At 31.8% G+C, this 230686-nt stretch carries 209 protein-coding genes and 4 tRNA genes (2 of these 213 cut by a window edge); 123 read left to right on the forward strand and 90 right to left on the reverse strand.

Features of this window, described 5'->3' with window-relative positions:
- The 57 genes from rfbB to OD917_RS03790 form a co-directional block, all read left to right on the forward strand.
- Window positions 1–581, forward strand: partial view of a dTDP-glucose 4,6-dehydratase gene (gene rfbB / locus OD917_RS03510; RefSeq protein ID WP_263522153.1) — the 3' portion only. 466 nt of this gene lie to the left of the window's left edge; the window shows 581 of its 1047 coding nt (coding positions 467–1047); its start codon lies off the left edge, out of view; its stop codon occupies window positions 579–581.
- 46 nt (window positions 582–627) lie between these two features.
- Window positions 628–3051 (forward strand): SLBB domain-containing protein, encoded by a 2424-nt coding sequence (locus OD917_RS03515; RefSeq protein WP_263522154.1) that lies wholly within the window; start codon window positions 628–630, stop codon window positions 3049–3051.
- Window positions 3052–3062: 11 nt separating this feature from the next.
- Complete coding sequence (locus tag OD917_RS03520) at window positions 3063–4127, forward strand: Wzz/FepE/Etk N-terminal domain-containing protein (protein WP_263522155.1); 1065 nt, start codon at window positions 3063–3065, stop codon at window positions 4125–4127.
- Window positions 4128–4353: 226 nt separating this feature from the next.
- Window positions 4354–5733, forward strand: coding sequence for a lipopolysaccharide biosynthesis protein (locus OD917_RS03525; protein ID WP_263522156.1), 1380 nt, complete (start codon window positions 4354–4356; stop codon window positions 5731–5733).
- Entirely contained in the window at window positions 5730–6785 is a 1056-nt protein-coding gene (locus OD917_RS03530) for a polysaccharide pyruvyl transferase family protein (RefSeq protein ID WP_263522157.1), read from the forward strand. Before OD917_RS03525 ends, OD917_RS03530 begins: the two co-directional genes overlap by 4 nt.
- Before the next feature lie 46 nt (window positions 6786–6831).
- The gene (locus OD917_RS03535; protein WP_263522158.1) at window positions 6832–8088 is read left to right on the forward strand and encodes a glycosyltransferase family 4 protein; all 1257 of its coding nucleotides are present in this window, start codon (window positions 6832–6834) and stop codon (window positions 8086–8088) included.
- Between the two features lie 48 nt (window positions 8089–8136).
- Window positions 8137–9399, forward strand: coding sequence for an O-antigen polymerase (locus OD917_RS03540; RefSeq protein ID WP_263522159.1), 1263 nt, complete (start codon window positions 8137–8139; stop codon window positions 9397–9399).
- A 4-nt stretch (window positions 9400–9403) separates the two neighbouring features.
- On the forward strand, window positions 9404–10105 hold the full coding sequence (locus tag OD917_RS03545; RefSeq protein ID WP_263522160.1) for a glycosyltransferase: 702 nt from the start codon (window positions 9404–9406) through the stop codon (window positions 10103–10105).
- A gap of 114 nt (window positions 10106–10219) precedes the next feature.
- On the forward strand, window positions 10220–11344 hold the full coding sequence (locus tag OD917_RS03550) for an acyltransferase family protein (RefSeq protein ID WP_263522161.1): 1125 nt from the start codon (window positions 10220–10222) through the stop codon (window positions 11342–11344).
- A 155-nt stretch (window positions 11345–11499) separates the two neighbouring features.
- Complete coding sequence (locus tag OD917_RS03555) at window positions 11500–12315, forward strand: glycosyltransferase (protein WP_263522162.1); 816 nt, start codon at window positions 11500–11502, stop codon at window positions 12313–12315.
- Window positions 12316–12839: 524 nt separating this feature from the next.
- Window positions 12840–13448: a glycosyltransferase gene (locus tag OD917_RS03560; protein WP_263522163.1), complete on the forward strand. Its 609-nt coding sequence runs from the start codon at window positions 12840–12842 to the stop codon at window positions 13446–13448.
- Between the two features lie 6 nt (window positions 13449–13454).
- Entirely contained in the window at window positions 13455–14042 is a 588-nt protein-coding gene (locus OD917_RS03565) for a DapH/DapD/GlmU-related protein (RefSeq protein ID WP_263522164.1), read from the forward strand.
- Between the two features lie 11 nt (window positions 14043–14053).
- Entirely contained in the window at window positions 14054–14872 is an 819-nt protein-coding gene (locus OD917_RS03570) for a glycosyltransferase family 2 protein (protein ID WP_263522165.1), read from the forward strand.
- Window positions 14873–15772, forward strand: coding sequence for an NAD-dependent epimerase/dehydratase family protein (locus OD917_RS03575; protein ID WP_263522166.1), 900 nt, complete (start codon window positions 14873–14875; stop codon window positions 15770–15772).
- A 24-nt stretch (window positions 15773–15796) separates the two neighbouring features.
- Window positions 15797–16915 carry a GDP-mannose 4,6-dehydratase gene (gene gmd, locus OD917_RS03580; RefSeq protein WP_263522167.1) on the forward strand — a complete coding sequence of 373 codons (1119 nt, stop codon included), beginning with the start codon at window positions 15797–15799 and terminating at the stop codon, window positions 16913–16915.
- Between the two features lie 32 nt (window positions 16916–16947).
- Window positions 16948–17880, forward strand: coding sequence for a GDP-L-fucose synthase family protein (locus OD917_RS03585; protein WP_263522168.1), 933 nt, complete (start codon window positions 16948–16950; stop codon window positions 17878–17880).
- Between the two features lie 15 nt (window positions 17881–17895).
- The gene (locus OD917_RS03590; RefSeq protein WP_263522169.1) at window positions 17896–18861 is read left to right on the forward strand and encodes an MraY family glycosyltransferase; all 966 of its coding nucleotides are present in this window, start codon (window positions 17896–17898) and stop codon (window positions 18859–18861) included.
- Entirely contained in the window at window positions 18858–19283 is a 426-nt protein-coding gene (locus OD917_RS03595; protein WP_129747932.1) for a hypothetical protein, read from the forward strand. Before OD917_RS03590 ends, OD917_RS03595 begins: the two co-directional genes overlap by 4 nt.
- Window positions 19276–20397 (forward strand): DegT/DnrJ/EryC1/StrS family aminotransferase, encoded by a 1122-nt coding sequence (locus OD917_RS03600; protein WP_263522170.1) that lies wholly within the window; start codon window positions 19276–19278, stop codon window positions 20395–20397. The genes OD917_RS03595 and OD917_RS03600 overlap by 8 nt, the downstream gene beginning before the upstream one ends.
- Before the next feature lie 28 nt (window positions 20398–20425).
- Window positions 20426–20974 (forward strand): dTDP-4-dehydrorhamnose 3,5-epimerase, encoded by a 549-nt coding sequence (rfbC, locus tag OD917_RS03605; protein WP_263522171.1) that lies wholly within the window; start codon window positions 20426–20428, stop codon window positions 20972–20974.
- Entirely contained in the window at window positions 20974–21819 is an 846-nt protein-coding gene (gene rfbD / locus OD917_RS03610) for a dTDP-4-dehydrorhamnose reductase (RefSeq protein WP_263522172.1), read from the forward strand. The genes rfbC and rfbD overlap by 1 nt, the downstream gene beginning before the upstream one ends.
- A 61-nt stretch (window positions 21820–21880) precedes the next feature.
- Window positions 21881–22765: a glucose-1-phosphate thymidylyltransferase RfbA gene (rfbA, locus tag OD917_RS03615; protein WP_263522173.1), complete on the forward strand. Its 885-nt coding sequence runs from the start codon at window positions 21881–21883 to the stop codon at window positions 22763–22765.
- Between the two features lie 84 nt (window positions 22766–22849).
- Window positions 22850–24817, forward strand: a complete 1968-nt coding sequence (locus OD917_RS03620) for a polysaccharide biosynthesis protein (protein WP_263522174.1) — start codon at window positions 22850–22852, stop codon at window positions 24815–24817.
- Window positions 24818–24949: 132 nt separating this feature from the next.
- On the forward strand, window positions 24950–25813 hold the full coding sequence (locus OD917_RS03625) for an ABC transporter permease (protein WP_263522175.1): 864 nt from the start codon (window positions 24950–24952) through the stop codon (window positions 25811–25813).
- Window positions 25814–27094, forward strand: a complete 1281-nt coding sequence (locus OD917_RS03630) for an ABC transporter ATP-binding protein (protein ID WP_263522176.1) — start codon at window positions 25814–25816, stop codon at window positions 27092–27094.
- Window positions 27095–27099: 5 nt separating this feature from the next.
- The gene (locus OD917_RS03635; protein ID WP_263522177.1) at window positions 27100–28524 is read left to right on the forward strand and encodes a class I SAM-dependent methyltransferase; all 1425 of its coding nucleotides are present in this window, start codon (window positions 27100–27102) and stop codon (window positions 28522–28524) included.
- Window positions 28525–28530: 6 nt separating this feature from the next.
- The gene (locus tag OD917_RS03640; protein WP_066033570.1) at window positions 28531–29223 is read left to right on the forward strand and encodes a CatB-related O-acetyltransferase; all 693 of its coding nucleotides are present in this window, start codon (window positions 28531–28533) and stop codon (window positions 29221–29223) included.
- A 1-nt stretch (window position 29224) separates the two neighbouring features.
- On the forward strand, window positions 29225–30010 hold the full coding sequence (locus OD917_RS03645) for a glycosyltransferase family 2 protein (protein WP_066033571.1): 786 nt from the start codon (window positions 29225–29227) through the stop codon (window positions 30008–30010).
- On the forward strand, window positions 30000–30935 hold the full coding sequence (locus OD917_RS03650; protein WP_083219827.1) for a glycosyltransferase family 2 protein: 936 nt from the start codon (window positions 30000–30002) through the stop codon (window positions 30933–30935). Before OD917_RS03645 ends, OD917_RS03650 begins: the two co-directional genes overlap by 11 nt.
- Entirely contained in the window at window positions 30928–31767 is an 840-nt protein-coding gene (locus OD917_RS03655) for a glycosyltransferase family 2 protein (RefSeq protein WP_066033572.1), read from the forward strand. The genes OD917_RS03650 and OD917_RS03655 overlap by 8 nt, the downstream gene beginning before the upstream one ends.
- A gap of 3 nt (window positions 31768–31770) precedes the next feature.
- A complete protein-coding gene (locus OD917_RS03660) occupies window positions 31771–32661 on the forward strand; it encodes a glycosyltransferase family 2 protein (protein WP_263522178.1) in 891 nt (296 codons plus the stop codon).
- Window positions 32662–32667: 6 nt separating this feature from the next.
- Window positions 32668–33825 (forward strand): glycosyltransferase family 4 protein, encoded by a 1158-nt coding sequence (locus OD917_RS03665; RefSeq protein ID WP_263522179.1) that lies wholly within the window; start codon window positions 32668–32670, stop codon window positions 33823–33825.
- A complete protein-coding gene (locus OD917_RS03670) occupies window positions 33822–34850 on the forward strand; it encodes a glycosyltransferase (RefSeq protein ID WP_263522180.1) in 1029 nt (342 codons plus the stop codon). The genes OD917_RS03665 and OD917_RS03670 overlap by 4 nt, the downstream gene beginning before the upstream one ends.
- Window positions 34851–34874: 24 nt before the next feature.
- Window positions 34875–35852: a glycosyltransferase family 2 protein gene (locus tag OD917_RS03675; RefSeq protein ID WP_263522181.1), complete on the forward strand. Its 978-nt coding sequence runs from the start codon at window positions 34875–34877 to the stop codon at window positions 35850–35852.
- A gap of 10 nt (window positions 35853–35862) precedes the next feature.
- Window positions 35863–37017: a glycosyltransferase family 4 protein gene (locus tag OD917_RS03680; RefSeq protein WP_263522182.1), complete on the forward strand. Its 1155-nt coding sequence runs from the start codon at window positions 35863–35865 to the stop codon at window positions 37015–37017.
- A gap of 9 nt (window positions 37018–37026) precedes the next feature.
- Window positions 37027–37908, forward strand: a complete 882-nt coding sequence (locus tag OD917_RS03685) for a glycosyltransferase family 2 protein (RefSeq protein WP_263522183.1) — start codon at window positions 37027–37029, stop codon at window positions 37906–37908.
- Between the two features lie 39 nt (window positions 37909–37947).
- Window positions 37948–39384 carry an MBOAT family O-acyltransferase gene (locus OD917_RS03690; RefSeq protein ID WP_263522184.1) on the forward strand — a complete coding sequence of 479 codons (1437 nt, stop codon included), beginning with the start codon at window positions 37948–37950 and terminating at the stop codon, window positions 39382–39384.
- Between the two features lies 1 nt (window position 39385).
- Window positions 39386–40291, forward strand: coding sequence for a DUF1574 domain-containing protein (locus OD917_RS03695; protein WP_263522185.1), 906 nt, complete (start codon window positions 39386–39388; stop codon window positions 40289–40291).
- Between the two features lie 7 nt (window positions 40292–40298).
- On the forward strand, window positions 40299–41465 hold the full coding sequence (locus tag OD917_RS03700) for an acylneuraminate cytidylyltransferase (protein ID WP_263522186.1): 1167 nt from the start codon (window positions 40299–40301) through the stop codon (window positions 41463–41465).
- Entirely contained in the window at window positions 41452–42327 is an 876-nt protein-coding gene (locus OD917_RS03705; protein WP_263522187.1) for an N-acetylneuraminate synthase family protein, read from the forward strand. The genes OD917_RS03700 and OD917_RS03705 overlap by 14 nt, the downstream gene beginning before the upstream one ends.
- 100 nt (window positions 42328–42427) lie before the next feature.
- Window positions 42428–43825, forward strand: a complete 1398-nt coding sequence (locus OD917_RS03710; RefSeq protein WP_263522188.1) for a UDP-glycosyltransferase — start codon at window positions 42428–42430, stop codon at window positions 43823–43825.
- Between the two features lie 6 nt (window positions 43826–43831).
- Window positions 43832–45259: an MBOAT family O-acyltransferase gene (locus tag OD917_RS03715; RefSeq protein ID WP_263522189.1), complete on the forward strand. Its 1428-nt coding sequence runs from the start codon at window positions 43832–43834 to the stop codon at window positions 45257–45259.
- A 13-nt stretch (window positions 45260–45272) separates the two neighbouring features.
- Window positions 45273–46235: a hypothetical protein gene (locus tag OD917_RS03720; protein WP_263522190.1), complete on the forward strand. Its 963-nt coding sequence runs from the start codon at window positions 45273–45275 to the stop codon at window positions 46233–46235.
- Window position 46236: 1 nt separating this feature from the next.
- Window positions 46237–47670 carry an MBOAT family O-acyltransferase gene (locus OD917_RS03725; RefSeq protein WP_263522191.1) on the forward strand — a complete coding sequence of 478 codons (1434 nt, stop codon included), beginning with the start codon at window positions 46237–46239 and terminating at the stop codon, window positions 47668–47670.
- Window positions 47670–48551: a hypothetical protein gene (locus OD917_RS03730; protein ID WP_263522192.1), complete on the forward strand. Its 882-nt coding sequence runs from the start codon at window positions 47670–47672 to the stop codon at window positions 48549–48551. The genes OD917_RS03725 and OD917_RS03730 overlap by 1 nt, the downstream gene beginning before the upstream one ends.
- Before the next feature lie 214 nt (window positions 48552–48765).
- Window positions 48766–49449, forward strand: a complete 684-nt coding sequence (locus OD917_RS03735; RefSeq protein WP_263522193.1) for a hypothetical protein — start codon at window positions 48766–48768, stop codon at window positions 49447–49449.
- Window positions 49436–50536 (forward strand): acyltransferase family protein, encoded by a 1101-nt coding sequence (locus OD917_RS03740; protein ID WP_263522194.1) that lies wholly within the window; start codon window positions 49436–49438, stop codon window positions 50534–50536. The genes OD917_RS03735 and OD917_RS03740 overlap by 14 nt, the downstream gene beginning before the upstream one ends.
- 33 nt (window positions 50537–50569) lie before the next feature.
- Window positions 50570–51724, forward strand: a complete 1155-nt coding sequence (locus tag OD917_RS03745; protein ID WP_263522195.1) for a glycosyltransferase family 4 protein — start codon at window positions 50570–50572, stop codon at window positions 51722–51724.
- Window positions 51724–53253, forward strand: coding sequence for a glycosyltransferase family 2 protein (locus tag OD917_RS03750; protein ID WP_263522196.1), 1530 nt, complete (start codon window positions 51724–51726; stop codon window positions 53251–53253). Before OD917_RS03745 ends, OD917_RS03750 begins: the two co-directional genes overlap by 1 nt.
- A 17-nt stretch (window positions 53254–53270) precedes the next feature.
- Entirely contained in the window at window positions 53271–54257 is a 987-nt protein-coding gene (locus tag OD917_RS03755) for a hypothetical protein (protein ID WP_263522197.1), read from the forward strand.
- A 16-nt stretch (window positions 54258–54273) separates the two neighbouring features.
- Window positions 54274–55290, forward strand: coding sequence for a glycosyltransferase family 47 protein (locus OD917_RS03760; RefSeq protein ID WP_263522198.1), 1017 nt, complete (start codon window positions 54274–54276; stop codon window positions 55288–55290).
- Complete coding sequence (locus OD917_RS03765) at window positions 55287–56282, forward strand: glycosyltransferase family 2 protein (protein ID WP_263522199.1); 996 nt, start codon at window positions 55287–55289, stop codon at window positions 56280–56282. The genes OD917_RS03760 and OD917_RS03765 overlap by 4 nt, the downstream gene beginning before the upstream one ends.
- A gap of 1 nt (window position 56283) precedes the next feature.
- Window positions 56284–57273, forward strand: coding sequence for a glycosyltransferase (locus OD917_RS03770; protein ID WP_263522200.1), 990 nt, complete (start codon window positions 56284–56286; stop codon window positions 57271–57273).
- A 1-nt stretch (window position 57274) separates the two neighbouring features.
- On the forward strand, window positions 57275–58393 hold the full coding sequence (locus OD917_RS03775; protein WP_263522201.1) for a glycosyltransferase: 1119 nt from the start codon (window positions 57275–57277) through the stop codon (window positions 58391–58393).
- On the forward strand, window positions 58390–59478 hold the full coding sequence (locus OD917_RS03780) for a glycosyltransferase family 4 protein (protein ID WP_263522202.1): 1089 nt from the start codon (window positions 58390–58392) through the stop codon (window positions 59476–59478). Before OD917_RS03775 ends, OD917_RS03780 begins: the two co-directional genes overlap by 4 nt.
- Before the next feature lie 15 nt (window positions 59479–59493).
- Complete coding sequence (locus tag OD917_RS03785) at window positions 59494–60834, forward strand: O-antigen ligase family protein (protein ID WP_263522203.1); 1341 nt, start codon at window positions 59494–59496, stop codon at window positions 60832–60834.
- A gap of 67 nt (window positions 60835–60901) precedes the next feature.
- Window positions 60902–62296: a sugar transferase gene (locus OD917_RS03790; RefSeq protein ID WP_263522204.1), complete on the forward strand. Its 1395-nt coding sequence runs from the start codon at window positions 60902–60904 to the stop codon at window positions 62294–62296.
- A gap of 3 nt (window positions 62297–62299) precedes the next feature.
- On the opposite strand, the gene OD917_RS03795 is transcribed toward OD917_RS03790, so the two are convergent.
- Window positions 62300–63436: a DUF4105 domain-containing protein gene (locus tag OD917_RS03795; protein WP_263522205.1), complete on the reverse strand. Its 1137-nt coding sequence runs from the start codon at window positions 63434–63436 to the stop codon at window positions 62300–62302.
- A gap of 33 nt (window positions 63437–63469) precedes the next feature.
- Window positions 63470–64453, reverse strand: a complete 984-nt coding sequence (locus OD917_RS03800) for a PorV/PorQ family protein (RefSeq protein WP_263522470.1) — start codon at window positions 64451–64453, stop codon at window positions 63470–63472.
- Between the two features lie 274 nt (window positions 64454–64727).
- On the opposite strand from OD917_RS03800, the gene OD917_RS03805 reads away from it, so the two are divergent.
- Complete coding sequence (locus tag OD917_RS03805; protein ID WP_263522206.1) at window positions 64728–65444, forward strand: CDP-alcohol phosphatidyltransferase family protein; 717 nt, start codon at window positions 64728–64730, stop codon at window positions 65442–65444.
- Between the two features lie 10 nt (window positions 65445–65454).
- A complete protein-coding gene (locus tag OD917_RS03810) occupies window positions 65455–66309 on the forward strand; it encodes a glycoside hydrolase family 25 protein (RefSeq protein WP_263522207.1) in 855 nt (284 codons plus the stop codon).
- 63 nt (window positions 66310–66372) lie between these two features.
- Here the strand turns inward: OD917_RS03810 and lptB are convergent, their stop codons facing one another.
- From lptB to OD917_RS03830, 4 genes are all read right to left on the reverse strand, one after another.
- Window positions 66373–67113, reverse strand: coding sequence for an LPS export ABC transporter ATP-binding protein (lptB, locus tag OD917_RS03815; protein WP_029272155.1), 741 nt, complete (start codon window positions 67111–67113; stop codon window positions 66373–66375).
- Between the two features lie 226 nt (window positions 67114–67339).
- Window positions 67340–67690: a carboxymuconolactone decarboxylase family protein gene (locus OD917_RS03820; RefSeq protein WP_111285129.1), complete on the reverse strand. Its 351-nt coding sequence runs from the start codon at window positions 67688–67690 to the stop codon at window positions 67340–67342.
- Window positions 67683–68498 (reverse strand): twin-arginine translocase subunit TatC, encoded by an 816-nt coding sequence (tatC, locus tag OD917_RS03825; protein WP_263522209.1) that lies wholly within the window; start codon window positions 68496–68498, stop codon window positions 67683–67685. Before tatC ends, OD917_RS03820 begins: the two co-directional genes overlap by 8 nt.
- Entirely contained in the window at window positions 68498–69463 is a 966-nt protein-coding gene (locus OD917_RS03830; RefSeq protein WP_263522211.1) for an SIS domain-containing protein, read from the reverse strand. The genes tatC and OD917_RS03830 overlap by 1 nt, the downstream gene beginning before the upstream one ends.
- Before the next feature lie 86 nt (window positions 69464–69549).
- Between OD917_RS03830 and OD917_RS03835 the strand changes: the two genes are divergently transcribed.
- On the forward strand, window positions 69550–71745 hold the full coding sequence (locus tag OD917_RS03835; RefSeq protein WP_263522212.1) for a RecQ family ATP-dependent DNA helicase: 2196 nt from the start codon (window positions 69550–69552) through the stop codon (window positions 71743–71745).
- A 69-nt stretch (window positions 71746–71814) separates the two neighbouring features.
- Here the strand turns inward: OD917_RS03835 and OD917_RS03840 are convergent, their stop codons facing one another.
- Entirely contained in the window at window positions 71815–72054 is a 240-nt protein-coding gene (locus OD917_RS03840; RefSeq protein WP_263522213.1) for a hypothetical protein, read from the reverse strand.
- Between the two features lie 412 nt (window positions 72055–72466).
- Between OD917_RS03840 and OD917_RS03845 the strand changes: the two genes are divergently transcribed.
- The 5 genes from OD917_RS03845 to OD917_RS03865 all read left to right on the forward strand — a co-directional run bounded on the left by OD917_RS03845 (window position 72467) and on the right by OD917_RS03865 (window position 77316).
- Window positions 72467–74026, forward strand: coding sequence for an NAD(P)/FAD-dependent oxidoreductase (locus tag OD917_RS03845; protein ID WP_263522214.1), 1560 nt, complete (start codon window positions 72467–72469; stop codon window positions 74024–74026).
- A 68-nt stretch (window positions 74027–74094) separates the two neighbouring features.
- A complete protein-coding gene (locus OD917_RS03850) occupies window positions 74095–74790 on the forward strand; it encodes an SMI1/KNR4 family protein (RefSeq protein ID WP_263522215.1) in 696 nt (231 codons plus the stop codon).
- 131 nt (window positions 74791–74921) lie between these two features.
- On the forward strand, window positions 74922–75623 hold the full coding sequence (locus OD917_RS03855; protein WP_263522216.1) for an SMI1/KNR4 family protein: 702 nt from the start codon (window positions 74922–74924) through the stop codon (window positions 75621–75623).
- Between the two features lie 102 nt (window positions 75624–75725).
- On the forward strand, window positions 75726–76214 hold the full coding sequence (locus OD917_RS03860) for a hypothetical protein (protein ID WP_263522217.1): 489 nt from the start codon (window positions 75726–75728) through the stop codon (window positions 76212–76214).
- A 10-nt stretch (window positions 76215–76224) separates the two neighbouring features.
- Window positions 76225–77316: a hypothetical protein gene (locus OD917_RS03865; RefSeq protein ID WP_263522218.1), complete on the forward strand. Its 1092-nt coding sequence runs from the start codon at window positions 76225–76227 to the stop codon at window positions 77314–77316.
- 133 nt (window positions 77317–77449) lie between these two features.
- Here the strand turns inward: OD917_RS03865 and OD917_RS03870 are convergent, their stop codons facing one another.
- The 3 genes from OD917_RS03870 to OD917_RS03880 all read right to left on the reverse strand — a co-directional run bounded on the left by OD917_RS03870 (window position 77450) and on the right by OD917_RS03880 (window position 80871).
- Entirely contained in the window at window positions 77450–78409 is a 960-nt protein-coding gene (locus OD917_RS03870; protein WP_263522219.1) for a quinone oxidoreductase family protein, read from the reverse strand.
- Between the two features lie 141 nt (window positions 78410–78550).
- The gene (locus OD917_RS03875; protein WP_263522220.1) at window positions 78551–78934 is read right to left on the reverse strand and encodes a cupin domain-containing protein; all 384 of its coding nucleotides are present in this window, start codon (window positions 78932–78934) and stop codon (window positions 78551–78553) included.
- A gap of 533 nt (window positions 78935–79467) precedes the next feature.
- Window positions 79468–80871 carry an aminopeptidase P N-terminal domain-containing protein gene (locus OD917_RS03880; RefSeq protein WP_263522221.1) on the reverse strand — a complete coding sequence of 468 codons (1404 nt, stop codon included), beginning with the start codon at window positions 80869–80871 and terminating at the stop codon, window positions 79468–79470.
- 251 nt (window positions 80872–81122) lie between these two features.
- Here OD917_RS03880 and OD917_RS03885 point away from each other — a divergent pair, with 251 nt between their 5' ends.
- Window positions 81123–81560 carry an META domain-containing protein gene (locus OD917_RS03885; protein ID WP_263522222.1) on the forward strand — a complete coding sequence of 146 codons (438 nt, stop codon included), beginning with the start codon at window positions 81123–81125 and terminating at the stop codon, window positions 81558–81560.
- 72 nt (window positions 81561–81632) lie between these two features.
- Here the strand turns inward: OD917_RS03885 and OD917_RS03890 are convergent, their stop codons facing one another.
- The 5 genes from OD917_RS03890 to msrB form a co-directional block, all read right to left on the reverse strand.
- Entirely contained in the window at window positions 81633–82865 is a 1233-nt protein-coding gene (locus tag OD917_RS03890) for an RNA polymerase sigma factor (RefSeq protein ID WP_263522223.1), read from the reverse strand.
- A gap of 57 nt (window positions 82866–82922) precedes the next feature.
- A complete protein-coding gene (locus OD917_RS03895) occupies window positions 82923–83258 on the reverse strand; it encodes a YciI family protein (protein WP_263522224.1) in 336 nt (111 codons plus the stop codon).
- An 80-nt stretch (window positions 83259–83338) separates the two neighbouring features.
- Window positions 83339–83719 (reverse strand): carboxymuconolactone decarboxylase family protein, encoded by a 381-nt coding sequence (locus tag OD917_RS03900; RefSeq protein ID WP_263522225.1) that lies wholly within the window; start codon window positions 83717–83719, stop codon window positions 83339–83341.
- A 241-nt stretch (window positions 83720–83960) separates the two neighbouring features.
- Window positions 83961–84569 carry a peptide-methionine (S)-S-oxide reductase MsrA gene (gene msrA / locus OD917_RS03905; RefSeq protein ID WP_263522226.1) on the reverse strand — a complete coding sequence of 203 codons (609 nt, stop codon included), beginning with the start codon at window positions 84567–84569 and terminating at the stop codon, window positions 83961–83963.
- A 7-nt stretch (window positions 84570–84576) separates the two neighbouring features.
- Window positions 84577–85128 carry a peptide-methionine (R)-S-oxide reductase MsrB gene (gene msrB / locus OD917_RS03910; protein ID WP_263522227.1) on the reverse strand — a complete coding sequence of 184 codons (552 nt, stop codon included), beginning with the start codon at window positions 85126–85128 and terminating at the stop codon, window positions 84577–84579.
- Between the two features lie 323 nt (window positions 85129–85451).
- On the opposite strand from msrB, the gene idi reads away from it, so the two are divergent.
- The 8 genes from idi to OD917_RS03950 all read left to right on the forward strand — a co-directional run bounded on the left by idi (window position 85452) and on the right by OD917_RS03950 (window position 89226).
- On the forward strand, window positions 85452–85979 hold the full coding sequence (idi, locus tag OD917_RS03915; protein WP_263522228.1) for an isopentenyl-diphosphate Delta-isomerase: 528 nt from the start codon (window positions 85452–85454) through the stop codon (window positions 85977–85979).
- 23 nt (window positions 85980–86002) lie between these two features.
- On the forward strand, window positions 86003–86413 hold the full coding sequence (locus tag OD917_RS03920) for a 6-carboxytetrahydropterin synthase (protein ID WP_111285162.1): 411 nt from the start codon (window positions 86003–86005) through the stop codon (window positions 86411–86413).
- Window positions 86414–86416: 3 nt separating this feature from the next.
- A complete protein-coding gene (locus tag OD917_RS03925; RefSeq protein WP_263522229.1) occupies window positions 86417–86875 on the forward strand; it encodes a peroxiredoxin in 459 nt (152 codons plus the stop codon).
- 56 nt (window positions 86876–86931) lie between these two features.
- A complete protein-coding gene (locus tag OD917_RS03930; RefSeq protein ID WP_263522230.1) occupies window positions 86932–87900 on the forward strand; it encodes a type I phosphomannose isomerase catalytic subunit in 969 nt (322 codons plus the stop codon).
- A gap of 57 nt (window positions 87901–87957) precedes the next feature.
- Window positions 87958–88224, forward strand: a complete 267-nt coding sequence (locus OD917_RS03935) for a hypothetical protein (protein ID WP_012022371.1) — start codon at window positions 87958–87960, stop codon at window positions 88222–88224.
- Window positions 88225–88300: 76 nt separating this feature from the next.
- A tRNA-Thr gene (locus OD917_RS03940) sits at window positions 88301–88374 on the forward strand.
- A 104-nt stretch (window positions 88375–88478) separates the two neighbouring features.
- A tRNA-Thr gene (locus tag OD917_RS03945) sits at window positions 88479–88555 on the forward strand.
- A gap of 218 nt (window positions 88556–88773) precedes the next feature.
- Window positions 88774–89226, forward strand: coding sequence for a hypothetical protein (locus OD917_RS03950; protein ID WP_263522232.1), 453 nt, complete (start codon window positions 88774–88776; stop codon window positions 89224–89226).
- A gap of 54 nt (window positions 89227–89280) precedes the next feature.
- Here OD917_RS03950 and OD917_RS03955 read toward each other — a convergent pair whose 3' ends face one another.
- The 4 genes from OD917_RS03955 to htpG all read right to left on the reverse strand — a co-directional run bounded on the left by OD917_RS03955 (window position 89281) and on the right by htpG (window position 94481).
- Window positions 89281–90054 (reverse strand): DUF4369 domain-containing protein, encoded by a 774-nt coding sequence (locus tag OD917_RS03955; RefSeq protein ID WP_263522233.1) that lies wholly within the window; start codon window positions 90052–90054, stop codon window positions 89281–89283.
- 131 nt (window positions 90055–90185) lie between these two features.
- Complete coding sequence (locus OD917_RS03960; protein ID WP_263522234.1) at window positions 90186–91022, reverse strand: hypothetical protein; 837 nt, start codon at window positions 91020–91022, stop codon at window positions 90186–90188.
- Window positions 91023–91168: 146 nt separating this feature from the next.
- Entirely contained in the window at window positions 91169–92425 is a 1257-nt protein-coding gene (locus tag OD917_RS03965) for a patatin-like phospholipase family protein (RefSeq protein ID WP_263522235.1), read from the reverse strand.
- A 172-nt stretch (window positions 92426–92597) separates the two neighbouring features.
- Window positions 92598–94481, reverse strand: a complete 1884-nt coding sequence (htpG, locus tag OD917_RS03970) for a molecular chaperone HtpG (RefSeq protein ID WP_263522237.1) — start codon at window positions 94479–94481, stop codon at window positions 92598–92600.
- A 202-nt stretch (window positions 94482–94683) separates the two neighbouring features.
- Here htpG and OD917_RS03975 point away from each other — a divergent pair, with 202 nt between their 5' ends.
- The gene (locus OD917_RS03975; RefSeq protein WP_263522238.1) at window positions 94684–95190 is read left to right on the forward strand and encodes a lipocalin family protein; all 507 of its coding nucleotides are present in this window, start codon (window positions 94684–94686) and stop codon (window positions 95188–95190) included.
- Window positions 95191–95209: 19 nt separating this feature from the next.
- Window positions 95210–95905, forward strand: coding sequence for an OmpA family protein (locus tag OD917_RS03980; RefSeq protein ID WP_263522240.1), 696 nt, complete (start codon window positions 95210–95212; stop codon window positions 95903–95905).
- A 667-nt stretch (window positions 95906–96572) separates the two neighbouring features.
- On the opposite strand, the gene OD917_RS03985 is transcribed toward OD917_RS03980, so the two are convergent.
- On the reverse strand, window positions 96573–97022 hold the full coding sequence (locus tag OD917_RS03985) for a hypothetical protein (RefSeq protein ID WP_263522241.1): 450 nt from the start codon (window positions 97020–97022) through the stop codon (window positions 96573–96575).
- Window positions 97023–97034: 12 nt separating this feature from the next.
- Window positions 97035–98690 carry a SprT-like domain-containing protein gene (locus tag OD917_RS03990; protein ID WP_263522242.1) on the reverse strand — a complete coding sequence of 552 codons (1656 nt, stop codon included), beginning with the start codon at window positions 98688–98690 and terminating at the stop codon, window positions 97035–97037.
- A 288-nt stretch (window positions 98691–98978) separates the two neighbouring features.
- Between OD917_RS03990 and OD917_RS03995 the strand changes: the two genes are divergently transcribed.
- Window positions 98979–99929 carry an ABC transporter ATP-binding protein gene (locus tag OD917_RS03995; protein WP_111285609.1) on the forward strand — a complete coding sequence of 317 codons (951 nt, stop codon included), beginning with the start codon at window positions 98979–98981 and terminating at the stop codon, window positions 99927–99929.
- 52 nt (window positions 99930–99981) lie between these two features.
- Here the strand turns inward: OD917_RS03995 and OD917_RS04000 are convergent, their stop codons facing one another.
- Entirely contained in the window at window positions 99982–102393 is a 2412-nt protein-coding gene (locus OD917_RS04000; protein ID WP_263522243.1) for a prolyl oligopeptidase family serine peptidase, read from the reverse strand.
- Window positions 102394–102655: 262 nt separating this feature from the next.
- On the opposite strand from OD917_RS04000, the gene OD917_RS04005 reads away from it, so the two are divergent.
- Both OD917_RS04005 and OD917_RS04010 read left to right on the forward strand, forming a co-directional pair.
- Complete coding sequence (locus OD917_RS04005) at window positions 102656–103663, forward strand: 3-oxoacyl-ACP synthase III family protein (protein WP_129749002.1); 1008 nt, start codon at window positions 102656–102658, stop codon at window positions 103661–103663.
- Between the two features lie 117 nt (window positions 103664–103780).
- A complete protein-coding gene (locus tag OD917_RS04010) occupies window positions 103781–104452 on the forward strand; it encodes a copper homeostasis protein CutC (protein WP_263522244.1) in 672 nt (223 codons plus the stop codon).
- A gap of 96 nt (window positions 104453–104548) precedes the next feature.
- Here OD917_RS04010 and OD917_RS04015 read toward each other — a convergent pair whose 3' ends face one another.
- On the reverse strand, window positions 104549–106969 hold the full coding sequence (locus OD917_RS04015) for a TonB-dependent receptor domain-containing protein (RefSeq protein WP_263522245.1): 2421 nt from the start codon (window positions 106967–106969) through the stop codon (window positions 104549–104551).
- A gap of 332 nt (window positions 106970–107301) precedes the next feature.
- On the opposite strand from OD917_RS04015, the gene argS reads away from it, so the two are divergent.
- The 3 genes from argS (at window position 107302) to OD917_RS04030 (ending at window position 114123) form a co-directional block, all read left to right on the forward strand.
- The gene (gene argS, locus OD917_RS04020; RefSeq protein WP_263522246.1) at window positions 107302–109080 is read left to right on the forward strand and encodes an arginine--tRNA ligase; all 1779 of its coding nucleotides are present in this window, start codon (window positions 107302–107304) and stop codon (window positions 109078–109080) included.
- Between the two features lie 422 nt (window positions 109081–109502).
- Window positions 109503–112646, forward strand: a complete 3144-nt coding sequence (locus OD917_RS04025) for a SusC/RagA family TonB-linked outer membrane protein (protein WP_263522247.1) — start codon at window positions 109503–109505, stop codon at window positions 112644–112646.
- A gap of 4 nt (window positions 112647–112650) precedes the next feature.
- Entirely contained in the window at window positions 112651–114123 is a 1473-nt protein-coding gene (locus tag OD917_RS04030) for a RagB/SusD family nutrient uptake outer membrane protein (protein WP_263522248.1), read from the forward strand.
- A 75-nt stretch (window positions 114124–114198) separates the two neighbouring features.
- On the opposite strand, the gene OD917_RS04035 is transcribed toward OD917_RS04030, so the two are convergent.
- Entirely contained in the window at window positions 114199–115101 is a 903-nt protein-coding gene (locus tag OD917_RS04035) for a DUF6607 family protein (RefSeq protein WP_263522249.1), read from the reverse strand.
- 105 nt (window positions 115102–115206) lie between these two features.
- Here OD917_RS04035 and OD917_RS04040 point away from each other — a divergent pair, with 105 nt between their 5' ends.
- The 14 genes from OD917_RS04040 to OD917_RS04105 all read left to right on the forward strand — a co-directional run bounded on the left by OD917_RS04040 (window position 115207) and on the right by OD917_RS04105 (window position 132587).
- The gene (locus OD917_RS04040; RefSeq protein ID WP_263522250.1) at window positions 115207–117273 is read left to right on the forward strand and encodes a TonB-dependent receptor plug domain-containing protein; all 2067 of its coding nucleotides are present in this window, start codon (window positions 115207–115209) and stop codon (window positions 117271–117273) included.
- A gap of 27 nt (window positions 117274–117300) precedes the next feature.
- Window positions 117301–117891: an HmuY family protein gene (locus OD917_RS04045; RefSeq protein ID WP_263522251.1), complete on the forward strand. Its 591-nt coding sequence runs from the start codon at window positions 117301–117303 to the stop codon at window positions 117889–117891.
- Window positions 117892–118166: 275 nt separating this feature from the next.
- The gene (locus tag OD917_RS04050; protein WP_263522252.1) at window positions 118167–119645 is read left to right on the forward strand and encodes an SGNH/GDSL hydrolase family protein; all 1479 of its coding nucleotides are present in this window, start codon (window positions 118167–118169) and stop codon (window positions 119643–119645) included.
- A gap of 89 nt (window positions 119646–119734) precedes the next feature.
- A complete protein-coding gene (locus OD917_RS04055; protein WP_263522253.1) occupies window positions 119735–121063 on the forward strand; it encodes a GDSL-type esterase/lipase family protein in 1329 nt (442 codons plus the stop codon).
- 1 nt (window position 121064) lies between these two features.
- Window positions 121065–122747, forward strand: coding sequence for an MBOAT family O-acyltransferase (locus OD917_RS04060; RefSeq protein ID WP_263522254.1), 1683 nt, complete (start codon window positions 121065–121067; stop codon window positions 122745–122747).
- Window positions 122748–123068: 321 nt separating this feature from the next.
- Window positions 123069–124433, forward strand: a complete 1365-nt coding sequence (ffh, locus tag OD917_RS04065) for a signal recognition particle protein (RefSeq protein WP_111285640.1) — start codon at window positions 123069–123071, stop codon at window positions 124431–124433.
- 141 nt (window positions 124434–124574) lie between these two features.
- The gene (locus tag OD917_RS04070) at window positions 124575–125462 is read left to right on the forward strand and encodes a bifunctional 5,10-methylenetetrahydrofolate dehydrogenase/5,10-methenyltetrahydrofolate cyclohydrolase (RefSeq protein WP_263522255.1); all 888 of its coding nucleotides are present in this window, start codon (window positions 124575–124577) and stop codon (window positions 125460–125462) included.
- A 221-nt stretch (window positions 125463–125683) separates the two neighbouring features.
- Window positions 125684–126610, forward strand: a complete 927-nt coding sequence (locus tag OD917_RS04075; protein WP_263522256.1) for a magnesium transporter CorA family protein — start codon at window positions 125684–125686, stop codon at window positions 126608–126610.
- Window positions 126611–126936: 326 nt separating this feature from the next.
- Window positions 126937–127551, forward strand: coding sequence for a hypothetical protein (locus OD917_RS04080; protein ID WP_263522257.1), 615 nt, complete (start codon window positions 126937–126939; stop codon window positions 127549–127551).
- 4 nt (window positions 127552–127555) lie between these two features.
- On the forward strand, window positions 127556–127846 hold the full coding sequence (locus tag OD917_RS04085) for a winged helix-turn-helix domain-containing protein (RefSeq protein ID WP_263522258.1): 291 nt from the start codon (window positions 127556–127558) through the stop codon (window positions 127844–127846).
- Window positions 127847–127906: 60 nt separating this feature from the next.
- Entirely contained in the window at window positions 127907–129295 is a 1389-nt protein-coding gene (locus OD917_RS04090; RefSeq protein WP_263522259.1) for a DUF4173 domain-containing protein, read from the forward strand.
- A 252-nt stretch (window positions 129296–129547) separates the two neighbouring features.
- Window positions 129548–130027 (forward strand): hypothetical protein, encoded by a 480-nt coding sequence (locus OD917_RS04095; protein WP_263522260.1) that lies wholly within the window; start codon window positions 129548–129550, stop codon window positions 130025–130027.
- Window positions 130028–130195: 168 nt separating this feature from the next.
- Window positions 130196–131848 carry a tetratricopeptide repeat-containing sensor histidine kinase gene (locus tag OD917_RS04100; protein ID WP_263522261.1) on the forward strand — a complete coding sequence of 551 codons (1653 nt, stop codon included), beginning with the start codon at window positions 130196–130198 and terminating at the stop codon, window positions 131846–131848.
- Window positions 131841–132587 (forward strand): LytR/AlgR family response regulator transcription factor, encoded by a 747-nt coding sequence (locus OD917_RS04105; RefSeq protein ID WP_263522262.1) that lies wholly within the window; start codon window positions 131841–131843, stop codon window positions 132585–132587. Before OD917_RS04100 ends, OD917_RS04105 begins: the two co-directional genes overlap by 8 nt.
- 54 nt (window positions 132588–132641) lie before the next feature.
- On the opposite strand, the gene rluF is transcribed toward OD917_RS04105, so the two are convergent.
- The 6 genes from rluF to OD917_RS04135 all read right to left on the reverse strand — a co-directional run bounded on the left by rluF (window position 132642) and on the right by OD917_RS04135 (window position 139632).
- Window positions 132642–133472, reverse strand: coding sequence for a 23S rRNA pseudouridine(2604) synthase RluF (rluF, locus tag OD917_RS04110; RefSeq protein ID WP_263522264.1), 831 nt, complete (start codon window positions 133470–133472; stop codon window positions 132642–132644).
- Window positions 133473–133674: 202 nt separating this feature from the next.
- Window positions 133675–134019, reverse strand: coding sequence for an antibiotic biosynthesis monooxygenase family protein (locus OD917_RS04115; RefSeq protein WP_263522265.1), 345 nt, complete (start codon window positions 134017–134019; stop codon window positions 133675–133677).
- A 78-nt stretch (window positions 134020–134097) separates the two neighbouring features.
- On the reverse strand, window positions 134098–134955 hold the full coding sequence (locus tag OD917_RS04120; RefSeq protein ID WP_263522266.1) for an alpha/beta fold hydrolase: 858 nt from the start codon (window positions 134953–134955) through the stop codon (window positions 134098–134100).
- 185 nt (window positions 134956–135140) lie between these two features.
- A complete protein-coding gene (locus OD917_RS04125; RefSeq protein ID WP_091496387.1) occupies window positions 135141–135920 on the reverse strand; it encodes a zinc ribbon domain-containing protein in 780 nt (259 codons plus the stop codon).
- 3 nt (window positions 135921–135923) lie between these two features.
- Entirely contained in the window at window positions 135924–137018 is a 1095-nt protein-coding gene (locus OD917_RS04130; protein ID WP_263522267.1) for a Nif3-like dinuclear metal center hexameric protein, read from the reverse strand.
- Between the two features lie 127 nt (window positions 137019–137145).
- Entirely contained in the window at window positions 137146–139632 is a 2487-nt protein-coding gene (locus OD917_RS04135) for an erythromycin esterase family protein (RefSeq protein WP_263522268.1), read from the reverse strand.
- A 220-nt stretch (window positions 139633–139852) separates the two neighbouring features.
- On the opposite strand from OD917_RS04135, the gene lpxK reads away from it, so the two are divergent.
- Complete coding sequence (gene lpxK / locus OD917_RS04140; RefSeq protein ID WP_263522269.1) at window positions 139853–140866, forward strand: tetraacyldisaccharide 4'-kinase; 1014 nt, start codon at window positions 139853–139855, stop codon at window positions 140864–140866.
- A 38-nt stretch (window positions 140867–140904) separates the two neighbouring features.
- Here the strand turns inward: lpxK and OD917_RS04145 are convergent, their stop codons facing one another.
- The 3 genes from OD917_RS04145 to lipA form a co-directional block, all read right to left on the reverse strand.
- Entirely contained in the window at window positions 140905–143076 is a 2172-nt protein-coding gene (locus OD917_RS04145; RefSeq protein ID WP_263522270.1) for an ATP-binding protein, read from the reverse strand.
- Window positions 143077–143102: 26 nt separating this feature from the next.
- A complete protein-coding gene (gap, locus tag OD917_RS04150) occupies window positions 143103–144101 on the reverse strand; it encodes a type I glyceraldehyde-3-phosphate dehydrogenase (RefSeq protein ID WP_263522271.1) in 999 nt (332 codons plus the stop codon).
- Between the two features lie 76 nt (window positions 144102–144177).
- Complete coding sequence (gene lipA / locus OD917_RS04155) at window positions 144178–145044, reverse strand: lipoyl synthase (protein WP_263522272.1); 867 nt, start codon at window positions 145042–145044, stop codon at window positions 144178–144180.
- Window positions 145045–145343: 299 nt separating this feature from the next.
- Here lipA and OD917_RS04160 point away from each other — a divergent pair, with 299 nt between their 5' ends.
- Together OD917_RS04160 and OD917_RS04165 are read left to right on the forward strand one after the other, a co-directional pair.
- Window positions 145344–146210, forward strand: a complete 867-nt coding sequence (locus OD917_RS04160) for a M48 family metalloprotease (RefSeq protein ID WP_263522273.1) — start codon at window positions 145344–145346, stop codon at window positions 146208–146210.
- 194 nt (window positions 146211–146404) lie between these two features.
- Entirely contained in the window at window positions 146405–147277 is an 873-nt protein-coding gene (locus OD917_RS04165) for a M48 family metalloprotease (RefSeq protein WP_263522274.1), read from the forward strand.
- Window positions 147278–147329: 52 nt separating this feature from the next.
- On the opposite strand, the gene OD917_RS04170 is transcribed toward OD917_RS04165, so the two are convergent.
- The 8 genes from OD917_RS04170 to murB all read right to left on the reverse strand — a co-directional run bounded on the left by OD917_RS04170 (window position 147330) and on the right by murB (window position 153543).
- Window positions 147330–147710, reverse strand: a complete 381-nt coding sequence (locus OD917_RS04170; RefSeq protein WP_111285682.1) for a PH domain-containing protein — start codon at window positions 147708–147710, stop codon at window positions 147330–147332.
- Between the two features lie 57 nt (window positions 147711–147767).
- The gene (locus tag OD917_RS04175; protein WP_263522275.1) at window positions 147768–148508 is read right to left on the reverse strand and encodes a DUF4184 family protein; all 741 of its coding nucleotides are present in this window, start codon (window positions 148506–148508) and stop codon (window positions 147768–147770) included.
- Window positions 148509–148611: 103 nt separating this feature from the next.
- Complete coding sequence (locus OD917_RS04180; protein ID WP_263522277.1) at window positions 148612–149439, reverse strand: energy transducer TonB; 828 nt, start codon at window positions 149437–149439, stop codon at window positions 148612–148614.
- Window positions 149440–149597: 158 nt separating this feature from the next.
- The gene (locus OD917_RS04185; RefSeq protein WP_111285686.1) at window positions 149598–150149 is read right to left on the reverse strand and encodes an RNA polymerase sigma factor; all 552 of its coding nucleotides are present in this window, start codon (window positions 150147–150149) and stop codon (window positions 149598–149600) included.
- On the reverse strand, window positions 150140–151246 hold the full coding sequence (locus tag OD917_RS04190) for a glycosyltransferase (RefSeq protein WP_263522279.1): 1107 nt from the start codon (window positions 151244–151246) through the stop codon (window positions 150140–150142). Before OD917_RS04190 ends, OD917_RS04185 begins: the two co-directional genes overlap by 10 nt.
- 84 nt (window positions 151247–151330) lie before the next feature.
- Complete coding sequence (locus tag OD917_RS04195) at window positions 151331–151945, reverse strand: FMN-binding negative transcriptional regulator (protein ID WP_263522280.1); 615 nt, start codon at window positions 151943–151945, stop codon at window positions 151331–151333.
- A gap of 40 nt (window positions 151946–151985) precedes the next feature.
- Window positions 151986–152498, reverse strand: coding sequence for a hypothetical protein (locus OD917_RS04200; RefSeq protein ID WP_263522281.1), 513 nt, complete (start codon window positions 152496–152498; stop codon window positions 151986–151988).
- Window positions 152499–152529: 31 nt separating this feature from the next.
- The gene (murB, locus tag OD917_RS04205) at window positions 152530–153543 is read right to left on the reverse strand and encodes a UDP-N-acetylmuramate dehydrogenase (RefSeq protein WP_263522282.1); all 1014 of its coding nucleotides are present in this window, start codon (window positions 153541–153543) and stop codon (window positions 152530–152532) included.
- A gap of 171 nt (window positions 153544–153714) precedes the next feature.
- On the opposite strand from murB, the gene OD917_RS04210 reads away from it, so the two are divergent.
- A complete protein-coding gene (locus OD917_RS04210) occupies window positions 153715–154449 on the forward strand; it encodes a hypothetical protein (protein ID WP_263522285.1) in 735 nt (244 codons plus the stop codon).
- A gap of 19 nt (window positions 154450–154468) precedes the next feature.
- On the opposite strand, the gene OD917_RS04215 is transcribed toward OD917_RS04210, so the two are convergent.
- The 3 genes from OD917_RS04215 to recF form a co-directional block, all read right to left on the reverse strand.
- The gene (locus OD917_RS04215; protein ID WP_263522286.1) at window positions 154469–155533 is read right to left on the reverse strand and encodes a glycosyltransferase; all 1065 of its coding nucleotides are present in this window, start codon (window positions 155531–155533) and stop codon (window positions 154469–154471) included.
- A 76-nt stretch (window positions 155534–155609) separates the two neighbouring features.
- The gene (locus OD917_RS04220; RefSeq protein WP_263522287.1) at window positions 155610–156287 is read right to left on the reverse strand and encodes a DUF2461 domain-containing protein; all 678 of its coding nucleotides are present in this window, start codon (window positions 156285–156287) and stop codon (window positions 155610–155612) included.
- A 114-nt stretch (window positions 156288–156401) separates the two neighbouring features.
- On the reverse strand, window positions 156402–157481 hold the full coding sequence (gene recF, locus OD917_RS04225; protein ID WP_263522288.1) for a DNA replication/repair protein RecF: 1080 nt from the start codon (window positions 157479–157481) through the stop codon (window positions 156402–156404).
- A gap of 243 nt (window positions 157482–157724) precedes the next feature.
- On the opposite strand from recF, the gene OD917_RS04230 reads away from it, so the two are divergent.
- From OD917_RS04230 to OD917_RS04260, 7 genes are all read left to right on the forward strand, one after another.
- The gene (locus OD917_RS04230; protein ID WP_263522289.1) at window positions 157725–158504 is read left to right on the forward strand and encodes a tetratricopeptide repeat protein; all 780 of its coding nucleotides are present in this window, start codon (window positions 157725–157727) and stop codon (window positions 158502–158504) included.
- A 93-nt stretch (window positions 158505–158597) separates the two neighbouring features.
- On the forward strand, window positions 158598–159170 hold the full coding sequence (ribH, locus tag OD917_RS04235) for a 6,7-dimethyl-8-ribityllumazine synthase (RefSeq protein ID WP_179007973.1): 573 nt from the start codon (window positions 158598–158600) through the stop codon (window positions 159168–159170).
- A 138-nt stretch (window positions 159171–159308) separates the two neighbouring features.
- Window positions 159309–159989, forward strand: coding sequence for a DUF6624 domain-containing protein (locus OD917_RS04240; RefSeq protein ID WP_263522290.1), 681 nt, complete (start codon window positions 159309–159311; stop codon window positions 159987–159989).
- 169 nt (window positions 159990–160158) lie between these two features.
- Window positions 160159–162099 (forward strand): DNA mismatch repair endonuclease MutL, encoded by a 1941-nt coding sequence (gene mutL / locus OD917_RS04245; protein ID WP_263522292.1) that lies wholly within the window; start codon window positions 160159–160161, stop codon window positions 162097–162099.
- Complete coding sequence (locus tag OD917_RS04250) at window positions 162096–162908, forward strand: rhomboid family intramembrane serine protease (protein ID WP_263522293.1); 813 nt, start codon at window positions 162096–162098, stop codon at window positions 162906–162908. Before mutL ends, OD917_RS04250 begins: the two co-directional genes overlap by 4 nt.
- 43 nt (window positions 162909–162951) lie before the next feature.
- Window positions 162952–163815: a rhomboid family intramembrane serine protease gene (locus OD917_RS04255; protein WP_263522294.1), complete on the forward strand. Its 864-nt coding sequence runs from the start codon at window positions 162952–162954 to the stop codon at window positions 163813–163815.
- A gap of 17 nt (window positions 163816–163832) precedes the next feature.
- Window positions 163833–164879, forward strand: a complete 1047-nt coding sequence (locus tag OD917_RS04260) for an endonuclease/exonuclease/phosphatase family protein (RefSeq protein ID WP_263522297.1) — start codon at window positions 163833–163835, stop codon at window positions 164877–164879.
- A 96-nt stretch (window positions 164880–164975) separates the two neighbouring features.
- Here OD917_RS04260 and OD917_RS04265 read toward each other — a convergent pair whose 3' ends face one another.
- The 7 genes from OD917_RS04265 to OD917_RS04295 form a co-directional block, all read right to left on the reverse strand.
- Window positions 164976–165590 carry a WbqC family protein gene (locus OD917_RS04265; protein WP_263522298.1) on the reverse strand — a complete coding sequence of 205 codons (615 nt, stop codon included), beginning with the start codon at window positions 165588–165590 and terminating at the stop codon, window positions 164976–164978.
- A gap of 95 nt (window positions 165591–165685) precedes the next feature.
- Complete coding sequence (gene lepB / locus OD917_RS04270; protein WP_263522300.1) at window positions 165686–167239, reverse strand: signal peptidase I; 1554 nt, start codon at window positions 167237–167239, stop codon at window positions 165686–165688.
- Between the two features lie 58 nt (window positions 167240–167297).
- Window positions 167298–167999, reverse strand: a complete 702-nt coding sequence (gene dapB / locus OD917_RS04275; RefSeq protein ID WP_263522303.1) for a 4-hydroxy-tetrahydrodipicolinate reductase — start codon at window positions 167997–167999, stop codon at window positions 167298–167300.
- A gap of 39 nt (window positions 168000–168038) precedes the next feature.
- Complete coding sequence (locus tag OD917_RS04280) at window positions 168039–168599, reverse strand: DUF5683 domain-containing protein (protein WP_263522305.1); 561 nt, start codon at window positions 168597–168599, stop codon at window positions 168039–168041.
- Entirely contained in the window at window positions 168599–169501 is a 903-nt protein-coding gene (locus tag OD917_RS04285) for a ParB/RepB/Spo0J family partition protein (RefSeq protein WP_111285721.1), read from the reverse strand. The genes OD917_RS04280 and OD917_RS04285 overlap by 1 nt, the downstream gene beginning before the upstream one ends.
- Window positions 169502–169506: 5 nt before the next feature.
- Window positions 169507–170274, reverse strand: a complete 768-nt coding sequence (locus OD917_RS04290; protein ID WP_111285723.1) for a ParA family protein — start codon at window positions 170272–170274, stop codon at window positions 169507–169509.
- Window positions 170275–170494: 220 nt separating this feature from the next.
- Window positions 170495–170899: a septal ring lytic transglycosylase RlpA family protein gene (locus OD917_RS04295; RefSeq protein ID WP_263522307.1), complete on the reverse strand. Its 405-nt coding sequence runs from the start codon at window positions 170897–170899 to the stop codon at window positions 170495–170497.
- A gap of 218 nt (window positions 170900–171117) precedes the next feature.
- On the opposite strand from OD917_RS04295, the gene OD917_RS04300 reads away from it, so the two are divergent.
- Window positions 171118–173289: a hypothetical protein gene (locus OD917_RS04300; protein ID WP_263522308.1), complete on the forward strand. Its 2172-nt coding sequence runs from the start codon at window positions 171118–171120 to the stop codon at window positions 173287–173289.
- Window positions 173290–173478: 189 nt separating this feature from the next.
- Here OD917_RS04300 and OD917_RS04305 read toward each other — a convergent pair.
- Window positions 173479–173553, reverse strand: a tRNA-Pro gene (locus tag OD917_RS04305).
- A gap of 173 nt (window positions 173554–173726) precedes the next feature.
- Here OD917_RS04305 and trxB point away from each other — a divergent pair.
- Entirely contained in the window at window positions 173727–174674 is a 948-nt protein-coding gene (trxB, locus tag OD917_RS04310; protein ID WP_263522309.1) for a thioredoxin-disulfide reductase, read from the forward strand.
- 151 nt (window positions 174675–174825) lie between these two features.
- Here the strand turns inward: trxB and OD917_RS04315 are convergent, their stop codons facing one another.
- From OD917_RS04315 to OD917_RS04335, 5 genes are all read right to left on the reverse strand, one after another.
- The gene (locus OD917_RS04315) at window positions 174826–175659 is read right to left on the reverse strand and encodes a DUF2807 domain-containing protein (RefSeq protein ID WP_263522310.1); all 834 of its coding nucleotides are present in this window, start codon (window positions 175657–175659) and stop codon (window positions 174826–174828) included.
- 84 nt (window positions 175660–175743) lie between these two features.
- Window positions 175744–176478, reverse strand: a complete 735-nt coding sequence (locus OD917_RS04320; RefSeq protein ID WP_263522311.1) for a head GIN domain-containing protein — start codon at window positions 176476–176478, stop codon at window positions 175744–175746.
- A gap of 3 nt (window positions 176479–176481) precedes the next feature.
- Window positions 176482–178209 carry a PspC domain-containing protein gene (locus tag OD917_RS04325; protein ID WP_263522312.1) on the reverse strand — a complete coding sequence of 576 codons (1728 nt, stop codon included), beginning with the start codon at window positions 178207–178209 and terminating at the stop codon, window positions 176482–176484.
- Between the two features lie 3 nt (window positions 178210–178212).
- Window positions 178213–178545 (reverse strand): PadR family transcriptional regulator, encoded by a 333-nt coding sequence (locus tag OD917_RS04330; protein WP_008464689.1) that lies wholly within the window; start codon window positions 178543–178545, stop codon window positions 178213–178215.
- 127 nt (window positions 178546–178672) lie between these two features.
- Window positions 178673–179128 (reverse strand): DUF4870 domain-containing protein, encoded by a 456-nt coding sequence (locus tag OD917_RS04335; protein ID WP_263522316.1) that lies wholly within the window; start codon window positions 179126–179128, stop codon window positions 178673–178675.
- 253 nt (window positions 179129–179381) lie between these two features.
- Between OD917_RS04335 and OD917_RS04340 the strand changes: the two genes are divergently transcribed.
- A complete protein-coding gene (locus OD917_RS04340; RefSeq protein WP_263522318.1) occupies window positions 179382–179834 on the forward strand; it encodes a DUF4442 domain-containing protein in 453 nt (150 codons plus the stop codon).
- A 531-nt stretch (window positions 179835–180365) separates the two neighbouring features.
- Entirely contained in the window at window positions 180366–187832 is a 7467-nt protein-coding gene (locus OD917_RS04345) for a gliding motility-associated C-terminal domain-containing protein (RefSeq protein WP_263522320.1), read from the forward strand.
- Window positions 187833–187905: 73 nt separating this feature from the next.
- Here OD917_RS04345 and OD917_RS04350 read toward each other — a convergent pair whose 3' ends face one another.
- The 11 genes from OD917_RS04350 to OD917_RS04400 all read right to left on the reverse strand — a co-directional run bounded on the left by OD917_RS04350 (window position 187906) and on the right by OD917_RS04400 (window position 197598).
- Window positions 187906–188064, reverse strand: a complete 159-nt coding sequence (locus OD917_RS04350) for a hypothetical protein (protein ID WP_263522321.1) — start codon at window positions 188062–188064, stop codon at window positions 187906–187908.
- Between the two features lie 113 nt (window positions 188065–188177).
- On the reverse strand, window positions 188178–188387 hold the full coding sequence (locus OD917_RS04355) for a hypothetical protein (protein ID WP_263522323.1): 210 nt from the start codon (window positions 188385–188387) through the stop codon (window positions 188178–188180).
- A gap of 196 nt (window positions 188388–188583) precedes the next feature.
- Entirely contained in the window at window positions 188584–188901 is a 318-nt protein-coding gene (locus tag OD917_RS04360) for a hypothetical protein (RefSeq protein WP_263522325.1), read from the reverse strand.
- A 41-nt stretch (window positions 188902–188942) separates the two neighbouring features.
- On the reverse strand, window positions 188943–189611 hold the full coding sequence (locus tag OD917_RS04365) for a hypothetical protein (protein WP_263522326.1): 669 nt from the start codon (window positions 189609–189611) through the stop codon (window positions 188943–188945).
- 3 nt (window positions 189612–189614) lie between these two features.
- Window positions 189615–190037, reverse strand: a complete 423-nt coding sequence (locus OD917_RS04370) for a hypothetical protein (RefSeq protein WP_263522328.1) — start codon at window positions 190035–190037, stop codon at window positions 189615–189617.
- Window positions 190038–190138: 101 nt separating this feature from the next.
- The gene (locus tag OD917_RS04375; protein WP_263522330.1) at window positions 190139–192379 is read right to left on the reverse strand and encodes a multicopper oxidase family protein; all 2241 of its coding nucleotides are present in this window, start codon (window positions 192377–192379) and stop codon (window positions 190139–190141) included.
- A 3-nt stretch (window positions 192380–192382) separates the two neighbouring features.
- Window positions 192383–194917: a heavy metal translocating P-type ATPase gene (locus OD917_RS04380; RefSeq protein WP_263522333.1), complete on the reverse strand. Its 2535-nt coding sequence runs from the start codon at window positions 194915–194917 to the stop codon at window positions 192383–192385.
- A 230-nt stretch (window positions 194918–195147) separates the two neighbouring features.
- Window positions 195148–195708 (reverse strand): helix-turn-helix domain-containing protein, encoded by a 561-nt coding sequence (locus tag OD917_RS04385; protein WP_263522335.1) that lies wholly within the window; start codon window positions 195706–195708, stop codon window positions 195148–195150.
- A 1-nt stretch (window position 195709) separates the two neighbouring features.
- Window positions 195710–196237: a DUF3347 domain-containing protein gene (locus OD917_RS04390; RefSeq protein WP_263522337.1), complete on the reverse strand. Its 528-nt coding sequence runs from the start codon at window positions 196235–196237 to the stop codon at window positions 195710–195712.
- A gap of 97 nt (window positions 196238–196334) precedes the next feature.
- Window positions 196335–196694 carry a hypothetical protein gene (locus OD917_RS04395; protein WP_263522338.1) on the reverse strand — a complete coding sequence of 120 codons (360 nt, stop codon included), beginning with the start codon at window positions 196692–196694 and terminating at the stop codon, window positions 196335–196337.
- A gap of 70 nt (window positions 196695–196764) precedes the next feature.
- A complete protein-coding gene (locus OD917_RS04400) occupies window positions 196765–197598 on the reverse strand; it encodes an AraC family transcriptional regulator (protein WP_263522339.1) in 834 nt (277 codons plus the stop codon).
- 103 nt (window positions 197599–197701) lie between these two features.
- On the opposite strand from OD917_RS04400, the gene OD917_RS04405 reads away from it, so the two are divergent.
- The 4 genes from OD917_RS04405 to OD917_RS04420 all read left to right on the forward strand — a co-directional run bounded on the left by OD917_RS04405 (window position 197702) and on the right by OD917_RS04420 (window position 206123).
- Window positions 197702–198868, forward strand: coding sequence for an MFS transporter (locus OD917_RS04405; RefSeq protein ID WP_263522341.1), 1167 nt, complete (start codon window positions 197702–197704; stop codon window positions 198866–198868).
- A gap of 617 nt (window positions 198869–199485) precedes the next feature.
- On the forward strand, window positions 199486–202713 hold the full coding sequence (locus OD917_RS04410) for a SusC/RagA family TonB-linked outer membrane protein (protein WP_263522342.1): 3228 nt from the start codon (window positions 199486–199488) through the stop codon (window positions 202711–202713).
- Window positions 202714–202733: 20 nt separating this feature from the next.
- A complete protein-coding gene (locus OD917_RS04415; RefSeq protein ID WP_263522343.1) occupies window positions 202734–204524 on the forward strand; it encodes a RagB/SusD family nutrient uptake outer membrane protein in 1791 nt (596 codons plus the stop codon).
- Between the two features lie 30 nt (window positions 204525–204554).
- Window positions 204555–206123 (forward strand): DUF5123 domain-containing protein, encoded by a 1569-nt coding sequence (locus tag OD917_RS04420; RefSeq protein ID WP_263522344.1) that lies wholly within the window; start codon window positions 204555–204557, stop codon window positions 206121–206123.
- 91 nt (window positions 206124–206214) lie between these two features.
- Here OD917_RS04420 and OD917_RS04425 read toward each other — a convergent pair whose 3' ends face one another.
- From OD917_RS04425 to OD917_RS04440, 4 genes are read right to left on the reverse strand one after another with little or no spacing between them, the layout of a single operon-like run.
- On the reverse strand, window positions 206215–206787 hold the full coding sequence (locus OD917_RS04425; RefSeq protein WP_129748018.1) for a pentapeptide repeat-containing protein: 573 nt from the start codon (window positions 206785–206787) through the stop codon (window positions 206215–206217).
- 27 nt (window positions 206788–206814) lie between these two features.
- Window positions 206815–207015 (reverse strand): hypothetical protein, encoded by a 201-nt coding sequence (locus tag OD917_RS04430; protein WP_263522345.1) that lies wholly within the window; start codon window positions 207013–207015, stop codon window positions 206815–206817.
- 49 nt (window positions 207016–207064) lie between these two features.
- Window positions 207065–208003, reverse strand: coding sequence for a helix-turn-helix domain-containing protein (locus OD917_RS04435; protein ID WP_263522346.1), 939 nt, complete (start codon window positions 208001–208003; stop codon window positions 207065–207067).
- A 1-nt stretch (window position 208004) separates the two neighbouring features.
- Window positions 208005–208568: a DUF6642 family protein gene (locus tag OD917_RS04440; protein ID WP_129748020.1), complete on the reverse strand. Its 564-nt coding sequence runs from the start codon at window positions 208566–208568 to the stop codon at window positions 208005–208007.
- A gap of 182 nt (window positions 208569–208750) precedes the next feature.
- Here OD917_RS04440 and OD917_RS04445 point away from each other — a divergent pair, with 182 nt between their 5' ends.
- The 4 genes from OD917_RS04445 to OD917_RS04460 all read left to right on the forward strand — a co-directional run bounded on the left by OD917_RS04445 (window position 208751) and on the right by OD917_RS04460 (window position 212744).
- Entirely contained in the window at window positions 208751–209356 is a 606-nt protein-coding gene (locus OD917_RS04445) for a nucleosidase (protein WP_263522347.1), read from the forward strand.
- A 306-nt stretch (window positions 209357–209662) separates the two neighbouring features.
- Window positions 209663–211465, forward strand: a complete 1803-nt coding sequence (locus OD917_RS04450; RefSeq protein ID WP_263522348.1) for a glycoside hydrolase family 2 protein — start codon at window positions 209663–209665, stop codon at window positions 211463–211465.
- Window positions 211466–211563: 98 nt separating this feature from the next.
- Window positions 211564–212193: an MgtC/SapB family protein gene (locus tag OD917_RS04455; RefSeq protein ID WP_263522349.1), complete on the forward strand. Its 630-nt coding sequence runs from the start codon at window positions 211564–211566 to the stop codon at window positions 212191–212193.
- An 11-nt stretch (window positions 212194–212204) separates the two neighbouring features.
- Window positions 212205–212744, forward strand: a complete 540-nt coding sequence (locus OD917_RS04460; RefSeq protein WP_263522350.1) for a GNAT family N-acetyltransferase — start codon at window positions 212205–212207, stop codon at window positions 212742–212744.
- Window positions 212745–212786: 42 nt separating this feature from the next.
- On the opposite strand, the gene OD917_RS04465 is transcribed toward OD917_RS04460, so the two are convergent.
- The 11 genes from OD917_RS04465 to OD917_RS04515 form a co-directional block, all read right to left on the reverse strand.
- The gene (locus OD917_RS04465; RefSeq protein ID WP_263522351.1) at window positions 212787–213626 is read right to left on the reverse strand and encodes a DUF4249 domain-containing protein; all 840 of its coding nucleotides are present in this window, start codon (window positions 213624–213626) and stop codon (window positions 212787–212789) included.
- Window positions 213627–213630: 4 nt separating this feature from the next.
- Window positions 213631–216249, reverse strand: a complete 2619-nt coding sequence (locus tag OD917_RS04470; protein WP_263522352.1) for a TonB-dependent receptor — start codon at window positions 216247–216249, stop codon at window positions 213631–213633.
- Window positions 216250–216349: 100 nt separating this feature from the next.
- Complete coding sequence (locus tag OD917_RS04475) at window positions 216350–217192, reverse strand: FecR family protein (protein WP_263522353.1); 843 nt, start codon at window positions 217190–217192, stop codon at window positions 216350–216352.
- Between the two features lie 12 nt (window positions 217193–217204).
- Window positions 217205–217414 (reverse strand): hypothetical protein, encoded by a 210-nt coding sequence (locus tag OD917_RS04480; protein ID WP_263522354.1) that lies wholly within the window; start codon window positions 217412–217414, stop codon window positions 217205–217207.
- 46 nt (window positions 217415–217460) lie between these two features.
- Complete coding sequence (locus OD917_RS04485; RefSeq protein WP_263522355.1) at window positions 217461–217985, reverse strand: RNA polymerase sigma factor; 525 nt, start codon at window positions 217983–217985, stop codon at window positions 217461–217463.
- Window positions 217986–218211: 226 nt separating this feature from the next.
- The gene (locus tag OD917_RS04490; protein WP_263522356.1) at window positions 218212–218700 is read right to left on the reverse strand and encodes a GNAT family N-acetyltransferase; all 489 of its coding nucleotides are present in this window, start codon (window positions 218698–218700) and stop codon (window positions 218212–218214) included.
- 9 nt (window positions 218701–218709) lie between these two features.
- The gene (locus OD917_RS04495; RefSeq protein WP_263522357.1) at window positions 218710–220128 is read right to left on the reverse strand and encodes a PLP-dependent aminotransferase family protein; all 1419 of its coding nucleotides are present in this window, start codon (window positions 220126–220128) and stop codon (window positions 218710–218712) included.
- 20 nt (window positions 220129–220148) lie between these two features.
- Entirely contained in the window at window positions 220149–220517 is a 369-nt protein-coding gene (locus OD917_RS04500) for a hypothetical protein (protein ID WP_263522358.1), read from the reverse strand.
- 186 nt (window positions 220518–220703) lie between these two features.
- Window positions 220704–220961 carry a hypothetical protein gene (locus OD917_RS04505; RefSeq protein ID WP_263522359.1) on the reverse strand — a complete coding sequence of 86 codons (258 nt, stop codon included), beginning with the start codon at window positions 220959–220961 and terminating at the stop codon, window positions 220704–220706.
- A gap of 71 nt (window positions 220962–221032) precedes the next feature.
- Window positions 221033–221443: an ACT domain-containing protein gene (locus OD917_RS04510; RefSeq protein ID WP_263522360.1), complete on the reverse strand. Its 411-nt coding sequence runs from the start codon at window positions 221441–221443 to the stop codon at window positions 221033–221035.
- A gap of 76 nt (window positions 221444–221519) precedes the next feature.
- Window positions 221520–221593, reverse strand: a tRNA-Met gene (locus OD917_RS04515).
- Window positions 221594–221743: 150 nt separating this feature from the next.
- Between OD917_RS04515 and OD917_RS04520 the strand changes: the two genes are divergently transcribed.
- Both OD917_RS04520 and OD917_RS04525 read left to right on the forward strand, forming a co-directional pair.
- Complete coding sequence (locus OD917_RS04520) at window positions 221744–222136, forward strand: START-like domain-containing protein (RefSeq protein ID WP_111285785.1); 393 nt, start codon at window positions 221744–221746, stop codon at window positions 222134–222136.
- A 54-nt stretch (window positions 222137–222190) separates the two neighbouring features.
- Complete coding sequence (locus OD917_RS04525) at window positions 222191–223027, forward strand: aminotransferase class IV (protein WP_263522361.1); 837 nt, start codon at window positions 222191–222193, stop codon at window positions 223025–223027.
- Here OD917_RS04525 and OD917_RS04530 read toward each other — a convergent pair.
- The 7 genes from OD917_RS04530 to OD917_RS04560 all read right to left on the reverse strand — a co-directional run bounded on the left by OD917_RS04530 (window position 223024) and on the right by OD917_RS04560 (window position 229525).
- On the reverse strand, window positions 223024–223584 hold the full coding sequence (locus OD917_RS04530) for a YqgE/AlgH family protein (RefSeq protein ID WP_091497270.1): 561 nt from the start codon (window positions 223582–223584) through the stop codon (window positions 223024–223026). The two genes, OD917_RS04525 and OD917_RS04530, sit on opposite strands and share 4 nt — an antisense overlap.
- 128 nt (window positions 223585–223712) lie before the next feature.
- Window positions 223713–223985 carry an HU family DNA-binding protein gene (locus OD917_RS04535; RefSeq protein ID WP_008464760.1) on the reverse strand — a complete coding sequence of 91 codons (273 nt, stop codon included), beginning with the start codon at window positions 223983–223985 and terminating at the stop codon, window positions 223713–223715.
- A gap of 180 nt (window positions 223986–224165) precedes the next feature.
- Window positions 224166–225113, reverse strand: a complete 948-nt coding sequence (gene fmt, locus OD917_RS04540) for a methionyl-tRNA formyltransferase (RefSeq protein WP_263522362.1) — start codon at window positions 225111–225113, stop codon at window positions 224166–224168.
- Entirely contained in the window at window positions 225113–227008 is a 1896-nt protein-coding gene (locus tag OD917_RS04545) for an ATP-dependent DNA helicase RecQ (RefSeq protein WP_263522363.1), read from the reverse strand. Before OD917_RS04545 ends, fmt begins: the two co-directional genes overlap by 1 nt.
- A gap of 65 nt (window positions 227009–227073) precedes the next feature.
- The gene (locus OD917_RS04550; protein ID WP_263522364.1) at window positions 227074–227607 is read right to left on the reverse strand and encodes an ATP-binding protein; all 534 of its coding nucleotides are present in this window, start codon (window positions 227605–227607) and stop codon (window positions 227074–227076) included.
- A gap of 361 nt (window positions 227608–227968) precedes the next feature.
- Entirely contained in the window at window positions 227969–228592 is a 624-nt protein-coding gene (locus OD917_RS04555) for a hypothetical protein (RefSeq protein ID WP_263522365.1), read from the reverse strand.
- Between the two features lie 18 nt (window positions 228593–228610).
- Complete coding sequence (locus tag OD917_RS04560) at window positions 228611–229525, reverse strand: alpha/beta hydrolase family protein (protein WP_263522366.1); 915 nt, start codon at window positions 229523–229525, stop codon at window positions 228611–228613.
- A 262-nt stretch (window positions 229526–229787) separates the two neighbouring features.
- On the opposite strand from OD917_RS04560, the gene OD917_RS04565 reads away from it, so the two are divergent.
- Together OD917_RS04565 and OD917_RS04570 are read left to right on the forward strand one after the other, a co-directional pair.
- Window positions 229788–230084, forward strand: a complete 297-nt coding sequence (locus OD917_RS04565; protein ID WP_035649758.1) for a DUF493 family protein — start codon at window positions 229788–229790, stop codon at window positions 230082–230084.
- Between the two features lie 4 nt (window positions 230085–230088).
- Window positions 230089–230686 carry the 5' portion of a DUF4290 domain-containing protein gene (locus tag OD917_RS04570; RefSeq protein ID WP_263522367.1) on the forward strand. It continues 125 nt past the right edge of the window, so only the first 598 of its 723 coding nucleotides appear in the window; its start codon is at window positions 230089–230091; the stop codon falls past the right edge of the window.

Here is a 230686-nt window from a genome sequence, read left to right on the forward strand (position 1 = left end):
ATTCTGCTTCAAAAGCTAGTTCAGATCATTTTGTTAGAGCTTATGGTGAAACTTATGGTTTGCCGTATGTTTTAACAAATTGTTCTAATAATTACGGATCTTATCATTTTCCTGAAAAATTAATTCCTTTATTTATAAATAATATAATTAACAATAAGCCATTACCAGTATATGGAGACGGAAACTATACTCGTGATTGGTTATTTGTTGAAGATCATGCTATTGCTATAGATCTAGTTTTTCATGAAGGGAAGAATCATGAAACTTACAACATTGGTGGGTTTAATGAATGGAAGAACATTGATTTGGTGAAATTATTATGCCAGATTATGGATCAAAAGTTAGGAAGATCAGAAGGAACTTCTCAACAATTGATCACATTTGTAAAAGATCGACCAGGTCATGATTTAAGATACGCAATAGATGCTTCAAAAATTAATAAAGAATTGGGATGGAGGCCGTCAGTAACATTTGAAGAAGGTTTAGAAAAAACAATCAATTGGTATCTTAATAATGAAGAATGGTTGCAGAATGTTACTTCTGGGGCTTATAAAGATTATTATAAAAAGCAATATTCTTAAAACAAATCTTTAATTAAATTTATTTTTTAAGATTAAAAAAAGCAGCATGAAAAAAATAACATACGTTCTTATTTTAGTTTTTACTTTTTTATTTTCCTATAATATTAAGGCACAAGATGTTCTTAAAGGTAAAGATTTAAGTACAATTAAAGTAGATTATTTATCGGATGATGACTTAGCTAAAATTAGTGCACAACTAAAAAGTAATAATACTACAATTGAACAAGTTGAGCCAATGGCATTATCAAAAGGAATGAGTCAGACGGAATATGATAAATTAAAGACAAGACTTAATGATTATTCGGCAAGATTAAATAAAGGTGTTGAAGATAAATCCCAAAAACAAGAAGATAAAAATGTGTTTGGTAGAAAACAAGACAAAATTAAAAATGACAAAGTTAAAGACTCTACTAATGTCTTGATTTTTGGTTCTGAATTGTTTGATAATCCAACTTTAAATTTTGAACCAGATTTAAAGATGGCAACTCCAGTGAATTATGTTTTAGGGCCGGGTGATGAGTTGCAAGTAAGTGTTTATGGTGTTCAAGAGTATAATGCATCAATACCAGTCTCAGTTGAGGGCAAAGTAGCTATTCAGTATGTGGGACAAATTTCAGTATCTGGAATGTCTATTGAAGCTGCAACTCAAAAAATAAAAGCTGCTATCGCAAAAGTTTATAGTACTGTTCGTTCGGGACAATCACAGGTAAGCGTTAGTTTAAGCCAAATAAGAACAATAAAAATAACGATTGTAGGTGGTAAACAGCCCGGGAACTATTCAATTTCTTCTTTAGCAACTGTATATAACGCTCTACATTTAGCTGGAGGTCCAGGAAAAAATGGAAGTTATAGAAATATTGAATTAATTAGAAATAATAAAGTCTATAAGAATATTGATATATATAGATTCTTAGTAAAGGGAGATCAATCTGACAATGTTGCTTTAAAAGAAAATGATGTTATAAGAATTCCAGCGTATAGTCAACGTGTTACTGTAGAAGGAGAAGTTAAACGTCCAGGTATTTTTGAAATGAAAAAAGGAGAAACCTTTTCAGACTTATTAAATTTTGCTTCAGGTTTTAATGAATTTGCTTATACGGCTTCAGTAAATGTATTACAGAAAACAGGTAAAGAATTTAAAGTTCATGACATAAATGAAAGTGAATACAATTCTTACCTTCCTCAATCAGGAGATGTTTTTAGAATTACAAAAATCTTAAATCGTTTTGAGAACAGGATTAAAATAGAAGGCGCAGTTTTTAGACCTGATTATTACTCGTTTACAGAAGGAATGCGTGTCTCGGATCTTATAACTAGAGCTGAAGGGCTAAAAGAGGATGCATACAGTAAAAGAGCACGAATAATTCGTCTAAAAACTGATTTAACGACAGAAATTATGAATGTAGATTTAGATGCTGCATTGTCTGGTGATTTAAATGCTGATATTGAATTAAAAAGGGAAGATATAGTTACTGTTTATTCTATTTTAGATTTTAGAGAAGAATATAAAGTTACTATTGACGGAGAAGTAAAAAATCCTGGAGAATATGAATATTTAGAGAATTTAACTCTGAACGACTTAATTGTACAAGTTGGTGGTCTAACAGGATCAGCATCTAAAAGAGTTGAAATTGCTAGAATGATAAAATCTGATTTTATTGATGATTCAGATCCAAAACGTATTGAATTAGTTCAATTTGAAATTACTGCAGATAATAATGAACAAGCCAAGAATTTTATTTTAAAACCTTTTGATGTAGTTAATATCCGAAGAATAGCTGTTTATGAAAAACCACAGATGGTAGTTATTAAAGGTGCAGTTGCCTATCCAGGAAAATATGTTTTAGCAAATAAAAAAGAAACTGTTTATAATGTTGTAATGAGAGCTGGTGGGTTGACATCTGTGGCTAATCTAGAAGGGATGAAAATTCTTAGACCCATTAAGGAAGATCAAATTGAAAAATTAAAAAGTGTAGATTTGAATTTAAAAACAGATACGTTAAATAATAAATTAATAGATAAACTTGAAAATGAATTAAAATTTTCGACAATTCCAATTAACTGGGAAAAAATAGTAAAGAATAAAAATCATTATTCCAATGTGACTCTATTTCCAGGTGACGAAATAGAAGTTGCGGTCTACAATGAAGGTGTAAAAGTAACAGGAAATGTATTATTGACATCTGAAATACCATATAGATCAGGGAAAGGATTTAAATATTATATTAATGCGGTTGGAGGAGTTGATAGTAAAGGTTGGAAGAAAAAAGCATATATAATTTATCCAAATGGAAAAGCTGATGTAACGAAATCATTCTTATTTTTTAGATTTTACCCAAGTGTAGAGCCAGATTCACAAATAGTTGTCCCTGAAAAACCTGAGACTAAAAAGATGAGCACAGGAGAATGGGTAAGTATAGGAAGCGTATTAACAAGTTTAGCATTATTGATTGTTACAGCATTTAAATAAGTAGGTTTTTTATGGATAATATTACAAAAGAGAAAGATGAAATTTCTTTAAAAGATTTAATTGAAAATCTTAAAGAATGGTACGTTTTTTTACTTACAAAATGGAAAACTATAGGTGCTTTAGTTATAGTTGGCGGAACTTTAGGTTTGACTTATTCATTACTTAAAAAGCCAATTTATACCGCTACATTATCATTTGCATTGGAAGACGATAATTCAAATGTTAATATTGGTGGGGCTCTTGGTTTAGCAAGTAGTTTAGGTCTTGATGTTGGGGGTAGTGGTGGCGGAATGTTTTCAAGTTCAAATTTGACACAACTTTTTAAATCGCGTTCCATGGTTGAGAAAACATTATTATTGCCTGTTAACGTTGATAATAAAGCGATTTCACTTGCGGAGATGTATATACAAAACAATAACTGGCGCAAAAAATGGGAAGGGAAACAAAGATTTGAGTCTGTTCAATTTTTACCTAATGCTAACCGTAAGACTTTTACTAGAGATCAAGATAGTATTATGGGGGCGATGTATGAGAAATTATCTAAGTCGGAATTAAAAGTAGAACAAAAAGATAAAAAAATTTCGATTATAACTATTGAGGTCTCTGATAATGATGAACTTTTTGCAAAATACTTTTGCGAAGGTTTGGCTGTAAAGGTTTCTGAGTTTTATGTTTCAACAAAAAGTAAGAGGGCTAGAATAAATATGGATATTTTAGAGCGACAAAGAGATTCAATTCGAAGTGAGTTAAATTCAGCTATTACTGGAGTTGCTGTCGCAACTGATAATACTTTTAATTTAAATCCAGCTTTAAATGTACGTAAAACGCCATCAGTTCGCCGACAGGTTGATGTACAGGCGAATACTGCCATTTTAACTGAGTTGGTAAAACAAGTAGAATTGGCTAAAGTTACTTTAAGAAGAGAGACTCCTTTAATACAGATAATTGACAGACCTATATTACCATTACAAAAAGAACGTTTTGGAAAAGTTAAAGGATTGATGATTGGTGGTCTTTTAGCCGGCTTTATTACAATATTGTGGTTAGTCTTGAGGAAGTTGTTAAAAGATTTATAATTTAAAGAATTGTTTAATATTTTAAGAAATTAATTGTATCATTTGGTCTCCTTAATGAAATTTAAGGTTAGTATGTTATGCTTATTCTTTTTATATAAGTTAAAAAGAAATTTGAATTGTTATAGTTTTCAATAAAAATATTGGATATAGTACATAGTATTGTAAAATTGCAGTCTAATAAAATGAAATATTTTATTAGGAAATTAATATAAAAAGTGGGGTTATTTTGGGTAAGTTAAAAAAGGGCATTTTAATTAATGACATTAAAAACAAAATTAACATTGAAAGTAAAAGAAACAAAAATATTCTTAAACATATTGGTTGGTCTTTTTTTTTCAAGGTTGGAACGATTGCAATTAGTTTTACTTTAATACCTATTACTATTGATTATTTAGATACCGATAATTATGGTGTTTGGTTAACATTAAGCTCGTTTATATCTTGGTTTTCATTTTTTGATATAGGATTAGGAAATGGACTTCGTAATAAATTTACCGAAGCTAAAGCAAATAATAATTATGAAATAGCGAAGGCATATGTTAGTTCAGCTTATTTTACCATTGGAGCCATTAGCCTTTTTATAGTCTTAATTTTTTTTATTTTAAATCAATTTATTGATTGGACTTTGGTTTTTAATACGAAAGAAAGTTTAAGTGGAGATTTATCTGTTTTATTGCCTATAATATTTGCTTTTTTCGGATTGCAATTAGTTTCTAAATTGATTGTTACTATCTATCAAGCAGATCAGCATCATTCTATTGAAGGTAAAATTCAATTTTTTTCTCAATTATTATCCTTAATTGTTATTTGGCTTCTTACTAAAACTAATAGAAGCTCTTTGCTGTTGTTCGGGAGTTTGATTTCTGCTATTCCAGTAGTTATTCTTTTGATTTTTAATTTTATTAGTTTCAATACAAGTTATTTGGCATATAAACCAGAGTTTAAATTATGGAAAAGGGAACATTTAAATGATATTTCAAATTTAGGTTTTAAGTTTTTCATAGTTCAAATCGCATCTTTAGTTTTGTTTTCAAGTGATAACTTTATTATTATTAAGTTATTTGGACCAGAAGATGTAGTAAAGTATAATTTAGCGTTTAAATATTTTTCGATTGTTACAATGGGCTATACAATTTTGCTTACACCATTTTGGTCAAGCTTTACAGAAGCCTATGTAAAAAAAGATTTCATTTGGATTAGGAGAACTGTTTCGACTGTTCAAAAGATTTGGCTTTTAGTTCCAATTTTGCTTTTAATAATGATTTTTATTTCAAAATGGTTTTACAATTTTTGGATAGGAAAAAATATAGAGATTCCTTTGAATTTATCTTTGAGTATGGCGCTTTTTGTTTTAATGATGACGTTCAATATGATATACGTTAACTTTATAAACGGAGTCGGAAAAATAAAGTTGCAGTTATATACGTCTATCATAACAATGATTATAAACGTACCCTTAAGTATATTTTTTGGTAAATATTTAGGCTGGGGACCTTCAGGGGTTGTTTTAGCAACATGCTGTTCTTTAATATATGCCATTATACTTCGACCATTACAATATTTTAAAATAATTAATAATACAGCAAAAGGTATTTGGAATAAATGATGAATAAACTAATCTTTTTAAAAGCCTATTTGAGAGGCTTTATTGTATCTAAGTTTAAGGTGCAAAATAATAATGCGGAGACAAATCGATATAAAGATTATGGAATACTTAATCCTTCGATCGGAACAGCTAATCTTGGTGATTTAATAATTTATGACAGTGTTTATAGTAAACTAAGGGATATCTACCCAGACGACCTGTTTACAGATTTTCCTACCCAATTATATACATCTCATGATGCTATGATTTCAATGAATGAACGTCATTTGTTGTTTGTTTCAGGAACAAATTTACTATCTTCAAATCTAGATCGAATTTTTCAATGGAAAATTCATTTTGGACATAAACGACTTTTGAAAAATAAGGTTGTGCTTATGGGGTGTGGTTGGTGGCAATATCAAGGTGGAATTAATAAATATACAGCAGCCATTTATAAAACTATATTATCTAAGGATGTTTTGCATTCTGTTAGAGATGAGTACACTGCTAATAAATTGAAAAGCATAGGTATTAATAATGTTATAAATACAAGTTGTCCTACATTATGGAGCCTTAGTCCCGAAAAATGTAAGCAAATACCAATATCTAAGGCTAGTGAAGTTGTGACTACTTTAACTTTTTATCATAAAAACAGTGAACTTGATAAAACCATGTTACGTATTTTATCAGAGAATTATAATAAGGTTTATTTATGGATTCAAGGTATGAATGATTTTCATTATTATAACGAAATTAACGAAAACTTTCATAACATTGAACTTATCTCTCCATCAATTGAGGCATACAACAACCTTCTTGAAAAGGGAAATATTGATTATATAGGAACTAGATTACACGCAGGAGTAAGAGCATTGCAAAAAAATATTAGAACTTTGATTTTGGCTGTTGATAATAGGGCAATAGAAATAAGTAAAGATGTTAACTTAAATGTAATTAAAAGAGAAGATGTTCTTGATATGGTAAATTTTATAGATAATGATTATGTTACTAATATAAAGTTGCCAACAGGTAATATTGATAAATGGATCTCTTCCTTAAATAAATATAAATAATAAAAGGTTTTTAACTGTATAAGTATTTTTTTAAACATTCTAAGAAATGAGGGTATTAATTGTTAATGCATATGATAATATGGGAGGTGCTGCAAGAGCTTCATATAGATTGCATCAATCATTATTAGAGAAAGGTATCGAAAGTAGGATGTTAGTTCAAAATAAATTTGGGGATGATTTTACTGTAGAATCCTATACTACATGTACTTTTCAAAATATCTGGGAAAAATGTCGCACAATAGCGGACAATTTTCCTGTTAAGTTCTATAAAAATAGAACCAAAACACTTTTTAGCCCATCTTGGATTGGATTTAACAATTTGGTTAATCAAATTAATACCATAAATGCAGATATAGTACATTTACATTGGATTTCTAATGCAATGGTAAAAATTGAAGATTTAGCCAAAATTAAAGCGCCTATAATTTGGACATTACATGATAATTGGGCTTTTACAGGTGGTTGCCATATAATGTGGGAGTGTATAAAGTTCAAGGAAGAATGTGGTAGTTGCCCTCGATTAGATAGCAGGAAGGAAATAGATTTGAGTCGAAGAATTTTCAATCGAAAAAAAAAGACCTACAGTAAATTATCAAATATGGTAGTAGTAGGTTTAAGTAAATGGATAACCAATTGCGTAAAGGAAAGTGCTCTTCTTAAAAATCATGAAGTTGTCAACATACCCAATCCAATTGATACAAATATTTTTAAACCGTTAGATGTAAAGTATGCTAGAAGTCTCTGGAATTTACCCATTAATAAGAAATTAATACTTTTCGGAGCGATGAGCGCAACAAGTGATGTAAATAAGGGATTTAAAGAATTAGTTGGTTCTTTAGATTTATTAAATGATAAAAATATTGAGTTTGTTATTTTCGGAAGTAGCGAACCAAAAGAGAAACAGCCTTTCAAACTAAAAACACATTATTTAGGGCATTTACATGATGATGTAAGCCTAGTGTCTCTTTATAGTGCTGTTGATCTAATGGTAGTACCCAGTTTACAAGAGACATTACCTCAAACCGCAAGTGAAGCTATGGCATGCGGGACACCTGTTGTTGCTTTTGGCCATACAGGGTTATTGGACATTGTCGAGCATAAAAAAACAGGATATTTAGCAAAACCTTTTCAAGAGAAAGATTTGGCAACAGGAATTGAATGGGTTTTGAATTCTGATAATTATAGAGATTTATGCTTCAATGCAAGAGAGAAGATTGTTAAAGAATTTGATAGTTCTTTTATAGCCAATCGTTATATTGAATTATATAATAAAGTGACATTAAGTAGCAAATATGACAAGTAGTTTGGATTGTAGTAAATGTTTATTTGTTTATCAGGTTAAAAATAAACAATGGAAGAATTAGTTTTACGTTTTGGTCTTTATTACATTTTTTTTTCATTTCTTTTATTTTTTTTATTTAAGAAATATTTGCTCTCAATATTTGACCCTTTCCTGTTTACCGTTCTAATGATGGCTTCAAGTCTAAGCCTATCAACAGATTCATATTTTTTCTTTTATGTTTTCTTTTCAATTTTAACATTTACAATCGGTTTTAGATTAATTAAATTACCTGTAAGAAATGATACAAAGATTGAAAAACTTATAGATTTGCAATTACTTGAAATATTTACGATACTTTTCTTTATTCTTTATGTAGTATTAAGCCTTTATTTTTTAAAACTCTCAGGAGTGCCTTTATTTTCTGATAATCCAACAGAAGCAAAAATATCTAGATTTGTTGAAGGAACAGGATGGATGAGAAGAGTGTTTTTCCTAAGTAACTTTTTGCTAATTTGCATATGTCTGTTATTGATTGTTTCAAAAAAAAGATTTATATTTTTTGTAATGTTTGTCGCTTATTTTTTGTTGTCGATATTGCAGGGATCTAAGTCGGGAGCGCTTGGTATTGTAGCTGTTTTTTGGTATTTCTATCAGCAAAATAATATATGGTCAGATTCTGTTATCTATATTAAAAAACTTATCAAGTCAAAAATGAAATACTTTTTGATTGTTACAGCAGTTTTATTTCTTTCAATTGTAATCAAAGAAGCTCAAATCGAGGAGGAAGACGGTAATCCAATTTTTGCCATAGGATTTAGATTAATGGAATTTGGAGATGTAATGATTTACTATAAAACTCAGATAGTGAGAGATTCTTTTGCCAATTTTAATTTTATTGATTATTTCTTATATGAGTTCAATAGTATTTTTGGAATGCTTAGGTTGACAGATTATTATGAGCCTATGGGGTATCAGATGGTTAAGACTTATTGGAGTACTTCGTCTCTATTTGATGATGTTGTTTTAGGTCCTAATACTGTTTTTTTTGTTAGAGGGCATATTTTTTTTGGATACATTGGTGGCATAATTTATAGTTTTTTAGTTGGGATTTTAACTGCTTATTTTAGAAAAAAAATTATAGAGATTAGAATAACTAGTGTTTTTAGATATGCCTTAGCGGTTTATGGTTTTTTCTTAATACCTGCCTTTTTAAAAGAATTTAATCAAGCAATAGGTACCATGTTTGATTTTGTGTTTTATTTAGGGCCAATCTTTTTTCTTTCGTTAATAATCAAAGAAAGCTTTAATAAAAATAAAATAATCATAGAATAATAAGATGAAATCAAAATTAATATCTGTTATTACTGTTGTATATAATAATGTTGAACTGATTGAAGATACTATAAAGAGTATCCTTTCATATGAAAGGGATAGTTTTGAGTATATAATTATAGATGGAGGTTCAACAGATGGTACTGTTGAAGTGATTAATAAGTATTTAGATGAAATTTCGACTTTTATTACTGAAAAAGATAAGGGTATATATGATGCTATGAATAAAGGTATTTCTCATAGTAATGGGACATTCGTGTATTTTATAAATTGTGGTGATCGTTTGTTAAACCTACCTATAAAAGAGCTATCTGATAACATTAGTAATGATATAAATTGTTTTCCAGTTGAATTATCGAGTGGTAAAAAATTAATTCCGTCAAATGGATTTATGTTAAAACTGAAAAACACACTTCCTCATCAGGGATGTTTTTACAAAAAATCAAAAGATTTAAAATATGATTTAGATTACAAAGTTTTTTCAGATTTTAATCTAAATCAACAGATTTATCAAAAGAAAGGAAAAATTTGTGCATTCAGTGAGCCTGTTGTTGCATTTCATGATATGGGTGGAATTTCACATGATAAAAAATATAGTAAAGAAATTTTTAAAGTCGTTAATAATAACTTTGGTGTAAAGTATAAGTTTTTTTCATGGATTTATTTTAAGAACAGAGGACTAATTCATCGTTTCAAAAATATTTGAGTTGTATGTAGGCTGATAAAGTCAATCCTTTGAAAAATTTTGAATGCACATATAACTCTATTATTAAAGTGTTAAGCCAACTGATTTGATTTTTTGTACTTAATTAGAGTGGAAATGTTTGATAAGGATAAAATTAGCTTTTCAGCTTTAAGTAAAAGTTTAAAAAAAGAGAATATGAAAATTAAATTTTTAGATGGAATAAGAGGTTATAGTGCATTAATAGTAGTAATATATCATTCTTACTTATTTACTTATTTTAATAATACTATTTCAAAAAACGAGTTTCTTAATAATTTACTTTCAATAATAAAACTTGGTTATTTATCAGTAGGTGTTTTTATTATCCTTTCAGGATTTTGTTTGGCAATTCCAGTAGTAAACAATGAAATGAACTTTCAAGGAGGTATACAAAGATATTTTAAAAGAAGGTTTAGACGAATTGTTCCACCTTATTATGTAGCTTTAATTTTAAGCATTATTATTATTATTACATTCCCTGTTTTACAAGTTAATAGTAATACAAACTGGGATTCAAAAATTCCAATTAATTTCGAGAATATAGGTGCACATTTTCTTTTAATACATAATTTAAAAACATACTGGATTTCCAAAATAAATGGTGCTCATTGGAGTGTTGCTTTGGAATGGCAAATATATTTTCTTTTTCCGATAATGCTTTTTATCTGGAAAAAAGCGAATTGGTTGATTTCATTAAGTATAACATTTATTTTTTCTTACTTTGTAAATATTTATTTGCCTTTTACAAGACCTCAATATATAGTGCTATTTTTTTTAGGTTTACTATCGGCTTTCTATACTTTTAATAACGAACATAGATTAAAATTCAACAAATATTTTTTTTTATTTTTAATAATTCTTTTTGCAATTGCACTAGTAATAATCAAATTAAAAGTAATACCTGAATTTTATTCTGAAATTATTTTAGGACTTTCAATATCTTTTTTATTGAATCAAATAACATTTCTTCCTGATAAAAATATTTTTATTATTTTTTTTTCCAGCAAGATTTCGGCTGAACTAGGTAAAATATCATATAGTCTATATTTGATTCATGGGCCAATTTTAGCTTTGGTTAACCTTTTATTACTTAAATATTTTAATATAAAATACGAAATTCAATTGTTAATAATGTGGTTCGTAATCACTCCGCTTACTGTATTCTTAAGTAAGATTTTTTATGAACTGGTTGAAAGTAAATTTTTAAACAATAAAAATTAATATTTTAAAAACTTTAGCAATTAGAACAAATTGATATTATAGTTTGCCACACATATTCTTTTTAAGTTGGGATGTTGTATATTAAATGGCAATTGTTAGTTACTTAACAAAAGTAAGCTAACTTGAAATTTTGAATTCAAAATAATTTTTTAAGAATGATTAGTAATTTAACAATCGTAATCTGTTTATATAATAAAGATATAAATGAGTCTGCTACTTTGCAGAGTCTTTTAAATTTCAAAGATTTCAAAGATTATTCGACAATTTTTATTTGGGACAATAGCAAAGAGGTTATTAATCAGCAATCATTTATTTTTTTAAACAATCATTTTAAAAATTTAATTTATAAACATACTCCTGAAAATGTAGCTCTATCGAAAATATATAATACTGTTATTGATTCCCTTGAAGAAGATTCATTTATGATGTTATGTGATGATGATTCAGATATTCCATTAAGTTTTTTTGAGATCTTAGAGGAACAAATTAAACTTAACCCTTATCAAGATTTATTTTTGCCACAGATATATTCTAATTCGGTCTTAGTCAGTCCGGCAAAAGATTTTTTAATTAAAACGGGCCTTATAAAAAAATTAAAAGCTGGGATAATAGGTTCATCTAATATTACAGCAATAAATAGCGGAATGGTAATTTCTAATAGATTTTTTAAGGAAGGATTTCGATATGATGAAAGATTACGTTTTTATGGTACGGATAATTACTTTATGAACAAATATTCAAAATCCAGGAAAAATTTGGTAGTACTAGATGTTAAATTTGTACATAGCTTAAGTTTTAATGATTCAAATGATATAAGTAATAAATTGAGGATTTTTAAAGAAATAAAAAGATCTAATGCTATAATTTATTCAGATCAATTTTTTAAAAGACAAATAGTTTTATTTAACAATTTAGTTGTTGCTTGTAAGTTATGCTTAAAGCATAAAACGCTTAGGTTTTTCTCCAATTAAGATATTACATTAAAGTTTAAATTATGAAAAAGGTTGTAATATCTGCAGTGAATCTTTTCGAGGGAGGGCCGCTTTCAGTATTAAAAGATTGTCTTTTTGCTATAGAAAAAAGTGATGAATTTGTCGAACATGAATTTGTTGCTCTTGTACACAAAAAAGATCTGTTTACAGAAAATCAATATAAAAAAATTAGTTTTGTAGAATTTCCAAAATCCAGAAAATCTTATTTTTATCGTTTATATTATGAATATTTTTACTTTAAAAAATTTGCAAACCAAAATAATATAACTTTTTGGTTTTCACTTCACGATATTAGTCCGACTTTAAAAAATGTTCCTCAGGCCGTATACTGTCATAATCCATCACCTTTCAATACAGTAAATTTTAAAGACATTTATATTCAGCCAATACAATTTTTCTTTAGACTTTTTTATAAATATTTGTATAAAATAAATATTAAAAAAAATAAATATGTAATTGTACAGCAGTTATGGTTGAGGAATAAGTTTATTGAAATGTTTGATTTGAAAAAAGAAAAAATTATTGTCTCATTTCCTGAAATTCCTAAAATTCCATCTGAATTTTTACATTCAGAATATAAAATGGAAAATGACAAAAAAATATTTTTCTTTCCAACTTTTCCAAGGCCATTTAAAAATATTGATGTTATCTGTGAGGCATCTAAAATTCTTTCTCAAAAAAATGAAGATTTTACAGTTGTAATTACAATTGATGGTTCTGAAAATAAATATGCTAAATCAGTTGTTGATAATTATAAAAATATTAAAAATATCAATTTTATTGGATTAATTAAAAGAGAAGAGGTATATCGATATTATGCTAAATCTGATTGTTTAATTTTTCCATCTAAATTAGAAACTTGGGGATTACCAATAAGTGAGTTTAAACAATTTAAAAAAACAATATTTGTTGCTGATTTACCATATGCGAGAGAAACAGTGGGAAACTATGATTATGTTAATTTTTTTAAAACAGACGATGCAGTTAAATTAGCAGAATTAATGTCCGGTTTTATAAATGATAATTTTAATTTTGATAAGACTTTGTCAATTGAGTATGAAGATCCTTTTGTTCAAAACTGGAATGAATTGTTTCAAACCTTATTAAAATAAATTTATATGTTAGAAAGATACGGTTTTCTAGGTTTTTTTAAACTTGGAGTTTCTTTAATCTATACAAAGGTTTTCTTTAAACAAGCAAGATTGATAAGATTGCCATTTGATATAAGAAATAAAAAATTCATAGAGATAGGGAAAAAATTTACTTCGGGAGTTGGCTGTCGAATAGAAGCTTATCCAGAAAATAAAGAAAAAGTTGTTTTTATTGGTGAAAACGTTCAAATTAATGATTATGTTCATATTTCTGGCATGAAAGGTGTAAGGCTTGGCAATAATGTATTAATTGCAAGCAAAGTTTTTATATCTGATCTAAATCATGGAAATTATAGCGACGAAGGTTCGATTGATTCTCCGGATACTCCGCCAAGTGAAAGAAAATTATATGCAAAACCTATTATTATCGAAGATAATGTTTGGCTAGGTGAATTTGTTTCTGTTTTACCTGGTGTAACAATAGGTAAGGGAAGTATTGTGGGAGCAAATTCAGTAGTATCTAGGAGTTTACCTCCAAATGTAATTGCTGTGGGGACACCAGCAAGAGTTGTGAAAAAATATAATTTTGACACTAAAAAGTGGGATAAAGTATAAACAAAAATTAAATGAGTGCAAAAATAACATGCTGTATTGTTTTATATAGAAATGATAAGAACGTTGTGCAAAAGGCAATTAATTCTTGTCTAAATACAGAATTAGATATAAAAATGTATCTAATTGATAATTCTCCAACAAATGAATTAAGTAAATTAGTTGAAGATTCACGAATTGAATATTTTCATAACCCTTCTAATCCTGGTTTTGGAGCTTCACATAATATAGCAATAAAAAAAGCAATAGATCAACATTCTGATTATCATTTTATTGTTAACCCTGATATCTATTTTACTGATGATGTAATTGGCTCAATGATTGAGTATATTAAAACAGATATGGCTATTGGGATGATGATGCCGCAAATTTTAAATGAAGATGGAAGTATTCAAAATCTGCCTAAACTTTTGCCATCACCTTTTAGTATATTATGGAGAAAAGTTAAAAAACCCAATAATGCCTATAATGCTTTTATAAACAAATATGAATTAAGGGAGGTTCCTAAAGATCTTATTTACAATACCCCGATTTTGTCTGGATGTTTTACACTGGTTAGTTTAAAAGCAATAAATGAAGTAGGAATGTACGATGACAATTTCTTTATGTATTTTGAAGATTGGGATTTATCAAGAAGAATTCATAAATATTATAAAACCATTTACTTTCCTAAAGTCTCTGTAATACATGAATATGAATCTGGTGCTAATAAAAGTAAAAGGCTCTTTAAAATATTTATCAATTCTGCAATTACATATTTTAATAAATGGGGATGGTTCTTTGATTCAGAAAGAAAAGAGATTAATGACAAAACATTGTCGCAATTTAATTAAATGAAAACAGTTATTACAGGTGGATCAGGTTTTGTAGGAAAGAATCTTCGAGAATATTTAATATCCTCGCATGAAGTAGAAGTCAAAAGTATTCGCTTTGTGCTTAATCAACATTTTGATTTTAAGGGAAGTGCAATTATTCATTTGGCGGGAAAAGCTCATGATCTTAAAAATGTATCAAAGCCTAGTGACTATTATGAAGCTAATTTTGAATTGACAAAACAAGTTTTTGATTCCTTTTTAAAGTCAGATGCAACTGTTTTTATTTTTTTAAGTTCTGCAAAAGCAGCTGCGGATCAAATAAAAGGAGTGCTTACAGAAGATGTTATACCGAACCCAAAAACGCATTATGGTATTTCTAAAAGACAAGCTGAAGAATATCTTTTAAGTAAAGAATTACCAGCAGATAAAAGACTCTATATTCTCAGACCATGTATGATTCACGGACCTGGGAATAAAGGAAACCTTAATTTGCTATATAATTTTGTTTTAAAAAACATACCTTGGCCATTAGGGGCATTTGATAATCTTCGTTCTTTTTTGAGTGTGGAAAACATTTGTTTTGTAATAAATGAATTGCTTGAAAATAAAGAAATTCCCAATGGTATTTATCACATTGCTGATGATGATTCATTATCAACAAATGAATTGATTCAAAGAATTGGAATGAATTTAGGAAAAAAAACTACTATTTGGAAAGTTTCACCTTGGGGCATAAAAACAATTGCAAGAATTGGAGATTATTTATTATTACCATTAAATTCAGAAAGACTCAATAAATTAATCGAAAATTATGTGGTAAGTAATTCAAAAATTAAAAAAGCTCTAAAAAAAGAATTTCCAGTAACAACACAAGAAGGATTAAACACTACAATAAAATCCTTTAAAAAATATAATTAATACACTCTTAGAATATAAAATATTATGAAAATAGCACTTATAACAGGTATAACTGGACAAGATGGTTCATACTTGGCAGAATTATTATTAGAGAAAGGTTATATGGTTCATGGTGTTAAAAGGAGAGCATCTTCTTTCAATACACAACGTATTGATCATATCTATCAAGATCAGCATGAAGTTCATGTGAATTTTAAGTTGCATTATGGAGATTTAACGGATTCTACAAATATCATTCGAATTATTCAGGAAGTTCAGCCTGATGAAATCTATAACTTAGGTGCAATGAGTCATGTAAAGGTTTCTTTTGACTCTCCTGAATATGTTGCAAATGTTGACGGTATTGGTACATTAAGGATTTTAGAAGCAGTACGTATTCTAGGAATGGAAAAGAAAACTCGCATATATCAGGCATCAACATCCGAATTATATGGTGGATTAGCAGAAAATAAAAATGAAAAAGGATTGTATGATGAAAATTCACCTTTTTATCCTCGTTCACCTTATGGAGTAGCAAAAATTTATGGTTTCTGGATTACAAAAAATTATCGTGAAGCTTATAATATGTACGCATGTAATGGAATTTTGTTTAATCATGAATCACCTCGTAGAGGAGAAACTTTTGTGACACGTAAAATAACCATGGCAACAGCAGCAATTGCTTTAGGGCAACAAGATTGTTTGTATTTAGGGAATTTAGACGCTCAACGTGATTGGGGACACGCAAAAGATTATGTAGAAGCAATGTGGAGAATCTTACAACAGGATGTTCCTGAAGATTATGTAATTGCGATGGGAGAAACCACTTATGTGCGTGATTTTGTAAAAATGGCATTTTTAGAAGTAGGTATAGAAATTGAATTTAGAGGTGAAGGAGTAAATGAAAAAGGGTATGTAGCTTCATGTAATAATCCTGCTTATCAGATAGAGTTGGGTAAACAGATTATTGCTGTTGACTCACAATATTTCCGTCCAACAGAAGTTGACTTGCTTATTGGAGATCCAACAAAATCAAAAACAAAATTGGGTTGGGAACCAAAATATGATTTAGCGGGACTAGTAAAAGAAATGATGGCCTCTGATCTTGCATATGTTCAAAGAGAAAAGATGTTAAGCGAAGCAAGGTCTATTACTAAATATTAATGTAAATCGATTGTTAATATTATAATTATCACATGGAGTTAAATGATAAAATATATGTAGCTGGACACCGTGGTATGGTGGGTTCGGCTATTTTAAGACAGTTGAAATCTAGAGGATTTACAAATTTTATTTTGCGAACATCTTCAGAACTTGACTTAAAGGATCAGCAAGCTGTTGCTGATTTTTTTCAGCAAGAAAAACCAGATTACGTTTTTTTAGCGGCTGCAAAAGTTGGCGGTATCATTGCAAATAATACTTATAGAGGAGATTTTATTTACGAAAATCTAATGATTCAAAATAATGTGATTCATCAATCGTATTTGAATAAAGTAAAAAAACTTATGTTTCTTGGATCTTCCTGTATTTATCCGAAAATGGCTCCTCAGCCATTAAAAGAAGAATACATGCTTACTGGAGAATTGGAACCAACAAATGAACCTTATGCAATTGCTAAAATTGCAGGAATTAAAATGTGTGATGCATATAGAGACCAATTTGGATGTAATTTCATTTCAGTAATGCCTACTAATTTGTATGGTCCTAATGATAACTATGATTTGAATAACTCGCATGTTCTTCCGGCAATGCTTCGAAAATTCATTACAGCTAAACGTAATGGAGATACTTCGGTTACTATTTGGGGAACAGGAAGTCCTAAAAGAGAATTTTTGCATGCAGATGATTTAGCTGAAGCCTGTTTGTTTTTAATGGAAAACTATAATGATTCAGGTTTAGTTAATATTGGTGTTGGTGAAGATATTTCGATTTTGGATTTAGCAATTCTAGTAAAAAAAGTTGTAGGATATGAAGGAGAAATTTTAACAGATACTTCTAAACCTGATGGAACTCCACGTAAATTGATGGACGTTTCTAAATTGAATAGTTTTGGTTGGAAAGCAAAAACGACTTTGGAAGAAGGAATTCAAAGGGTTTACGATGAAATAAAAGATGTTACGTGGGAATAATTTAAATAAAAAAGAATGCAATACACAGTACTGTTGTTAATTTTGATGATTTTAATGTTGCTTTATTTCAAAGTAGCAGATCGTTTTAATATTATCGACAAACCAAATCAAAGAAGTTCACATACCGAAATAACACTTCGAGGAGGAGGAATTATTTTTTGGTTTTCTTCTTTGTTATATTTTGTACAAAATATAGAAACTAATTACTTTTTCTTTACAGGAATTACATTGGTTAGCTTGGTTAGCTTTTGGGATGATATTCAAAGTCTTTCCAATAAAATTAGAATTTCAATTCATTTTCTTGCTATCACATTGATCTTCTTAGATCTCAACTTGTTTACTCTTATGCCAGTTTGGGGAGTTGTTATATCTTATATACTTGCCATTGGATTAATAAACGCATACAATTTCATGGACGGTATTAATGGTATAACAGGGCTTTACACTTTAGCCGTACTTGGATCTTTATTATATGTTAATACCAGAATTCAACTGTTTACAGATGGCAGTTTCATAAAATATGGAATGATTGCAAGTCTTGTCTTTTTGTTTTTTAATTATAGAAAAAAGGCTAAATGTTTTGCAGGTGATGTTGGTAGTATTGCAATTGCATTTTGGATTATTTATTTAGTTTTAAAATTAATTTTAAGTACAAACTCAGTTATTTGGCTTTTGTTTTTAGCTGTTTACGGTGTTGATGCAGTTTGTACCATTTTACATAGGCTTTATTTAAAACAAAATATATTCGAAGCGCATCGTTTACATTTGTATCAAATTCTGAGCAATGAATATAAAATACAGCATAGATTAGTTTCGCTGTATTATGCATTGGCACAAATTGGGGTTTCTATTTTAGTAATATCACTTTATCAAAAAATAAACGATTATATATTATTTCCGATTATAATTGTTCCATTGCTTTTAGTGTATTCATTAAAATTTTACTTAATGAATAAAAGCAACTTAAAATTACAAGTATGAGTCCAGAAGTAATTCAGGGAGGAAATTTTTCAGATCACCGAGGAACTATTTCATATGTTAATGATTTTAGTTTTAGTGGTATTGAAAGATTTTATATCATTACAAATTCAGAAGAAAACCCTATACGTGCTTGGCAGGGGCATAAATTAGATTCAAAGAATTTTTACTGTGTAAGCGGATCTTTTAAAATTCATTTTGTCAAAATTGATAATTGGGAAAATCCTTCTAAAGATTTAACTATTGAAACAGTAGAAGTATCTGAATTCGATAGTAAAATTGTCCATATTCCTGCAGGTTATGCAAATGCAGTAGAATCATTAGAAAAAGACTCAAAATTAATATCATTTTCTACTTTGCCATTATCAAATGTAAAAGAAGATGATGCCCGATATCCTTCTGATTATTGGAATCTAAATGGGTAGAATTTATTTATCCTTATCGCAGCAAAGTGGTTTCGAAATAGAATATATTGAGAAAGCATTACAATCTAATTGGATTACTTCTGGTGGGCCAAATGTAAATGATTTTGAAGTTGAACTTCAGAATTATTTCGGAGAAGATTCATTCGTTGCAGCGTTAAATTCTGGAACATCAGCTATTCATTTATCATTAATTTTATTAGGAGTAAAACCAGGAGATGAGGTTATTTGTCAAAGTTTAACATTTTCAGCATCTGCAAATCCAATTTTATATCAAGGCGCAACTCCTATTTTTGTTGATAGTGAACCTGAAACCTGGAATATATGCCCTGAAAATCTTGAAATAGCGATAAAAGACCGGATTAAAAAAGGCAATAAACCAAAGGCGATAATTGCAGTTCATTTGTATGGTACGCCATATAAAGTAGATGAAATTCATGCCATCGCTGATCGTTATGGAATTCCAATTATTGAAGATAGTGCCGAAGCACTAGGAAGTTGTTATAAAGGGAAACATTGTGGTACTTTTGGCGAATTTGGAATATTGTCTTTTAACGGAAATAAAATAATTACGACCTCAAGTGGCGGTGCATTAATATCTAATTCAAAAGAAGTAAAGGAAAGAGCCATTTTTTATGCTACTCAGTCAAAAGATGATGCTATTCATTATCAGCATAGTGAAATTGGGTATAATTACAGAATGAGTAATATTTGCGCTGGTATTGGATTGGGGCAAATGAAAACGCTTAAAGAAAAAATAGATTCGAGAAGAAATAATCATTTGTTTTATCGAGAACTTTTTTCAACTATTGAAGAAGTCGAACTTTTTGAGACAAAAAATGAAGATTATTTTTCAAATTATTGGTTGAATACAATCTTGCTAAAATCAAGCAAAGTTAAGAATGATTTGTTGCAGGCTTTTGAAAAAGCAGACATTGAGACACGTCCTATTTGGAAACCAATGCATAGGCAGCCAATTTTTGAAAGCTATCCTTATTATGGTAATAAAATGTCAGAAAAGCTATTTGAAAATGGATTATGTCTGCCTTCTGGAACAAATCTTACAAATGAAGATAAAAAAAGAATAGAAAAAGTAATTAACACTTTTTTTAATTAATTAAAATAAAAACACTTACCTAATTTATATGAAAGTTGAAGAAACGTACATTAAAGATTTAGTTATTATTGAGCCAACAGTTTTTGGCGATGAAAGAGGTTATTTTTTTGAGTCTTATAGTAAAACCAAATTTGAAGATCTAGGAATTAATATTGATTTCGTTCAAGACAACCAATCATTTTCTAAATATGGAACTTTAAGAGGATTACATTATCAAAACCCTCCTTTTGCACAAACTAAATTAGTACGTGTTCTAGAAGGTGAAATTATTGATGTTGCTGTAGATTTAAGAAAAGATTCTCCTACTTATGGAAAATCATTTAGTATTTTACTTTCAGCAGAAAATAAAAAGCAATTGTTAGTTCCTCAAGGCTTTGCGCACGGATTTTCAGTGATCAGTGAAACAGCATCAGTAATGTATAAGTGTGATCAATTTTATAATAAAGCTTCAGAAGGAGGAATCAAATATGATGATCCATCTTTAAATATTGATTGGGGAATGGATTTGAATGATGCAATTGTTTCTGATAAAGATCAGATTTTACCATTTATTGAAAACTGTAATAGCCTATTTTAATGAAAAAAATTCTTGTAACGGGTGCAAATGGGCAATTAGGATCAGAACTTTCAGTTCTATCATCAAAATACCTAGAATATGAATGGATTTTTGCAGATAGAACAAAAATCACATTAGACAATTTAGATCTTTTGCATATTCAGTTAAATGAAATTAAGGCAGATGTGATTTTGAATTGTGGTGCTTATACTGCGGTTGATAAAGCTGAAACAGAAAAAGATTTGGCTTTTACAGTAAATTCTTCGGCGGTAGAAATAATTGCAAAATATGCTGCAGAAAATAATATTAAGTTAATCCATATTTCTACAGATTACGTTTTTGATGGTACTTCTTCTTCTGCATTAGATGAACAAGCATTAACAAATCCTATAAATGTGTATGGCGAAAGTAAATTGGCGGGAGAAATTGCATGCTTGAACCAAAATCCTAATTCGATTATTATAAGAACTTCTTGGGTTTATAGTAAATTTGGAAACAATTTTGTTAAAACGATGCAGCGATTAATGCAAGAGAGAGAGGAAATTAGCGTGGTTAATGATCAAGTTGGTTCGCCAACTTATGCAGCTGATTTAGCGCAGGCAATGATCGATATAGTTAATTCAGCAAATTGGATTTCAGGAATATATAATTATTCTAATGAAGGAGAAATAAGCTGGTATGAATTTGCTTTGAGTATTAAAGAGTTAGGGGAGTATAATTGTAAGGTAAATGGTATCCCATCTTCTTCTTATCCAACTCCAGCAAAAAGACCAAATTTTTCATTGTTAGATAAAAAGAAAATTAAGTCAATTTATAATTTGCAAGTTCCACATTATAAAGAAAGTTTAAAAAAAATATTTGTATAATAGAATTTGAGTTTTATCTTCTTGTTAAAATTCTGATTTTTAGAAACTAAAATTAAAATTTATGAAAGGTATTATATTAGCTGGAGGTTCTGGCACAAGATTACACCCATTAACTTTAGCGGTAAGCAAGCAGTTAATGCCAGTATATGATAAACCTATGATATACTATCCATTGTCAACACTTATGATGGCTGGTATTAATGAAATTTTGATTATTTCAACACCTCATGACTTACCTCATTTCAAGAAGCTTTTAGGAGATGGAAGTACAATAGGATGTAAATTTAGTTATGCAGAACAACCAGATCCAAATGGTTTGGCTCAGGCTTTTGTAATTGGAGAAGATTTTATCGGAAAAGATAAAGTGGCATTGGTGTTAGGAGACAATATCTTTTTTGGAACAAATATGCAGCAACTTTTAAAAGATAATGCTAATCCAGATGGGGGCGTTGTTTTTGCCTATCACGTTGCAGATCCTGAAAGATATGGAGTAGTAGAATTTGACGAAAACAAAAATGCAATTTCAATAGAAGAAAAACCTTTGGAGCCAAAATCTAATTATGCTGTTCCTGGACTTTATTTCTATGATAATTCTGTAGTAGAAATAGCTAAAAATATTAAGCCAAGTGCTCGTGGCGAATATGAGATAACAGATGTTAATAAAGTTTATCTAGAAAAAGGACAGTTAAAAGTTGGGATATTAAGTAGAGGAACCGCTTGGCTAGACACAGGAACGTTTAATAGCTTAATGCAGGCGGGGCAATTTGTGCAAGTTATTGAAGAAAGACAAGGACTAAAGGTGGGCTGTATCGAAGAAATTGCTTGGAGACAAGGCTTTATTAATGATGAACAACTTGAGACATTAGCGCAACCACTATTGAAATCTGGATATGGAACGTATTTGATCGAGTTTCTAAAACAAAAGAAAAAAAGTGTTAAAATTTAATTTGTATCTTTAACTAATTATTTAAAACCTTTAATTTGTATTTTTGTACAAAGTTCTAATTACAGGTACTTAAAAAAAGCTCAATTGAATACAGACAAACCAAATAATATAAACTCTTTGTTATATAACACTTTCTCACCAAGAAATCTTCGGGCAAATATTAATAATCTAAGTTATTTGCCAAGATGGATTATTGTTGCGATAGATGTAATGGTTTTGGTTTTTTCTTTTTCTCTTACTTATTTGCTTTTTGAAGGTACTGCTATAGGTTATATTATTACTTCTCATGACTTTTATTTCGTTGGAAGTTTAATTATTGTTAATGTATTTTTTTTCTGGCTTTTCAGAACCTATTCAGGAATTATTAGACACTCTTCTTATATAGATGCAATAAAATTATTGTTTTCTCAAATGTCTGTTCTTGTATTTTTCTTATTCATAAATTTAGTATTTGAATTATACTCTGGACATAAAGCTTTTTTGAATACAGCACTTTTTATCAATTTAGTTTTGTCTTTTTGTGGACTATTTTTATACCGTGTTGTAGTAAAGCAAACATTTGAAATGTATTTTTCGGAAAAGTCTACAAGTAAGTTAATCCGAACTGTAATTTATGGAACAGATGCTAATGCAATTTCCGTAGCTAATGCGTTAAAATTCGAAAGTCCTTCTCGTTTTAAAATAGTTGGTTTTGTAGATAAGAATAATCAGAATGCTTCTAAGCGTATGCTAGATCTTCCGATTCTTATTTTAAGAAAAAAACTTCCTGCTTTAATGCGTTCTGTAGCGGCAGAAGGTGTAATTATTGCTGATAAGAGCTTAAGTAAGGACGAACAGCTTATTATAGTTGATCAATGTTTGGAGTTTAACTACAGAGTATATACAGTTCCACTTATTTCGGATTGGGAGAATCAAAAGGAAATTTCTCAAAAAGTAAAGAACATTCAAATTGAGGATTTATTAGAAAGAAAACCTATCGTTCTTGATAGTAGATCTATTTCAAAACAATTAAAAGATAAAACAATTCTAATTACAGGAGCCGCTGGTTCAATTGGTAGTGAAATCGTGAGACAGGTTTTAAACTTTAATCCGAAAAATGTAATTGTTTTGGATCATGCCGAAACACCGTTACACAATTTGTGCTTAGAGACTCAGGCTATGGATTTTAGTACTAAAATCGTAGCCGTAATTGCAGATGTTAGAAGTAAAAAGGCGCTAGAAAAGGTTTTTAAAAATTACAATCCGCATGTCGTTTTTCACGCCGCGGCATATAAGCACGTACCTCTAATGGAAGAAAACCCTTCACAGGCTATTCAAACTAATATTAAGGGGACAAAAAACCTAGCAGATTTAGCGTGTAAATATCATGTAAAGAAATTTGTAATGGTTTCTACAGATAAGGCTGTTAATCCTAGTAATGTAATGGGGGCTAGTAAACGTATTGCCGAAAAATACGTACAATCTCTTTTCTTAAAAAATCAAAGAGAAAAAGTAGAAGGCGGGACAAAATTCATTACGACTCGTTTTGGAAATGTTTTAGGCTCAAACGGTTCAGTTGTTCCTTTGTTTACTAAGCAGATTGCAGAAGGAGGACCAGTAACCATAACGCATCAGGATATTATTCGTTATTTTATGACGATTCCAGAAGCATGCCAGCTTGTATTAGAAGCAGGAGCAATGGGGAATGGAGGAGAAATATATATCTTTGATATGGGAAAACCAGTGAGAATTATTGACTTGGCAAAGAAAATGATTAAGTTAGCCGGTTTTATACCTGACAAAGAAATAAAAATAAAAATTGTAGGTTTGAGACCAGGCGAGAAGCTTTACGAAGAATTATTAAATGATACGGCAAAGACATTACCAACATATCATAATAAAATTATGATTGCTCAGGAAATTCAAGATGAGTATGAGACTCTTCATAATGATGTTGATGAACTAATTGGAATTGCCGATTTCTATGAAAATGATGATATCGTTGCAAAGATGAAAAAAATTGTTCCAGAATTTAAGAGTATGAATTCTACTTTCGAAATTTTAGATAAATAATTAGAGATAAAAATATAAATCAAATATAATCAAAAGGTGTTTTTTTAAACGCCTTTTGGCATTTTTAAACAAATTTTAAAATGTTAAAAATCTTGTTAAAATTACAAAGCCAAGGTTTTTAAGTTCTTTCCAATGGATTCTAAAAATACAAACGATTGGTTGTTTGAAATAACACCAAAAAACAAATTCTTTACACTTAACCTAAAAGAAGTCTGGCAATATCGAGATTTATTATTTCTGTTTGTAAAAAGAGATATAATTACAGTTTATAAGCAAACTGTTTTGGGACCACTATGGTATTTAATTCAACCTTTATTTACATCGATCACTTTTACGATTATCTTTAATAAGGTTGCAGGTATCGATACAGGAACTATTCCCCCATTCTTATTTAATTTAGCAGGAATCATGGTATGGAACTACTTCACATCTTGCCTGACTGGAACTTCGGATACTTTTAAATCTAATGCGGCAATATTTGGAAAAGTTTATTTTCCAAGAATCATAACTCCATTGTCAATCGTAATTTCCAATTTGATCAAATTTGGAATCCAGTTTTTCATATTTGTTATCTTTTACATTTTCTTTTATTGTCAAGGGGCAGATTTAAGCTTAAATAGCTCTTTACTATTTTTTCCTATCTTAATTGCTTTTATGGGAATTTTGGGACTTGGTCTTGGAATGCTTATTTCATCCATGGTTACAAAGTATAGAGATTTGAATAATTTACTTGGTTTTGGAATACAATTACTGATGTATATTTCTGCCGTAATGTATCCGATGGAGTTAATAAAAGACAAATTACCAAAATTCGGATGGATTGTAGAATACAATCCATTAGCATATGTTATAGAAACTTCTCGTTATATGCTTTTAAATATTGGAAGTATATCAATTTTAGGTTTAGTATATACAATGGCACTTACATTAGCCGTTTTTTTTGCAGGATTATTGGTTTTTAATAGAACAGAAAAAAGCTTTATAGATACCGTATAAATGAAAGATATAATATTAAAAGCCGAAAATATTTCAAAACAATATCGTTTAGGTGAAGTCGGAACAGGAACAATAAAACACGATTTAAATCGCTGGTGGTATAAGATTCGTGGAAAAGAAAATCCATATTTAAAAATAGGAGATGTAAATGATCGCTCAACTAAAGGAACTTCAGAGTATGTGTGGGCTTTACAGGATATTAATTTTGAAGTTGAACGTGGAGAAGTTTTAGGGATTATAGGAAAAAATGGTGCAGGTAAGTCTACACTTTTAAAAATATTATCTAAGGTTACTGCACCAACTACAGGAAGTATTAAATCTCGTGGGCGAATTGCATCGCTTCTTGAAGTTGGAACTGGTTTTCATGGTGAGATGACAGGACGTGAAAATATCTATTTAAATGGCGCTATTTTAGGAATGACTAAAAAGGAAATCGCTTCAAAAATAGATGAAATTATTGAGTTCTCTGGTTGCGAACGTTATATTGACACGCCAGTAAAACGATATAGCTCTGGAATGACAGTTCGCTTAGCGTTTGCTGTGGCTGCTTTTTTAGAACCTGAAATTTTAGTAATTGATGAGGTTTTGGCAGTTGGAGATGCTGAATTTCAGAAAAAGGCAATTGGGAAAATGCAGGATATATCTAAAGGAGAAGGTAGGACGGTATTATTTGTTAGTCATAATATGGCCGCTGTAAAAAGTTTATGTACTAAGGGTATTGTCTTGGAACATGGAAAGGTAATTTTTAAAGGAGGAATTGATGAAAGTTTAAAAAAGTACCAAACTTTAACGCAAAAAATAACCACTAAACTTTTAGATTTTAATAGAAAAGGAACAGGAGAATATCGAGTTTCAGGTATAAATCTGATTTCAAGTGGTGAAAAGAAGAACACCTTTTTTCTTGGAGAAAAGATTACAATTAATTTATTGTTAAAACAGCTTAAACAAGACAGCTTAAAAAATGTGAGAATTGTTATTGGAATATATAATTTCATGGATGAAGGATATTTAAGATTTGATACCAATTTATTAAATTTCGCTATTTGCCTTGATAAAAGTGAATCAGAAATCTCTTGTGAATTGGAGGAATCTTTAAATATTAAACCTGATAATTATTATTTGAATATAGCAGTTTTCAGCGAGAATGTTTTAATCGATTATTTAACGAACGCTTTTGAGTTTACTATAGAAAACGCAGATTATTTTAATACTGGTAAAAATTTACAAGATTCAGAATTATCAAGAGTATATTATAAACATAAGTGGTCACAGTTAAAATAAATTAAATGGATAATATTCAATACTCTCATAAGTCAATGATAGATGATTTTGGCAGAGTTTTTTTTTATAATAATAGAGTTTTCAGACAGATATCAAAAGAAAAACAAAATACTTGTTTGGAATTGCTTAACTCAGATATGTTTAAAGAGTTAGCCAAAAAAGAGTTAATACCTCAAACCTTTGTATCAGACGAATTTCCAGAAAGTAAACAACTTATTTTAGAACATGAACGACTAGTTGAAAGTTTGCAACATGAATGGACCTTTCAAATGTTTAAGGATGCTGCCTTAATGGTGTTAGAAATTAATGACATTTGTAATAAATATGGGTACGAATTAAAGGATGCTCATACCTTAAATGTCTTATTTAATAACAATAAGCCTGTTTTTGTAGATATTGGAAGTATAGATGTAATCAGATCTAAAAATCATTGGATTGCTTACGAGGAATTTTTAAATTCGTTTTTTATCCCGCTATTATTTTGGAGTAAAAATGAACTTCTGATTGTTAGAAAATTATTGGAAAGTAATTTTCATAGAATGTTCACAATTCCTTATCAAAATATAGAAGAATCAGGATTGTATAAATTACTATTAGTTGATAGATACAATTTTTCTTTTAGAAAAAATGTATTATTTTCATCAAGAAAACATATTACCATTGTAAGCTTTCTTGTAAAAGCTACAAACAAGATATTAAAAATTATTTTTAATAAAAAAAGTAAACTTTTTAGATATGATCTAAAAGTAAATAGACTAACAGATAACTTTCCAAAAAAGGAAATAAAGAACAATATAGATTTACTTTCAAAATCTATCGTAGATAGTCAATGGAAAGGTTACCATGGTAAGTTTTACAATGATATTGAAAATGTTAATTACTCTTATAGATTTAAAAGATTATTAGAAATTATCAATGAATTGAGAGATGTTGAAACAGTTATCGATTTAGCAGGTAATGAAGGTTATTTTTCTTTTTTATTGTCTAAAGAAATGAATCTAAAAAAAATTATTTTAGTTGATTATGATGAAAATGCTATAAATGAAGCATATTTAAATAGTAAGAAATTAAATGTTAATAATGTTACGCCTCTTTTATTAAATTTCATGTTTACACCTGATTTATTAGGAACTTCTAAAAGGCTAAAGTCCGATTTGGCTGTTTCTTTGGCTGTAACACATCATTTAATATTAACTGGTAAATTTTCTTTAGCAGCAATTTTTGAAAGACTTATTATGTTTTCCAATAAATATGTGATGGTAGAATTTATGCCTCTAGGGCTATGGAGTATTGAAACAAAAATAAAACAAGTATTGCCTGAATGGTACACTATTGAATGGTTTAGAGATGAGTTTATAAAGTCTTTCAGTTTGATCATTGAAGAACAATTAGAAGAAAACAGAATTGTTTTTGTGGGAAAAATTAAATAGAGGTAAATGAAAAAAGTAATTAAAAATAAAATTATTTCCTTTTTAGATTTTGTTATAAAAAAAACTATAATAGCTGTCTATGGAGTTAATTCAAATATTTATAAATTACTCTTTAATGATATAGAATTAAAAGAAAAAGAACAGATTCACAATAGTATTTTAGATGAGAATGTTAAGTTATATACACCTTACAAACTTGTGAATTCAAATGTTGGAGAATACACATATATCGCAAATAATGTGATTCTTAATAATACTACAATAGGCAAGTTTTGTTCAATAGGCCCAAATTTACTTTCTGGCTGGGGAATACATCCTACTAACGGCTTATCAACACATCCTATGTTTTACTCAACACAAAAACAAAATGGTACCACATTAAGTGAAGTTGATAAAATTAAAGAAACAAAAAATATTGTAATTGGTAACGATGTTTTTATAGGAATGAATGTCACTATCCTAGATGGTGTAAAAATTGGCGATGGTGCTGTAATAGGTGCTGGCGCAATTATATCTAAAGACATCCCTGCGTATGCAATTGCAGTTGGAAATCCGGTCAAAATAATAAAATATAGATTTGATGATGCTAAGATTGAGCAACTTTTGAAAATTAAGTGGTGGGATTTTTCAAAGGAAGATTTGAGTTTAGTGGAGAAATACTTTTTTGAAGTAGATGAGTTTTTAAATAAATTTATTTGAAATGGCACTAATATCAATTATAACTATTAACTATAATAACCTTGAAGGTCTAAAAAAGACAGTTGAAAGTGTTATCAATCAGACTTGGCAGGATTTTGAGTATATAATTATCGATGGAGGATCGACTGATGGTAGCGTAGAATACATTGAAAATAAAAAGAATAAAATTGATTATTGGATAAGTGAGAATGATTCAGGTATTTATAATGCTATGAATAAGGGAATTAAGATTGCTAGTGGAAAATATATTTCATTTATGAATAGTGGGGACTGCTTTCTTTCATTAAATACATTGAAGTTATGCAGTGATATAATTATTAACAATAATGCAGATGTATTTTATGGTCAAATTAAAATCGATGATGTATTAAAAGAAAAAACGGTAATTTATCCATCTAAATTACGATTATCTTATTTGCAATATATGGTAATCAATCATCAAGCTTGCTTCTTTTTATCGGAGACATTGCAAAATTTTCATGGATATAATGAGGAGTATAAATTAGCAGCTGATTATCATTATTATTTAAAATTATACATAAATGGGAAAACATTTCTTCCTATACTATTTCCTATTGTTAAGTATGACCTAACAGGTATTAGTAGTTTGAGAATGGAAGAATATAAAATTGAAATGAAGAAAGTTTGGGATAGTACGATTCCTCATTATTTATTTGAAACAGAAAATAATTATTTTAGTTTGCTAACCACAATTAAAGATAGTAAGATATTAAGATTAGCTTTTAAACTAAGAGATTATAAGATAAAATTATTTAATGGAAGATAAAGCATTAATTTCAGTAATAATGCCTGCATATAATGCTGAAAGTTATATTGCGGATGCAATAAACTCGGTTATTCATCAAACATATAATAATTGGGAATTAATTATAATTAATGATGGTTCAAATGACAAAACTGAAGAAATAGTAAAAGAAGCATCATTAAAAGACAAAAGAATAATATATATATATCAGAAAAATGGTAGACAAGGAAAGGCAAGGAATCTTGGTATTTCAAAATCAAAGGGAATATATCTTGCATTTCTTGATGCAGATGACATATGGCTACCTGAAAAATTAGATGTTCAGATTTTAGAGATACAAAAGAGAAATGCCGACTTAGTTTTTGCTGATTCTTATTTTTTTAATGATAATGAAGTATCTGATATTTCTAAAAAAATGAACATTCCTACCTCAGTTTTTTATGATAAAACTTCTTTAAAATTATTTTTAAAAGAAAATAGAATTCCGATCTTGACCGTCTTGGTAAAAAAAGAAAAGGTAATTAATGTTGGAGGGTTTTCTGAAATTTTAGATATTCAGAACGTAGAAGATTATCATCTGTGGCTAAAATTGCTTATGTCTAATTGTGTGTTTTATTCTTCAGACCATATATTAGCAAAATATAGAGTTCATGAAAGTTCAGCAACATCAGCTGATAAATTAGCTTTAAACAAAATTCCAAATGCTTTTTTTGATTTGTTACAACTTTTTCCAAATTATAAAAAAGATATTGAAGAGGAGCTAAAATTAAGGTTTAAACTTATTTATAAAAGAAATCTTTTTACAAAATCAGAAATGGCTATTTGGATTAAAAGGAACACAAAATATTTATCAAAGTCTAAAATAAGTTTTATTTATTTATTATTAAATCTCATGTTACCAACAAAGATTACTAAGAGATCTTTAATTTATTTATTGAATGTATAAGATTTCCATCATAGTTCCCTGTTATAATCAAGCTCAATATTTAAGTGAAGCGCTTACTTCAGTGCTTAATCAAACATATGAAAATTGGGAATGTATTATAGTAAATGATGGAAGTAACGATAATATCAATGAAATTGCCCAGAAATGGTTAGATAAAGATTTCCGTTTTAAATATGTAAGCAAGAATAACGGCGGACTAAGTAGTGCAAGAAATGCAGGGATAACTGTCGCCAAAGGAGAATTTATTTTGCCTTTAGATGCAGATGATAAAATTGGACACAATTATTTAAAATTAGCTTTATACGAATTTCAAAAGGATTCTTCATTAAAAGTAGTTTACTGTAAAGCAGAAAAATTTGGTGATGAGGTTGGAGATTGGATATTGAAGCCATTTTCATTATATAATCTAAGTAAAAAAAATATGATTTTTTGTACTGCATTGTATAAAAAGAAAGAATGGGAATTGGCAGGAGGATATGATACTAATATGATTTACGGACTTGAAGATTGGGAATTTTGGATTTCAATGCTTAAGAATGATGGAAATGTAAAACGTATTGATTACCATGGGTTTTATTATAGAATAAAATCCAGTTCAATGATAAAAAGTCTGGATCCTGATAAAGAAAAGTATTTGTATAAATACCTAAACATCAAACACGCTGATTTTTTTGTAAACCAATTAGGCTCCTCAATAGAATTAAACAATGATTTAGAACACACTAGAAACGATTACAGGCGAAAACTTAAAAGCAAAAAATTTGTTATTGATGTCTTTTTAAATACTTTTTTGGGTTTTACAATTTTTAATAATAAGAATGATTTATATTAAATAATGTTAGTCTCGATAATAATTCCCGTTCACAAAACTATAGATTATTTTAAAAGTTGTGTAGAAAGTGCATTATTGCAATCATATAGCCATATTGAAGTAATTATAGCCTGCAATGGCGAATTGGAAATTCAAACTTGTAAGGATTTTTTAAATATAAATGACTCAAGACTTATTTATTTAAAAACAAAACCTGGTCGACATAATGCGAGAAATGAAGCACTCTTAGCTGCCAAAGGAAAATATATTCAATTTTTAGACTATGACGATTTGTTGTTTTTGAAAAAAATTGAAACGCAGGTTTCATTGTTGGAAAGTGCAAACAGTAAAGAAACAATTTCTATTACAAAATGGAAAAAGTTTAAAAATGAATTAAATGAAAGTTATAATTTTCCATATAATAACATATTTGAAGAAGAGAAAATAGATGCCCGAAAATTAATTCGGAAATTATCAGTTAATGGAGGTTTTATTGCCACGGGATCGTGGTTAATTCCTAAAGTTTTAATTGGTAATATCCAATGGATAGACAGTCCGAATGATGATGCTGTTTTTTTATCAGGCATATTAAAGGAAAATCCTGAAATAATAATGGTTTCTGAAACTTATGCAGGGTATAGAATTCATGATGAAAATACCAGTTCTTTATTTAAAAAAACAGAATTAGACAAACTTCTGGTAAGTTGGGAACTTATTTGCCAGAATTTGAATGCTCTACATATATTCGAAGTAAAACTTTATTTGTATAAAGCATATTTAAATTTAATACGTTATTCTAAAGCCGTGAATGGGTATCGGATTTTATTTATAATTTATAAAACACTAATGTTTGGATTTAAATCTAAACTAGGTTTTAACTTAGTTTTAGATCTAAAAAGAATGTTACTTAAATAAGAAGAATTGAAATCAAAAATACTTATAATAGGCCCAATTACAGATTTTGGAGGAAGAGAGTTAGAAGTAGGTTTTGTTTCTAATGTACTATCATTAAAATATGAAGTTGAGGTATGTTCTACAGTGACTATTTCAAAAAATAGTCAGGTTTTAGATTTCAGTAAAAGTCTTCCCGTTTTTTCTTTAAAAAATAAAGTATTTAAAAACTTCTTTGGGATTAAATTTCTAGCCTTTATTAGTTATTTAAAGAACAATTGTAAAGGATCAGTTTCAGATTATGCTAATAACGAATGGGCAAAAAAGCATTGTAGTTATTATGGTAAAGCTTTAGAGGTTTTAAATACCCTGATTCCTAAATATAATTTGGTTGTTTTTTTTGGCCAGTTATCATCGAATTACGTAAAAGAAGTTATAGAAATTTGTCATGATAATAAAATTAAATTTGTTTTTAGAACAACAGGCAAAATTTTAAATTATCAGAATTATGATTATTTAAATTATGTTGATTTATATATTCATCATTCAGAAAGTAATGCAAATGGTCTTAAAATAAATACGCATAACTATGCAGTAATTGACCAATGTGCTTTTAATGAAGAAGAATTGTTGAAAATTCCGGTAGTAAAAAATAAAGTAAAAACATTTTTAACCATCGCACGTTTAGAAAAGGAAAAGAATATCGATGTCCTCATAAAAGCTTTTTTAAAGATTTCCGACAACGATAAATTAATTATTATTGGTGAAGGATCTGAATATGATAATCTGAAAAATCTAGCAAAAAACAATGGTAATATTGTTTTTACAGGATTTATACCAAATCATAAAACAGCTGATTTTTTTAAACAGGCAGATTGTATCATAATTTCGCATTACGATTTTGAAACAGGTCCTTTAACAGGTATCGAAGCTATGGCAAGTGCAAGGTTAATTTTGTCAGCGAAAACCGGTGCAATGGAGGAGCGATTCAAAGGAATTAATATTTCATGGTTTGATAATACAGTAGAAGATTTATCTGAAGAAATGATGAAAATCAAAAATATTGATGCAGACCAGGCTGAAAAATTATCAATTGAAATTAGAGACCGATATATTTCACGTTTTTCGAAAGAAAATATTAATGCACGATACTTAGGAGTAATAGAAAAAGTAATGGACGTATCATGAGAAAAGGAGAAAATCTTTCAAAAGATGTAATATTACCTGAATTGGATTCACATCACAGAGTAATAATTCCTTTGTATATACCTAACGAAGAAGATTATTATAAAGATGCTTTTACAATTTTTACTTATTGTCTTTTATCAATTCAAAAAACTTCGATTACAAAAATTAAGATTTCAGTGATAAGTGATGGTTGTTGTGATACTGTAAATACAAAGTTACTCCAATTGCAAAAAGACAATTTGATTGATGAACTTATAATTGAAAAAACTAATATAGGCAAAATAAATAGTATACTAAAAGCATTGCGTACAGCCCAAGAACGTTTGATTACTATTACCGACGGTGATGTCCTATTTTGCAATAATTGGGAAACTGAAATACTAGAAGTTTTTAAAGCTTTTCCTCAAGCTGGAGCAGTTTGCCCAGTACCTGTTTTTAGAAAACAATTAAATTTGACAGCCAATATTTGGTTTAAATATTTTTTCTCTAAAAAACTCTATTTTAGAACAGTAAAAAATCCTAATGCGATGGAGAAATTTGCTCAAAGTTTAGGATGGTCTTCTCTAGAAGATAGATTTAAAGATTCAATTTGTACATTGAAAGCAAAAAATGGTACTATTGCAGTATTAGGATGTTCTCATTTTGTGGCAACTTATAAACGCGAAGTTTTTGATGTGATACCAAAAACAAACAGTGTATATAAATTAGGAGGAAACAGTGAGCATCTTTATTTAGATCTACCCGTAGTAAAAATGGGCGGATACAGGCTAGCAACAAACGAAAACTTAGCTTATCATTTAGGAAATCATCTAGAATCTTGGATGGTCGAAAAATTTAATGATTTGAAGGAGATAACAGAAAAAAATGTAGAAAATTTACATTTGAAAGAATTGTCCAGAAGGCCTATTAGTTATTTGTTTACTGAGAAGATTTTTAAAAAGCTTTTTCGCAGTAAGCAATTTTATAACTATGCTTTAAGAAAAAAAGGTATTTCTAAAGAAAAAATAAAAACATTTTGGTACTAAAGAGAAATAAAAAAATAGTCTAGAATGATAAATTTAGATAATAAGATAATGGATCCAATTATTTCCATAATCATGCCTATTTTTAATAGAGCTAATTTGATTGCCGAAACATTAGATTCAATAAAGAATCAAACTTATACTTTATGGGAGTGCATTATCATAGATGATGGGAGTACTGATAATACGGTAGAAATTCTTAAAAAATATCAGGAAGAAGACAACAGATTTAAATTTTTTGTTAGGCCTAATAATATAACAAAAGGTCCTAGCTCTTGTAGAAATTTTGCCTTCGAAAAAGCTTTAGGAAGCTATATACAGTTTTTTGATAGCGATGATATTATGCATCAAGATCATTTAAATCTTAAAATAAATGCCATTAAAGATTCAGATTTAGTGGTTTGTAAATTAAAAGATTTTGAACAGGAATTTGATAAACAAGATTTTTTGTTGGATACCGTTCCTAATATAAGCTACCAGAATCTATTTGAAGATTTTGTTTCAGGTGCTTTTCCTATGATGATGGTGGCTCCAATGTGGAAAAAAGAATCATTAAAGCCTTACATGCCAATTAGAGAAGATTTGCATATTCTTGAAGATCACGATTTGTATGCGAGAGCATTATTTGAGCCAAAGAAAATTTCAATTATAAATCAAATTTTGATTCTTTATAGAATGGGTTTAAGCTCATCTACAAACTCATTTTACAGCAATATTGAGTACGGATTAGAGTCCTATCTTGAAGCCAAAAGAACAGTTTTAAGATTAACTTCTTCAAAATCTGTTAGATTATGTATTTTAAAAATGACTTTAGGTTTCTTTAGAATGGGGCTGGCTCAACAAAAATATGAAGGTTGTCAAAAATGTATCGATTTTATTAAACAAGAAAGATTGCTTTATTCCATTAAATTGAAAATGCAATTTTTTCGAATTCATTTTTTTTATCTCATTTTTAAATTTATAAAACGTGGTGACACACGCTTTAAGCCATTATTAAAATTATAATTATTATTTGATGAAAATTTTAATGGTTGCCATACCAAATCATCACTTTTTTCAGTGGGTAAATCAATTGAAAGATTCTGGTCATGAAATATACTGGTTTGATATTACTGATGGTGGTCCAAAGGTTGAAAGAATAAACTGGGTTTATCAGATAAAAGGCTGGAAACAGCGCTTTAACTTTCCATTTCGACAAGGTGTAAAGAGCAAGATGCCTCGTTTATATAAGATGATTCAAAAAATTAGGGAACGAGACGTCAAAGTTGTTTTTGAACGAATAATTGAAGATATAAAACCAGATATAGTTCATTGTTTTGAAATGAAGCTAGCTGGAATTCCAATATTAGATGTTTTAGAAAAGAAGGATAATATAAAATTTATATATTCCTCATGGGGGAGTGATATGTATGCTTATCAAGAGCTTGGACTATCTCAAAATGAAGTTGAATCTTTTTTAACAAGAGTAGATTTTCTAATCACAGACTGTAAGAGAGATTATCAAATTGCTTGCGAAAATGGATTTAAAAATACTTTTTTAGGAGTTTTTCCAGGTAACGGAGGAATTTATTTTGAAAAAGAGTTTATTAAAGAAAGTACGGATCGAAACATTATTCTAATAAAAGGCTATGAAGATGGTGTGGGGAAAGCAATAAAAGTAATTGACTCGTTAGAACTTGTTTCTTCAAATTTGTTGCAGGATTTAAAAATCGTTGTCTATAGTGCCGATTTGAAAGTTAAAAAACGAATTGAAGAATCTTCTTTTTTAAAATCTCTGGACATTAGAATATTGAGCAGAAACAAGTTTATTTCTAATGAAGAGCTATTGAAAATAATGGGGGAAAGTATTATCCATATTGGGAATAGTATTTCTGACGGAATGCCCAACGTTTTATTGGAATCAATGGGCATGGGAGCATTTCCTATCCAATCAAATCCAGGGAATGTCACAGAAGAAGTCGTAAAAAATGGTATAAACGGTTTTATAATTGAACAACCTTTAGATAATTTAGCAATTGCTAAATTAATTGAAAAAGCAATTAAAAATATTGAGTTGAGAACTTCTGCTCAAGAATATAATACCAATTTTATTGCTGAAAACTATAATAGAAAGCATCTCCAAAAAAGCATTGTTCAATTGTACGAAAAAGTGCTTTCTAATAAAAATTAATAATAAATAATGAAACTTTCTACATTAATTGTAACTAAAAATAGAGCTCAAGAACTTGAATTAACCCTTAAAAAGTTATTAGAAATTTTAGATCTTACGCAACATGAAGTGCTAGTATTTATTGACGGATGTGAAGAAACACATAAATTAATTGCCAAATATAACTGGGTTAAATGGTTATGGAATGAAAAAAGTGTAGGAGCTTCACCAGCTAGAAATTTTCTTTATAAAAAAGCAGAAGGAAATATATTGGTCGGACTTGATGATGATGCGCATCCGATTAGCGAAAATTTTGTAAATAAAATCGAAAATACATTTTTGCAATTTCCTGATGTCGGCATAATCGCTTTTCAGGAAGTAAGAGGCTTATTTTCTACAGATGAAGAAGCATTTAGAAGCAGGCAAACAAAAGTGGCACAACATAAAACTACTGATTTTATTGGATGCGGATTTGCAGTTAAAAAAAGTGTTTATGATGAAACAAGAGGATTTCCTACTTGGATTGATATTTATGGGGAAGAATCATGTTTATCAATTGAGGTTCTTGATTTAGGATACGAAATTCTTTATGAGAATGAAATTGTAGTCAATCATAGAATTGATAAAAAAAAGCGTCTAGCCCAGGGAAGAAATTATTTTAGATTTGAGAAACAACTTAAAAATTCAATTTATTATTATCTCGTATATTACCCTAAACCAATATTAAAAATAGCAAAACTGTTATTACATAACTTTAAAAAGTATGCATTAACAGACAAGAAGTGCTTTTCATTATTTTTTAAAGCCGTTTTTACGGCGACTAATAATTTTTTCAAGGTTTTAAAGTTCAGAAGACCTGTTTCAAACCAAACATTACAAAGAATGAAATTGTTGAAAGGAGTTCAATATTAATTTTATTAACAGGAATAATATGAAATACATAATTTAAGAATGCTTTTTAACTCTTTAAACTTTGCTTTATTTCTACCAGTAGTTTTTGTTTTTTACTGGTTTGTGACAAATAAAAGCCTGAAACTGCAAAACATATTACTTTTAGTATCAAGTTATTTTTTTTATTCCTGTTGGGATTGGCGTTTTCTTTTTCTGCTAATTTTTTCAACATTATTAGACTTTTTTTCTGGAATTCAAATAGAAAATGCAGAGAGTTCACATAAAAAAAAGTTTTGGTTTTGGTTAAGTATAACTGTTAATCTTGGGTTTCTAGGTATTTTTAAATATTTTAATTTTTTTGCAGAATCATTAAAAGATTTAATTTCAATTTTTGGCTTTCAAGTTAATATTTGGTCGCTACAAGTAATTTTACCAATCGGAATTTCTTTTTATACCTTCCATGGTTTGTCTTATGTTATTGATATTTATAAAAATAGAATCAAAGCAGAGAAAAACTTCATTGATTATGCTTTATTTGTTTCTTATTTTCCATTATTAGTAGCAGGGCCAATAGAACGGGCAACACATTTATTGCCTCAGATAAAAAAGAAAAGAAACTTCAACTACGAGCAAGCTGTAGATGGATTAAGACAAATACTTTGGGGATTGTTTAAAAAAATTGTGATTGCTGATAATTGTGCAATTCAAGCTAATTTGATTTTTAATAATTCGACTGACTATTCAGGAAGTACTTTAGCAATTGGAGCTATATTTTTCGCTTTTCAAATTTATGGTGATTTTTCAGGTTATTCAGATATTGCTTTAGGGGTATCGAGATTGTTTGGAATAGAGCTTCTTCAAAATTTTTCTTTTCCATATTTTTCTAGAGATATTGCCGAATTTTGGCGTCGTTGGCATATTTCACTGTCATCGTGGTTCAAGGACTATTTATACATCCCACTTGGCGGAAGTAAAGGAGGAAGATGGGTTCAAGTTCGAAATACTTTTGCCGTTTTTTTAGTTAGCGGATTTTGGCATGGGGCAAATTGGACTTTTATAATATGGGGATTATTAAATGCTATTTATTTTTTACCGTTATTACTTTTAAACAAGAACAGAAATCATATAGAAATAGTTGCCTTAGAAAGTAAGTTGCCAAGTATAAAAGAGTTTGTAATGATGGTTACAACATTTACATTTACAGTTCTGGCTTGGATTTTCTTTAGGGCAAATAATGTAAAACATGCATTACAATTTATATCAAGTATTTTTTCTAAGTCATTTTTTTCTCTGCCAACAGAAAGACCGACATATTTAATTTTATTGATATTACTTTTCATAGTTATAGAATGGTTAGGAAGAAGAAACAAATATGCACTCGAAAAATTAGAATTTCAATATAACACTTTCTTTAGATGGTCTATGTACATTATAATTATAGTGTTTGTTTTTATTTTTGGAGCCAGAGAACAAGAATTTATTTACTTTCAATTTTAGTATGAAAAGATTTTTACTAAGGGTTTTATTATTTAGTTTAATCTTTTTTGCATTAGATAAACTATTTTATATTTTTTTATTCATAGCGCCTAAACTAGAAGAAGACCATAGACTTGAGCTTCTGTTAAATGGGAAGATTAATAAAGAATTAATTGTAATGGGATCCTCCAGAGGCGCTTACAATATTATTGCAGAGCAAATTGAAAAGGAAACAGGAAAAACAGCTTATAATATTTCGTATGCAGGTTCGAATGTTCAATTTCATTTGTTTTTATTGAAAACACTATTGAAATTCAATAATAAGCCCAAAATGATAGTTCTTTCTTTGGATGATCCATATGAATTTTTATATATCAAAACACTCAATTATAGATACGATAAAATGTATCCTTTAGCGAAGTATAATTATATAAATGATGAATTGATTAGGCTGGATGACAAAAGTAAATTTTCAAAAATTTTCTGTCTAGCAAGGTTAAACCGGAATAGTTTTAATTTTAGAAAAAAAGGAGTGACTAAAGAGAGTCCAATTTTAGAATGCGGATCGATGCCTTTTTCAATAGAATCTGGAAAGAATAATTTTAAATTTGATGACAAAAAAGTTCGTTATCCAGTTAAGGAAGAACTTAAAGATAAAAAGAAAGCATTTCTTGAGTTTCAAAGGATTTGTAAAGAAAACAATATAAAATTAATTTATTGTTTTGCTCCTAATTTTAGAGTTTATAATTCAACACTCGAAAATAGGATAAAAGACATTTCATTGCCAGAAAATCGACTTTTTGTTTATGATACTACAGATTTTAGATATAAAAAGATAGAATATTTTCACGATGAATCGCATCTTAATATAAGAGGCGCGAAGCTGTTTACCAGTGAATTAAGTAAATTCATAAATTTGAATAAATAACAATAAGATGAAAAAAACCGCCATAATTCCACTTCGTAAGAACTCTAAAGGAATTCCAGGAAAGAATAAAAAAAAGATGCTTGGACGCCCACTTTTTTCATGGGTTTTGACTGAAGCAATTTTTTCTGAATTAGATGAGGTATACGTTTTTACAGACGATCAGGAAATTATAGATTATATTAAAAGAGAATATTTTTGGACTTCAAAAGTAAAGACACTTTTAAGAAATGATGAAAATGCTTCAGACACAGCATCGACAGAAAGCGCTATGCTAGAATTTGCAGAACTTGTAAAGAATGATTTTGACTTGTTATGCTTATTGCAAGCAACTTCTCCAATGACAAAAGCTCAGGATATTAATGCAGTGCTAAATGAAGTTCTTGTTAATAAAAAAGAATCAGCATTAACGGTCGTAAACACACATCGTTTTATTTGGAATGCAGACGGAACCCCCAGCAATTATGATGTTTTTAAAAGACCGAGACGTCAAGATTTTGATGGATTGCTTATTGAAAATGGAGCAGTATATGTTACTACAAAAGAAGCTTTTCTAAACTCAAAAAACAGAGTAAGCGGTTCAATTGGTTTAGTAAAAATGCCAGAGGAATCTTTGGTAGAAATCGATAGTTTATCTGATTGGGAAATTATCGAAAAATTATTAGGTGATCGTCAGAAAAAAATGAAAGTGCATCAACGTATTGATTATTTAGTTTTAGATGTAGACGGCGTTTTCACCGATGGATGTGTTTATTATGACGCAAATGGAGAAATGGCTAAAAAATTTGATATGCGTGACGGAATGGGATTGGAAATTTTAAGGCAAAATAATGTTGAAGTGATCGTAATGACCTCAGAAAATTCTGAATTAGTTGCGCAGAGAATGAAGAAATTGCAGATTAAACACACTTTTTTAGGAGTTAAAGATAAATTTTCCTTTTTAACACATTTTCTTTCAGAGAGAAATAGTAGTTTTGGCGCCGTTTCGTATGTGGGCGATGACGTAAATGATTTAGCTAATATTTGCAGTGTTGGGTGGTCATTTACTCCTGCAGATGCGACAGATATTGTTAAGGCAAATGCAGATTATGTGTTAACTCATAAATCAGGAGCTGGAGCAATAAGAGAAACTTGTGAAATTTTATTAAAGTACAATAAACGTTATGAAGGAATTTAAAAAACCTTATGTGATTGCCGAAATTGGATGCAATCATAAAGGTGAAATGGAAATAGCAAAAGAATTAATTAAGATTGCAAAAATCTTCGGAAACGCAGATGCAGTAAAATTCCAAAAACGTAATAATAAAGAGCTTCTTACAGAAGAGCAATATAATGCTCCACACCCAAATTTTTCTAATTCTTATGGAGAGACTTATGGTGCGCATAGAGAGTTTTTAGAATTCAATGTTGAACAGCATAAAGAATTAAAGGCATATTGCGATGAAATCGGAATTACTTATTCAACATCGGTTTGGGATACGACTTCAGCAAAAGAGATCGCATCCTTAAATCCAGATTTTATTAAAATTCCTTCAGCTTGTAACAATAACTTCGAAATGCTAGAATGGCTTAGCGAAAATTATTCAGGCGAAATTCATATTTCAACAGGAATGACAACTAAAGATGAAACAGATACTTTGGTTGATTTTTTCACTAAAAAAGGCAGAAACCAAGATTTAGTTTTATATAACTGTACATCAGGTTATCCAGTTCCTTTTGAAGATGTGTGTCTTTTGGATATTAATATTTTAAGACAAAAATACGGTCACTTAGTAAAACATATTGGTTTTTCAGGACATCACTTAGGAATTGCTGTAGATATGGCTGCGTATACTTTAGGAGCTAATATTATTGAAAGGCATTACACTCTTGACAGAACTTGGAAAGGTACTGATCATGCGGCTTCTTTAGAGCCAATGGGTTTACGTAAACTTACAAGAGATTTAAGTGCAGTTTATCAAGCTTTAACTTTTAAATCTGCTGATATTTTGCCAATCGAACAAGTTCAAAGAGATAAACTAAAAAATAAAAAAGTATAAGTTTATAAGGATTTCTACTGAAACTAATTATTGCCTTAACTTTTAACAGAAGCTAAATGAAGATGTAAAAATTTTCGCATTAGATTCTATTTAAATTGAAATGAAAAAAAACATATTTATCTTTTTACCTGACGGAGTTGGACTTCGAAATTTTGCCTTAACCTCTTTTAAAGAAATTGGAGAAAAAAATAATTTCGATATTACCTATTGGAATAATACGCCATTTTCTATTACAGAGAAATTAGGTTTTAAAGAATTGAAGATCCAGGAAAAATCAGTGCATCCTTTGACTATAGTTTATAGTCGTGCACGTAAAAGAATGGAGCTGAATTTTTTTGACAAGAAGTTTAATGAAATAGTTTACAACACTTATAATTTTCCACAATCTTATAAAGGGATAAATAATGCTGTAAAAAGCATAATGGTTGATGTTCTGACGGCTTTTGGGTCTAATGAAAAAGGAATCAAGTTTGTTCGTGAGCAAATAAAAAAGGGCGAACGCACTACCAGTAAATATAAAGAAAGCAAAAAACAGTTGGAAGAACACAAACCTGATTTTGTGTTCTGTACCAATCAGCGTCCAACTCAAGCGATTGCTTCTATTTTGGCGGCACAGGATTTAGGAATTCCAACAGGAACTTTTATTTTTTCGTGGGATAATCTTCCAAAAGCAACAACTTTAGTAGAAACAGATTACTATTTTGTGTGGAGTGAACACATGAAAAAAGAGGTTTTAATGTACTGTCCGTATGTAAAAGAGGAACAGATTTTTATTACTGGAACTCCTCAATTTGAAAGCCATTTTGATAAAACTCTTTTGCAATCAAAAGAAGAGTTTTTTGAAGCACATAATCTAGACCTTAATACAAAATACATTTGTTATTCTGGAGATGATATCGTGACTTCTCCTTTAGATCAATATTATTTAGAAGATTTAGCATTATCAGTTAGAGAGTTAAACCAAAACGGATATTCTTTAGGAATCATTTATAGAAAATGTCCTGTCGATTTTACCGATCGTTACGATGAGGTTTTAAATAAATATAAGGATGTAATTGTGAACATAGATCCATTATGGAGTCCTGTTGGGCAAAGCTGGAACGAGATTATGCCAACAAAAGAAGATTTTGCATTACAGACAAATATTTGTGAATACACAGAATTTGTAGGCAACATTGCTTCTTCTATGGTATTTGATTTCTCTGCACATGATAAATCTTGTCTATTTTTTGATTACGAACAGCCACAATTAAAAAAAGGAATCCGTGATATTGGGCAAAATTATAAATACATCCATTTTAGATCAAAACCTTCTGAAGAGGCAGCTTTGTGGGTGAGAAATAAAAAGGATTTAACAGCTATTGTTAAAAACATTATTGACGGAAAAACTTCAAGTGTAAAAGAGAGTAAAAAATGGTTCGAGATTATTGTTGGACCAAATCCTACTAAAGCATCTGAAAAAATCTGGGAAAGTATAAATAGTCTTTTAAAGAAATAATTATTTATGTTTTTTAACTCCTTGGCATTTGCCATTTTTTTGCCGATTGTTTTTTTTCTGTATTGGTTTGTTTTTAATAAAACTAAAAGTACACAGAATGCCTTATTAATCGTTGCAAGTTATTATTTCTATTCTTGCTGGGATTGGAGATTCTTATTCTTATTGGTTTTCTCTACATTTCTAGATTATTTTACAGGAATTCAAATCGAAAAAAGTAACTCCGAAAAAGGAAGAAAGTTTTGGTTCTGGCTTAGTATTTCAGTAAACTTAGGGTTTTTAGGAATTTTTAAATACTATAATTTCTTTGCATCTTCATTTGCAGAACTGTTTACTTCTTTTGGATTTAAAGTAAGTCCATTTTTGCTAAACGTGATTCTTCCGGTAGGGATTTCGTTCTACACTTTCCACGGTTTATCTTATGTAATCGATATTTATTATAAAAGAATAAAAGCCGAATATAACTTTATTGATTATTCTTTGTTTGTGAGCTATTTTCCGCTTTTAGTTGCAGGACCAATAGAAAGAGCTACTCATTTACTACCACAGGTTAAAGTAAAAAGAGAATTTAATTTTGAAAAAGCTAAAGAAGGATTGAGTCAAATTATCTGGGGACTTTTTAAAAAAGTGGTCATTGCAGATACTTGTGCAATTTATGCCAATACTATTTTTGATCACTATAATTCGATGGACTCCTTATCTCTTATTTTAGGGACAATTTATTTTGCATTTCAGATTTATGGTGATTTTTCTGGTTACTCAGATATAGCGCTTGGAGTTTCTAAACTTTTTGGAATAGATTTATTGCGAAATTTTAATTATCCATATTTTTCAAGAGATATAGCCGAGTTTTGGCGCCGCTGGCATATTTCACTTTCCTCTTGGTTCCGAGATTATCTTTACATTCCGCTTGGAGGAAGTAAAGGTGGACTTTGGATGAAAATCCGAAATACATTCATCATTTTTATAGTTAGCGGATTTTGGCATGGGGCCAATTGGACATACTTAATGTGGGGATTAATAAATGCAATCTACTTTTTACCATTACTATTATTAAGAAAAAATAGAAATAATACGGATGAAGTAGATATTGAATTTAGCTTTTCGTCACTAAAAACTTTGTTTAACATTTTATTTACTTTTGGTCTAACTTGCTTTGCATGGATTTTTTTTAGAGCAGAAAATATTTTTACGGCTTTTAATTACATTCAAAGAATCTTCGAATTTAATATTGATTTTCAAAATCTAAAGGAGCAAATAAGTTTTACAACAACATTTGTTTTACTTTATTTGGTTTTACTAGAATGGAATAACAGAAAAATAGAGTGTCCTTTAAATGGTAAGTTTTCTAAAGTTAAAATATTGGCCGCAATTGTATTGATTCTACTTTTGGGAGAATTTAATATTAAAAATAACTTTATTTATTTCCAATTTTAATATCCATTTGTAGATGAAATCTTTCTTAAAATATCTTCTAGAAATTTTATTTATTGCTTTAATTGTTTGTTTTGGACTTCAATATTTCTCAGATAATGGTTTAAAAAAATTAAAAGAAACTAAGATTAATGATTGGCAAAATATAATAGAGGGCAAAATTAATAGTGACGTAATTATAAATGGGTCATCTAGAGCTTTTGCTGGTTATAATCCCCAAGTTATAGGGGAAGTGTTAGATCGAAATTGTTTTAATATTGGTTTTAATGCTGGTGGCTACAATTTGCAACAATCAAAATTTGACATTTATCTAAAAAAAAATAAAAAGCCTAAAATGATAATTCAGAATATAGATTTATCTCATTTTTTTAAAAATACTGAGTTGCCAGATGAATGGCAGTTTACACCTTTTATAAACAATGAAATGATTAATTCGTTTGTGGTAAAATATGATAGCAAATATAAATATTTGCCATATGTTCCATTGTTGAAATACAATCAGAATTTTAAATTATTAAAAAAAGGTATCATTGCTAATTTTTCAAACTCAGTTGAAAAGAATGAAAAAACTATTAATGGATTCTCACCACAAGAGAGGATTTTTAAAATAGACTATCATAATCTTGAAAGAATAAAAAAAGATAAGTACGATTTTAATGAGATCGACTTTAGAAAAGAAATTAAAGAAATGGTTTATTTTTATTTTCGAAGATTAGATAAGGATACAAAAGTTATTTTTGTTTGGGCACCAGAACATAAGTTAAGATGTTCTTTGCTTTTTCCTGAAAAAGGTAAAATTCTAATCGATGAATTAAATAGGATTGAAAGTAATAATAAAAACTTTCAGTTTATTGATATGCGTGTCAATGAAATATCTAATCATGATGAATATTATTATGATACTTATCATTTAAATGCAACGGGAGCCAATATATTCTCAAAAGAATTGGCAGTAAAAATTAAAGAAATTTTAAATTAATATGTTTTTTAACTCCTTGGCATTTGCCATCTTTTTGCCAATTGTTTTTTTTCTGTATTGGTTTGTTTTTAATAAAACTAAGAGCACACAAAATGCCTTATTAATCGTTGCAAGTTATTATTTCTATTCTTGCTGGGATTGGAGATTCTTATTCTTATTAGTTTTCTCTACATTTCTAGATTATTTTACAGGAATTCAAATCGAAAAAAGTAACTCCGAAAAAGGAAGAAAGTTTTGGTTCTGGCTTAGTATTTCAGTAAACTTAGGGTTTTTAGGAATTTTTAAATACTATAATTTCTTTGCATCTTCATTTGCAGAACTGTTTACTTCTTTTGGATTTAAAGTAAGCCCATTTTTGCTAAATGTGATTCTTCCGGTAGGAATTTCATTCTATACTTTCCACGGATTATCTTATGTAATTGATATTTATTATAAAAGAATAAAAGCCGAATATAACTTTATTGATTATTCTTTGTTTGTGAGCTATTTTCCGCTTTTAGTTGCAGGACCAATAGAGAGAGCGACACATCTACTGCCAGAATTAAAGGAAAAACGTGAGTTTAATCTTGAAAAAGCAAAAGAAGGTGTCTATCAAATTGTTTGGGGATTAGTAAAAAAAGTGGTCATTGCAGATACTTGTGCAGTATATGCTAACGCTATTTTTGATCATTATCCTTCCATGAATTCTTTTTCATTAATTATGGGAGCAATTTATTTTGCATTTCAGATTTATGGCGATTTTTCAGGATATTCAGATATTGCGCTTGGAGTTTCTAAATTATTTGGTTTAGACTTATTACGAAACTTCAATTACCCCTATTTTTCAAGAGATATAGCCGAGTTTTGGCGTCGTTGGCATATTTCGCTTTCATCTTGGTTTAGAGATTATTTATATATTCCTCTTGGTGGAAGCAAAGGCGGACTTTGGATGAAAATCCGAAATACATTCATCATTTTTATTGTCAGCGGATTTTGGCATGGTGCCAATTGGACATATATTGTTTGGGGATTTATAAATGCTGTTTATTTCCTTCCGTTATTACTTTCAAATAGTAATAGAAACAATATGGATTCCATAATTCTAAAATGGAATCTTGATTCTGTGAAAGTATTATTTAGTATTCTAACCACATTTTTATTGACTTGTATTGCTTGGGTATTTTTTAGAGCAAGAACTATTACAGATGCTGTTTTGTATTTAAAAAGAATATTCACAAATGGCGAGTTTAGCCCTCAGTATTTAGATAATGAACGATATAATTATGAATTATTATTGATGATTGGTCTGTTTGTTTTAGTAGAATGGAATAATAAAACTAAAGTAGAACCAATTTCAGGAAAAAGAAGTTGGCTAAAAATGGCGCTGGCTATTATGGCAATTATTGCTTTCGGAACTTATTCTGATTATAAAGAATTTATTTATTTCCAGTTTTAATGAAGAAGTTTTTATTATACATATTAGGAATTTTTCTTTTAACAGTTCTGATTGCAGTTCTCTTGGACGGATTGTATACTTATGTTTTTATGCAATCAAAAAATCGTGGAAAAATAGAAACTGTTTTCAATTCTACAGCAAAGAAGTACGATGTGGTGATTTTAGGTTCTTCAAGAGCGAATAACCATTTTGTTTCTCAAATGTTTGAAGACAAAGGATTAAAAACGTTTAATTACGGAATGAGTGGCGGACATTTATTTGAAGCATCTTTAATGTTAAAATTGATGATAGAAAGAAAATATGAAATCAAAAATATAATTCTTGAAGCCGATTTAAATCTTTCAAATGACCAAGAATCTGAAGGAGTTGCAACAAAATTTCTGCCTTATATTCATTGCTCAAAAGTTATAAAAGATCATTTTTCGACAGAAGAAAACTTTAACGAATTGTATTATATTCCTTTTTACAGATATGTAAAGTTTGATTCTAAAATTGGTTTTAGAGAAGTTTACAAAATAGAAGTAAATGAAAAAACAAATGCTTTGGATAACTTAGGATATTATCCATTAGAAAAACACAAAAATGGCAATATGAAAAACAATATTGTCAATCTAAATCCTTTGCCACACAATAAATATTACGAAGAAATAAAAAATATCTGTAAAAAAAACGACATCAATTTTATTGCTGTTATGACGCCAATGTGTGAAAATGTAGTTGGAATGAATTATTTTGATAAAGTAAAAAAAGCATATCCAGAAATTCACAATTACGAAAATATAGTTGTAGAGAATAAATACTTTTCTTCATGCGGGCATATGACAAATGCCGGAGCTCGATTATTTACAGCAAGAATTATCAAAGATTTTTTTGGGAAATAACCAATATAAGGCAATGAAGAATTTTTTACTTTATGTATTCAAAATTTTAGTACTAACTATTGTTTTGATGTTTGTAATGGACAAAGTTTATTCATATGCTTTTCTCCAATCAAATAAAAGAAGTAAAATTAGCTTTATCTACAATTCACCGCCAACAAATTATGATGTTGTAATATTGGGCTCGTCTAGAGCAAATAATCATTTCGTGACAAAAATGTTTACAGATAAAGGGTTAAAAACATTTAATTTCGGAATGCAAGGCTCTAAACTATTTGAATCTGATTTGGTTCTGAAATTACTTTTAGAAAAAAAGAATAAAATAAAAAATGTAATAGTTGATGTTGATGTCACACTAAAATCTGAAAATAAATCAGATGGAACTTTTTTAAAGTTTTTGCCCTATTTTAATGAATCTTATGTAATTAGGGAGCATTTTAAAGAATTGGATGATTTTAATAGTTTTTATTATATCCCTTTTTATAGATACTTAAAATTTGACTCAAAAATTGGTTTTAGGGAAATGTTTTTTTCTGTCTTAAATAAAAAAAGCAATGAAATTGATAATGGAGGATATGGTCCGTTGCCTGAAAATAATGGAAACTTAAATACAGAAGTTTTAGATTATCAACCACACAGGAATAGATATTATGAAGAAATTAAAAAAATCTGTAAAGTGAATAATATAAATCTCATTGCAATTATGACACCTATGTGTGAAAAAGCTATAGTTAACAATTACTTCAAAAAAGTTAATCAGCTATATCCTGAAATCTACAACTACGAGAACATTGTGACTGAAGATAAATACTTTTCGTCATGTGGGCATATGAACGATATGGGAGCGAAAGTTTTTACAGCAAAAATTTTAAACGATTTTTTTAGTCATGAATGTAATTAAGTTAGAAAAGTTAGATTACATCGATGTTATTAGAGGTATAGCCATTTTAATGGTAGTAATTACCCATACTGCTCAGCAAGGATTGGTTAAATTGCCTCATCTGTTATCTGTATTTCTAAGTTTTGGAGCAAGAGGTGTGCAGCTTTTCTTTATTGCCAGTGCTTTTACTTTATTTCGATCGTATAAAAAAAGAAATAAAATTGAAAAAAGTCCAGTTAAAAACTTCTTCATCAGACGATTTTTTAGAATTGCGCCAATTTATTATTTAGGCATTATATATTATATATTTAGGATAATGTACAATCTACCGTATTGGCAGGCAAGTCAACCTCATATAACTATTGGTAATGTGATTTCCAACTTTTTTTATTGTCATGGTTTAAGTCCTTACTGGATTAATAGTCTTGTTCCAGGTGGATGGTCCATAACAGTCGAAATGTTTTTTTATATTCTTTTTCCTTTCTTGTTTAAAAGAATAGAAAATATAAACTTTGGATTTATATTTTTAAACCTTACTTTATTAGTTAAATTGGTTTTACAGGAGTTTTTCCAGTATGGAAATTTCATTTCAGATACCTATTTGTGGCGAGAATTCATTTTCTATTATTTTCCAAGTCAATTACCAATTTTCGCATTAGGTATAATTTTATATTTTCTAATTGAAAATCCTGATAATATAAAATTGGTTAAGACTAAACATTTTGCCTTTTTTTTCATTTTGCTTCCATTGCAAATTGGATCGAAATTCGATTTTCTATATTTAAATCATATAATTTTTGGTATAATCTTCGTAGTTTTTGCTCTTCTTTTGAGTAAAGAAAAACTTAATTTTTTATCTAAACCAATTATACGATATATTGGCAAAATAAGTTTTAGTATTTACATAATACATTTTATAGTTATAGCATGGTTAGCTAGGTTTCATTTAATTGATTTCTGCAACAACGGCTTAATTAATTTACTCTTACGATTTATATTAATCTTGTTTTTTTCAGTTCTTATTTCAACTTTAACTTATCGTTTAATTGAAATCCCTTTTCAGAATTTGGCTAAAAGAATAATTCTAAAGACAGAAAATGATAATTAAAATAAAAAACTGTTTTTTCAAAAACAATTATATATGCATATAGCTTTTTTAACGCCTGAATTTCCTCATCCTCAAGTTGCTTATGCTGCTGGAATAGGAACTAGTATAAAAAATCTTACTACAGCATTAAGTAATGAAAATATTAAAGTTACTGTTTTTGTTTATGGCCAGAAAAAACAAGAGATTTTGGAAGAAAATGGAGTTACGATTCATTTAATTCAAAATAAAAAATATAAACTTTTTGGTTGGTTTTTTCATCGAAAATATATTCAGAATTATATCAATTCAGTTATTAAAAAAGAAAATATTGAATTGCTTGAAGCTCCCGACTGGACTGGTATTACTGCTTTTATGAATTTAGATGTACCTCTAGTAATTCGCTTTCACGGAAGTGATACTTATTTTTGTCATTTAGAAAATAGAAAGCAGAAAAGTAAGAATTTTTGGTTTGAAAAATTAGCTATAAATCAAGCCAAAGCTTTTATTTCACCAACAAAATTTACAGGAGAGGTTTCAAAAAAACTTTTTAATATAAAAGGAAAAGAAATCATAACCATTCATAACGGTTTGGATCTTGAAAATTTTAAAAATGAATTTCCTAAAGAATTTGAAAAAAAACTGATTTTATATATTGGAACTCTGATTAGAAAGAAAGGAGTTTTAGAACTGCCTGAAATTTTGAGTAAAGTTCGTAATGATATTCCAGACGCTAAATTAGTTTTAATAGGTACAGATTCGTTCGATATAAAAACAGGTTCAAAATCAACATGGGAACTAATGAAAGATTTGTTTACTGAAGAGGACTTGAAGAATGTAAACTATTTGGGTAAAATTCCGTACAATGAAGTTCAAACTTATATAAAGAAAGCAAATGTGTGTGTGTTCCCAACTTTTGCAGAAACGTTAGGAATGGTTACAATAGAATCAATGGCCATGCAAAAAGCTGTTGTAAATAGTAATATCGGCTGGGCACAAGAGCTTATTGTAGATGAAGAAAGTGGCTATTTGGTTTATCCTTCAAATCATGATCTTTATTCAAATCGAATTATTCAATTACTAAAAGACAATTCACTTTGTCAGGAGATTGGAGAAAAAGCTAGAATTAAGGTAGAATCTCAGTTTGATATCAATAAACTGGTGAAAGAAAATGTAGAATTTTATAAAAAGATAATCAATAAGAAAATTTAATGGTAGTTGTTTGTCATCAAAATAATAAGGTTGTAAAAGTTTGCAAAGATGGAGAAGCTATTTCATTTGAAACTTCTTTAAATATTGCCTCAACTTTAATGACATTGGCGAAAAAATTCCCAACAGATAGAATAATCTGGAGTCATATTACTATAGAATCTAATATAAATTGGGAGGCTCTAGATGCAATTTTTCATCATGATAGAATCATGGCATCTTTCAATAAGGATGTTGAAGAATATTTTTCTAACGGTATCGGATATATTGATGAGTCTGCATTTTTAAATGTTAATAAAAAGGTTAGTTATCCGACTTGGTTAACTAGCAGTGCCGTGGGCGGAATTAGCTCTAAAGCGCTTTTGCAATTTGAAAATAAGATTAAGTTAGGAAATGACTTTGATTATTTCTTGCATAGTTTAGCAAAAATAGCATCTATAAAAGGACTGTTTTGCTATTCAGAGCCAAGACTCGTTATTGATAAAACAATTTCAATTCCAATAAAAAAAGCAAATATTTACACCTTATTTCAGTTCGCGAAACAGCATTATCGTACACGCTGGGTATTCATACTGTTTTTAAATTTCTTAATTTTTGAAAAACGCTTTCCAATAGTTCCTTTATTATTTTCTTTACGATTTAAAAAACGAAACAAAATCAACATTGATTGGTCTGAAATACCAGTTCTGTCAAAATTAAAAATTGTGGAATCTAAAACTATTGATGTTATCATTCCAACAATTGGCAGAAAAACTTATTTATATGACGTTCTAAAAGATCTATCTCAACAGACTCATTTACCAACTAATGTAATTATTGTAGAACAAAACCCAATTCCAGAAAGTATAAGCGAGTTAGATTACTTAACTAAAGAGGAATGGCCATTTATTGTTAAACACATTTTTACGCATCAATCTGGTGCTTGTAATGCTCGAAATCTAGCTATGAACCAAATTTCAAGTGAATGGGTATTTTTTAGTGATGATGACATAAGATGCGATAAAAATTTGATTAAAGATATTTTTTCTAAAATAAGACAGTACGGAATTTCTGTCGTAACAACTTCTTGTTTACAAAAACATGAAAAATTAGTCTATAAAGATATTCATCAAACTGGCATTTTTGGTTCTGGATACAGTTTTGTAAAATCAAGCTGTTTAGTTAATGTTTCCTTTTCAATGGCCTTAGAATTTGGTTACGGTGAAGATTTTGATTTCGGAATGCAACTACGACAACAAGGTTTTGATGTAATCTATTTTCCTGATCCAGCTATTTTGCATTTGAAAGCTCCTTTTGGCGGATTTAGAATTAAACCTCATTTTCCTTGGACTGATGAAAAATATCAGCCAAAGCCATCTCCAACAATTATGTATACAAAACAGAAATATTTGAATCAAAAACAAATTAATGGGTATAAACTTAGGCTGTTTATAAAATCCGTAAGAAAAGAATCTCTTTTTAAGTGGGCTGATTTTTATGTTTCATTTAAAAGAGGATGGAATTTAAGTGTCGATTGGAGTAAAAAATTATAAGAATGCAATAGTTTATTTTGAAACTAGAAAAATTTAAAGAAGTGAACAATTATATGAAGTTACTCAGAAAGAAAATTGCACGTTTTTACAAACAATTGATTTTACTAAAATACTATTCTAAGAAAATTGTTTTTTCTAACAAACAAGAAAAAACAAAGATTGTAATCTGTTTTGATGGTAATTTGCCACATGGAGGATTAGTAGATAGGTTAAAAGGTATAATTTCTTTGTATGAGATTTCTAAAATTTTAGATTTTGAATTTAAAATTTTCTTCACACATCCATTTGAATTAACAAACTTTTTAGAAGCAAACGCAATTGATTGGATTATCAATGAAAAAGAACTTAAATACAATATTTTTAACTCTAAAATTGTTTATTTAATTAATGATTTTAAAATAGCGCCTCTTCAAATTTTTGAGAAATCTAAAGCAAAAACTTTTTTTGTTTATTGCAATGTGGATTATTTAACTAAGTTGTATCCGACTAAAAATGATCAGGAGATAAAATTTATTTGGAAAAATAATTATGATCATTTATTTAAAACCTCAAATTATCTACAAGAAAAATTAAATATTCTTAGTTTTGAACCAAGGATAGCGTTCCATACTAGATTTACTACACTAATGGGAGATTTTTCAGATTCAACAAAAATGATTTTGAATGAAAAAGAAAAGTTAGATTTAACACAAAAAGTTATAAAAGCTATTAATGATAAAGCAAAGCAATATCCTGATAAAGTAGCATACGTGTTTTCTGATAGTGATTTTTTTTTAAATCATGTTAGGACCACAACTAACTATAAGACTTTGGAAGGAGTCCCAAAACATATAGAAAATAATAATTCTGATGCTGATTATCATTCTAAAACATTTCTTGATTTTTATTATTTAGCGGGAAGTGAACTTGTGTTTTTAGTAACAATTGACCAGATGTATTATAGTAGCTTTTCAAAATATGCTGCTATAATAGGAGGTAGTGAATTTAACGCCATAATAAATTAAAGATAATTTCTAAAGTATGGTAAAGATATATACAGAACAAAGCTTTTTAAAAGAGAACAATAGAAAAAGAATATTTCCTTTATTATTTGATATGGCTTATCAGCCAAATAATAATGCAATATCAAATTTTATTTTAACAGATTCTCTTTCTCAAGCAGATGTTGCAATTTTTCCTGTAGATGTTGTTTCTTTTTTAAAAAACGATAAGAACAATTTTTTTCATAATTGGATTGCAAAAATGTCACAAAATAAAGTACCGATTTGGATTTATACTGCTGGCGATTTTGGATTTACTTTTAAGAATGAAAATGTTTTGACTTTTAGAATGGGAGGTTTTAATTCGAAGTTACCACACAATACTTGCATATTGCCTTCCTTTGTAAATGATCCGTATGATAAAATTTTAAAAGACAATTTTTTTGTGCTTCCCAAGAAAGAAAGACCAAGTATTGGTTTTGTAGGCAATGCAAATGGTTCTTTCTTTAAATTTCTTAAAGAGTTTATTCTCTATTTAAAAAGGGTTATCATTAATTTAGGATATCGATATCCTGAAGATTATCATCCTTTTTATCCAGCAGGAAAAAAAAGATATAAACTTCTCTATAAAATTCAAAAAGATAAAAGAATTCAAAGTGATTTTATTTTTAGAGATAAATATAGAGCAAGAAATGAAAATAAAGAGAAAACAACATTTGAGTTTTTTAAAAACATTCAGGATAATTTATATACTTTTTGCCTGCGCGGAAATGGAAATTTTTCTGTTCGATTTTATGAAGCATTAATAATGGGTAGAGTTCCTGTTTTAATTAATACAGATGTAAGGCTTCCATTAGAAGATTTAATTGACTGGAACAAACACTGTGTGATAGTTTCAGAAGATTCGATAATTCAAGACTTATTAAACTTTCATTCTTCTAAAACAGGATTAGAACTTGAAGAAATACAAACGAATAATCGAAAATTAGTATTGGAAAGATTAAACAGGGTCGATTACTTTGTTCAAATTAGTAATAAATATTTAGAAAGTAAATGAAGTTTTCTCTAATTATCTGTACTTATATGCGTCCTGAGCCGTTATTAAAATTGTTAATTTCGGTTCAAAATCAAATTTTATATCCAAATGAAATTTTAATTATTGACGGATCACTTGATGACAGAACGAAACTTGCTCTAGATAATAAGGAATTCAAAAATTTAAAATATTTTTTAGTCTCCAAAGAAGAAAGAGGATTAACGAAACAGCGTAATTATGGTATTTCCAAATTAGATGCTACAAGCGATATTGTATGTTTTTTGGATGATGATATTGTTCTAGAACCTAATTATTTTCAAAATTTATTAAATACATACCTTTTATTTCCTAAAGCATTAGGAGTAGGAGGCTATATTGCAAATGAAATAAAATGGGACATAATTCCTGAAAATTATAAGTTCAAGATTAATGAATTCTATTTTGATGGATGGAAACGAAAGGATGGAAGTCGTTTTGTACTAAGAAAAAAACTGAATTTAGACAGTAATACTCCTCCAGGATTTTCACCTAATTTTTCTCATGGAAGAAGTGTTGGATTTTTACCTCCAAGCGGAAAGATTTATGAATCAGAACAATTAATGGGAGGCGTTTCGTCTTTCAGAAAATCAGTATTTGAGGAGTTTTCATTTTCAACTTATTTTGAAGGGTATGGTTTATATGAAGATGCAGATTTTTGCTTAAGATTGGCGAAAAAAGGGAAATTATACCTTAATACAGAAGCAAAGCTAAATCATTATCATGATCCTGCGGGTAGACCAAACCAATTTCACTACGGCAAAATGGTAGTTAGAAACGGATGGTATGTTTGGCGAACAAAAAATCCTAATCCAATTTTGAAAGATCGTTTGAAATGGAATGCTATTACATTTTTATTGATTTTGATACGATTTACAAATGTTATTAATGGAGCTGAAAAAAAAGCTGCTTTTACAGAAGCAATAGGGCGAGTTGTTGGATGCTTTAGCCTAATTTTAAATAAACCTAAAAAGTAAAATGAAAGAAAAAAAAGTAAAAGTTTATGTTTATGGACTTTGCAATATATTCTATGATGCATATTATCTTCAAGGATTAAATGAAATTTATAAGAATTTTGAGTTTAATGTATCAAAGTTTCCGGCATTTAGCCAAGGCACATTTGCGGTAATTATTGAAGAAGGAAATCAATCAAAAAAAATAATCATAGATTCAAGAGATTCTAGTGAAATTAGCACAGCAGAACTTGAATGGTGCGATGTTTACGGAAAAATAAATTATAACAGTAAGGAGCTTCCAGTTAATCATGATAAAAATATTGTTCCTATTGGTCCAAGTTTTGGGGTTAAAATCTGGAATTTAAGTGAAACATTGTATTTTTTAAGTCTCAATTTTATTAGGTTCAGAAAGAACATTACAAATAAAAAAGAGTTTATAGCAAATTATTGGAGACAATATAAAAGGCTAGAACTGAAAAAATACCAACATGTAAAATCTTCTTCGAATGAAATCTTTTTTATGAATTCAATTTGGAAAAAAGAAAGTGAAACGAATGAGAATAGGGCTTTATTTATTGAAACATGTAAAAACAATTCGAATCTTATTTTTGAAGGAGGCTTTGCAGCTAGAACTAATGGCGACAATTTAGGTTTTGATAAATTAGTTTATTCAAAAAAAATTCCGCTTAATATTTATATTGAAAAAATTAAAAACTCTGCATTTGTATTTAATACACCAGCTGTTCTTTCTTGCCATGGTTGGAAATTAGGAGAATTTTTAGCTCTTGGAAAAGCAATTATTACAACTCATCATTATAATGAATTGCCTGCAGTTTTAGAGAATGAAAAGCATGTTTTGTATATTGGAAATAAAGACGACTTGCAAAAAAACATTAAGAAATTGATAGATGATCCAATCTTTAAAGATAGTTTAGAATTGGAAAGCCGAGAATATTTTGAAAAATATTTAGCGCCTCAAAAAGTTATTTTAAGATTAGTAGAAAGAAACTAGAATGAATTTTTTAATAATAACACATGTCAATCATATTCATAAAGACAATCAATATTTTGGTTATGGACCATATATTGGAGAAATGAACATTTGGTTGAAATATGTAAATAAAGTAACAATTGTTGCTCCATTAAAAAATGGAAATATTTTGCCTATTGATCTATCTTATCAATGCGATAATATAGATTTTAAAAACGTTCCAGATTTTAGTTTTACGTCTTTAAAAAGCAGAATAATATCAATTTTTAAATTACCGATCATTTTCTGGAATATCTATATGGCAATGAAAAAAGCAGATCATATTCATTTAAGATGTCCAGGTAATATGGGATTAGTCGCTTGTTTTGTTCAAATTCTATTTCCAAAGAAAATAAAAACTGCTAAATATGCTGGTAACTGGGATCCAAATAGCCAGCAACCTTGGACATATCGATTACAGAAGTATTTGCTAAAAAATACTTTCTTGACCAAAAACATGACAGTTTTAATTTACGGTGATTGGAAAAACCAATCTAAAAACATCAAATCTTTTTTTACAGCTACTTACTCTGATTCAGAAAAAGAGATAATCGATAAAAGCAACACTAATTTGTTTTTTAAGTTTCTTTTTGTTGGAAGTTTAGTGGATGGGAAAAGACCTTTGTATGCAATAAAATTGATTGAAGGCTTGATTAAAAAAGGTTACAATGTCACATTAGATTTATATGGAGATGGTGTAAAAAGAAATTCTCTTGAAAACTATATTCAGACTAACAATTTAGAGAAATATATTTTCTTAAAAGGAAATCAAAATAGAGAAACTTTAAAAAAGGCATATAAAGAAAATCATTTTGTTGTATTGCCATCAAAAAGTGAAGGTTGGCCTAAAGCAATTGCAGAAGGAATGTTTTGGGGATGTGTTCCTATTGCTACTAAAGTTTCGTGCGTTGCGTCGATGTTAGATTTTGGGAATAGAGGAATTATGTTAGAAATGAATTTAGAAAAAGATTTAAATGAAATTTCGCAAATAATTGAAAATGAAGGAGTTTTTACAAATAAAAGCAAATTAGCTGCGATTTGGTCGCAAAAATATACAACTGATATTTTCGAAAAAGAAATTAAAGCATTGTTGCAAGTATGAGAATCGTACAAATAATAGATTCCTTAGAAACTGGAGGAGCAGAAAGAATGGCCGTAAATTATGCCAATGCACTTTCGGAGAAAGTTGAATTTTCGGGTCTAATAGCAACTCGTAAAGAAGGTTTGCTTTTAGGTTATTTAGATGAAAAAGTATCATATTTATTTTTGAAAAAAAAATCAAGTATTGATCCAAAAGCTCTTTCTAGATTGATTAATTATCTAAAAATAAATAAAGTAGAAGTAATTCATGCACATAGTTCTTCTTTTTTTATTGCTGCTTTAGCCAAAATTTTTGTTCCAAAGATTAAAATTATATGGCATGATCATTACGGTATTTCTCAAGATTTAGATTCTAGAAAAAACTTGATGTTGAAAATAGCGTCATTTTTATTTTTAGGAATTATTTCAGTAAACGATTATCTGAAAAAATGGGCTCTAGATTATTTACATTGCCAGAATGTTTCTTATTTTCCTAATTTTATAATTGAATCGGCAGATTCGTCAGGTAATTTTCAACTAAAAGGAATTGATGGTAAAAGAATAATTTGCGTAGCCAATTTGCGTCCGCAAAAAAATCATGAACTATTGATAAATGGTGCGCAAATACTTCATCAAAAATTTCCAGAATGGTCATTTCATTTAATTGGTAAAGATTTTTATGACGACTATAGTAAAAATCTTGCAAAAAAAGTAAATGATCTTCAGCTTACTGAAACAGTATTTTTCTATGGAGAGATGAATAATACACAAAATTTACTAAGACAATCTGAAATTGCTGTTTTGACTTCTCACTCGGAGGGACTTCCTTTAGCTGTTTTGGAATATGGATTGTCGAGCTTACCAGTTGTTGCAACAGATGTTGGCGAAGTAAAAAAAATTATACAGTCTCCACAAGAAGGTTTGTTAATAGAATCAAATAATTTGGAACAATTTGTAAAAGCTGTTGAATATTTGATAGAACAAGAAGAAACGAGAAAAATAATGGGAAAAAAGCTGTTTTCTCTAGTTGAACAGAATTTTAGTGAAAAATCAATTTTGAGTGGGTACATCGCATGGTTGAAATCTTTAACTACTTTTGCGAAATAAACTGTTATTTATTAAATGAAAAATACAAAATTTAATTATATATCATTAATCATTCTGCATATTGTAATCGCATTTGCTGTTTTTGCACTTCCTTTCTTGTCCAAAATTTATGCTTTTCTGATTCCAGTTATTGGTGCTTTTTTTGTTTTTAAAAATAAAAATAAAAACAATGAAGTATTGTATGTAAGTGCTTATCTAGTAGGAGCTGAGGTTTTTTTACGTATGACGGGTGGGAATTTTAACAATGAGTATGTTAAATATTTAGTCATTTTTTTTATGATTTGCGGTATGATTTTTAGTAATTTTTCTAAAAATGCCGTCGTATATTCATTTTTTTTGATATTGCTTTTACCAGCTGTGTTAATTACTACAGAGACGGCAAACTTTGATATTAACATTAGAAAAATTTTAGCATTTAATTTATCTGGACCTTTTTGTTTAGCTATATGTGCAACTTATATGATTAATAGAAAGATTGTATTTAATGATCTCCAGAATGTGTTAAAATCAATTGGTTTTCCCATAATAACAACTACTATTTATCTGTTTCTATATACGCCAAGCATAAAAGAGGTTGTTACAGGAACCCAATCAAATTTTGCAACTTCGGGAGGGTTTGGTCCTAATCAAGTTTCTACAATATTAGGATTAGGCATATTTGTTTTTTTTACACAATTAATTTTATTTTCAAAAACTAAAAAAGATATTTTTATTAATGGAGGTTTACTTATCTTCATAAGTTATAGAGGTATTGTAACTTTTTCAAGAGGAGGCGTTTTTACTGCAATAGCCATGATTATTTGTCTTTTTGCCGTTGTTTATTATTTCTCTAATGCTAGAGGAAAGAGTAAATTTATTGTCGTTTTTGCTTTAACGGGTTTAATGTCTATTGGAATATGGACTTATACTACCTTACAAACACATGGACTTATTGAGAAACGATATGCTAATAAAGATGCTCGTGGGAGAGAGAAAAAAGATCGTTTAGGGGGTAGGGAAGAAGTTATGAATGCAGAAATAAATTTGTTTTTAAATAATCCTATTTTTGGCGTAGGAGCTGGAATGAGTAAATTTGAGAGAGTTGAAGAATTAGGACAAGAAGTGGCCTCACATAGTGAAATTACACGGCTAGGTGCAGAACACGGAGTATTTGGCATTTTTGCGTTTTTAATTCTTTTTTTTACACCAATTGTGTGTTATTTAAATAATAAGCAACATTTGTATTTTCTATCATTTTTTATATTTTGGTTACTGACCATTAACCATGCAGCTATGAGAATTGCTGCACCAGCGTTTGTTTATGCATTATCACTCTTATCAGTTCATATAAAAATTCCGGAGGAAACAGAAAATTAATAGGTTAGTTTTATTTTTTTACGATACATTTGCCGTGCCCAATAATCATATTTAAAACCTATTAGTGATGTTTTCAAAAAAGAAAATGCATTTCGAGATTTCGGAAAGAAAGGTTCTACTTTGTCTTTTCGATGCTGCATTTATATTTACAGCTTTGTTTCTATTGAGTTTACTTTTTGATTATCGATATTATTCTTTAAATGAAAATAGGTTTCTCAAATCTTTCTTGCTGATTGGTTATGTATATGTTTTCGGAGCAATTTTCGAAATGTATAATTTGCAAACAGCCAGCAATCAGTTTCAGATTCTGAAAAGTGTTATTCTAACCTCACTTACCGCTGTAACAGTATATTTATTTACGCCGGTTTTATCTCCAGAACTTCCTAAGCAAAGGGTCGTAATCGTAATTTTTTATTTTGCTGTTTTAAGTGCATTGCTGTTATGGCGCTTTTTCTATGTTTACTTTTTGGCATCACATCGTTTTTCTCAAAATGTGGTTTTGATTTGTGACCAAAGCGAGGTTGAAGATTTAGTTTTAGGATTAGAAAATGTCGATCCGCATTATAAAATTATTGGTTTTGTAAACTCCGATTCAGTTTCAGATGAAAATCTAGATTTTCATTATGTAAAAGAAATAAAAAAAGAAGATTTGGAGCATTTTGTAACCACACACAATGTTTCGGAAATTATAATCGCATCACAAAAAACAGATGGTATCACAACCGATTTGTATCAGCAATTGCTTCACCTGTTAGAAAACGGAAACATTATCAGAGAATATACGCAAGTTTACGAAAGTAAAACGCAACGAATTCCTGTACACTACATTGGTAGGGATTTTTATCGTTTCTTCCCATTTAGCAGAAGCAATAATAATAAATTGTATTTATTGCTGATTCGATTAATGGAACTTTTCTTTTCTTTTCTCGGACTTGTATTCTGTGCTATTTTTATTCCAATCATTGTCGTCGGAAATCTTTTTGCCAATAAAGGAAGTCTTTTTTATACTCAAGAAAGAGTTGGTAAAAATGGAGTTGTTTTCAAAATTTATAAATTCAGAACCATGACCGAGAATTCGGAAACCAATGGTGCTGTTTTTGCAACTCATAATGATAAAAGAGTTACTCCGTTTGGTAAATTTATGCGAAAATCAAGAGTTGATGAACTTCCTCAATTTATTAATGTTTTAAAAGGCGATATGGCTGTAATTGGTCCAAGACCTGAAAGACCTTTCTTTGTTGAAGAAATTGCAAGTGTAATGCCTTTTTATGAAACGCGACATGTAATTAAACCGGGACTTACAGGCTGGGCGCAGGTAAATTATTCGTACGGAGAATCGATCGACGAAAGTTTGATAAAACTTCAATACGATTTATATTATATCAAGCACAGAAGTGTATTTCTGGATCTTAGTATTACTTTCAAAACCATTACTACAGTTTTATTCTACCGAGGCCAATAATATCTAAATTATAATCGGAATTGGTCTTTTATTGCGAATTGCAGTTCGTACCAGTACAATTCCACTTGTGAAAATTAATGGTAAAGTGATAAAGAAATGTGCTTTGTTAATTAAAAACAAAAAGTAAACCACTAAAAGTACAAAGTTGATTAGCGAAAATCTATAAGTCCATAATTTGTTTTTGAAAATTGAGAACAAAACCAAAACCAATAAAAGCGGACTAAATAATAGAACATTATAATTCATCGCCAGTTCTTGGTGAAAAGAATAAAATCCCATTGTAACAAAGAATATTCCCATTAGAGATAAAATCAAAAAATAGATTTTATCAACAGTTTTATTTCTTGCTAATACTACAAAAAGTAAAATAACGAGATAAGTATAGATATTATTCCACCAAGATTTTGGAGTTTCTTTAGTAAATTCCAGTAATGTTTTGCTTTTGGCAACCAAAGGTTTATTTTGGAAAGTAGTTTTCTCTAAACTGTTTTTTAATTCAAAAGGAAGAAAAATTCTTGTCCCCATTTGATCAACTTTAGTTCCGAAAATAATACTCGTGCCTAATTGATCGTAGAAATGACCATCGAAGTATGGAAATAGAATAGAGCGATAAGTTCTGTCAGTATCCTCTTTTTTAGTAATTACATTTTGTCCTAATGATTTATTGATGACATCCACAACCATCGATGTACAGTTTTTATCAATAAATTTATAAGTATATGATCTTTCTTCAGAAAATAGAGCTTTGTTCAAATTATCAAAAATTGTTTGTTTTAAAGCAGAAGAAATAAGAAGTTCTTGTTCGTAAACACTTCTTTTATCATCATTATAATCATTTAAAAAATCAGGAAAAGGATGCGCTACAATAAAATACTGTAAATCACCTTTTGCAAATTTGGCAACGAAGTTTGGCGTTCTAAAATCAAAAGCGCCATAATTGTAAACAATATCAACATTGTTGACTGGATCAGCAACGCGAATTGCTGTATGTCCAAAATATGAATAAGTTTCATTTCCAAGTCCGCAAGTAAGAACACTTATTTTAGCCTCTTTTGATAAAGGTATACTTTGGCTAAAACCAATAAAACTTACAAATAAGAAGAAAATAAAAAGTGTTTTTTTGAACATGACAGTTTTCATGATTAATTTTTTAAAGATTTTATGGTTTATAATTTACCTAAAGATTCCTAAGTCTACTTTCAATGAAAATATATTAGAATATAATGCTGTACTTTGATTTCCTAAATCAGTTAAGGCATAATCAATTTGAATGCCTTTGTATCTAAATCCTAAACCAATATTAGGCTGAAAATTCACTTTTTCGGTATTGTCTAATTGCGTTACATTCTGAAAATTTCCTGCGCCAGCTCTCACGAAAACTAAATCGGTATAACCAAATTCAAACCCTAGAGCTGGGTCTATACTTACTACTTTTGATGAAATAATATCATTGGTCTGCTCAAATCGCATATTTAAGTTTGCTGAAGTTACAAGACTGCATTCGTTATGAAAATCAAATCTTTTTGAAACGCCTAATTGTGCTTTTGGCAATGTTATTTCTGTGCTTTCTGGTAATTCGTTATTTTCTCCCGGAATAGCATTTGCAATTTTTGCATATTCCTCTTCATCAATATTCCAGATATTGTAAGTCGTTGTAATATCTCGAAGCATTAATCCGAATTTCCAATCGTTTCTTTCAAACTGAAGTCCTATGTCAAATCCGAATCCCCAAGAATTGGCAAATTTCCCAATTATTCTTCGAATTACTTTTGCATTAACACCATATTGAAATCCGTCTACAGGAAGTTTTCTCGCATAAGAAAAAGTAAAACCATAATCTGCTGTAGAAAAAAGGCTGATTCTGTTATAGTCGATATTTCCTTGATTGTCGATTAATTGTGTGGTGTCCATAATATCATCAACTCCAAAACGAATCATCGAAATTCCCCAAGCACTTTGATCATCAATAGGACTTGCATAACCAATGTAGTCATATTGCGCAATATTCGCAAAATAACTAGCGTGCATTAAAGCAATTTCATGGTCTTCAAGATGTGTTAATCCTGCCGGATTCCAATAAACAGCATTGACATCTTTTGTTGAAGCGACAACTGTACTTGACATTCCTAATGCAGCTGCATCGACACCAATATTCATAAACTCGTTCGAATATTTTCGAACGGTCTGGCCGTATTGCGAAGTGAAACTCCAAAATAATATAAATGCAAAAAGCTTCTTCAACTGATTATTTTTTGCAGACAGAGGTCTGTGTTAATTTTTATCAAAAATATAATAATTTACTCATCTAATAAGTTCATTTCCCTAAATATTCTGAAAGTCGAGCTTAGAAATAAAAAACTATTGTAAAAACTCGTTTTGCATTGACTTATTATGCTAAATTTGTTCTCTACCATTATCAAAATTTCAAACTATGAATATCAAAAAGCACATTCCAAATCTAATTACATTAATTAATCTTTTCTGCGGTTGCGTTGCAATTGTTTTTGTTTCTGAAGGCGATTATTTAATGGCTTTTTATATGGTTTGTCTAGGAATCTTTTTTGATTTCTTTGATGGTTTTTTTGCCAGATTATTTAAAGTTTCTAGTCCGCTTGGACTACAATTAGATTCTTTGGCAGATATGGTAACAAGTGGTGTTGTGCCAGGTTACGTCATGTACAGTATGTTTGCAAGAGGCGGTGATCAATTAGGAAATCAAACAATTGTTCCTTTTTTAGGATTTATTATAACTTTAGGTGCCTGCTACAGATTAGCCAATTTTAATATCGACACGCGTCAGACAGATTCGTTTATTGGTTTGCCAACTCCTGCAAATGCCATTTTTATTATTAGTTTGCAAATAGTTCTGGATATGTATGCAGATTCATCACTTATAATTCTTGAAGTATTGACAAATCAATGGGTTTTATTGCTTATTACTTTGGGCAGTGCTTATATTATGAATGCTGAAATTCCGTTATTTTCTTTAAAAATTAAAAAATTCAATTTAAAAGATAATGCACTTCAAATCGTATTTCTGATTATTTCAGTATTAATGGTTATTTTGCTTCAATATATGGCAATTCCATTAATTATTGCTTTCTACGTTTTATTGTCTATTATTAATAATTTGTTTTTGAAGAAGTAGTTCTATTGTAATGGCAAGAAAAACAACTTACCGTAAAACATATTCGAGAAAACCAGCTGGAAGATCTTTTCTAAGCAGACTTTTTCGGTCTATTCTTTTGATTTTTTTTGCGCTTTTATTCATTGGAATAATATATCATTATCGAAAAGGATTGGCTTATTATTTAGGATTTAAATCTGAAAAAGTTTTAGACGAAGATGAGGTTGACAAACACCTTTCTGATGTTCGAAATATTCGTGTTCTTGAAAATCATAAAGGGAAGGTAATTGGAATTGATGTTTCTGAATTTCAAGGCAAAGTCGATTGGGATGAAGTTGAAATTTTGGACGAAAAATATCCAGTTCAATTTGTTTTTATTCGTGCTACAGCAGGAAATGATCGTGTTGATAGACAATTCAAAAGTAATTGGGAAGGAGCAAAGGAGAATAAAATCATGCGCGGGGCTTATCACTATTATCGCCCGAATGAAAATTCTATCGAACAAGCTGATCTTTTTATCAAAACAGTAAAATTGCAGAAAGGAGATCTTCCGCCAGTTTTGGATATCGAAAAATTGCCTAAAAATCAGCCTTTAGATAGTTTGAAAAAAGGTTTGAAACGTTGGTTGAATAAAGTTGAGAAACATTATCAAGTTCGCCCTATAATTTATTCAGGAGAAAGATATTATTCGGATTTTTTAAAAGAAGAATTTAGCGAATATCTTTTCTGGATTGCCAATTATAATTTCTACAGAGAAAAAATTGAAGATGATTGGCTGTTTTGGCAGTTTACAGAAAAAGCTTCTCTGCCAGGAATTAAACATCGCGTTGATGTTAATATTTACAATGGTGACTTAGAGCAATTGCATTTTATTACAGTTGAATAAGTTTACAGTCTCAGTTTACAGTCTAGCAAATACTGAAAACTGAGACTGAGACTGAATACTTTTTTAAAATTCCAATTTCTTTTTACGAAGCTCGAAGTTTTGTCCAAGGTAAACGCGACGAACCATTTCGTCTTCTACTAATTCTTCTGGAACTCCTGCTTTCAGGATTCCACCTTCAAACATTAAGTATGTTTTATCAGTAATAGCAAGCGTTTCCTGAACGTTATGGTCTGTAATTAAGATTCCGATGTTTTTATTTTTTAATTGGGCTACAATTCGCTGAATATCTTCAACTGCAACAGGGTCAACTCCAGCGAAAGGCTCATCCAATAAAATAAATTTTGGATCGGTTGCCAATGCACGTGCAATTTCAGTACGACGACGCTCACCTCCAGAAAGTAAATCTCCTCGGTTGGTGCGGATATGTTCTAAACTGAATTCTTCAATTAAACTTTCCATTTTGGCAATTTGCTCTTCTTTAGAAAGCTTAGTCAATTGTAAAACGCTCAAGATATTGTCTTCAATACTTAATTTTCTAAAAACAGAAGCTTCTTGTGCCAAATAACCAATTCCTTGCTGCGCACGTTTGTACATCGGATAATCAGTAATGTTTAAATCGTCAAGATAAATATTTCCTTGATTTGGTTTTACCAATCCCACAATCATGTAAAAAGATGTTGTTTTTCCAGCTCCATTTGGTCCCAAAAGACCTACGATTTCTCCTTGATTTACTTCAACAGAAATTCCTTTTACAACACTACGTCCTTTGTAAGTTTTGATTAAATTATCGGCTCTTAGCTTCATTTTTTCAATTAGATAATTAGATAATTAGAAAATGAGATAATTGGAAAAACTATCTCAAATTCAATTTTATAATTTGATTTGAAAGGCAAAATAAATTTAAAATAATCAATTCGGTAAATCAATTAACAAATTATTTCGTTTTCAAAATTTAGAATTTGTGCTTCAAGATTAAATAATTAGAGTATTTCAAGAAATTATCTGATTATCAAATTGGCACATTTCCTAATTACTTCCCAGCTTCTTCAAGAGCTTCCCAGAATTCGTAAGCTCTTCTTAAATGAGGAATAACAATTGTTCCTCCAACAAGAGTTGCGATTCCCATTGCTTCCATCATTTCTTCTTTAGAAACGCCTTCTTTATAACTTGTTTCTAAATGGTATTTTACACAGTCGTCACATCTTAAAACAGTTGATGCAACTAAGCCTAAAAGTTCTTTTGTTTTTACATCAAGAGCGCCTTCTGCGTAAGCATTGGTGTCAAGATTGAAAATTCGCTTCACAATTTTATTATTGTCAGCAAGCAGTTTTTCGTTCATTTTAGAACGATAATCGTTAAATTCTTGAATTATATCAGGCATTTTCTTTTAATTTATTTTTATAAACAATTTTCGAAATAAGGATGCTGACTTCATAGATAATTAACATCGGAATTGCAACAATGGTCTGACTTACAACGTCTGGCGGAGTTACAATTGCGGCGATAATTAAAATAATTACTACAGCATATTTCCAGTATTTTCTCAAGAATTCAGGAGTTACTAATCCTAATTTCGTTAAGAAATAAATAGCGATTGGCAATTCAAAAAAGAGTGCACTTCCCAAAATACTCGTTTTAACCATTCCCATGTAAGACTCGAGTGTGAATTGGTTTTTTACAATATCGCTCACAGAGAAAGTCGCAACGAAATTTACCGACATCGGAATTACCACAAAATACCCAAATAATACTCCTAAAAAGAAAAGTAATGAGGAGACGAAGATGAATAGTTTTGCATTTTTTCTTTCTTTTTCATAAAGAGCCGGACTGATAAATTTCCAGATTTCCCATAAAATATAAGGAAAACTCAAAATGAATCCAGCCAAAAGACACATCCATACAAAGATGTTTACCTGACCTTCCATTTCGGTATTCTGAATAATGAAATTTAATTCTGTAATACAAATGCTGTCTGCAAATCCCAATGAATGCGATAGGTCGCAAAACCAAACATAAGTGAAAAATGTTGGTCTAATTGGACCTAAAATAATTTGATCAAATAAATAATCACTAATAAAATAAGTAACAAATGCCATGATGCATGTTGCAAGTGTACTTCTAACTAATAACCATCTTAGTTCTTCAAGATGATCCAAAAATGACATTTCGCCAAGATTTTTTTTTGCCATTATACGATTCCTTCTTTTAAAATGTCATGTAAATGTAAAACGCCTTTGTATGTTCCTTCGTCGGAAACAATTAACTGAGTAATCGAGTAATCTTCTAAGATATTTAATGCATCAACAGCCATTGTCTCAGACGAAACCATTTTTGGGTTTATCGTCATGATATCCCTTGCTGTTAAATCTGCTATCGAATCTCGATCGTTTAACATTCTTCTAATATCTCCATCGGTAATAATTCCGATTATTTTATCATTTTCAACAACAGCTGTAACACCAAGTCTTTTCTCAGAGATTTCAAAAATCACTTTTTTGACAGATGTATCAGGAGCTACGGTTGGTTTTAGTGAGTTTTCGATCATATCTTTTACACGAAGCAATAGTTTTTTTCCTAATGCACCGCCCGGATGATAAACTGCAAAATCTTCTGGTTTAAAATCACGCATTTCCATCAAGCAGACTGCCAAAGCATCACCAATAACAAGTTGTGCTGTAGTGCTGTTTGTAGGAGCTAAGTTAATTGGACAAGCTTCCACGTCAACTGTAGCATTCAAAACATAATCTGAGCCTTTTGCTAAAAATGAAGTTACATTTCCTGTGATAGCAATTAGGGTGTTTCCAAATCGTTTTAATAATGGAACCAAGACTTTAATTTCTGGACTGTTTCCACTTTTCGAAATACAAATAATAATATCATCATTTTGGATCATTCCAAGATCACCATGAATTGCTTCTGCAGCATGCAAAAACATAGATGGAGTTCCTGTAGAGTTAAAAGTAGCAACCATTTTTTGAGCAATGATGGCACTTTTTCCGATTCCCGTAACGATTAAACGACCTTTGGTTTCATAGATACGCTGGACTGCTTCGTAGAAATTTTCGTCCAGAAAATCAATTAATTTTGTAATTGCTTCACTTTCAGAGAGTATTGTTTTTTTGGCAATTGCCAATATATTTTCTTTTGTGATCAAATCAGAATATTTAAAATTTGTATGTATAAAAGAAAGTTGTATCTTTATGTGTTGCAAATTTATACAAAATACCATTAATATAGAGAATGAATTCAAACGAAATTGAAATACATAAAGAATTAAAGAAGTATTTCGGCTTTAGCCAATTTAAAGGCTTGCAGGAGCAAGTTATTACGAGTATTTTAGGTAAAACAAATACTTTCGTAATTATGCCTACGGGCGGTGGAAAGTCTCTTTGTTATCAATTACCCGCTTTAATTCAGGAAGGAACGGCAATTGTTGTTTCTCCTCTGATTGCTTTGATGAAAAACCAAGTTGATGCAATTCGAAGTCTTTCGTCTGAAAATGGAATTGCTCACGTATTAAATTCCTCACTTACCAAAACAGAAATTGCACAGGTCAAAAAAGATATTACTTCTGGATTGACCAAACTTTTATATGTTGCTCCAGAATCTTTAACAAAAGAAGAATATGTTGCTTTTTTACAAAGTGTGCCAATTTCTTTTGTTGCTATTGACGAAGCGCACTGTATATCAGAGTGGGGTCATGATTTTAGACCAGAGTATAGAAATCTAAGACACATTATTAAGCAATTAGGTAAAGTGCCAATTATTGGTCTTACTGCAACTGCAACTCCAAAAGTTCAGGAAGATATCCTGAAAAACCTTGATATGTCTGATGCGAATACCTTTAAAGCATCATTCAACAGACCGAACTTATATTATGAAGTTCGTACAAAAACAAAAAACATCGAGTCGGATATTATTCGATTTATCAAACAGCACAAAGGCAAATCTGGAATTATTTACTGCTTAAGCCGTAAAAAAGTAGAATCTATTGCCGAAGTTTTACAAGTAAACGGAATCAGTGCTGTTCCTTACCATGCAGGTTTAGACGCAAAAACACGTGCAAAACATCAGGATATGTTTTTGATGGAAGATGTAGATGTGGTTGTGGCAACTATCGCATTTGGAATGGGAATTGATAAGCCAGACGTTCGTTTTGTAATTCATCACGATATTCCAAAATCTCTTGAAAGCTATTACCAAGAAACTGGGCGTGCTGGACGTGATGGTGGCGAAGGACATTGCTTGGCTTATTACTCTTATAAAGATGTAGAAAAGCTAGAGAAATTTATGTCTGGAAAACCAGTTGCCGAGCAGGAAATTGGTTTTGCCCTTTTACAGGAAGTGGTGGCTTACGCCGAAACCTCAATGTCGCGCAGAAAATTCCTTCTTCATTATTTCGGGGAAGAATTTGACAGCGAAACAGGCGAAGGTGCCGATATGGATGACAACGTTCGTAATCCAAAACATAAAGTAGAAGCGAAAGAACAAGTAGTTAAATTGCTTGAAATTGTTCGTGACACGAAACACATTTACAAATCAAAAGAAATTGTCTTTACTTTAATTGGCCGAATCAACGCAGTAATTAAAGCACATAAAACAGATACTCAGCCTTATTTTGGTTCTGGTTCAGACCATGACGAGAAGTATTGGATGGCATTATTGAGACAAGTTTTAGTTACAGGATATTTGTCTAAAGACATTGAAACATACGGCGTTATAAAAATTACGCAAGAAGGTCTAGATTTTATTAAAAGTCCAGTTTCATTTATGATGTCTGAAGACCATGAATATACTGAAGCCGATGACGAAACTATTGTAACTGGTGGAAAATCATCAGGAACAGCAGATGAAGTTCTAACAGGAATGCTTCGTGAACTTCGTAAAAAAGTGGCTAAAAAACTTGGAGTTCCGCCATTTGTGGTTTTCCAAGATCCTTCAATTGAAGATATGGCGCTTAAATATCCTATTTCTATCACCGAATTATACAATATTCATGGTGTAGGAGAAGGAAAAGCCAAAAAATACGGAAGCGAATTTGTTGCTTTAATTAGCCGTTATGTTGATGATAACGATATTATTCGTCCAGACGATTTAGTAGTAAAATCTACAGGAGTAAATTCTGCCAACAAATTATATATCATTCAGAATATCGATAGAAAACTTCCATTAAGTGATATCGCTTCTGCGAAAGGTTTAACGATGGATGCTTTGATCAAAGAAATGGAACAAATTGTTTATTCTGGAACTAAGCTGAATATCAAGTATTGGTTAGACGATATTTTAGATGATGATCAGCAAGAAGAAATTCATGATTACTTCATGGAATCAGAATCAGATAAAATCGAAGACGCTCTTAAAGAATTTGATGGCGATTACGATATTGACGAATTACGTTTAATGCGTATTAAGTTTATCAGTGAAGTTGCTAACTAGTTATAAGTTAAATGTGAGATGTAAAATGTATTTTTCGATACAGACATCTCACATTTTTCATTTCACATCTTACTCAGAATAAACTTCCCCACGATGCGGTTTCAAAGCATCTCTTACTTGAATCATATTTTCGTCGGTTACGACCATAAAAGCTATGGAGTACATTTCGTCTATGATTTTAAATCCTGTAATATTTAGTGGTAGTTTTTCGATTGCGATATATTCTTTTAAATGAATTTCGTGATGTTCTGCTGTTTTTGCAGAAGCGGGTCCACGGAAATCCCAAATCAATTTTATTTTTCTAGACATTTTTTTTAAGTTGCAAAGGTTCAGAGTTGCAAAGGTACAAAGTCTTTTTTAAAAAGGTTCTGAGGTTCTGAGATACTGAGGTTCTAAGTTTTTTTTTAAACTGTTCTTGAAGAAATCTTTTTAATCCAAATAGTCTGTGGCTAAAAATAAATCGCAAAGGATTTAGAAAGAGGAAATTTGTTGCGTAATTAACCGCAAAGGTCGCTAAGATTTAATTTTACTTTACTTATAGAAAATATAAAGTTCGCAAAGCTTTGTATCGATATAGCTTTGCGAACTTTGTGTTTTTCTAAAACTTTACCTTTAAAAAAACTTAGCGCACTTTGCGGTTAATTATATAAAGTCAGTTCAAAATAGTACTTTTGCATCTTCTTTTCATAGAAAGAAAAGCTAATAGAATAAAAACACAAAAATGCCTAAAGAACTTTTACTTCAAGTTACACCAGAAATTGCTGCAAACGAATCATTGCTAAAAGACCATTTGTCTAAGCAAATTAAAGTTTCTGCTCAAGAAATTCAGCACGTTTCAATTTTAAAACGCTCTATTGATGCACGTCAGAAAGCGATTAAAATCAATTTGAAAGTTCTTATTTATTTAAAAGGCGAACCTTTTCAGGAAACGAAAATTGAACTTCCTATATACAAAGATGTTTCAAAAGCACAAGAAGTTATTGTAGTTGGCGCAGGCCCAGCGGGACTTTTTGCGGCATTGCAATTAATCGAATTAGGTTTAAAACCAATTGTTTTAGAACGCGGAAAAGACGTTCGAGGCCGTCGTCGTGACTTAAAAGCGATAAACCGTGAACATATCGTAAACGAAGATTCTAATTATTGCTTTGGCGAAGGAGGAGCAGGAACCTATTCTGACGGAAAGTTATATACACGTTCTAAAAAACGAGGTGATGTAACTAGAATTTTAGAACTTCTGGTAGCTTTTGGAGCTTCTGAAGATATTTTGGTTGAAGCGCATCCTCATATTGGGACTAATAAATTGCCTAAAATTATTGAAGACATCCGAAATAAAATTAGGGAATTTGGCGGTCAGGTTTTATTTGAAACTCGTGTTGACGATATTTTAGTAAAGAATAATGAAGTTGAAGGAATCGTAACGCAAAATGGAGATAAAATTCACGCCAATAAATTGATTTTGGCAACAGGACATTCCGCGCGTGATATTTTTGAATTATTAGACAAAAAGAAAATTTTAATAGAAGCAAAACCTTTTGCTTTAGGAGTTCGTGCAGAACATTCTCAGGAATTAATTGACAGTATCCAATACAGCTGTGATTTTAGAGGAGAACATTTGCCACCAGCGCCATATTCTATTGTAAAACAAGTTAACGGACGTGGAATGTATTCATTCTGTATGTGTCCTGGAGGTGTAATTGCGCCATGCGCCACAAGTCCGGGAGAAGTGGTTACAAACGGTTGGTCTCCATCTAAACGTGATCAGTCTACAGCAAATTCTGGAATTGTGGTCGAATTGAAATTGGAAGATTTTAAACCTTATGCAAAATTTGGAGCTTTAGCAGGAATGGAATTTCAAAAAAGCATCGAACAAAAAGCGTGGTATTTGGCGGGTGAAACACAAAAAGTTCCAGCTCAAAGAATGATTGATTTTACAAAAAGCAAAATTTCAGCTGATATTCCAAAAACTTCTTATGTGCCAGGAACGACTTCGGTTGAATTGGGACAAGTTTTTCCAGGATTTTTAACTCAAATTATGCGTCAAGGATTTCAGGATTTTGGAAAATCAATGCGTGGTTATTTAACCAATGAAGCCATTTTGCATGCTCCAGAAAGTAGAACTTCGTCGCCGGTTAGAATTCCGAGAGATGCTATGACTTTAGAGCATTTGCAAATCAAAGGTTTATATCCTTGCGGAGAAGGTGCGGGTTATGCGGGCGGAATTATTTCTGCAGCAATTGATGGCGAAAAATGTGCCTTAATGATTGCGGAATCCTTGAAATAATCAATTTTATTTTGTAGTAAAAGTTTTATATTTTTGTATGATATTTTAAACTTTTAAATCTAGATAAAATGACACTGCAAGATATTGAGAAGAAATATGGATTCGAATTCCCACTTTTGTACAAACAATTAGAAGCAGAAGGTATGCTTAATGTTGGAGAATACGGACCTAATTGGTCTTCTGAAGTATATCCAAAATTAAAAGAGAATCCGTCTTTGCTTTTACATTCTTATGATTTTGAACTGCTTAATTTAGATGGAGTTAATGAGGAAATAAAACAACTTAGAGATCCAGAAGATTATCGTCAGATTAGAAAGGAATTTAAATTTATTCCTTTTGCACAAAGTTATGGTGGAGATCACTATTGTTTTTTCTTAAATGACGAAAAAAATGGTGAAATGCCAATAGTTTTTCTCTCACATGATACAATTGAAGCAGATTATTTAGCAAAAAATTTACAAGATTTTATTTTTAAAATGTTTTTGACCGATATGGCATATTTTGATAATGAAGATGTTAGTGATCAAGAACTTAAAAATAACCTTGAAAGTATGTTTAAAACTCATAAAAAATACTTAACACAGCAGCAGCAAGACATTTTACAAAATGTATTAAATAGGGAAATTATAAATTATGAAATTTCATTTTCTTATGGTAATGAAGAAGCAAAAGGATTATTAACTGATGATGAAAAGAATAATTTGCTTAATGAAATTATTCCTTTCGATAAAATGGGTACAAGTTTTGAATATTCAGATGAGTAATAAATTTAGTTTTTAGATTCAAAATGTGCCTTAATGATTGCGGAATCCTTGAAATAATTGGCTTCGCACTTTTCATGTAGGAAAAGATTGTTATCTTAGTATTCTGATTTTAATAGAATATTCCCCCAAAGATGACAATACAAGAAATCGAAAAAAAATACGGATTTGAATTTCCGCTCTTATACAAACAGTTAGACGCAGACGGCATGCTTGATGTCGGAGAATACGGTCCAAATTGGTATACAGAGGTTTATCCTACTTTAAAAGAGAATCCGCCTTTACTTTTACATTCGTATGATTTTGAATCATTGAATTTAAAATCTGTTGCTGAAGAAATCGAAGAACTTCAAGATCCAGAAGATTATCGCAATATATTTCCGGAATTTAAATTTATTCCATTTGCTAAAAGCGGCGGCGGCGATCATTATTGTTTCTTTTTGAACGAAGAAAATAATGGCGATGTGCCGATTGTTTTTGTTTGGCACGACATGAATGAAGTGAATTATCTAGCAAAAAATCTTCAGGATTTTGTCTTCAAAGTTTTATTGATTGATATGTCTAAACAAGACATTTACAACGAATTGAGTGACGAAGAATTTAGAGAAGATATCGAAGCCGTTTTCAAATCGCATAAAAAATATTTAACCGATCGTCAGAATTCAATTTTAGAAGAAATTTTAAAACGAGATATTATTGATTATGAGATAAATGTTTCGCCAAAAATTGTAGAATCGGCGAGAGGTTTATTAACCGATCATGAATTAGAATCGATTGTAAACGAAGTGATCCCTTTCGATAAAATGAATCAGAGTTTTAAGTATTCTAATGAATAATTGGAAACTTATCAATGAATTTAGTTTTGATAATAATTTTCGATTTTGATTTGTAAAAGTTGTTTATTTGTAATCTTAATATTACTTATTAAATAATTTGCAATGAATGTAATTTTTCATACTTCTGTTGCTGTCGGAATTACAGCTTTGTTGGTAAAAGAAAATCGAGAAATTTTTAAACCTTGTCTTTTAGCATTTTCCGTAGGAATAATTTTTCATGGTATTTTAGATTATACTCCGCATTGTTATCCACTTAATTCAAAATTAGATGTAATTTCAAGCGTCGTTATTATTGGATTATTGATGTGGAAGATCAACAAAGACAATCGATTCATTCTACTTTCATCATTTATTGGAAGTATTTTTCCTGATTTAATTGATTTATCAACAGGTATAGTAAATAAATTGTTTTCTTTTAATTTACCAGTTTATGACAAAATCTTTCCATGGCATTGGAAACAATATTCTGGATCTATTTACAATGGAGACTGCAATGTTTCATCGCTAAACCATTTGATGATTATTTTTGTAGTAGCTTTAATCTGCTATTACAAACGTTTAGATTTATATAAAGGAATTTCTGCAAATTAAAAGCAATAAGATGACAAACTTTTTCTCTAGCCTATTTGGACGCAATAACGATCCAAAATCCATTATTTCTTTTGATGTTATAGATCCGATTTACTCGTATTTATATAATGAGCAGTCAAGTCTTGAATTTAAAGTAAAAGGAATTCAGGAAAATGTGATTGTGAATTTATTTTATTTTCCAGGTTCATTGGATCATGAAGAAGGAAATGCCGAAATAAAAAAAGCAGGTTTTAATAATCCGTATGAAGTTTTAAATGAGCTTTATAAAAAAATGAATATCACAACTCTTTCTGAAGAAACAATTCAGGAAGGTTTGGAATATGATTTTATCCATATTCAATTTTATTCGGAACCGACTTTAGAAGAAAAAAAGTTCTTTAAACGTTCCATTAAAAATTTCGTCATATTTTTTTGCTGTACCAATAGTTTAGAAATTAACGATTTCAAGATGCTGTATTCAGGAAAACACTTTTTTGATTACACGAAAGGATTGCTGGAAAGCGAATTAATTGACGCAAATAATCCAAAGAATGAAAGTGAGGAAATAGGAATTAGAGATTTTAAATTGGTTTTGCAGGGAATCTGCCAATATTTAAATATCGAAATTCCGAAAACAGTCGAGCTTCCTTCAACTGAAAATTTAGTCGAAAGTGAAGAAGTAACAGAAGAAACTTTCCAAGAATTTATAAAATTAGTTTCTAGAGAAAATATTGAAGAAAAAGAATTAAAAAATCAATCGAAAATGCTTTTTGAAAATTACCAAAAAGAGAGCAGTGAATATCATGATGTTGTTGATGGTCATTTTGATTTCTTTGAAAGTATCGATGCTTGGAACAGCGATTGGAAATTCGACCCCGAAGATGCTGAATATTTTATAGGCGAAATGCTAGGGGAAGAAGATTTTACTTTTGAATACCCAGAAGAAACCTATAGCCATGATTTGTTTCCGTATATTCAATCAGAATTAAAAAAACGCGGTTTTGAATTAATGACTTACAATACAAATGGCGATAATTATTTGTTTTTTATAGCAAATAAAGAAGATGTCGGTCGAATTTTAGAATTATCAGAATTGACAAAAATTGAAGTAGATCAGCTTTAGTTGATTTAACCTCAAAGTTTGTCATCCTGACGGAGGAAGGATCACACAAGAAGCTCCGTACTGAATTTCGCCAATCTTTGTCAAATTACTAGTGTGATCCTTCCTCTGTCAGGATGACAAAAAAGGCGATTCGTTAAGGAATCAAAATAATTTTCCCTGTACTTTTTCTGCTTTCCAAGAAATCATGCGCCAATTTTCCTTCAGATAATTTAAAAGAAGTCGGTTCAGAAAGTTTGATTTTTCCATCAATAATCCAGTTGAATAATTGATTAGCTCTTTTAATTCTCTCTTCTTTAGAATTTAGGTAACTCCACAAATCGCCTCCCGTTAAGGTTTTAGAAGTATCCATTAGCATTCTCGGATTTACTGGTTCTGGATCTCCGCCAGCCATTCCGAAGAAAACTACTTGTCCGCATTCTTTGGTGACTTCAAAACTGTCTGTCAATGTGCTTCCAATGCTATCATAAACTACATCAACGCCTTTTGGAACAACTTTAAAAATTTCAGATTTCCAATCTTCGCTATATAAAAAGACATGATCAGCGCCTTGTTCATAAGCTGCTTTTGCTTTTTCTGCAGATGAAGTTAAACCAATAACTTGAGCGCCCAAAAGTTTACTGATTTGCGTTAGAATCTGCCCAACGCCGCCCGCAACAGCATGAATTAATACAGTTTCATCTTTTGCTGTTTTATGACTGTCTGTAGCTAAATAATGTGCTGTTAAGCCTTGCAATAAGGCAGAGGCTGCGGTTTCAAAAGAAATTTCTTTTGGCAACGGAAGAACATGATTGATATTTACAGCAACTAATTCTGCATTGGCAAAAGGAACATCGGCGAAAGCCACGCGATCTCCAATTTTATATTCTGGATGATTATTGGCATCAACAACAATTCCGGCTCCTTCGTAACCCGCAATAAAAGGCGGATTTCCTTTTAAATGATAATTTCCTTTTCGTCTATAAACATCGGCAAAATTAAATCCGATGGCTTTCATTTCGACTAAGATTTCGTCGCTTTTTAATTGTGGATTTGGAATTTCTATATATTCTAAAACATCTGAATTCCCAAAAGTAGAGAAGGTAAGTGCTTTCATTTTTAGTTTTTTGAGTTTACAAAGAACGGAAAATATATTGGCTCTATTTTAAAGATAATCTTAAAAACAAAAAAAAGTAACAACTTGAATTCAGGTTGTTACTTTGAGTTAAATTAAAAAGGTTGAGATACTGGTAATGGTTTATTTTTTAGCTTTAGGTTTTATTTCTGTTACAATCAAATTCACAGTTGTATCTCCTAAATTTTTTGCCATATGTGTAACTGCAGGTATGTACATGGCATCTCCAGCTTTAATATCCATAATAATGGGAGCTTTACCTTTATCGGTTATTTCAATTTTTCCATCAGTCAATGCATAGATGGTGTGGTCAGGATGCTGATGCCATGGAATTGTTTCTCCCGGAGTAATCTCAACTTGCATTATTCTTACTCTTTCATTCTCAAGGAGTACTTTTTTATACGCGTTAGGCGCCGCTTTTAATGGGTCTTGCGCGTAGATATTCATACTTAATATTAAAAGTAATAGTATGAATAGAGGCATTAAATTCTTTTTAATTGTTTTCATTTCATTTCTTTTTTATTGGTTAAATTTTTCCAGATTGTTTATTGCGTATTCTTTTTGAGAACTTTATCATGTTTGCGTTTTATGAAAAAGATAAAGTTCTCTTGCAATGCATTTTTTTAAATTAATGCGAAGAGGCAGATTTTTCCTAATTCGAAAAATTACGGTTAGGATATTTAGCTAGAAAAATTGGATTTCATTTTGAAGATGTGAGATCCTTAGATTTAGGTAATGCAGATTCCCATGTCGCCTGTTTGAATCCGTTGTTTTTTTTCGACTTACCTTCATTGGTTTGGGAAATTGAAGTGCGATAAATAGCGTCTATTTTGGGACTACTAATTTACGAAAAAAAGAGATGTGGAATGTTTTAAAATTAAATTATTAGTCTTGTTCTTGCTGGTAGCGCATTTGTTTTTGGTTATTTGTTTTAATCCTAATATTTTATGAAATTATAAAATAAAACCATTAGTAAATACTTTTTATTTACTAATGGTTTTATAATTGTTTTTAGGTTGCTTTTAAAAGCTTTTCAAGGTTTATATTTTCGGGAATTTTAGTTCATTAAAAGTACTTTTTTGTTTAGCCAAAGCCTCGATATCTTGCCATTTTCTTGGAGATTCTGCGGAAAGATTTTCGTATGAATCTTTAGTAATCAAAATATCATCTTCGATACGAACGCCAATATTCCACCATTTTTTATCGCATTTGCTATTTGCAGGAATATAAATTCCGGGTTCAACTGTAAAAATCATGTTCTCTTTTAAAGCGCTCATATAATTTCCTTTGTCATGAACATCTAAACCAAGAAAATGTGAACAGCTGTGCGGATAATAGATTCTAGCATCTTTTGGATCTGTAATAATTCCTAATTTAATCAGCCCATTTGCAATAACTTCTCTGGCTTTTTTGTTTAAATCCTGAAATGGAGTTCCTTCTTTACAGATTTTGAAAACTTCTTCTTGAGCTTCATAAACCAGTTCGTAAATCGCTTTTTGTTCTGGGCTAAATTTTCCGTTTGCAGGAATTGTTCTGGTAACGTCTGCAGAATAACCGTGGTATTCAGAGCCAACATCCATCAGTAACAATTGATTATCAATTTTTGTTGCATTATTATCTCCATAATGTAAAATGCATCCATTTGCTCCAGCTCCCACAATTGGCGGGTAACCTTCGCCTTCTGCGCCATAATGTCTGTGAATATAAGCGTGAATTCCGTCTGCTTCATTTTCGCTCATATTTGGACCAACCGCTTTCATTACTTCGTTGTGAGCAATACAAGAAAGTTTTACTGATTTTCTCATCAAATCAATTTCTTCTGGAGTTTTTATTTCTCTTAAAGAATTGGTTATTGTATTAAAAAGTTCAGACGCAGCTTCATTTTCAGTAGTAATTGAAGCTTTAGATTTGAAAGTTTCAATTAACCCAAAAAGATCAAAACCAGATTTATTGTTTTTAATATCTGTTGGGATTTTATCGTAAACTATTTTGTCGAATTTTTTAAATTCGATAGCAAAATCCTTGAAATCTTTTCCGTTAAAAACAGTAGTGAAACCTAATTTAGATTTTGCACCTTCAACGCCCAAACGTCTTCCTGTCCATGTTTCCTGTGCCGCATTTCTTTCTCTCACAAAAAGAACTTCGCTATATTTTTCAGTTCCTTGAGGTTCTTTAAAAATTAATAAAACTGCATCAGGTTCTTTATATCCTGTTAAATAATATAAATCAGGATTTTGATGAAAATTGTAATTAATATCTTTTGAAAAAACTCTTTCGGGATATGAAAAAACAACCGCTACAGAGTTGGTAGGCATTAAAGCTCTAAAAGCTTCACGGCGTCCTTGATGAAATTCTTTTGAAAGAAAATCTGTTGGAAGATTTTCTTGCGAATGAGTAGTTGAAAAAGTCAATACAAAGACAAACAATAATAGAAATTGCTTCATTTTTTTGGTTTTTTGTTGATGATTTCTGATTTTTTGATTGATGCAAATTACGAAAAAAATGCAACCTCCTATTCGAATTTAAATATTTGATTTGTAAGATTTTGAATAAAATGGTGTAACTTAGAGATAGAAAAATACTACTTATGATATAATGAAACTTGTAACTAGGCACGAATATTGAGAACAGAATGTTTTAGAGAATAATTTTAATCTTCAAAAACAAATTATATTAATCTTAAAATTACATTTTTATGAAAAAATACACACTTGCAATCGTTTCAGTTTTAACCTTATTATTTGCTTCATGTAAGACATCAAAAGATACTGCAAGCGCAGGTAATCTTTTTGATACTACTTGGGAATTGGAATACATTTCTGGACCAAGAATTGCTTTTGAAGGTTTATACCCTAACAAAAAACCACAGCTTACTTTTGATCAAAAAGAAACAAGGGTTTATGGTAATAATGGATGCAACGGTTATAGTGCTCCATATACTTTAAGCGGAAAATCTTTAACTTTTGGAGAAGCAGGTCCAACAACAATGATGTTTTGTGACGGTGGAGGAGAGCAAGTCTTTTTAAAACAAATCAAGCAAATTACAAGTTATTCGATTGATAAAGACGGAAAACTAAATTTAATTCAGGGAGATATTCCAGTAATGAGATTTAAAAAAGTAGCAAAACAATAAGTTAATGTTATTCAGCTTTGAGAAAGTTCTAAGTTATAGAAAAAGGGAAATGATTTTTTTTATTTCCCTTTTTTATTGAAGCAGTTCTATATTTCTGCTGATAACGTTTTTATCAGAAATTGTTTTGGCTAAGCTAAGTGCAGTTTCAAAATGCTGAAGTGCTTTTTTAGAATCAACTTCAGAATATAGATTTCCGAGTAAAGAATAATAAAAATGATTGTCGGTTAAGTTTAATTTTTCGGCTTCGCGAATGGCTTCTTCTTTGCCTTTTACTTTTGCTAAAGCGTATGTTCTGTTCAGCGCAACAATTGTTGAATATTCTAGGATAATCAGATTGTTATACAATTCGAGGATATTTGTCCATTTTTCAGGACTGTCTTGTTTAATAGTATGCCAATAAGCAATTCCTGCTTCTAAATGGTATTTTGAAAGTGTGCTTCCGGTAGATGATTGACTCAAAAAATAAGTTCCGCGATCTATTAATTCTTGATTCCAAAGCGATTGATCTTGATCTTCGTATAAAATAATTTCTCCATTTTCTCCAGTTCGAGCATCAAATCTTGACGAATGAAAACACATTAAAGCCATTAGAGCATTTGTTTCTGGAAGATTGGTGCTTTCTTTTTGAATTAATAAATAAGAAAGACGCATAGCCTCGGTACAAAGATCTTTTCTCAAAGTCGTATTTTGTGAAACAGAATAATAACCTTCAGAATACAAAAGGTAAATAGTTTTCAAGACTGTTTGTATTCGGTCTTTAACTTCAGATTGATTCGGATTTTGGATTTTTATATTTTCCTCTTTCAGTTTTTCCTTTGCGCGATTTATTCTCTTATAAATGACTTCCTTATTAGATAAAAAAGCATCTGAGATTTCGCTGATTCCAAAACCGCATAATAAATTAAGAGCCAATGCAATTTGCGCCTCTTCAGAATTACATGGATTACAAACCGTGAAAATCATCGCCAACTGACTGTCGGCAATATTTTGATCTGATAAATCAAGATCGATTTCTGGGTTGTTTAATGGAGTATTGTGTTTTATTTCGGAAACGATTTTGGTTTCAAAAACGGTATTGCGTTTTAAATAATTTTTGGTTTTATTTTTAGCAACGGTATAAAGCCATGCTGTCGGATTTTCTGGAGTTCCTTTTATCGCCCAAGTTTCAGAAGCTGTTAGAAAAGTGTCGCTTACAATATCTTCGGCAATTTCGATATGATGAATTCCGAATAAACTGCATAATACCGAAACTATTTTCTGATATTCAGTTCTAAATAAATGAGGTATAAGTTCTGGATTCTCCATAGTGTAAAATAAAATGCCTAAGTAAAGATACAAAGGCATTTTGTTAATTATTTCCAGTTAAACGGCCATTCTAATTTCTACATTTCCTCCAAAATGTAGAACGGGACAGCCTTGCGCTATTTCGGCAGCTTCATCATAATCTTTGGCTTTAATAATAATTAATCCACCAATCGATTCTTTAATTTCTACAAAAGGACCATTTGTAATTCCTTTAGAATTGACCAATTTTCCCTGTCCATCCCAACGTTGCAAAGGTCTTGCTAGTTTATCCTGCGCGGCAAGACTTCCAAACCAGTTTTGCCATTGCTGTAAATGTTGCTGCAATTCTTCTGGAGAAGGCTGTGCTTCTTTTGTTATAAAATCCCTTCTGAAAATCAATAAAAATTCATTCATTTCTTTATGTTTTATAATGATCAATTTATTTTAAGCAATATAAAGTTAATCGTTTTTAGAAAATAAAAACAATATCCAGATTATCCAAACTGGCCAACTCTATAAGATCCAGGTGTATTGGCAAAAGTAATATTAAGACGATTCCAAGCATTGATTGCAGCAATGGCAAGTGTAAGATCAATTAATTCGTCTTCTGTAAATTCAGTTTTTGCAATTTCATAGATTTCGTCTGGAACATCGCAGGCATTTACCGCTTCCGCGAAAGCAAGAGCAACTCTTTCCCTTTTTGTAAAATAAGGGGTTTCTTTCCAAGCGCTTAATCCAAATAAACGCTGCGTAGTTTCGCCATGAGCAATAGCTTCTTTTGAGTGCATATCTAAACAATATGCGCAATTGTTAATTTGAGATATTCTGAAATCTACTAATTCCATAAGAGATCTCTCGATTGTTGATTTTTTCAAATAACCACTAATTCCAAATAATGTACTAATAGCTTTTTGACCTTTTTCGAATAAATTAATTCTAGCTTCTATGATGTATATTTTTAATGTTTATACTTCAATAACAAGCGAACTTTCAGAATTGGACAAAAATGAGAAAAAAAAAATAAAAATATTTTTAGCGGAGAGGGAAAATTCAGTTTTTACAAGGGTTTTCGAAATAAAAAACCGCCCATTTTTGACGGACGGTTCTAGAATAATCTTATTTCTTTTTCAGTTTGTCTTTAAAAACCTTTTCAAATTTTTCCAGTTTTGGCTGAATTACCATTTTACAATACGGCTGATTTTTATTGTTTGAATAATAATTCTGATGGTAATCTTCGGCTTTATAAAAAACTTTAAAAGGTTCCACTTTCGTTACAATTGGGCTTTTATAGACTTTTGCTTTATTTAATTCAGCAATGATGCTTTCGGCAGCTTTTTTCTGTTCTGCATTTTTATAAAAAATCACCGAACGATATTGTGTTCCAACATCGGCGCCTTGACGGTTTAAAGTTGTTGGATCATGAACGGTAAAAAAGACTTTGAAGATTTCATTAATATCCGTTATGTTTTTATCATACGTAATCTGAACCACTTCGGCATGACCTGTTTCTCCTGTACAAACTTCTTCATAAGTTGGATTGGCAACATTCCCACCAGAAAAACCTGAAACTACAGATTTTACACCGTCTAAATTTTCATAAACGGCTTCAACACACCAATAACAGCCTCCACCAAGCGTAATGGTTTCTAGATTTGATGCTTTTTTATTTTGCGAAAAGCCATTCAGCGAAAGCGCAAATAAACATATTAAAAGTATATTTTTCATAATCAGATTATTTATTGTCAGGAATAAAGTCAAGAGCAATTGAGTTCATGCAATAGCGTTTTCCAGTAGGAGCGGGGCCATCATCAAATAAATGACCTAAATGTCCGCCACAGCGTGCGCATAAAGCTTCGATTCTTTCCATTCCAAGTGAATTGTCTTCCCTAAAAACAATACTTTTTTTGTTTTCTTGGTCAAAGAAACTAGGCCATCCGCAGCTGCTTGAAAATTTTGCAGTCGATCTAAAAAGTCTGTTCCCGCAAGAAGCGCAGTAATACGTTCCTTTTTCGTCAGTATTCCAATATTTTCCTGTAAAAGGTCTTTCTGTATCTGCCTCGCGCATTACTGCATAAACATCTTCTGGTAAGACCTTTTTCCATTCTGCATTACTGATATTTAGTTTTGTAGTATCGGTATTAGAATAATAAGGATTTCCAGATTTATTGATCACGTTTTCCGTAGAAGCCGGTTTAATGTACTTTTTATTGTTTTGTCCGCAGGCTTGCAAAATGAAAAGCGGTATTAAAAAACAAAGACTGAAAAAATGGGTTTTAGATTTCATAAACAAATAGTGGATTTTGTATTAAATCAATATTCTTTAGGATTTTGAATTTATCAATCAAAGATACGCTGAGATTCATCCCGAAATACTGAGTTTAAAATAATTGAGATTTTTTTAAGTGTGTTTTAACTTTTTATTAGTTACGTAAATAAAGACAATCTAGTTTTTATGTCTTAATTTTAACAGCTTTTAATTTTTAATGAGATTTATAATATTGTAAATCAGAAAAATAGAAATTGAATAAACATTTGGATTTTTGACAATTAGAATTAGGATTTTCAAGCCATTTCTTTTTTCGTATTTTTGTTTGCTTAAGAAGACTTATGACAGAAGAAAACGTAATATTAGTTAATCAAAACGATGAGCAAATTGGCTTAATGCCAAAATTGGAAGCACATGAAAAAGCGCTTTTGCACCGTGCATTTTCGGTTTTTGTTTTAAATGAACAAAATGAGATCATGTTACAGCAGCGCGCACATCAAAAATATCATTCTCCTTTACTTTGGACGAATACGTGTTGTAGTCACCAGCGTGAAGGCGAAACCAATATTGAAGCGGGAAGCAGAAGATTGTTTGAAGAAATGGGATTTAAAACAGACTTGAAAGAGCTGTTTCATTTTATTTATAAAGCGCCTTTTGATAATGGATTGACAGAGCATGAGTTGGATCACGTAATGATTGGATATTATAATGATGATCCAAACATTAATACAGAAGAAGTAGAAGATTGGAAATGGATGAAGATTGAAGATGTGAAAACTGATATTCAGAAACAGCCCGAAATTTATACCGTTTGGTTTAAAATAATTTTTGATGAATTTTATCATTATTTAGAAGATCATAAACTTTAATCCAAACTAACCAAAAACCTAGAATGAGAGTAACCATATCAAGAAAGGCACATTTTAATGCTGCGCATCGACTACATAGAAAAGATTGGTCATTTGAAAAGAACGACGCTGTTTTTGGAAAGTGCAATAATCCTAATTTCCATGGTCATAATTATGGTTTAACAGTAAGTGTTACAGGAAAGATTGACCCGGAAACTGGTTTTGTTTTAGATGTGAAAGTATTAGCGGATATTATACGCGAAGAAGTAGAAATTCCGTTTGATCACAAAAATCTCAATCTGGATGTTCCAGAATTTGCAGATTTGAATCCGACCGCAGAGAATATTGCTGTTGTGATATGGAATAAAATTAGACAACGAATTCACACTGACTTTGATCTAGAAGTCGTGCTGAACGAAACCGACCGCAATTTTGTAACTTATAAAGGAGAATAAAAAATGTCATTAAAAATAGGAGATATAGTTCCGAATTTTACTGCGAAAGACAACAATGGAGAACTTTTTGAAAGCCAAAGCGTTTTAGGAAGAAAGCCGCTGGTAATTTATTTTTATCCAAAAGATAATACGCCAGGCTGTACAACTGAAGCCTGCAGTTTTCGGGATCAATACGAAGATTTTAAAGATTTGGGAGCTGAGGTAATCGGGATTAGCAGTGATAGTGTAAAATCACATCATAAATTTGCTGCTAAACATCAATTGCCTTTTATTTTGCTCTCAGACCAAGATAAAAGATTAAGAAAGCTTTTTGGTGTTCGTAACAATTTGTTCGGACTTTTGCCAGGACGCGTTACATATATTATTGATAAGAATGGTTTGGTAATTTCAATATTTGACAGTGTAAATGCTGCCAAACATATACCGAAAGCCTTAGAAACTATTCAAGAATTAGTATCATAGATTACAAAAATAGTATCACAATAGAATTAATTAAACAAATATATTAGCCTAAAAACATGAGTCAGAATTTATACCCTTTGCAATTTGAACCGATTTTAAAAGAAAGAATCTGGGGAGGAGAAAAACTAAAAACAATTCTTAATAAACCAATCGTTTCTAAAATTACTGGCGAAAGCTGGGAATTATCTACTGTAGAAGGAGATGTAAGTGTGGTAGCAAATGGAGTTTTAAAAGGAAAATCTTTAATGGATTTGATTAATGAAACGCCAGATGCTGTTTTAGGTACAAAGGTTTATGAGCGTTTTGGAAAACAATTTCCGCTACTTTTCAAATATCTTGATGCAAGAGAAGATCTTTCTATTCAGGTTCATCCAAACGATAAATTAGCGAAAGAGCGCCACAATTCATTCGGAAAAACAGAAATGTGGTACGTGATGCAGGCAGATGCAGATGCTAGAATTATTGTTGGTTTTAAAGAAGATTCTAATAAAGAAGAATACTTAAAGCATTTACACGATAATACTTTGGTTTCGATCTTAGACGATGTGAAAGCAAAATCGGGAGATGTTTTCTTTTTAGAAACAGGAACAGTTCACGCGATAGGAGCAGGATTAGTTGTTGCCGAAATTCAGCAAACTTCTGATATTACGTATAGATTATATGATTTTGATCGTATAGATGCACAAGGAAACAAAAGAGAATTGCACGTAGATCTTGCTTTGGACGCAATTAACTATAATAAAGTAGATACTCAGAAAAAATATGAGTCTAAAGTAAATACTTCAAATACAGTTGTAGACTGTCCTTATTTCACAACTAATTTCCTTCCATTAGAAAATAAATTAGAAGTGGCTAAAACTGGAGAAACTTTTACAGTTTATATGTGTATCGAAGGAGAATTTGAAATTGAATATAACGGTTTCAAACAAGCCTATAAAAAAGGAGATACAGTATTAGTTCCAGCTGCAATAAATGCATTTAATTTGACTGGAAAAGCTTCTATTTTAGAAATTTACATTTCTTAGCATCAAATATTAAAGATTATATGTACTTTTGCAAACGCAAATTAAAATAAAATAAAAATGGCAAACGTTAAAAATTTAAAGAAAGACATCAACTTCGTATTAGGAGATATTATTGAGGCAGTTTACTTGTTTGAGATGTCAACAACAGGAAATCCAACTCCAGAAACGAATGCTTTGATCGATGAAGCTATTGCTGCATTTGATACTTTGATTACAAAAGTGAACGCAAAGAACGTTGAAAATAAAAAAGCACACTTCAAACAAATTAATGTAGAATTAGAACAAACTGCTAATCAATTGATTGAAAAAATCAACGCATTATAAGAAAAAAAAAGTGTAAAAAAGTGTAAATTTATTTTGGGAAATTGAAAAACCGCTTTATATTTGCACCCGTAATGACGCCGATGTAGCTCAGCTGGCTAGAGCAGCTGATTTGTAATCAGCAGGTCGTGGGTTCGAGTCCCTCTATCGGCTCAACGGAAACCATCACTTTTGTGGTGGTTTTTTACTGAAAATGAGAGCAAATTTTATTTGTAATATTAAAAAAACAATTATATATTTGCACCCGAAATAACAACGCCGATGTAGCTCAGCTGGCTAGAGCAGCTGATTTGTAATCAGCAGGTCGTGGGTTCGAGTCCCTCTATCGGCTCCAAAAACCATCACAGAAATGTGGTGGTTTTTTTTATGCTCAAATATGAAAATTTCAATTTTTGAAATCTCGAATTTCAATTTATCGACTTTGTTAAAGTTTTAAACTTTGACAAAGATTTTACGAAAAGATGAAATTTCTAATTTCAATTAATTTGGATTGGGAATTAATTTTTTTGTAGGAAATTATTTGTTTTTTTTGTAGATTTGCAAAAAAAAATAATGGAAGAAAAATCAATTTTTGAAAAATTTGAAATGCAGTTTGATGAATCAGCAAAAGGTTTTCTAAAAGAAACTGCTAAATGGGCAAACGTCTTATCTATCATTGGGTTTGTTGGAATTGGATTTATGGGGTTAGCTGCTATCTCTGGACTTTTATCCTCTAAGATTACGACATTAAGCGTTGGGCCTTTAAATGGTATTACAGGAAAAACTATTGCATTAATATACCTAATTCTAATAGTTATTTACTTTTTTCCAGTTTACTATTTAAACAAGTTCGCGGTAAATGTAAAGAAAGCATTTAGAGAAAATGATTCGAGTACGCTTACGGAGTCTTTTAAGAGCTTAAAATCTCATTTTAAGTATATAGCGGTATTTACAATTTCTTTTATAGTTCTATATGTTTCTATAATTGTAATAGCTATTATAATAGCAAGTGTTAAATATTCTTAATAATAAAAAAAGCCCTGAGTTTTCAGGGCTTTTTTTGTTGTATTTTAGACGAAATTATTTTTGTTCTTCCGTTGTTGTTGCTTCAGTTTCAGTTTTGGTTTCTGCTGAGGTTGTTTGCTGTTCTTTTTTAAGATCGCTAATGTATTTTGTCAATTTCTTTCCGTAAAGCGATTTAGCTACTTTAGGAGTCATTGATTTTTGAATCGTGTCAAGAAATTTGATATTGATATCATAAATCTCTGCTAAAGCAATATAAGGAGCTACTTCATAATCTTTATTGTTTATCGCAAAATTGGTAGCGTATAAATATTTTCTTCTAATGTTAGATTCTACCTTTTTAGTTAAGCTGTCTAATGCTTTTTGATCCTGTCTTTTTATTGCTTTAAAACGAGGTTCAACCATTGAAAGATTCTCATCTATAAAACGAGAGTTTATTTTTTGATATTGCTCGTATAATTCTTGGTTTTTTGATCCTGTAATTTTAGCACCAGAAATATAATTATCTAAGTTAGTGTCGATATTAATGTTTCCTGGTTCAGCAAAGAATAAAATATTATTGTCTAAAGAGTTGGTTACACCACGATCTAAGAATAGATACAACATTTCTGGAGATTCCAATTTGATATCTGTTTCAAATGCAGAATTTCCATCTATTTTAATACTGTCAATAGCTACTAAAGAAGTATCGACAATTCTTTGGATATATAAAGTTCCTTTTTTTAATCCTTTTATGTTTCCAGTAATATGTACATTGTCACTAGATGATTCTTTTTTGCCGCATGATGCAACTAGTGCAAGAGTAACAAAAGCAATTAAAGTTTTTTTCATTGGTTTATTAGATTTTGGTGCAAAATAAAGAAAATAGTTTAAATGTAAAGATGCTGAAGTTTTATTTTTATAAAAAAAATAAATCCCAATCTATTTCTAAATTGGGATTTAAAGTTTTGCATTAAAAGCTCTTACATTGATAAAGTAAAGGAAGCGCCGTTTTCATTCGTATAAGTGTAAATGGCATCACAATCATTATTGCCATAGTCAATAACACCGTTAAAAATTCCTCCTTGAACTTTTAATTTCCCTTTAGAGATAAATAGGCAAGAATATTTTTTAACCAATGTTTCTTGTACAGTGAATGTTAAATTTGTTCCATCTGCTGCGCCAATTGTATGTGTTCCATCTGTAATTTCGTAAACATTATCTGTTAAGACAAAAGGGGTGTCAACGCCAGCAGTTTGTTTTGTAGTGTAATTTCCAGAATTGGTATACACATTGCCTTTTGAATCTGTAAGTTTTCCGTTGATTACTTTTCTAGTCCATTGAGGAACAGTGGCGTCAGTTGTAGTATTTGTATACTCAATAGTTCCTTCTAGTTTAATGGTATTGATAGAATAATTAATTCTTTCAATAGTCATTTTGCTTCCAGTTGTAGTTATCGGTCCAGAAAGAGTAATTTTTAATTGTCCTTTTCTAGTTAAGTTGTTATCGTCTTTACAACCTGTTGTTCCGAAATCGGCTAAAAATACTTTTGGGTAATCCTCTTCAGTTGGTGTTGTAACAGTAATCGTAGCGCAAACTGCAACAGGAGCACTTTCAGTAGTTTTTCCAGTCGTAGCTGTACCGTTAGAAACGAGAAGAGCAGTGTTGAGGTCCATTTCGGTTGAAGTATCAATAGCAATAGACGCTCCAATATTTGTCAAATCTGCGGTTTGCGTTGACTCGTTATTGTCGCTAGAGCAAGAGATATACAAAAGTGCTGTAGCACAAATAGTTGTTAGTAAAATGGCAGTCTTTTTCATAATGGTATTTGTTTTGGATTAGATTAATAAGGCAGTCAAATGTAATAAAAAAAATGAATTACAATGAAAAATCCTGTAACGATGGGTTACAGGATTTTATAACGATTTTTTGGGAGAAAAATTATAGAAATAGCTCAGAAATGAATTTAAACTGATTTATAATAATCGCTTTTTGCCTTTCTGATTTTCTTATATTCTTCCCAATTAAAGCGATCCAGAAAATCGGCAGCATTTTGTGCGCCTCGAATAAAAAGATCTATTTTGGCATCATCTGTCAGATTGAAATTTAGCCAATTGTGACTTCCTGTATCAATATATCCGATGAGGTTTTTGAAGTCTGGATTTTTTCTTAAGAATTCAAAATCGTAACCATATCTCGCGGTATCAAACATCGAACTAATTAAATTGGGTAATTTTTCATTTTTGTTGATTTCATTTTTGTCGTAACCTAATTTCACTCCAAAAGTTGGTGATGCAGGAACATTTCTGTTTTCATGAAAAATGTCAATAGGAAAATTTGAAATAATGCCGCCGTCCATAAACATAACTTCAGAAGGAACAGATGTTCGTAAACAAGTCGCGTCATTCCATTTGTTCCAAGCCTCTATTCCGCTTGGAATATTTTTAATTTTAAAAGGAGTAAAAAACAACGGAATCGACATAGAAGCCCGAACAAAGTCAGCTGGATTTTGAACGTCTGGATTAGAATAAAATAAATCGATCATTCGTGGGAAAATAATTTTACTTTCGGTTGTAATATCGGCAGCAATTATTGCCATTTCGCTCCAGTGATCCATGCGCTTGTATTCTTCATTTCCTTCTGGATGCACTCGATATAATTTATTATCGTCAGAAACTCCTTTTTCTCTTAAAGCTTTTAGATCGGCGTAATTTTTTATTCCCTTTTGCGAAAGCAAATTGGTCATCCATTGATAAAAATTGTTTCCTGGATTCAGTCCTAAATCATCTTTAAAATTATCCACTACTTGACAGCCTTTCATTATTAATTTTAAATTTCCAGCATCGCTCAATAAAGCATCAATAAACTCCCGCGCATCTCGATCGCCGTCAACAAAATCATATAAGTTTTTATTGCATAAACAATCTAAAATCCATTCCGATTTTTCGATATCACAAGTTCCTGCCGCAGCCATTAGCATCGTATTAATGCTTCCGGCGGAAGTTCCGGCGAGACTTAAAAATCGAATTCCCATCTTTTCTAAAACATATACATAACCGACTAATGCAATGCCGAGCACACCACCGCCTTCTTGCACAAGATCAACATATTGGCAATTATTGTTATCAATAATATCAGAGAATTTTTTGTCTTTGATTCGTTCTTTTAAATCTTTTAAAATTGCTAGAATTGCTCCATTCTCTGTGAATTTTCTCTTGTCCATGATTTCTAGAATTTAGATTTGTTTTGAAATTAGTTCGTTGGTAATCAAAAGTATATAATTGTGTTTTGCTAAAAAAGGGGAGAATACCCCTTTTTTGAAGTAAATTTTTGGGCAAAAAAAAATCCTGCAAAACTTAATTTGCAGGATTTCTAAAATATTTATTTTCGAATGATTATTTAATCATTTCAAAACTTCTTTTTACGAAAGCAGTAAGAGCTTCACCTTTTAGAAGGTTTTGAGACAATTTAGCTAAATCTAAAGCTTGTTTAACCAAATGCTCCTGGTGCGTTTTGTCTTCAGTATTTAAAATGCTTGAAGCTAAATCAGAATTTGTGTTTACAACCAAATTGTACATTTCTGGCATATTACCCATTCCGAACATTCCTCCGCCACCTGTTTGACTCATTTCTTTCATTCTACGCATAAATTCTGGTTGCGTGATAATGAATGGAGCTGCTTGAGAATCCATAGCTTCTAGCTGAACACTGTAAGCTTTTGGAATATAAGCTTCTAATGAAGTTTTTAAAGCTGCTTTTTCGTCATCAGATAATTTGGAAATAGTGTTTTCTTCTTTTTTGATTAAGTTGTCAATGTGATCAGAGTCAACACGTACGAAAGTTAATCCGCTGTTATCGTTTTCAATTTTCTGAATTAAATGCGAGATAATCGGAGAATCTAAAAGCAATACTTCATAACCTTTATCTTTTGCCGCTTCAATGTAAGAGTGCTGTGCATCTTTGTTTCCAGCATAAAGAACAACTAATTTACCATCTTTATCAGTTTGGTTTTCTTTTAGTTTTTCTTTTAATTCTTCTAAAGTGAAATAAGTATCATCTACTGTTGGGTATAAAACAAATGCACCTGCTTTTTCGTAGAACTTCTCTTCAGAAAGCATTCCGTATTCTAAAACGATTTTAATGTCGTTCCATTTTTGTTCAAAATCAGTACGGTTCTCGTTAAATAAAGCTTTCAATTTATCAGCTACCTTACGAGTAATGTAGTTTGAAATTTTCTTAACAGCTCCGTCTGCCTGTAAACCAGAACGAGAAACGTTCAATGGAATATCTGGAGAATCGATTACACCTTTTAGCATTGTCAAGAATTCAGGAACAATTCCTTCTACGTTGTCAGTAACGTAAACTTGGTTTTGGTACAACTGAATTTTGTCTTTCTGGATTTGCATGTCGTTTCCTAATTTAGGGAAATACAAAATACCAGTTAAGTTAAACGGATAATCGACATTTAAATGAATGTGGAATAACGGCTCTTCAAACTGCATTGGATACAATTCTCTATAGAAGTTTTTGTAATCTTCATCAGATAATTCAGAAGGCTGTTTTGTCCAAGCTGGATTTGGGTTGTTAATGATGTTGTCAGTTTCAACAGTTTCATTAACGTAATCTTCTGGAGCATCTTCTGGTTTTGGAAGCGTTTCAGTTCTTGTTCCAAATTTAATCGGAATAGGCATAAACTTGTTATACTTATTCAATAAACCGCTGATTTTAGAATCGTCTAAGAACTCTAAAGAATCTTCAGCAATGTGAAGAATGATTTCTGTTCCGCGTGAAGTTTTGTCAGCAGGTTCTAAAGTAAATTCAGGACTTCCGTCACATGTCCAATGTGCAGCTGGCTCGTCTTTGTATGATTTTGTGATGATTTCCACTTTTTCAGCCACCATAAAAGCAGAGTAGAAACCAAGACCAAAATGTCCGATAATTCCAGAATCTTTAGCAGAATCTTTGTACTTGTCTAAGAATTCCTCAGCTCCAGAAAAAGCTACTTGATTGATGTATTTTTCAACTTCATCAGCAGTCATACCTAAACCTTGATCGATAATGTGGATTTTTTTTCCTTCTTTATCCACTTTAACCTCAATGATTGGGTTTCCGTATTCTACTTTAGCTTCACCAATGCTAATTAGATGTTTTAATTTTAAAGTAGCATCAGTACCATTAGAAACAAGCTCGCGCAAGAAAATTTCGTGGTCGCTGTACAAGAACTTTTTAATTAAGGGAAAAATGTTTTCTACTGAAACATTAATTTTACCTGTTGCCATATTTTTTAATTTTTGATTTAATTTGATGATTTTCACTTATTCAAATAGAATACCAATTGTTTTTTGGGTGACAAAATGTCGGAAATGTTAATTTTGAAAGAAAATAAATAGATTGTAAAACGAATAATCTCTCAGCTAATCGTATATTTGTGGTACAATAATTGTTAAAACGACAAATATTAATCTTAAAAAATTGTATAAAATGAAGAAGAGTATTTTTATATGCGTGATTGCCGCTATGTTTTTTGCGTGTAAATCGGCTTCGTCAACATCAGCTTCGTCATCTGAGGCTACAACACTTTCAACAAAACTTGACAAATCGACTCAAGTAGCGTTAAAAGGAAATTGGGTACTTACTAATGTTTCTTATCCAGGTTCTGATTATATCAAAGTAAATTCATTTGATCTTGCAGATTCAAAATGTTTTATTGGAAGTAACTGGAGCTTTATTTCTAATAATAATAAGGGAACAATGGCTTTGACTTCTCCAAGTTGTACTGCATTTTCTTCTCCAATTGTATGGAGTATTAACAACCAAGGTTTGTTTGTGCTGAAAATTCTTAATGCAGGCGAAAAAGCGAAGAAAGTAAGAGATGGTTATTTGCTTAAAGTTGCAGGGGTGAGCGAAAGTTCATTTCAGTTAATTGATAACATCAATGTTGGAGGTCAGGTAAAAGATGTAGTTTATCAATTCCAAAGAGCTAATTAATATTTTAAAGATATAGAAAATGAGAAAGATAACAGTTTTAGGTTTAAGCAGTTTAATGGTGATAGCGAGTTTTTTTACAAGCTGTGATTCAGTAAAAAATGCAAATAACACACAGAAAGGAGCCGGAATTGGAGCAGTTGCAGGTGGTGTAATTGGTGGTATTTTGGGTAACAATTTAGGAAAAGGTGGAAACGCTGCATTGGGAGCTGCAATTGGAGCTGCTGTGGGTGGTGGAACTGGAGCCTTGATTGGAAACAAAATGGACAAACAGGCTCGTGAAATCGACCAAGCTTTGCCAGGTGCTTCTGTAGAAAGAGTTGGAGAAGGTATTCACTTGACTTTAAATGAAAACTCAGTTCGTTTTGATACTAACAAATCAACTTTAACGTCTACTGCAAAAGCTAACTTAGATAAATTAGTTCCTGTATTTAATGAATATGGAGATACAGATATTCAAATTTTTGGTTACACTGATAGTACAGGAAAACCAGAATATAACTTAACACTTTCAGGACAAAGAGCTGCATCTGTACAAGCTTATTTAGTTTCAAAAGGATTAAAATCAAGTCGTTTCAAAACTTCAGGTTTAGGAATTGCAGATCCAATTGCAACAAATGATACTCCAGAAGGTAGAGCTCAAAACCGTCGTGTTGAATTCTCAATTACAGCAAATGACAAAATGGTAAATGACGCTAAAGCGGAAGCTGGAAAATAATTTCAAAACAAAATAAAATATAAAAAAAGCTGTTTCATAATTGAAGCAGCTTTTTTTGTTATTCGATTCCAGGACAATATCCCATATAAACTACTTCATATATATTGTGTCTAATTTTTTAAACTATCAAAATTTTGACTGTAAGTATAAAATGATAGAAATAGAATTATAAAAAAGATATTTCTCATTTGATTTTATAATTATTCTTTATAACTACAAGAATTAATGTGCATAACCTTATAAATTGTGTATTTTTTATTTCTTTTTTCAGAGAGATCAATTATATAATAAGTTTTAATTCTTGTAAATAACTCGCATTGAATATCTTGATAATTAAATCTTTTTAAGTTGTTAATCGGAACTGTTTTTTTTCTAACTTTTCTTAAATACAGTTTGTCTACAATTTTGAAGTCTAAAGCTCTATTGGAAGTTTTTTTAAGCTCAAAATCAAAATAATGTGCATCTTTTTTTTTGTAATTAAAAATATAACTTCTGTTTTTAAATCCATCTTTTTCTTCAGGGTAATCAATTTTAAGGTTATACTTTCCCTTTTGAAAAGGAATGTAAATTGTATCTAATTTTTTTTATATAATCAAAATCTTGCGAATATGTGATTTTTGATAGTAAAATTGTAATTATAATAAGTATGTGCTTCATAATAAGGTTTCTATTCCTTAGTATAACATAAATTAATAGATATCACTCTGTATAGCATTACATTTTTATTTTTCTTTTCTGAATAATCAATAATATAGATTGTTTTTAACTGATTAAGAATTTCACAAGAAACATCTTGATAGTCAAACTTATTTAAGGCATCTATTTTAATTGTTTTTCTTTTATGTTTTCTTAAAAATGATTTATTAACGACGGTATTGTCTGATGTTCTATTCTTGTCAATTTCAAAGCGGAAAGGTTGAATTTCTTTTTTCTTAACATTGAAAAAGTATCCTTTATTCTTAAATCCGTTTTTTTCTTCAGGATATTCAATTTTCATATTGTGCTTTCCTTTTTTAAAAGAGATGTAGATAGTATCCAGTTTTTTTAAATATTCATAGTTTTGTGAATATATATTATTTGTTAAGAATATAAAAAATATTATTTTTATGTATTTCATAGTAAATCAAATTTAGTTTTGTAAATCATCGTGACCATATTTTATATAGTTTCCTAATAAATTCCAATGATCTGAACCTACAGCAAAATCTACTTTGAAGCAAGTGGCTTCGTCTAAACCGCTTAAAGAGAGGTATTTGTAATATTCGTCCCAATTCCAAGGAGTTGAAGTCAAAGGTAATATAGTGGGATGCATTGTTCTTTCCTGCACTTTAGTTCTCCCTGTTTGAGTAGTAACTGAATCTCTAATTTCGGATAATACCTTTTGCATAGTAGGAATCATTTTGGCATACATAAAATCATGTTGCTCATTAGCTGTTGGATACATTGTGTTTAAGATTTTTATAAATTCTGCACCAATAGTTGGATTTTTCGCTTTTACAAAAAGATAGGCATGTATACATTCATGTAAAATGGTCTTTGCATTTTCTATATTGGTTTGGCTCATTGTAGTTCCTGCAATCAATATTTGTTTACTTATTTTTATTGTAATCGCTTTTGTTATAGGATCCTCACTTGTCGTTGCATGAACCTCTTTTTTTGAAGGATCATTGTTTTCATAAACGTGATCATTGACCTCAAAAGTGACATTGAATTTCTTATTATCATCAAATATATCCAAAAACAACTTTTTAAATTCAGGAGAATCTGTCAGATTTTTGTAGATCTCATTGAATTTTTTATTTTCAGGTAAATTTATATTATTAAAAATAGCACTTAAGTTTACATCCAAAGGCGACTTTTGCGAATATATAAAATTTTGTATAGCATTATTAAGCTGTTTTACTAAAGTAAATTGTTGATCCTCAATACGGTATAGCATTTGTAGTGTAAAAGCTTTATTTGCAGGAGTAAAACCTTGATTGTTCAAGAAATCGATTAATGCTTTACTATAATTGTAATTGTTTACTATGGTATGTTTTTCTAAAGCTGAAAATTCATAATCAGGTTTAAACATTTTTTGTAGTGCTAAAAAAATTCCCTCCCCTGTTTTAAGATAAGATGTTCCTCCACCTGAACCTCCTGTCCAGCTAGATTTAGTTGCAGATGTTGTAGGGCTTGGGGTCGGATCACTATATCCATCTCCAGAACACCCACAGCTCGTAAAAACATTTGGATGGGTACACCCACCATCTGCATGTGTAGCACAACAGGTGCAATCACTATATACGGTTACACAATAACAGTCAATTCGGGCTGTTTTACTTGGAGTATAATTTGGTTGATGTGCATGAAATGGAGAGGCATAATATCTTATAGTTCCATCATCCATGCCTTCGATAGTCACTAATTTTATATCAACATTTGTATCCGTTATTTCTACAGATAAATTATTTAAAATATTAGAGCGCTTTTCAGAAGTTATGTATAACGGAATACTATAAGCGGCTTCATTTTTGTCATTTTTGATAGCGACTATATTTTTATCATCAAAATAATAATCTGTGCTTCCAGAGTTTGTCTTAAGATTAGAAACAGGATTGTTTTCAATAAAGAGTGCCAATTCTGAATCTCTATTTTTTAATTTTTCAAGTAATTCATTTAAGGTTACTTTTTCAGAATAAGTTGAACTTTTAGGACTGGACTGGTTTCCTATTTCTTCATTTACTCCACAAGAATTAATTATCAACGTAATGGTGATTAAGAAATAAATTTTTAGGCGTTTCATTTTTTTATTTTGGTGTTAGAGAGGCGAATTTAGGTAAAAAAAGGATTACAAATAATTAATTAGTAGTATTTTTTGTATTTTATTGGTTTTTACTTAATTAGAACTATGAACATTTAACGAGGGCAATAGCATGATCTTTTTTTTCGTTTATAAAACACATTGTTGCTCCTAAGTAAAATATTAATTTTAGGTTATTCCAATAAATAATTTAATTTCAATAATAATCTGATTTTATTTTTTTGACATTAGAAATTAAACATTGTAAATTTGACCTCTCAATTACAACTCATGCTTGACATTCAAAATATCTCTTTTACGTATACTGATAGCCCCGTTATAAAAAACATCTCTTTTTCTATTGAAAAGGGTCAGAACATTGCGATTATTGGTGAGAGTGGCTGCGGAAAAAGTACGCTGCTTAAACTTATATATGGTCTGTATGATCTAGATGAGGGAAATATTTTTTATGGGGATAAACCTATTTTAGGGCCAAAATTTAATTTGATTCCTGGAATGCCTTATATGAAATATCTGGCGCAGGATTTTGATTTGTCTCCGTATGAAACTGTTGCAGAGAACGTAGGTAAGTTTCTTTCGAATGGTTTTGCAAACATGAAAAAACTTCGTGTTCAGGAATTGCTTGAGATGGTAGAAATGGATCAGTTTGCTAATACCAAAACAAAATTTTTAAGTGGAGGACAGCAGCAGCGAGTTGCTTTGGTTCGAGTTTTAGCTTTAGAGCCAGAAGTAATTTTGTTGGATGAACCATTTAGTCAGATTGATGCTTTTAGAAAAAATGCGCTTCGCCGTAATTTATTCCGTTACTTAAAGCAAAAAGAAATTACCTGTATTATTGCAACGCATGACAGCACTGATGCTTTGTCTTTTGCAGATCAGGCGATTGTAATGAAAAATGGAGAAGTAGTCGTTAAAGACGATCCGTCAAAAATATATGAAGATCCAAAAATAAAATATGTTGCTTCGTTATTTGGAGAAGTAAATGAGATTCCAACTCATTTGTTATTGCCTTACGAAGATGAAACACACAAAACATTGGTTTATCCCCATCAGTTTAAAATGGTTTCAGAATCGAAATTAATGGTAAAAATTAGAAGAACATATTTTAGAGGAGGCCATTATTTAATCGAGACGGTTCACAAGAGGCAATTGATTTTCTTTGAAAGTGAAATAGATCTGCCGTTGGAACAAGAAGTTTTTCTAGCATTAAATTATTTATAAAAAAGAAACCCGATAGAATTACTATCGGGTTTCTTTTTATTGTTTAATGAAATTAATTCTTAAGATATTTTTCTAAAAACTGATCTTGTTCCCATAGTAAATGAAGAATGTTTTCTTTGGCAACATAACTATGCGATTCTTTTGGAAGAATAACCATTCTTGCTGGCGCTCCCAATCCTTTTAATGCTTGGAAATATCTTTCTGTTTGCAAAGTAAAGGTTCCAGGATTATTGTCTGCTTCTCCATGAACCAATAAAATTGGAGTTTTCATTTTTTCAGCATTCATAAAAGGCGACATTGTATTGTAAACTTCTGGAGCTTCCCAATAATTTCTTTGCTCAGACTGGAATCCAAATGGAGTTAAAGTTCTGTTGTAAGCACCACTTCTTGCAATTCCGCAGGCAAAAAGGTCTGAATGCGTTAATAAATTAGCCGTCATAAATGCTCCATAAGAGTGTCCTCCAACAGCCACTTTTTTACGATTAATGTATCCTAAAGCATCAACTGCATCGATCGCAGCCGCGGCATTATCAACTAACTGTGAAATAAAGTTGTCGTTTGGTTCTGTAGTTCCTTCGCCAATAATTGGAAAAGCTGCATCGTCTAAAACCACATATCCTTTTGTAACCCAATACACAAAAGATCCATAATAAGGAAATGTAAATTCATTTGAATTTTGAGTCGATTGCGATGCGCTATTTCTGTCTTTATATTCTGCTGGATAAGCCCAGATCAATAGCGGCAATTTTTCTTTTTTAGTTTTATCATAACCCGCAGGAAGGTATAAAGTCCCTGAAAGCTCCAATCCGTCCTTACGTTTGTATTTAATAACTTCTTTGCTTACGTTTTTAATGCTTTCAAACGGATTTTTGAAATCAGTTATAGCGGTTAAACTGTTTTGTTTTTTAATGTTTCTGAAGAAATAATTCGGATATTCTGTTTTAGATTGAATTTGAACCAAGACTTTTCCGGTTTTAAAATCTTCAATTTCTAAAATATCCTCTTTTTTATCTTTATATGGAGAAGTATATATGCGTTTTGATTTCAAAGTTTCAACATTGAATTCATCCACAAAAGGGAATTGTCCATCTTTAGTATAACCTTCGCCAATTCTATAGAGATTATTTTTTTCGATAGCTAAAACATACTTATTGTAAGCATTTTTTCTTGTTTCGAAAACTCCAGGATCCGAATAAACATCTTGCGAATTTCTATCTGTAATCAATTTTGGCTGCTGACTTGGATTTGATGGATTAATCAAAAAAGTTTTAGTGCTTCTAGTGTCATACCATTCTTCTGAAAGTATGGCTAAATTGTCATTTCCCCAAGTGATTTCAGAGAAACGTTGTGGTGTTTTTACTAATGAAGTAGCTTCTTTATCGAAAGGCGCATCCCAAAGGAAAACTTCATCTCTAAAGTCAACTTTTTTAGCAGGATCTCCTTCATCTAAAGCCACAACATAAGATAATGTTGAAGGTTTGTCCTTTCTCCAGTCCATTTCTCTTTTTCCTTTTCGAACAGCCATAAAACCTTTTGGCGTAATTTCGTTTAACGGAACATCATTTACCAATTTAATTTCTTTTCCACTTAAATTATAAACATAGGTTTTAGAAGGAAATTTGTAAAAAGGAACGATATAAGAAAATGGTTTTTGAATTGTAGTCAGCATAATGTAATTACCGTCTGGAGATATGTCTTCTCCATAATACATCGCTGCTTCTTTAAATAAAACAGCATCACCATTTAATTTTACTTTGTATAATTCAGAAGTTATGCTGTTTTCGAAATTTGCTTCGTCATTTTTATTTTTCAGCATATCAGGATAAGTTCTGTTTTGAGATTTTTCTCCTGAAGTGTTTGAAATAATTGGTCCGGTTGGTAAATCCTTTTTAGAATCTAAAAGTGGCTGTCTGTTTTTAGGAAGCATTTTTACTAAAATGGTTTCGTTATCTAAAAACCAGTTAAACGGATTTCCAAGATTTGCATTTACTAAAGCCTCTGTTAGTTTTGTAGCTTGTGCTGTTGCTACATCTATAACCCAAAGCTCTACACCAGAATTTGTAGTGTGAGAGAATAGGATTTTTTTGTCGTTTGGAGACCAAAGAATGTTTGATATTTTTGGATTACTAGGAAGGCCTTTCACTTGAATTTCTTCTTTTCCACTTACTTTTCTTAGTTTAAGATTGATAAAATAAGTTACTGTACTCGAAATATTAGTAACAGGATTAATTCTTAAACCAGCCAAACGAAGCTCGTCCTGATTTAAATCATCAAGCGTTTTATAGGTGTTGCGGTACTTTAAGAGCATATTCTCCTTTTTTGTATCCATCGATACTGAAGGAGCTCTTTCATAATCTGCCAAATCTAAAATAGATTTAGAAGGTTTTTGATAAGTTAGATTCTCTTGCGCAAAAGATAAAAAGCTTATATTTAAAAATAAAAAGAGTGTAACCTTTAATTTCATAGTCTGAATTTTATGGGTTTGTAAATGGTATTCAAAATGTTTGTCTAAGATACTTTTGTCTTGTTACATTTTGTGCCCGATTTTTAATTTTTTTCAGTGTTTGTGTCTGAAAATTGTCTTTTCAAGAAGTAAATGATCCTAAGGGAGTAGATAATTAAAATATATTAAATTGCTAATAACGAAAAAAATAGTATTTTGTATGCGTATATTTTAAAGTATGCGTAAATTTGCAATCCAATTTTTTAATAAATAATAATAGAATATGTATCATTCAAAAATAGCTGGTTTAGGATATTATGTTCCTGCTAATGTGGTTACTAACGATGATTTGTCGAAGATAATGGATACCAATGACGAATGGATTCAGGAAAGAACCGGAATTCAGGAGCGAAGACACATTATTCGTGGAGAAGACACCACAACTTCAATGGGAGTGAAAGCAGCTAAAATCGCAATCGAGCGTTCTGGCGTTGCCAAAGAAGATATTGATTTTGTAGTTTTTGCTACATTAAGTCCAGATTATTATTTTCCAGGGCCAGGAGTTTTGGTTCAAAGAGATTTAGGGTTAAAAACAGTTGGAGCTTTAGATGTAAGAAATCAATGTTCTGGTTTTGTTTATGCACTTTCTGTTGCAGATCAATATATTAAAACTGGAATGTATAAGAATATTTTGGTGATTGGTTCTGAAGTTCATTCAACGGGATTAGATATGACAACTCGCGGACGCGGAGTTTCGGTAATTTTTGGAGATGGAGCAGGAGCAGCGGTTTTAAGCCGTGAAGAAGATTTAACAAAAGGGATTTTATCTACGCACTTGCATTCAGAAGGTGAGCATGCAGAAGAATTAGCTTTGCAAGCGCCAGGTATGGGGGCACGTTGGGTAACAGATATTATTGCAGATAATGATCCAAATGACGAAAGTTATTATCCTTATATGAATGGACAATTTGTGTTTAAAAATGCAGTAGTTCGTTTTGCAGAAGTAATCAATGAAGGTTTGGAAGCAAACGGTCTTCAGGTTTCAGATATTGATATGTTGATTCCGCATCAGGCGAATTTGAGAATTTCGCAATTCATTCAAAATAAATTCAAATTGACAGACGATCAAGTTCACAACAATATTCAGAAGTACGGAAATACTACGGCAGCATCTATTCCAATTGCTTTGACTGAAGCTTGGGAACAAGGAAAAATCAAATCTGGAGATACTGTAGTTCTAGCAGCTTTCGGAAGTGGATTTACTTGGGCAAGTGCTATTATTAAATGGTAAAATAATCATCTTACATTATATTTTTTTAAACCTGCTTCTTATTGGGAGCAGGTTTTTTTATAAATTGCGTGCTCAAACCTATCAGGTTTCATTTGGAGAAAAACTATTTAAATCAGAATGAAAAAAAATCAACTAGAAATAGCTTGTTTTAATTATGAATCGGCGTTAATTGCTCAAGCAAATGGCGCGGACAGAATTGAGTTATGTGAAAATATGAAATTGGGAGGAACAACGCCAAACTCAATTTTGGTGGTAAAAGTCCGCGAAAGTATAGATATTAAAATGCATGTTATTATCAGGCCTCGAGGTGGTGATTTTGTTTATTCTGATGAAGAACTTACGGAAATGAAACAAGATATCAAGCAGTATAAAAAGCTAGGCGTTGATGGTTTTGTTTTCGGGATTTTAAAGGAAAATGGAAAAATAAATAAAAAACAAAATAAAGAACTGGTGCATCTGGCGCATCCACTTTCTTGTACTTTTCACCGTGCTTTTGATGTAGTGAAAAATCCAGAAAAATCACTGGAATCTATTATTGACTGTGGTTTCAAAACAATTTTGACTTCTGGGCAAGGCGTAAATGTTGAAGAAGGAATTGTTGCTTTAGAAAGACTTCAAGAACTAGCTGGCGATAGAATAGAAATTATGCCTGGAGGAGGTTTACGTTCGTCAAACATCAAATTATTGCAGGAAAAATTAGACCTGACTTTTTATCATTCTTCAGCAATCACCGATAATTCTGAAATTGCAAATCCAGAAGAAATAAAAGAATTAAGAAACTTTTTATAAATATCTACTAAAACAAAAAAGTCTGGAGTGGCATCTCCAGACTTTTTTTTACAAGAAATATTCAAAAATTATTTAAAAAAATCTTTTTAGGTAAGATTAGAACATTCCGCCTCCACCTTTGTTAGTATTGTCGTCTCTTTGTTTACGCTGTAAATTTTTGATTTTTCCGCCTCCAAAATTGTAAGTTAAACCAAAATAGACTGTTTGGCTTTCCCATTTGAACTGCCCAGCTTGAGGGTAAGGATTTTCAGTATCAAAAGCATATTTCATAGTATTAAAGACATCATTGAAACGAACACTTAAATTCATTTTGTTGTCTAATAATGTATATCGTGTACCAATATCCATTTTGTACATTTCGTGACTATTGTTCTGAAGTCCATCTGTTGCACCTCTATAGAATCCGAAAGCTAAGAAACTTAAACGTTTGTTTACTTTAAAGTTAGAGTTCATACGTCCATTAAATGCGGCAACAGTAACCGTTTTGTTCTTAGGTCCAATTTGATTTTCTTCTGGAATAAAACCATATATAACTCCTGATTGATCAATGCTTGAGAAATCAATCGATGGCTGAATATCCCACCATTTTGTGATTTTATAATTAAATGACATTTCAAATCCATAAGCAGTATTATGATCAAAATTTGTATAACTCATAATTTGCTTTTGCTCACTTGCATCGTTAGGATCAGGATATAAAATTCTACTAATTTGGTCATTAATGCTTCTCACGAAAACCCCTGCCGTAAAACTTCCTTTTTCAAGAGTTTTAGTATAATTTACTTCAATTGAGTTGGTGAACTGAGGTCTTAGGTCAGGATTTCCTATCGAAGTAACTAACGGAGTAGCAAATTCACGAATAGGTTTTGTTTGCTCTAAACTTGGACGATCGACACGACGACTATAGCTTAACTGTAAAGTGTTTTTCTCAGTTAAATTGTACGTAATATAAGCCGACGGATATAAGGTAATATAGTCGTCATCAAATTTATCTTTACCATAATTTAAATTAGCTTGAACTTTATAGCTTTCAAAACGAGCACCTACTTGATAGCTTAGTTTTTTGAATTTCTGTCCAAATGTTACATAAGCAGAATAAATATCTGTGTCATAAGTATAATGAGAAGTTTGATCTGCAACAGGAAGCAAAGGATTTCCAGTTATATAATCATTATCAGTTCTTGTGATTCTTGCTTCGGCTCCAGCTTCAAGAGTTGTTTTTTCGTTTAACGGATTAACATAATCTACGTTTACTGTGCTAAGTTTTCTACCACCTTTTAGAAAATCATCATAAACTACAGCCGAACTTGTATTATCAATATTAGTTGTTTGAGTGTCGAATGAAGCATTTTGAGTTTCTTTGTTATCGCTATAATTTGCCTCAAAATCTAATGTGTGACCTTCTTTTTTAAAGATATGTTTGTATGCTAAATTATAAGTCCCAACTCTGTCTGGACCCCAATATTTTGATTTTTGTAAAATATTTGAAATATCAGAACCAGTTACATTATTGTAATCAATATTAGTATCTACATAACCTTTTCCGTCAGATTTGTTTTGGTTAGTATAAATAGATAAAGTATTGTGATCATCGATTAAATAATCCATTCCAATTTTGTATAAATAAGACTCATTATCATTCAAAACATCTATATTTTGAGTGATATCTTCATCAAATCTTTGGATAAAACCTTTATTATGGTATTTTCCAAAGTTCTGTCCTACGTTTCCAAAGAAATTTACTTTTCCAGTTTTATAATTCAAATCTAAAGACTGGTTGTATTTTGCAGTTTCACCAAAAGTAATACCGCCGCTGTAACTTCCGTTAAAACCAGTATTAGCATTTTTATGTAAAATAATATTGATGATTCCAGACATTCCTTCTGGATTATATTTTGCGCTTGGATTGGTAATCAGTTCGATTTTTTTGATAGAAGTTGATGGAATTTGTTTCAATAATTGAGCAGGGTCAATATTAGTTGGACGTCCGTCAATTAATACACGAACATTATCATTTCCGCGAAGCGAAAGTTTTCCATCCTGATCTACATTTACAGAAGGAATATTGTTCATAATATCTGATGCCGAAGCTCCTGCTGTTGTCAAGTCCTTACCAACATTAACTACTTTTCTATCAATTTTTTGTTCGATTGTAGAACGTTCTGCTACAATGTTTACACCTTTAAGTTGTGTTGCTTCTTCTTCAAGTGCAACATTTACAGTTGCAGATTTTTTGTTTTCGCTTAAAAGAACTGAACCGATATATTTTCTAAATCCAATATATTGAATTTCGATCGTATAACTTTTTAATGCGATGTTTTTAAATGAAAAGTCTCCGTTATCATCTGTGTTTACGCCCGAAACCACTTTTCCATTTTCTTTAAGCGAAACAGTGGCATAAGAAATTGGCGCATTGTTTGACTTTTCTGTAATTTTTCCAGAAACACTACCAGTATTCTGGGCCTGCGTTGTTGCGATTATCCCTAATAGCGCAAACAGAAAGAATTTTAATTTCATGATTTTTTTACTGATTATTTTTGATTTGATTGATGATGATTTTTGTTTTTGTTAGTTTTTCTTTTTTTTGTTTTTCTTTGCCTCAAAAAAATTGAAGTCACTATTAAGACTCTTTTGGCATCGATATGTTACAAGAAAATGTGAAAAAAAGCACAAAAAAAAGCGTATGCCTTGTTTTGTAAGAGTTTAAGGTTTTAATTTTTTGATAATTTTAACAATTAAAAAACTAGCTTTTTTATCAAATCGAAACTCTTTTCTTGAATTTAATATGTTTTTGATTTTCTCTAATTGATGAATAAGCAGTATCTTTGCTCACTTTAAAATAAGTTTACATGTCATTACCACAAATTCTTACACCTTCTATACAAAAAGCAATACAAGCATTATTTGATGTTACTGTTGATAAAATTGAGTTTCAAACTACTAGAAAAGAGTTTGAAGGAGATATTACAATGGTGATTTTTCCTTTGCTGAAAGTGATTAAAAGTAATCCGGCTGAATTGGGAAATAAAATTGGAAATTATCTAGTAGAAAATGTTTCTGAAGTGGCTCGCTTTAATGTAGTTTCTGGTTTCTTGAATATTGTGATTTCAGACAGTTATTATGTGAATTTCTTTAATGGAATAAAAGACCAAAAGCAATTTGGATTTGTAGCCCCAAACCCAGCTGAAAAAGCAGTTATGGTTGAATATTCTTCTCCAAACACAAATAAACCTTTGCATTTAGGACACGTTCGTAACAATTTGTTAGGATATTCCGTTGCAGAGATTTTAAAAGCTTCTGGTAAAAAAGTTTACAAAACACAAATTATCAACGATAGAGGAATTCATATCTGTAAATCGATGCTGGCTTGGGAGAAATTCGGAAACGGAGAAACTCCTGAAACTTCAGGTTTAAAAGGAGATAAATTAGTTGGTAAATATTATGTCGAGTTTGACAAAGCTTACAAAAATGAAATTAACGGTTTAATCGAAACTGGTAAAACAGAAGAAGAAGCAAAAAAACAAGCACCGATTATTATCGAAGCTCAAGATATGCTTAAGAAATGGGAAGCTGGAGATGAAAAAGTAATTGCGCTTTGGAAAAAAATGAACGAATGGGTTTATGAAGGTTTCGCAACAACTTATACCAATCTTGGAGTTAATTTTGATAAATATTACTATGAAAGCAATACTTATCTTTTAGGAAAAGATGTTGTACAAGTAGGTTTAGATAAAGGAGTTTTCGAAAAAGATCCGGACGGTTCTGTTTGGATTGATTTGACAGATGAAGGTCTTGACCGAAAAATCGTTTTACGTTCTGATGGAACAGCGGTTTATATGACGCAAGATATCGGAACAGCAATTCAACGTGTAAAAGATATGCCGGATGTTGGCGGAATGGTTTACACTGTCGGAAACGAGCAAGATTATCACTTTAAAGTATTATTCTTAATCTTGAAAAAATTAGGGTTTGACTGGGCTTCAAGCTTATATCACTTGTCATATGGAATGGTTGATTTGCCTTCTGGAAAAATGAAAAGCCGCGAAGGAACTGTTGTAGATGCAGACGATTTGATGCAAGATATGACCGATACAGCAAAACAGATTTCAGAAGATTTAGGAAAATTGGACAGCTATTCTGACGAAGAAAAAGCAAAATTGTACAAAACAATTGGTTTAGGAGCTTTGAAATATTACATTTTAAAGGTTGATCCTAAAAAACGTATTTTGTTCAATCCAGAAGAATCTGTTGATTTTGCAGGAAATACAGGACCATTTATTCAATATACTTACGCTAGAATTCAGTCCATAATCCGTAAAGCAGATTTTGATTTTTCTAACAAAATCGAAATCGAAGAACTTCATGAAAAAGAAAAAGAATTGGTAAAACAAATCGAGCTTTTTCCAGAAGTAATTCAGAATGCGGCTCAAAATCATAGCCCAGCATTAATTGCCAATTATACTTATGATTTAGTAAAAGAATATAACTCATTTTACCAATCTGTACATATTTTAGGAGAAGTAGACCTGACTAAAAAAATATTCAGAGTACAGCTTTCTCAAAAAGTTGCAGAGGTAATAAATTCTGCATTCCAATTATTAGGAATTGAAGTTCCAGAGAGAATGTAAGAATAAAACATATTAAATTGTAAAGCCAATAGTTTCCTTAACTATTGGCTTTTTTTATTGTTTTTTTGGCTTCAAAGGTATTATTGTGCTAAAATTCTTAAATAGTTTTGCGGTGGCTTTGTAAGTATTACAATGCAAGTGATAAAATTATAAGTCAACTCTCCTAATATTCATTTTTAACTATTTTGAATTAGTACGCTTTTAGTAAGGATGATGAGATAATTAAAAGGACAGTCTAGTAATTAGACGGTTTTTTTTCTCAATTATTTTTCACTCTCTCTTCTTAAACGTTTACACATTTTTAATTTCAACAATTTTTTTGTAGTATTAGTATTTCTTTTTTATGTGTTAAAAGTAATTCAATACTTGTTAAAATTATTTTAATTTTTTAAGTTCGCCCTCTCTAATTAAAAAACAAAATAATGAAACAAAAATTTAAAGGATTTGCAATTCTTGTATTTCTTCTTTTTACGCAACTATTTTTTGCACAAGAGAAAACAATATCGGGAATTGTTTCAGATGGGAGTGGGCCTATTCCGGGGGCGAATGTTGTGGTAAAAGGAACCAGTAATGGTGTTCAAAGTGATTTTGATGGAAAGTATAAGATAAAGGCAAAAACAGGTGATGTTTTGATTTTTTCTTACATGGGAATGAAAGATCAGACAATTACTGTTGGTAATTCACCTACTGTAAATGTGAAATTGCAAGAAGGAGGGGAGCAATTGGAAGAAGTTGTGGTTCAGGTGGCTTATGGTAAAGCTAAAAAAGGAACATATACAGGATCTGCGACACAAATTAAATCAGAGCAATTAGAAAATAGACCATTAACAAATGCTCTTTCAGTTTTGGAAGGTTCTACTTCTGGAGTTCAAATTCAGAGCTCGGCTGGACAACCTGGTGCTGCACCTGAAGTAAGGATAAGGGGTTTTAGCTCAGTTAATGGATCAAATACGCCTTTATACATTGTTGATGGAGTGCCATTCGCAGGAGATATAAGTAATTTAAATTCTGCAGATATTGAAAGTTTAACTGTCTTAAAAGATGCTTCTTCAACATCTCTTTACGGTTCAAAGGCGGCAAATGGTGTTGTTATTATTACAACAAAGACAGGAAAATCTACTAAAGATAAATTTTCATTAAATATAAGTACAGGTATGACATCTCGTTCAATTAAAGATTATGAACGAGTAAATGCTTATGATTATTATCCATTGGAGTGGGAGGCAATTCGTAATAGTCGTCCAATGGCGAATCAAGTACAAATTGATGCTGCGAATGCTTATGCATCTTCAAGAGTTCCTGTGGTATTGGTTACCAATCCATTTAATGTTCCTGCAAATAGTATTGTTGGAACTGATGGGAAATTGAATCCAAATGCTCAATTGCTTTATCCACAAGATTTAAATTGGGAAAAGCAATTAGAACGAGCAGGAACACGTCAAAATGTTGATTTTTCTTATCAGGGTAAATCTGAAAAATCAAATTACTTCGCATCTTTAGGTTATCTAAATGAGGAAGGATATTTAAGAAAATCTGATTTTGAAAGAACTACTGGTCGCTTAAATTTAAATACAAGCCTAAAAGATTGGTTTAAAACCGGAGTTAATATTTCAGGATCTATTAGCAATTCTAATTTAGGAATTGATGGAGCTACAGATTCAAATGCAGTTAAGAATCCGTTTAGAGCAGCACGATATATGGGGCCAATTTATCCAGTTTTTGATCATGTTGAAAATGGAGATTATGCGTATGATATTAATGGAGATAAAATATATTCAACTACAAGAGGTTCTGGAGCTGCCAATGGTAGAAATATTGTTTATGAAACACTTAATGACACTGATAATGTAAAAAAATTAGCTTTATCGGGAAGAACATATTTTGAAATAACATTTTTAAAAGATTTTAAGTTTACGACTAATGCTTCTATAGATAAGACTTATTCAAACAGATCTATAATTTATAACACTTTAATTGGTGACGGAGCACCAAGTGGGTTAATGTCTAAAGAGGATAGAGTGTTAACAGGTTTGACTTATAATCAATTATTGAATTACTCTAAGAAAATTGGAAACCACTCGTTTAATGCTTTGTTAGGTCACGAAAGTTTTGATTATACTTCTGCTTATACTTCAGGCACAAAGACTGGTCAGGTAGTTCCCGAAATTCCAGAATTCATTAATTATGCTACAACTACAGATTTAACATCATATACAAGAAATTATGCTACAGAATCTTATTTCTCAAGATTAGGATATGATTATATGGATAAATATATACTTTCGGCTTCTTTTAGAAGAGATGGTTCTTCAAAATTTTCTAAAGAAAACAGATGGGGTAATTTCTGGTCTTTTGGTGGCGCATGGGTAATTTCAAAAGAAAATTTTCTTAATAATAGTTCATGGATAAATGATTTAAAGCTTAGAGCTTCATTAGGTCAGGTTGGAAATGATTCTCATATTGATAATAATGGATTAAATTATTATGTGAGTCAATCTACTTATAATTTAGGTTATGATAATGGGAATGAAGGCGGTATTGTTACTTATGCTGCAGCGGCTACTAGTCTTCAATGGGAAAAAAATACTCAAAAAGATTTAGCGCTAGAATTCGGACTTTTTAAAAATAGGCTAAGAGGTAGCATAGAATACTATAATAGAAATACTGATGGACTAATATTTTCAGTACCTAATCCTTTATCATCTGGATTAGATAACAGAATAGAAAATATTGGGTCGATGTATAATAGAGGTATTGAAATCGCATTGGATGGAACAATTATAAAAACAAATGATTTCTCATGGAATTTAAATGTAAATGCATCAACAATTCATAATGAAATTACAAGTTTGCCACAAAATGAAATTATTGACGGAACTAAAAAACTTATGGTTGGAAGGTCAATATATGATTATTGGTTGAGAAGTTGGTATGGAGTTGATCCTACTGATGGCTATGCTTTGTATGTTGCAGATCCAACATTAATGTCTGCAAATGATTCAACGGCTAGAGTTGTAAATGGGGTTAATGTAACGACAGATCAAAATAAAGCACTCTATCATTATGCTGGTTCTGCAATACCAGATCTATTTGGAAGTTTTGGCAATAGCTTTAAATATAAAGGATTAAAATTGGATATTTTGTTTTCTTATCAAATTGGAGGAAAAATGTATGACACTAACTATGCAGGATTAATGCATACTGGCAACAATTATGGATCTGCTTTAAGTGTTGATGCTCTTAAAAGATGGCAAAAACCTGGTGATATAACTGATGTTCCAAGATTAGATGTTAATAGAAACACTCAGTCTACTGCCGCATCAGATAGATGGCTAATTGGATCTGATTATTTAGCGCTAAGACAAATTAACCTGTCATACAAAATGCCTGATGAACTAACTTCAAAATTTGAGATTGATAATGCTGTTATTTATGTTAATGGTGAAAACTTAATGTTGTTTACCAAACGTCAAGGAATGGATCCTACTCAAACTTTTAACGGAACAACTCAAAATAGATACATTCCTTCTAGAGTAATTAGCTTAGGATTAAATTTAAATTTTTAAAATTATGAAATCAATATATATAAAGCTGGTATCTTTTTTCAGTCTGGTAACCGTATTAGTATCATGTTCAGATGATTTTTTAGATAAAAAGCCTACAGAGTTTGTTGATTATACTGCAGCAACTAAAACAACAGAAAATCTTATGACTACCTTGAATGGTATTCATCGATCTTTGTATGTTCGATACAATAATCAAAATGAAAATGGTCTGGGAAGTTTAATGCAACAAATTGATATTGCAGGAGATGATGTTGTATTTCCTATCACTAATAGCTGGTATTTGCAAGTTTACAATTGGTCGTCTTTTTCAAATTCTAATTCTCAAGATTTAAGATTTCAATACAGAACTTATTATAGAATTATCAGAAATGCGAATACCATTATTAATGCTACTGACGCCGCAATTGGCCCAGAATCAGATAAAAAAATTGTGAAAGGGCAGGCTTTGCTTTATCGAGCATTCTGTCATTATCAATTGGTTCAGCTTTTTGGGGAAAGATATGTAGCCGGTGGGGTAAATTCTCAACTTGGTATTCCTGTTATTTTAACTGTAGGAAATGATAATTTTCCTCGTTCGACTGTAGAAGAAGTTTATAGCCAAATTAACAAAGATTTAGATGAAGCTAATATATTATTAGTAGGTTACACAAAATTAAATAATTCTCATTTAGATCTAAAAGTAGCGCAAGGATTAAAAGCTAGAGTTGCTTTGACTCAGGGGAATTGGGCAATAGCTGCAGATTATGCTAATAAAGCACGAGCAGGTAAAACATTAATGAGTATGACGGATTATGTTGCAGGATTTAATGATTTCAATAATGTAGAATGGATGTGGGGAAGTCATATAAACGAGGTTCAAACTGATTATTTTGGAAATTTTGGAGCATATATGTCAAGAAATTACAATTCAACCGTTATACGTTCTTGTCCAAAAGCAATTAATAGTAAATTGTATAATATGATTCCTGAAACTGATATTCGTTTCAAAATCTTTGATAAAACGGGAAATCATACAGCTCTTTCATTACCTTCAAATTATGCTAAATTTCCATATACTAGTCAGAAGTTTTTGTCAATTAGTACAGGAGATAGTAGATGTGATGTGCCTTATATGCGTGTCGCAGAAATGTATTTGATAGAAGCTGAAGCAAAAGCTAGACTTGGTAGAACAGATGCTGCTAGCGTGCTTTTTGAATTTGAAAAAACTAGAAATCCTTCGTGTACTTTATCAATAAAAACAGGACAAGATCTAATAGATGAAATCTTATTGCAAAGAAGAATTGAGTTATGGGGAGAAGGTTTTAGATTCTATGATTTAAAGCGAACAAATTCTCCATTAGATAGAACAGGAGCTAATCATGATTCAGGTATTACTAATGGAGTTATGAATGTAGCTTCAAATGATAAAAGATGGCAATGGTTGATTCCACAAGCTGAAATTAATGCTAATCCATTGATTGTTCAAAATCCTTTGTAGGTTAGAAAAATAATAAGAAACAAAAAAATCCGGAAGTCTCTAAACTTCCGGATTTTTTTTAACAACTAATTCTAATTACTTAACAAATTTGTCAATGATTTTATCTGTTTCTGCTTTTGCGGTATCTGGTTTTAAATCAAATAATAAAGAGTAAAGCGCTTTTCTGTCAACTTTAGCTTCTAGGTTTAAATCTTGATGTCTGTCAAAAAGGGTTTGCCATTTGTCGCGAACGTTTTTCCATAAAGCATTGTTTTCTTTCCACCATTTTTGAGCGGCGATACATTTTACGTCTGGAACTTTAGTGTAAACATCAAATCCTTTTTCTTGAGCTAGTAAAACATCTTTTCCAGCGTCGTCACGAACCAATTTATCATTGTCTTGCTCATGATTCCATCCAGTAGAAGTGATTTCATGAATATTTCTTCTTTTTAAAACATTATAATCATTACGTTTTGTTTGCTCTCTTCTTGGAAGTGGAGCATCAGCAACGTTTGCCCAATAATCTTGTCCATCAACGTGAACCCATGTTGAAGATCCTTCATATCTAGGGCTGTCATCTACTTGATATACTTTTTGAGTCCATTGGCCTTTAACTGCTTTTTTGTCTAATTTTTTGTATTTCCAAGAATTTCCTTTGTCAAACAAATATAAGTCTGTGTTTTCGTATAGCCAATCTTGTCTCCAGTGTTTGATAATCATATCGTCGCTTACAATCAATAAATGTTGCATAACGATTTTATTTGGCGTGTCTTCTAATAATTCTACCCATTCTAAAGCAGACTCATGTTTAGTTTCAGATGGTTTATAAGTAAGAGAATCTTTTGGGTAAGAGAAAGTTTCAGTGAAATTAAACTTCACTTCATAACAACCACACATTGATTTAATTGACTTAATGTCTTGTTGTTTTTTGTCCTGACTAAAACCAAGACTGCATGTTAAAGCCATAGCGGCTGACATAAATAGGCTTTTTGAAATCATAACTTTTTGTTTTGTTTTAAAATTTTTCGCAAATATATAAATTTTATTTAGAACAATTAAAAATAGTTATATATTTGCATCGATTATTAAGACTGAATAAAAATAATGAAAATTAAAATTACTCTTTTTGCTACTCTGATTTTTTATCAAATATCTATTTCACAAGAAGTTAAAAAAGATAGTGTTGAAACAAATGAATTATCAGAAGTTAAAGTTACTACTGCAACTAGAACAGAAAGAGTGCTTTCATCATTGCCTTTGCCAATGACAATTATTACATCTGAAGCCATAATAAAGTCTGGTGTGACAAGATTGAATGAAATTTTAAACGAACAAACAGGAATTATTTTAATTCCTGATGAAAGTGGTTTTGAAGGAATTCAGATGCAGGGATTGGATGCCGCTTATACTATGATTTTAATTGATGGAGTGCCACTTGTGGGAAGAAGCGCAGGAGTTTTGGATTTGTCTAGAGTTTCAGTTGGAAATATAGAAAGAATCGAAATTGTAAAAGGAGCTTCATCTGCTTTATATGGCTCTGAGGCGATGGGAGGAGTAATCAATGTAATTACAAAAAAGCCTAAAAAAGATATGTTTTCGGGGAGTCTTTCATACCGCTATGCTACATTTAACACTAGTGATGCTAATGCAAATCTTCTTTGGAAAAAGAAGAAATTCTCAGCTAATCTTTTTGCCAATTTTTATTCTACAGACGGTTACGATTTAGACAAAAGTACTCCGCTAAAAAATGTGGAACCTTTTTACAATTTTACAGTTCAGCCTAAAATTTACTATGATTTTTCAGAGAATTTAAAATTAATAGTGAGCAACCGTTTTTACGATATGAAAATGGATAATAGAGCTATAATAGATTCTCAGAATTATGAAGGTGATGCAAAAGAAAATGAGTGGAATTCGCAAGTAAAATTGGAGCATAGATGGAATGATAAATTTTATTCGGAATACGAATTATATGCTACAAATTATAAAAATGATTCCTTTTTAAATGATCAAAATAATGTTCGTTATGAAGATTCATATTATGATCAATGGCTTCTTCGTCCAGAAATCAGAACAACACTTTCTCTTGGAAAAGATAAATTAACAGGAGGTCTGGGAATGAATTACGAAACATTGGACAGAACTTATTTTGATAAAAATGTAAAGTTCAATTCGCAATATGTCTTTTTACAATATGATTTTAATCCAACAGAAAAATGGAATATTCTTGCTGGATTTAGATATGACAATCATAGCGAATATGCTTCACAGTTTAGTCCAAAATTAGCTGTGAATTATAAGATTAAAGAAAATTTCTCTTTAAAATCTTCAATTGGGTATGGTTATAAAGCGCCAGATTTCCGTCAATTATTTTTCGACTTTACAAATCCATCGGTAGGTTATTCGGTTTTAGGATATAATGTTGCTGAGGCTCGTTTGAATCAGCTTGATGAGCAAGGACAGCTTTTATCAAGAGTAGATGGAGTTGACTTTAGTAAACCTTTAGAAGCTGAAAGTTCAATAAACATCAATTTCGGAGCTTTCTATAAAAAGAATAAATTACGATTAGATGTAAATGCTTTCTATAATTCAATAGAGAACTTAATTGATACTCGTGTTGTAGCTCAAAAAACAAACGGTCAAAATGTTTTCAGTTATTTCAATATAAGTAAAATCTTTACTTATGGTCTTGAATTTAATTCGACTTATGATTTTACAAAAGACTTTTCTGTATCATTTGGATATCAGTATTTAATCGCAAAAGATAAATCGGTATTGGATAATTTCGAAGATTATCAATATATCCGTACATCAGACCTTCAAACAATTCAAATTAAAAAATCAGATTACTTCGGATTGTATAACAGGTCAAAGCATACTGCCAATGTTAAATTCGCTTACACAATTCCAAAAATAAAGACAGACATCAATTTGCGTGTTTTTTATCGAAGCAAATACGGAATGTTCGATACCAACGGAAATCAGATTTTGGATAAATATGACACATTCGTAAGCGATTATTTCATAACAAACTTATCTGTTTCAAAATATATCGGAGATAAATTCATGCTTCAGGCAGGAGCTAACAATTTATTAGATTTCACAGACCCAACTCAAATTAGCAATCTAGCAGGAAGACAGCTATTTGCACGAATTCAATATAATTTTTAATCAACATTTATTTAACACCTTTACAAAATGAAAACAAATTTCTTAAAACTTTCACTATTAGCTTTATTCATTTCTACAGCATCTTGCAGCAGCGATGATGATAAAAATGAAGTGGTTCCAGTTGTAACTACAAAAGCTTCTAATATTGATGCTTCAACTACAGAATTTACAAAGTTCAGTTTCTCAGAAAATAAAGTAGTTACTACTGACAATTGGGATGTTGCTTTCAGTAAAACTACTATTCTTGTAAATGGAGGAACTAAAAAAGCAGATGCTGAGCCAACTAGAACAGGATCTGGAGCAGTAAGTATTGTATCTGGTACATTTTCAAGTGTAACTTTGTTTCCTGAGGCATCTACTTTCGTTCAAGATGGTACTACAGCTTATGCAATTCCAACTGGAAGTGGAAACGGATGGTACAGCTATAATGCAACAACTCATATTATTTCACCAATCGCAGGAAAAGTTTTTGTTGTAAAAACTCACGATGGTAAATATGCAAAATTTGAAGTGTTAAGCTATTACAAAGATGCTCCAGCAACTCCATCAGAAACATCTGTATCTGGATACTACACATTTAATTTTGCATATCAAGCAAATAGTACTACAACATTCTAAGAAAGAATTAATAGCTCCAAGTGATTTTTATCTGGGAGCACTTATAAATAAAAACATTAAAAAATTTAGTTAATCATTAGCTTTGTTTTTTTTATTTTTTTTTGATTTAGAGGTTAGATTTATCTAACCTCTTTTTTTTGTTCTACTTTCTTGTTAAATTGAATTAGAAACAAAATGTTATTCTATCTTTGCACAAATTTTTTCTGCAATAAGTTAACAATTATTTAATTGGTTTAATTTTTGAATGCAGTTCTTCATATTTTTATAATTATTAAGTGAATACAAAATCTTATTTTTTTCAGTCTTTTGCGATCGTTGCTTTGGCGTTGGTTGCTTTTATTGGATTCAAACAAATCCTTCCAGATAAAATATTTTCGGACAGTAAATTAGATTCTAAAAACATATTGATTGATAGTTTGCTTTTAGAGTCTGTTGCCCAAGATTCACTTTCGTTGGATGATGATAGTATTGCCGAGAGCGAAAGAAAACTGAATCAGCAGAAAATTGTTTTTGATGAAACTGAAGGAATCGAATTTCCTGCAGAAACATTTGAAGATTATAAAGGATATCAATATCTGATTTCTTTTTATGAGAAATTGTATCAGCTGGAAAAAAATCCGCAGAACAAAGTTAGAATCGCTTATTATGGAGATTCAATGACAGATGGCGATTTGATCGTTCAGGATGTTCGTGCCAATTATCAAGAGCGTTTTGGAGGAAATGGAGTAGGTTTTGTTTCTATTACATCAGAATCTGCAGCTTCAAGGGGTTCTGTAAAATCGACTTATTCTAAAAACTGGAAAACACAATCTTACTTAAATGTAAAAAGGCCAACGAGTCCTTTTGGTGTGAATGGTCATGTGTTTTTTGCAAATGACAAATCCAATTCAACTTGGGTTCAATATGAAGCTGGACTTAACAAATTTTCTACTTCTTTAGACAATGCAACCTTATTTTATGGGCATTCAGCTAAAACTGGAAAAGTGAATTTCATTATTGGAAAAGACACCATCAAGAAAAGTCTTTCGCCAAATAATTTAGTGAATACATTAAAAGTTTCATCTGGAAGCTTGAAAGCTTTCAAAGCAAATTTTGTACAAGCAGATTCTATTCCGATTTATGGATTTAATTTTGATAATGGCGCGGGAGTTCACGTAGATAACTTTTCGCAAAGAGGAAATTCAGGACTTCCGATTTCGATGTTTAATGCTGACGTAATGAGAGCCTTTAATAATAGTTTGAAATACGATTTAATAATCCTTCATTACGGGACAAACGTTTTAAATTACGGAACCAAAAATTATTCTTGGTATGAAAAAGGAATGACAAAAACCGTTAACAAAATAAAAGAATCTTTTCCAGGAGTTTCAATTTTGATTGTTTCTACAGCAGATAAATCAACAAAATATGATATGGAAATGAAAACCGATTCTGCCGTAGTCCCTCTTATGAAAGCGCAAAAACATTATGCACTTGAAACACAAGCTGGATTTGTAAACTTATATACTTTAATGGGAGGTGACGGTTCAATGATTAAATGGGTTGATGAAGCTCCAGCGAAAGCCAATAAAGATTATACACATTTTAACCAACGTGGAGCAAAAGCAATTGGTAATTTGCTGTATGGACAATTAAACAAAGGATACGAAGAGTATAAAAAACTTCGAGAAAAAAGAGATGCTGAAGGAACTAAACCAAAACCAGTAAGAAGAGCCAAACCTGATTCCGTTTCAGTAACAACAGACAGCTTATGATAAATAAACTCATTGTTTTCTTTTGTTGTCTTTTTTTTGCAACAAATGAAAAGACTCCAAAAACAGACCTACATCCAATACCTAAAAGTATGATTCAAAAAGTGGATACCGCAAAAATTGATACTCCTTCTGATGGTCAGATTTATAATGCGAAAGTATTAGAAGATTTCTTTAGGAAATTAGAGGAAAATGAAAGTAATAAAAATCAAAAAATCAATATTGTACATATTGGCGATTCACATATTCAAGGCGATTTGATGACTAATGAAATCAGAAAAAATCTGCAGCAGAAATTTGGAAATGGAGGAAGAGGTTTAGTATTTCCTTATCAATTGGCCAAAACAAACGGATCTTACAATGAACGATTTAGATCGAACAGAACTTGGGAAAGTTATCGAAATATTTATCCAGTAAAGAATAACCCAATTGGATTATGCGGAATTGGACTTTGGAGAGATACAGGCGGATTTGTAATGGAGATGAATGTAAAAGATCCATCGTATAAATTCAACACCATAAAAATTATTACGCCTCAAAACCAAAATATGTTCGATTTGGCAATTTCGTCTAAAATCAATTCCATTCAGACAACAGAGCCAAAAGTCATTACTCATAAAATTAAAAAAGGCGAGGTACTTGGAACTATTGCAGACAAATACAATGTTTCGATTGCTGAAATTAAAAGAGACAATAATCTAAAGTCAAATAATATTCGTGCGGGAAGAACGTTAAAAATCGCTACAAAGGAAACAAAACAAAAGACCATTTCTATGTCAGAGTTTGTTCCGTTGGCAATAGAATCAGATTCTTATTCACATTATTATAATTCAGAAAATGCTCTAAGCCGAATTTTCTTGATTCCAAACAAAGAAGCTAAGGATTATGAATTAAACGGAATTGTTTTAGAAAAAGATGCTTCTGGAATTATTTATAGCGGAATTGGAGTAAATGGAGCCAAATATTCAGATTACAATAAATATCCATTATTCTTTGAACAATTAAAATCATTGCATCCAGATTTGCTTATTTTTTCGTTGGGGACAAATGAAAGCTACGATCACTTAGATGCTGGAAATTACATCAAAGAATTAAGAGAATTTATCAGCAATATCAAAGCACAAAATATAAATGCTCCAATAATTGTGATGACGCCGCCGCCATCGCTGCTAAGAAGAAAACCGAATAATTATATTAATGATTATGCAAGAGAAATTATTGAGACAGCTCAAAAAGATGGTTTTGCAGTTTGGGATTTGTACGATGAGTTTGGCGGAATGAGTGGCATCAAACAATTAAAAGTACAAGGATTAATTGGACCAGATTGGGTTCATTATTCAAAAAAAGGATACGAGAAACAAGGAAATTTGTTTACTCAGGCGTTTTTAAGAACATACGATAATTTTAAATTAAAGAAGTAAGTTGACAACAATAGATAGCATTAATAATTGGTTCATTCAAAACTTTGGTGCAATTACAATAGAACAAGTTAAGAGTTGGTTTGTTTACAATCCCGACGAAAAACTTTTATTCAACACCGGTTTATTCTTAGGTTTATTTCTGGTTTTCTATTTTGTGTATGGTTTTTTACGCAAAACATTTTATTTGAGATTGACGTATGTTATTCTCTTCTCATTATTCTTTTATTATAAATCAAGTGGAATTTACTTCCTGCTCTTATTGCTTTCGTCTGTTGTAGATTATGGTTTAAGCCAAATTATTTATCGAGAAAGCAGAGACGGAGTTAAGAAGCTATACTTAGTGATTAGTGTTATTCTGAATTTGGCACTTTTGGGCTATTTCAAATACATGAACTTTTTGATTGTAACTTACAATGATATGTTTCAGGGTAATTTTGCACTTCATAATGTTTTTCTTCCTGTTGGGATTTCATTCTATACTTTTCAGTCGATGAGTTATATTATTGAGATTTACAGAGAAGAAATTAAGCCAACAAAAAACTACATTGAATATTTATTCTTCGTTTCGTTTTTCCCGCAGTTAGTTGCTGGGCCAATTGTACGCGCGAAAGATTTCTTGCCTCAGATTTATCAAAAATTAAATTTGACGAAACAAGATGTAAACAATGCTTTGTTTTTAATTATCGGAGGTTTAATCAAGAAAACCGTAATCTCAAATTACATATCAGTAAACTTTGTTGATCGTGTTTTTGATACGCCAATGAGTTATACTTCTTTCGAAAACTTAATGGCATCGTACGGATATGCAATTCAGATTTATTGCGATTTTTCTGGATATTCAGATATGGCAATTGGTATTGCATTGTTGCTTGGATTTAAATTGCCAGTTAACTTTAGAACTCCATATAAATCAACATCGATTACCGATTTCTGGAGAAGATGGCACATTTCGCTTTCGACTTGGTTAAAAGACTTTTTATATATTTCTATCGGAGGAAATCGTAATGGATCTTTTGCAGGATATTTATTTCCAAGTTTATTCTTCTTCGGATTATTGCTTTGGGGAATGTCTTGTTATAATGAAAGTGTGATTCCGCTTGTCATTGCAGGAATCAGTATTTTAATTTTCGCTTTGTCATTTTTACTTTCAAGCAAAATAAAACAGACTTTAGTAACCAATTTCAACCTGTTTACTACAATGCTTTTAGGAGGATTGTGGCACGGAGCAGGAGCGCAGTTTATTGTTTGGGGAGCACTTCACGGATTAGCTTTAGCGGTTCATAAAATTTTCATGGAATTTTTTCCATCCAAAAAGGACAAAAGCCCGAATTTCTTATGGAGATTTTTCTCAATCTTAATTACATTTCATTTTGTAGTTTTCTGTTGGATCTTTTTCCGCGCAAGAGATTTTGAAACAGCTTTACAAGTAATTAATAATATTGGGCAATTAACATTCGAGCCAGAACTTTGGAAAACAATTATCTTAGGATATAAAAACGTATTCGGATTAATGTTATTCGGTTACGTGTGGCATTTCTTGCCAGAAACATTCACAAACGGAATGAAATCTGTTTTCGACAAAACTCCGATTTTGGTAAAAGCAATAATCTTAGGATTTGTTTATTGGATTGTTTATGCAACAGCAGTTGCAGGTTCACAGCCATTTATTTATTTCCAATTCTAAAATAAAGGTTCAAAGTGGCAAAGTAACAAAGGCGTAAAGGTTTTATTCTTTGCGCCTTTTTTATAGCCACTGATTAAAAGGATTAAAAAGATTTATTTCACGCAGATTCTGCAGATTTTAGCAGATTTAAATTTTTATTATTTAAAATAGAAATCTGAATCATCTGCTAAATCTGCAAGAGAAATAGTCAGTGAAATCGGTGTAATTAGCAACAAAGAAAAAACTTTGCGCCTTTGTTACTTTGCCACTTTGAACCTTAAAAAATAAATTGCCTGAAATATCTAATTAGATTATCTTTGCACTTCAAATAAAGAAAATAGTATGTTTGATAATTTAAGTGATAAGTTAGATAAAGCGTTCCATATATTAAAAGGACACGGTAAAATTACAGAAGTAAACGTAGCCGATACCTTAAAAGAAGTTCGTCGTGCGTTGCTTGATGCCGATGTTAACTTTAAAATTGCTAAAGATTTTACTGCTAGAGTAAAAGACAAAGCAATTGGTCAGGACGTACTTACAACATTACAGCCAGGACAATTATTAGTAAAACTGGTAAAAGATGAGTTGACAGAATTAATGGGTGGAGATGTTGCTGGTGTGAACCTTTCAGGAAATCCAACAGTTATTTTGATGTCAGGACTTCAAGGTTCTGGTAAAACAACTTTCTCAGGAAAATTAGCAAACTTCTTAAAAACGAAGAAAAATAAAAAACCACTTCTTGTAGCATGTGATATCTACCGTCCAGCGGCGATTAATCAGCTTCATGTTGTTGGAGACCAAATAGGTGTTGAGGTTTACTCAGAACCAGAAAATAAAAATCCTGTAGAAATTGCTCAAAACGCAATTAAACATGCAAAAGCAAACGGATTTAATGTTGTTATCGTCGATACAGCAGGGCGTTTAGCAGTAGATCAGGAAATGATGGATGAAATTGCACGTGTTCATAAAGCAATTCAACCACAAGAAACATTGTTCGTTGTAGACTCTATGACAGGACAAGATGCTGTAAATACAGCAAAAGCTTTCAACGATATCTTGAATTTTGATGGAGTTATCTTAACGAAATTAGATGGTGATACTCGTGGTGGAGCAGCGCTTTCGATTAAATCGATTGTAAACAAACCAATAAAATTTGTTGGTACTGGAGAAAAAATGGAAGCAATTGACGTTTTCTATCCAGAACGTATGGCAGAGCGTATCTTAGGAATGGGAGACGTTGTGTCTCTTGTTGAAAGAGCTCAAGAACAATTTGACGAAGAAGAAGCAAGAAAACTTCAAAAGAAAATCGCGAAAAACGAATTCGGTTTTGACGATTTCTTAACGCAAATTCAGCAAGTGAAAAAAATGGGTAATATGAAGGACTTGGTTGGAATGATACCAGGAGCTTCAAAAGCCATGAAAGATGTAGAAATCGAAGATGATGCTTTCAAACATATCGAAGCGATCATTTATTCGATGACCCCTGGAGAAAGAAGCAAACCAGCGATTATCGACGTAAAAAGAAAAGCCAGAATCGCAAAAGGTTCGGGAACTAAAGTCGAGCAGGTAAATCAGCTGATGAAGCAGTTTGACCAAATGAGCAAGATGATGAAGATGATGCAAGGCCCAGGCGGAAAAAATCTGATGAAAATGATGGGAGGTATGAAAGGGATGCCGGGTGGTATGCCAGGAGGAATGCCGAGATAATAAAATTAAAAGTTTCAAGTTTCAGGTTTCAAGTTATGAAACAGAAGTTTGAAACTTTTTTCAATAAATAAATTGAGTTTCGTTTTCAACTTGAAACATGAAACATGAAACAAAAAAAACTTTAAACCTGAAACAAAAACAATGCAGCTACTAGACGGTAAAAAAACATCTAACGACATTAAAAACGAAATTGCAGCCGAAGTTCAATCTATAAAAGCAGCTGGAGGAAAAGTGCCTCATTTAGCAGCAGTTTTAGTGGGTAATAACGGAGCAAGTTTAACTTACGTAGGAAGTAAAGTAAAATCATGCCAAGAAATTGGATTTGATTCAACTTTAGTTGCTTTACCAGAAACCATTACAGAAGACGAATTATTGGCTAAGATTAAAGAATTGAACGAAGATGATAACCTTGACGGATATATCGTTCAGTTGCCTTTGCCAAAACATATCGATGAGCAGAAGATTTTATTAGCAATCGATCCTGATAAAGACGTTGACGGATTCCACCCAACAAACTTTGGAAGAATGGCTTTGGAGATGGAAAGTTTTATTCCAGCAACTCCATTCGGGATTATGGAATTATTAGAGCGTTACAAAGTTGAAACATCAGGAAAACATACAGTAGTGATTGGAAGAAGCCACATCGTTGGACGTCCGATGAGTATTTTAATGAGCCGTAAAGGAAATCCGGGAGATTCTACGGTTACATTAACGCACAGCCGTACTAAAGATTTAGCGGAATTTACTAAAAATGCAGATATCATTATTACAGCTTTAGGAGTTCCAGAATTCTTAAAAGCAGATATGGTAAAAGAAGGAGTAACGGTTATCGACGTTGGAATTACGCGTGTAGAAGATGCATCAAACGCAAAAGGATATGTGATCAAAGGTGACGTTGATTTTGACGGAGTAAGTAAAAAAGCATCGTTCATTACGCCTGTTCCGGGTGGAGTAGGACCAATGACAATTGCAATGTTACTTAAAAATACGCTTTTAGCAAGAAAAATGAGAAGCGCAAGAAATCAATAATTTCTTCCTGAAAAATATTCAAAACCCGTTCAAACGAACGGGTTTTGTTGTTTTTAATATATAATTAATAGTTTAAAGTTTCGGTTCTTAAAAATAAAGGATACTTTTGCACCACTTAAAAAAACACACTTCTCCAAATGGACGATTATTATTATTCGTTAGTATTAAATTAAGCAGCTTTTGAAATTTCAAAATGCTGCGTTAAAAACCTGTATTTTGAAATGAAAGCCTTTTACACAAACAAAAACGGATTAGTAGAAATCCAAAAATGGACTTCAAATTGCTGGATTCACATCGAATCTCCAACAGAATCAGATAAAAATTACTTATTAGAAGAACTTCAGATTCCTGAAGCTTTTTACAATGATATCGAAGATATCGACGAAAGACCTCGTATCGAAATCGAAGACGGATGGACCTTGATTATTATGCGAATTCCTATAAAAAGTGGCGATATCAAAATTCCTTTTCATACCGTTCCTCTCGGAATCATTTTTAAAGATGATATCTGCGTTACCATCAGTTTTTATAAAACAGAAATCATAAAAGATTTTGTGGCTTATTCGCAGCGCAAAAACATTGAAATAGAAGATAATTTTAATTTAGTGTTGAGGTTACTTTTGTCTTCAAGCGTTTGGTATTTGAAATATCTAAAACAAATCAATCATAAAATAAAACTGGCAGAAGATAATTTAGAGAAATCAATCAAAAATGAAGAATTGCAGGCCTTGCTTCAAATCGAAAAATGTTTTGTATTCTTCATCACTTCTTTAAAAGCAAATGATGTTTTATTTCAAAGAATTAAAAATCTAAAAGCGCACAAAGCCAGTTATGATCCAGAATTACTGGAAGATGTCGAAATCGAGTTAAATCAGGCACAAGATACGGCCAACATTTACAACAACATCTTAACCGGAATGATGGACGCATACGCATCTGTAATCTCAAATAATATGAACAATATTATGAAGCAGATGACTTCGATTTCCATCATTTTAATGATCCCGACATTAATTGCCAGTTTGTACGGAATGAACGTACCAAACGGTCTGGAAGAAAGCAAATACGGAATCTGGATTTTACTTTTAATTTCAATTATTCTATCCTCTTTTGGCGTGTTTTTATTCAAACGCAGAAGATGGTTCTAAAATAAGAAAAGCCTGTTCGTTAGAATGGGCTTTTTCGTTTAATAATTTGGGCGTGACCGTACCGAGATAAGAAGGNNCCTTCTTATCTCGGTACGGTCGGGCTATCCGCGCTACTTCGGTAGCTTGCTTCTATCCCTCACGCAATCATTTTCATAAGAAAGTTTCGCTTTTAAAAAAGTTTGAAGAATCCCAGAGGGATGAAATATTTATAGAAACGTATAAGTACACCCATTTAAGCCCCAAAGGGCGAAATATTAAAAATAAAATCATTTTTTTATTGTCAATTCAAAATAAATAATAACTTTGTACCGCAAAGTACTTTAATTATGAATCAAAAGCACCAAGAAGATTTAGCACATATTCGTTCCATGATGGAGCGCTCTTCAAGATTTATATCATTAAGCGGACTTTCGGGAGTCTTCGCTGGACTTTCGGCTTTAATTGGCGGAATCTATGTTTACCAGTTGTTCAAAGCAAATGGAATGGATTATTTAAAAGATGAGCATAGATTATATTCGACCAATCTGGTTTCAGAATTATTCTGGATCGGAGTTACAATTATGGTTTTTGCGTTGTTATTCGGTACATTTTTTACAGTTAGAAAAAGCCGAAAATACAATTTGCCAATTTGGACTTCAGCAACAAAAAAAATGCTGTTCAATCTGGCAGTACCGCTTGTAACTGGCGGAATATTTTGTCTGGCATTAATGTATCATGGACACTTTGGTTTAGTAGCGCCTTCAACATTAATTTTTTACGGACTTGCTGTTATAAATGCTGAAAAATATACATTTTCTGATGTAAAATATCTTGGTTTTTCGGAACTGATTTTAGGATGTATTTCGCTTTTTTATATAGGATATGGTTTGATTTTCTGGATTTTAGGATTTGGAATTCTACATATCGCATACGGATTAGTGATGTTCAAAAAATACAAATAACCCAATGGGAATTATTGATAAACTAAATAAAGATTTTGAAAGCCGTGTCAGATTGGGTATTATGTCCGTTCTGATGGTTAACGACTGGGTAGATTTTACCGAGATGAAAACGCTTTTGAATATCACCGATGGTAATTTAGCGAGTCATTCCTCTGCACTTGAGAAAGCCGGATATATTGAAGTAAAAAAAGAATTCGTGGGCAAAAAGCCAAAAACCTCTTATCAAGTAACCAATTTGGGGCGTGCAGCTTTTAAAGAACACCTATCGTACCTTGAAAAATTAATGAAATCATAAATAACTCTATTTTTTTATCTAAAAACTTTGAATTACAAAGTACTTTTAAATCTGTCAATCATGAAAAAACATCAAATTATCTTAGCCTGCACAGCGGTTTTTATACTGCTTTTTTACAACGAATCTGTTGGAATCAATATTTCTATTTTTGGCGTTTTGCTGACGCTTTTAATTAGTTATTTCTTTCAGGAGAAGTTTGTAGACCGATCACATTTAGTTCTCGTAATGACTTCTATTTTGTCTTGTTTCGCTTTTGCGTGGTATGGAGATGCAGCATCGTTTTTTGCCTTGGCATTGTCAATTCTAATTTTACAATTCAAAACACAAGACGGCGAACTCAAAATCATACAAGTTTTTCCTTTAATATTCTTAAATGGAATCACTTCTTTAGGACGAGTATTTATTTTTAAGCAATGGCTTCCAGAACGAAAAATTCATAATGATTTTGCTAAAAAATTGGTAGCTTTTGTTCTTATTCCGGTTATTTTTCTTGGATTGTTTTTTATCGTTTATTCTTTCGGAAGTGATCATTTTTCGTCATTATTTACAGATTATGAATTCGATATTAATCTGCCACAACTAATTGCAATGAGCATTTTAGGATTTTATATTTCATTTAGCTTCTGGAATTATTGGGTTCCAGAGGTTTGTTATGAATATAATCCGAGATTGAGTAATAATTTTACGAATATTTCTGAAGTAAAAAATCAAAGTACTTTTTCATTTTTAGATTTAGACTTCGAAAGAAAAAGTGGTGTAATCACACTGTTTCTTTTAAATATTATGCTATTAGTTTTTATTGGAACTTATAATTATGAGCAGTTTTTTGAGGTTGTAGAAAAAGCAAATCTAAGTTCAGATACGCATGAACGTGTAAACGCTGTAATTTTTTCAATCTTAATGGCAGTTGGAGTAATTATGTTTTACTTTAAAGGAGGTTTTAATTTTGATGAAGAAGCTTCTTCTCTAAAAAAACTAGCAAAAGTTTGGTTAGTTTTAAATGTAGTTTTGATTATAAGTGCCATTATCAAAAACTCAGAATATGTTTCATTTTATGGTCTAACTTATAAAAGGCTAGGAGTGTATGCTTTTCTAATTTTAGCCATTATCGGATTAGTTATTTCATTTCAAAAAATAAGCAAACAGAAAACAAACGCTTTTCTTTTCAATCAGATGGTTTGGTATTTCTATGCAACAATACTTTTGTGCAGTTATGTGAACTGGGGAAATCTTATAACGAACTATAATATTTCAGTTAATAAGGGAGTAGAGCCTGTTTTCTTAAGCGGATTGAATTTTAATGATGATGCACGTCGTGAGTATTTCGAAAAAAATAACTTAAATGGAAAATATTCAGAAGCAGTAAGGGAAGAATTGATATCTAATTATCAAAATGCAAACTTTTTGTCTAAAGCTTTATATTATGAATTTATAGACAAAAAAGAATAAATTAAGAAAAGCTTTATATTTTGAAATCTCATCAGAAATGATGAGATTTTTTTGTTTTTTTTTGAAAAACACATGATAGATGTTATTTGTCTGATTTTTAGGTTATTTGTCGAGTTCTATTAATCACTTATTAAGAAAATATTTATATATTTGATTTGTAAAAAAATGATTGCTTTTTTATTGATTTCAATCGGTTGAGAGCAATTTTTTATCCAAAAACAATTTTATTAATGTCCTTAAACAAATAAAATCATGGAAACAACTACTTTAAAATCCCCCAAAAAGGAAATCCAACTCATTAATCCCCCCGGAGTAGATATAACTCCTCCAGAAGAAGCCGCTGCTATTGGTCGTGTCGGATTTAAAAAAAAGAAATCAGTCGACATTCTATCACCTTACGTGGAAGCTTATTATGATGCAAAAAAAAATGTTCTTTCTATAAATGCAGTCGTCTATGTTGATCATACAAAAGTCATAAATGAAGTGCTAGATTATAGTATATTTCAAAACACTTTTGTTGATCTTGATGGAAACCCTCAGTTGCAATTTTTTATAGTATATGATATGCCCGAAGAATTATCGGAAGATTTAGTGATTTATGAAATAATTTTTACGGCAGATGCGGATAATTTTATCGGCGGACTTTCAAATATTAAACAAATACAGACTTTTCTTTGGGATGTAGATCCTGTTGCTTCTAGAGGAACAGTAACTAATGTACAGTCAGGTTAATTACTTAATCAAAAAAAAGTGCTGTAATTTGATTTTACAGCACTTATGAATTTTTATCAGTATAATGCAATGTAAAAAAGTGTAATGATAAATAGAGTATTGACTACTTCGCTATTGTTATTTTCCTTATTTGTTTTTTCTCAAACACACCTCCAAAAAGAGAATTTGATGAGCACGGCAATTAAACTAAAGGCTCAGAAATTTAAAGAAAATACTAATTTCTATAAGGCACAGAACTTCTTTCTTCAAAATAATTGGGATTCTACTTTGGTTTATTCGATGAAAGAAATAAACGAATCTCGAAACAAAGAAATCTTAGATTACTGTCATTATTTTAGAGCAATAAGCTTTAAAGAAAAGAAACTATTAGATGAATCTAAAAAGGAATTAAATCAAATATCAAGTGGTTTTCCATTTTCGTATAAAGTTAAAATGAAATTGGGCGAAATCGCTTTAAGCAAAAATAATTTTAAACTTGCTTTACAGTATTTTCATGAAACTGAAAAGTTAACCAACAAACAGCTTTATGACATAAAATTCACTACAGTTCTGCATAATATTGGCTTATGTTATTTGCATCTTGAAAATTATGAGAAAGCTGAAGAATATTTGTTTAAAAGTGCAAAACGGCAAGAAATAGAAAAAGACACACTGCTTTTAATTGGCTCTTATATGGATATTGCAACTTTGTATTATCAGCAATATAAAGATAGTCAGGCAATTCCTTATTTTGAAAAAGCATATCACCTTTCGCAGAAAGCAAAATCATTAGAATTAAAGCAAAATGCAACTTTAAATATGGCTGTAGTGGAGGAAAATAGGAAAAATTTTCCGTTGGCATTGAACTACAGAAAAGAATATGAAAAATGGAAAGACTCATTAAACGATCAAAATAAAGTTTGGGCAATTGCAGATCTTGAAAAAAAGTTCGCAATCAAACAAAAACAAAAAGAAGTAGATATTCTTGAAGCCGAAAATGAAATCAAAGCCGCAGAGCGAAATGGATTTTTAGCTTCTTCGATTTTACTGCTGATTTTATTTGGAACGGGGATTTATTTTTACAGACAAAAAATTAAAAAGAATAAAATTATTTTAAAACAGAAAAACGAACTAGATGAGTTAAATGCTACAAAAGATAAATTGTTTTCTATTGTAAGTCATGATCTAAGATCGTCTGTAAATGCTTTAAAAACCAGTAACGGAAAGCTAATAGAAAATCTTGAAAGTAAAAATTTTACAGAATTGGATACTTTGTTGCACACTAATAGTACAATAGCAAACAGCACTTATAATTTACTGGATAATTTGTTGAATTGGGCTTTATTACAAACCAAACAATCTTACTTTTTTAAAGAATGCCTTCACTTGGCTTCGATAGTTCAGCATGTGGAATACAATTATAAACCGTTGATGTTGAGTAAGAATATCGGTTTTAAAAATGAAGTAGCAAAATCAGAATATGTATTCGCAGATACAGATTCGCTTAAAATCATTATTAGAAATTTTCTAGATAATGCAATTAAATTCTCAAAGGAGAATGGTTTGATAAGTATTTATACCAGAACTTCTACAGAAGAATATTGTTATTTGGTAATCGAAGATACTGGCGTAGGAATGAGCGAAAATACGATAAATGATTTGCTGAAAGATACTATACTGCTTTCTAAAAAAGAGAATGATGACATAATAGGAACCGGTCTTGGATTGCAGTTGTGTAAAAGTATGATTTACAAGAACGGTGGAAGCTTGGAGATAGAAAGCAAAGAAAACGTGGGAACAAAAATTATCATTGCATTACAAAAGTTTAAAAATCATGGATAATATAAACGTACTGATTATTGAAGATACCGTTTCAGAAAGCGATGCGCTCGTAAAGGTACTTACAGATAATAATTATAATATTGTCGGAATTGCAACGACGTACAATGAAGCACTTGCATTGTTTTATAATAATGTGGTGGATATAGTAGTTATTGATGTCTTTCTAGACGGAAAGCCTGACGGAATTACTTTTGCAGAAACCATAAACATTGTTCCAAACAGTGTAAAACCGTTTGTGTTTTTAACCAATTCAAAAGATCGTCAGATTTTTGAAAGAGCTAAACTTACCAAACCTTTCAGCTTTTTAATGAAGCCTTTTAATGAACTCGAAATTCTTTATGCAATGGAAATGGCTGTGGAAAAATTCTACCAGCAGTTAAATGTTTTTCATAGCGAAGATCAAAATACTGTAGTTAGTAACGATTCGCTTTTTATCAAGAAGAAGAAAGCATTAAAAAAGGTTTGTATAGAAGATATTTTATATATCGAAGTAGAAGATCGTTATTGCAATATTATTACCGAAACTGAAAAATTTGTAATTCTTATTTCGCTGACCAAAATCTTAGAACTCTTAGATCCGTTGCAATTTGTTAGAACACACCGTAATTTTATTGTAAATTCTAATAAAATTTTAGAAATAGTTTTGAGCGATAATTTGATTGTTTTAAAAGGAAATCACCATGTAACGCTTAGCGAGAAATATAAAGACGTGATTGGTAAATTTACCGTATTGAAATAAAATAAGCTTTTATAGAAAGTAAAAAGGGCGCTAAATATTTTTTAGCGCCCTTTTTTAATTATCTCCTCTTTTTTTAAATCGAGGATCATGTTTTGAAATAAATGCTTTTCTTCTTGTTGGAGCTGAAGTTGAAGCCGAACTTTCAACTTTAGGAAGACTTGCTTCTTCAGTTTTACTAGAAGGCTCAATTAACTGATTTAATTCTTTTATTTCAGCATCAGTCAATTCTCTATAACGGCCAACAGGAACATCTAACGAAATATTGATAATTCGGATACGTTTAAGCGCTGTAACTTCGTAACCTAAGTATTCAGACATTCTTCTAATTTGGCGGTTTAATCCCTGCGTTAGAATGATTTTAAAAGTGTATTTGCTAATTTGTTCTACTTTACACTTTTTTGTAACCGTATCCAAAATCGGAACACCATTTCCCATTCTCTGAATAAAACGATCTGTAATTGGTTTGTTTACTGTAACGGTATATTCTTTTTCGTGGTTGTTTCTCGCACGAAGAATCTTATTCACAATATCACCATCGTTGGTCATAAAAATCAATCCTTCACTGGCTTTATCTAACCTTCCAATTGGGAAAATACGTTTTGGATAATTGATATAATCAACAATGTTATTTTTAACTTCTAAGTTGGTCGTACATTCAATTCCAACAGGTTTATTGAATGCCAGATAAATCATTTTTTCGTTTTTCTCAACGATCAATTTACCATCAATGCGCACTTCATCATTTGGCGAAACTTTAGTTCCCATTTCCGCCACCGCACCATTTATTGTTACGCGTCCTTCTTCAATTAATTTATCGGCTTCACGACGGGAACAATATCCCGTTTCTCCAATAAATTTATTAAGACGTTTTAAATTTTCTTCCATACTGCAAAAGTAGCTAAAAGTTTAGACTTCTTAGAATTTTAGATTTTAGACTTCTTAGATTTTTCACAATCTTGTCATTTCGACCGAAGGGAGAAATCACACTAAAAGTTTCGCAAAGTATATCGCCAATCTTTGTCGAATTACGAGTGTGATTTCTCCCTTCGGTCGAAAGGACAAAACTCAAAAGAGCCTTTTAACCTATTTATTGATGAAACTCACGGCTATCTTCCGGAGTTTCTTTTCTGTCAAACATTCCGTAGTCACGAACAACAGTTGCAATTCTTAAATGATAATCTTTAAAAACTTCATTTCGTCCTTTTGCTTGCGCATGACGATGCATTTCTAGATTTCTCCATTGCTGAATACTCTCTTCATCTCTCCAAAAAGATAAAGACAAAATTTTTCCAGAATCAGCTAAACTCTGAAATCTTTCTATAGAAATAAAACCATCAATATGGCTTAATTCGGGTTTTAGATTTGCAGCGATATCTAGATATTCTTCTTTTTTTCCTTCGTTCGGAATGACTTCAAAAATTACAGCGATCATTTTAATTTTAGATTTTAGTCCCGAAGCTTCGGGACAAATTTTAGATTTTTGGAAAAACTTTGGGCCTTTGAACCTCTGTTACTTTGTACCTTCAAAAAGAAACTCAATCACTTTATCATACAATTCGTCATCATGCATGCCGTGGCCTAAACCGCTGGTTTCTATAAATTGACTGTTTTTCCAATTGCTGGCTATTTTTTGCCCTTCGGCGAAAGCCACAATTTTATCAGAAGTATCGTGAGCAATAAATCCAGGAATAGTAAATTTAGATGCAAATTTTTGCCCTGAAAAATCTTCTAATTTAAAATTGAAACGATTTATGAATTTATTTTCTAGAAGAGGAAGCATTTTTCTGTTCAAACTCAACATCGAAATGTAATTGTCAATCAAAGTTTTTAAATCTGAAGGAGCGCCCAAAATCACCATTTTATTGATGCTCGTATTCGGAAATAAATATTGATGATAAACACAAGCTGCGCCACCAATAGAATGTCCAATTATAATTTCAGGCTGATATTTTTCTACAGCTTTATTGATGAATTCGGCATAAAGCGGAACATTAAATTCTTTTCCACTGCTTTGCCCGTGCGCAGGTGCATCAATTGCTATAATTGTACTTCCTGACTTCTGAAGATGCGGTAAAGTCTTTTTCCAGCGAGAAGCATTGCTTTCCCAACCGTGAACTAGTAGAATTTTGGTTTCATTTCCTTTCCAAATGTAAGTTTGAAAATGATGTTCGTTATGATGAAATGTTTCTGTTTCTGTATGTCGTAAAACTTTTGGAAGTTCTTCTTTTTTTAATCGGCCAACTCGTGGCTGGCTAAAAAGTGCATACGAAAGTTCCATCGCTTTTTGTGGACGAACATAACTCAAGAAGTTTATATAAGTTCCAACTGATTTTAATGTGATAAAACGAATTCCTTTTTTAATTTTCAAAACTTAAATTTTTATTCTTGTAAAGGTAAAAAATATGATTTTAAACTTGCTGAAAAATATTTTGCCACAGATTAAAAAGATTAGCGCAGATTAATTCATTCAACTCCGAAATAAAAATAATCTTTTTAATCTGTGGCAAAAATTAAACGCAAAAAAAAAGTCCCGATTAAATCGGGACTTGATATTTAGAATTTTGCGAACAATTGTTCCATTTTTTCTTTTTCTTCTTCAGCTAATTGAGTATCAACTAAAATTCTTCCAGAGTGCTCATCAGTGATGATTTTCTTTCTTGAAGCAATTTCTACCTGAGTTTGTGGTGGAATTGTGAAGAAAGATCCAGCAGAAGCTCCTCTTTCGATAGAAACTACAGCTAATCCGTTACGAACACTGCTTCTGATTCTGTTATAAGCAGCTAATAATCTGTCTTCGATTTGTGCAGCGTATTCAGCAGATTTCTCAGTTAAGAAAGTTTCTTCTTTCTGAGTTTCAGCCATAATAGCGTCTAATTCAGATTTTTTATGTTTTAAATGAGAGCTTTTTGCATCAAGTTTTTCTTTTAAATTAGAAATAACTTCTTTTTTGTGCTCGATAGAAGCTTTCATTTCTTTGATTTGCTTTTCAGCCAATTGAATTTCTAATTCTTGAAATTCAACTTCTTTTGTCAAAGAATTAAATTCTCTGTTGTTACGTACTGATTCTTGTTGTTTTGTGTACTTTTTGATCACTTCTTTATGCTCCTCAATAGCAATTTTTTTTGCTTTGATTTGCTCCTCAATCACTTCAAGTTCACCTTTCAGTTTTTCTGAACGAGTGCTTAAACCTGCAACTTCATCTTCTAAATCTTCAACCTCTAAAGGAAGTTCTCCTCTAACGTTTCTGATTTCGTCAATTCTAGAGTCAATAAGCTGTAAATCATATATTGCTCTTAACTTGTCCTCAACACTTAATTCTTTCGTATTCGTCATATTTTATAAGTACTTAACTGGATTTGTATTTTCTTCCGATAAAATGATCGCAAAATTAAGAATTTTTTTTCGAAGATAATCAACAATATAGTTTTTTGTATAGCGTTCACTCTCAAAATGACCAATATCCGCCAAAAGTAACTTGTTTTCGGCTTCATAAAATTGATGATATTTTAAATCGGCTGTCAAAAAAGCATCGGCTCCAGCCTGAATTGCATTTTTTATAGCAAAACTTCCTGAACCGCCCAAAACTGCCACTTTTTTTATTTTTTTGCCTAAAAAAGCAGAATGACGAATTCCATCAGCAATCATTTTGTCTTTTACGAAGTGAAGAAATTCTTTTTCATCCATTTCAGTTTCAAATTCACCAATCATTCCCAAACCAATATTTTGATGCGAATTTTCAAGATTATAAATTTCGTAAGCTACTTCTTCGTAAATATGATTGGCAAAAAGCGCTTTTAAAATTCGTGATTGCAAGTGTTTTTCAAAAACTACTTCGATTTTGATTTCTTCACCTGTGTGCAGTTTTCCTTTTTCTCCAATTACTGGATTGCTGTCTTCGTTTCCTTGAAAAGTAAAAAAGCCTTGAGTGTTAAAACTGCAATTGTCATAGTTGCCAATTTTTCCTGCGCCTGCTTCAAATAAGGCATTTCGAACTTTATCGGCATTATCTGGAACGGTAAAAGTGACTAATTTTTGAATGAAGTTTTGTTTCGGAATCAAAACTTTGGTATTTGTCAATCCTAAAGCATCACAGAAAATTTTATTCACGCCTTGCGAATGATTATCAAGCGCCGTATGAACGGCATAAATAGCAATGTCATTTTTGATTGCTTTTAAAATAGCGCGTTCAACATAATTTTTGCCTGTAATTTTTTTAATTCCAGAAAATAATATCGGGTGAAAACAAACTACCAAATTGCAGTTTTTAGCAATTGCTTCATCAATTACATTTTCTAAGGCATCGTGGCAAACTAAAATTCCTGTGCTTTCGGTTTCCGAATTGCCAACTAAAAGTCCAACGTTGTCAAAATCTTCGGCGTAAGCCAAAGGAGACATTTCTTCAAGAACCGCTATTATTTCTTTAATTTTCATTCGTATTTTAAAAGGTTTAAGGTGAACAACAAAAGTAATCCAAATTCTAAACTATTACAATCAAAGAAATAATGTGACTTTTACTAATTGAGATTTCTGGTGAATTTTAGTTTTAAATGATTTTCAGTTAATAACATAAATCGAAAATGATTTTTTCATCAGGCAGGATAAAACTGTTATTTTTCCAAAAATCTAAATTTTCGGGAACTGAATTATTTAAGCCAATTTTTAAAAGCGCTCGATTGAGTTTTTCAGTATTTATCGTTTTTACTTCTGTAGACATTAGATTGTTGACATTATAGGTGTCGTATAAAAAGGAATTATCAGCTGTTGAAGTGATAATCGATTTGTCTATTACATTGAGATAATTAATAAAATATTTTCCATCTGATAGTTTATACGTTATTGTGATTTTATGATTCATTTGTGCAGTTTTACCAACCTGATTTTTTAATTCAAATGGTTCTCTGGTAACACAATGTTCATACTTTAATACAGCAAATGTTTGCGTGTCGATATATAAAACTCCAGAGGATTTTTTTGGTGCAGGATAACCATAACCTGTAGAATATGCACCAGGCTCATTGTTTTGGAAGCTTATTTTGTAGACTTTCTGGTCGTTGTAAGGGACAATGCCTTCTTTTTTTAACGTATAAGAAGCGGGTTTATAAAGTACATTGGCTTTGCTTAGAATAAGATCACGATCAAACAGAAAAGCAAAAGTAGCCATGCTGCCGAGTTTGTTTTTCGAAGTATTTTTAATAATCTCGCGGGTTTGCTGTATTTCTCCAAATATTTTTTCTTCAGGATTATTGACACCTTTCATTCCTGTTGAATTATAGGTTGCTATAATTGATTCGTCATGAGAAATAACTTCATTGTTTTTAATTACTTTATTGCTAAAAAAGAATGTTTGATTGTACGGGTTCTGATCGTAATTGAGTTCAATATTAATCTGAGCTTTTGCTACTATTTCTTCTGCAGATAATGGTTTTGAGGTCGAACTTACTACAACTTCATTTAAATTAATAGTTTGAAAATGAAATGGTCTTAGTTTTATTTTTACAAAATGTTTATTCGTATCAACAAGATTTTTAATTGAAATCGTGTCCGAAATATATCCAAAAGCCGATACAATGATTTTGTTATTAAAATTAGGTTTATCTATTAGAATCGAAAATTCCCCTTCTTTATTTGCCAGAATATTTTTGTTTGTTTGTTGTATTGAGACGTCAGCATTTGCGATTATTTTATGATTTTTAAAATCGTTTATTTTTCCATTTATGACAAATGCATCGTTTTGAGCTTGTACATAATTTTCTTTTTCAAATAATCTTGTTTCAGGCTGATATGATTTTTTAATGAAAAAAAGACCATCAAAAATAGTATTCCATTTTGCTTTTATTGGTATGTTTCCTAATGCAGAGCAGTAATAACCATTAGTTTCTTTCTTGTCAAATTCGAAAAACACTTTTTTATAACCTTTATTTGAATTTTGTTGTTCGATGCTATTTTCAGGAGGAGTAAGAATTGGAAGAGTTTTGCCATCTACACGTCCATACAATCCTTCGTAAGAGGAAAATGCAATACTATAAACTTCATCTTTAAAATAAGTTTTTAAAAGACCGCCCATTGGTAATGCTCCTTCAAGAAGTTTTGCTCCTTCGCCAGGAGTATAATCTGTAAAACCAGTGATTTTAAGCTCCATGTCTGACTGCTTTTGCAAATAATTTTCAGTTACTTCAGTAAATTCTGTTTGGTCGATATTTTTGGAAAAATGATAAGAAGCTCCCCAGCAAATCATTTTTTCATTTGGATACATTTCGGATAAGAAAATCAAATTTTTTGACATTTGCTTGTCTCTCGGATTTTGAACCGCAACTTTTTGGTTTTGCAATTGCATGACCTCAAAATTGACATCAGAAATTTTACTATTGATGACCTGTTTCAGCATTTTTTCATGGAAAGTCGGATTTTGTATTTCTTTGAGAGCGTTTACCAGAATATTAAAATCTTGATACAAATCGGTAGAATCTTTTCTGCTGTTGGCAATACTTTCCAAGTCTCTAAAAACAAAGGCTTTTTCTATTCTTGTCAAACTGTTTTTAGCAATATTAATTTTTCTGTTTTTGATCAAATCAGTTAAATCATTCATAAAATGATTCGAAAAAAGAATTCCTTCCTGGCTATCAAATCCTAAGATTTTTATAGTGTCTTTTTGTTTGGCGCGTTCTTCAATATAAAGAAGTAAATTTTGAAATGCTTTGCTATCAGACCATATATCTAGAATACTTTGGTCGAAAACCTCGATTGCAGTCTTTTTTTTCGAATATTCTTGAAACGCTTTATACTGATCATACATTCCACTTTCGAAAGCGATAGCATTGTATTTCTGCTTTTCGTGCAGATATTTTATGATATTCACTTTTTCATCAAAAGTAGCTCCGTCACCATGAGATTGTTCTCCCAATAAAACGATTTTTTTATTTTTAAGAATGGTATCTAAAAACGAATAGTCATTATTTTCGATTTTGCAATATTTGCCCGATATTATATTTTGTGAAAAAGTTAAATTTAAAAGTAAAACACAAAATAGCGTAAAATAAAATTTCATGATCTATTAGTTTTCTAATCAGAATTCTCTTGATTAGATTTTAAATTGTTTAAGGAAAAATCGTTCTAAAAGTAGTGTAATAATTTATTGTTTTTAGATTTTTTTCTGATATTTCTTTCTAATTTTTATAGGTAACTAAAAGTTGCTTTGTGTGCAATTTTATCAATTTTTATATTTTTATAATTTCTAATAATAGTATAAAAAATTATACTTTCGTAAAATGAACATACTTCGAAAAATACTTTTCCCATTCGCTGTTTTATACGGATTCATAACTTCGATCCGTAATTTTCTTTTTGATAAAGAAATTTTAAAATCGACTTCATTTGATCTTCCAGTAATTGCGGTTGGAAATCTAAGTGTTGGCGGAACTGGAAAAACGCCTCAAATCGAATATTTGATCCGTTTATTATCTGATAAATATAAAGTGGCAACTTTGAGCCGTGGTTATAAAAGAAAGTCAGAAGGTTTTATTTTGGCTGACGACAATTCGAATGCTGAAATTTTGGGAGATGAACCTTTTCAGTTTTATCAAAAATTTCCAAATGTAATGGTTGCGGTTGATGCCAATCGCACAAACGGAATTCAGCAATTGCTTTCTCAAAACGAAAAACCAGAAATTATTTTGCTGGATGACGCTTATCAGCACAGAAAAGTAAAAGCAGGTTTCTACATTTTACTGACTTCTTACGGCGATTTGTATTCAGATGATTTTATGCTTCCAACAGGAAATTTAAGAGAAAGTAGGAGCGGGGCAGAAAGAGCCAATATCGTAATCGTTACAAAATGTCCTAAGATTTTATCTGAAGGAGAACAAGCCGAAATTCGCTTAAAGCTAAAGTTAAGCTGTTCGCAGCAAGTCTTTTTTACATTTATTGATTACGATATTTTTATTTGCAGTAAGCATCAAAAAATTGCAGTTATCGAAATCAAAGAGGAGCCTAAATTACTCTTGGCGGGAATTGCAAAACCAAAACCTTTTTTTGATTATTTAAAAAATGAAAACGATGAATGTTTAACTTTTCCTGACCATCATCATTTTTCTGATGCAGATTTAGATGCAATTCAAAATAAAGCAAACGGAAGAAAAATAATTACAACCGAAAAAGATTACGTGAGATTAAAAGATTCGAAATTGGTTTCTCAGCTCTATTATCTGCCAATAAAAAGTTCTTTTATTAATCATCAGCAAAATTTTGATGCTACGATTTTAGAATATGTAAAGAAGATTTAGAAGCTTAGAATCGAATCTCAGCATCTCAGAAAATCTTTTTAATCAAAATACTTAGCAATAGTGCTGTAGAATTCGTCTGGAACGAAAGGTTTAGTAATAACGTCATCCATTCCAAAAGAAAGAAGCATATCTCGGTTTTCGTCAAGCGAAATAGCGGTCAAGGCGATAACAGGAGTCGTCTTGTCAAACTCTCTAATTAATTTGGTTGCCGTAGTTCCATTGATTCCAGGAAGGTGAACATCCATCAGAATCATATCAAAACGTTTGATTTTTAGAAGCTCAACAGCATCTTCTCCATTGTCAACAATCTCGCAAGTAATGTTTTTATTTTCTAACATCTTGCGAGTAATCATTTGATTGATTTTGTTGTCTTCAATCAATAAAATAGACTTGTTTTTCAATTGTTTGTCGTTATAAGGTTTTACTTCTTCAATTGCTTCCAAAGGTTCATTATTAATTTTGAAATTTAATTTGAAGGTAAACGTCGAACCTTTACCTACTTCACTTTTTAGTTTTATTTCGCCTCCTAAAAGTTCGATTAGTTTTTTAACAATAGTAAGACCAAGACCAGTTCCTCCATATTTTCGGTTAACTTCGATAGAACCTTGCGAAAAACTTTCAAAAACAGTTTGAAGCTTATCTTCTGGAATTCCTATTCCTGTATCTACGATTTCAAAATAAACAGTCGCTGTATCATCTTCTTGCGAATATAATTTGGCAATAACATTTACGTGTCCGTTCTGAGTAAATTTTAAAGCATTGTTAATCAAATTCAAAATGATCTGAGACAGTTTAGTTGGATCTCCAATCAGATTATCTGGAATTGATTTGTCTATTTCTAAATTGAAATAGTTCTTATTAGCTGTAGCTAACTCTTTTAAAGAACTTTGAATATTAAAAAGAAGCTCTTTCAAATTAAAACTGATATTTTCTACTTCAACTTTAGTCGAATCAATTTTATTGATCTCTAAAATTTCATTGATAAAAGTGGTTAAATAATTCCCAGAAAACTTTAAAGATTCTAAGTATTTTAATTGTCTTTTCTTTGGGTTGTCTTCTAGTAAGATATGTGTAATTCCGTTAATTGCATTCAAAGGAGTTCGCAATTCATGACTTACAGTCGAAAGAAATTCAGATCTGGCTTTTGATGCTTTTTCAGCTTTGTTTTTGGCCAAAATCAACTCTTTATTTTTTTCTCGAAGCAGTAAATTGTTTTGATTTCTAATGATATTGTTTTTGTATAAAGCCAAACTCAGAAGAGATAAAATCGAGATTAAAGCAATTGCCAAAATGCTGACCAATTTTGAATAACGATACGTTTTTAGCTGAAATTTTTCCTCGCTTTCTTTTTTAATAGTATTGTTTAAAGATTGGTTTTTCTTAAATTTCTCAAATTCGTCCAAATCAATTTTTGCATTTTTTAATTTTAAAAGATAATTCTCCAGCTGATAGTGTTCGTCTAAATAAGAGTATGCCAGATCATAGTTTTTGTTTTTTCTATAATACTGGCTTATTGCCAAAACAATCTTAGATTTCTTTATAAAATCATTGCTTTTTGCATTATAATCTAAAGCTCTATCAAAGTAAATAATGGCCGAATCGTTTCTTTTTAGCTGCGTTTCAATCAAACCAAGCTGATAGTACGAATCAACTTTCGTTTTTAAGATTTCGTCATTATCTGGCTTTTTCGTGATTTTTCTAAAAGTCTTTGCTGCTTGAATAAGATCTTTATTGGTTTTTAAAGCCAATGCGATTTGATAATCTAAAACATCAGCGTGATCTTCAATTTTAAGATCTTTTAATAAATCTTGTGCTTTTGCGTAATAAACCGCCGCGGTTTTATAGTCGCCTTTAGAAGTATTAGATAATCCAATATAATGGAGGGCCAAAACTTTAGTGCAGCTTGGCTTAAGCGTATCAAATAAAGAAACCGTTTTGTGGAATTTTTTTAAAGCGTCTTCAAACTTTTGCTGATTATAAAAGATTTTACCGAGTTTGAAAGTTTGATTGGCTAAGTTTTCTTTTTTACCGTTTACCTCGCAAAAATTGATGGATTTTTGAGTAAAAAAAACAGCCTGATCGTATTTTTTATTGTTAAGGTTGGTGTTAGCCAGTTTATTGTAATAGGTAACACTATCTGTATTCTTTTTGACTTGAGAATACAAAAACGAGTTAAAAAAACAAACAACAATAAAAAGACAGTATTTCATGTATGGCAATGCATTTACAATGAACCTTATTTTTTTCTTATTAGTAAAATTAAATCGATCAATCTTGATGAATAGCCAATCTCGTTGTCATACCAGCCCACTACTTTTACCATTTTATCGATAACCGAAGTTAGCTGAGCATCAAATAAACAAGAATGTGTGTTGCCAATTACATCTACCGAAACGATCGGATCTTCTGTGTAATCTAATATTCCTTTTAAATTTGTTTTTGAGGCTTGTTTGAATGCTTTGTTTATTTCTTCAATGTTCACGGCACGCTTTACATTGAAGGTAATATCTGTTAATGAACCATCAGGAACTGGAACACGAATGCCACAGCCACCCATTTTGTTGTGCAATTTAGGAAAAATTTTTGTTAAAGCCTTAGCTGCACCAGTTGTTGTTGGAACAATTGATTGGCTGGCACCTCTCGCACGGCGTAAATCCTTATGAGGCTGGTCATGAAGACTTTGATCTGTGGTGAAAGAATGTATAGTTGTAATGTAAGCCTGTTCAATTCCGCATAATTCTTCAATGATTTTGATCATCGGAGCAGCATTATTTGTTGTACAACTTGCATTAGATACTATTGTTTCGTCTCCATTCAAAATATTTTCATTAACTCCAAGAACCACTGTTTTTATTGTTTCTACTTCTGATGGAGCAGAAAGAATTACTTTTTTTGCTCCGGCATCTAAATGCGCATTTAATTCTTCGTGCGTTTTATATTTGCCCGTAGATTCGATTACAATATCAATCGAATGCGATTTCCAATCTATATTTGAAATACTTTTTTCGTGAAAAAAGAAAAAATGCCTTCCATCTACAATAATACTATTTTCGTCATGACTTACTTCAAAAGGCAAAACACCATGTATACTGTCATATTTAATTAAATGAGACATGGTCTTATTGTCAGCAATGTCATTTATAGCAACGACTTCGATTTCAGGGTGATTTAAAAGTAAACGGAACAAATTTCTTCCAATTCTTCCAAATCCATTAATGGCAATTCTTGTTTTCAATTTTTTGTTTATTCGTTTAACTGTCTAATCGTTTAATCGGTTTTACAATTAAACAGATTAAACGATTAAACTTTTACTATAAAATATGTTTTTGTGCTTTGTATGAAGAACGAACAAGAGGTCCGCTCTCGACGTGTCTGAAACCTAAATCAAGACCGAATTTTTCATATCGGGCAAATTGTTCAGGCGTAATAAATTCTTTTACAGGAAGATGTTTTTTGCTTGGTTGCAAATATTGGCCAATAGTTACGACATCTACATTTGCATTTCGTAAGTCAGTCATGGTCTGGAAAACCTCTTCTTCAGTTTCTCCAAGACCTAGCATAATTCCAGATTTAGTTCTATTAATGCCTTTTTCTTTTAAATAACGAAGCACTTCTAAACTTCTGTCATATTTTGCCTGAATACGAACTTCACGCGTTAGACGACGTACCGTTTCCATGTTATGCGAAACCACTTCTGGATTTGCCTCTATAATACGATCTAAGTTTCTTTCAATTCCTTGAAAATCTGGAATCAAAGTTTCAAGAGTAGTTTGAGGATTCATTCTTCGGATAGCTCTAACGGTTTCCATCCAAATGATAGAACCTCCATCTTTAATATCATCTCTGTCAACGCTTGTAATTACAGCATGTTTAATATTCATTATTTTAATAGAACGAGCTACTTTTTCTGGTTCGTCCCAATCTACTGTTTCTGGTCTTCCCGTTTTTACACCGCAGAATCCGCAAGAACGTGTGCAGACATTTCCTAGAATCATAAAAGTCGCTGTTCCTTCTCCCCAACATTCACCCATATTAGGGCAGCTTCCAGAAGTACAAATGGTATTTAAACTGTATTTGTCTACTAAACCTCTAAGTTCAGTATATTTTTGTCCGATAGGTAATTTTACTTTTAACCACTTTGGTTTTGTGGCAGGTATATTTTCAGCGACTGTTTCCATATATCTATATTCAAAGCGCAAAGATACGGAATGTAGTTTATTTAGAGATGTTTATTTGCTTTTCCTTTGCATATCATGTTTGCAGAAAATATTCAAGATAATTTAGTTCAAGTGTTAATAGATTGTTTTTTAAATATATTTTGAGGTCATTTTTTTAGTTTGTATTTAATATTTTAATGCCCATTCTGATTTTTATGGAATATAAAAGTTCAGTCTTAATCTGTTATAAATTTGGCTTTTAGAGATAAAATAGAATTTCTTGTGATTCTAATTTTGCATCTAATCAAAAGTTTAAAAAAATGAAGAAGAAAATTGTAATAGGAGTTTTGTTTGCGGCTTTAGGTCTTACTAAAATGAGTGCGCAGGAAGATTCAGAAAAAAAAGAAATGTCGCTTTTTGATAAAACTATGATTGGATTAACTTTTAGCGATGCCGATGCAGTAGCGATGGCTCAAAATGCGATTGCTGAAATGGATGCAAATAATCCAGTTGCTGAAGCAACGAATGGTTATGCAATTCGATTAAATCGCTTATTTGGAAAGCATTCTTCTAGCGAAGGAGTCAATTTGAATTATAAGGTTTATTTGGTAAAAGACATAAATGCTTTTGCTTGTGCGGATGGAAGTGTTCGTGTATTTGCAGGTTTAATGGATATGATGGATGATAATGAATTGCTTGCAGTTATTGGACATGAAATTGGACATGTTGTAAATCACGATTCCAAAAATGGGATTAAGGCATTGTACAAAAAAGAAGCTTTGTTGCATGTGGCTTCATCAAAATCACAAATGATTAATGAGATTTCAAAAACTGACTTTGGGAAATTTGGAAGTAGATTCATCGATAATAGTCATACTAAAAAACAAGAATCAAAGGCTGATTTATTTGCATATGATTTTATGAAAAGAAATGGTTATGATGTTAATGCTGTAGAGTCATCTTTTAGAATTCTGCAAAAATTGAGTGAAGGATCAGACAAGTCTTTTATTTCTAGAATGGAGAGTAATCATCCTGATCCAGGTAAAAGAGCAGATGAAGCTAAAAAAAGAGCAACAAAAGATGGTTTATATAAACCTTATGTACAACAGCAAATTGTAAATACTGCACCAGTAAAAGCAACTACATCCACTGTTAAAAAGACAACGACTGCAACAAAAAAGAAATAGCCTTTTTGCAATAAATATATAACCGATAGATTCCTTAGAATCTATCGGTTTTTTTACGCAATGTTTTCTTTATGAGGTAATTATATAACTCACTAAAAATTTATATCTTTATTTGTTGAAAAACAAGTTTTGTGTGAAATTAAAATAGCATTTTGTTATGCTACATTTGTTGTTAAATCGTAATTATAAAAAACATGAAAAAGAAATTTATAATAGTAGGACTTTTATTTACAGCATTTGGTCTAACTAAAATGACTGCACAGATTAATTTTGGAGATAAAGCAATTGGCGCAGTTCAGAAAGGGGTTACTGGTTTTACTTTTAGTAATGCCGATGCGGCAAAATTATCTAAAGAAGCGGTAGATAAATTAGATGCAGAACACGAAGTTGCTGGACCTAATGATGGTTATACTTTGAGATTAAATCGAGTTTTTGGAAAACATGCATCAGGAGACGGATTTACTTTAAACTATAAAGTATATAAGCTGAAAGAAGTAAATGCTTTTGCAACTGCAGACGGAAGTGTTCGTGTTTATTCAGGATTAATGGATATCATGGATGACAATGAATTAATTGCAGTAATTGGTCATGAAATTGGACACGTTGCAAATAATGACTCAAGAGATGCTATTCGTGCGGCTTACCAAAAAGAAGCATTAATGGATGGAGCGGCTTCTCAATCGGCGACAGTGGCCACAGTCACAGATAGCCAGCTTGGAAAAATTGGAAGTGCTATTATTGACAGCAAATATAGCCGTAAACAAGAATCGGAGGCAGATTTATTTGCGTATAATTTCATGAAGAAAAATGGTTATAATGTGAACGCTGAAGAATCTGCTTTTAGAATTTTAGCAAAAATGAGCGAAGGATCTGAAGCTTCATTTATTGATCAAATGATGAGCTCGCATCCAGATTCTAAAAAGAGAGCTGATGATGCAAAAGCAAGAGCAGAAAAAGACGGTTTATATAAGCCATATGTTCAGCAGAAAATTGTAAATACAGTTCCTGTAACTACAACTAAAAAGGCTACAACAACAAAGAAAAAAACAACTACCAAAAAGAAATAGTGGCTGTTTTTTAATGTATAAAAACCCGACAGTTTTCTGTCGGGTTTCTTTTTTATCCTAAAACATGAAATGCAAGAATCTTTTGCACTTCATAAACATTCACAGATTTATTGAATTGTTTTACAATACTAGGCTGCTGCTCGCTAGAAATCCAGATTTTTAATTCGGCATCAAGATCAAAAGTTCCTGCAGTTTCTACACTGAATCTTGTAATGTTTTTATAAGCTATAGATTTGTATTCTGTTTTGCTTCCAGTGATTCCTTGAACATCAACTAGAATTAATCTTTTGTTAGTAAAAATGAAAGTATCGCGAATAAGTTTAAAACCCATTTCAATTTCTTCATTTGCAGTCAAAAGCTGTCCGTATTTTTTTAGTAAATCTTCTTGGCTTACAGAACCTGCATTGCCAAGAATAGCTGAAAATATTCCCATTTTGTTGTAGTAATTAGTTAAATAAATTGTCTTTAGAAGAAGTAAAAGTAATTGATTTTACCAATTTTTTAAGACTGATCTGAATTTAATTAAAAGCGGAATTATAGTAATTGCAAGTAAAAAAGAACCAATAAAGGAAACAATTAAGTTTCCAATATGCAAAGCTTTAGGATTTCCAATAAATCTAATGCATGAAATACCAAAAGTGAATAGCGTTACAGCACCCCAGTACAATTTGTCAATAGATATTTTGAAAGTTAAATCTTGATGAAGTTTAAGAAAAGCTATAATTATTATAATGCTTCCGATAAAAGTACTTGAGTGTTGTGCTATTTTCCAAATCGGAATTTCTATTCCAAAAACAGATATTGTATTTCTCAAAATAGCAATTTCGTTTACAAAATAACCGTGATTATGTGTAAAAGCATCCCAAAAAAGATGAGAAACAATTCCAATGATTAGAGAGATCAGTACAATAAACCATTTTTTTTTAAAGTACAGATTCCAATTAAAATCTGTGAAAATTAAAACTCTATTTTGGATAAATGAAGGAAGATTTCGAAACAAAAGATTTCGAATTATATTATGAAATATAAAAGTCAGTAGAAGTGCGAGTGGTAAATCGAACCAAAAAATACCAGCAAAAGTGTGGCTATAATCACTTTTAACTTTCATTCGCAGAAAATATTCAAAATCTGGAGTTAAGCTTCCAATTATTAAAGCCGTCGTAGAAAACCATGATTTTGATAGATACTTTAAAGGAAGGATTATTGCGGGATGCGAAAAGGTAAAAGGCATTAAAGTTGAATTTTAATTTACGAAGTTTCAATGAATTTTGACTATCGACTCATAAATTAAAGGTAAATAAAAAAGCAGAACTTAAGTTCTGCTTTTTTATGATTTATTCAACTTCCGTTTTTATTGTAATTGGAAGGTTATATGCAGTTCTTACAGCTTTTCCGTCTAAAATTCCTGGACTCCATTTTGTTTTCAAAGATTTTAAAACTCTAATGGCTTCTTTGCCCATTCCGTAACCTGGATCATTTCTAACAATAATATCTGTTAGAGATCCGTCTTTTTCAACTACGAAAGAAACATATACTTTCAATGTTTTTTCCATATCCAACTCTGGTCTGCGGAAATTGTTTCCAACATATTTGTAAAACTGCCCAATTCCACCTGGGAATTCAGGTTGTTTATCCAAAATTGCTGAAGAAAGAGGTTCTTCAATTTTAGGTGCTGTAGAGGCAGCAACGCCGCTACCATCTCCTCCTGTTGAAGGCATTACATTAACGGCAGTTCCTGTTCCGCTAATGTTTTCTACAACTGGTGCGTTTTCTGTGTTTGGAGCAATTTTGTCAACTGCTTCTTCTGGTCTTGTCACCACTGGATTAATCAATTGACTTGCATCTGTCGATTTTACTGCGCTTTGCTCAACTACTGGTGCAGGTGGAGCTGGCGGCGGAGGCACAACAGTTGGATCCATGTTTACGGGTGTAATTGGATCGTAAATCATTGGTTCGGGCTCGACTTCAACTACTGAAGGCTTAAATTTGTTAATTAGCACAGATGCGCTTCCTAAAGCCGTTAATAACAATAAACCCATAAAGAGAGCTGTGATAGAGTTTTTAGAATTCTCTTGACGTAATTGATAAGCGCCGTACTCTTTGTTTTTGTTCTCGAAAACAAGATCGGTCCACTTGTTTTCATAAATGCTTAATTTAGACATAATTTTTGGGTTTTAAGGTTAAGTAACTTTAAATCATACGCGAAAAGGTTTAGGTTTGAGCTAACAACGTGAAAGTTGTAGTTTTAGTGTTGTAGAAATATATTATTTTAAGAATAAAAATACGAATAGTGTATTATTCTTTATCTAAAGATAGTAAATTATCTATTACGTTCGATAATTTCTGCTAATAATTTTTTCGCACGCAAAAGTTTTACTTTTACACTGCTTAAAGGTTCGTCTATCTTAACAGCAATTTCCTGATAAGACATTTCTTGAAAATAACGAAGCTGAATTACTTCTTGATAGTGCGGTTTAAGTTCTTTGATGCAAAGAAGCAAACGAGAAAGATTCTGTTCCTTAATTAATGCATCTTCTGCTGATGGAGTAGGGTCGGCAATGTTGTATGCCTGTTGATCTTCGTTGTCTGTTATTTCTATAAAAAGATTGGTTTTCTTTTTTCGTAACAAATCAATGTAGACATTTTTTGCAATGGCGATAAGCCAAGTATTGAATTTAAATTCAGAATTATAAGAGGTTATCTTGTCAAAAGCTTTAGAAAAAGTTTCAATCGTGATATCTTCAGCTATAGTTTCATTTTCGGTTCTTTTAAGCATAAACGAATACACTTCATTCCAATAATGATCTAATAAAAAAGTAAAGGCGATCTGATCGCCTTTTTTTGCTTTTTCTATTTTAGAATTTATTTCCAATATACTGGTTTTGAAAAGATATTAGTTATAAAGATATTAATTTGCGTTAATATAAGTGCTATCTCAACAACTGGAAACCAAATTTTAATATCATTTTCTTTTAGTTTTCCTGCCGAACATCCAATTACTGTCCAAACAACGGTGTAACGTGTTGCTAAAATTGCTAATACGGCGATCCATTCAAATTGGAAAGCCAATAGAATAATAACTAATAAAAAGAAAAATAATTGTGAAAGGAAGAATAATCCTAACTGCATTTTGTCAAAAAACTTATAATGTTCTGCTGTAGAAATATGTCTTCTTTTTTGAGTAAACCATTCTTTGTAAGTTTTCTTAGGTTGTGAATAAGTAAAACTTTCCGGACTATAGGAAATAGTAGTGTTAGCCTTTGTTGCCGCTTGATTGATAAATAAATCATCATCTCCAGAACGAACCTGGATATGATCAATAAAACCATTTACATTGAAGAATTCGTCTTTTTTATATGACAAGTTTCGGCCTACACCCATATATGGAAGACCTATTTTTGCCCATGAAAAATATTGAATTGCAGTAAGAATCGTTTCGAAACGAATGATTTTATTTAAAAACGAACGCTCTACTTTTTCGTAACCTCCATAACCCAAAATAATAGTTTTGTTTGTCGTAAAGTGCGAAGTCATAGAAGTAATCCAATCTTTAGAAGCTGGATAACAGTCTGCATCTGTAAACAATAAATAATCTTTTTTTGCGGCTTTGATTCCAAGTGTCAAAGCATATTTTTTATTTCCCCAAAAAGCTTCATTGTTTTCAACTTTAACCAAACGAATGTTTGAGAATTCTTTTTCAAATTCTTCGAAAACTTCAAGAGTTTCATCACTTGAGGCATCGTCTATAAGAACAATTTCAAAATCAGGATAGTCTTGTTGAGCCAAAATCGGAATGTATTTTTTCACATTCTCTTCTTCATTTTTAGCACATACAATTACTGAAACAGGAAGATTTTTAGGCGTAACATGCTGCGGTTTACTAAAAGCAAACTTTCCAAAAATTCCGAGATAATAAAATAGTTGAACAACAACAATAGCAATAAAAAAGTAAAATATGTATATAAGCATCTGATTTATTTGGTGTCTATTAATTTCAAATTCTGGTGTACAAATGTACTATGAATTAGCTAATTTCAATAGCTAAAAACCGATTTACTTTCGGCATTTTGACATTTCTTTTGCAACAGCAATAGACTGAGGGTTTTCGGTTTTTTCCAATTCAGAAATAATGTTTTTATAATTATAATCGTCACGGTTTTGCGAAAGTTTTTTTGTTGCTTGAATTTCATCAATTTCTATTTCAAAACCAAATATTCCTCTTGCTTCGCGCATTGTTTTTGCAGATAAATCTTCAACTCGAACTGGGTTTTTAGAATTTGCTTCGTATTTATCAACCAATTTTTTTAATTGCTCGACTGAAGTTTCATAATCTACGATTTTGATTTTTCCATAAACATGTACGGCTATGTAATTCCAAGTTGGAACATTTTCATGATCGTACCAAGAAGAAGAAATGTAACTGTGCGGACCTGTAAAAACAGCCAAAACCTGATCGTTTTCTCTAAAACCTTCTGCTTGCGGATTTAATTTTGAAATGTGTCCTTGCAAAATCTCTTTTCCATCATTATTAAGTTCAAGTTCTATCGGGATATGTGTAGCACATAATTTTCCGTTGGTTTGATTAATCAGAATTCCGAAGCTGTTTTCTTTTAGAAAATTTCTAATTTCTTCAGGATTTTCGTTTTTATATAAATCTGGTGTGTACATTTTTTTAAGATTTAGTCAAACATTTCTAGGTTTCGATTCCTTATTGATTTTCGGCTGTGTCTTTTTGTAAAAGGAATAGATTTGAAGTTACACTTAAATATAAAATAAATATTCCGATAACAGTAAAAACAACTCCTTCAATTAAACATTGCGTTGCAAAATCATTGGAAAGCATTGTTCTGATAGGACGAAAAAGATGAGAGATTACTTCTTTTCTAAAAAATTTAAGTCTCATTAAAACATAAAGTGCTAAGGCAAGTAAAATCGTGTTTATTGAGGAAAGTTTGTTTTTCCAGTTTAAGAAGCCAATAGCTAAAATTCCGAATAATAAACCCAAAAATATCCAGACATATATATTGGGCCAAAAACTTAAAGCATCTTCTTTTGTGGGGAACAAAGTGCTCCAGTTTTTTGATTCTTGAGCATTGCAATGCTTTTTTATGCAAATAACTTTTTCAGCAGCCGTGTAAATCCTTAATTGCAGAATTCCATTAATTAGGAAAATCATCCCAAAAAATTGAATTAGTAGAACTCCAACATTTAGTTTTTTCATTAAAGTTATAATTTGATGGAAATTCCTGTTCTTAAATCACATTCACTTCGGCTTCTATATGAATGCCAAAAGTTTCAAAAACGGTTTTTTGAACTTCTTTAGAAACCGCTAAAATTTCCTGTCCAGTTGCATTTCCGTAATTCACTAGAACCAAAGCTTGATTTTTATGAACGCCTGCATCTCCAAAACGTTTTCCTTTAAAACCTGCTTGTTCAATAAGCCAACCCGCAGGAACTTTAACTTCTGTATCTGAAATTTCATAATATTTCATTTCAGGGAATTTCTGATGGATTTTCTCAAAATCAGATTTCTGTAAAATCGGATTTTTGAAGAAACTTCCGCTATTTCCCAATTCTTTAGGATCTGGTAATTTACTTTGTCTTATAGCAATTACGGCGTTACTAACATCTTTTAATGTTGGTTCTGAGATATTTTTTTTAGCCAACTCAGCCAAAATATCTCCATAAGAAGTATTGATTTTATGATTGCGTTTAGTCAGTTTAAAAACAACCGAAGTGATAATATATTGGTCTTTTACTTCATGTTTGAAAATACTTTCGCGGTATCCAAAATTACATTCAGCATTATCAAAAGTTTTCATTTCTTGAGTTGCAATATTCATAGCTTCGCAAGAAATAAAAGTATCTTTAATTTCAGTTCCATAAGCACCGATATTCTGGACTGGAGTTGTTCCTACGTTTCCAGGAATTAGCGACATATTTTCTAAACCGCCAAAATTATTGTCGATTGTCCAAAGTACGAAATCATGCCAAGTTTCTCCAGCCTGACTTTCAACCCAAACAAAATCATCGTCTTCTTTTGTGATTTTTTTGCCTTTTAAATCAATGTGAATAACCAAAGCGTCAATATCTTTGGTTAAAAGCATATTGCTTCCGCCTCCTAAAATGAACTTTTTCTCGTTTTTGTTTTCTTGTAAAATTGTCTTTAGTTCAGTAATAGAATGAACTGCAGCGAATTGTTTTGCACTGGCTTCAATGCCAAAAGTGTTATATTTTTTTAAAGAAAAATTGGATTGGATTTCCATAAATAAAAGGCTTTTTAATCTGTGTCAAAAATAGGAATTATAAGTTTTGGTTTAGCCTGTAAGGGTGTAAAGTTTATAAAAGCTTTCATTTAAAATGTGAAACTTAACAAATTTACGTTTAATCAGATTTCGTTTTTTTTGTAAGTTTGAATTAGTTTATAACAGATAATCATGTCAAAATCAATTATTAAAAACAGAATATTCTTTTTTTTAATTTTAAATGTGTTTTTATCAATTTCCTCTTTTGCTCAAAGTGACATTGTAGGGAAATGGGAAACAAGAGAAATAATTGGATATACAAATGTCGCAGAATATTCTTTAATAAAGGAAAAACAACAATATGAAGGACGTACTGTAACATTCAATTTAGATGGCACATTTTCAAGTGATGAAGCAATGCAATGTCTTAGTGATTGTTTTGCTTTTACCTCAGGAACTTATACAATGGTTGATAATGATCATATACATCTGATTGTAAAGAATATCCGTTTTGTTGGTTTGACATGTGGAATGAAAAAAACGAATAAAGAAGACTTTATTAAAGATTTGGGGATTTTTTATATTTATCAAGAAGGAGATAAAATTCGTTTAATTCCAAGTAGTGGAGTTTTGCAGGATGATAGAGATGAAATGCTGTATACTCAAATGGCCAATAATTTTTACAAAGAATGGAGAAAGTATGATTATGTATGGCAAAATACAAATGGAAATAATCAGCAAGAAATTATAAACGATTGTATTGATTCTAAAAAACAGATTGATTTATCTAATTGCAAAGTTGTTTTTTCTACAAAAAGAGATTTAGAAGAATTTCTAATTTTAAAGGATGATAAAGAATTTCATTATGTAATTTATGATTCTCATAATAAAAAAGTCTCTTTAGCGTATCCAAAAAATAGAGGCTAAGAATTTAAAAGCAAAAAGTTTACAGTTTGTTTAGCGTTCTATTTTGTAAATCAAGCAACTCATGATATTTCTCTGAAATAACCTTCATGTTAACGTCATAATTCGCATTTTCCTCCACAAATTCCCTGTTTCGAATAATCGCTTCATTTCGCAATTCGGGATTTTCAAAAGACCAGATTAATTCTTCGGCTAGCATTTCGATATTATCAATTTCAATTAATTGACCGTTTTCGCGATGCGTAATCCAGCTTTGATTTCCAGGAATGTCAGAAACAATAGGAAAACAATTAGAAGCCATTGCTTCAAACAAAGACGCAGAAACGCCTTCGGTAATTGGCATACTGATATAAATATTCGATTGCTGTAATAATTTTGGAAGTTCCGTATTCGGAATTCTTCCTGTAAAAATCACTTTGTTTTCTATTTGAAGTTCTTTGGCTAAATCTTTCAAAAACTGTAATCTTGTTCCATCGCCAACAATTGTCAGAGAAAAATCAATTCCTTTTTGGTTTAAAATTCCGAAAGCTTTTAGAATAGAATCATGTCGATATTCTGGCTGAAGCGAACGTGTAACAATTGCTTCAATTTTATTTGAATTATTAGTAGAAGGAGTAAAAAGAGATAAGTCAATTCCTTTTGGAAGTATTAAAACTTTATTCATATCAACACCAGTTGCTTTCATGTGAATTGCCATTACTGGCCCCCAAGCATGAATTAAATGTGCTTTCTTAAAAGCATATTTCTGAATGAATTTTTTATAAGGATATAAAACTGAAGTTTCAGGCCATAAATCGGTTCGACCTTGTTGCGCAATCGCAATGGTTTTAGATCCAGATAATGCAGCAAGAAAACCGTAACTGGTTGTTCTTTCTGCAATAACCATATCTGGTTTTTCTTTTCTGATTATTTTTTGAATAGAAAAAGGAGCAAAGAAGTACTCTAAAATGCGTTTAAATCTTTGATTATTTGGAGTCTGAAGTTCCCAAGTAATTATTTCAAAATCTCCAAATTCTTTCAGACCTTTCATCCAAGTAATGGCGTCAGCACGGTAAGATTCTCCAAGAAAAAGTATTTTCCTATTCATTATAAAAGTTTTTTCGCCACGAATTCACGAATTAATTTTGAATAATCCGTGAATTCGTGGCGATTTTTTTTTATCTCTAAAATTCTTCAGTATCTAAAGCGCGGTTGATGAATTCGTTTAGAGGTTTTAAAGCAATAAGTTTTTGGCTCATTTTCTTTACAAAATCTTTCTCCATCACTTCAGAGACATTATAAACTTGAGTTGCCGTAAAACTTTTCAATTTTAAAAACTCAATTGCTGGATGGTCTTTTTCGTAACCGCGAGGCATGCTTTTAAGCGAATTGTTTTCGTTTACATCTAAACTTCCAAATTCTTTTTTGAAGTTTTTGTCGTTTAAAATTTCCTGTAAATCATCATAGAAAAAAGCAATTTCTTTACGAACTTTTTTTAAGTCTTCCGCTTCAGGCGAATAAAATCCACCGGCGATAAAACTTGCGCCTTTCTCAATATGAACATAATATCCGGCACGGTTCAAACCTTTTGTTCCGCCAGACATCCAGATCCCTAAATGTGCTTTGTATGGCGATTTGTCTTTAGAAAAACGAATATCACGGTTAATTCTGAAAGTACAGTTTTTAACTTCCAATAATTCTAATGAAGAATCAAGCGGCTTCATGGCGTCAAGAAAATCATTTACCAATTGATGATAATCTTTCTTGAAAACTTCATATCTCTTTTTATTTTCCTGAAACCATTCTCGATTGTTGTTTTTTCTTAAATCGTCTAAAAATTGCAATGATTCTTTCGTTAGCATATTCCTTAATATTTATTGCAGTTGTTTCTTTTAAATTTCACCTAGGCTAATTTACTGATTTCTATTTTGGGATTAACCCTTAAAACTGATACAAATTGTACCATTTTTCAAGACTTATAAATTAAAGATTTTATAAGTCTGATGCGTCGATTTTACAATTGCTTCGGTTCTTTCGGGATGTGTGTCTGAAATAAAAAGCTGTCCAAATGTCTCGCTATTTACCATTTCTACAATCTTGGCAACACGTGTTTCATCCAATTTGTCAAAAATATCATCGAACAAAAGAATAGGCTTTACACCACTTTGTTTTTTCAAAAATTCAAATTGGGCCAGTTTTAAAGCAATTAGGAAAGATTTCTGTTGTCCTTGGGATCCGAATTTTTTTATTGGATGCGAATCAATTTCAAAAGACAAATCATCTTTATGAGTTCCAACAGTTGTATAATGTAGCGCTCGGTCTTTATTGATATTTTCTTGCAAAAGCGTTAAAAGGTCTTTTTCGAACAAATGACTTTCATAAACCAACTGAACCTTTTCCTCAGATCCTGTTATTGCTTGATGATGTCTATTAAATATAGGTATAAACTGCTCGAGAAAATCTTTTCGTTTTTCAAAAATAGATTTTCCGTAACCTTGCAATTGTTCATTATATATAGACAAGGTGTCGTTGTCAAAAACATGATTTAAGGCAAAATATTTCAAAAGAGCATTTCGCTGCGTAATCACTTTTTGATAATTTATCAATTCATGCAAATAAGTAGAATCTAATTGCGAAATCACGCTGTCCATGAATTTACGGCGCGTTTCGCTTCCTTCAACGATCAGATCTCTATCTGCGGGCGAAATAATAACTAACGGAATAAAGCCAATATGATCGGAGAATTTGTCATAAGGTTTTCCATTTCGTTTTAAAACCTTTTTTTGTCCCTTTTTTAAACTGCAGACAATTTGTTCGGTTCTCTCTTTTTTTTCCAGTTCGGCATCAATCACAAAAAACTCTTCGCCGTGTTTGATGTTTTGGACGGCAAGCGGATTAAAATAGCTTTTTCCGTAAGCTAAATGATAAATAGCATCAAGCACATTGGTTTTGCCAATACCATTTTTTCCTACAAAGCAATTGATCTTGATGTCGAAATCAAAAGTGGCTTCGGAAAAGTTTTTATAATTAAATAATGAGATTTTATTTAAATGCATTTTTCAGGACTCCTTGTGTAAAATTTTCACCGTATTAGGGAAGTGCAAATTTGAGGGTGCAAATTACCGAAAATTATCGATATAATTGGCTTTACGGTATTCTTGAGCCAATTTATTTTCACGCTTTCGCGGAAGGACAAGAGAATCCCGAAAATATTTTTTTTAAAATAGTGATAAAATTGATTTTTTTTGCCTCAGTTTCAAGAAAAATTTTATTTTTGCCGTTCACTAAATAATTTTTAAATGGCAACTTACAATAAAAGAGGATATAAGACACCAAAAGAAAAGGAAGTAAAAGAAGTTACTGAAGAACAACAAGTAGTTATTGACGAAAAAGACAGTACAACAGCTGGAGTTTTCTCAAAATTAGACGAAACAGCTTCAAGAACTGAGGATTGGGTGGCTAAAAATCAAAAAATCATTATTGGTTTAGTGGCTGGTATTGCTGTTGCTACAATTGGATATTTGGCTTACCAAAAATTCATTGCAACTCCTAAACAAGAAGAAGCTGCAAGCGAAATGTTTGTTGCTCAACAAAATTTTGAAAAAGCTGTAAATGGTGTTTCTAGCGATTCATTATTCAAATTATCATTAAACGGTTCAGAAGGTAAATTCGGATTTATTAAAATCGCTGACGAATATTCTGGAACTGATGCTGGAAATTTAGCAAACTACTATGCTGGTATCGCTTACTTAAATACTGGTAAATATGATGAGGCAATTAAATATTTAGGTGAATTTAAATCTGAAGACGTTATCTTAAGCGCTTTAGCTAAAGGTGCAACTGGAGATGCTTACTCTCAAAAAAATCAGCAAAAAGAAGCTCTTGATTTTTATGTGAAAGCTGCTGAGTCTAACAAAAACGATTTTACAAGACCTCGTTTCTTATTAAAAGCAGGAAAAACTGCTTTAGCTTTAGGACAAAAAGAAGATGCATTGAAATATTTCAATGACATTAAAGATAATTATGACAGTACTCCAGAAGCGGCATCTGTTGATGCTTTGATTGGATTAGCGCAATAAAAATTTTAGACTTTAGATTTAAGATTGTAGATTTGTAGTTACGAATCTATCCCGAGGCTTCGGGACGAAAATCAAAAATCTAAAATATTACAGATGGCTACTGAAAATAAAAATCTATCAGAATACGATAAAAACACAATCCCAAACGCGAAAGACTTTCGGTTTGGGATTGTTGTTTCTGAATGGAATGATACTATAACGGAAGGACTTTATAATGGTGCTTTTGACGCATTAGTTGATTGCGACGTTCCTGCTCAACAAATTATTCGTTGGAATGTTCCAGGAAGTTTTGAGTTGATCTACGGAGCTAAAAAAATGCTTCAAACACAAAACGTTGACGCAGTTATCGTAATCGGATGTGTGATTCAAGGAGAAACCAAACATTTTGATTTTGTTTGCGAAGGTGTTACGCAAGGAATTAAAGATTTGAATGTTCAAACAGATATTCCAGTTATATTCTGTGTTTTAACAGATAATAATATGCAACAGTCAATTGATAGAAGTGGGGGAGTTCACGGAAACAAAGGAACTGAAGCCGCAATTGCAGCAATTAAAATGGCTTATATTCGTCAGCAAGCTTCAATATCTCATGCTTTCAATCAGCCTTTATTGACTTCTGGGGCATTGCAAATTGAAGATTCTCCTAGAAAAATTGAAAACGAATAAAACACATTTGTTTTAAAAATATTAAAACCTATACTGTGTCACAATAGTATAGGTTTTTTTATGCTTTTTTTGTGATTTGCCAAGAATTAACTGCTTAAGAACTGTATTACATTTGAATTAATGTAAAATTCCATTTTTATGAAAAAAAGTTTACTTCTAATTCTTTTTCTTTCGTTTTTTTGTGCGAATTATGCTCAAGATAAAATCAATCAAAGTTTAAAAATCGAGCTAGATTCAATTATGAAATCGGATCAATTGCTTAGAGAGTATGTTTCTGTAAAATCTGAAACAAGAAAAGAAGAAATTATTAAAGAAGCCGGATATGCGAATGATCCATCTTTTAAAAATAGAATTTGGCTGATTATGAAAACTCAGGATTCTATTAATTTAATAAAGATTGAAAAAATCATTACAGAATTTGGTTACCCTGGAAAAACTTTGGTTGGAGAACCTACAAATGTTGCTGCTTTTTATGTGATTCAGCACAGTTCTGAAATAGCTCAATATTTGCCTTTGATTGAACAAGCGGCTAAAAAAGGTGAAATATCTTTTACTCGTTTTGCAATGATGAAGGATCGATATTTAACTCAGCAGGGAAAAGAACAAATTTACGGAACACAAATACAAGGTAAATTAAGAACAAATCCAGAAACAAATCGCAAAGAATTTTTCTATTATTTTTCTCCAATGGAAGATCCATCAAAAGTTAATAAACGCCGAAAAAAGGCAGGTTTTGAGACTACAATTGAAGAATATGCTAAGGAAATGGATGTTGAATACAAAGTTTATACACTGGATGAAATTAAGAAAATGAATTAATTTTTTTTGACTTAACAGCAATCATTCTGTTTTATAGACTGTTGTAGTTTTTGTTTTTTTTATGATACTACTTATTCTAAAAGCCAAGAGAAATTTATTAAATTTGTGCACCTTGGTTTAGATTTAAATCAAAAATCTTAAATCGTTAATCTACAATCTAAAATTTTCAATGTCGAGTATTATTCAATTGCTTCCTGATCACGTTGCTAACCAAATTGCTGCTGGAGAAGTGGTTCAAAGACCAGCTTCAGTTGTAAAAGAGTTGTTAGAAAATGCTGTTGATGCAAAAGCAACTGATATTAAATTGATAATAAAAGATGCAGGTAAATCTTTAGTCCAAGTTATCGATAATGGCGTTGGAATGACCGTTACAGATGCACGTTTGTGTTTTGCTCGTCATGCAACTTCAAAAATCCGTCTGGCAGAAGATTTGTTTTCACTTGGAACAAAAGGTTTCCGCGGGGAGGCTTTGGCTTCTATTGCTGCGATCGCACATATGGAGCTGAAAACTAAACAAGATCAGGACGAGCTTGGAACGCATATTATAATCGAAGGAAGTAAATTTGTTTCGCAGGAAGTGGCGGTTTTGCCAAAAGGAACTTCGTTTGCGGTTAAAAACTTATTTTTTAATATTCCTGCTCGCCGTAATTTCTTAAAATCTGATACAGTTGAATTTCGTCATGTAATGGATGAATTTCAGCGTGTGGCATTAGCACATCCAAATATTCATTTTAGTTTTTATCACAACGGAAGTGAATTATATAATCTTCCAGCAGCAGGTTACCGTCAGAGAATTGTGGGTATCATGTCTGGGAAAACAAATGAAAAACTAGTTCCTGTAAACGAGGATACTGAAATTATAAATATTCAGGGTTTTGTTTGTAAGCCTGAATTTGCTAAGAAAAATAGGGGAGAACAGTTCTTTTTTGTAAATGATCGTTTTATTAAAAGCGGTTATTTGCATCACGCAGTAATGTCTGCTTATGATGGATTGCTAAAAGATGGCTCTCAGCCAAGTTATTTCTTGTATCTTCAAGTTCCGCCAAATACCATCGATATCAATATACATCCAACTAAAACGGAAATTAAGTTTGATGATGAGCAAGCATTATATGCTATTTTAAGAGCTTCGATTAAACATAGTTTAGGACAATTTAACGTTGCGCCCGTTTTAGATTTTGATCGTGATTCAAACTTAGATACACCATATCATTATAAAGATATGGAAGCGGAGGTGCCTACGATTCAGGTTGATGGGACTTTTAATCCGTTTACAGATGATAAAACGAATCAGCATTATAGCAAAGCTAGTTCTGGATCGTCATCGAGTTATAGTTCAGGTTCGTCATCTTCTGGGTCTGGTTCATCTTACTCAGGTTCGTCTTATTCGGGTTATTCTAAAAGAGTAGAACCAACTGCAAGCTGGGAAAGTTTATATGTTGGCTTAGATACCGAAAATCCGGAAAGTATAGAAAGTTCGCCTTTTACATTCGAAAATGAAGAAGTAACCTCTTCTTTATTCAATGATGATGAGGTGGAACAAGCAACTCAAAAGACGTATCAAATTCATAAAAAATATATTGTTTCGCCTATAAAATCAGGAATGGTTATTGTAGATCAGCAGCGTGCGCATCAACGTATTTTGTACGAACAGTTTTTGCTTAATATGACCGTAAATCAAGCAGCAAGTCAGCAATTGCTTTTTCCTTTGGATTTGTTTTATTCGGCATCCGAAATGAAGTTAATTGAAGAATTAAAACCTTCATTAGCAACAACAGGGTTTGTTTTTGACGAAAGTAAAATAGATCACGTTGTGATTTCAGGAATTCCGGTAAACATTACAGAAAGTGAAGTTCCTCTAGTGATTGAACAATTGTTGAGTGATTTGCAAGACGGAATTCCAGCGAACAGTTACAGTCAAAATGATACAATTGCCAAATCGATGGCCAAAAGTTTAGCGGTTAAAACGGGATCTTATTTAACCGAGAAAGAACAAGATAATTTGGTAAATGGTTTGTTTGCCTGTAAAGATCCAAATATTTCACCTTTTCAAAAACCTACTTTTATCACGATGCGTGTGGAAGATATAGATAAAAAATTTGCTTTATGATGAATATTACGCCAGTAGTTAAACAACTGCTAATTATTAATATTATATTTTTTATTGGTTCTCAGCTGGTACCAGTTTCGTATGATTATTTAATGATGTATTATCCAGAGAGTGATAATTTTAGAATGTGGCAGATCATTACCCATATGTTTATGCACGCACCATTGCCTAATTTTGCTCATATTTTATTTAATATGTTTGCATTATATAGCTTTGGTTCTGCATTAGAGCATTTTTGGGGAGGAAAAAAATTCTTATTTTTCTATATTTCATGTGGATTAGGCGCGGCGTTGCTTCATACCGGTGTGAATTATTTACAGTTGCAATCTCTTCTAAGTTCTATATCTGATCTGAATTTATCTAAATCAGAACTTCATTTGATTTTAAATGCTGATTATACTTCTCTATTTGATTCTAGCGGAAAAATGATTCAAGGAGAAGTTTCGAATATTTTAAATAAAGCACATTGCACGCAAGAGCAATTTAATTCTTTGGCTCAGGCAAGTTCAGTAGTGCAATCACCTGTTTTAGGGGCTTCTGGAGCAATTTATGGCTTACTGACAGCTTTTGCGTTTATGTTTCCAAACGCACAGCTTGCTTTGTTATTTATTCCTGTTCCAATTAAAGCAAAATATTTTGTTCCAGGCATTTTAGCAATTGACTTATTTTTAGGATTTAAAGGAAGCTCTTTGTTTGGTAGCGGTGGAACTGGAATTGCGCATTTTGCCCATGTTGGTGGTGCAATTGCAGGTTTTTTAATGATGCTTTACTGGAAAAAAAATCAGTTTAATAACAATCGTTGGAATTAATTTTTAACTTTAAAGTACGAATTCTAAAACAAAAAAAGTTTCTATGAATATTCTAGACGATTTAAAATTACAGTATAGATTGGGAGGTATTGCTATGCGTGTTATGTATTGGAACATTGCATGTTTTATTGTGTCTCTTATTTTCTTCTATCAATTTTCAATTGGTCAGTTTGATTTTCCTAGTTGGATTGCTTTGTCATCCGATCCTCAGGTTTTCATGTTCAAACCGTGGACTCTTTTAACCTATGCTTTTTTTCATGACGGATTTTTTCATCTGTTATTCAATATGATGGTTCTTAATTTTGCGAGTACATTGTTTCTGACCTATTTTACTCAAAAGCAATATTTAGGATTATATCTTTTAAGCGCTCTTTTTGCTGGAGTTGCTTTTGCATTAAGTTTTTATTTTTCTAATATTAGTGGATCTATTGTTGGTGCTTCGGCGGCTATTATGGCGATTTTAGTAGCAGCAACGACCTATTCTCCGTTAATGGAAGTTCGACTATTTTTATTTGGAAATGTAAAACTTTGGCACATTACAGCAGTAATTATAATTTTAGATTTAATGCAGTTCCGTTTAGGAAATATGGGCGGACATATTTCGCATTTGGCTGGAGCATTCTTCGGATTTGCTTACATTAAATTACTTCAAAATGGTACCGATTTAAGTACCGTTGTTTCTAAAACCTTAGATTTCTTTGCAAATCTTTTTAGAAAATCCCCTACGACCCCATTTAGAAAAGTTCATAAAAATTACAAAAAACCTACAGAAAAAACGACATCAAGAATTGTAACGAAAGACAAAACGCAACAACAAATTGATGAGATTTTAGACAAAATCAGCCAATCAGGATATGATTGTCTGACAAAAGAAGAAAAAGAGTTTTTATTTAAAGCTGGAAAATAAACTTGTAGGAGATAAATATGAAAAACCTTTCTTGGTTTAATAAAGTAATGTTCTTTTTGAACATAGTCCTAACTGTGCTTACATTTAGCGTTTATGTTTTACCTTTTTTAGCACCTAAAAGTTTTCCGCTTTTATCGGTGCTTACTTTGTTTATGCCGGCCTTTTTTGTCGCAAATGGATTGTTCTTCGTTTATTGGGCTATTCAGTTTAAAAAACGCCTTATTTTGTCTGGTCTGGTTTTGCTGACAGGAATTACATTTATTAGTAAGTTTTACAAATTCTCTGCTAAAGAGTATGTAGAAGACGAAAAGGATTTTTCTGTAATGAGCTATAATGTCCGTCTTTTTAATGTTTTTAAATGGTTGGACCGAGATGATATTCCGTCAAATATAAAAGCTTTCATAGACGAGAAAGATCCAGATATTTTATGTATCCAAGAATATTCAAATTCGGCGCATTTGGACTTAAAAGTATATCCGCACCGTTATATTTTTATTGATGGAAAAAAAATCAAAACAGGACAAGCTATTTTTTCTAAATTTCCTATTATCGAGGAAGGAAATATTGTTTTTCCAAAATCAGATAATAATGTAGTTTATGCTGATATTAAGCGTGGAAAGGATGTTATACGTGTTTATAATATGCACTTGCAATCGATTAAGATTTCTCCTGATGTAAGTGAAATATCAGATGATATTGATAATGTAAACCAAAAGAAATCACAACGTATTTATGGCAGAATCAGTAAAGGATTCGAGCAACAGCAAGAGCAGGCTGAGATTTTTAAGGAGCATATCAAAAAATGTAAAACTCCAATGATTATTTGCGGAGACATGAATAATAGCCCGTTTTCGTATGTTTATAGAAATATCAAAGGAAAACTAAAAGATGCTTTTGAAGAAGCTGGCGGAGGTTTTGGCGCAACTTATAAATTCAAATATTATCCAGCTAGAATTGACTACATTTTTACAGATAGTAAAATGAAAGTAAAGCAATTTGAAAGTTTTTCTGATTTCGAAAACTCTGATCACTATCCGATTATGACAAGACTTTCTATGGAATGATTTATTAGTCGAAAGTCAAAAGGCAAAAGTTAAAAGGCAAAAGTTAAAAGTTAAGGTGATATGAGAATTCATACCTCATAACTTACAATTCATAAATTATATGATTTTCTGTGTTTTTAAGTAATCAATAGCAAATTTTCCTTCGTTAAAAAGTAAGTCTAGAACACTTAAATTATTGATAAAACCATGTTTGTCATCAAAAACCTGAGTGTATTTTTCGAAAGAATTAGCGTCTTTTTTTCCATTTGCTAAATACCTGAAATCTACAAAGTCTTGTACTTCGTGAAAGTATTCAGTTGTTTTCCCGAATTCGAATTTCATTCTAAGGCATTTTGTTACGGTGTCAAAAACTTCGAAATTAAGATCCATTAAAAAGTTGTGTTTTTTCTCGAAAATAGGCACGATATCGTCTTCAAAGTACTCAAAGAACGGAGAACTTCTATATGCGGCTTCTAATGATTTAAAATGCTGTTTCTGCCAATCAAATTCATTTTCGATCAAAATGTCTTTTGTCTTTTGATGAGCTGCTTTAGAATGTTTGACAGGTATATTTAATAATTGAATTCCGTTTGGACTATAGATATAGGTTCTGTTTCTATTAGTCTGTTTCTGGAAATTATCTTCCATTTCAAAAGTAATGCTGTCAGATTGTGCAATTACAGCAAAATGACTAATTGAAGGGAAATAAGTTGGAAGTATTAAGGAATTCATGATTTTAATTCTTGTTTAAATGTTTCAGGTTTCAAGTTTCAAGTTTTGTGTGAACTTGGAACTTGAAACCTGAAACAAAAATAACTTTTTTTTAATTATGCTTTATTTTCTCTTCTCTTTTTCCAGATAAAATCTCCTACGAAATAGATAGCAAGAAGTATTAAGAAGTATTTAAAGTAAGAGTGAGGCTGACCTTCACCATCTACAGTTGTAAATACTCTGCTCCAACGAACTTTATTGATGCCTTTTCCGTTGGTATCCCAGCTCATCCAAATGAAGACTGGTTTTCCTACGATATGATCTTCAGGAACGTATCCCCAATAACGGCTATCTTCAGAATTGTGACGGTTATCTCCCATCATCCAATAATAGTTTTGTTTGAAGGTGTATGTCGTTGTTGGTTTTCCGTTAATTAAAAACTTAGAGCCTTCTAATTTTAATGTATTTCCTTCGTAGTTTGTAATGATTTCTTTGTAGAAAGGAAGTGATTCATTTGTCAATGCAACCGTTTTTCCTGCTTGAGGAATATAAATTGGTCCCATGTTATCTTGGTTCCATTTGTTGATGTGAGGAAAAATAGCATTGTTATTTCCTTTATCAACTTGTCTTATTACAGCAGTAACTCCAGGAGTGTTTTTAAATCTTTCAGCACCAGCTTCTGTCAATGCCCCTAAGAAAAGTGTATCTCTTTTTTCTGTTCTGAAACCTGCAGGATCTGTAATGTCTAGTTCTTTGAATAGACTTTCGAAATCAATAGAAGTTTTTCCGTCTAAAGCTACTAAATAAGAATATTGTGGTTTAGCTCTCTCTGGTAAAACTAATTTTTCCCCGTTAATGTAAACAAAACCGTCTTTTATTGATAAACTGTCTCCAGGAATACCAACGCATCTTTTAACGTAATTTGATTTTTTATCGATAGGTTTGATAACGCCTGGTCTTCCCTTTGGCTCAAAGAAATAATGAACTGTATCGACCGGCCAGTTGAAGACGACTATATCACATCGATTTATTTTTTCGATTGCTGGCAGTCTAAAATATGGTAATTGTGGCCAGCTTAAATAAGATTTTCTTTTAGTTAAAGGTATAGAATCGTGAACCATTGGTAAAGCTACCGTTGTCATAGGAACTCTAGGGCCGTAATTTATTTTGCTCACAAATAAGAAATCACCAATTAATAAAGATTTTTCTAAAGATGATGTCGGGATTGTATAAGGCTGTACAACATAAGTGTGTACCAAAGTTGCTACAATAATAGCAAATAGCAAAGAACTAATAGTGTCAGCTGTTTTGTTTTCAGGAGTTAATTTACGGTCTTTATTATACTCTAATTTCTGAGTGTAATTTACAACATAGATGTAAAAACCGAGAGTGAAAAGACCTAAAATAGTATCTAAGGTTGATTTTTTACCAAAAGTTCTTAAAGTTTCTACCCATACAACCGGAAACATAATTAAGTTGATAATTGGAATAAAAAGCAACAAGGTCCACCAAGTAGGACGCCCGATAATTTTCATTAATACGATTGAATTATATACCGGAATTGCTGCTTCCCAGCTTTTTCTTCCTGCTGCTTGATATAATTTCCAAGTTCCAAGGAAATGAATGATTTGAACAGCTAAGAAAAATACGAACCAAGAGTAAAGTGTCATAAATATTGTATTTTAAGTTTCAAATTCAGGATTTTAACAATCCAAAACCTTATTCAATTTATTGTAAGTTTAATACATCTTTCATTGAGAAAACCCCTTGCTTTCCAGCAAGCCATTCTGCAGCAATAACAGCACCAAGAGCAAAACCTTCGCGGTTGTGTGCGGTGTGTTTTATTTCGATACTGTCAATAGGAGAATCATAATTTACGGTGTGAGTTCCAGGAACTTCTCCAATTCTTTTTGCTTCAATACGAATTTCGTTTGCTTTCGCATCTTCCATCGTCCAATTAGCATAATTGCTGTTTTGGATTACACCTTGAGCTAAAGAAATCGCAGTTCCGCTTGGAGCATCCAATTTGTGGATATGATGAATTTCTTCCATTGAAACTTTATAAGAATCAAATTGTCTCATAATTTTAGCTAAATATTCATTTAAGCCAAAGAAGATATTTACTCCTAAACTGAAGTTTGAACTAGAAATAAAACCTCCTTTTTTCTCATTGCAAAGCGCAATCATTTCATCATAATGTTCTAACCAACCAGTTGTTCCTGAAACTACAGGCACATTAGCATTGAAAGAAGCTGAAATATTACTTACCGCTGCTGATGGAACGCTAAAATCAATGGCAACATCAGCTGTTGAAAGTCCGTCATAGGTATTTAATTCATCTTTTCTTAAAACTATTTCATGACCTCTTTCTAAAGCAATTCTTTCGATTACTTTACCCATTTTTCCGTATCCTAAAAGCGCAATTTTCATTATGATTTATTTTTGATTTTTTTTAATAAAACTGGTCTATTAAAACTTATAATTAAAAGTTAGTCCGACATTTGGTTTAAATGTTACATCGGAGGGGTAGATTTCTGGACGCATTGAAAGTCTTTCGTTTACGTTAAACTGTATCAAAGCCGCGTCGACATTGGCATCAATAATGTTTAAAACATAAAATCCAACGACAAACAAAGCAGATAGATCTCTATTTCTTTGATAAAATTTCTGTCCAGCAATAAGTCGGTCATCATCAAGAAATTGATAATCATCATCGTTATAGCCTTCTAGTCTTCTTTTGTAGGCATCACGATATTCGTGGTACTTTTTATTGTTGTCTATATAGAAATACAAACTTGTTCCGATTGCTCCATAGACCAACGGAATTTTCCAATATTTTTTATTGTATGCTTGGCCTAAACCTGGTAAAATAGCAGAATAAAAAGCTGCTTTTGCTGGTGTAAGCGGATCTATTTCTTGTAATGCAGTAGTGTCTTTTACGACCAAAACCGTGTCTTTTTTTACCTGGGCAAAAAGAGAAACGGTTCCTGTTAGAAAGAACAATAGACCAATGGGGACAATTTTATTCACTATCCGTTTATTAATTTTATAATTCTGTTAAAGTCAGCTTCAGAATTAAATGGAATTGTAATTTTTCCTTTTCCGTTACCAGCGACTTTTATATCAACTTTTGAGCCAAAATAATCGTTGAAAGTGTTTTTCTGAGTTTCTCTAACAACAAATGCAGAATCAGCTTTTGGTTTTCCTTCTGCTTTTGGTTGCTGACCTTCATGGTAATTTTTAACTAAAGCCTCTGTTTCACGAACAGATAAGTTTTGGCTAACTATTTTTTGGTAAATATCAGTTTGAACGTCTAAATCTTCAATGTTGATAATTGCTCTACCGTGTCCCATACTAATAAAACCATCACGAATACCTGTCTGAATAATCGGGTCTAATTTTAAAAGACGTAAGTAGTTGGCAATTGTCGAACGTTTTTTTCCAACTCTTTCACTCATTTGTTCTTGAGTTAATTGAATTTCATCGATCAAACGTTGGTATGATAAAGCAATCTCAATTGGGTCTAAGTCATGACGTTGGATGTTTTCAACCAAAGCCATAACCAAAGATTCGTTGTCATTTGCAATACGAATATATGCAGGAACGTGTGTTAAGCCTACTAATGTAGAGGCACGAAGACGACGTTCTCCAGAGATTAACTGGTATTTATTAAAATCTAATTTACGAACAGTAATAGGTTGAATTACCCCAAGTTCTTTAATAGAAGTGGCTAATTCGCGTAATGATTCTTCATTAAAATTGCTTCTAGGCTGAAACGGATTTATCTCGATCGCGCTTATTTCCAATTCAATGATATTTCCAACAACTTTGTCAGCATTTTTGTCTTCTACTGATTTAATGTCGTTTTCCGGATCTTTCAATAAGGCAGATAATCCTCTTCCTAAGGCTTGTTTTTTAATTACTTTTGTCATAAAAACTATTTACTGTTTTTCTTTATAATTTCTTGAGCTAAATGAATATAGTTTACTGCACCTTTGCTTGTTGCATCATAATTAATGATACTTTCACCAAAACTTGGAGCTTCACTTAATTTGACATTTCGCTGAATTACGGTATCAAAAACCATATCGTTAAAGTGTTTTTGAACCTCTTCTACAACCTGATTAGATAAACGTAATCTTGAATCGTACATTGTTAATAATAAACCTTCAATGTCAAGATCTGGGTTGTGGATTTTCTGAATACTTTTAATAGTGTTCAACAATTTTCCCAATCCCTCAAGTGCAAAATACTCGCACTGAATAGGAATAACTACAGAATCAGACGCTGTTAAAGCATTCAATGTTAACAAACCTAGAGAAGGTGCACAGTCGATAATGATATAATCATATTCTTGTTTTGCCTCTTCTAATGCTTTTTTAAGCATATACTCGCGGTTTTCTTTGTCAACCAATTCAATTTCGATAGCAACAAGGTCAATGTGAGCAGGTATCACGTCAACATTTGGAGCTGTACATTTTAAAACGGCTTCTTTTGGTGTTACAGTATGCTCAAGAATTTGGTAAGTTCCAGTTTCAACTGTTTCTACGTCAATTCCAAGGCCAGATGTAGCATTGGCTTGAGGATCAGCATCGATCAATAATACTTTTTTTTCTAAAACACCTAATGCGGCAGCTAGATTAACTGATGTAGTAGTCTTTCCAACGCCTCCTTTTTGATTAGCAATAGCAATGATTTTGCCCATTTATTTTCTGAATTTTGAACCGTAAAAATACAATTATTTATGGTTTTTGAAAATCTATTTTGTTAACATTTATGAAACTTTGCTTAATCGGGGTTTCATGGGTGTTTGCTAGAAAATAATTTTAGTTATGAATAAAATTATTAGCAATATTTTGACGAATTTTGGTGAGGTTCTTTCAATAAAATGACAAGAATCGAATTTTATTTTGAAGAAAAAGGTGTTATTTTAAAATTTCGATGGTGACATAAACTAAACCGCTTTTTTTATTTGAGGCGATGTTCATAAATGCCTTTTTGCTAAGATCAATTTCTCTTCCTTTAATAAAAGGACCTCTGTCTGTAATCTCTACAATTACAAATTTCTTATTTATTTCGTTTGTGACTTTTAATATTGTACCAAAAGGAAATTTTTTATGTGCTGCGGTAAAATCATTGTTATTAAATCTTTTGCCACTTGCCGTTTTTCTTCCGTTAAATTTATCATGATAATAAGAAGCGTGGGCATTTTTCTTGTATAATACGCTTTCTTTTGCTGCTGAGCATGAATCGATAGAAGTGATGTTCTTTTCTTGCGCGATTATGATATCAGAAAAAACTAAGACAGTAAGCAATAAAAACTTTTTCATTTTATTTTCCTTTTCGATTAAACTGGCAAAAGAAAGTTATTGAAGAAAAGTGAGCCTCTTCAAAAAGGTTTATTTGTGTTATTATAGGACAAAATACAGACTTTGTATAGTTTTTGATAAGAAATATGTCAAGACACGGGTTGAAGATTATTGCTATTTTGGGCTTTCTAAAAACTACAGCAATTACATACTATCAAACCACAAAAACGAACATTTTTATGATTAAAAAAGTAAACTCAATGCTTCTAACATTCGTGTCATTGTTTATGCTCTCAAGCTTTGTTTCTCCGAATTCGCTTATTGAAATGAAACATGAAAACAAGATCGAGCGAAAAATTATTTATAACAAGAAAAAACACAGTATAACATTATCTTGGTCGGCTTTTGGTTCTTCTGGAAATTACACAATTACTAGAGGAGGCAGTCGTTTGGCAACAGAATTTGCACCAGTTGGTTCAACTTCTAAATTGACATTTACGGATAATAAACCAAATACAGATAAATACGAGAACTATTATAAAATTACGCGTAACGACATAACAATAGTAATTTCGCTGGAAAATCAGATTTTTGGTGACAACCTATATTTATACGACAGAAAGTATGAAAAAGTTGAAACAGCTCGAAACGAAATTAATTCGCATTTTGGTGCAATTGGTTTAGGAGGAGCAAATGGCGAATGGACAACAAAACGTCAGGCATACTATTTTAAAGCAAATGTCAACGGACAAACTTATGATGTTGGCGGATCAGGTTCCGCTTCTTCGGCGGAGGCTAATTCAATAGAATTAGGATTTTATTCTCATATTGGGGGGTTGGGGAAAATGCCATCAGATGTTAAATTAGGTTCTATATTTACTAGGCCTCATCTTTCTGGTGGAGCAAATGCTACTTGTACATTTTGGCGTTCGGTAGAAAATGTAGAGGTAATGCGCGATTTTTCATGGACTGTTTCTCAATCAACTAGTGCTAGAAGGCTTCTGATTGATAGCACTTCTAAATATATTTCTGATATTGGAGATACAAATTTTTGGGGAAGTGGCGGTTTTATTGCCGATACTCATTATGTATCTGACAGGCCAAACTGGGGCGGACAACAGCAATGGTATACTAGAAATACTGTTTTTCCTTCTGGTTCAGGATCAATGGGAGGTTCGTATAATATGGTTTGGCAAGGATGTCTTAATCCACCAAAAGCTGATGATGCTAATTCTCCAGTTTCTACAACTCCTATTATTAGAGAAAAACCTTTTCTGTTTATAGATAAAGATGGAGAATATAAAGTATTTGTTCCAGCTTGGCAAAAAGATCGATTAGGGAATTCTTGGACAGCAACGGATATGGGAAAAGGTAATATCCAAGATTTGGTTACAAGCTGGTATGTTGCCAAAGAAGGTGATACTGATGTAGAAATTAATGCCGCTTTAAAATCAGGTAAGAATATATTTTTTACGCCTGGACATTATTCGTTGAATGCACCTATACAAGTAAATAGAAAAGAGGCTATTCTTCTTGGTGCCGGAATTGCTTCGGTAACTTTAGAGCCAACTGAAAAAAACACTTGGGGTTGTATTTATGCTGATGATAAAGACGGAATAATCATTGCAGGACTTCTAATGGATTCGCTAAATAGTACAACTTATCAAGTTAGAATTGGCAATGAAGAAGCAAATGCAGATCATGCTGCAGATCCTATTTTGCTTAGTGATATAACTTGCCGTGTAGGTGGGGTCCAGTCAAAAAATATCCAGATACAAGCTTCAATGCAGATAAATAGTAATAATGTTGTGGGCGATCATTTCTGGTTGTGGCGTGCCGATCATGGTTCGCAAAAAGGTGGCGATGTACGATGGACAAGAGACAGATGTAAAAACGGACTTATAGTTGCTGGAGATGATGTTACACTTTATGGATTATTTGTTGAACATTATCAAGAATATGAAGTAGTGTGGTTAGGAGAACGCGGCAGAACATATTTCTTTCAGAATGAACCTCCATACGATGCGCCAAATCAATCGAGCTGGAGCAGTCAAGGAGGTAAAGTTGATGGTTACGCGGCTTTTAAAGTGGCGAATACTGTAAAAGAGCATCAAAGTATTGGAATGGGTTCTTATGCAGTTTTTACTGGGACAGACGGAAATGTAAATAAGAAAAACGGTTTTGAAATACCTAATAGCCCAAATGTAAAATTGGAGAAAATGTGCATTACTCGTTTTGCTGGTCCAGGGAATATTCAAAATGTTGTAAATAGTATTGGAGGAAGCACGGCAACTGGAGCAAAACGTGTGGCATTATATAATAATAGTGAAGGAACACAGCCTTTTGATGAGGAGTTTATTTTACTGAAAGGTGAATCTTATCCTGCTTATATAAGTATGGAAAATAAATGAATAGAAAATATGTTTAAAAAAAACCTCTAAAAATCAATTGATTTTTAGAGGTTTTTTTTAAACATAGCCCATGGTTTCAACCACGTGTTATGTTTGTCAATTGGGATGTTACAATCTTTCTGTTTTAAGATTTTGTATTTCAGTTTATTGCAAAAAAAAAGTCTTTTCAAGTAAATGAAAAGACTTTTGTCGGGGTGGCAGGATTCGAACCTGCGGCCTCCTGCTCCCAAAGCAGGCGCGATAACCGGGCTACGCTACACCCCGAAGATGTTTTGCTGTACTGCCCGAAAGCGGATGCAAAGATATAAATAAATTTGATTTGTAAAAGGAAAAATCGAAAATAAATAAAACTTATTTTGAGATAGCTATTTCAGATTTAATTTCGACGTTATTTTTTATAATAAAGTTTACATTTGCAACTCAAAAAAACTATTACTATGTCAAATACAATCGAAAAAATTAAATGCCTTATTATAGGTTCTGGCCCTGCGGGTTATACTGCGGCAATTTATGCAGCTAGAGCTAATATGAATCCAGTACTATATCAAGGAATGCAACCTGGCGGTCAATTGACGACTACTAATGAGGTTGAAAACTTTCCGGGTTATGTTGATGGAGTAACAGGACCTGAAATGATGATTCAATTACAAGAACAAGCAAAACGTTTTGGTGCTGATATTCGTGATGGCTGGGCAACAAAAGTTGATTTTTCTGGAGATGTTCATAAAGTTTGGATTAACGATACAATCGAATTGCACTGTGAAACTGTAATTATTTCTACAGGTGCTTCGGCTAAATATTTAGGATTACCATCAGAACAACATTACTTAAATATGGGTGGTGGAGTTTCTGCTTGTGCTGTGTGCGACGGATTCTTCTACAGAAACCAAGATGTTGTTATTGTTGGAGCGGGAGATTCTGCTTGTGAAGAAGCGCATTACTTATCTAAACTTTGTAAAAAGGTAACAATGCTGGTAAGAAGCGAAAAATTTAGAGCTTCTAAAATTATGGAAGAGCGTGTTCGTAAAACGGAGAACATTGAAATTTTGATGAATCACGACACTGTTGAAGTTCTTGGAGATAACAATGTAGTTCATGCCATTAAAGCTTTAAACAAAACAACTGGTGAAGTTGTTGAAATTCCTGCAACTGGTTTCTTCGTAGCAATTGGCCACAAACCAAACACAGATATTTTTAAAGATTACATTACACTTGATGAAACTGGTTATATAGTAAATACTCCAGGAACATCTAAAACAAATGTAGAAGGTGTTTTTGTTGCTGGTGATGCTGCAGATCATGTATATCGTCAGGCAATTACTGCTGCAGGTACAGGATGTATGGCAGCATTAGATGCTGAAAGATATTTAGCTTCTAAAGAATAAGTTTTTTAGTTTTAGGTTTCAGGTTTTCTTTGTTTCAAGTTTACTTGAATCTGTAAAACAGCAATAAAAAATCCCAGTCTAAATTTTAGACTGGGATTTTCTTTTATAATTAACGCCTCTAATTTCAAACCTGAAACCAGAAACAAAAAAATTACTTAACCTTTTTAAACAACTTTGCTTCTTCAGAAAAGCGAGTAAGCTGTATTGCAGGACTTCCAAAAAGAGAAATTTCTGCTTTATCACCCACAGCTAGCGAAAGTGTTGTTTCGGCAAAAATACTTCCTACTGCATTACTTTCAGCAGTAACATTCGCATCTTTCAAAGTAAATTTTACTCCAGTAAATGTTGAGTTATTGTCTAATCTAATAGTTGCTTTTTCTGCAATGCCTTCAACAGCGGCGCTTGCTTTTTGGTACAAATCACATTTGAATTTTATGGCAGAAACCAATGTTTTCACAACAGCATTTTTACTCAATTGTAAAGTTCCTTCTTCAGCTTTTAAATTCAATTCTGTTCTAGTTTTATCATCAGCAATTAAAGTGAATTTTTTCGAATTTACGTTTAAGTATAATTTAGAAAAGTCAAGAGGATTCATTGTGATATCATCCAATTGTAATTCCTGAATCGCATAAACAATAGCTTCATTTTTAGTGATTACTTTATTTAATGACTTAGTGTAAGTAACCTTAACGGTTAGTTTCTTAAAAATAGTCGATTCTTTATTGGTATATAATCGAAGGGTTTTTTCTCTTAAATCCATTCCAACAATATCATGCAAGTTATCATCGGCTTCAATTTTAATTTCATTTTTCTCTCCTTGTTCTAGATAAACTTCAAGATTATCATCGACTTCAAGGGCGTCAAAACTGCCAACTTCCTTTACAGAAGTAGTTACAATTTTAGAACCTTTAATTTTTTCTCTTTTTTGTGCAAAAGTGAATGCTGTAACAAATAATAATAGGAGCAGCGCTGTACTTTTTTTCATTAATTCTAGATTTGATTTTGACAAATATAAAAAAATCATCCACTTTTGATGAATGATTTCTTTTATATTTAACAGTTAAATCTTTTAGTTTTTGCTAATATTCCCTCCTGAGCTTTCAGATTTTTCAATTTTCTTTGGCTCACCAGTGTAATTGATATTTCCTCCGCTTGAAGCTTCAGCTTTTAAACTTAAGATCGGATGTACTAAAACGGTTCCGCCACTAGAAGCATCTGCGTGAATGTCATTTGCCATTAACTTATCAGCGTCAACACTTCCTCCGCTTGAAGCCGAAGTATTTAAACTTAAAGCTTTGCCTTCTATATTGACAGAACTTCCACTTCCAACGTCAATAGAAATTCTATCAGATTCTATGTTAACATTCATCGATGCTGCACTAGAGCTTTCTAAAGTTAAGTCTTCGCTTTCAATAACTCCTTTAGTTTGTACAGATGATGCGCTAGAAGCTTCTATTTTATGAAGAACAGGCATTTTTACAGTTACCTTTTTAGATGTAATATTTCGCAAAGAACTGTATTTACATTCGATAATAAGAGTTCCGTTTTCTACTTTAGTTACAATTTCCTTTTGAAGATTATCATCTGCTTCAACTTTAATTTCTACAGAATCTGATTGCTCAACAACCACATCGATTGCATTGCTTACAGAGATGTTAGTAAAATTTCCTTGAACAGTTCTTTTTTCTGTTGTAACATTACCACTTCCTTCAATTGAATTCATGTTAAAATTACATGAGGCAAACAATAAAGCAGTGACAGCTGCAACTATAAATTTCGTAATATGAATGATTATTTTTATCATGGTTTAGTTAATTTTGATTATCACTCCGTTTTTATCTTCTGTTAGTTTTCCTTTAGTTTTTTTTCCGTTTAAAACTTCTTTTCCATTAATTTTAACCGAAACTTCATTTATTGTGTCATTGGCAGTGGTGTCTATTACTTCTGCATCATCGTCATCGTTGTCGTTATCGTCTGCTGGGCAATTTAAACACTTAACTTTTGAACCAATAACTTTATAACTGTAATCACCGTCATAATTTAGGTTAAAGAAATCATCGTCGTAATTAAAATAATCTCTAACAGAATTTTCAGGTTTAAATAATTGTCCTTCTGGAAGATATATGTAGATGTCAACTTCTTGTCCTCTAAATTTATTCTTCACATCTGTCAGAAAATAATTATCCAAAATTAAATGATTTCCTATAATCTCAAACTTATAATTAATTTTTTCTGCTCTTTTTTTAGCATTAGTAAAAGAGTTTCCTCTAGCACTTTTTTCTATCTGAATAAATGGAGCTGATTCGTCTGTATGTAATACGTGTAAGCGTACATCATTAGAATAAATCAATTCGTTGTTTGCCGAATCTTGTACAAATTCAAACTCTCTGTAGTGATTTAAGCTTTTTGCGTAATAGTCACTGTATTTGAACTTTACATATAATGTATCAGTTGGTTTGATTGCAAAGACTTTTTTCTCAATTACTTTATTATCGTGTGAAATTTCAGTTGCTTGTTTGATTCCGATACTTGCCAAAATTGCTATAGAAATAATCCAGATGGCTAAAAGTGTATATTTTGTAATATTTCCAATTGATTTTAAGTTTGGAGATAACAGTTTAAATCCTAAAAGTGTTAAGAAGAAAAACGGAATTCCAACGGCAAAGAACATTAATAATCCAAATGACCAAAGCGGATATTCTGTAAAGTTTCCAGCTTCAATAAAATTCTGCCAAGGAAAATCTACAAAAATATTAGTTCCTAAAGTAAATACACCAATCAATAACATGATTAAGGTTGAAATCCCTGATATAATTAGAATTACTCCTAAAAACTTAGCAAAGATTTTAAAAACCGTCATGATAAAGTCTCCAAATGAACTACTTATTCTCTCAGCTCCCGACTTTACCTGGTTTCCCATTTTGTCATAATCTGCATTTTTGAATTTATCAGAAAGTGAATCAATTTCTTCTCGAACTTTTTTTTCTATGTTCGAAATCGTTACTGGCTCTCCTGTCATTTCTAATTTTTCAGAAGTTGTAACCGCTTCAGGCGTTACAATCCATAGAACAAAATAAGCTAAAATTCCAGTTCCGAAACCAGCAAAAACGAAGATCAAGAATATGATTTTAATCCAAACTGCTTCAATCCCAAAATAATGTCCTAAACCTGTCGCTACACCGCCAATCATACCATTTTCTTTGTCACGGTATAATTTTTTGTGTTTTCTTGCATTGTAGTTGTTAAAAGATTGGTTAGGATTTTCTTCGTCTTCAATTCGGTAATCTTCTGGCTGACCCATTACCGCTATCACTTCGTCAACATCTTTCAGTCCAACAACATGTTTCTCGCTTTTTTGTTTTTCTGTTAGTAATTCAGAAACACGCATTTCGATGTCTTTAATAATTTCATCCTGACCAGATGAGTTGTTAAGTGATCGTTTTATAGCGTCAAAGTAGCGTGATAATTTTAGGTATGCATCTTCATCGATGTGAAAAAACATCCCGCCTAAGTTAATATTTACTGTTTTGTTCATGACTTATTGATTTTGATTGGTGATTAGATTTACGGCATCTGATAATTCTGTCCAAGTGCCGCTAAGTTCGTTTAAAAAAGTTTGTCCTATTTCGGTTAGTCCATAATATTTTCGTGGTGGCCCAGAAGTCGATTCTTCCCAGCGATAATTTAGCAAACCGTCATTTTTCAATCTAGTTAACAACGGGTAAACGGTTCCTTCTACAACTAGTAATTTTGCGTTTTTTAAAGTGTCTAATATTTCAGATGTATATGCGTCTTTTTCTTTTAATACAGATAAGATGCAAAACTCAAGAACACCTTTGCGCATCTGTGCTTTTGTGTTTTCAATGTTCATAATTTCATTTTGTTTTTTTTTGATTGAACAATTCGTTTTTTGATTGATGATGATTGATTGATGATTGATTTCGAATTTATTCTGTTTGAACTCGTTCGTATAACCTATAACTTTTAACCTTTTTGTGTTACTTTATAAAAGGTATCGTAAGCGGATATTTGTATAATTCTCCGTTTGAAGCTTTTATCGAAGCATAGATCACTAAAAAGAATTCAACAAATTTTAGAACTCCAAAAAGAACGACAGCTGTAATTCCGACACTTAAAATTCCAATGTTTGCTTGAATGTTAAAGTTTCTAATTACAAAATCGTCGTCATTAAAAACAGCTTCTAAAGGAAGATTTTGCAAGAAAACAGTAACGAAAATGGGTATTGCAATAAGTGCTAAAATCAAAGTGTAAAGCAATAAGCTTAACTGAAAGTTCAAAGCCTGTTTTCCGTGATGATCTGCAAATTCAGACTTGTCTTTGTAGTTTGTCCAAATGATTAACGGAAAAATATAGTTCCCAAACGGAATTATATATTGGCTTAAAGTACTCAAATGAGTAAATGCTGCTGTATTCTTTTCTGATGTTTTTTCCATGATGAGTGGTGTTGTTTTTTCCATGATTAAAAGTATATAGTAATTTCTTATGCAAATATATGTCTAAAAAACAGTATCTTGTTTTACATAGTACCAAATATTAACAAAAAATTAACATATTTAAAACTATCAAATAATGTTTAAATTATTGAAAATCATCTCCATTTCCCATGTTTGCTAACTTCTTTTGATATCTCAAGAATTTATTGTGCGTGCATAGTTTTTTTGTATTTTTACATAAAAAATATATCCTATGGCACTTTCAGTATCAAAACTTAATAAATTCGTCTTATTCAAATTACCATCTGCATACTTTTGCGGAGTACGTGTAAAAGATATAAATGATAGTAGCTGTACAGTTACGGTAAAACATAGATGGATCAATCAGAATCCGTTTAATTCTATGTATTTTGCAGTTCAGGCAATGGCTGCTGAGTTGACAACTGGAGCTCTGGTGATTTCTCAAATTCAGCAAAGCGGTAAAAAGATTTCGATGTTAGTGGCCAACAATAAAGGAAACTTCACAAAAAAAGCCACAGGAAGAATTACTTTCAAATGCAATGACGGACACTTAATTGCCGATGCCATTAGAAAGACAATTGAAACTGGCGAAGGACAGACGTTTTGGATGAAATCTATTGGAACAAATGAAGAAGGTGTTCAGGTTTCTGAAATGGATTTTGAATGGAGTATTCGAGTGAAATAAAAATAGCAATATTGATTTGTAAATAGAAACGGCAGTAATTCTTTACGTGTTGTTATATATAAAACGCCAGTAAATTTTTTTACTGGCGTTTTATATTTTTAAAGCTTTTTTTTACCTTTTTTGTTTTTAATGTGTTGAATTTCAGTATATTTATGGTTGTAAACTCGTATACGCAAGAAAAATACTTTTTTTCTAAATCAAAATTTTAGCTGATAAATTGATCTTAAATATTTATTAAGCTACTTCTACAAGCCTTTATAATTTGAGGAATTTTTGAATAATTAAGTTTAACTAAAATCGATTAAAATTGAGTATTTATAATTAGAAATACTCTATTCTGTTATTTTTTAGGCTTTTAGTGGAAATTTAAAAAAAAATCCTACCATACTTTTGCCCCCCGAAATACAGAAAACCTACGCTGTATTATTTTTTAGAAAATAAATGAACAATTGTTATTTAAAAGTGATTTAATCTTTTTTGGAGAATAGATTATTGTTTAAAATGACTATTGTCGAATTAACAAAAACAAATATGAGGACAAAAATTACTTTAATTCTTGCATTGCTCATCCTGCCTTTCATTAGTAACAAAGTTTTTTCGCAGACTGTTACTGGTACACCAAGTAATACTGGCTGTCAGAGCCAAGGTATAATTACTTCAAGTAGTACAGGATTAGGAGCAACTCCACAGTATCAGCTTTTAAAGGCTGGTGTAGTCGTTTCTCCCGTTCCGGGAGATAATACACAATTTTCTACTAATCCTGTTTTTACAGGTTTAAGTTCTGGTATTTATGTTGTAAATGCAAGAGCTACATCTGGCGGAACAGTTTATTCAAGTGCCAATATAACTGTCACAGATGGTTATACTGCAATGACAGTTACAACTCCAACAAAAGTTGCAAATTGCGTAGGAGGAACAGGAGTGTTAACTTCAACAGTTACAAACGGAAAGGCACCTTTTACATACAAAATTGCAACTCAGTCAGCACCTGCCACAATTTTGCAAAATAGCGGACCAATAACTCCTCGTACTTTTACTTTTACAGCTCTGCCTGCAAATAATTATATTGTAAGCGTGACTGATAGCTGTGGACAAACTATTACTGGAGCAACTTCTATTGCAAATCCCACAATAACTATTGATGATATAAAAATTGCTACTATTGCATATCCTATGAGGCCAGGGCTTTCTTGTACTGATGCAATTAGGTTGTATATAGAGAGAGGTTTTTATTATACTGCAAGTAATACAATTGTTTCAGCTGCAGATGCAGCATTATTCAGATGGAAAATTAAGTTTCAAGGACAAGAGTATGGTCAAGACACGAATAGTGATGGTTATGCTGATATTGGAGGAGAAGGATTTTTATTGTCTAATTTAAATCCTACTATGCCAATAATTGCAAACAGAAATAATGTAACTAATGATATATCCAATATGCGAGTAGTTTTGATGGATATGTGTGGTAAAAGTAAAGAATTTATAGTTACAAATTATAATACAGTTTATTCTAGTTTGTCTGTAAGAAATTGTGCAGGAAACGCAATTGTAAGATCTAGTATAGTTGGAGGCTTAGATTGCTTACCAGTTGATGTGACTATGACTAATGCATCTAATTCTGCAGATACTCATAGTTTTGTTATCACTAGTGCTTCAGCACAAAATTATAACATACCTCTAACTCCAGGAGGGATTTATAATGTCACATTTAAAGATGGAGAAGGCTATACTACAGGTTTGTTTACACCTGCTTCTAATCGATTGACTTTTAGTGCTACCTCTGCATTTGCGGTTTCACAAAGCCCCCAAAGTGTAGCAAGTTTAAATAATTTAGATTATGGGTCATTATATGTAGGGATAACTCCTTACCAAGCTACTGATGTTTTAAGTTATACAGTAACAGCCTCTAACAACCCATTAGTAGCTGTTGGGTATGCATACAGTGCACAATTAAGTGCTTTTACTAATGGATCAAGTGGAACTCCGAGGTTGCCAAGTCCTAACCCAACAGATCCTCAACCCTATTGGCCTAAAGGTAATTATACTTTGCAAATTTCTACAGATTGTGGAGCAGCTTCTTTGAATGTTATTGTTCCGGGACGTACAGCCAGTTTATCTGGTAATACGACAACACCTGTCTGCGGTGGGTTTAATTATGTTATGAATGGTAACTTCGATGATCCAACAGCTTATCAGGTTATAATTGTTTCGGGGCCATCAAGTGTCGGTCAAGTTAGAGATTTGGCCAGTTCTACAGCGTCACTTCCTTTTAATGGGCTAAGTTATGGTACCTATGTTTTTGGACTGCGTATCAAAGGAGGAAGTGTGAATGTTTTAACTCAAACTATAACTTACGATGCAAACAACGCCATAATTGTAGATAAAACAAATACAGGAGGTTATGTCTGTGCAACAGGAGCCACAAACGGAGTTTTAACTATTACAGCTGCTTCCAATTCACCCGCACCGGGAAATGTTCTGGAATACGCGTTAAGCACAGACGGCGGATCAACTTTTGGAGCCTACCAAAGCAACAATACCTTTAGCGGACTTACCGATAATACTTATTATTTCAGGATAAAAGACGGCTGCGGGAATGTTATTACACAATCAGTTCAGATTGGTGTTGCAGCAGCTCCGGATGCCACTGCTGACGGATTGAACACCCCAGCAGTAATCTGTGATAAGACTTCCGGGACTGTACATTTAGATGTTGATGTTTTTGGTGCAATTTCCTATCAGTGGACAGGTCCCGGAATAAATGCATCCAATCAAGGACAGAAAGATCCTTTGATTAATTACTCAGATCTGACTGTTGGTGCTAATAATTACACCTGTACTGTTAGACTTGGAGCACCTTGCAACAGTAGTACTGTTTCTACTTTAACAATCAATGTAAATGAAAGGCCAACAGTTGTAACTACGGCTCCAGCGGCAGTTTGTTTTCCAAACACAATTGATATTACGGCACCAGAAATTACAGCTGGAAGTTCGGCAGGACTAACATATACCTATTTTTTAGACGAGCAGGCTACTATTCCTGTTACTGATCCTACGGCAATTTCAGTCAGAGATACCTATTATATAAAAGGAACCAATGGCAATGGGTGTTTCACCATTACTCCGGTAGATGTAATTGTAAACGATCTGCCTTTGGCTACAATAAATTATACAAGTACTCCATATTGTCAGACGGGAACAACACTTCCTGAACAGCTCGGTACAGCGGGCGGAACCTATAGTTCTGATGCTAATCTTGTTATTGATGTTAATACGGGAGAAATCGATCTTGAGGCTTCCGCGCTTGGAAGCCATACCATTACGTATACTTTCAGTGACGGAAGTTGTTCGAACACTGTAACCACAGATATGACAATTAATGCACTTCCAACAGCATCTATAAATTATCCAAACGGGCCTTACTGCAACAGAGGAACGGCCACATCTGTAGAAACCGGGATTACCAGCGGAAAATACAGTTCAGATCCGGGATTAAGCATAGACGAATTGACAGGAGATATTGATCTGGGTGCTTCGACTCCGGGAACTTATACCGTGACCTATGAATTCAGTAACGGAATCTGTTCCAACAGCACAACTGCCACAATCACAATAAACCAGACAACGCTTCCATCACCGCTGGCAGATGTAAGGGCAGAATGTTCAATTACCCCAGTAGCGCCAATGCTTACAGATCTTTGTGCGGGGAATATAACAGGAACAACGCCAACTGTTTTTCCAATTACAACACAAGGGACAACAACGGTAGCCTGGACTTTCGATTATGGAAATGGTTATGTACAAACAGTAAATCAAAATGTAATTATTGATGATACTATAGCTCCAGTTGCACCAGTTCTTGCAGATGTAACTGAAGAATGCTCTGTGTCATTAGTTGCCCCTACTGCAATGGATAATTGTGCAGGAGTAATTACAGGAACTACAACAACAGTTTTTCCAATAACCACACAAGGAACAACAATAGTAACCTGGATTTTTAATGATGGTAACGGAAATATAGCAACAGCAAACCAGAATGTTATCATTAAAGATATTACTTTACCAACTGTTCCAGTCCTTGCTGATGTACAGGCGCAATGTTCTGCTTCTGTAACACCTCCAACAGCTACTGATAACTGCTCTGGAACCATTACAGGAAACACAAATACTGTTTTTCCAATAACAACGCAAGGAACAACCGTAGTGGTTTGGACATTTGATGATGGCAATGGAAATATAGCTACAGCAAATCAGAATGTAATAATTTTGGATAATATTGATCCAATTCTGCCAATTCTGCCAGATGTTACAGCAACCTGTTCTGCTTCATTAATAGCACCGATCACAACAGATAACTGTGCTGGAACCATAACAGGAACCACAAACACTGTTTTCCCAATAACAGCACAAGGGACAACAGTTGTAACTTGGACTTTTGACGATGGCAACGGAAATATAGTAACTGCCAATCAAAACGTAATTATCAGTGACACGACAGCGCCAGTTGCGCCAGTTCTTGCAGACATAATCGGGCAATGTTTTGCTTCACCTGCTATACCATCAGCAATAGACAATTGTGCAGGAAGCGTATTAGGAACAACAACAACAACTTTTCCGATAACGACTCAGGGGACAACAATAGTTACATGGATATTTGATGATGGAAATGGAAACATATCAACAGCCAATCAAAATGTTATTCTAAACAGTGCAATACAAGTTCCAACGAACTTGCCTGATATAACTGAAGAATGTGAAGTGACACTTGCTGCGCCAGCGACTGCAGTAAATTGCTCTAACGTTATAATAGGAACCACCACCACAGTTTTTCCGATAACGACTCAAGGAACAACAATAGTTACATGGACATTTGATGACGGAAACGGCAATATATCTACAGCTAATCAAAATGTCATTATTAAAGATGTTACTGCTCCAACAGTTCAGGCACTTAGTGATATAACAGCAGAATGTTCTGTTTCACCATCTATTCCAACAGCTATAGACAATTGTGCAGGAATCATTTCTGGAACAACTTCAACGGTTTTTCCAATCACAACTCAAGGAACAACAATAGTGACTTGGAGTTTTGATGACGGAAATGGAAATATAGCAACTGTGAATCAAAATGTTATTATTAAAGATACTGAAGCGCCTATTGCACCTGTTTTAGCAGATATACAAGAACAATGTTCTGCTACTCCAGCTATTCCTGCAGCAATTGATGCTTGTGCAGGAATAATTTCTGGGACCACAACAACGATTTTCCCAATTACAACACAGGGAACAACTGTTGTAACGTGGAGTTTTGATGATGGAAACGGCAATATATCAACAGCTAATCAAAATGTAATCATTAATGATACTACACCGCCAATTATACCAATATTGGACGATGTAAATGGAGAATGCGAAGTAACACTTACCGCACCTTCAACGGTGGATAATTGTTCTAAAACTATTATTGGAACAACTTCAACAGTTTTTCCAATTACAACACAAGGAACAACGGTAGTTACTTGGACTTTTGACAATGGCAATAACAGTGTCGTAACAGCAAATCAAAATGTTATAATAAAAGATACCTCAGCACCTGTAGCACCAATTCTTGAAGATGTATATGGAGATTGCGAAGTAACTCTTTCGGCCCCGACAGCAATAGACAATTGTTCAGGGATTATTATCGGCACATCCAGTACAGTATTCCCAGTAATAACTCAAGGAACAACTGTAATAACTTGGACTTTCGATGATGGCAACGGAAATATAACAACTGCAAATCAAAATGTAATTATTGATGATGCCATTGCGCCACCAGCACCAGTCTTGGCAGATGCCACAGGAGATTGCAGTGTTACATTAACCGCACCAACTACTGTTGATAACTGTGCAGGACCAATTACTGGAACTACAACTACTATTTTCCCAATCACAGCTCCAGGAACAAGTATTGTAACTTGGAGTTTTGATGATGGAAATGGAAATATCTCGACGTCAAATCAGAATGTGATCATTAATGACGAAACACCTCCTGTGGTACCTATTCTGGCAGATGTTACAGGAGAATGTTCAGTGATACCTCCAGTACCAACAACTATAGATGCCTGCATGGGAACAATCACAGGAACAACGACATCAGTTTTCCCAATCACAGATCAGGGAACAACGCAGGTTACATGGAGTTTTAATGATGGAAATGGAAACATCTCAACAGCAATCCAAAATGTAATCATTGATGATATAACACCCCCAGTCGTGCCTGTATTAACGGATGTAACGGCAGAATGTTCTGTAGCCTCTCTGACAGCTCCGACTGCAATAGACAATTGCGCGGGAACCATAACAGGAACCACAGCTCCGATATTCCCAATCACAGCGCAGGGAACAACTGTTATAACGTGGATTTTTGATGACGGAAATGGCAATATTTCAATAGCTAACCAGAATGTGATTATAAGAGATATTACCGCTCCGACAGTTCCAATACTTGCAGATGTGACAACAGAATGTTCAGTAGATTCCTTAACTATTCCGACCGCAGCAGATAACTGCGCGGGAATTATAGAAGGAATCACCGCAACGGTTTTCCCGATTACAGCACAGGGGACAACAGTGGTTACATGGACTTTTGATGACGGAAACGGAAATATCTCAACAGCTAATCAGAATGTAATTATTGATGATATTACTCCGCCTACTATACCGATGCTTGCGGACATAACAGGACAGTGTAATGTTACACCGGCAATACCAACAACAACAGATGCCTGCGCGGGAATAATAACAGGAACAACTACAACGGCCTTTCCAATAACAAATACTGGAACGACAGTTATTACCTGGACGTTTAATGATGGAAACGGAAACAGCGTAACGGCAAACCAGAATGTGATTATTAGCCAAATTGCTCTGGCAGGAGCAGAGACTGTAGCCTGTTCGGCCACACAGTCTGGATATAACATTACTTTATCAGTAACAGGTCAGCCGCCTTATACTGCTACAGGAACCGGAGCACCTGGAACATGGTTAGGAAATACCTGGACATCAGGACTTATCAGTTCAGGAACCAATTATAATGTAAACGTTCAGGATGCGAGTGCCTGCAATACAGTAAATGTAACTGGAATTTCGCCAAACTGCTGCCGTTTCAGTGTGATCTGCCCAACTTTCCAAGCATCTTCAGTGCAATGTTATGAGGAACTTCCTTCGGCAGTGAGTCTGACAGAAGCAGAATTCGAAGCCTTAGGAAACGGTGACGGACGCATAGCAGACACCCGATGCGGAGTGGTTGAAATTACAGCATCAAATGGAGCGGATCCAGGATGTAATGCCAATGTAACCAGAACTTATACCATAACAGAATATGAAGATACCAACAGCAACGGAGTTCGTGATGCAGGAGAGAATACAGTTATTGATACGGCAACGTGTGCACAAACGATATTAATTCATGATACTACAGCGCCAGTATTTGTAGAAACATTGCCTGAAGCAACAATAACAGCGGACTGTGACACCATTCCTCCAGCCCCAGCTTTTACAGCTACAGATAACTGCGGTAGTGCAACAGTTGCTTATGACGAGCAGAGAGTTGACGGAGATTGCGTCAGCAGATATTCACTGATCAGAACCTGGACCGCATCAGATAATTGCGGAAATCAAAATTCTTTTGTCCAGACAGTAAATGTCTCTTGCGTAGAAGAAGTTTACAACGCGGTATCAGCCAACGGAGACGGATTAAACGATAGTTTCTTTATAAAAGGAATTGACTGCTATCCAAATAATGTTGTAAGAATCTATAACAGATACGGGGTGGTGGTTTACGAGAAAAAAGGCTATGACAACGTTACCAGCCCATTTCAGGGCTTCTCAGACGGACGCGCAACGGTTGCCAGAGGGAATAAACTTCCGACAGGAACTTATTTCTACACCTTAGAATATGACAGCAACGGAAGAAAGGTTGAAAAGGCAGGGTATCTGTATGTGAATAGCCAGTAATAAGAAGAAATTTATTTTAGATAAAAAAAGACCTCAATTGTTTGAGGTCTTTTTCTTTGAAATCAAGTTTCATTTATTTTTTAATGCAGCAAGATTTTTTATCTTTTTTATCGGTTGTTTTTTTGCAACAAGATTCTTTTTTAGCTTTTTCTTTTGTGGCTGGTTTGGTTTCTTGCGCTGTTACGCCGATTGAAAATAAAGCAACTGTTACAACGGTGATTACTTTTGTCATTTTAATTAAAAGTTTTTATGTTAGAAGATTATAATTGGTAAGTCAAATATAAAATGATTCTAAACTGTAAGAATAGTTTTATTGTTAATGTTTTGGTAAAAGTGTTTTGGTAATTAAAAACCATAAACAATTTTACGTTCTTTATATTGACTTTTTTCTATAACCAAAACAATTTCATAACCTCCTGCACCATCACTATTGCTGGAAGTGATGTATAAAATATTGGATTTTGTATCGTAATAGGCGCGTGTGTTAAAAAGAGTAGGTTCGAACAAATCATCAAAAGAATTTTTTGGAAGTTCAATAGTATTGTTGTCAATCACAACGGATATGCTTTTATAAGTCTTTTTTGGAATTCCTCCGTCAGTTCCCCAAAAATCTTTTCCGTTAATCTTTTTAAGTATCGATTTGTTGTTATCCAGGAAACTTAATTTTGCTGAATTTGATTCAAAATTTTTGCTTTCAATATTAATATCAAGACCATCTTTCTTAAAAATAACTTGAAATGATCTTCATTTTTTATTGATTACGATTGTATGATCTCTTTATTACATATTGAACAAGTATAATTAATAATATAATTATGGATATCAGGATTTCTAAACCTATTAATCCAACAAAAGGCATTCCGCAGTGAATTTGTCCGTTTGATTCTTCTCGTAATCTGTATGAAAGTACTTTAAATGCAATAATGAAGAATATAAATTGAGCAAGAAAGGTAATTAAACAGACTTTAAAAAAAGTTAGTTTTATGGTTTTGACGATCGCTTTTCTTCCGAATATAATTTGGAAAATAATCGGTAAAGCCAGTAATAAAAGGAAAAGAGTTTGGTTCATAAAGTTAAGAGTATAATATGCTTATTCCAAAAGTAATGCCATTATGCAATCCATGCTTTTTCTATTTTGTCAATTACCCATTTCTCTTTTACTTTTTTAATGAAGATTCGATATCCGTAACTGCACATCTCACCGCAATTGATTTCTGCAGTAAGTAAACCGTATTTTTTTTCATCATCAAATTGAATTCTGCTTAAAATGAATACTCCTCGTACAGAATAACAACATTCATTATAAAATCTTCTGTCATTTCCACGTGGTATTCTTGGAACATAATGAAGCTTAAAAGCTTGATACGAATCCAGTTTTTTTCTGTCAAATTTATAATCAAGTGTATCTAAAATATTGTTTTCTGATATTTCAGCATCTTTGAAGTGACCTTGCAGCTCTTTTCCTTTTTGTTTTGAAATTGCTTTATCCAGAATGACAAGATCAACAGGGAATTTCTTTTTCTTAAATTCTGCTAAATCTTGATTAAATTGTTTTTTGTATTGCTTCTTTATATGAATCCTATATTCTGGAGTATCTTTTATTGGCGGAGGTGGAGGTGGTATATAATATTCTAAAGCATTAACCCAAACAGAATCTATTAAAGCAGGATAAATTTCATACATTACATTTTTTTCAAATTGTAAATCGGCTTGTTTATTATTACAGCTTATAAAGATTATTCCAGAAAGAAAAAGTAGCGCAAAGTAGATTTTTCTCATGTTTTATTTAAAAAAATTGTCATCAATTTTAATATTGAGAGATTTCATAATTATCCCCTTGTAGTTTTCTTTCAGTAAATTATTTATTGCTTCTTGCGATTTGTAAACAATCTTATAATTATCATTTCCAATTTCGATGCTTTTAATCGATTTACTGATTTCACTAATGTTTTCATCGTTCCATCTTCCTCTTCCAAAATAAATATAACCTTCTTTTGCTTCAGGATAATGAGGGATTAAATTAAAAACAATTGAATCTCCTTTTTTCATTTCATCCAATTGTTCATTTTTAAATTGCGGATTTATAATGAGTTTTACTTTGACATTGCTTTCACCTTTATTAGTAAACAAAATACCTTGAGAAGGATCACAACTTGTTAAAAATATGCAAGAGAAAAGGAGTGGTAGAAAATATAGCTTACTCATAAGTTATATGCAAATTATTGATTTTTTGAAAACTAAGATATAATTTATTTCATTGTTAAAATGCTTTAAATAAACTTAAATAACTTACATAGTTTAAAAAATTAATAATTCAAATTAACCCCAAATCCAATTCCCATATCGCTATCGTAATGCGTTGTGATTCCGAAGTTTCTGCCTACGATATATTTCAATCCCGCCATATATTCTTTATCTGTATTCCACATTAAATTCATTCGAAGTCGTTGCGAAAGCGGAATGTCTTTTCGTTCAAATTGTACTCTTACGTTTCCATCTGTATAAACCTCAACTTGAGCTTTTATGAGCATTGGTAAAGTGTATTCGGCTCCTAAACTAAAAACCGAACGATTGTCTTTGGTATTTTTTTGTCCCCAAAGATTTTGTTCCTGTTCATCCATTCCCATTTTTCGATAGCGCCAGTCAAAACCAATAAAAGGCATTAACCATTGATTTTTTCCGATATAACGTCCAATATGAGTTTCTGTTTCATAACCATGTTTGTCGTTGTAACCTAATCTCCATTCTGTACCAATGCTCCAGCGTGTGTTGCTGTACATCGCTTCACCATCATTTCCGTTGGTTGCAAAATCATTTTCTGCCATAAAGTGAAACATGCGGTCATCCATTTTCAGCATTTTGTAAGCCATTTCAGGATGATGAATCAACGGATTCGGTGCTGAATTTTCATAAGTAAAAATTCTTCCCATTCCGGCCATCATATGATATAAAATATGACAATGAAAAAACCAGTCGCCATCAGCATTTGCCTGAAATTCGATTGTATCGGTTTCCATTGGCATAATATCAATTACATTTTTTAGCGGAGCATAATCGCCATGTTCGTTTAGAATTCTAAAATCATGGCCGTGTAAATGCATTGGGTGACGCATCATTGAACCGTTGTATAAAACAATACGAACGTTTTCTCCTTTTTTAATTAGAATTTTATCCGTTTCAGAAACCACTTTATTGTCCAAACTCCAAACATAACGATTCATATTTCCAGAAAGCGTAAAACGCAATTCTTTGACAGGAGCGTCTTTTGGAAGATTGGTTTTAAAGGGAGATTTCAGCATTCCATAATTCAAAGTCACAATTTCAGAAGTTTCCGTGCTGTCACTTTTCATCTTCATTTCTTCCATATTATGACTGGAATGATCCATTGGTTTTGAATTTTCATCTTCACCTGAAATTTCAGGATACATTACGGCATTCATATCCATTTTATTCAGAGACATATTCATGCCCATGTCGTTCATTTGGCCGTTCATTTTCATCATGTCATTCATCATTTTCATTCCTTCAAAATATTTTAATTTCGAAAGATGATGAACTGGCTGTTTTTCTCCATTTCCTAAAAACAAAGAAGCAGATCCCGTTCTGTCTTCGGCTGTAGCCAAAAAAGCAAAGGCTTTATTATCTTCTGGAATTGTTACTACAACATCATAAGTTTCAGAAACTGCAATAATCAAACGATCTACGTCTACAGGTTCGACATCATTTCCGTCGCTGGCTACAACTGTTATTTTTCCTCCGCCGTAAGTAAGCCAGAAATAACTGGAAGCACCTCCGTTGGCAATTCGTAAGCGAACTTTCGAGCCTGGTTTAAGATCTGAAAACTGCTGTTCGTTTTTTCCGTTAATTAGAAACTTTTCATAATAAACATCGCTAACATCCATGGCATTCATTCGTTTCCATTCGTTGGTTACTTTGGTCGAAAAATGTCCTTGTTTTAAAGCTTCAAAATAACTTTGAGTGGTTCCTTTTTTTATCGCAAACCAATCATTTGCATTATGAAGCATTCGCTGAATATTCTCAGGTTTCAAATCTGACCATTCGCTTAAAATAATTGGAATTGTTGGTAAATCATCAATTCCTTTTCGGATAGTTGAATCGTCTTTTTTCTTATTGATGATAAAAAGTCCGTATAAACCAATTTGTTCCTGCAAACCCGAATGACTATGATACCAATAAGTTCCATTCTGAATAATCGGGAAAGTATATTTATGGGTTGTTCCAGGTTCAATTGGCATTTGCGTAAGATATGGAACTCCGTCTTCTTTATTGGGAAGAAATAATCCGTGCCAGTGCATGGAAGTGGTTTCCTTTTTTAATTCGTTATGAACGTAAATTTCTGCAATATCGCCTTCGGTAAAAGTCAGCGTCGGCATCGGAATTTGCCCGTTTACAGCAATCGCACGTTTTTCTTTACCCGAAAAATTAACAATCGTATCACGAACGTGCAAATCGTAACGCACTACTTTTTGAGCCTTTAACTGAAGAGCAATTAAAGAAAGTATAAGTATATATTTGATCTTAATCATAAATTATAATTTTAAATTTCTCAAACGCAAAGCATTTACGATTACTGAAACAGAACTCAAACTCATTGCTACCGCAGCCAACATCGGCGAAAGCAATATTCCTAAAAATGGATATAAAATTCCCGCAGCAATTGGCACGCCCAAAGTGTTATAAATAAAGGCAAAAAATAAATTCTGTTTGATATTTGACATTACAGCATGGCTGAGGTTTTTGGCTTTTACAATTCCGTTTAAATCGCCTTTTACTAAAGTTATTTTAGCGCTTTCGATGGCAACATCAGTTCCAGTTCCCATTGCAATTCCGATATTAGATTGTGCCAAAGCAGGCGCATCGTTGATTCCATCGCCTGCCATGGCAACGATTTTTCCTTGTGCTTGTAAACGTTCAATTTCTTTCAATTTATCTTCTGGAAGACAATCGGCTTTGAAAGAACTCAAATGCAAATGATCGGCAACGGCTTTTGCTGTATTATGGTTGTCGCCTGTCATCATAATAACTTCAACACCCTGAGAAATTAGCTCTTTAATAGCTTTTGCGCTATTTTCTTTAATAGCATCGGTAATGGCTACGAAACCTAAAACGCTTTTTTCAATAGCGATGTACGAAATAGTTTTTCCTAAATTCTGTTCAGAAATTACTTTTTGTTCTAAATCAGTAGAAACAGAAGCACCAATCTCATCCATTAATTTTTTGTTTCCTAAAGCGACACTTATGTTTTCTATAGTTCCTAAAACACCTTTTCCAGCAATAGTTTCAAAACCTTGAACTTCTTTTAACGAACTATTTTTTGCTTTCGCGAAATCGACTACCGCTTGCGCCAAAGGATGTTCGCTATGCTGATTTAAAGAAGCAATGTTTTGAAGCAGAAAATCTTCGTCATTATTTATGGCATAGATTTTTTCTACGGATGGTTTTCCTTCGGTAATTGTTCCTGTTTTATCGGTTATCAAAACATCAATTTTATTCATGTTTTCTAGAGCCTCAGCATTTTTGATCAAGATTCCGTTTTGTGCTCCTTTTCCAACTCCAACCATAACCGACATTGGAGTTGCTAATCCAAGTGCGCAAGGACAAGCGATAATAAGAACCGCAATCGCATTAATTAATCCGTAAACATAAGCGGGTTCTGGACCAAATTTTGCCCAGATAAAAAAGGTTACAATTGAAATAATAACAACAGTTGGTACAAAATATTTAGAAACGCGATCGGCTAATTTCTGAATTGGAGCGCGAGATCTGCTGGCGTCATTTACCATTTGGATAATTTGCGAAAGCATCGTTTCTGCGCCCACTTTTTCGGCAATCATTACGAATGATTTTGTACCGTTTATAGTTCCAGAAATAACAGAATCGTCCGTTTTTTTATCTACTGGAATTGGTTCTCCAGTAATCATAGATTCGTCGATACTGCTTTCGCCAGAAGTTATTTTTCCGTCAACTGGAATTTTTTCTCCTGGTTTTACACGAAGTAAATCGTCTTTTTTGATGTTGTGAATTGAGATTATTTTATCTATTCCGTTTTCAACTAAAGTCGCTTCGGTTGGAGCTAACTTCAATAATTCTTTTATCGCTCCATTAGTTTGTCCGTGAGCTTTGGCTTCCAATAATTGTCCTAATAAAACTAAAGTGATAATTACAGTCGCAGCTTCAAAATACAAATGAATGGTTCCGTGATGTGATTTGAATTCGTCTGGGAAAATATCTGGAAAAAACATTCCGACAATACTAAATAGGAAAGCAACGATTGTTCCAATTCCGATTAATGTGAACATATTCAGATTCCAAGTGACAATCGATTTGTAAGCACGAATAAAAAACATCCAACCCGAATAAAACAAAACTGGAATCGAAAATAAAAGCTGAACCCAATTCCATTTTTCGATAGACATGATATTGTAAAGCGGATTATTCGGAATCATTTCTGACATTGAGATGATGAAAATAGGAAGGGTAAACAGAATCGCTATTTTCATTTTCTTCAATAAATCAGAATAAGTTTTGTTTTCTTCACTTTCTGAAGCCTGCATCGGAACTAGATCCATTCCGCAGATTGGACAATCGCCCGGTTCGTTTGAAACAATTTCAGGATGCATCGGACAAGTGAATTGTGTTGCTGTGATAGCAACTTGCGGTACTAAATCCATTCCGCAAACGGGGCAATCTCCAGGTTTGTTATATGTTTTGTCGCCTTCGCAATGCATTGGGCAATAATAAACGCCATTTGCACTGTGCTGGTGTACTTTTTTTGTTTCTGTTTTATGATGATTGTGGTTCTCTTTTTTATGACCTGAACAGCAAGATTTTTCTGCTGTTTCAGAATGGTTTTTAGGAGAATCGATTTCAATCGTATAATTTCCTGCAGCAGATAAAACTTCCTGAAATTTTTCTGTCGGAACATGTTTTTCCATTGTAATCGTAGCCGTTGGCGGATTTAATGTCACTTCTGCTTGAACGCCTTCAATTTCATTCAAAGTTTTTTCGACTTTGGTTCGGCATCCGTTGCAAGACATTCCTGAAATTATATATTGATGAGTCATTGTATTGGTTTTTAAGTATTACAATGCAAATTTCCGAAGTATCTGCGAGTTCGGTTTGTAGAATTTTGGGAATGATTTGTAAGATTTACTAAATGTTTTTTTAACCGCAAAGGCGCAAGGATTTTTGATATGCTGGGCTGTTTAAAAACGCAAAGTTCGCAAAGCTTTGTCTTAAAACATCTTTGCGAACCTTGCGTAAATTATTTGCGTGCTTTGCGGTTAAAAAAAAGCTACAAATTCTCGATCTGAATACGCATTTTATCTTTTGATTGTTTGAAAGAAGTAGGAGTAAAGCCCGTAATTTTCTTGAATTGATTGCTCAAATGTGCCACATTGCTGTAGTTAAGAATATCAGCAATTTCGCTTAACGAAAGTTCATTGTAAATCAATAATTCTTTTACCTTTTCAATTTTCTGGCTAATGAAATACTTTTCTATTGTAGTATTTTCAATTTCAGAAAATAAATTGCTTAGCGAATTATAATCTTGATTCAGGTTTTCGGCCAGATATTCTGATAGGTTGATTTTTAAATCATTGTTTTTATGATGAACCAAATCGACAATCAGGTTTTTTATTTTTTCGACGGTTTTCGTTTTTTTATCATCGATTAAATCAAAACCTAAACTTTGAAGATTTTCTAATAAAACTTCTTTTTGTTTGTCGCTGATTTCTTTATCAAGTTCAACTTCTCCCAATTCAACAGCAATAGTTTGAAGTCCGAGCTTTTCGAACTCAGACTTCACAACCATTTTGCATCGGCTGCACACCATATTTTTGATGTAAAGCTTCATATTATTTAATCGTTTCAACTACGTTTCCGCAAGTCAGCATAGAAGAACCGTAATACGGATTCTTAACTGCTTTTTCTTTGCTTAACCAGTCAGCGTCTGCCATTGGGCAATATTGTTTGTAGATTGGTTCTGTCGGACTTGAAACTTTTATCAAATCGTAAGTACTTTTTGATAATGATTTAAAAGTCTCACGTTGTTTTTTAAGATCTGTTGTAGCTGAAATACTTTTAGCATCGGCAGTTAATTTTTTAACCACTTTCATCCAAACCGTATGTTCATTGCTTTTTAGTTTGTCCATTTTTACTGCTGTAATTGCAGTAAGTAAATCTTTGGCTTTCGCCGAAGTCAATTTGCTATCACTTTTAATAAGTGCATCTTTTACTGTAAAGTAAGCATCATAAACAGATTGTAATTGAGCATCTGCAATTTCGATTGCTGTTACTTCAGAATTTGGCGTGTTTGCTTGAATGTTATTTGCAGAAAATAATATTGCGATTGTTGCTGTTAAAGCTATAATTGATTTTTTCATTGTGTTTTATATTTGATAAAGGATTTTAATTTCCTTTAAAATTAATTAAAATGTTGATTTTGAAAAGACCCAATATGGGCTGTCATAAATGCAATAATTATATTTTCGGCTTCAGCCAAATAGAAGTAAATCCAGAAGAAATTGTAGAATTACTATAAGATGAAATTTTGTTTTTTAAAGAAAAATTGAAAGTATCGTTTTGCAAATCAAAATCATTTGAAGTCAAAATAACAAATTGAAATGCAGAAGTTGTACAGCCATAATGACGGCATTTTCCATCACAATTGTGTTTTTCTTGTTTTGAAGTTTTCTTTTCACAGCATTTTTTAGAACAGCTGTTTTCTTCTTTAGAAGCAATTTCTTTATGATGACCCATATTGCACGCATAAGTATAACTCGGATTCAAAAAGAAACTAAGTGTTATAAAAAGCATTATTATGTGGATTTTCTTTTTCAAAGAAATTGTTTTTAGTAGCACAAATTTAGTTAAAAATGTTCGAGCAAATTATATTTTAAGATTTCAATAACTACAGTTTTTTGAAATCTGTCGGTTTCATGTTTTTACGTTTTTTAAAATAATTGGTCAGATGGCTTTCATCGGTAAAACCAAATTCGTACGCAATTTGTTTAATTGGCAATTGATTGTTATGAAATCTTTTCTCAATTAAAGTAGTTCTTAAATTATGAATGTATTCGCGGTAACTAATACTAAATGTTCTTTTAAAATAAGCACTAAAATACGTTTGGGCAATATTAAAATGTTGCGCAATCACTTTTATCTGAACCAATTTTGGCTGATAAATGTTTTGATGGATATAATTGGCAATTTGCTCTGTATCTAAATGAGTTGATTGTAACTGCAGATTCATGCATCGAATGGTTTCTTTTATCAAACCAAAAATCGAAAGAATCTGATAAAAAACAATTGGAGAAGAAGTAACGTCAATATAACGGCCGTAGGTTACGATATTTTCAACAGTGTTTTTTAAAATGGTTTTGCAAGGTTCATCAAATTTCAAAACGGTTTCTTTAAGGATTTTGTCTCGCATGAAACTTTCGGGAGTATTTACCAAAAATTCATCGCAAGTCAGATTCTGTTTAGAATTAAAATAATTATCTGTGAATTTGATGAAAGTAAAACGGGTACTTTTCTTAATATCAAAATAATGCTCATCATCTGGCGAAATCACAAACAAATCGCCAGCTTTATAAGGAAGCAGATTATTGTTTAAATGATGAATACCGCTTCCTTTATTAATGTAAATGATTTCATAATAAGTATGAGTATGCGGAGGAAGATGAAATTTCTCTTCTTCAAACTCATCAAGTACTAGCGTTTTAAACTGATTTAATTTCGGCATAACTTAAATATACAATTTTATATCACAAATTTACAATTTATTTTCCGCTTGACGGTGTTAATTTTGCAACGTAGAAATCTATTCCTTTCTATACTTAATCAAAATGAAAAAAAGTCTTATTGCACTCTCTTTAGGAGGGTTAACTATCGGAATTACAGAGTTTGTAATGATGGGATTACTCCCAGATATTGCTTCAGATATGAAAGTTTCGATTCCTGTTGCGGGATATTTAATTTCATCTTATGCTTTAGGAGTTGTTATTGGAGCACCTTTATTGGTAATTGCAGGAAGAAATTATGCGCCTAAAAAAATGCTTTTAATTTTAGCTTTAATGCTGGCAGTTTTTAACGCACTTTCTATTATTGCTCCAGATTATAATGTTTTATTTGCTTCTCGATTTCTTTCAGGTTTGCCACACGGCGCATTCTTTGGTGTAGGAGCGGTAGTTGCAAGCCGTTTGGCAGACAAAGGAAAAGAAGCGCAAGCTATTTCGACCATGTTTGCCGGATTAACAATTGCAAATTTAATTGGCGTGCCGATTGGTACTTATATAGGTCATCATTTTATTTGGCGCTATACTTTTGTATTGATTGCTATTGTTGGCTTACTAACATTTTTAGCTATTTATTTATGGATGCCGAATCTTGAAAAAGGGGAAAGTGTCAATATGAAGACCCAGCTTCAGTTTTTTAGACGTACAGAAGCATGGTTAATTATCGGAATTACGGCAATTGGTTTCGGAGGTTTATTTGCTTGGATCAGTTATATTGCTCCTTTATTAATTAATGTATCTAAATTTTCTCCAGAAGATGTTTCTTCAATCTTGATTTTGGCAGGATTAGGAATGGTTGTTGGTAATTTTGTTGGAGGAAAATTGGCAGACAGATTTTCGCCAGCACCAACTACATTAGCCTTATTGATGGTAATGTCGTTAGATTTGGTTTTAGTTTACTTTTTCTCATTCAATCAATATGTATCTTTATTTTTGACATTTCTAACTGGAGCTATTTCATTCTCGGTAATTGCACCAATTCAGATGTTAATGATTCGTACAGCAAAAGGAGCGGAGATGATTGCTTCTGCATCTCTTCAAGGAAGTTTTAATATTGGTAATGCTTTAGGAGCTTTTCTAGGCGGATTACCTTTGGCTGCAGGACTTAGCTATTCTTCTCCAAACCTTATTGGAGTTATGATGTCGGTTATAGGAATGATTATTACATTCATACTGATGAGGTTACATCAAAAACAAGTGCAGTTGCAGCACATTTAAATACAATTTACTTACCTTTTTTAGCCCTTAACGTTTGTTTAAGGGCTTTTTTTATGTCTTATAATTAAAATTTTATAGAACATATTTCTTCAATCGGCTGTTTTTATCAGAAAATACGCTTTAAAAGAACGCTCTTTTTTGTATTTCATTTAGTTTTTTTTAAAATTTCTTTAATTTTTTAAGTGTAAAATCCACACCTAATAATTTCGTAATTAATATTCCTGTAATCGATTGTTTTTTTTGCAAAAATCAAATCAAATGAACGATTAATAATAATATATTTAATATTTTATGTCGATATAAATTATATATCTAATATAAAAAAGCGCTAAAATTTCTGATTTGTAATTTTTTTTATGAAATTTTTGGCAAAAATTATTTTTCGTTTAAAAAAAATATCTATGTTTGTGTAATCGATTACAACTTTTTCTTCGATGTTCGAAATCGATTAAGTATTTGGATTGGAAAAGGAATATAAATGAAGTAGAAATAAGACGTCGAAAAATTATAGTGCTAAAGCAAAACCACAAGTAATAATTATAAGAATGAATTGAACAGTAACCACAAAAAACCACTTAAACCACACGAAAAACATTAATTAACTTAAACAATCAACCATGAACTTTAAAGAACTATTAAACAAAGGAGCAGATTTTTGCTCTAAACTTGTTTTCTTACTGTGCTTATTGATCGGTAGTCAAATACACGCGCAGGGCACAACGATAGAGGGAACCGTGAAAGATGCCGCGGGACTTTCTCTTCCTGGGGTAAACGTTTTAGAAAAAGGAACTAAGAACGGAACTTCTACCGATTTTGACGGGCATTATAAATTGAAATTGACCAATTCAAAAGCCGTATTGAGTTTTTCTTTTATAGGATTTAAAACGATTGATATCTCTGCTGACGGTAAAACGAAAGTAAATGCAACTTTATCTGAAGATTCTAATAATTTAAATGAAGTTGTTGTAATTGGATATGGAACTTCTAAAAAATCTGATTTAACAGGAGCAGTTGCAACGTTCTCTGGAAGTGAAGTACGTAAGATTCCGGTTCCTAACGTTGCTGAAGCTTTAACAGGACGTATTGCCGGTGTATCAGTATCTTCTTCAGAAGGTTCGCCAGATTCAAATGTTCAAGTGAGAATTCGTGGAAACGGATCTTTAAGCCAAGATGCTTCTCCTTTGTATATCGTAGATGGTTTTCCAGTAAACAATATTAACGATATTTCTTCTTCAGATATTGAAACAATGACCGTATTAAAAGATGCATCATCTACTGCAATTTATGGTTCTAGAGGAGCTTATGGAGTTATTATTGTGACAACTAAAAAAGGTAAAGATGGTAAAATAGCAGTGAACTACAATATGTTCTACGGAATGAAAAAACTGGCTAATACTATTGACGTAACTTCTCCAGAGGACTATGTAAAATGGCAATATGAATATGCTTTGCTTGATCAGAATGATAAAACTATTTTGAGCAACCCAAGTTCTTACACTAAATATTTTGGTAACTGGCAGGATTATGATATGTATAAAGGTATGAAAGGAAATAACTGGCAGAAGCAAGTTTTTGGACGTACAGGAGAAGTGCAAAGCCGTGACTTATCTATTCGTGGTGGAAGTGATAAAATGAATTATAACTTCAACTATGCACATTATGATGAAAAAGCAATTATGCTTGGATCAGATTTTAAGAGAAATAACTTATCTCTTGCTTTAAATAGTAAAGCTTCAGATAAAATTGATTTAAGTTTTACAGTTCGTTATTCTGATACTGAAATTAATGGTGCCGGAATGAACGAACAAAATGAAGTTTCATCTGCAGATTCTCGTTTGAAAAATGTTGTTGGATATGCGCCAATTCCAATTCCTGGATTAACAACTGATGATACAGATGAAGCTGTAGCTAACAATTTAGTGCATCCTTTTGTTTCTATTGTAGATAACAACCGTGAGCAGTTGAGAAAAAACTTTAACACATTAGGAAGTTTTTCTTGGAAACTTACTTCAGATTTGATTTTTAAAACAGAATTAGGTTTAGATAATTACAACTTTCAAGATTACCGTTTTTACGGACGTACAACTTATTACGTAAAAAATAACCCTGCGGCAGAAAGACAAGGTATGCCTGCAATGATAATGTCAGATAGAAAAGATACTCGTTTTAGAAATGCAAATACGCTTAACTACGATTTGAAAAAAATAACTGGCGAGAATCATAGTTTGAAAATACTTTTGGGAGAAGAATCTATCGATTATAAAAGAAATGATTTAACAAATACAATTCAAGGATATCCGTTGTCTTTCGAGTTAGATGAGGCAAAGAAATTAACTACACAAGGAACTCCGGTATCGGTTGATAATTTCTATTATCCAGATGATAAATTACTTTCTTTCTTTGGACGTGCAAATTATGATTACAAAGATCGTTACCTTCTGACAGCTACTTATCGTGCAGATGGTTCAAGTAAATTTTTAGGAGATAATAAATGGGGCTTTTTCCCTGCGGCTGCGGCTGCTTGGAAAATATCTGGAGAGGAATTTATGAAAAATGCTTCATGGGTTAATTTACTTAAATTAAGAGTAAGTTATGGTGAAGCAGGTAATAACAATATTCCAACTGGACAAATGGTTCAAAGTTTCATCTCTTCTACATCAACATGGATAAATGGTGTTGATAACTATTGGGCAGCCTCTAAAACAATGGCTAATCCAGATTTAAAATGGGAAACTACAATTACACAAAACATCGGTTTAGATTTTGACTTATTCAAAAATAAAGTAACTGGATCTGTCGAAATGTATAAAAATAAGACGAAAGATCTTTTAATGCTTTTCCCAATTTCTGGAGGTTATGATAATCAATATAGAAACATGGGTGAAATTCAAAACGGTGGTGTTGAAGCGACTTTGAACTTGAATCTTATTGAAAGACCTAAATACGGAGTAAGTTTATCTTTCAATGCTGCATTTAATACCAATAAAATCAACTCACTTGGAGTAATGGAAAATTTTACTGCGTCTTCTGGATGGGCATCTTCTTCAATTACTGGAGATTATTTAGTAAACGTAGGGCAGCCATTAGGTATCATGTATGGTTATAAGAGCGATGGACGTTATGAAGTCTCAGACTTTGATTACAGTTCAGGGGCTTATACTTTAAAAAATGGAGTGCCAGATGCTACTACAATAGTAGGAAAGATGCAACCAGGGGCTATGAAATTAAAAGATATCGATGGCGATGGCAAGGTAGATGCTAATGATCTTACGGTTATTGGAAACGCTAATCCAAAAAGTACTGGAGGTATGGTTTTAAATGCTAATGCTTATGGATTTGATCTTTCTGCTGCTTTTAACTGGAGTATTGGAAATGATGTTTACAATGCAAATAAAGTGGAGTTTTCGACATCAATTCCAAATGGGCAATATAGAAATTTAAATTCTGAAATGGCTGATGGAACAAGATGGACAAACTTGAATACGACTACAGGACAGTTAGTTACAGATCCAACTGAATTAGCAGCTTTAAATGCAAATACCACAATGTGGTCTCCTTATATGCCTCGTTATGTTTTTAGCGACTGGGCTGTTGAAGATGGTTCTTTCTTGAGACTTAATAATTTAAGTTTGGGTTATACTACACCAGGCGATTTAACTTCTGCTTTAGGAGTTTCTAAGCTAAGATTTTATTTTACAGCTAGTAATGTTTTTGTTTGGACAAAATATTCAGGTCCAGATCCAGAAGCTTCAACTAGAAGAAACACGCCTTACACACCGGGTGTTGATTATTCAGCATATCCGCGAAGCAGACAGTTTATTTTTGGTTTAAACCTTAATTTTTAATTTAGTAAAACTTTCACAAGATGAAACATAAAATATTAATCGCAGGAATATTTGTAGCAAGCTTTTTTACTTCTTGCTCAGATGATTACTTAGATGCTCCAGCAAAATCGACACTAGACGAATCGGTTATTTTTTCTAGCCCAGGATTAGCTGAATCAGCAATTGACGGGATTAAAATTCCATTTGCTGAGACCAACTCATATAGAGGACGTTTTCTTCCTTTTTATGGATTAAATACAGATACAGAATGGTACAATTCTTCTCAGACGGTTAGTGATGCTTCTGATTTATGTACTTATGATGCAAAGCCAAATAACTCTCAGATGAATACAACTAACAATGCTTGGGCAATGATGTATTCAGGTATTGAGCGTGCTAATATCTGTATTCGTGGTTTACGTACTTATGGTAATCCAACACCAGGATCAGAATTAGGATATCTACTAGGTGAAGCTTTGACATTAAGAGCAATTTATTATGCCGATTTGGTAAAAGCTTGGGGAGATGTGCCTGCAAGATTTGAACCTTTAAACAATGCTACTATTTATGTTGAAAAATCAAGTCGAGATGTAATTTACAAACAACTTCTAGCTGATTTAGCTGAAGCTGCAACATTGGTTCCTTGGCCAGGTGAGTCTACTGCGACAAGTACAGTCGAAAGAATTAATAAAGCTTTTGTGAAGGGATTTCGTGCTCGTTTAGCATTAGCGGCAAGCGGTTATCAGCAATATCCTGACGGAATCAGAAGAAGTACAGATCCAGAATTATCTGTTGCAAATATGTATGCATTAGCTTTGTCAGAATCTCGCTCTGTTATTGCAAGCGGTTCAGCACATTTGGAGTCTTCATTTGAGACATTTTGGAAAAAATACAACCAAGAAAATATTACTGCAGGAGGAGAATCTCTTTGGGAGCTTCCATTCTCAGATGGTAGAGGTCGTATGTTATTTACTTTTGCAGTTCGTCATACTACAAATGATCAGTTTCATGCTAACGGTGCAAATCGTGGAGGTGTAGCAGGTCCGCTTCCAACGGTATTCTATGATTATGATCAAGCAGATACAAGAAGAGATGTAACTTGTGTTCCTTATAAATATGGTACAGCAGTAAACAATATTGCTAAACAAGAATTGGGAGCTTTAAATACTTGGTATTTTGGAAAATACCGTTACGAATGGATGACTCGTTTTGTTACTTCAACAAATGACGATGGGGTAAACAAAATTTACATGAGATATGCAGAAGTTCTTTTAATTGCGGCTGAAGCAGCTAACGAATTAGAAGGCCCATCAGCAGCAGCTCCATATTTAAAAGAAATTAGAAGAAGAGCATTCCCAACAGCAGTTCAAACAGAAAAAGTTGATAATTATGTAAATGCGTTGACTAGCAAAACAGCTATGTTTAATGCTCTTGTTGAAGAAAATAAATATGAGTTTACTGGTGAAATGGAGCGTAAACAGGCTCTTATTCGTTGGAATTTATTAAAAACAAAATTAGATGAAGCTAAAGTAAAAATGAAAAATTTAGCGGATCGTACAGGTGCTTACGCAGATGTTCCAGCGACATTATATTATAAGTACCAATCTGATAATGTAAGCTTAGATATTTATGGTCTTAACCGTGGCGAAACTACAAACCCAGGTGCAGATTATACACAATTCGCTTGGACTTGGACTGGTGCCGCATCAGAAACTAAGATAAATACTTTGTACAAACCAGGGGTTAATCCAGATAATAGACAATTCTGGCCAATCTGGCAGGTATTCCTTGATGGAAGCAATGGAAAACTGACTAATGATTATGGATATTAATAACATTCTGATAATTAACAAAGTAGAATTATGAAAACAAAATATATAACTAAAGGAATAATCGCTGCATTATTAGTTTTGCTGACTTTTTCAAGTTGTGAAACTTTTAATGAGGCCGTTATCGACGATTTAAATGTAACTAGAGCTTTTTCACCAATAGGGCTTACAGCTACTATTAGAAATCAGACTACTGTTGAATTGAATTGGACAGTAAAAGAAGATGCAGATCATTATGTGGTAGAGTTTAGTGCAGATGATCCAGAGTTTAAAACCATTTATAAAACCATCAATGTTGCTCCAACAGAACTTCCTGTAAAAGTGGCGCTAGAAGGAGAAACAGTTTATTCTATTAGAGTGAAATCAGTGAGTGCATCTGGTTTGGATGATTCTAAATGGTCTGTTGTAACTGCTACAACTGCATCTGAGGAACTTTTTCTTCCAATTCAAGATGGTGATGTAGAAGCAAAACAAGCGACTTTAAGATGGACTCCTAATATTTCTGTTACACAAATTGTTGTAAATCCAGGTGCAATAACACATACGATTACAGCAGCAGAAAAAACTGCAGGAGTAGCAGTTGTTACAGGATTAACTGCCGAAACAGCTTATACAGCAGAGTTAATGAATGGTACTAAGAAAAGAGGTACAACAACATTTACAACTGGAATTGATATTGGAACTGGAATTCTAATTAAACCAGAAGACGATTTGAATGCTAAAATTACTGAAGCAGCTTCAGGATCAGTTCTAGTATTAATGCCTGGAGATTATACTGTATTTACAGGCGAGATCGCATTGAACAAATCGATAACACTAAGAGGGCTTCGTACTTACGATAAGCCGAAGTTGCATGTGAAATTTACCGTTAATGCTGGAACAGCAAATCTGTCGTTGATCGATTTAGATTTGGATGGAACAGGAATGGATAATGCGGCCGTAATTACTATCTCTGGAGCAAACTCAACTTACGGTGATTTCTTAATTAGCAGCAGTAAAGTACATGATTATACTCGTGCGTTAATTGCGGCAAACGCAGCTGGTTCTAAATTGTCTTCTTTCACAGTAGATAATAGCATTGTAAAAAATGTAAACACAAATATAGGTGCAGATTTTATCGATTTTAGAAATACGTATGTTGCAAGTATTGTTCTTAAAAACAGTACATTCGATACTTGTTCGACAGGACGTGACTTTGTAAGAGCAGATGCAGTGGTTTCTCCAAATGGTTTCTCTGGAACTGGATTAACTACAAATGTTTTAATTGAAAGCTGTACGCTTTATGCTGTTTCAAATACAGTTGCACCAAAGAGAATATTATATGTGCGTTTTGCAAATAATACCTCAACAGTTAAAAATACGTTGATTACTTCAACAACTGCAATTTATACCAACCAGCCATTGACAACGCAGCCAACATTTAGTAAAAACTATTATAATGATGCTCCAAGTTTTATAGATGGAACAATTACAAACAATAAAATTGATGCATCGGCAACTACTGCAAATCCGCAGTTTGTTGATCCAGCAAATGGAGATTTCACAGTTAAAAATCAAACGTTGATTGATAACAATATTGGAGATCCAAGATGGTTAAAATAAAATTTCATGGTTAGTTAATAGAAAAGCGGAATACATTTTTGTATTCCGCTTTTTTTATGAATCTATAATTTTCGCAAAAATGATATCGAATTTATTCAATTAGTAAATCGAATTTTGCAAGTAATCCTGCGAGGGCTGTATGTGAAACCTTAGTGCCTTTTATTTTGTTTTCTGACGGATCAAAAGAATAATTTTTAGAAGTTCTAAAATCAGTTTTCTCCAGAATACTTTCCACGAAAGTGGCGCCAGAAAGATCACAATTTTTAAAAACCGCCAAAGACAAATCACTATTAGATAAATCCGTTTCTTTCAAAGAACAATCGATGAAATTTGTCTTCTTGAGCTTTTTATAAATGAAAGTTGAATAGTCTAAAATGCAATCTTCAAAATTCATCGAAAACAAAAAACTATTGCAAGCGCTGAAATCAAGCCCCATCAATTTGCATCCAATAAATTTGATGTTTTTCAATCCAGTGTTTTTTAAAACTGCCAGCGAAAGATTACAGTTTTTAAAAGTAGAATCTAGAAAATCATTATGACTCAATTCACTTTTAGAAAAGTTACAGTTAATGAATTTGCAATTAACAAATTCGGTATTGGCTAAACTTTGATCCGAATAATCGATCGATTCAAAAGTTCGGTTTTGATATAATTTTGATTCCATAAAAAAATTAAAAAGGCATTTAAAGTTCTATTCTAATTCGATACATTCGAAAATAGTATTGTTTTGAAGTATTTCTGCAACATTCAATTCGCTGTCAACTCTAAGAATATTGTCACAATCTTCAAGATCAAAATTCCACAGAGAATTAGGCAATAATTCATTTAAAAGTACAGAAGCCGATTCAAATTTGGCTTGGCTATCAACGGAAGTTTTAAAAACATAAATCATAATTTGCATTTTTGAAGGAGCAAATTTCTGAAAAACGTCTACATATTTGTTAGGATTCTCTAATCAATAATTGGGACTTATCAATCAATTTTCGATATCGAATAGGAGAAATTCCTTCTGTTTTTTTGAAAAAACGGCTAAAGTAAGATTGATCTTCAAAGCCTACTTGCGTGGCGATTTCACCTACAGAAAGTGTAGTTTGGAACAATAAATATTTAGCTTCTAATAATATGTTTTCGTCAATCCATTTAACAGCAGATTTTCCTGTGATGGTCTTAACACATTTATTCAAATGGTTTGGAGTGACATTCAATAGAGAAGAATAGTAATTTACCTGATGTTGGGTTTTTATATGATCGTGAATCAATTCTTTGAATTTTGCTGTAATGGCTTCTGCAGCCGAAATGTTTTTTTCGGTTTTTACCGCATTTTTATTCATTTCATAAAACAAAGTAATAAGATACGATTGGACAATATTTAAATCTGTAATTGTAGTTTCTGAATATTCCTTTTTCAATCGTTCCAATATATTTGTAATTGGGGCAATATCTTCAGGAGCGAGTTTAATTTTCGGATTTCCTGAAATCTTTAGAAAATCAAAATCATTTAGCAGTTCGCGGCTTCCGTATTTTCTAATTAAAATGTCAGGATGAAACTGGCAGATATAACCTTTGTGAATATTGTTAACATTATCAAGCGAAAAAATCTGCCCAGCAGGAACCATAATCATTTCGTTATCCGTTGTGATGTATTCCTGATAACCCAATTTCATAACATGCTGACCTGAAGAAATAAAAATTAAAGTATGGCAAGAATGTTTAGAAGGCGGAACAGGATGCTGCATCTGCATCATTTCTTCGATTTCAAGACAGAAAAAATGATCAGAATCCGATTTGAAAAGCAAATGAATAGGATTGTCTTCTCCTAAAAACTTTTCTCGAAATCCTTTTGGATTATAGGTTTTTATTTTTTCTGCCTGCTTTTTCATTCTAATAATATAATCTAAAATCAAGTAGTTTACAGAGGTTGTAATGTTTGGCATAAAGATCTTCGACAACTTCAATTAAATTATCGTTTTCCTGGTACAAACTAAAAAAAGCTTTGTCAATCGTGCTGCAGCTTGCAATTTTATTATAAGTTGATCCGTAGCCAGAAATTGCTCTCGCTCCCGTTATGTCTAAGAAATATTGTGCTTCTTCTTCATTTAAATCTAAAACTTTCAGATTTGCGAAATGAATAATTTTTCCTTTCATTTTTCCTTCAAACAATTCGGCAATTTCTTCGATGCTGTAATAATAATCGTGAAGACAAATATTATTTTCCTGACCTGGCATGGCAAGATAAATAATTTCATAGTCTTTGAAATTATGATCTTCGTAAAGTAAAATATTCAAACTTTCTTCCAAACCTTCGATTGTATCACAAGTTTTATGAATGCTCGAAATTCCTTGGTCAATGGCCAATTCTTCCAAACATTTTACCACATTAGTTGGGGTATGATCGTCTATATCTCGGACGCCTTCAAGGCAGAAAATAAATTTTTCATTATCCATGCAGTTTTTCTTTCTGGTATTTAGGGATTGAAATTTTTCTTTTATGATTCTAACAAAAGTATTTTTTCTGAAATGAAATCTAGCATAGAAAATAGAATTTAACGTGCTTTTTAGATTTTAAACTTTGGTTAAAGCCGAGTAAATTTTTAAGCGTATTTTTGTAAACCGAAAATAAATTACACATGATACAAATTAATCAGACGGCATCTTTTGCTCTCGAAGATATATTATTCTCTTTTGCTCTTGAATCTGAAGCAGCAGAAGTTTTTAAAGGACAGAATGTCTTAATTACTGGAATCGGAAAAGTAAACGCAGCTTATGAATTGACAAAAGCGATTCAAAAGAAAAGACCTTCTGTGATAATAAATTTAGGATCGGCAGGAAGCAGCTGTTTTCAAAAAGGCGAAGTAATCTGTTGTACCAAATTTATACAAAGAGATATGGATGTTCGAGGTTTAGGTTTTGCATTATACGAAACGCCTCTTTCTGGTTTACCGCCAGTTTTAGAATATGGTTTATTAATGGACAATCTTCAAGAAGGAATCTGTGGAACAGGAGATAATTTCGAAATGGAGCATTGTTCAGACGCTTATAATGTGGTTGATATGGAAGCTTACGCTCTAGCCATGATTGCCATGAAAGAAAATATTCCGTTTTTAAGTTTAAAATATATCTCTGATGGAGCCGATGATAATGCTGCCGAAGACTGGACGGTTCAAGTTCATAAAGCAGCAATTGCTTACGGCAAAATTTTGGGATTAATAAAAGAATCAGAAGCCATTTCTTAATTGAAATGGCTTTTGTTTTTTTAGGAAGTTGCTTCAGCGGAGCAAAAGATTTGTAGCATAATTCAAATCCTCAAATTCAAAAAGCTCCAACGGTGCGACATATTGAGAATACCTAATTTTAGTATTAGTAAAGAATGAAAAGCGACTAAATACGCCTCATACAGTAAAACTGATAAGTATTTGATGGGGTATTTTGAAGAAATGGATGAGGTTGATTTAATTATGCTTTAAAGAAACTTTTTAACTTTATAGTTTTCATTTTTGATGAAAAACTAATTAACTATTGAAACCAAAATGATTTTAACTATGAAGAAAATTGTAATGCTGTGCTGTACTTTTCTGTTTATTGGAAAAGCAATGGCACAGGAAATTTCGCTACTATCTAATATTTCAGCCAGAAACAATATTACGCTAAACGGAAAATGGAGATATATTGTAGATCCTCTCGAAAACGGATATTATAATTACCGTTTAGAACCTTTTAAAAACAACGGATTTTTCGAAAATAAAAAATGGAACACCACAGAATTAAGCGAATATAATTTTGCAACTTCAGCAGTTATGGACATTCCGTCTGATTGGAATTCGAAGGATCAAAGATTGTTTTTTTACGAAGGAACGGTTTGGTTTCAGAAAGATTTCAATTATAAAAAAGATTCCAAAAGCAAAGGAATTCTTCATTTTGGAGCGGTTAATTACGATGCGAAAGTTTATGTAAACGGAAAATTGGCAGGAGCTCATATTGGCGGTTACACGCCTTTCAATTTTGATGTAACCAATTTATTAGTTGACGGAAATAATTTTGTAGTAGTAAAAGTCGATAACAAACGACACAAAGACAATGTGCCAACTGTAAATATGGATTGGTGGAATTACGGCGGCATTACAAGAGATGTTACTCTGGCTCAAGTTCCGAATACTTATATTGAAGATTATTTGGTTCAGTTGGATAAAAAAGAAAAAGGAAAAATTTCGGGTTGGATAAAACTAAATAGCGAATCGGCAAATCAAACAGTTTCGGTTTCCATTCCAGAATTGAAAATTAAAAAAAGCATTACAACAGATTCTAAAGGAATGGCCTATTTCGAAGTAAAAGCCAGTCCAGTTTTATGGACGCCAGAAAAACCAAAATTATATGATGTTACCATTTCTAAAGCAGATGAAAATATAGCGGATCAAATTGGCTTTAGAACTATCGAAACAAAAGGCAAAGAAATTCTGCTAAACGGAAAAAAAGTCTTTTTGCGTGGTATCAGTATTCATGAAGAAGCGCCTTTTAGATCTGGAAGAGCGTGGTCTGAAGATGATGCCATAACTTTGTTGAATTGGGCAAAAGAATTGGGCTGTAATTATGTTCGTCTGGCCCATTATCCTCACAATGAAAATATGGTAAAAGAAGCCGAAAAAATGGGACTAATGATTTGGTCTGAAGTTCCGGTTTATTGGACTATTTCATGGACAAATACTAATACATATGCCAATGCTGAACGCCAGTTGCATGATATGATTTACCGAGATAAAAACCGTTGCGGAATTGTAATCTGGTCAATTGCCAATGAAACGCCACACGGAGACGATCGAGATGCTTTCTTAAGCAAATTGGCAAAATACGCACGCACACAAGATAATTCTCGTTTAATCAGTATGGCGATGGAGGTAACTTCAAGTTCCAATAATATCAATACACTTCACGACAATATGAATGAATATGTAGATATTGTGAGTTTCAATCAATATTTAGGCTGGTATAGAGGAACTAACGAATCTTGTAAAGACATGCAATGGGTAATTCCGTATAATAAACCTGTTATTATTAGTGAGTTTGGAGGTGAAGCATTACAAGGACTTCATGGCGATAAAAAAGAACGCTGGAATGAAGAATACCAAGAAGAATTATACATTCAGAACACACAAATGTTTAATCGTATTGAAGGATTAGCAGGAGTTTCTCCGTGGATTCTAGTTGACTTCAGATCTCCAAGAAGACAGTTGCCTAATATTCAGGATTTCTTCAATCGTAAAGGATTAATTTCAGATCAGGGAATTAAAAAGAAAGCTTTTTATGTAATGAAAGATTGGTATGCTCAAAAAGAAGTAGAATATAAGTAAAGAAAGACCAAGTAGAAAAACCTTCAAAGTCCTTTAGATTTTGGAGGTTTTTTTTATGTTTTTTCCTTAATTTTATTTGAAAAAACAGAAGACTTTTAATGGAACTAGAAATTGTCATAAGATTGCTTTTAGCAGCATTTTGGGGAGCTTTAATTGGTGCCGAAAGAGAATATAGCGGAAAAGCGGCGGGTCTTCGCACCACAATAATGATTTCTGTCGGAGCGTGTTTCTTTACCTTTATGTCCGAATGGATAGGAGGAACGGGAAATCCAGACCGAATAGCTTCTAATATTGTAACTGGTTTAGGTTTTCTTTGCGCAGGAGTAATTTTTAGATCAGATAATCATGTTAGCGGCATTACTACGGCGGCAACAATATGGTCGGTTGCAGCTGTAAGTATGGGAGTTGGAGCAGGCTATTATTTTGCATCGGCTTGTGCGGCTTTGATGATTCTTTCCATTCTTACGGTGCTTACTTTTCTTCAGGATAAAATAGACCTCATCAACGCACATAAAACGCTTCAAATAACTTTTAATCGTTCTGATAGCGGATACGCAAGATGTCTAGAACTTTTTTCAACTTACGGAGTAAAATCAAAACTGATTATACAGCGCCGTAATTTGAATCATGTGGTTTTAGAATGGCAAATACATGGACCAAAAAAATCTATTGAATCTTTGTATACAGCACTTTTGCAAGATCCTGTTTTTGAGGAATTGGTATTATAATAATAAAAACTATGAATTTTAATTTACAACCCATTTTAGAAAATGATTTTTGTATTCTTTCTCCTTTAGAAGAAAAAGATTTTGAAGCTTTGTACAAAGCAGCTTCTGATCCTAAAATTTGGGAACAACATCCAAACAAAGACCGATGGCAAAAAGAAGTTTTTGAAAAGTTTTTTGAGGGAGCAATCAAAAGTAAAGGCGCCTTTAAGATTATAAATAAGGAAACTGGGGCAGTTGTAGGAAGTACCAGATTTTACGATTTTAACGAAGAAGACGATAGTGTTTTTATCGGTTATACTTTTTATGCGGTTTCGTGTTGGGGAAAAGGCATTAATCAAAGCGTAAAAAAGACCATGCTGGATTATCTTTTTCAATATGTTTCAAAAGTGAAATTTCATATTGGTTCAGAAAATATCAGATCGCAAATTGCAATTTCAAGAGTAGGAGCCAAAAAAGTGGCTGAAGAAGAAGTCGCTTATTTTGGCGAAAAACCAAAATTGAATTTTGTTTATCAAATTGATAAAAAAGATTGGAAAACACAAAAGCCTTAAACATTCTCGTTTAAGGCTTTTGTGTTTTTATGGATAACTATTTTATTGTACTAAGTAAGGAACCTGATCGGCTTCGCAAAGTCTGAAATAGCCCAACGCAAAATTAGTAGCATCGGTTGTATTGACAATGTTTCCTCTAATATTTCCAGGTGGAACAGAAAACGGATTAGAGTTTGAAGCTTCCAGAATTAATTTCCAATAATTGAAGAAATTCTTAGAAACCCCTCTGTGCGTAATTGTAACCGTGTTTCCAGGTTTCATATCTTCATTAGAATATCTCGTACTGATTTCGTTTCCGTTATAAAATTCATCATTTGTGATTTCATATTCTGGATAAATCAAGAATTCGCTTTGGTAATCGGTTATATAAAAATTAACTTGATCTGCGGGATCGTTATAATAAAAAGTCAATTCGATTACATCATCTCCGCCAAAATCAGGAACTATCTTCTGTTCAACTTTATTAATTGGAGTTACAGAAGTCAGCTTTTCAACAGCAGTAAAACTTTGTCCTTCGGCTTCTACAAAAAGCGTATAATCCATATCGATTACAGGAACAAAATCAGTGCATTTATAAACTCCTGTTTCAGTTTCATTAAAAGTAAAAACATCTCCATTACTGTTTTCTACTCTTACTTGCGCGCCCGAAACTTTTGGTGTAGAACCACTGTAATAAGGAGCCGTTTTACTAATTTTTATGGTTTGTTCCTTTCCGTCAGTTCCTTTTTTCCAAATGATTTCTGCATCGATTACCAATTTAGTTTCGCCAGTTTCTAGATCAAGGTTTACCACATCTTCGCAGGAAGCGAAAGAAAAAACAAAAAGAAGACTTATTAATGCCAGTGCTCTATTTATTACCGTATATTTTTTCAATTTATTCATAGCATTAAAATTTAAAATTATAAGAAACTCCAGGAACAATTCCGAAAATCGAAAGTCTTCTAGTTTCATTTGCTCCTGTGTCTTCATTTGTTGTAAAACTCATAGAAGCAGCATTTTTTCTGTTGTAAACATTGTAAAGGCTAAATACCCAATAGCTTTGCCATCCTTTCTTTTTATCTGGTTTTGGTGTGTAAGTTGCAGCCAAATCAAGATGGTGGAAAAGCGGTAATCGGTTTTCGTTTCTCAAAGAATAATTCGGAATATGAATGCCTCCCATTTCATAATAACCATTTGCATAGGTTACCGGCTGTCCAGACTGTAAAGTGAAATTTCCATTAAAAGACCATTTCGGATTCAGTTCGTAACTTCCCACAATGCTCAAGTTATGCAATTTATCATATCCAGATAAATACCAGTCGCCGTTTGCAATTCCTGGTTCTTCTGGAGTTCTTCCTGGCGTTTTTTGTTCTGCTCTAGATAAAGTATAAGAAACCCATCCTGTGAAAACGCCTGTATTTTTTCTGAATAACAATTCCATTCCGTAAGATCTGGCTTTTCCGTTTAAAATAACCTGCTCAATGTTGTTGTTAGCCAAAACATCAGCGCCGTCAATATAGTCAATACGATTTTGAACATTTTTATAAAATAATTCGGTTTCTAAAGAGTAATCTCCATCTTTGAAATTTCTGAAATATCCCATCGCATATTGATCCAAAAGCTGAGGTTTTGTAAAAGGCCCGCTTGGCGTCCAGATACTCATTGGCAACGGAGATTGCGTATTAGATAAAATATGAATGTACTGCGCCATTCTGTTGTAACTTGCTTTTATAGAAGTTTCATCATTAAAGGCATAAGATAATGCCGCCCTTGGTTCAAAATTATTGAAGTTGCTGATTGTTTTTCCTTTTCCATAAGAAATGCTTCCGTTAGGCGTTCCTTCTTGATAAATTTTATACAACGGATTGTATACTACCGCTTGACCATTTTCGTAAGTACTGATGGTTTCATTTCCTAAACGAAAAAACATACTGTAACGAAGTCCGTAACGGAAAGTCAGTTTTTCTGTAATCTGATTTTCAAAATCGACAAAAGCAGAAGTTTCTAAAGCGTATTTTTTATCCAGCTGCATATAATTAAACTGTGAATCTGAGGAAGTTGGTTTTACAACTCCAGGGTTGAAATTATAATACAAACCATCAATTCCATAATTGATTTTAAACTTTTCCGATTGCTGGAAATTCCAATTGTATTTCAATCCGTAACTCGCAATGTTGCTGTCCCATTTGAAACTTTCAATCGGAATTTCTAGATTGAATCTGTAATCACTATAGAAAACTGATAAATTGCTGTTTAAACGATCGGTAAATTTATGCTTCCAGTTTAAAATACCCATTGTACTTCCGTATGTACTTGCAAAACGATCGTTAATATCGAATAAATCATTTCCGAAATAACCAGAAAACGAAAGCGTATTTTTGGCATTAAAACGATAATTTAATTTAGCGTTCAAATCATAAAACATCGCTGAGTTATTATTGTTTGCCAATTTCATGAATAAATGCGCATAAGAAGCACGTCCAGAAAGAATAAAAGAACCTTTTTCTTTTTCTAGCGGACCTTGAACTAAAAGACGACTTGAGATAATTCCAATTCCTCCATTAACTTTATATTCTTCAAAATCTCCGGTTTGCTGTGTTACATCTAAAACAGAAGAAACACGTCCTCCAAATTTTGACGGTATTCCTCCTTTATATAAATCTAAACCGTTAACAATATCTGCATTGAAAATAGAAAAGAATCCAAACATATGGGAATCTGCATAAACTGGAGCGCCATCTAAAAGAATCAAATTCTGATCGGCAGCACCGCCTCGAACATTAAAACCTGAAGAAGCTTCTCCTGCATTTGTAACTCCTGGTAGCGTCAAAATTGATTTTAGAGGATCTGGTTCGCCCATTGCAACAGGAATTTTTTTAATTTCCTGCATCGAAAGCTTGTTAACACTCATTTGAGTTGCTTTAATATCAGCAGCTTTATTGTTCATAACAATAACTTCTCCCAATTGCTGGCTATCTGGATCTATGTTGAAATTGATTTTATTGTCATCTGTAACAGAAACTCGTTTTTCTTCATTTTTAAATCCAACAAAACTCACTTGAACCGTATAATTTCCGTCAGGAACTTCAATGCTATAGTTTCCATTAACATCCGTTACGACGCCTGTTTCCAATTCTTTAATGAAAACATTGGCGCCAATAACGGGTTGTCTTTCATCATCAAAAATGCGACCTGTCAGCTTATTTTTTTTTTTAGCTGGTTTCTGAGTTTGAGATTTCTGTTTGACAAAAATATTATTGCCTACAATAGAAAACTGTACAATCGAAGTTTGATTTAATTCAGAAATAAGCTTTTCGATTTCGATAGTCTTAAAAGCGCTTTTTTTTGTAAAATATTTTTTATTCGTATCAATTTGATCAGTAAAAGCAAATTTAAAATCGGTTTGACTTTCAATCTGCTTGAAGAATTCTTTTAATGTCGTATTTTGATCTACAGTTACTGTAACGCTTTGAGCTGACATACATAAACTGAATAAAAAAAAGCATGCTGAAATTATATGCTTCATGAAATTTTGTATTTTTGAATATTATTAAATGGAATAACCTCGTGTTATCCTGAATATTAGGAGGATGTGGAGTTTCGCGGCTTACATCCTTTTCCTGTTTTTATTGAAAAGTGATCTGTTTTAAATCTTCATTTATTTCAAAGTTTAGGTTATACATTTCTGATATTAATTGTACAATTGTCTTTAAATCTTCTTTTTTATTGATTCGGATTGTAATTTTCTGATTCAGATTTTCTTCGGGAATATTGACTTTATAACCGTAGTTTTCTTCAATATATTTACTGATTATTGATAGTTTTTCATTGTCAAAATCTATAAATCGGCTGAATTCTGTTACTGAAGCAGTTTGGTTTGCGTAAGTGAATTTATCGCCAGGTTTTAAAATCCATTTCTGGTTTTGGCCTTTTACATTCATTTGAACGCTTCCTTCAAAAAGTTCAACTGTTATTTCTTCATTTTCAGATTCTTTAACTGTAAATGAAGTTCCTAAAACTGTAGTGGTAGTTTCGTCGCAGAAAACCTGAAATGGATGCTTTTTGTCTTTTTTTACTTTAAAATAGGCTTCACCATCAATTTCTATTTTTCTATTTAAAGCAAAATTGTTTCCGTAAATAATTTTAGAATTCGGACCTAATTCTACTTTTGAGCTGTCTGGTAAAACGACGTGTTTTATTTTTGAAGTAAGATTTTCAATTACATTCTCGGTTACAACAGTTTTTTCATTCGAATATTCGGTATTGAAATAAATTCCAGTTCCAATTAGAACAAAAAGTAATACAGCGGCTGCCGAATAATAGTGCCAAGGTTTAGATTTTCGTTTCTTTTTGGCAAAAGTTTTGGCATGGAATTGTTGCCAAGAAACTTCTTTTTCGTTATCCGAATGAGAAAGGGGAGACTCTTCCCATAGCTTTTTAAATTCCTCGTCAAATTTTTCTTGATCCATTTTTTCTAGATATTAAATGATTTGACAATGAAAACCTTGTTTGTTAAAAACACCGTAAACCATTTCTTTAATGTCTCGGTTAGTTTCGATTTTAAGGATATTTTCTTGTCCTTGATGATCGAAATTTATGATACAATCAGAAATGATAAACTGTAAATAAGCCACAAGTAAGCTTGCGTCTTTCTTTGTTTTTACATTAGTTTTATACGCTTCAATATGCATTTTTAGTTCTTGTTTTTTAGTATAACAAACGAGAACTAAAAAGTTCCTAATGGTTTTCGATTTTTTTTCGAATAAATTTACTGGCGAGATAAATATGATTGGCTATGGTCTTTTCAGAAAGATCTGTTATTTCTGCAATCTCCTTATAGCTAAGGTTTTCCAGTTTATGTAAAGTGAAGATTTTTTGTTGCTGTTCTGGAAGCTGATTAATGAAGTTTTGTAGTTTTTCTTGCCTTTCTTCAAAAATTCCTAAGTCAGTTTCTTCATCATCTAGCATTTCAACTTGAGAAGGATCAAGCTGTATTATTTTATTTTCTCTGTTAACATGATTGAGAATAATGTTCTTGCAGATAACAAATAGCTGTTTGTCAAACAGCACCTCTTCGTTAAGCAATTCTCTTTTATTGTAAAGTCTTATGAAAGTTTCCTGAACAAAATCTTCTGGGGTAAATACAGAAGAATTAAATCGTTTGGCAATATTTATCAGTTTATCGTAGTAGCTGAAGTAAACTTCTTTAAAAGCTGCTTCATTACCTTTTTTTAAACTTAAAATAAACTTTTTATTGTCCATAACGAAAATATCGTGACTAGCTTTTACCTAGTCTAAACTCATTGGTGTCAATATTATTGTATCCAAAAATTGAGGCAATCTCAAATCATGAATGTAATAAGTTGCAAAGAACCGTAATTAAATTTAAGTTTTGACGCTTTTGTTGAAGAAATGTTACAATTTAATTCAAATAAAACCCCTTAAACATTTGTCTAAGGGGTTGCTTTTTTATCATTAATTAGAAATTTTAGCTTTCTAAATTAATAGTAAGCATCATTTGAATATCTACTCTATTATAAGTCGAAGAAATACCTGTTATTTCTTTGAAACCTAATTTTTCATATAATTTAATGGCAGGTTGAAGTTTGGTATTGCTTTCCAGATAAATTTTAGAAGCTCCTTTTTCTTTAGCCCATTTTATAGCCGATTCTGCCAATAAATTTCCAACGCCTTTTCCTTGCGCTTTCGGACTTACAGCCATTTTTGCTAATTCGTAATCAAAATCTTTTCCACCACTTTTGATTAAAGCGCAAACGCCCAAAACTTCATCATTTAAAACAGCAGAAAAAATTTCTCCGCCTTTGTTTATAATATAATCTTCGGCATGATCTAGCGCTTTTACGTCATTAGGTTCAACTTCAAAATAATTCGAAATCCATTCGATATTTAAATCCTTAAAACTTTTTTGATATTTGGGGTTATAAGTAACTATTTCTATTTGATCTTTATTTTTCATGATTTCTTATTAAATGCTATTTTTTATTATTCTGCCTAATTTTTCCAAATCAGAATCTACTCGTTCGGTCCATTCTAAAGCATAAGATAATCTCATGCAATTGTTGTATTGATTGTATTGCGAAAAAATTCTTCCTGGAGCAAAATTGATTTTTTGAGCTAAAGCAGGGGTATATAATTCTGTTGTAGAAATTCTTTCATCTAGTTCAAGCCATAACATAAAACCACCTTTTGGCTGTGAAATCTTGGTGTTGTCTGGAAAATAAGATTCTACAGCGCGATTAATTTGGAGATAATTGGTGTAAAGTTTATTTCTAAAAGTTCTGAGATGATGATCATAACGTCCGTGTTCTAAGAAATCTGTAATAACATCTGAATACAACGAAGAATTGCAAACCGTCTGTACCAGTTTCTGACGAATGATTTTGTCTTTAAATTTTCCTGGCGCAATCCAACCAACTCGATATCCCGGCGCAAGAGTTTTAGAAACAGATCCAATCCATAAAACTAAACCCGCTTCATCATAAAATTTACAAGGTTTAGGACGTTCTGAGCCAAAGTACAAATTGCCATAAATATCATCTTCAATTAACGGAACATTATATTGTGTTATTAGTTTTACCAATTCTCGTTTGTTTTCGTCAGGCATTTGAAATCCCATCGGATTATTGAAATTGGTAATAAAACAGCAGGCTTTTATTTCTGGAAGCATTTTTTTTAAAGCTTCAAGATCTAATCCATACAAAGGATGAGTTGGAATTTCAACTGCCTTTAAACCCAAAGCTTTAATTGCTTGGAGTATCCCAAAATAAGCGGGACTTTCTACAGCGACACTATCACCCGGCGATGTAACTGCCATAAGCGCATTATAAATCGCATGCATTGCACCAGATGTAATGACAAGATCATCTTCGGTAATTTTCCCTTCCATGACAAGCGCCCATTTGGCAATAGCGCGGCGAAGTTCTTCTGGTCCTTGAACAGGTTCGTAATCGGTGCCAGCATCATTTCTTTTTCGAACCGCATTAATAATGCCTTTATTAAGTTTGGCAACTGGAAGGAAATTTTTGCCAGGCAATCCAAGTGCAAATTGTGTCACATCTGATTTGTTGATTGTGCTGAAAACTTTATCAATTAAATCTTCTGGTGTGTTTTCTTTTTCATGGTTGTCTATACTTGCAATCGTAGGAAGTGCCGTTGTGCGTTGCGAACTTTTACTCACATAATATCCTGTTTTTGGACGAGATTCTATAAGCGAACGGCTTTCCAGTTCTAAATACGCTTGTTTAATGGTGTTTAAGCTAACATTATACAGCTTTTGTGCGCTTCTAACAGAAGGCAGTTTGTCGCCAAGCGAAAGAGTTTCACTGTGAATTTGATCCTCAATAATTTTGGCAATTTTTAAATATAATGTTTCGCGATTTTTCATTTTTCTTTTCCGTTAGGCACTTAAAAGCTCAGACAATGAACAAAATGTTCTGTACTTTGTCTTAATTGTTCGGCGTTATTGAAATTAGCATTTCTCTTTTTCGCTAGAAAATTTTGAATGTATTCATTGAACATTGTTCTGTCTTCATTAGTCAAACTTCCGTCATCATAAATTTGAAAAATGATTTCGTTTTTATCATCCAATATTAAACTAGCAAACGAATTAATTTTATTGTCCTTTTCACAAAGAAGAAACGGTATTCCAAAAAGCATTTGATCTTCAGCTTTCACATCAATATTTTTATTGAAGATGTTTTGTAAAATCTCCATGTCAAATATATATACCTCTCTAAAAGTTATTCTTTTCTGTGTTATTGCTTTAGATTCCATATCTTTTTTTTAGCAAAATTATTGCTATTATAGATTTGGGTACAGATACAGAAAATACTTTTTTTAAGGATACAGATAAAATTACTGCTTTTTGGTGAAACGATGAAATAGCGGTGAAAAAAAAGAAAGTCCTTGAACGATAGATTCAAGGACTTTTTAAATTATTGAGGGAAGACTAGAAAATAATTATTGGTTTTCTTTTTCTAAATCTGCTGCAGAAATCTGATCTAAGATATTGGTCTGATTTGGCGAAATGTAATTTTTGTTTTCGGTAATCTGTTCTTTCTTAAAAAGCAGATCTAACGCATTGTACAATTTTAATAAAACATCTTTGTCTTCTTTGGCAATATCTAAAGCAGTATTGAAATTAAAAACATAATTATTCGAATTGCGTACTTCGACTTTTATCGTTTTTGATGTGATTTTAAATTTTACTATATCCATGTGCTATAAAATTACCTCTGCAAAATAACTATTTTAATGGCAGTTTTTATGGTTATTTTTTAATTTTTTAATTACAAAGAATTTTTATTCTCCTGTTTTAATTTCAAGAGTACATCCATTGCTTTCACAGCGTCATTTTCATCAACAAATATATGGTCGTGTAAATATGCAGCAACAACATTGCAGCTAATATTGGCATTTCCTAATGCCTGAGAAAATGCAGCAGTCAAACCTACAGCTGCTAAAGAAGAATGAACTTCTAAAGTAATCCAAGAAGCAATATAAGAGAAATGAAGATTAAGTTCTTCTGCAAAATGTTTTTCTAATACAACAGTAATCCCTTCTTTTTCTTTAAATAGAAACAAAATCTTTGAAAGAGGAATTTGTTCTAGAGAATCTACTTTTGTAAAAACATATTTTCCTGCATTAAGAACAGGGTTAAGATTCTCTAAAATAGTATTTAAATTTATTTCGCCTTCCATAAAATTAGGAGTGTTTTTTATTTAAAAATAATAAAAAACCCTTAAACATTTCTGTTTAAGGGTTTTACCTTTTAAGTAGCGAGGACGGGAGTTGAACCCGTGACCTCAGGGTTATGAATCCTGCGCTCTAACCAACTGAGCTACCTCGCCTGGACTGCTATCATGAATTCCTGATTGCGGGTGCAAAGATAGAAATAATATTAAAGCACGCAAGCATAAAATGAAGAAAAAAAAATATTTTTAAAAATGCATTGTTTTTGGACATATATTCTTATATTTCGAAAAAAATTAAAGTAGCACATGGATTCAAAAATACGTTACGAAATCGAGTTTCCGATCAATTCTTCGCCACAATTATTGTATCAATATATATCAACGCCGTCAGGTTTACAAGAATGGTTTGCTGACAATGTTAATTCAAGAGGTGAGTTTTTTACTTTCATCTGGAATGATTCGCAGGAAAAAGCTCGCTTGGCTTCAAAAAAATCTGGCGAGAAAGTAAAGTTCAAATGGGTTGACGAAAGTAGTAAAGATACTGAGTACTTTTTTGAACTTCATATTTTAGTTGATGAATTGACTAAAGACGTATCGCTTATGGTAGTTGATTTTGCCGATAAAGAAGAATTAGGCGAAGCTAAACAATTGTGGGAGAATCAAATCTCAGACTTAAAACATCTTATAGGATCTGTTTAGTAAAAGTCTATTTTATACCTTATATTTGCCCTGAACAAAATTCAGGGTTTTTTTATGATTAATTTTAACGGAAACATAGGGCAGGAAGATAATATACTAACTCTTAACCGCGCTTTTTTGTATGGTGACGGAATATTCGAAACAGTAAAAATTGTCAACGGAAAAATCTTGTTTCTTGAAGATCATTATTTTAGACTGATGGCTTCAATGCGTGTGGTTAGAATGATGATTCCTATGGATTTTACAATGGAATATTTTGAAGAGCAGATTCTTAATTTGGTTAACCAATTAAATATTGCATCTTCAGCAAGAGCTAGAATTACCGTTTTTAGAAATGATGGCGGTTTATATCTTCCTAAAAGCAATGATATTTCATTCCTAATCAACGCTATTTCTCTTGGAAATAAAGCTTACTCTTTAAATACAAACGAATACGAAGTAGATTTGTACAAAGATTTTTATGTAACAAAACAATTATTATCATCTCTTAAAACAACTAATAAGATGATTAATATAACAGGGAGTATTTATGCAAATGAAAATGATCTGGCTAATTGTATTTTACTGAATGACAGCAAAAATGTTGTAGAAGCACTTCAGGGAAATATTTTTATGGTTACGGGTAATAAGCTTATTACACCTCCGGTTTCTGAAGGTGCATTAAACGGTATTATGCGCAAACAAATTTTAGCATTGGCTAAAAAAGTTGAAGACATAGAAGTGCTAGAAGAAATAATTTCGCCTTTTGATCTTCAAAAAGCAGACGAATTATTTCTGACGAATGTAATCTTGGGAATACAACCGATAACTAAGTATCGAAAAAAGGAGTTTACAACGAATCTGGCTCATTTACTAGTGCAAAAACTAAATGAATCCATTTCTGAAAATTAATTCAGATATGGATTTTCAGGTGCGTTAGACCAAATAAGATAATCACCGCCAAGCTCAATAATCTGCTCTTTCCAAAAGTGAGTAGTAGATTTTCCGATAATTTTATTTTTATAATTATTATCAGCAATAATCCAAGAGTTTCCTTGCATCTCATTTTCAAGCTGATTTTCATCCCAGCCGGTATAGCCTAAGAAAAAACGAATATTGTTTTTACTAATAGCTCCGCTGTTTATTAAGTCTTTAGTTGACTCAAAATCGCCTCCCCAATAAATTCCGTTTGAAATCTCAACACTGTTTGGGATTAACTCAGGAATATTGTGAATAAAATAAAGGTTGTCTTGTTCTACAGGGCCTCCGTTATATATCTTAAAGTTAGCATCAATTTCTGGTATTAAGTCACTAATTGTGTATTTTAATGGCTTATTAATTATAAAACCTATTGATCCTTCTTTGTTATGGTCTGCTAATAAAATTACCGATCTGTTAAAAGATAAATCTCCAATTATTGAAGGCTCGGCAATAAGCAGGTGTCCTTTTTTTAATTTTTCTGAAATCATACGGTTACAATTTTTATTAAATTTAATCATAAAAAAATTAAAATCACAAAAAAAATCGTTAAACCGCATAAAAAAACCTTCCAGATGGAAGGTTTTAATTATATTATAAGTTTAGAGAACTTTCTTACTTAGTTCACTGCACCTTCTAATTCAGCTCCAGCTTTGAATTTTACAACGTTTTTAGCTGCAATTTTAATAGTTTTTCCTGTTTGTGGGTTTCTACCGTCTCTAGCAGCTCTAGAAGAAACTGACCATGATCCAAAACCTACTAATGAAACTCTTCCTCCTTTTTTCAAAGTTGTTCCTACATTACCTAAAAAAGACTCTAAAGCTAATTTCGCCGCAGCTTTTGTAATTCCTGCATCAGCAGCGATAGCATCGATTAATTCTGATTTGTTCATAATAATTAGTTATTAATTGTTGGTTAAAAAAAATTGTTAATACACAAATTTAGTAGGAAATCCGTTGCGTGCAAGTGTTTTCTTTATTTTTAGCAAAAATTGTTAATAACTTGCTTTTTTTGTTCATAAAGAGTGTTGTTCGTCGATAAAAAATAGGTACAAACCCCTGTTTTACTGGCGTTAATACACTTTTGCAGCTTCTGAAAAAGTCACTCCATTTAATAATTCTGAAGCAAGCATTCTCTTTTTTCCTGGAAATTGTAGACTTAATAACTGAATAAACCCGTCTTTTATTGCAATCTTGATTTCTTTTTTACTGCTAATTAACTTTCCAGTCTCGTAAGAATGTGATTCTGAGATTAGTTTCGCTTCATATATTTTGATGTTTAGTTCTTCATTTTGGTCTTTCAGAAAACACCAAGAAGCAGGATAGGGACTTAATCCTCGAATTAAGTTGTTGATTTCTGCTCCAGATTTTGTCCAATCGATTTTGCAGTTTTCTTTGTTTAATTTATAAGCGGTTTTGATGTCTTCGTTATCTTCTTGAATTGTTGTGGTAACATTTCCGGTTTCAATAATTTTTAAAGTATCAATTACAGTTGTGCTTCCTAAATGCATTAAACGATCGTGCAGTTGTCCTGCAGTTTCTTCTGGTTCGATATTGATTTCCGAGTTTAGAATCATTGCGCCAGTATCGATTTTATCATCAATAAAGAAAGTGGTAACACCAGTTTTAGTTTCTCCATTAATAATAGACCAGTTAATAGGAGCGGCGCCACGATAATTTGGTAATAAAGAAGCGTGAAGATTAAAAGTTCCAAGTGAAGGCATTTCCCAAACCACTTTTGGTAACATTCTAAAAGCAACTACAATTTGTAAATTGGCATTTAAAGCTTTTAATTCGGCTAAGAAACTTTCGTCTTTTAAATTGGTTGGCTGTAATAAAGTAAGATTGTTAGCAAGCGCATATTCTTTAACAGCCGAATATTTTATTTTTTGCCCGCGTCCAGCTGGTTTATCTGCAGCTGTAATCACGCCGACAACATCGTAGTCATTTTTAATAATGGTGTCCAAAATGCCAACGGCAAATTCTGGAGTTCCCATAAATATAATTCTCAATTTCTCCATTATGATTTTAAAGTGTATTTATTATTCGCTTGTATAGTGATATGATTGTTTTCGAGCAATTCCTGAAGAACCAAAATTATGTCTTTTGTGTCCATTTTTATCTGGTTCTCAATTTCTCTCGAAGTCAACGAAGCTGTTTTTAATAAAGAAAGAATTTTATCTGCAATCGAATCGGCTTCTGTGATTTTTCCTTTTTGTGTAATGCAGTAAGAACAAATACCGCAGTTTTCTGTTGTTTCTTCACCAAAATAATCCAGCACCAATCTGTTTTTGCAGGTTTTGGTGTCTTTTATATAATGCAAAACAGATAAAAGCTGTTCTTTTTTGACTTCGTTTTGTTTTTCTAAATATTTCGAAACTCTATTTATAGTGTGATCGTCTTCGCGAACTTCATTAAATAAAATAGTAGCGTCGTTATTTTTAGATTTGTATTCTATAATTTCCTTTTCTTTTAATTTTTCTAAAAGTGCAATAATTTGTTCTTCAGGGCGATTTGATTTTTTTGCAATTAATCCTAAATTCAAATTAGATTTCACTTCATAAACTCCGGGATAAGTTCTCAAAATTGCCAAAATAATTTCTTCATCATTCGGATTCAAACTCATGTATCGAATTACTTCTTTAGATTCAATCAAAAACTGAATACTGATTTTCTCGGAGAATTCCTGAGACATCGTAATAATTCCCTGCTGATTTAAAAACTGTAAAGCATTATAAGTTTTTAAAGTAGGAAACTCATATTTATTACAGAAATGATTCAGTTTGAATGAGAAAGATTCGTCTAAACCTTCTCCGTAAGCAATTTGAAAATAATTGCACAATTTGTTGTACATCGTTTTCAAGAATTTTTTGTCAGGAAGAACGCTTAAAAACTGTTGTTCAGTCTGAATTGAATCGGAATTATTATAAAGTAAAACTGAAAAAGCTTTTGCGCCATTTCGTCCAGCGCGTCCAGATTCCTGATAGTAATTTTCTAAGTTTTCAGGAAGCTGCGTATGAATAACCGTTTTTACATTGTCTTTGTCAATTCCCATTCCAAAAGCATTCGTAGCCACAATAACTTGCGCTTGTTCTGACATCCACAACTGCATGTTTTTATCTTTTTCTTTTGCAGAAAGTCCGCCATGATAATACGTCGCCGTAAAACCTAACGATTGCAATTGCGAAGACATATTCAAACACGCTTTGCGATTTCGTACATATATAATAGAAGGTTGCGGATTCTTTTTCAGAATTTGTTCTGTACGGTATAATTTATCTTCAACTTCAAAAACCATATAAGCGATATTTTTTCGCTCAAATGATTGTTGAAAGTGATTCGGATTTTTTAATTCTAATTGCGTTCTAATATCTTCAATAACTCTTGGAGTTGCTGTAGCAGTCAAAGCTAAAAACGGAATTTTAGGAAAGAATTTTTTAAGTTCCGAAATTTTAAGATACGCAGGTCTAAAATCATGACCCCATTGGGAAACGCAATGCGCTTCGTCAATAGCAATTAAGTTTATAGGTAGGTTTTTAATTCGCTCGAGAATCCAATCCGATTGTAAACGCTCTGGTGATAAGTAGAGAAATTTATAGTTTCCGTATTGGCAATTGTCCAAAAGATCAATCAATTCTTCAGTGTGAATTCCGCCAGTAAGAGCAATCGCTTTAATTTCTCTTTTTTGCAGATTCATTACCTGATCTTTCATCAAGGCAATTAAAGGAGAAATAACTAAACAAATGCCTTCCTGCATCATAGCGGGGACTTGAAAACAAATCGATTTTCCACCTCCCGTCGGAAGTACTGCAAAAGTATCCTGTCCTTCAAGAACCGAATCGATAATTTCTTTTTGCAACGGTCTAAAACTGTCGTGTTTCCAGTATTTTAGAAGAATATCCTGTGCTCCGAGCATTGCCTTTGTTTTAAAGTTAAAAATTTAGAAAACAGTTTCTAGTTTTGCAACTTTAAACCAGACCGCTAAATTTTGTCTAAGATATAAAGAATTCTGTTTTCAACTGTATCTTTTGGAACTTCAATCAGTTCGTAACCATATTTTTTATAAGTCTCAACAAGATGCTCCTGAATTTTTACTGCCTGATCAAAATTTTCATAACGCTCAGAATCACTTTGGTAAATCTCTTCCCAAGGCGGTAAAATAAAGGTTTTAGAATATTTGAAATCTTCGCATGCTTTGGTAAAATGCTCTGGATATTCATCGCCAATATAATCCATATAGGCTACAACATCTGGAATTCCTCTGTCAATAAAAACCACATCATCAGGTTCTTCAAGAGCGTTTTTATATTGTTCAATACGACCTTCCAACAACATTTCGCTAAACAAAAGAGGCTGTTCTAGAAACAGCTGTTCAATGCCTTGTTCTTGCGCTTTCATGGTAACCTGCCTAGAGATTTCAGGATAGCAGCAAAAGCCACGAGCTACCAATTCGTTAATAAGTGTTGATTTTCCAGTACCAGGTCCGCCAAGCAAGACAATAATTTCTTTTTGCACTATTCTAAAAATAAAGCGCAAATTTACCTAAACTTATTTATAATTAAAAAGAATATTTATCAGAAACGAAAGATTTGATATTTTAATAAACAAAAGTTACTGATTGAGGAAGGGAAATGGTTTTGTTTTAGCAAAGTGAAAAGTCATGATAGAGACGACATATTTATAGAAAAATTGAACACAATAAATCAAAGGCTTCAGCTGAGTGACGTGTTTTGTGTGATTCATACGTCGCTCAGCTGGAGCTTTTGATATGCCGAAAATTTATTTTGCTATAAATATTTTGCTCCGCTGGAGCAGTTTTTATTTGAATTGCCGTTGGTTTTAACCAAAGGGATTTTAGAGTTGTAGGATTTCGGTTTTAGCCGAATATTTGCCACCATTTCTTTTTGGCTATTTTTAGAATTAATCTTGGATTATCTTCTCTTAAATTTCCATCAAAATCAAGAACATATTCGTTTGATTCAAAATCAAATAATCGGATTTTATCAGTTTCGATATTGAACGGATTTTTACCTTCAAGATTTACCCAAATATCTCTTCCGCCAAAACGCCAAATAATCTCTCCTTCTTTTGTGATTCTAAAAATTTCTACTTCTCCATATATAATAAAATCTTCCTCAAGTTTGTGAATTGTGAAGTTTGTAGCAAAATCAAATTCTTTTTGCCACACGATTTCTAATGAAGAGATTTCTAAGCAATAAATTTTATTACAAATTCGAATCCATATTTTATCATCTTCAATAATAAAAGAATCGTCATATATTCCTGTTGCGCCGCCAGCTTCACATATTAAAACGCTTGAAATTTCAACTTCAGCTTCTCTAATTATCACAGCATGTTTGCTAGTTGGAGAAAATCCATCTTCTTGGTTTTTTCCTTTATAATAAACTTTCTGGTATTGGTGTAAATTGTCTGTCGAATCCAAATTATAATTTTCATCGTCAATGATTTCAATTTCAAAATTTTTATAATCAACTTTCATTGTTTTTGACTTTAAGAATTATTCACAGAACGAATAGTTTTCAGAATCCTTTCCTTTTTTAGAAGGAACAATCAAATGTGATTGGAACTTTTTGCCATTCAAAACATCATTCACAAAATCCAAAACATACTTTCGTCCTTCATGAAAAAGATAACCAGAGAATTCATGTCCACCGCCGCAGAAAGTAATCAGTTCGATGTCTTTGTGTAAATCATTCATTTGATTATAAACGGCATAAGAACCAAAAAGAATCAGCCAGCCAGAAGCATTTGTTGGGCAAGAACGATGTGAACCAGCGCTGTACGGAACCGTGTCGTCATTACTTCCATGTGCTAATAACATCGGAATTGCTTTTTCTTTCGTAATCAAATTAATGTCTTGAATTGCTCCAGAACCTCCAATAAAACCTTTGTATTTAAAGTTTTCAGGCAGATTGCTTTTGTATAAGTTCATTAATTTATAATCCCAAAACGAAGCGTGAAAACCAATTTCTGCCCCAGCGCTAATTCCAGAAATAAAGATTTTTGAAGTGTCTAAGTTATATTTGTCGGCATTCTCAATCATGAAAGCTGTTGCTTGCCACATGTCGCTAACGCCAATTTGAATTGCCTTTATTTTTTCGGTCAAAGTTCCTTTGCAGCCAAAATCTTTTCCTTTCATATACAAACTGTACGAAATACTCGCAACGGCATAACCGTTTTGTGACATGAATTTCCCGAAGTCTTTTTCACTTGTACGTTCTCCGCCAGAAAACCCACCTCCAAAAGCAAACATAATTAAAGGGATTTTCTCGCCTGCTTTTTTCTTTGGCAGGTATAAATCTAAATCTAGTTTTAAAGTGTCATTTTGGAAATAAGTTAGAGTTTTGACTTCTTGTGCTTGAATATTGTAAAAAGTGAAAAATGTAAAAAGTAAAAAGATGTGTTTTTTCATTGCAATGCGTTTTAATCTCGCAAAGTCGCTAAGACGCAAAGAAATTAATTAAACTTAAAAACTTTGCGTTTTCGCGACTTTGCAAACAAATTTCGTAGTAATATTTTCTCAAATATAAGCGTAAAATTTACAATGAAATAATCCTCTAAAGCTTTTTTCTCTGTGCCTTTGTAACTTTGTAGCTTTGAACCTTTTTTCGAAAGAAAAAATATAAAAAATCTAAATTCAAAAACCGTATATTTGCGTTTATTTTTAATTACGAATGGAGAACGATAAAGAAAAAAATACAGCCGAATTTTACGAAAGATTGAAATTAGAGCTTGATAACGCAAATACTTGGCCAGCAGAATACTTGTACAAATTCATTGTGCCTTCTGTAGCAGATAATGTTGAGCGTGTTGAAAAAGCTTTTGATAGAATGGGAGCAGTGATTAAAACAACAAAATCGAAAACGGGTAAATTTACCAGCGTTTCTGTTGATGTTACTATGCACAGCTCAGATGATGTGATCAGCAAATACAAAGAAGTTTCTACAATAGAAGGTATAGTTTCATTATAAACTTATGATCGAAAAATATAAAAAAGAAGCAGCAAGTGACGTTGTTTATAATTTAGAATACAATTCTGAAAGACAGCGTTTAATTATTCCGGAATATGGTCGTCATTTACAAAAATTGATCGATCAGGCAACTGCAATCGAAGATGATGAAACACGCAACAAAGCCGCGAAATATATCATTCAGGTTATGGGAAGTCTTAATCCGCATTTGCGTGATGTTCCAGATTTTCAGCATAAACTTTGGGATCAGCTTTTTATTATGTCTGATTTTAAGCTTAATGTAGAATCACCATATCCGATTCCGTCAAGAGATGTTTTGCAGTTAAAGCCAGAGACTTTGCAATATCCGCAGAACTTTCCAAAATACAGATTTTATGGTAACAACATCAAATACATGATTGAAGTTGCTAATAAATGGGAGGAAGGCGAAATGAAAAATGCTTTGGTGATGGTAATTGCCAATCACATGAAAAAATCGTTCTTGAGCTGGAACAAAGACACAGTAAAAGACGATGTGATTTTCGAGCATTTATATGAATTGTCTGGAGGTAAAATTAATTTATTGCACAGCACAGAAGAGTTGTTGAATACGACAGATTTAA

This window comes from Flavobacterium sp. SH_e (genome assembly GCF_025717045.1).
Lineage (GTDB): Bacteria > Bacteroidota > Bacteroidia > Flavobacteriales > Flavobacteriaceae > Flavobacterium.

Excerpts from the sequence above, each read along its gene's own strand:
- OD917_RS03515 (WP_263522154.1), top strand. The coding sequence starts at position 628 with ATGAAAAAAATAACATACGTTCTTATTTTAGTTTTTACTTTTTTATTT.
- OD917_RS03520 (WP_263522155.1), top strand. The coding sequence starts at position 3,063 with ATGGATAATATTACAAAAGAGAAAGATGAAATTTCTTTAAAAGATTTA.
- OD917_RS03530 (WP_263522157.1), top strand. The coding sequence starts at position 5,730 with ATGATGAATAAACTAATCTTTTTAAAAGCCTATTTGAGAGGCTTTATT.
- OD917_RS03535 (WP_263522158.1), top strand. The coding sequence starts at position 6,832 with ATGAGGGTATTAATTGTTAATGCATATGATAATATGGGAGGTGCTGCA.
- OD917_RS03540 (WP_263522159.1), top strand. The coding sequence starts at position 8,137 with ATGGAAGAATTAGTTTTACGTTTTGGTCTTTATTACATTTTTTTTTCA.
- OD917_RS03545 (WP_263522160.1), top strand. The coding sequence starts at position 9,404 with ATGAAATCAAAATTAATATCTGTTATTACTGTTGTATATAATAATGTT.
- OD917_RS03550 (WP_263522161.1), top strand. The coding sequence starts at position 10,220 with ATGTTTGATAAGGATAAAATTAGCTTTTCAGCTTTAAGTAAAAGTTTA.
- OD917_RS03555 (WP_263522162.1), top strand. The coding sequence starts at position 11,500 with ATGATTAGTAATTTAACAATCGTAATCTGTTTATATAATAAAGATATA.
- OD917_RS03565 (WP_263522164.1), top strand. The coding sequence starts at position 13,455 with ATGTTAGAAAGATACGGTTTTCTAGGTTTTTTTAAACTTGGAGTTTCT.
- OD917_RS03570 (WP_263522165.1), top strand. The coding sequence starts at position 14,054 with ATGAGTGCAAAAATAACATGCTGTATTGTTTTATATAGAAATGATAAG.
- OD917_RS03575 (WP_263522166.1), top strand. The coding sequence starts at position 14,873 with ATGAAAACAGTTATTACAGGTGGATCAGGTTTTGTAGGAAAGAATCTT.
- gmd (WP_263522167.1), top strand. The coding sequence starts at position 15,797 with ATGAAAATAGCACTTATAACAGGTATAACTGGACAAGATGGTTCATAC.
- OD917_RS03585 (WP_263522168.1), top strand. The coding sequence starts at position 16,948 with ATGGAGTTAAATGATAAAATATATGTAGCTGGACACCGTGGTATGGTG.
- OD917_RS03590 (WP_263522169.1), top strand. The coding sequence starts at position 17,896 with ATGCAATACACAGTACTGTTGTTAATTTTGATGATTTTAATGTTGCTT.
- OD917_RS03595 (WP_129747932.1), top strand. The coding sequence starts at position 18,858 with ATGAGTCCAGAAGTAATTCAGGGAGGAAATTTTTCAGATCACCGAGGA.
- OD917_RS03600 (WP_263522170.1), top strand. The coding sequence starts at position 19,276 with ATGGGTAGAATTTATTTATCCTTATCGCAGCAAAGTGGTTTCGAAATA.
- rfbC (WP_263522171.1), top strand. The coding sequence starts at position 20,426 with ATGAAAGTTGAAGAAACGTACATTAAAGATTTAGTTATTATTGAGCCA.
- rfbD (WP_263522172.1), top strand. The coding sequence starts at position 20,974 with ATGAAAAAAATTCTTGTAACGGGTGCAAATGGGCAATTAGGATCAGAA.
- rfbA (WP_263522173.1), top strand. The coding sequence starts at position 21,881 with ATGAAAGGTATTATATTAGCTGGAGGTTCTGGCACAAGATTACACCCA.
- OD917_RS03625 (WP_263522175.1), top strand. The coding sequence starts at position 24,950 with ATGGATTCTAAAAATACAAACGATTGGTTGTTTGAAATAACACCAAAA.
- OD917_RS03630 (WP_263522176.1), top strand. The coding sequence starts at position 25,814 with ATGAAAGATATAATATTAAAAGCCGAAAATATTTCAAAACAATATCGT.
- OD917_RS03635 (WP_263522177.1), top strand. The coding sequence starts at position 27,100 with ATGGATAATATTCAATACTCTCATAAGTCAATGATAGATGATTTTGGC.
- OD917_RS03640 (WP_066033570.1), top strand. The coding sequence starts at position 28,531 with ATGAAAAAAGTAATTAAAAATAAAATTATTTCCTTTTTAGATTTTGTT.
- OD917_RS03645 (WP_066033571.1), top strand. The coding sequence starts at position 29,225 with ATGGCACTAATATCAATTATAACTATTAACTATAATAACCTTGAAGGT.
- OD917_RS03650 (WP_083219827.1), top strand. The coding sequence starts at position 30,000 with ATGGAAGATAAAGCATTAATTTCAGTAATAATGCCTGCATATAATGCT.
- OD917_RS03655 (WP_066033572.1), top strand. The coding sequence starts at position 30,928 with ATGTATAAGATTTCCATCATAGTTCCCTGTTATAATCAAGCTCAATAT.
- OD917_RS03660 (WP_263522178.1), top strand. The coding sequence starts at position 31,771 with ATGTTAGTCTCGATAATAATTCCCGTTCACAAAACTATAGATTATTTT.
- OD917_RS03670 (WP_263522180.1), top strand. The coding sequence starts at position 33,822 with ATGAGAAAAGGAGAAAATCTTTCAAAAGATGTAATATTACCTGAATTG.
- OD917_RS03675 (WP_263522181.1), top strand. The coding sequence starts at position 34,875 with ATGATAAATTTAGATAATAAGATAATGGATCCAATTATTTCCATAATC.
- OD917_RS03680 (WP_263522182.1), top strand. The coding sequence starts at position 35,863 with ATGAAAATTTTAATGGTTGCCATACCAAATCATCACTTTTTTCAGTGG.
- OD917_RS03685 (WP_263522183.1), top strand. The coding sequence starts at position 37,027 with ATGAAACTTTCTACATTAATTGTAACTAAAAATAGAGCTCAAGAACTT.
- OD917_RS03690 (WP_263522184.1), top strand. The coding sequence starts at position 37,948 with ATGCTTTTTAACTCTTTAAACTTTGCTTTATTTCTACCAGTAGTTTTT.
- OD917_RS03695 (WP_263522185.1), top strand. The coding sequence starts at position 39,386 with ATGAAAAGATTTTTACTAAGGGTTTTATTATTTAGTTTAATCTTTTTT.
- OD917_RS03700 (WP_263522186.1), top strand. The coding sequence starts at position 40,299 with ATGAAAAAAACCGCCATAATTCCACTTCGTAAGAACTCTAAAGGAATT.
- OD917_RS03705 (WP_263522187.1), top strand. The coding sequence starts at position 41,452 with ATGAAGGAATTTAAAAAACCTTATGTGATTGCCGAAATTGGATGCAAT.
- OD917_RS03710 (WP_263522188.1), top strand. The coding sequence starts at position 42,428 with ATGAAAAAAAACATATTTATCTTTTTACCTGACGGAGTTGGACTTCGA.
- OD917_RS03715 (WP_263522189.1), top strand. The coding sequence starts at position 43,832 with ATGTTTTTTAACTCCTTGGCATTTGCCATTTTTTTGCCGATTGTTTTT.
- OD917_RS03720 (WP_263522190.1), top strand. The coding sequence starts at position 45,273 with ATGAAATCTTTCTTAAAATATCTTCTAGAAATTTTATTTATTGCTTTA.
- OD917_RS03725 (WP_263522191.1), top strand. The coding sequence starts at position 46,237 with ATGTTTTTTAACTCCTTGGCATTTGCCATCTTTTTGCCAATTGTTTTT.
- OD917_RS03730 (WP_263522192.1), top strand. The coding sequence starts at position 47,670 with ATGAAGAAGTTTTTATTATACATATTAGGAATTTTTCTTTTAACAGTT.
- OD917_RS03735 (WP_263522193.1), top strand. The coding sequence starts at position 48,766 with ATGTTTACAGATAAAGGGTTAAAAACATTTAATTTCGGAATGCAAGGC.
- OD917_RS03740 (WP_263522194.1), top strand. The coding sequence starts at position 49,436 with ATGAATGTAATTAAGTTAGAAAAGTTAGATTACATCGATGTTATTAGA.
- OD917_RS03745 (WP_263522195.1), top strand. The coding sequence starts at position 50,570 with ATGCATATAGCTTTTTTAACGCCTGAATTTCCTCATCCTCAAGTTGCT.
- OD917_RS03750 (WP_263522196.1), top strand. The coding sequence starts at position 51,724 with ATGGTAGTTGTTTGTCATCAAAATAATAAGGTTGTAAAAGTTTGCAAA.
- OD917_RS03760 (WP_263522198.1), top strand. The coding sequence starts at position 54,274 with ATGGTAAAGATATATACAGAACAAAGCTTTTTAAAAGAGAACAATAGA.
- OD917_RS03765 (WP_263522199.1), top strand. The coding sequence starts at position 55,287 with ATGAAGTTTTCTCTAATTATCTGTACTTATATGCGTCCTGAGCCGTTA.
- OD917_RS03770 (WP_263522200.1), top strand. The coding sequence starts at position 56,284 with ATGAAAGAAAAAAAAGTAAAAGTTTATGTTTATGGACTTTGCAATATA.
- OD917_RS03775 (WP_263522201.1), top strand. The coding sequence starts at position 57,275 with ATGAATTTTTTAATAATAACACATGTCAATCATATTCATAAAGACAAT.
- OD917_RS03780 (WP_263522202.1), top strand. The coding sequence starts at position 58,390 with ATGAGAATCGTACAAATAATAGATTCCTTAGAAACTGGAGGAGCAGAA.
- OD917_RS03785 (WP_263522203.1), top strand. The coding sequence starts at position 59,494 with ATGAAAAATACAAAATTTAATTATATATCATTAATCATTCTGCATATT.
- OD917_RS03790 (WP_263522204.1), top strand. The coding sequence starts at position 60,902 with ATGTTTTCAAAAAAGAAAATGCATTTCGAGATTTCGGAAAGAAAGGTT.
- OD917_RS03795 (WP_263522205.1), bottom strand. The coding sequence starts at position 63,436 with ATGAAAACTGTCATGTTCAAAAAAACACTTTTTATTTTCTTCTTATTT.
- OD917_RS03800 (WP_263522470.1), bottom strand. The coding sequence starts at position 64,453 with ATGAATATTGGTGTCGATGCAGCTGCATTAGGAATGTCAAGTACAGTT.
- OD917_RS03805 (WP_263522206.1), top strand. The coding sequence starts at position 64,728 with ATGAATATCAAAAAGCACATTCCAAATCTAATTACATTAATTAATCTT.
- OD917_RS03810 (WP_263522207.1), top strand. The coding sequence starts at position 65,455 with ATGGCAAGAAAAACAACTTACCGTAAAACATATTCGAGAAAACCAGCT.
- lptB (WP_029272155.1), bottom strand. The coding sequence starts at position 67,113 with ATGAAGCTAAGAGCCGATAATTTAATCAAAACTTACAAAGGACGTAGT.
- OD917_RS03820 (WP_111285129.1), bottom strand. The coding sequence starts at position 67,690 with ATGCCTGATATAATTCAAGAATTTAACGATTATCGTTCTAAAATGAAC.
- tatC (WP_263522209.1), bottom strand. The coding sequence starts at position 68,498 with ATGGCAAAAAAAAATCTTGGCGAAATGTCATTTTTGGATCATCTTGAA.
- OD917_RS03835 (WP_263522212.1), top strand. The coding sequence starts at position 69,550 with ATGAATTCAAACGAAATTGAAATACATAAAGAATTAAAGAAGTATTTC.
- OD917_RS03840 (WP_263522213.1), bottom strand. The coding sequence starts at position 72,054 with ATGTCTAGAAAAATAAAATTGATTTGGGATTTCCGTGGACCCGCTTCT.
- OD917_RS03845 (WP_263522214.1), top strand. The coding sequence starts at position 72,467 with ATGCCTAAAGAACTTTTACTTCAAGTTACACCAGAAATTGCTGCAAAC.
- OD917_RS03850 (WP_263522215.1), top strand. The coding sequence starts at position 74,095 with ATGACACTGCAAGATATTGAGAAGAAATATGGATTCGAATTCCCACTT.
- OD917_RS03855 (WP_263522216.1), top strand. The coding sequence starts at position 74,922 with ATGACAATACAAGAAATCGAAAAAAAATACGGATTTGAATTTCCGCTC.
- OD917_RS03860 (WP_263522217.1), top strand. The coding sequence starts at position 75,726 with ATGAATGTAATTTTTCATACTTCTGTTGCTGTCGGAATTACAGCTTTG.
- OD917_RS03865 (WP_263522218.1), top strand. The coding sequence starts at position 76,225 with ATGACAAACTTTTTCTCTAGCCTATTTGGACGCAATAACGATCCAAAA.
- OD917_RS03870 (WP_263522219.1), bottom strand. The coding sequence starts at position 78,409 with ATGAAAGCACTTACCTTCTCTACTTTTGGGAATTCAGATGTTTTAGAA.
- OD917_RS03875 (WP_263522220.1), bottom strand. The coding sequence starts at position 78,934 with ATGAAAACAATTAAAAAGAATTTAATGCCTCTATTCATACTATTACTT.
- OD917_RS03880 (WP_263522221.1), bottom strand. The coding sequence starts at position 80,871 with ATGAAGCAATTTCTATTATTGTTTGTCTTTGTATTGACTTTTTCAACT.
- OD917_RS03885 (WP_263522222.1), top strand. The coding sequence starts at position 81,123 with ATGAAAAAATACACACTTGCAATCGTTTCAGTTTTAACCTTATTATTT.
- OD917_RS03890 (WP_263522223.1), bottom strand. The coding sequence starts at position 82,865 with ATGGAGAATCCAGAACTTATACCTCATTTATTTAGAACTGAATATCAG.
- OD917_RS03895 (WP_263522224.1), bottom strand. The coding sequence starts at position 83,258 with ATGAATGAATTTTTATTGATTTTCAGAAGGGATTTTATAACAAAAGAA.
- msrA (WP_263522226.1), bottom strand. The coding sequence starts at position 84,569 with ATGAAAAATATACTTTTAATATGTTTATTTGCGCTTTCGCTGAATGGC.
- msrB (WP_263522227.1), bottom strand. The coding sequence starts at position 85,128 with ATGAAATCTAAAACCCATTTTTTCAGTCTTTGTTTTTTAATACCGCTT.
- idi (WP_263522228.1), top strand. The coding sequence starts at position 85,452 with ATGACAGAAGAAAACGTAATATTAGTTAATCAAAACGATGAGCAAATT.
- OD917_RS03920 (WP_111285162.1), top strand. The coding sequence starts at position 86,003 with ATGAGAGTAACCATATCAAGAAAGGCACATTTTAATGCTGCGCATCGA.
- OD917_RS03925 (WP_263522229.1), top strand. The coding sequence starts at position 86,417 with ATGTCATTAAAAATAGGAGATATAGTTCCGAATTTTACTGCGAAAGAC.
- OD917_RS03930 (WP_263522230.1), top strand. The coding sequence starts at position 86,932 with ATGAGTCAGAATTTATACCCTTTGCAATTTGAACCGATTTTAAAAGAA.
- OD917_RS03935 (WP_012022371.1), top strand. The coding sequence starts at position 87,958 with ATGGCAAACGTTAAAAATTTAAAGAAAGACATCAACTTCGTATTAGGA.
- OD917_RS03950 (WP_263522232.1), top strand. The coding sequence starts at position 88,774 with ATGGAAGAAAAATCAATTTTTGAAAAATTTGAAATGCAGTTTGATGAA.
- OD917_RS03955 (WP_263522233.1), bottom strand. The coding sequence starts at position 90,054 with ATGAAAAAAACTTTAATTGCTTTTGTTACTCTTGCACTAGTTGCATCA.
- OD917_RS03960 (WP_263522234.1), bottom strand. The coding sequence starts at position 91,022 with ATGAAAAAGACTGCCATTTTACTAACAACTATTTGTGCTACAGCACTT.
- OD917_RS03965 (WP_263522235.1), bottom strand. The coding sequence starts at position 92,425 with ATGGACAAGAGAAAATTCACAGAGAATGGAGCAATTCTAGCAATTTTA.
- htpG (WP_263522237.1), bottom strand. The coding sequence starts at position 94,481 with ATGGCAACAGGTAAAATTAATGTTTCAGTAGAAAACATTTTTCCCTTA.
- OD917_RS03975 (WP_263522238.1), top strand. The coding sequence starts at position 94,684 with ATGAAGAAGAGTATTTTTATATGCGTGATTGCCGCTATGTTTTTTGCG.
- OD917_RS03980 (WP_263522240.1), top strand. The coding sequence starts at position 95,210 with ATGAGAAAGATAACAGTTTTAGGTTTAAGCAGTTTAATGGTGATAGCG.
- OD917_RS03985 (WP_263522241.1), bottom strand. The coding sequence starts at position 97,022 with ATGAAATACATAAAAATAATATTTTTTATATTCTTAACAAATAATATA.
- OD917_RS03990 (WP_263522242.1), bottom strand. The coding sequence starts at position 98,690 with ATGAAACGCCTAAAAATTTATTTCTTAATCACCATTACGTTGATAATT.
- OD917_RS03995 (WP_111285609.1), top strand. The coding sequence starts at position 98,979 with ATGCTTGACATTCAAAATATCTCTTTTACGTATACTGATAGCCCCGTT.
- OD917_RS04000 (WP_263522243.1), bottom strand. The coding sequence starts at position 102,393 with ATGAAATTAAAGGTTACACTCTTTTTATTTTTAAATATAAGCTTTTTA.
- OD917_RS04005 (WP_129749002.1), top strand. The coding sequence starts at position 102,656 with ATGTATCATTCAAAAATAGCTGGTTTAGGATATTATGTTCCTGCTAAT.
- OD917_RS04010 (WP_263522244.1), top strand. The coding sequence starts at position 103,781 with ATGAAAAAAAATCAACTAGAAATAGCTTGTTTTAATTATGAATCGGCG.
- OD917_RS04015 (WP_263522245.1), bottom strand. The coding sequence starts at position 106,969 with ATGAAATTAAAATTCTTTCTGTTTGCGCTATTAGGGATAATCGCAACA.
- argS (WP_263522246.1), top strand. The coding sequence starts at position 107,302 with ATGTCATTACCACAAATTCTTACACCTTCTATACAAAAAGCAATACAA.
- OD917_RS04025 (WP_263522247.1), top strand. The coding sequence starts at position 109,503 with ATGAAACAAAAATTTAAAGGATTTGCAATTCTTGTATTTCTTCTTTTT.
- OD917_RS04030 (WP_263522248.1), top strand. The coding sequence starts at position 112,651 with ATGAAATCAATATATATAAAGCTGGTATCTTTTTTCAGTCTGGTAACC.
- OD917_RS04035 (WP_263522249.1), bottom strand. The coding sequence starts at position 115,101 with ATGATTTCAAAAAGCCTATTTATGTCAGCCGCTATGGCTTTAACATGC.
- OD917_RS04040 (WP_263522250.1), top strand. The coding sequence starts at position 115,207 with ATGAAAATTAAAATTACTCTTTTTGCTACTCTGATTTTTTATCAAATA.
- OD917_RS04045 (WP_263522251.1), top strand. The coding sequence starts at position 117,301 with ATGAAAACAAATTTCTTAAAACTTTCACTATTAGCTTTATTCATTTCT.
- OD917_RS04055 (WP_263522253.1), top strand. The coding sequence starts at position 119,735 with ATGATTCAAAAAGTGGATACCGCAAAAATTGATACTCCTTCTGATGGT.
- ffh (WP_111285640.1), top strand. The coding sequence starts at position 123,069 with ATGTTTGATAATTTAAGTGATAAGTTAGATAAAGCGTTCCATATATTA.
- OD917_RS04070 (WP_263522255.1), top strand. The coding sequence starts at position 124,575 with ATGCAGCTACTAGACGGTAAAAAAACATCTAACGACATTAAAAACGAA.
- OD917_RS04075 (WP_263522256.1), top strand. The coding sequence starts at position 125,684 with ATGAAAGCCTTTTACACAAACAAAAACGGATTAGTAGAAATCCAAAAA.
- OD917_RS04080 (WP_263522257.1), top strand. The coding sequence starts at position 126,937 with ATGAATCAAAAGCACCAAGAAGATTTAGCACATATTCGTTCCATGATG.
- OD917_RS04085 (WP_263522258.1), top strand. The coding sequence starts at position 127,556 with ATGGGAATTATTGATAAACTAAATAAAGATTTTGAAAGCCGTGTCAGA.
- OD917_RS04090 (WP_263522259.1), top strand. The coding sequence starts at position 127,907 with ATGAAAAAACATCAAATTATCTTAGCCTGCACAGCGGTTTTTATACTG.
- OD917_RS04095 (WP_263522260.1), top strand. The coding sequence starts at position 129,548 with ATGGAAACAACTACTTTAAAATCCCCCAAAAAGGAAATCCAACTCATT.
- OD917_RS04100 (WP_263522261.1), top strand. The coding sequence starts at position 130,196 with ATGAGCACGGCAATTAAACTAAAGGCTCAGAAATTTAAAGAAAATACT.
- OD917_RS04105 (WP_263522262.1), top strand. The coding sequence starts at position 131,841 with ATGGATAATATAAACGTACTGATTATTGAAGATACCGTTTCAGAAAGC.
- rluF (WP_263522264.1), bottom strand. The coding sequence starts at position 133,472 with ATGGAAGAAAATTTAAAACGTCTTAATAAATTTATTGGAGAAACGGGA.
- OD917_RS04115 (WP_263522265.1), bottom strand. The coding sequence starts at position 134,019 with ATGATCGCTGTAATTTTTGAAGTCATTCCGAACGAAGGAAAAAAAGAA.
- OD917_RS04125 (WP_091496387.1), bottom strand. The coding sequence starts at position 135,920 with ATGACGAATACGAAAGAATTAAGTGTTGAGGACAAGTTAAGAGCAATA.
- OD917_RS04130 (WP_263522267.1), bottom strand. The coding sequence starts at position 137,018 with ATGAAAATTAAAGAAATAATAGCGGTTCTTGAAGAAATGTCTCCTTTG.
- OD917_RS04135 (WP_263522268.1), bottom strand. The coding sequence starts at position 139,632 with ATGAAATTTTATTTTACGCTATTTTGTGTTTTACTTTTAAATTTAACT.
- lpxK (WP_263522269.1), top strand. The coding sequence starts at position 139,853 with ATGAACATACTTCGAAAAATACTTTTCCCATTCGCTGTTTTATACGGA.
- OD917_RS04145 (WP_263522270.1), bottom strand. The coding sequence starts at position 143,076 with ATGAAATACTGTCTTTTTATTGTTGTTTGTTTTTTTAACTCGTTTTTG.
- lipA (WP_263522272.1), bottom strand. The coding sequence starts at position 145,044 with ATGGAAACAGTCGCTGAAAATATACCTGCCACAAAACCAAAGTGGTTA.
- OD917_RS04160 (WP_263522273.1), top strand. The coding sequence starts at position 145,344 with ATGAAGAAGAAAATTGTAATAGGAGTTTTGTTTGCGGCTTTAGGTCTT.
- OD917_RS04165 (WP_263522274.1), top strand. The coding sequence starts at position 146,405 with ATGAAAAAGAAATTTATAATAGTAGGACTTTTATTTACAGCATTTGGT.
- OD917_RS04170 (WP_111285682.1), bottom strand. The coding sequence starts at position 147,710 with ATGGGAATATTTTCAGCTATTCTTGGCAATGCAGGTTCTGTAAGCCAA.
- OD917_RS04175 (WP_263522275.1), bottom strand. The coding sequence starts at position 148,508 with ATGCCTTTTACCTTTTCGCATCCCGCAATAATCCTTCCTTTAAAGTAT.
- OD917_RS04180 (WP_263522277.1), bottom strand. The coding sequence starts at position 149,439 with ATGTCTAAATTAAGCATTTATGAAAACAAGTGGACCGATCTTGTTTTC.
- OD917_RS04190 (WP_263522279.1), bottom strand. The coding sequence starts at position 151,246 with ATGCTTATATACATATTTTACTTTTTTATTGCTATTGTTGTTGTTCAA.
- OD917_RS04195 (WP_263522280.1), bottom strand. The coding sequence starts at position 151,945 with ATGTACACACCAGATTTATATAAAAACGAAAATCCTGAAGAAATTAGA.
- OD917_RS04200 (WP_263522281.1), bottom strand. The coding sequence starts at position 152,498 with ATGAAAAAACTAAATGTTGGAGTTCTACTAATTCAATTTTTTGGGATG.
- murB (WP_263522282.1), bottom strand. The coding sequence starts at position 153,543 with ATGGAAATCCAATCCAATTTTTCTTTAAAAAAATATAACACTTTTGGC.
- OD917_RS04210 (WP_263522285.1), top strand. The coding sequence starts at position 153,715 with ATGTCAAAATCAATTATTAAAAACAGAATATTCTTTTTTTTAATTTTA.
- OD917_RS04215 (WP_263522286.1), bottom strand. The coding sequence starts at position 155,533 with ATGAATAGGAAAATACTTTTTCTTGGAGAATCTTACCGTGCTGACGCC.
- OD917_RS04220 (WP_263522287.1), bottom strand. The coding sequence starts at position 156,287 with ATGCTAACGAAAGAATCATTGCAATTTTTAGACGATTTAAGAAAAAAC.
- recF (WP_263522288.1), bottom strand. The coding sequence starts at position 157,481 with ATGCATTTAAATAAAATCTCATTATTTAATTATAAAAACTTTTCCGAA.
- OD917_RS04230 (WP_263522289.1), top strand. The coding sequence starts at position 157,725 with ATGGCAACTTACAATAAAAGAGGATATAAGACACCAAAAGAAAAGGAA.
- ribH (WP_179007973.1), top strand. The coding sequence starts at position 158,598 with ATGGCTACTGAAAATAAAAATCTATCAGAATACGATAAAAACACAATC.
- OD917_RS04240 (WP_263522290.1), top strand. The coding sequence starts at position 159,309 with ATGAAAAAAAGTTTACTTCTAATTCTTTTTCTTTCGTTTTTTTGTGCG.
- mutL (WP_263522292.1), top strand. The coding sequence starts at position 160,159 with ATGTCGAGTATTATTCAATTGCTTCCTGATCACGTTGCTAACCAAATT.
- OD917_RS04250 (WP_263522293.1), top strand. The coding sequence starts at position 162,096 with ATGATGAATATTACGCCAGTAGTTAAACAACTGCTAATTATTAATATT.
- OD917_RS04255 (WP_263522294.1), top strand. The coding sequence starts at position 162,952 with ATGAATATTCTAGACGATTTAAAATTACAGTATAGATTGGGAGGTATT.
- OD917_RS04260 (WP_263522297.1), top strand. The coding sequence starts at position 163,833 with ATGAAAAACCTTTCTTGGTTTAATAAAGTAATGTTCTTTTTGAACATA.
- OD917_RS04265 (WP_263522298.1), bottom strand. The coding sequence starts at position 165,590 with ATGAATTCCTTAATACTTCCAACTTATTTCCCTTCAATTAGTCATTTT.
- lepB (WP_263522300.1), bottom strand. The coding sequence starts at position 167,239 with ATGACACTTTACTCTTGGTTCGTATTTTTCTTAGCTGTTCAAATCATT.
- dapB (WP_263522303.1), bottom strand. The coding sequence starts at position 167,999 with ATGAAAATTGCGCTTTTAGGATACGGAAAAATGGGTAAAGTAATCGAA.
- OD917_RS04285 (WP_111285721.1), bottom strand. The coding sequence starts at position 169,501 with ATGACAAAAGTAATTAAAAAACAAGCCTTAGGAAGAGGATTATCTGCC.
- OD917_RS04290 (WP_111285723.1), bottom strand. The coding sequence starts at position 170,274 with ATGGGCAAAATCATTGCTATTGCTAATCAAAAAGGAGGCGTTGGAAAG.
- OD917_RS04295 (WP_263522307.1), bottom strand. The coding sequence starts at position 170,899 with ATGAAAAAGTTTTTATTGCTTACTGTCTTAGTTTTTTCTGATATCATA.
- OD917_RS04300 (WP_263522308.1), top strand. The coding sequence starts at position 171,118 with ATGATTAAAAAAGTAAACTCAATGCTTCTAACATTCGTGTCATTGTTT.
- trxB (WP_263522309.1), top strand. The coding sequence starts at position 173,727 with ATGTCAAATACAATCGAAAAAATTAAATGCCTTATTATAGGTTCTGGC.
- OD917_RS04315 (WP_263522310.1), bottom strand. The coding sequence starts at position 175,659 with ATGAAAAAAAGTACAGCGCTGCTCCTATTATTATTTGTTACAGCATTC.
- OD917_RS04320 (WP_263522311.1), bottom strand. The coding sequence starts at position 176,478 with ATGATAAAAATAATCATTCATATTACGAAATTTATAGTTGCAGCTGTC.
- OD917_RS04325 (WP_263522312.1), bottom strand. The coding sequence starts at position 178,209 with ATGAACAAAACAGTAAATATTAACTTAGGCGGGATGTTTTTTCACATC.
- OD917_RS04330 (WP_008464689.1), bottom strand. The coding sequence starts at position 178,545 with ATGAACATTGAAAACACAAAAGCACAGATGCGCAAAGGTGTTCTTGAG.
- OD917_RS04335 (WP_263522316.1), bottom strand. The coding sequence starts at position 179,128 with ATGGAAAAAACATCAGAAAAGAATACAGCAGCATTTACTCATTTGAGT.
- OD917_RS04340 (WP_263522318.1), top strand. The coding sequence starts at position 179,382 with ATGGCACTTTCAGTATCAAAACTTAATAAATTCGTCTTATTCAAATTA.
- OD917_RS04345 (WP_263522320.1), top strand. The coding sequence starts at position 180,366 with ATGAGGACAAAAATTACTTTAATTCTTGCATTGCTCATCCTGCCTTTC.
- OD917_RS04350 (WP_263522321.1), bottom strand. The coding sequence starts at position 188,064 with ATGACAAAAGTAATCACCGTTGTAACAGTTGCTTTATTTTCAATCGGC.
- OD917_RS04360 (WP_263522325.1), bottom strand. The coding sequence starts at position 188,901 with ATGAACCAAACTCTTTTCCTTTTATTACTGGCTTTACCGATTATTTTC.
- OD917_RS04365 (WP_263522326.1), bottom strand. The coding sequence starts at position 189,611 with ATGAGAAAAATCTACTTTGCGCTACTTTTTCTTTCTGGAATAATCTTT.
- OD917_RS04370 (WP_263522328.1), bottom strand. The coding sequence starts at position 190,037 with ATGAGTAAGCTATATTTTCTACCACTCCTTTTCTCTTGCATATTTTTA.
- OD917_RS04375 (WP_263522330.1), bottom strand. The coding sequence starts at position 192,379 with ATGATTAAGATCAAATATATACTTATACTTTCTTTAATTGCTCTTCAG.
- OD917_RS04380 (WP_263522333.1), bottom strand. The coding sequence starts at position 194,917 with ATGACTCATCAATATATAATTTCAGGAATGTCTTGCAACGGATGCCGA.
- OD917_RS04385 (WP_263522335.1), bottom strand. The coding sequence starts at position 195,708 with ATGAAGCTTTACATCAAAAATATGGTGTGCAGCCGATGCAAAATGGTT.
- OD917_RS04390 (WP_263522337.1), bottom strand. The coding sequence starts at position 196,237 with ATGAAAAAATCAATTATAGCTTTAACAGCAACAATCGCAATATTATTT.
- OD917_RS04400 (WP_263522339.1), bottom strand. The coding sequence starts at position 197,598 with ATGCCGAAATTAAATCAGTTTAAAACGCTAGTACTTGATGAGTTTGAA.
- OD917_RS04405 (WP_263522341.1), top strand. The coding sequence starts at position 197,702 with ATGAAAAAAAGTCTTATTGCACTCTCTTTAGGAGGGTTAACTATCGGA.
- OD917_RS04410 (WP_263522342.1), top strand. The coding sequence starts at position 199,486 with ATGAACTTTAAAGAACTATTAAACAAAGGAGCAGATTTTTGCTCTAAA.
- OD917_RS04415 (WP_263522343.1), top strand. The coding sequence starts at position 202,734 with ATGAAACATAAAATATTAATCGCAGGAATATTTGTAGCAAGCTTTTTT.
- OD917_RS04420 (WP_263522344.1), top strand. The coding sequence starts at position 204,555 with ATGAAAACAAAATATATAACTAAAGGAATAATCGCTGCATTATTAGTT.
- OD917_RS04425 (WP_129748018.1), bottom strand. The coding sequence starts at position 206,787 with ATGGAATCAAAATTATATCAAAACCGAACTTTTGAATCGATCGATTAT.
- OD917_RS04430 (WP_263522345.1), bottom strand. The coding sequence starts at position 207,015 with ATGATTTATGTTTTTAAAACTTCCGTTGATAGCCAAGCCAAATTTGAA.
- OD917_RS04435 (WP_263522346.1), bottom strand. The coding sequence starts at position 208,003 with ATGAAAAAGCAGGCAGAAAAAATAAAAACCTATAATCCAAAAGGATTT.
- OD917_RS04440 (WP_129748020.1), bottom strand. The coding sequence starts at position 208,568 with ATGGATAATGAAAAATTTATTTTCTGCCTTGAAGGCGTCCGAGATATA.
- OD917_RS04445 (WP_263522347.1), top strand. The coding sequence starts at position 208,751 with ATGATACAAATTAATCAGACGGCATCTTTTGCTCTCGAAGATATATTA.
- OD917_RS04450 (WP_263522348.1), top strand. The coding sequence starts at position 209,663 with ATGAAGAAAATTGTAATGCTGTGCTGTACTTTTCTGTTTATTGGAAAA.
- OD917_RS04455 (WP_263522349.1), top strand. The coding sequence starts at position 211,564 with ATGGAACTAGAAATTGTCATAAGATTGCTTTTAGCAGCATTTTGGGGA.
- OD917_RS04460 (WP_263522350.1), top strand. The coding sequence starts at position 212,205 with ATGAATTTTAATTTACAACCCATTTTAGAAAATGATTTTTGTATTCTT.
- OD917_RS04465 (WP_263522351.1), bottom strand. The coding sequence starts at position 213,626 with ATGAATAAATTGAAAAAATATACGGTAATAAATAGAGCACTGGCATTA.
- OD917_RS04470 (WP_263522352.1), bottom strand. The coding sequence starts at position 216,249 with ATGAAGCATATAATTTCAGCATGCTTTTTTTTATTCAGTTTATGTATG.
- OD917_RS04475 (WP_263522353.1), bottom strand. The coding sequence starts at position 217,192 with ATGGATCAAGAAAAATTTGACGAGGAATTTAAAAAGCTATGGGAAGAG.
- OD917_RS04480 (WP_263522354.1), bottom strand. The coding sequence starts at position 217,414 with ATGCATATTGAAGCGTATAAAACTAATGTAAAAACAAAGAAAGACGCA.
- OD917_RS04485 (WP_263522355.1), bottom strand. The coding sequence starts at position 217,985 with ATGGACAATAAAAAGTTTATTTTAAGTTTAAAAAAAGGTAATGAAGCA.
- OD917_RS04490 (WP_263522356.1), bottom strand. The coding sequence starts at position 218,700 with ATGAAAAATAAAGATCAAATAGAAATAGTTACTTATAACCCCAAATAT.
- OD917_RS04495 (WP_263522357.1), bottom strand. The coding sequence starts at position 220,128 with ATGAAAAATCGCGAAACATTATATTTAAAAATTGCCAAAATTATTGAG.
- OD917_RS04500 (WP_263522358.1), bottom strand. The coding sequence starts at position 220,517 with ATGGAATCTAAAGCAATAACACAGAAAAGAATAACTTTTAGAGAGGTA.
- OD917_RS04505 (WP_263522359.1), bottom strand. The coding sequence starts at position 220,961 with ATGGATATAGTAAAATTTAAAATCACATCAAAAACGATAAAAGTCGAA.
- OD917_RS04510 (WP_263522360.1), bottom strand. The coding sequence starts at position 221,443 with ATGGAAGGCGAAATAAATTTAAATACTATTTTAGAGAATCTTAACCCT.
- OD917_RS04520 (WP_111285785.1), top strand. The coding sequence starts at position 221,744 with ATGGATTCAAAAATACGTTACGAAATCGAGTTTCCGATCAATTCTTCG.
- OD917_RS04525 (WP_263522361.1), top strand. The coding sequence starts at position 222,191 with ATGATTAATTTTAACGGAAACATAGGGCAGGAAGATAATATACTAACT.
- OD917_RS04530 (WP_091497270.1), bottom strand. The coding sequence starts at position 223,584 with ATGATTTCAGAAAAATTAAAAAAAGGACACCTGCTTATTGCCGAGCCT.
- OD917_RS04535 (WP_008464760.1), bottom strand. The coding sequence starts at position 223,985 with ATGAACAAATCAGAATTAATCGATGCTATCGCTGCTGATGCAGGAATT.
- fmt (WP_263522362.1), bottom strand. The coding sequence starts at position 225,113 with ATGGAGAAATTGAGAATTATATTTATGGGAACTCCAGAATTTGCCGTT.
- OD917_RS04545 (WP_263522363.1), bottom strand. The coding sequence starts at position 227,008 with ATGCTCGGAGCACAGGATATTCTTCTAAAATACTGGAAACACGACAGT.
- OD917_RS04555 (WP_263522365.1), bottom strand. The coding sequence starts at position 228,592 with ATGAAAGTTGATTATAAAAATTTTGAAATTGAAATCATTGACGATGAA.
- OD917_RS04560 (WP_263522366.1), bottom strand. The coding sequence starts at position 229,525 with ATGAAAAAACACATCTTTTTACTTTTTACATTTTTCACTTTTTACAAT.
- OD917_RS04565 (WP_035649758.1), top strand. The coding sequence starts at position 229,788 with ATGGAGAACGATAAAGAAAAAAATACAGCCGAATTTTACGAAAGATTG.